The sequence below is a fragment of the Lactococcus lactis genome (genome assembly GCF_029023865.1).
Classification (GTDB): Bacteria; Bacillota; Bacilli; order Lactobacillales; family Streptococcaceae; genus Lactococcus; species Lactococcus lactis.
Genome location: NZ_CP118969.1, coordinates 1,670,673 through 1,901,358, shown reverse-complemented (window position 1 = coordinate 1,901,358; position 230,686 = coordinate 1,670,673). Strand labels below are relative to the sequence as shown.

The 230,686-nt window shown below is 35.3% G+C and carries 200 protein-coding genes, 1 other RNA gene, 8 pseudogenes, 1 riboswitch and 1 other annotated feature; of the genes and pseudogenes, 176 read left to right on the top strand and 33 right to left on the bottom strand.

Translation table 11 applies throughout. The features are described from left to right. Positions 1-18: 18 nt before the first annotated feature. The 4 genes from PYW37_RS09365 to icd all read left to right on the top strand — a co-directional run bounded on the left by PYW37_RS09365 (position 19) and on the right by icd (position 8,683). The gene (locus tag PYW37_RS09365; RefSeq protein WP_025016854.1) at positions 19-3,432 is read left to right on the top strand and encodes a pyruvate carboxylase; all 3,414 of its coding nucleotides are present in this window, start codon (positions 19-21) and stop codon (positions 3,430-3,432) included. Between the two features lie 123 nt (positions 3,433-3,555). Continuing rightward, entirely contained in the window at positions 3,556-4,881 is a 1,326-nt protein-coding gene (locus PYW37_RS09360) for a citrate/2-methylcitrate synthase (protein WP_017864221.1), read from the top strand. Beyond that, the gene (gene acnA, locus PYW37_RS09355) at positions 4,878-7,424 is read left to right on the top strand and encodes an aconitate hydratase AcnA (protein WP_032943433.1); all 2,547 of its coding nucleotides are present in this window, start codon (positions 4,878-4,880) and stop codon (positions 7,422-7,424) included. Before PYW37_RS09360 ends, acnA begins: the two co-directional genes overlap by 4 nt. A gap of 20 nt (positions 7,425-7,444) precedes the next feature. After that, entirely contained in the window at positions 7,445-8,683 is a 1,239-nt protein-coding gene (icd, locus tag PYW37_RS09350) for an NADP-dependent isocitrate dehydrogenase (protein WP_010905501.1), read from the top strand. Positions 8,684-8,748: 65 nt separating this feature from the next. Here the strand turns inward: icd and PYW37_RS09345 are convergent, their stop codons facing one another. Next, positions 8,749-9,348: an ATP-dependent Clp protease proteolytic subunit gene (locus PYW37_RS09345; RefSeq protein WP_003129593.1), complete on the bottom strand. Its 600-nt coding sequence runs from the start codon at positions 9,346-9,348 to the stop codon at positions 8,749-8,751. A 195-nt stretch (positions 9,349-9,543) separates the two neighbouring features. On the opposite strand from PYW37_RS09345, the gene PYW37_RS09340 reads away from it, so the two are divergent. Continuing rightward, positions 9,544-10,074 (top strand): hypothetical protein, encoded by a 531-nt coding sequence (locus tag PYW37_RS09340; protein ID WP_003129594.1) that lies wholly within the window; start codon positions 9,544-9,546, stop codon positions 10,072-10,074. A gap of 159 nt (positions 10,075-10,233) precedes the next feature. Then, positions 10,234-10,632, top strand: a complete 399-nt coding sequence (gene spx, locus PYW37_RS09335; RefSeq protein ID WP_003129597.1) for a transcriptional regulator Spx — start codon at positions 10,234-10,236, stop codon at positions 10,630-10,632. A 381-nt stretch (positions 10,633-11,013) separates the two neighbouring features. Here the strand turns inward: spx and PYW37_RS09330 are convergent, their stop codons facing one another. Further along, complete coding sequence (locus PYW37_RS09330; RefSeq protein ID WP_023188922.1) at positions 11,014-12,177, bottom strand: DUF998 domain-containing protein; 1,164 nt, start codon at positions 12,175-12,177, stop codon at positions 11,014-11,016. Between the two features lie 247 nt (positions 12,178-12,424). After that, positions 12,425-12,468: a sequence feature (sodium ion sensor (DUF1646 type); this cis-regulatory element may regulate processes involved in with the transportation of sodium ions), on the top strand. Positions 12,469-12,519: 51 nt separating this feature from the next. Here PYW37_RS09330 and PYW37_RS09325 point away from each other — a divergent pair. The 6 genes from PYW37_RS09325 to PYW37_RS09300 all read left to right on the top strand — a co-directional run bounded on the left by PYW37_RS09325 (position 12,520) and on the right by PYW37_RS09300 (position 20,664). Next, positions 12,520-15,276 (top strand): cation-translocating P-type ATPase, encoded by a 2,757-nt coding sequence (locus tag PYW37_RS09325; RefSeq protein ID WP_023188921.1) that lies wholly within the window; start codon positions 12,520-12,522, stop codon positions 15,274-15,276. A 485-nt stretch (positions 15,277-15,761) separates the two neighbouring features. Then, on the top strand, positions 15,762-16,793 hold the full coding sequence (locus tag PYW37_RS09320) for an acyltransferase (protein ID WP_025016853.1): 1,032 nt from the start codon (positions 15,762-15,764) through the stop codon (positions 16,791-16,793). 4 nt (positions 16,794-16,797) lie between these two features. Beyond that, entirely contained in the window at positions 16,798-18,018 is a 1,221-nt protein-coding gene (locus tag PYW37_RS09315; protein ID WP_023188918.1) for a glycosyltransferase family 2 protein, read from the top strand. Between the two features lie 272 nt (positions 18,019-18,290). After that, on the top strand, positions 18,291-19,184 hold the full coding sequence (locus PYW37_RS09310) for a polysaccharide deacetylase family protein (protein WP_023188917.1): 894 nt from the start codon (positions 18,291-18,293) through the stop codon (positions 19,182-19,184). 26 nt (positions 19,185-19,210) lie between these two features. Beyond that, entirely contained in the window at positions 19,211-19,510 is a 300-nt protein-coding gene (locus tag PYW37_RS09305) for a hypothetical protein (protein ID WP_023188916.1), read from the top strand. Beyond that, positions 19,477-20,664, top strand: coding sequence for a collagen binding domain-containing protein (locus tag PYW37_RS09300; RefSeq protein WP_310574174.1), 1,188 nt, complete (start codon positions 19,477-19,479; stop codon positions 20,662-20,664). Before PYW37_RS09305 ends, PYW37_RS09300 begins: the two co-directional genes overlap by 34 nt. An 89-nt stretch (positions 20,665-20,753) precedes the next feature. Here the strand turns inward: PYW37_RS09300 and brnQ are convergent, their stop codons facing one another. The 3 genes and pseudogenes from brnQ to PYW37_RS09285 all read right to left on the bottom strand — a co-directional run bounded on the left by brnQ (position 20,754) and on the right by PYW37_RS09285 (position 22,894). Continuing rightward, the gene (gene brnQ / locus PYW37_RS09295) at positions 20,754-22,112 is read right to left on the bottom strand and encodes a branched-chain amino acid transport system II carrier protein (protein WP_023188914.1); all 1,359 of its coding nucleotides are present in this window, start codon (positions 22,110-22,112) and stop codon (positions 20,754-20,756) included. 236 nt (positions 22,113-22,348) lie between these two features. Further along, positions 22,349-22,621 (bottom strand): GNAT family N-acetyltransferase, encoded by a 273-nt coding sequence (locus PYW37_RS09290; protein ID WP_021214922.1) that lies wholly within the window; start codon positions 22,619-22,621, stop codon positions 22,349-22,351. Continuing rightward, a pseudogene (locus PYW37_RS09285) lies at positions 22,621-22,894 on the bottom strand ((4Fe-4S)-binding protein). Before PYW37_RS09285 ends, PYW37_RS09290 begins: the two are co-directional and overlap by 1 nt. A 318-nt stretch (positions 22,895-23,212) precedes the next feature. On the opposite strand from PYW37_RS09285, the gene PYW37_RS09280 reads away from it, so the two are divergent. From PYW37_RS09280 to lmrA, 23 genes and pseudogenes are all read left to right on the top strand, one after another. Further along, the gene (locus PYW37_RS09280; RefSeq protein WP_023188912.1) at positions 23,213-23,986 is read left to right on the top strand and encodes a TatD family hydrolase; all 774 of its coding nucleotides are present in this window, start codon (positions 23,213-23,215) and stop codon (positions 23,984-23,986) included. A gap of 37 nt (positions 23,987-24,023) precedes the next feature. After that, positions 24,024-24,557 carry a P-loop NTPase family protein gene (locus tag PYW37_RS09275; protein WP_023188911.1) on the top strand — a complete coding sequence of 178 codons (534 nt, stop codon included), beginning with the start codon at positions 24,024-24,026 and terminating at the stop codon, positions 24,555-24,557. Then, positions 24,535-25,155 carry a ribonuclease M5 gene (gene rnmV / locus PYW37_RS09270; RefSeq protein ID WP_023188910.1) on the top strand — a complete coding sequence of 207 codons (621 nt, stop codon included), beginning with the start codon at positions 24,535-24,537 and terminating at the stop codon, positions 25,153-25,155. Before PYW37_RS09275 ends, rnmV begins: the two co-directional genes overlap by 23 nt. Positions 25,156-25,265: 110 nt before the next feature. Beyond that, entirely contained in the window at positions 25,266-26,150 is an 885-nt protein-coding gene (rsmA, locus tag PYW37_RS09265) for a 16S rRNA (adenine(1518)-N(6)/adenine(1519)-N(6))-dimethyltransferase RsmA (protein ID WP_023188909.1), read from the top strand. Positions 26,151-26,250: 100 nt separating this feature from the next. Next, the gene (locus PYW37_RS09260) at positions 26,251-27,309 is read left to right on the top strand and encodes an aminopeptidase P family protein (protein ID WP_003129622.1); all 1,059 of its coding nucleotides are present in this window, start codon (positions 26,251-26,253) and stop codon (positions 27,307-27,309) included. Positions 27,310-27,440: 131 nt separating this feature from the next. Next, on the top strand, positions 27,441-27,998 hold the full coding sequence (efp, locus tag PYW37_RS09255; protein WP_003129623.1) for an elongation factor P: 558 nt from the start codon (positions 27,441-27,443) through the stop codon (positions 27,996-27,998). Positions 27,999-28,144: 146 nt separating this feature from the next. Then, on the top strand, positions 28,145-28,546 hold the full coding sequence (locus tag PYW37_RS09250) for an Asp23/Gls24 family envelope stress response protein (RefSeq protein ID WP_021722362.1): 402 nt from the start codon (positions 28,145-28,147) through the stop codon (positions 28,544-28,546). Beyond that, positions 28,539-29,510 carry a transcription antitermination factor NusB gene (nusB, locus tag PYW37_RS09245; protein WP_023188908.1) on the top strand — a complete coding sequence of 324 codons (972 nt, stop codon included), beginning with the start codon at positions 28,539-28,541 and terminating at the stop codon, positions 29,508-29,510. The genes PYW37_RS09250 and nusB overlap by 8 nt, the downstream gene beginning before the upstream one ends. Positions 29,511-29,728: 218 nt before the next feature. Next, positions 29,729-31,732 carry a 4-alpha-glucanotransferase gene (locus PYW37_RS09240; RefSeq protein WP_023188907.1) on the top strand — a complete coding sequence of 668 codons (2,004 nt, stop codon included), beginning with the start codon at positions 29,729-29,731 and terminating at the stop codon, positions 31,730-31,732. 100 nt (positions 31,733-31,832) lie between these two features. Then, positions 31,833-32,975 (top strand): glucose-1-phosphate adenylyltransferase, encoded by a 1,143-nt coding sequence (locus PYW37_RS09235; protein ID WP_023188906.1) that lies wholly within the window; start codon positions 31,833-31,835, stop codon positions 32,973-32,975. Beyond that, positions 32,965-34,104 carry a glucose-1-phosphate adenylyltransferase subunit GlgD gene (gene glgD / locus PYW37_RS09230; protein WP_025016852.1) on the top strand — a complete coding sequence of 380 codons (1,140 nt, stop codon included), beginning with the start codon at positions 32,965-32,967 and terminating at the stop codon, positions 34,102-34,104. The genes PYW37_RS09235 and glgD overlap by 11 nt, the downstream gene beginning before the upstream one ends. Before the next feature lie 91 nt (positions 34,105-34,195). After that, on the top strand, positions 34,196-35,632 hold the full coding sequence (gene glgA / locus PYW37_RS09225) for a glycogen synthase GlgA (protein ID WP_025016851.1): 1,437 nt from the start codon (positions 34,196-34,198) through the stop codon (positions 35,630-35,632). A gap of 88 nt (positions 35,633-35,720) precedes the next feature. After that, positions 35,721-38,123, top strand: a complete 2,403-nt coding sequence (locus tag PYW37_RS09220; RefSeq protein ID WP_025016850.1) for a glycogen/starch/alpha-glucan phosphorylase — start codon at positions 35,721-35,723, stop codon at positions 38,121-38,123. 89 nt (positions 38,124-38,212) lie between these two features. Continuing rightward, entirely contained in the window at positions 38,213-40,015 is a 1,803-nt protein-coding gene (locus tag PYW37_RS09215) for a glycoside hydrolase family 13 protein (RefSeq protein ID WP_023188902.1), read from the top strand. Between the two features lie 225 nt (positions 40,016-40,240). Next, a pseudogene (locus tag PYW37_RS09210) lies at positions 40,241-41,736 on the top strand (peptide MFS transporter). 714 nt (positions 41,737-42,450) lie between these two features. Further along, positions 42,451-43,926: a cytochrome ubiquinol oxidase subunit I gene (locus PYW37_RS09205; RefSeq protein ID WP_010905520.1), complete on the top strand. Its 1,476-nt coding sequence runs from the start codon at positions 42,451-42,453 to the stop codon at positions 43,924-43,926. Beyond that, positions 43,926-44,921: a cytochrome d ubiquinol oxidase subunit II gene (gene cydB / locus PYW37_RS09200; RefSeq protein WP_023188901.1), complete on the top strand. Its 996-nt coding sequence runs from the start codon at positions 43,926-43,928 to the stop codon at positions 44,919-44,921. The genes PYW37_RS09205 and cydB overlap by 1 nt, the downstream gene beginning before the upstream one ends. A gap of 232 nt (positions 44,922-45,153) precedes the next feature. Beyond that, the gene (gene cydD / locus PYW37_RS09195) at positions 45,154-47,016 is read left to right on the top strand and encodes a thiol reductant ABC exporter subunit CydD (protein ID WP_025016754.1); all 1,863 of its coding nucleotides are present in this window, start codon (positions 45,154-45,156) and stop codon (positions 47,014-47,016) included. Then, positions 47,016-48,737, top strand: a complete 1,722-nt coding sequence (cydC, locus tag PYW37_RS09190; protein ID WP_003129642.1) for a thiol reductant ABC exporter subunit CydC — start codon at positions 47,016-47,018, stop codon at positions 48,735-48,737. The genes cydD and cydC overlap by 1 nt, the downstream gene beginning before the upstream one ends. Positions 48,738-49,030: 293 nt before the next feature. Beyond that, positions 49,031-49,906 (top strand): MarR family winged helix-turn-helix transcriptional regulator, encoded by an 876-nt coding sequence (locus PYW37_RS09185; RefSeq protein WP_023188899.1) that lies wholly within the window; start codon positions 49,031-49,033, stop codon positions 49,904-49,906. 25 nt (positions 49,907-49,931) lie between these two features. Then, positions 49,932-50,420 (top strand): flavodoxin domain-containing protein, encoded by a 489-nt coding sequence (locus PYW37_RS09180; protein ID WP_044009626.1) that lies wholly within the window; start codon positions 49,932-49,934, stop codon positions 50,418-50,420. A gap of 26 nt (positions 50,421-50,446) precedes the next feature. After that, complete coding sequence (locus PYW37_RS09175; RefSeq protein ID WP_025016752.1) at positions 50,447-51,121, top strand: SGNH/GDSL hydrolase family protein; 675 nt, start codon at positions 50,447-50,449, stop codon at positions 51,119-51,121. Between the two features lie 101 nt (positions 51,122-51,222). Continuing rightward, positions 51,223-52,977: a multidrug efflux ABC transporter LmrA gene (gene lmrA, locus PYW37_RS09170; RefSeq protein WP_032943351.1), complete on the top strand. Its 1,755-nt coding sequence runs from the start codon at positions 51,223-51,225 to the stop codon at positions 52,975-52,977. 18 nt (positions 52,978-52,995) lie between these two features. Here the strand turns inward: lmrA and PYW37_RS09165 are convergent, their stop codons facing one another. The 4 genes from PYW37_RS09165 to PYW37_RS09150 form a co-directional block, all read right to left on the bottom strand. After that, positions 52,996-53,607 (bottom strand): TMEM175 family protein, encoded by a 612-nt coding sequence (locus PYW37_RS09165; protein WP_015426050.1) that lies wholly within the window; start codon positions 53,605-53,607, stop codon positions 52,996-52,998. A gap of 70 nt (positions 53,608-53,677) precedes the next feature. After that, positions 53,678-54,322, bottom strand: a complete 645-nt coding sequence (locus PYW37_RS09160) for a DedA family protein (RefSeq protein ID WP_025016751.1) — start codon at positions 54,320-54,322, stop codon at positions 53,678-53,680. A gap of 206 nt (positions 54,323-54,528) precedes the next feature. Continuing rightward, positions 54,529-56,523 carry an ABC transporter ATP-binding protein/permease gene (locus tag PYW37_RS09155; RefSeq protein ID WP_023188896.1) on the bottom strand — a complete coding sequence of 665 codons (1,995 nt, stop codon included), beginning with the start codon at positions 56,521-56,523 and terminating at the stop codon, positions 54,529-54,531. A gap of 106 nt (positions 56,524-56,629) precedes the next feature. Beyond that, on the bottom strand, positions 56,630-56,848 hold the full coding sequence (locus PYW37_RS09150) for a zinc ribbon domain-containing protein (RefSeq protein ID WP_003129656.1): 219 nt from the start codon (positions 56,846-56,848) through the stop codon (positions 56,630-56,632). 209 nt (positions 56,849-57,057) lie between these two features. On the opposite strand from PYW37_RS09150, the gene PYW37_RS09145 reads away from it, so the two are divergent. Then, positions 57,058-57,720 (top strand): YoaK family protein, encoded by a 663-nt coding sequence (locus PYW37_RS09145; protein WP_017864289.1) that lies wholly within the window; start codon positions 57,058-57,060, stop codon positions 57,718-57,720. A gap of 31 nt (positions 57,721-57,751) precedes the next feature. On the opposite strand, the pseudogene PYW37_RS09140 reads toward PYW37_RS09145, so the two are convergent. Next, a pseudogene (locus PYW37_RS09140) lies at positions 57,752-58,738 on the bottom strand (zinc-binding alcohol dehydrogenase family protein). A gap of 167 nt (positions 58,739-58,905) precedes the next feature. Here PYW37_RS09140 and PYW37_RS09135 point away from each other — a divergent pair. The 6 genes from PYW37_RS09135 (at position 58,906) to PYW37_RS09110 (ending at position 62,963) form a co-directional block, all read left to right on the top strand. Then, positions 58,906-60,015, top strand: a complete 1,110-nt coding sequence (locus PYW37_RS09135; RefSeq protein WP_003129660.1) for a vitamin B12 independent methionine synthase — start codon at positions 58,906-58,908, stop codon at positions 60,013-60,015. 125 nt (positions 60,016-60,140) lie between these two features. Beyond that, positions 60,141-60,893, top strand: coding sequence for an MBL fold metallo-hydrolase (locus PYW37_RS09130; protein ID WP_017864291.1), 753 nt, complete (start codon positions 60,141-60,143; stop codon positions 60,891-60,893). Then, positions 60,881-61,819, top strand: coding sequence for a metallophosphoesterase family protein (locus PYW37_RS09125; RefSeq protein WP_025016750.1), 939 nt, complete (start codon positions 60,881-60,883; stop codon positions 61,817-61,819). Before PYW37_RS09130 ends, PYW37_RS09125 begins: the two co-directional genes overlap by 13 nt. Continuing rightward, positions 61,820-62,287 carry a tRNA adenosine(34) deaminase TadA gene (gene tadA, locus PYW37_RS09120; RefSeq protein WP_003129664.1) on the top strand — a complete coding sequence of 156 codons (468 nt, stop codon included), beginning with the start codon at positions 61,820-61,822 and terminating at the stop codon, positions 62,285-62,287. Positions 62,288-62,302: 15 nt separating this feature from the next. Then, an RNA gene (gene ffs, locus PYW37_RS09115) (signal recognition particle sRNA small type) lies at positions 62,303-62,388 on the top strand. Between the two features lie 50 nt (positions 62,389-62,438). Continuing rightward, the gene (locus PYW37_RS09110; RefSeq protein ID WP_025016749.1) at positions 62,439-62,963 is read left to right on the top strand and encodes a hypothetical protein; all 525 of its coding nucleotides are present in this window, start codon (positions 62,439-62,441) and stop codon (positions 62,961-62,963) included. A gap of 25 nt (positions 62,964-62,988) precedes the next feature. Here PYW37_RS09110 and PYW37_RS09105 read toward each other — a convergent pair whose 3' ends face one another. The 8 genes from PYW37_RS09105 to PYW37_RS09070 all read right to left on the bottom strand — a co-directional run bounded on the left by PYW37_RS09105 (position 62,989) and on the right by PYW37_RS09070 (position 71,277). After that, positions 62,989-63,405: a PaaI family thioesterase gene (locus PYW37_RS09105; protein WP_023188891.1), complete on the bottom strand. Its 417-nt coding sequence runs from the start codon at positions 63,403-63,405 to the stop codon at positions 62,989-62,991. A 371-nt stretch (positions 63,406-63,776) separates the two neighbouring features. Next, positions 63,777-64,889 carry an o-succinylbenzoate synthase gene (gene menC / locus PYW37_RS09100; RefSeq protein WP_023188890.1) on the bottom strand — a complete coding sequence of 371 codons (1,113 nt, stop codon included), beginning with the start codon at positions 64,887-64,889 and terminating at the stop codon, positions 63,777-63,779. Then, on the bottom strand, positions 64,886-66,241 hold the full coding sequence (gene menE / locus PYW37_RS09095; protein WP_023188889.1) for an o-succinylbenzoate--CoA ligase: 1,356 nt from the start codon (positions 66,239-66,241) through the stop codon (positions 64,886-64,888). Before menE ends, menC begins: the two co-directional genes overlap by 4 nt. A 126-nt stretch (positions 66,242-66,367) precedes the next feature. Then, positions 66,368-67,210 (bottom strand): 1,4-dihydroxy-2-naphthoyl-CoA synthase, encoded by an 843-nt coding sequence (menB, locus tag PYW37_RS09090; protein WP_023188888.1) that lies wholly within the window; start codon positions 67,208-67,210, stop codon positions 66,368-66,370. A gap of 233 nt (positions 67,211-67,443) precedes the next feature. Then, the gene (locus PYW37_RS09085) at positions 67,444-67,575 is read right to left on the bottom strand and encodes a hypothetical protein (RefSeq protein WP_023188887.1); all 132 of its coding nucleotides are present in this window, start codon (positions 67,573-67,575) and stop codon (positions 67,444-67,446) included. A gap of 21 nt (positions 67,576-67,596) precedes the next feature. Beyond that, the gene (gene menH, locus PYW37_RS09080) at positions 67,597-68,412 is read right to left on the bottom strand and encodes a 2-succinyl-6-hydroxy-2,4-cyclohexadiene-1-carboxylate synthase (RefSeq protein WP_025016746.1); all 816 of its coding nucleotides are present in this window, start codon (positions 68,410-68,412) and stop codon (positions 67,597-67,599) included. Then, positions 68,402-70,084, bottom strand: coding sequence for a 2-succinyl-5-enolpyruvyl-6-hydroxy-3-cyclohexene-1-carboxylic-acid synthase (gene menD / locus PYW37_RS09075; protein ID WP_025016745.1), 1,683 nt, complete (start codon positions 70,082-70,084; stop codon positions 68,402-68,404). The genes menH and menD overlap by 11 nt, the downstream gene beginning before the upstream one ends. A gap of 53 nt (positions 70,085-70,137) precedes the next feature. Further along, complete coding sequence (locus PYW37_RS09070) at positions 70,138-71,277, bottom strand: isochorismate synthase (RefSeq protein WP_025016744.1); 1,140 nt, start codon at positions 71,275-71,277, stop codon at positions 70,138-70,140. Between the two features lie 412 nt (positions 71,278-71,689). Here PYW37_RS09070 and PYW37_RS09065 point away from each other — a divergent pair, with 412 nt between their 5' ends. Genes PYW37_RS09065 through PYW37_RS09055 form a run of 3 tightly spaced genes read left to right on the top strand, consistent with a single transcriptional unit; the run spans position 71,690 to position 74,500 of the window. Beyond that, positions 71,690-72,271 (top strand): GNAT family N-acetyltransferase, encoded by a 582-nt coding sequence (locus tag PYW37_RS09065; RefSeq protein ID WP_003132449.1) that lies wholly within the window; start codon positions 71,690-71,692, stop codon positions 72,269-72,271. A gap of 6 nt (positions 72,272-72,277) precedes the next feature. After that, positions 72,278-73,558, top strand: coding sequence for a DRTGG domain-containing protein (locus tag PYW37_RS09060; RefSeq protein WP_044009627.1), 1,281 nt, complete (start codon positions 72,278-72,280; stop codon positions 73,556-73,558). Positions 73,559-73,576: 18 nt separating this feature from the next. After that, positions 73,577-74,500 (top strand): DHH family phosphoesterase, encoded by a 924-nt coding sequence (locus tag PYW37_RS09055; protein WP_023188883.1) that lies wholly within the window; start codon positions 73,577-73,579, stop codon positions 74,498-74,500. 203 nt (positions 74,501-74,703) lie between these two features. On the opposite strand, the gene PYW37_RS09050 is transcribed toward PYW37_RS09055, so the two are convergent. Further along, entirely contained in the window at positions 74,704-75,675 is a 972-nt protein-coding gene (locus tag PYW37_RS09050) for an asparaginase (protein ID WP_074453799.1), read from the bottom strand. A 191-nt stretch (positions 75,676-75,866) separates the two neighbouring features. Between PYW37_RS09050 and PYW37_RS09045 the strand changes: the two genes are divergently transcribed. The 3 genes from PYW37_RS09045 (at position 75,867) to PYW37_RS09035 (ending at position 79,259) form a co-directional block, all read left to right on the top strand. Next, positions 75,867-77,255 (top strand): Cof-type HAD-IIB family hydrolase, encoded by a 1,389-nt coding sequence (locus PYW37_RS09045; protein ID WP_012897434.1) that lies wholly within the window; start codon positions 75,867-75,869, stop codon positions 77,253-77,255. A gap of 89 nt (positions 77,256-77,344) precedes the next feature. Further along, a complete protein-coding gene (locus tag PYW37_RS09040; RefSeq protein ID WP_003132455.1) occupies positions 77,345-77,689 on the top strand; it encodes a hypothetical protein in 345 nt (114 codons plus the stop codon). 58 nt (positions 77,690-77,747) lie between these two features. Continuing rightward, positions 77,748-79,259 (top strand): flotillin family protein, encoded by a 1,512-nt coding sequence (locus PYW37_RS09035; protein WP_010905537.1) that lies wholly within the window; start codon positions 77,748-77,750, stop codon positions 79,257-79,259. A 36-nt stretch (positions 79,260-79,295) separates the two neighbouring features. On the opposite strand, the gene PYW37_RS09030 is transcribed toward PYW37_RS09035, so the two are convergent. The 3 genes from PYW37_RS09030 to PYW37_RS09020 form a co-directional block, all read right to left on the bottom strand. Beyond that, a complete protein-coding gene (locus PYW37_RS09030) occupies positions 79,296-80,648 on the bottom strand; it encodes an aspartate kinase (RefSeq protein WP_003132457.1) in 1,353 nt (450 codons plus the stop codon). A 229-nt stretch (positions 80,649-80,877) separates the two neighbouring features. Next, positions 80,878-81,744 carry a patatin-like phospholipase family protein gene (locus tag PYW37_RS09025; protein ID WP_023188881.1) on the bottom strand — a complete coding sequence of 289 codons (867 nt, stop codon included), beginning with the start codon at positions 81,742-81,744 and terminating at the stop codon, positions 80,878-80,880. Further along, on the bottom strand, positions 81,734-82,210 hold the full coding sequence (locus tag PYW37_RS09020; RefSeq protein ID WP_025016742.1) for a MarR family winged helix-turn-helix transcriptional regulator: 477 nt from the start codon (positions 82,208-82,210) through the stop codon (positions 81,734-81,736). The genes PYW37_RS09025 and PYW37_RS09020 overlap by 11 nt, the downstream gene beginning before the upstream one ends. A gap of 127 nt (positions 82,211-82,337) precedes the next feature. Between PYW37_RS09020 and PYW37_RS09015 the strand changes: the two genes are divergently transcribed. The 20 genes from PYW37_RS09015 to PYW37_RS08920 all read left to right on the top strand — a co-directional run bounded on the left by PYW37_RS09015 (position 82,338) and on the right by PYW37_RS08920 (position 103,640). After that, positions 82,338-82,991 (top strand): HAD family hydrolase, encoded by a 654-nt coding sequence (locus PYW37_RS09015; RefSeq protein ID WP_023188879.1) that lies wholly within the window; start codon positions 82,338-82,340, stop codon positions 82,989-82,991. Positions 82,992-83,099: 108 nt separating this feature from the next. Beyond that, positions 83,100-85,064, top strand: a complete 1,965-nt coding sequence (locus tag PYW37_RS09010) for a DHH family phosphoesterase (RefSeq protein WP_003132463.1) — start codon at positions 83,100-83,102, stop codon at positions 85,062-85,064. Further along, the gene (rplI, locus tag PYW37_RS09005; protein WP_003132464.1) at positions 85,061-85,513 is read left to right on the top strand and encodes a 50S ribosomal protein L9; all 453 of its coding nucleotides are present in this window, start codon (positions 85,061-85,063) and stop codon (positions 85,511-85,513) included. Before PYW37_RS09010 ends, rplI begins: the two co-directional genes overlap by 4 nt. 5 nt (positions 85,514-85,518) lie before the next feature. Continuing rightward, on the top strand, positions 85,519-86,886 hold the full coding sequence (gene dnaB / locus PYW37_RS09000) for a replicative DNA helicase (RefSeq protein WP_003132465.1): 1,368 nt from the start codon (positions 85,519-85,521) through the stop codon (positions 86,884-86,886). Positions 86,887-87,080: 194 nt separating this feature from the next. Continuing rightward, positions 87,081-87,338: a Veg family protein gene (locus PYW37_RS08995; protein WP_010905542.1), complete on the top strand. Its 258-nt coding sequence runs from the start codon at positions 87,081-87,083 to the stop codon at positions 87,336-87,338. A gap of 68 nt (positions 87,339-87,406) precedes the next feature. Further along, positions 87,407-88,180 carry a phosphotransferase family protein gene (locus PYW37_RS08990; protein ID WP_003132467.1) on the top strand — a complete coding sequence of 258 codons (774 nt, stop codon included), beginning with the start codon at positions 87,407-87,409 and terminating at the stop codon, positions 88,178-88,180. Between the two features lie 121 nt (positions 88,181-88,301). Further along, complete coding sequence (trmB, locus tag PYW37_RS08985) at positions 88,302-88,955, top strand: tRNA (guanosine(46)-N7)-methyltransferase TrmB (protein WP_025016741.1); 654 nt, start codon at positions 88,302-88,304, stop codon at positions 88,953-88,955. 118 nt (positions 88,956-89,073) lie between these two features. Next, positions 89,074-89,520 carry a transcriptional regulator NrdR gene (gene nrdR / locus PYW37_RS08980; RefSeq protein ID WP_003132469.1) on the top strand — a complete coding sequence of 149 codons (447 nt, stop codon included), beginning with the start codon at positions 89,074-89,076 and terminating at the stop codon, positions 89,518-89,520. 315 nt (positions 89,521-89,835) lie between these two features. Then, positions 89,836-91,011 carry a DnaD domain protein gene (locus PYW37_RS08975; RefSeq protein WP_025016739.1) on the top strand — a complete coding sequence of 392 codons (1,176 nt, stop codon included), beginning with the start codon at positions 89,836-89,838 and terminating at the stop codon, positions 91,009-91,011. Continuing rightward, positions 91,011-91,892, top strand: a complete 882-nt coding sequence (gene dnaI, locus PYW37_RS08970; RefSeq protein WP_015426075.1) for a primosomal protein DnaI — start codon at positions 91,011-91,013, stop codon at positions 91,890-91,892. The genes PYW37_RS08975 and dnaI overlap by 1 nt, the downstream gene beginning before the upstream one ends. Then, complete coding sequence (locus tag PYW37_RS08965; protein WP_023188875.1) at positions 91,885-92,607, top strand: NADPH-dependent oxidoreductase; 723 nt, start codon at positions 91,885-91,887, stop codon at positions 92,605-92,607. The genes dnaI and PYW37_RS08965 overlap by 8 nt, the downstream gene beginning before the upstream one ends. Further along, positions 92,604-93,230 carry a pentapeptide repeat-containing protein gene (locus PYW37_RS08960; RefSeq protein ID WP_025016738.1) on the top strand — a complete coding sequence of 209 codons (627 nt, stop codon included), beginning with the start codon at positions 92,604-92,606 and terminating at the stop codon, positions 93,228-93,230. The genes PYW37_RS08965 and PYW37_RS08960 overlap by 4 nt, the downstream gene beginning before the upstream one ends. A gap of 106 nt (positions 93,231-93,336) precedes the next feature. Continuing rightward, complete coding sequence (gene der, locus PYW37_RS08955) at positions 93,337-94,647, top strand: ribosome biogenesis GTPase Der (protein WP_025016737.1); 1,311 nt, start codon at positions 93,337-93,339, stop codon at positions 94,645-94,647. 106 nt (positions 94,648-94,753) lie between these two features. Continuing rightward, positions 94,754-94,978 (top strand): helix-turn-helix domain-containing protein, encoded by a 225-nt coding sequence (locus tag PYW37_RS08950; protein WP_232238881.1) that lies wholly within the window; start codon positions 94,754-94,756, stop codon positions 94,976-94,978. After that, positions 94,979-95,377 (top strand): Rgg family transcriptional regulator, encoded by a 399-nt coding sequence (locus PYW37_RS08945; protein ID WP_311317949.1) that lies wholly within the window; start codon positions 94,979-94,981, stop codon positions 95,375-95,377. Then, entirely contained in the window at positions 95,377-95,601 is a 225-nt protein-coding gene (locus PYW37_RS08940) for a hypothetical protein (protein WP_023188872.1), read from the top strand. The genes PYW37_RS08945 and PYW37_RS08940 overlap by 1 nt, the downstream gene beginning before the upstream one ends. Positions 95,602-96,047: 446 nt before the next feature. Further along, positions 96,048-99,590: a KxYKxGKxW signal peptide domain-containing protein gene (locus tag PYW37_RS08935; protein ID WP_025016736.1), complete on the top strand. Its 3,543-nt coding sequence runs from the start codon at positions 96,048-96,050 to the stop codon at positions 99,588-99,590. Positions 99,591-99,720: 130 nt separating this feature from the next. After that, the gene (locus PYW37_RS08930) at positions 99,721-101,565 is read left to right on the top strand and encodes a SpaH/EbpB family LPXTG-anchored major pilin (RefSeq protein WP_025016735.1); all 1,845 of its coding nucleotides are present in this window, start codon (positions 99,721-99,723) and stop codon (positions 101,563-101,565) included. A 64-nt stretch (positions 101,566-101,629) separates the two neighbouring features. Beyond that, positions 101,630-102,928: a class C sortase gene (locus PYW37_RS08925; protein ID WP_023188869.1), complete on the top strand. Its 1,299-nt coding sequence runs from the start codon at positions 101,630-101,632 to the stop codon at positions 102,926-102,928. Further along, on the top strand, positions 102,915-103,640 hold the full coding sequence (locus tag PYW37_RS08920) for a pilin N-terminal domain-containing protein (RefSeq protein WP_012897448.1): 726 nt from the start codon (positions 102,915-102,917) through the stop codon (positions 103,638-103,640). Before PYW37_RS08925 ends, PYW37_RS08920 begins: the two co-directional genes overlap by 14 nt. Before the next feature lie 74 nt (positions 103,641-103,714). Here PYW37_RS08920 and PYW37_RS08915 read toward each other — a convergent pair whose 3' ends face one another. Together PYW37_RS08915 and PYW37_RS08910 are read right to left on the bottom strand one after the other, a co-directional pair. Beyond that, entirely contained in the window at positions 103,715-104,413 is a 699-nt protein-coding gene (locus tag PYW37_RS08915) for an LrgB family protein (RefSeq protein ID WP_003132485.1), read from the bottom strand. Between the two features lie 18 nt (positions 104,414-104,431). Next, entirely contained in the window at positions 104,432-104,836 is a 405-nt protein-coding gene (locus PYW37_RS08910) for a CidA/LrgA family protein (protein ID WP_023188868.1), read from the bottom strand. A 272-nt stretch (positions 104,837-105,108) separates the two neighbouring features. On the opposite strand from PYW37_RS08910, the gene rimP reads away from it, so the two are divergent. The 26 genes from rimP to PYW37_RS08780 all read left to right on the top strand — a co-directional run bounded on the left by rimP (position 105,109) and on the right by PYW37_RS08780 (position 128,378). Then, complete coding sequence (rimP, locus tag PYW37_RS08905) at positions 105,109-105,582, top strand: ribosome maturation factor RimP (RefSeq protein WP_010905551.1); 474 nt, start codon at positions 105,109-105,111, stop codon at positions 105,580-105,582. Between the two features lie 164 nt (positions 105,583-105,746). Further along, a complete protein-coding gene (gene nusA / locus PYW37_RS08900) occupies positions 105,747-106,895 on the top strand; it encodes a transcription termination factor NusA (protein WP_023188867.1) in 1,149 nt (382 codons plus the stop codon). Between the two features lie 165 nt (positions 106,896-107,060). Continuing rightward, positions 107,061-107,387, top strand: a complete 327-nt coding sequence (rnpM, locus tag PYW37_RS08895) for an RNase P modulator RnpM (RefSeq protein ID WP_003132489.1) — start codon at positions 107,061-107,063, stop codon at positions 107,385-107,387. Between the two features lie 2 nt (positions 107,388-107,389). Beyond that, a complete protein-coding gene (locus PYW37_RS08890) occupies positions 107,390-107,695 on the top strand; it encodes a YlxQ-related RNA-binding protein (RefSeq protein ID WP_003132491.1) in 306 nt (101 codons plus the stop codon). 20 nt (positions 107,696-107,715) lie between these two features. Beyond that, positions 107,716-110,550, top strand: a complete 2,835-nt coding sequence (gene infB / locus PYW37_RS08885) for a translation initiation factor IF-2 (RefSeq protein WP_023188866.1) — start codon at positions 107,716-107,718, stop codon at positions 110,548-110,550. A gap of 316 nt (positions 110,551-110,866) precedes the next feature. Further along, positions 110,867-111,226 carry a 30S ribosome-binding factor RbfA gene (gene rbfA / locus PYW37_RS08880; protein WP_003132494.1) on the top strand — a complete coding sequence of 120 codons (360 nt, stop codon included), beginning with the start codon at positions 110,867-110,869 and terminating at the stop codon, positions 111,224-111,226. A gap of 178 nt (positions 111,227-111,404) precedes the next feature. Then, positions 111,405-112,352 carry a mannose-6-phosphate isomerase, class I gene (gene manA, locus PYW37_RS08875; RefSeq protein ID WP_023188865.1) on the top strand — a complete coding sequence of 316 codons (948 nt, stop codon included), beginning with the start codon at positions 111,405-111,407 and terminating at the stop codon, positions 112,350-112,352. Between the two features lie 417 nt (positions 112,353-112,769). Then, positions 112,770-113,210, top strand: coding sequence for a MarR family winged helix-turn-helix transcriptional regulator (locus PYW37_RS08870; protein ID WP_003132498.1), 441 nt, complete (start codon positions 112,770-112,772; stop codon positions 113,208-113,210). Then, on the top strand, positions 113,210-114,187 hold the full coding sequence (locus PYW37_RS08865) for a beta-ketoacyl-ACP synthase III (protein ID WP_023188864.1): 978 nt from the start codon (positions 113,210-113,212) through the stop codon (positions 114,185-114,187). The genes PYW37_RS08870 and PYW37_RS08865 overlap by 1 nt, the downstream gene beginning before the upstream one ends. A 166-nt stretch (positions 114,188-114,353) precedes the next feature. Continuing rightward, positions 114,354-114,575 carry an acyl carrier protein gene (locus tag PYW37_RS08860; protein WP_003132501.1) on the top strand — a complete coding sequence of 74 codons (222 nt, stop codon included), beginning with the start codon at positions 114,354-114,356 and terminating at the stop codon, positions 114,573-114,575. Positions 114,576-114,854: 279 nt separating this feature from the next. Next, positions 114,855-115,781 (top strand): ACP S-malonyltransferase, encoded by a 927-nt coding sequence (gene fabD / locus PYW37_RS08855; protein WP_003132502.1) that lies wholly within the window; start codon positions 114,855-114,857, stop codon positions 115,779-115,781. Positions 115,782-115,866: 85 nt separating this feature from the next. Further along, positions 115,867-116,598, top strand: a complete 732-nt coding sequence (gene fabG / locus PYW37_RS08850) for a 3-oxoacyl-[acyl-carrier-protein] reductase (protein WP_015426088.1) — start codon at positions 115,867-115,869, stop codon at positions 116,596-116,598. A gap of 40 nt (positions 116,599-116,638) precedes the next feature. After that, on the top strand, positions 116,639-117,868 hold the full coding sequence (gene fabF, locus PYW37_RS08845) for a beta-ketoacyl-ACP synthase II (protein WP_011835565.1): 1,230 nt from the start codon (positions 116,639-116,641) through the stop codon (positions 117,866-117,868). 6 nt (positions 117,869-117,874) lie between these two features. Beyond that, positions 117,875-118,342: an acetyl-CoA carboxylase biotin carboxyl carrier protein gene (gene accB, locus PYW37_RS08840; RefSeq protein ID WP_003132509.1), complete on the top strand. Its 468-nt coding sequence runs from the start codon at positions 117,875-117,877 to the stop codon at positions 118,340-118,342. Between the two features lie 126 nt (positions 118,343-118,468). Continuing rightward, positions 118,469-118,903, top strand: coding sequence for a 3-hydroxyacyl-ACP dehydratase FabZ (gene fabZ, locus PYW37_RS08835; protein WP_003132511.1), 435 nt, complete (start codon positions 118,469-118,471; stop codon positions 118,901-118,903). A 393-nt stretch (positions 118,904-119,296) separates the two neighbouring features. Then, positions 119,297-120,664, top strand: a complete 1,368-nt coding sequence (gene accC / locus PYW37_RS08830; protein ID WP_025016733.1) for an acetyl-CoA carboxylase biotin carboxylase subunit — start codon at positions 119,297-119,299, stop codon at positions 120,662-120,664. Positions 120,665-120,749: 85 nt separating this feature from the next. Then, positions 120,750-121,616: an acetyl-CoA carboxylase, carboxyltransferase subunit beta gene (accD, locus tag PYW37_RS08825; RefSeq protein WP_023188861.1), complete on the top strand. Its 867-nt coding sequence runs from the start codon at positions 120,750-120,752 to the stop codon at positions 121,614-121,616. Beyond that, positions 121,609-122,403: an acetyl-CoA carboxylase carboxyl transferase subunit alpha gene (accA, locus tag PYW37_RS08820; protein WP_025016732.1), complete on the top strand. Its 795-nt coding sequence runs from the start codon at positions 121,609-121,611 to the stop codon at positions 122,401-122,403. The genes accD and accA overlap by 8 nt, the downstream gene beginning before the upstream one ends. Before the next feature lie 128 nt (positions 122,404-122,531). After that, positions 122,532-123,674, top strand: coding sequence for a cystathionine gamma-synthase (locus PYW37_RS08815; RefSeq protein ID WP_010905558.1), 1,143 nt, complete (start codon positions 122,532-122,534; stop codon positions 123,672-123,674). A 214-nt stretch (positions 123,675-123,888) separates the two neighbouring features. Beyond that, positions 123,889-124,809 carry a cysteine synthase A gene (cysK, locus tag PYW37_RS08810; protein ID WP_023188859.1) on the top strand — a complete coding sequence of 307 codons (921 nt, stop codon included), beginning with the start codon at positions 123,889-123,891 and terminating at the stop codon, positions 124,807-124,809. Positions 124,810-125,037: 228 nt separating this feature from the next. After that, positions 125,038-125,277, top strand: coding sequence for a CsbD family protein (locus PYW37_RS08805; protein ID WP_003132523.1), 240 nt, complete (start codon positions 125,038-125,040; stop codon positions 125,275-125,277). Positions 125,278-125,409: 132 nt separating this feature from the next. Beyond that, entirely contained in the window at positions 125,410-125,712 is a 303-nt protein-coding gene (locus tag PYW37_RS08800) for a rhodanese-like domain-containing protein (RefSeq protein WP_023188857.1), read from the top strand. A 10-nt stretch (positions 125,713-125,722) separates the two neighbouring features. Further along, positions 125,723-126,031 carry a rhodanese-like domain-containing protein gene (locus PYW37_RS08795; RefSeq protein WP_023188856.1) on the top strand — a complete coding sequence of 103 codons (309 nt, stop codon included), beginning with the start codon at positions 125,723-125,725 and terminating at the stop codon, positions 126,029-126,031. Beyond that, the gene (locus PYW37_RS08790; RefSeq protein WP_025016731.1) at positions 126,028-127,671 is read left to right on the top strand and encodes an FAD-dependent oxidoreductase; all 1,644 of its coding nucleotides are present in this window, start codon (positions 126,028-126,030) and stop codon (positions 127,669-127,671) included. The genes PYW37_RS08795 and PYW37_RS08790 overlap by 4 nt, the downstream gene beginning before the upstream one ends. A 26-nt stretch (positions 127,672-127,697) precedes the next feature. Further along, positions 127,698-127,952 (top strand): metal-sensitive transcriptional regulator, encoded by a 255-nt coding sequence (locus PYW37_RS08785; RefSeq protein ID WP_023188854.1) that lies wholly within the window; start codon positions 127,698-127,700, stop codon positions 127,950-127,952. A gap of 75 nt (positions 127,953-128,027) precedes the next feature. Then, entirely contained in the window at positions 128,028-128,378 is a 351-nt protein-coding gene (locus tag PYW37_RS08780; protein WP_003132532.1) for an arsenate reductase family protein, read from the top strand. Positions 128,379-128,544: 166 nt separating this feature from the next. On the opposite strand, the gene PYW37_RS08775 is transcribed toward PYW37_RS08780, so the two are convergent. The 3 genes from PYW37_RS08775 to PYW37_RS08765 all read right to left on the bottom strand — a co-directional run bounded on the left by PYW37_RS08775 (position 128,545) and on the right by PYW37_RS08765 (position 130,886). After that, entirely contained in the window at positions 128,545-129,288 is a 744-nt protein-coding gene (locus PYW37_RS08775) for a DeoR/GlpR family DNA-binding transcription regulator (protein WP_017864323.1), read from the bottom strand. 94 nt (positions 129,289-129,382) lie between these two features. Beyond that, positions 129,383-129,946, bottom strand: a complete 564-nt coding sequence (locus PYW37_RS08770; RefSeq protein ID WP_050428183.1) for a GNAT family N-acetyltransferase — start codon at positions 129,944-129,946, stop codon at positions 129,383-129,385. A gap of 82 nt (positions 129,947-130,028) precedes the next feature. Next, the gene (locus PYW37_RS08765; RefSeq protein WP_023188852.1) at positions 130,029-130,886 is read right to left on the bottom strand and encodes an exodeoxyribonuclease III; all 858 of its coding nucleotides are present in this window, start codon (positions 130,884-130,886) and stop codon (positions 130,029-130,031) included. A 172-nt stretch (positions 130,887-131,058) separates the two neighbouring features. On the opposite strand from PYW37_RS08765, the pseudogene metG reads away from it, so the two are divergent. The 17 genes and pseudogenes from metG to PYW37_RS08680 form a co-directional block, all read left to right on the top strand. Further along, positions 131,059-133,056, top strand: a pseudogene (gene metG, locus PYW37_RS08760) (methionine--tRNA ligase); the annotation flags it as partial. Positions 133,057-133,192: 136 nt separating this feature from the next. Beyond that, the gene (locus PYW37_RS08755) at positions 133,193-133,327 is read left to right on the top strand and encodes a hypothetical protein (RefSeq protein ID WP_023188850.1); all 135 of its coding nucleotides are present in this window, start codon (positions 133,193-133,195) and stop codon (positions 133,325-133,327) included. Between the two features lie 248 nt (positions 133,328-133,575). Next, complete coding sequence (locus PYW37_RS08750) at positions 133,576-133,815, top strand: DUF2829 domain-containing protein (RefSeq protein WP_011835550.1); 240 nt, start codon at positions 133,576-133,578, stop codon at positions 133,813-133,815. 16 nt (positions 133,816-133,831) lie between these two features. Then, a complete protein-coding gene (locus tag PYW37_RS08745; protein WP_025016730.1) occupies positions 133,832-134,563 on the top strand; it encodes a 3-oxoacyl-ACP reductase in 732 nt (243 codons plus the stop codon). Between the two features lie 301 nt (positions 134,564-134,864). After that, positions 134,865-134,970, top strand: a riboswitch (PreQ1 riboswitch). Continuing rightward, complete coding sequence (locus PYW37_RS08740; protein WP_023188848.1) at positions 134,968-135,477, top strand: QueT transporter family protein; 510 nt, start codon at positions 134,968-134,970, stop codon at positions 135,475-135,477. Its footprint overlaps the riboswitch before it by 3 nt. A 103-nt stretch (positions 135,478-135,580) precedes the next feature. After that, positions 135,581-136,213, top strand: coding sequence for an NAD(P)-dependent oxidoreductase (locus PYW37_RS08735; protein WP_017864328.1), 633 nt, complete (start codon positions 135,581-135,583; stop codon positions 136,211-136,213). A 138-nt stretch (positions 136,214-136,351) separates the two neighbouring features. Next, on the top strand, positions 136,352-137,374 hold the full coding sequence (gene argC, locus PYW37_RS08730) for an N-acetyl-gamma-glutamyl-phosphate reductase (RefSeq protein ID WP_025016729.1): 1,023 nt from the start codon (positions 136,352-136,354) through the stop codon (positions 137,372-137,374). Between the two features lie 11 nt (positions 137,375-137,385). Continuing rightward, the gene (argJ, locus tag PYW37_RS08725; RefSeq protein WP_025016728.1) at positions 137,386-138,576 is read left to right on the top strand and encodes a bifunctional glutamate N-acetyltransferase/amino-acid acetyltransferase ArgJ; all 1,191 of its coding nucleotides are present in this window, start codon (positions 137,386-137,388) and stop codon (positions 138,574-138,576) included. Positions 138,577-138,588: 12 nt separating this feature from the next. After that, entirely contained in the window at positions 138,589-139,722 is a 1,134-nt protein-coding gene (gene argD, locus PYW37_RS08720) for an acetylornithine transaminase (protein ID WP_023188844.1), read from the top strand. Further along, complete coding sequence (gene argB / locus PYW37_RS08715; RefSeq protein WP_011835542.1) at positions 139,719-140,570, top strand: acetylglutamate kinase; 852 nt, start codon at positions 139,719-139,721, stop codon at positions 140,568-140,570. The genes argD and argB overlap by 4 nt, the downstream gene beginning before the upstream one ends. A gap of 27 nt (positions 140,571-140,597) precedes the next feature. Continuing rightward, positions 140,598-141,599 carry an ornithine carbamoyltransferase gene (argF, locus tag PYW37_RS08710; protein WP_044009629.1) on the top strand — a complete coding sequence of 334 codons (1,002 nt, stop codon included), beginning with the start codon at positions 140,598-140,600 and terminating at the stop codon, positions 141,597-141,599. A 171-nt stretch (positions 141,600-141,770) separates the two neighbouring features. Further along, complete coding sequence (rnc, locus tag PYW37_RS08705; RefSeq protein ID WP_023188840.1) at positions 141,771-142,466, top strand: ribonuclease III; 696 nt, start codon at positions 141,771-141,773, stop codon at positions 142,464-142,466. Then, entirely contained in the window at positions 142,456-145,980 is a 3,525-nt protein-coding gene (gene smc / locus PYW37_RS08700; protein WP_025016727.1) for a chromosome segregation protein SMC, read from the top strand. Before rnc ends, smc begins: the two co-directional genes overlap by 11 nt. Before the next feature lie 240 nt (positions 145,981-146,220). Next, positions 146,221-148,389 carry an LTA synthase family protein gene (locus PYW37_RS08695; protein WP_025016726.1) on the top strand — a complete coding sequence of 723 codons (2,169 nt, stop codon included), beginning with the start codon at positions 146,221-146,223 and terminating at the stop codon, positions 148,387-148,389. Positions 148,390-148,479: 90 nt separating this feature from the next. Further along, the gene (locus PYW37_RS08690) at positions 148,480-148,890 is read left to right on the top strand and encodes an EbsA family protein (RefSeq protein WP_003132556.1); all 411 of its coding nucleotides are present in this window, start codon (positions 148,480-148,482) and stop codon (positions 148,888-148,890) included. Between the two features lie 90 nt (positions 148,891-148,980). After that, positions 148,981-150,099, top strand: a complete 1,119-nt coding sequence (locus PYW37_RS08685) for a YibE/F family protein (RefSeq protein WP_023188837.1) — start codon at positions 148,981-148,983, stop codon at positions 150,097-150,099. Continuing rightward, positions 150,096-150,857, top strand: coding sequence for a YibE/F family protein (locus PYW37_RS08680; protein WP_003132559.1), 762 nt, complete (start codon positions 150,096-150,098; stop codon positions 150,855-150,857). Before PYW37_RS08685 ends, PYW37_RS08680 begins: the two co-directional genes overlap by 4 nt. Before the next feature lie 49 nt (positions 150,858-150,906). Here PYW37_RS08680 and PYW37_RS08675 read toward each other — a convergent pair whose 3' ends face one another. Then, positions 150,907-152,247 carry an amino acid permease gene (locus tag PYW37_RS08675; RefSeq protein WP_003132560.1) on the bottom strand — a complete coding sequence of 447 codons (1,341 nt, stop codon included), beginning with the start codon at positions 152,245-152,247 and terminating at the stop codon, positions 150,907-150,909. 376 nt (positions 152,248-152,623) lie between these two features. Between PYW37_RS08675 and PYW37_RS08670 the strand changes: the two genes are divergently transcribed. The 18 genes and pseudogenes from PYW37_RS08670 (at position 152,624) to PYW37_RS08585 (ending at position 174,111) form a co-directional block, all read left to right on the top strand. Further along, the gene (locus PYW37_RS08670) at positions 152,624-153,433 is read left to right on the top strand and encodes a Cof-type HAD-IIB family hydrolase (protein WP_011835534.1); all 810 of its coding nucleotides are present in this window, start codon (positions 152,624-152,626) and stop codon (positions 153,431-153,433) included. Between the two features lie 9 nt (positions 153,434-153,442). Further along, complete coding sequence (locus PYW37_RS08665) at positions 153,443-153,994, top strand: DUF3159 domain-containing protein (RefSeq protein WP_003132565.1); 552 nt, start codon at positions 153,443-153,445, stop codon at positions 153,992-153,994. A gap of 61 nt (positions 153,995-154,055) precedes the next feature. Continuing rightward, positions 154,056-155,435, top strand: coding sequence for a signal recognition particle-docking protein FtsY (ftsY, locus tag PYW37_RS08660; protein WP_023188836.1), 1,380 nt, complete (start codon positions 154,056-154,058; stop codon positions 155,433-155,435). A gap of 176 nt (positions 155,436-155,611) precedes the next feature. Then, positions 155,612-156,586, top strand: a complete 975-nt coding sequence (locus PYW37_RS08655) for a ribose-phosphate diphosphokinase (protein WP_011835531.1) — start codon at positions 155,612-155,614, stop codon at positions 156,584-156,586. Between the two features lie 72 nt (positions 156,587-156,658). Continuing rightward, on the top strand, positions 156,659-157,330 hold the full coding sequence (locus PYW37_RS08650; RefSeq protein ID WP_023188835.1) for a helix-turn-helix domain-containing protein: 672 nt from the start codon (positions 156,659-156,661) through the stop codon (positions 157,328-157,330). Between the two features lie 70 nt (positions 157,331-157,400). Continuing rightward, positions 157,401-159,890: a leucine--tRNA ligase gene (leuS, locus tag PYW37_RS08645; protein WP_023188834.1), complete on the top strand. Its 2,490-nt coding sequence runs from the start codon at positions 157,401-157,403 to the stop codon at positions 159,888-159,890. A gap of 265 nt (positions 159,891-160,155) precedes the next feature. Continuing rightward, complete coding sequence (locus PYW37_RS08640) at positions 160,156-160,911, top strand: MurR/RpiR family transcriptional regulator (RefSeq protein ID WP_003132572.1); 756 nt, start codon at positions 160,156-160,158, stop codon at positions 160,909-160,911. Between the two features lie 414 nt (positions 160,912-161,325). Next, positions 161,326-162,744 (top strand): PTS sugar transporter subunit IIC, encoded by a 1,419-nt coding sequence (locus tag PYW37_RS08635; protein ID WP_044009630.1) that lies wholly within the window; start codon positions 161,326-161,328, stop codon positions 162,742-162,744. Positions 162,745-162,828: 84 nt separating this feature from the next. Then, on the top strand, positions 162,829-164,190 hold the full coding sequence (locus PYW37_RS08630; protein ID WP_023188832.1) for a glycoside hydrolase family 1 protein: 1,362 nt from the start codon (positions 162,829-162,831) through the stop codon (positions 164,188-164,190). A 251-nt stretch (positions 164,191-164,441) separates the two neighbouring features. After that, positions 164,442-165,245: an alpha/beta fold hydrolase gene (locus PYW37_RS08625; RefSeq protein WP_017864342.1), complete on the top strand. Its 804-nt coding sequence runs from the start codon at positions 164,442-164,444 to the stop codon at positions 165,243-165,245. A gap of 159 nt (positions 165,246-165,404) precedes the next feature. Then, entirely contained in the window at positions 165,405-165,767 is a 363-nt protein-coding gene (locus PYW37_RS08620) for a hypothetical protein (protein ID WP_023188831.1), read from the top strand. A gap of 130 nt (positions 165,768-165,897) precedes the next feature. Continuing rightward, positions 165,898-167,139 (top strand): annotated as a pseudogene (locus PYW37_RS08615) (NAD(P)/FAD-dependent oxidoreductase); the annotation flags it as partial. A gap of 161 nt (positions 167,140-167,300) precedes the next feature. After that, positions 167,301-169,304: an NAD(P)/FAD-dependent oxidoreductase gene (locus PYW37_RS08610; RefSeq protein WP_015426135.1), complete on the top strand. Its 2,004-nt coding sequence runs from the start codon at positions 167,301-167,303 to the stop codon at positions 169,302-169,304. 112 nt (positions 169,305-169,416) lie between these two features. Continuing rightward, entirely contained in the window at positions 169,417-170,088 is a 672-nt protein-coding gene (gene sdaAB / locus PYW37_RS08605) for an L-serine ammonia-lyase, iron-sulfur-dependent subunit beta (RefSeq protein ID WP_012897487.1), read from the top strand. A 19-nt stretch (positions 170,089-170,107) separates the two neighbouring features. Continuing rightward, entirely contained in the window at positions 170,108-170,971 is an 864-nt protein-coding gene (sdaAA, locus tag PYW37_RS08600) for an L-serine ammonia-lyase, iron-sulfur-dependent, subunit alpha (RefSeq protein ID WP_012897488.1), read from the top strand. A 120-nt stretch (positions 170,972-171,091) separates the two neighbouring features. Continuing rightward, the gene (locus tag PYW37_RS08595) at positions 171,092-171,547 is read left to right on the top strand and encodes a CopY/TcrY family copper transport repressor (RefSeq protein ID WP_003132584.1); all 456 of its coding nucleotides are present in this window, start codon (positions 171,092-171,094) and stop codon (positions 171,545-171,547) included. Between the two features lie 15 nt (positions 171,548-171,562). Further along, on the top strand, positions 171,563-171,763 hold the full coding sequence (locus PYW37_RS08590; RefSeq protein ID WP_021722979.1) for a heavy-metal-associated domain-containing protein: 201 nt from the start codon (positions 171,563-171,565) through the stop codon (positions 171,761-171,763). A gap of 185 nt (positions 171,764-171,948) precedes the next feature. Continuing rightward, positions 171,949-174,111, top strand: a complete 2,163-nt coding sequence (locus PYW37_RS08585) for a heavy metal translocating P-type ATPase (RefSeq protein WP_023189635.1) — start codon at positions 171,949-171,951, stop codon at positions 174,109-174,111. Positions 174,112-174,164: 53 nt separating this feature from the next. Here PYW37_RS08585 and PYW37_RS08580 read toward each other — a convergent pair whose 3' ends face one another. The 3 genes from PYW37_RS08580 to PYW37_RS08570 form a co-directional block, all read right to left on the bottom strand. Continuing rightward, positions 174,165-174,308, bottom strand: a complete 144-nt coding sequence (locus PYW37_RS08580) for a hypothetical protein (RefSeq protein WP_023189634.1) — start codon at positions 174,306-174,308, stop codon at positions 174,165-174,167. Then, positions 174,298-176,949, bottom strand: coding sequence for a YfhO family protein (locus PYW37_RS08575; RefSeq protein ID WP_025016725.1), 2,652 nt, complete (start codon positions 176,947-176,949; stop codon positions 174,298-174,300). Before PYW37_RS08575 ends, PYW37_RS08580 begins: the two co-directional genes overlap by 11 nt. Positions 176,950-177,019: 70 nt before the next feature. Then, on the bottom strand, positions 177,020-177,805 hold the full coding sequence (locus PYW37_RS08570) for a DUF4931 domain-containing protein (protein ID WP_025016724.1): 786 nt from the start codon (positions 177,803-177,805) through the stop codon (positions 177,020-177,022). A gap of 275 nt (positions 177,806-178,080) precedes the next feature. Between PYW37_RS08570 and mnmA the strand changes: the two genes are divergently transcribed. From mnmA to PYW37_RS08470, 20 genes and pseudogenes are all read left to right on the top strand, one after another. Then, the gene (gene mnmA, locus PYW37_RS08565) at positions 178,081-179,211 is read left to right on the top strand and encodes a tRNA 2-thiouridine(34) synthase MnmA (RefSeq protein WP_025016723.1); all 1,131 of its coding nucleotides are present in this window, start codon (positions 178,081-178,083) and stop codon (positions 179,209-179,211) included. A gap of 210 nt (positions 179,212-179,421) precedes the next feature. Continuing rightward, positions 179,422-180,648, top strand: coding sequence for a 30S ribosomal protein S1 (gene rpsA / locus PYW37_RS08560; protein ID WP_003132594.1), 1,227 nt, complete (start codon positions 179,422-179,424; stop codon positions 180,646-180,648). A gap of 150 nt (positions 180,649-180,798) precedes the next feature. Further along, positions 180,799-181,515 carry a nucleoside phosphorylase gene (locus tag PYW37_RS08555; protein ID WP_023189630.1) on the top strand — a complete coding sequence of 239 codons (717 nt, stop codon included), beginning with the start codon at positions 180,799-180,801 and terminating at the stop codon, positions 181,513-181,515. A gap of 128 nt (positions 181,516-181,643) precedes the next feature. After that, the gene (gene pnuC / locus PYW37_RS08550; protein WP_012897492.1) at positions 181,644-182,357 is read left to right on the top strand and encodes a nicotinamide riboside transporter PnuC; all 714 of its coding nucleotides are present in this window, start codon (positions 181,644-181,646) and stop codon (positions 182,355-182,357) included. 94 nt (positions 182,358-182,451) lie between these two features. Next, positions 182,452-184,386, top strand: a pseudogene (uvrC, locus tag PYW37_RS08545) (excinuclease ABC subunit UvrC); the annotation flags it as partial. Between the two features lie 235 nt (positions 184,387-184,621). Further along, positions 184,622-185,785, top strand: coding sequence for an A/G-specific adenine glycosylase (gene mutY, locus PYW37_RS08540; protein ID WP_023189627.1), 1,164 nt, complete (start codon positions 184,622-184,624; stop codon positions 185,783-185,785). Between the two features lie 65 nt (positions 185,786-185,850). Beyond that, on the top strand, positions 185,851-187,269 hold the full coding sequence (gene pepV / locus PYW37_RS08535) for a dipeptidase PepV (RefSeq protein ID WP_003132599.1): 1,419 nt from the start codon (positions 185,851-185,853) through the stop codon (positions 187,267-187,269). Positions 187,270-187,371: 102 nt separating this feature from the next. Beyond that, on the top strand, positions 187,372-187,731 hold the full coding sequence (gene acpS, locus PYW37_RS08530; RefSeq protein WP_021468491.1) for a holo-ACP synthase: 360 nt from the start codon (positions 187,372-187,374) through the stop codon (positions 187,729-187,731). Between the two features lie 44 nt (positions 187,732-187,775). Next, positions 187,776-188,879: an alanine racemase gene (gene alr / locus PYW37_RS08525; RefSeq protein ID WP_003132601.1), complete on the top strand. Its 1,104-nt coding sequence runs from the start codon at positions 187,776-187,778 to the stop codon at positions 188,877-188,879. Positions 188,880-189,039: 160 nt separating this feature from the next. Then, positions 189,040-189,468 (top strand): Spx/MgsR family RNA polymerase-binding regulatory protein, encoded by a 429-nt coding sequence (locus tag PYW37_RS08520; protein ID WP_023189626.1) that lies wholly within the window; start codon positions 189,040-189,042, stop codon positions 189,466-189,468. A gap of 137 nt (positions 189,469-189,605) precedes the next feature. Then, positions 189,606-190,913: a dihydrolipoyl dehydrogenase family protein gene (locus PYW37_RS08515; protein ID WP_025016721.1), complete on the top strand. Its 1,308-nt coding sequence runs from the start codon at positions 189,606-189,608 to the stop codon at positions 190,911-190,913. Between the two features lie 125 nt (positions 190,914-191,038). Next, positions 191,039-191,956: an ABC transporter ATP-binding protein gene (locus PYW37_RS08510; RefSeq protein ID WP_025016720.1), complete on the top strand. Its 918-nt coding sequence runs from the start codon at positions 191,039-191,041 to the stop codon at positions 191,954-191,956. Beyond that, entirely contained in the window at positions 191,953-193,455 is a 1,503-nt protein-coding gene (locus PYW37_RS08505; RefSeq protein ID WP_025016719.1) for an ABC transporter permease/substrate-binding protein, read from the top strand. Before PYW37_RS08510 ends, PYW37_RS08505 begins: the two co-directional genes overlap by 4 nt. Before the next feature lie 262 nt (positions 193,456-193,717). Further along, positions 193,718-195,972, top strand: a pseudogene (locus PYW37_RS08500) (DUF5585 domain-containing protein). Further along, on the top strand, positions 195,944-196,093 hold the full coding sequence (locus PYW37_RS08495; RefSeq protein WP_160321460.1) for a hypothetical protein: 150 nt from the start codon (positions 195,944-195,946) through the stop codon (positions 196,091-196,093). The pseudogene PYW37_RS08500 and the gene PYW37_RS08495 overlap by 29 nt, the downstream one beginning before the upstream one ends. After that, complete coding sequence (locus PYW37_RS08490) at positions 196,080-196,634, top strand: hypothetical protein (protein WP_023189859.1); 555 nt, start codon at positions 196,080-196,082, stop codon at positions 196,632-196,634. The genes PYW37_RS08495 and PYW37_RS08490 overlap by 14 nt, the downstream gene beginning before the upstream one ends. A 14-nt stretch (positions 196,635-196,648) precedes the next feature. Beyond that, complete coding sequence (locus PYW37_RS08485) at positions 196,649-197,065, top strand: hypothetical protein (RefSeq protein WP_023189858.1); 417 nt, start codon at positions 196,649-196,651, stop codon at positions 197,063-197,065. A 43-nt stretch (positions 197,066-197,108) separates the two neighbouring features. Further along, on the top strand, positions 197,109-197,600 hold the full coding sequence (locus PYW37_RS08480) for a hypothetical protein (protein ID WP_025016717.1): 492 nt from the start codon (positions 197,109-197,111) through the stop codon (positions 197,598-197,600). 9 nt (positions 197,601-197,609) lie between these two features. Then, positions 197,610-197,987, top strand: coding sequence for a hypothetical protein (locus PYW37_RS08475; protein WP_025016716.1), 378 nt, complete (start codon positions 197,610-197,612; stop codon positions 197,985-197,987). A 140-nt stretch (positions 197,988-198,127) separates the two neighbouring features. Further along, positions 198,128-198,547 (top strand): DNA repair protein, encoded by a 420-nt coding sequence (locus PYW37_RS08470; RefSeq protein WP_232238882.1) that lies wholly within the window; start codon positions 198,128-198,130, stop codon positions 198,545-198,547. A gap of 52 nt (positions 198,548-198,599) precedes the next feature. Here PYW37_RS08470 and PYW37_RS08465 read toward each other — a convergent pair whose 3' ends face one another. Next, the gene (locus tag PYW37_RS08465) at positions 198,600-200,696 is read right to left on the bottom strand and encodes a heavy metal translocating P-type ATPase (RefSeq protein WP_025016715.1); all 2,097 of its coding nucleotides are present in this window, start codon (positions 200,694-200,696) and stop codon (positions 198,600-198,602) included. 201 nt (positions 200,697-200,897) lie between these two features. Here PYW37_RS08465 and PYW37_RS08460 point away from each other — a divergent pair, with 201 nt between their 5' ends. The 26 genes and pseudogenes from PYW37_RS08460 (at position 200,898) to pnuC (PYW37_RS08335) (ending at position 229,703) form a co-directional block, all read left to right on the top strand. Then, complete coding sequence (locus PYW37_RS08460; RefSeq protein ID WP_044009632.1) at positions 200,898-204,572, top strand: KxYKxGKxW signal peptide domain-containing protein; 3,675 nt, start codon at positions 200,898-200,900, stop codon at positions 204,570-204,572. Between the two features lie 159 nt (positions 204,573-204,731). Then, on the top strand, positions 204,732-205,586 hold the full coding sequence (locus PYW37_RS08455) for a bifunctional methylenetetrahydrofolate dehydrogenase/methenyltetrahydrofolate cyclohydrolase (protein WP_023189853.1): 855 nt from the start codon (positions 204,732-204,734) through the stop codon (positions 205,584-205,586). Between the two features lie 165 nt (positions 205,587-205,751). Beyond that, complete coding sequence (gene xseA, locus PYW37_RS08450; RefSeq protein ID WP_023189852.1) at positions 205,752-207,005, top strand: exodeoxyribonuclease VII large subunit; 1,254 nt, start codon at positions 205,752-205,754, stop codon at positions 207,003-207,005. Then, positions 207,005-207,244, top strand: coding sequence for an exodeoxyribonuclease VII small subunit (locus PYW37_RS08445; RefSeq protein ID WP_003131346.1), 240 nt, complete (start codon positions 207,005-207,007; stop codon positions 207,242-207,244). The genes xseA and PYW37_RS08445 overlap by 1 nt, the downstream gene beginning before the upstream one ends. A 145-nt stretch (positions 207,245-207,389) precedes the next feature. After that, entirely contained in the window at positions 207,390-208,547 is a 1,158-nt protein-coding gene (locus PYW37_RS08440; RefSeq protein WP_023189851.1) for a glycerate kinase family protein, read from the top strand. Between the two features lie 81 nt (positions 208,548-208,628). Further along, a complete protein-coding gene (locus PYW37_RS08435; protein ID WP_023189850.1) occupies positions 208,629-209,486 on the top strand; it encodes a polyprenyl synthetase family protein in 858 nt (285 codons plus the stop codon). Between the two features lie 78 nt (positions 209,487-209,564). Next, positions 209,565-210,371, top strand: coding sequence for a TlyA family RNA methyltransferase (locus PYW37_RS08430; protein WP_015426159.1), 807 nt, complete (start codon positions 209,565-209,567; stop codon positions 210,369-210,371). Then, positions 210,368-210,814, top strand: coding sequence for an arginine repressor (locus tag PYW37_RS08425; protein WP_023189848.1), 447 nt, complete (start codon positions 210,368-210,370; stop codon positions 210,812-210,814). Before PYW37_RS08430 ends, PYW37_RS08425 begins: the two co-directional genes overlap by 4 nt. Positions 210,815-210,961: 147 nt before the next feature. Continuing rightward, positions 210,962-212,629 carry a DNA repair protein RecN gene (gene recN, locus PYW37_RS08420; protein WP_023189847.1) on the top strand — a complete coding sequence of 556 codons (1,668 nt, stop codon included), beginning with the start codon at positions 210,962-210,964 and terminating at the stop codon, positions 212,627-212,629. Between the two features lie 724 nt (positions 212,630-213,353). After that, positions 213,354-213,920 (top strand): TMEM175 family protein, encoded by a 567-nt coding sequence (locus tag PYW37_RS08415; protein ID WP_025016681.1) that lies wholly within the window; start codon positions 213,354-213,356, stop codon positions 213,918-213,920. A 97-nt stretch (positions 213,921-214,017) separates the two neighbouring features. Then, a complete protein-coding gene (locus PYW37_RS08410; RefSeq protein ID WP_003131354.1) occupies positions 214,018-214,539 on the top strand; it encodes a DUF805 domain-containing protein in 522 nt (173 codons plus the stop codon). 23 nt (positions 214,540-214,562) lie between these two features. Beyond that, positions 214,563-215,501, top strand: coding sequence for a DUF805 domain-containing protein (locus PYW37_RS08405; RefSeq protein ID WP_025016680.1), 939 nt, complete (start codon positions 214,563-214,565; stop codon positions 215,499-215,501). A 219-nt stretch (positions 215,502-215,720) separates the two neighbouring features. After that, the gene (gene rsmH, locus PYW37_RS08400; RefSeq protein WP_010905597.1) at positions 215,721-216,674 is read left to right on the top strand and encodes a 16S rRNA (cytosine(1402)-N(4))-methyltransferase RsmH; all 954 of its coding nucleotides are present in this window, start codon (positions 215,721-215,723) and stop codon (positions 216,672-216,674) included. Positions 216,675-216,831: 157 nt separating this feature from the next. Further along, positions 216,832-217,212, top strand: coding sequence for a cell division protein FtsL (gene ftsL2 / locus PYW37_RS08395; protein WP_003131357.1), 381 nt, complete (start codon positions 216,832-216,834; stop codon positions 217,210-217,212). Beyond that, positions 217,209-219,500, top strand: coding sequence for a penicillin-binding protein (locus PYW37_RS08390; RefSeq protein WP_025016679.1), 2,292 nt, complete (start codon positions 217,209-217,211; stop codon positions 219,498-219,500). Before ftsL2 ends, PYW37_RS08390 begins: the two co-directional genes overlap by 4 nt. A gap of 64 nt (positions 219,501-219,564) precedes the next feature. Continuing rightward, the gene (mraY, locus tag PYW37_RS08385) at positions 219,565-220,554 is read left to right on the top strand and encodes a phospho-N-acetylmuramoyl-pentapeptide-transferase (RefSeq protein WP_010905599.1); all 990 of its coding nucleotides are present in this window, start codon (positions 219,565-219,567) and stop codon (positions 220,552-220,554) included. Between the two features lie 198 nt (positions 220,555-220,752). After that, positions 220,753-221,031, top strand: a complete 279-nt coding sequence (locus PYW37_RS08380; RefSeq protein WP_015426168.1) for a hypothetical protein — start codon at positions 220,753-220,755, stop codon at positions 221,029-221,031. 132 nt (positions 221,032-221,163) lie between these two features. After that, positions 221,164-222,684 (top strand): ABC transporter permease, encoded by a 1,521-nt coding sequence (locus tag PYW37_RS08375; protein WP_025016678.1) that lies wholly within the window; start codon positions 221,164-221,166, stop codon positions 222,682-222,684. 104 nt (positions 222,685-222,788) lie between these two features. Continuing rightward, a complete protein-coding gene (locus tag PYW37_RS08370) occupies positions 222,789-223,451 on the top strand; it encodes an ABC transporter ATP-binding protein (RefSeq protein ID WP_023189842.1) in 663 nt (220 codons plus the stop codon). Between the two features lie 157 nt (positions 223,452-223,608). Further along, positions 223,609-224,484, top strand: a complete 876-nt coding sequence (locus tag PYW37_RS08365) for a LysR family transcriptional regulator (protein WP_012897518.1) — start codon at positions 223,609-223,611, stop codon at positions 224,482-224,484. 239 nt (positions 224,485-224,723) lie between these two features. Then, entirely contained in the window at positions 224,724-225,398 is a 675-nt protein-coding gene (locus tag PYW37_RS08360) for a GTP pyrophosphokinase (RefSeq protein ID WP_003131377.1), read from the top strand. A 140-nt stretch (positions 225,399-225,538) separates the two neighbouring features. Further along, on the top strand, positions 225,539-225,883 hold the full coding sequence (gene rplS / locus PYW37_RS08355; protein WP_012897519.1) for a 50S ribosomal protein L19: 345 nt from the start codon (positions 225,539-225,541) through the stop codon (positions 225,881-225,883). Positions 225,884-226,179: 296 nt separating this feature from the next. Then, entirely contained in the window at positions 226,180-226,689 is a 510-nt protein-coding gene (locus PYW37_RS08350) for a hypothetical protein (protein WP_025016677.1), read from the top strand. Continuing rightward, positions 226,682-228,011, top strand: a pseudogene (locus PYW37_RS08345) (glycosyltransferase family 2 protein). The gene PYW37_RS08350 and the pseudogene PYW37_RS08345 overlap by 8 nt, the downstream one beginning before the upstream one ends. Positions 228,012-228,236: 225 nt before the next feature. Beyond that, positions 228,237-228,773 (top strand): HdeD family acid-resistance protein, encoded by a 537-nt coding sequence (locus tag PYW37_RS08340; RefSeq protein WP_010905603.1) that lies wholly within the window; start codon positions 228,237-228,239, stop codon positions 228,771-228,773. Between the two features lie 198 nt (positions 228,774-228,971). Next, on the top strand, positions 228,972-229,703 hold the full coding sequence (pnuC, locus tag PYW37_RS08335; protein WP_003131382.1) for a nicotinamide riboside transporter PnuC: 732 nt from the start codon (positions 228,972-228,974) through the stop codon (positions 229,701-229,703). 114 nt (positions 229,704-229,817) lie between these two features. Here pnuC (PYW37_RS08335) and PYW37_RS08330 read toward each other — a convergent pair whose 3' ends face one another. Next, positions 229,818-229,973, bottom strand: a complete 156-nt coding sequence (locus PYW37_RS08330; protein WP_003131383.1) for a hypothetical protein — start codon at positions 229,971-229,973, stop codon at positions 229,818-229,820. 257 nt (positions 229,974-230,230) lie between these two features. Between PYW37_RS08330 and PYW37_RS08325 the strand changes: the two genes are divergently transcribed. Then, on the top strand, positions 230,231-230,656 hold the full coding sequence (locus PYW37_RS08325) for a universal stress protein (protein ID WP_003131384.1): 426 nt from the start codon (positions 230,231-230,233) through the stop codon (positions 230,654-230,656). The last annotated feature ends 30 nt before the right edge of the window (positions 230,657-230,686 follow it).

The window sequence follows — 230,686 nt, the reverse complement described above, 5'->3', positions numbered from 1 at the left end:
CCTCATTAAGGAGTCAAAATGAAAAAACTACTCGTCGCCAATCGTGGAGAAATCGCCGTTCGTGTCTTTCGTGCCTGTAATGAACTCGGACTTTCTACTGTAGCCGTCTATGCAAGAGAAGATGAATATTCTGTTCATCGCTTTAAAGCAGATGAATCTTATCTAATCGGTCAAGGAAAAAAACCAATTGATGCCTATTTGGATATTGATGATATCATTCGTGTTGCCCTTGAATCAGGAGCAGATGCTATTCACCCAGGTTATGGCCTCTTATCTGAAAATCTCGAATTTGCTACCAAAGTTCGCGCAGCAGGTTTAGTTTTTGTGGGTCCTGAACTTCATCATTTGGATATTTTCGGTGATAAAATTAAAGCTAAAGCAGCTGCCGACGAAGCGAAAGTTCCAGGAATTCCCGGAACAAATGGAGCAGTAGATATCGACGGCGCTTTAGAATTTGCTAAAACTTACGGTTATCCAGTTATGATTAAGGCCGCTTTAGGCGGTGGTGGTCGCGGAATGCGAGTTGCGCGTAATGATGCTGAAATGCATGATGGTTATGCTAGAGCAAAATCAGAAGCAATTGGAGCTTTTGGTTCTGGCGAAATCTATGTTGAAAAATATATTGAAAATCCAAAACATATTGAAGTCCAAATTCTTGGAGATAATCATGGAAATATTATTCACCTCCATGAGCGTGACTGTTCAGTACAACGACGTAATCAAAAAGTCATTGAAATTGCGCCAGCCGTGGGACTTTCACTGGACTTCCGTAACGAAATATGTGAAGCAGCAGTCAAACTTTGTAAAAATGTTGGCTATGTTAATGCTGGTACAGTTGAGTTTCTTGTTAAAGATGATAAATTTTATTTCATTGAAGTAAATCCACGTGTTCAAGTTGAACATACAATTACGGAACTTATCACAGGTGTAGATATTGTCCAAGCTCAAATTTTGATTGCTCAAGGTAAAGACTTACATAGAGAAATTGGACTTCCAGCACAGTCTGAAATTCCACTTTTGGGTTCAGCAATTCAATGTCGAATCACAACAGAAGATCCACAAAATGGATTCTTGCCAGACACAGGTAAAATTGATACTTACCGTTCACCAGGTGGTTTTGGTGTACGTTTAGATGTCGGAAATGCCTATGCTGGATATGAAGTAACTCCATATTTTGATTCACTTTTAGTAAAAGTTTGTACTTTTGCCAATGAATTTAGTGACAGCGTAAGAAAAATGGACCGCGTTCTCCATGAATTCCGTATTCGTGGTGTCAAAACAAATATTCCTTTCTTGATTAATGTTATTGCTAATGAAAACTTCACAAGTGGTCAAGCAACAACAACCTTTATTGATAATACACCAAGTCTGTTCAACTTCCCACACTTACGTGACCGTGGAACAAAGACGCTGCATTATTTATCAATGATTACAGTCAATGGCTTCCCAGGGATTGAAAATACTGAAAAACGTCATTTTGAAGAACCACGTCAACCCCTTCTTAATCTTGAAAAGAAAAAGACAGCCAAAAATATCTTAGATGAACAAGGTGCTGATGCTGTTGTTGATTATGTTAAAAATACAAAAGAAGTATTATTAACAGATACAACTTTACGTGATGCTCACCAATCCTTGCTTGCTACTCGCTTACGTTTACAAGATATGAAAGGAATTGCCCAAGCGATTGACCAAGGGCTACCAGAACTTTTCTCAGCTGAGATGTGGGGTGGTGCAACCTTTGATGTGGCTTACCGTTTCTTGAATGAATCACCGTGGTATCGTCTACGTAAACTACGTAAACTCATGCCAAATACCATGTTCCAAATGCTCTTCCGTGGTTCAAATGCAGTTGGTTACCAAAACTATCCAGATAATGTGATTGAAGAATTTATCCGAGTAGCGGCGCATGAAGGTATCGATGTTTTCCGTATCTTTGATAGTCTTAACTGGTTACCCCAAATGGAAAAATCCATTCAAGCCGTTCGAGATAATGGGAAAATTGCAGAAGCAACAATTTGTTATACGGGAGATATCCTAGACCCAAGCCGACCAAAATATAATATTCAATACTATAAAGACTTAGCAAAAGAATTAGAAGCAACAGGTGCTCATATCTTGGCAGTTAAAGATATGGCAGGTTTATTGAAACCTCAAGCTGCTTATCGTTTGATTTCAGAATTAAAAGATACCGTTGATTTGCCAATTCATTTGCATACACACGATACTTCAGGAAATGGAATTATTACATATTCTGGTGCAACTCAAGCAGGTGTAGACATTATTGACGTAGCAACAGCGAGTCTTGCTGGAGGAACATCTCAACCATCAATGCAATCTATTTACTATGCACTTGAACATGGTCCTCGCCATGCCTCAATTAATGTAAAAAATGCTGAACAAATTGACCATTATTGGGAAGATGTTCGTAAATATTATGCACCATTTGAAGCGGGTATTACAAGTCCTCAGACAGAAGTTTACATGCATGAAATGCCTGGTGGTCAATACACTAACCTAAAATCTCAGGCAGCAGCAGTTGGTCTTGGACATCGTTTTGATGAAATCAAACAAATGTATCGTAAAGTTAACATGATGTTTGGAGATATTATTAAAGTAACTCCTTCTTCAAAAGTAGTTGGAGATATGGCTCTCTTTATGATTCAAAATGATTTAACAGAAGAAGATGTTTATGCGCGTGGTAACGAACTTAATTTCCCAGAATCTGTAGTATCATTCTTCCGTGGAGATTTAGGACAACCAGTGGGTGGCTTCCCAGAAGAATTACAAAAAATTATCGTGAAAGATAAAGCCGTAATTACTGACCGTCCAGGCTTACACGCAGAAAAAGTTGATTTTGAAACTGTTAAAGCAGACCTAGAACAAAAAATTGGCTATGAACCAGGAGATCACGAAGTTATCTCATATATCATGTATCCACAAGTTTTCCTTGATTATCAAAAAATGCAAAGAGAATTTGGAGCAGTTACGCTACTTGACACTCCTACTTTCTTACATGGAATGCGTCTCAATGAAAAAATTGAAGTACAAATTGAAAAAGGTAAAACACTCAGCATTCGTTTAGATGAAATAGGAGAACCTGACCTAGCTGGAAATCGTGTTCTCTTCTTTAACCTAAATGGTCAACGTCGAGAAGTCGTAATTAATGACCAATCTGTACAAACTCAAGTTGTGGCTAAACGCAAAGCCGAAACAGGAAATCCAAACCAAATTGGAGCTACTATGCCAGGTTCTGTTCTTGAAATTTTAGTTAAAGCTGGTGACAAAGTTCAAAAAGGTCAAGCCTTGATGGTTACTGAAGCCATGAAAATGGAAACAACTATTGAAGCACCATTTGATGGCGAGATTGTTGACCTTCATGTGGTTAAAGGTGAGGCAATTCAAACTCAAGACTTGTTAATCGAAATTAATTAATATAAATTAAACCTACCTTTTGGGTAGGTTTTTTATTTTTCTTCAAAAAAATATTTAAATTTTCAGAAAATATATAATTTTCGGAATAAAAAGTGTATAATAATGAAATAGATGGAGGCGTTTATGAATTTATTAAGTAAAGAAGAAAAAATGATTAAAAATTCACAAATTCCTAGTGAATTTTACAAAAAGTACAATGTTAAAAAAGGTTTAAGAGACATTAATGGGAAAGGAGTTTTAGCGGGTTTAACCAATATTTCGGCGATACATTCTTTTGATAAAGAAGGAAACCAAATTCCCGGTATTTTAGAGTATAGAGCTTATAATATTAAAGATATTATTAATGATTTAAGAAAAGAAAATCGTTTTGGTTTTGAAGAGATGACTTATCTATTGTTATTTGGAGAACTTCCCACGGCAAATGAACTTCAGGAATTTCAAAACCTTTTAGCCAGTAGGAGAACTCTACCAGAATTTTTTGTCCGTGAAACTATTTTAACCAACCCTTCAAGTGACGTGATGAATTCGATGAGCCGTTGTATACTAGCTCTTGCTAGTTACGATGAGAAAGTTTCAGATATCTCGATTGAAAATGTTTTAGAACAATCTTTGGGACTTATTGCTGATTTTCCACTTCTTGCGATTTACAGTTACCAATCTTATGTTCATTATTTTAAAAAAGAAAGTCTTTATATTCATTATCCTGATCCAAAAATGACGACCGCTGAGAATATTTTACGAATGCTTCGCCCAGACTGCCATTACACAGAGGTAGAGGCTAAAGTATTAGATATTGCCTTGATTCTCCATATGGAACATGGTGGAGGTAACAATTCGACTTTTACGACTCATGTGGTCACCTCAAGTGGAACAGATACTTATGCTACAATTGCTGCTGCCCTTTCCAGTTTAAAAGGGCCTAAACACGGTGGGGCTAATATTAAGGCAGCAAAAATGTTAGAAAATATAAAAGAAAATATTTCTAATTATGAAGATGATGCTGAAATAGAAAAGTATCTCCATAAAATCTTAAATAAAGAAGTTTTTGATAAGCAAGGATTAATTTATGGTATTGGTCATGCCATTTATAGTGTAAGCGACCCACGGTTTGAGGTTTTTAAATCCTATGTCGAGACTTTAGTAAAAGAAAAAGGATTGGAAGAGGAATTCAAGTTATATGAAAAAGTTGCAAGGCTAGCTCCTAAAGTAATATCGGAAAATCGGAAAATATATAAAACGATTTGTCCAAATGTTGATTTCTACTCTGGCTTTGTCTATAGAATATTAGAAATTCCACAAGAATTATTTACTCCATTATTTGCGATTGCTAGAATTGTAGGTTGGTTAGCACATCGTATAGAAGAACTAATTAATATGAATAAGATTATCCGTCCAGCCTATGAAAGTGTCTTAGAATCAAAAAATTATATAAAGTTGGGGGAAAGATGAAAAAAATAAGTATTTCTAATAAAATATACCATTATTATGATATCTCAGAAACTGAAAGAATTGAAGACTTTCCATATAGTTTACGAGTTCTTTTAGAAAGTTTGCTTAGACAGAAAAATGATGAGAATATTAATCAGGCTCATATTCAATCCGTTAAAGACTATTTAAAAGGGGAAGTTGGTCAAGAAACAGTTTTCTTACCAAGCCGTGTTGTTCTTCAAGATTTCACAGGAGTTCCAGCTATTGTTGACCTTGCGGCAATGAGAGACGCAATGGTTGAATTAGGAAAGAATCCTGAACTAATTAACCCAGAAACTCCAGTGGATTTAGTAATTGATCATTCTGTTCAAGTAGATTTTCAAGGAAATGAAGAGGCTTTTCTGTTAAATTCAAAAAAAGAATTTGAACGTAATCGTGAACGTTACGAATTTTTAAAATGGGCAGAGCAATCTTTTGATAATTTTAGAGTAGTCCCTCCAGCAACAGGTATTATTCATCAAGTTAATATTGAATATTTAAGTGAAGTAATTACCGAAAAAAATGGCGTTTTATATCCAGATAGTGTTTTTGGTACAGATAGTCATACAACAATGATTAATGCCCTTGGTGTTCTTGGTTGGGGAGTAGGAGGAATTGAAGCAGAAGCAGTGATGCTAGGAGAGCCTAGCTCATTGCCTGTTCCAGAAGTAGTAGGAGTTAGATTAATAGGTAATTTAGGAGCATTTGCTACTGCAACAGATTTAGCTTTGACAATGACAAAAATTTTACGAGATGAAAAAGTGGTAGGAAAATTCGTTGAATTTTTTGGAGAAGGACTAAAAAATTTAAGTTTAGCAGATAGAGCAACAATTTCAAATATGGCTCCTGAGTATGGTGCCACCTGTGGATATTTTCCGATTGATAATGAAACTTTGAAATATCTTCGGGCGACAAATCGTTCTGAAGAAGTGGTTGCGCGAGTAGAAACCTATGCAAAGGCAAATAAGTTATTTTATGACGAAAAACGTGAACCATACTATAATAAGACGATTAATGTTGATTTAAGTGAAGTAGCAACACGATTATCAGGTCCCTCTCGTCCCCAAGATATGCTTGAATTGTCTGAGCTAGCAAATAACTTTGAAGACTTTGCTAAAAAACAAAAACCTCTGAAAGAAGAGGATGGAAAAATTGCAATTGCCGCTATTACAAGTTGTACCAATACGAGTAATCCACATGTTATGATGATGGCGGGATTACTTGCAAAAAATGCAGTAGAACAAGGCCTTACGGTTCCTAGCTGGGTTAAAACTTCATTAGCTCCTGGTTCAAAAGTTGTTACCTCTTATTTAGAGAAAGCGGGTCTCCTTCCTTATCTTGAAACGTTGGGATTTTATGTAGTAGGATATGGCTGTACAACCTGTATAGGTAACTCAGGGCCACTTTTAAGTGAAATGGAAACAGAGATTAGAAATAAAGAACTGATTGCAACGAGTGTTTTGAGTGGCAATCGAAATTTTGAAGGTCGAATTCATCCATTAGTGAAGGCGAACTATCTAGCAAGTCCTCCATTAGTAGTTGCGTATGCTTTAGCGGGTTCTGTTCGTAAAAATTTAACAACTGTTGCTCTGGGGACTAATCTAGAAGGTGAAAAGGTATATTTGAAAGATATTCTGCCAACTTCTGATGAAGTGAATGATTTAGTGCAAAAATACGTAACAAGTGATTTATATGCTGAAAGTTATGCTAAGGTTTTTGATGAAAATACAGTCTGGAATAATATCAAAACAAAGAAAAGTGAAGTTTATGACTGGAAATCTGAATCTACCTATATTTCTAATCCACCATATTTTGAAAACTTAACTATGATAAATAAACCGATAGCTTCACTGTCAAATTTACATGTTTTAGCAAAATTTGGTGATTCTATCACAACTGACCATATTAGTCCAGCAGGGAATATTCCTTTAAAATCCCCAGCTGGGGATTATCTAAGTTCTCGAGGACTTGCTTATAAGGATTTTAATAGTTTTGGTTCAAGACGCGGAAATGATAAAGTAATGACAAGGGGAACATTTGCTAATATCCGTATCAAAAATCAGCTTGTTGCTCCTCTTGAGGGAGGTTATTCTCTATTCAATAATGAAACATTACCTATTTATGAGGTAGCTAAAAAATATAAAGAACAAGGACAAGGATTAATTGTTCTTGCTGGTAAGGATTATGGAATGGGTTCCAGTCGAGACTGGGCGGCCAAGGGAACAAAATTACTTGGAGTCAAGGCTGTAATTGCTGAGAGTTTTGAACGTATTCATCGAAGTAATCTCGTCATGATGGGTGTTCTTCCCCTACAGTTTCTAGATAATGAAAATGCCGAAACTTTAGGATTAAGTGGTTATGAAAGTTTTTCTATAGAGCTACCAGAAAATCCCAAAATTCATGAAAAAATTACTGTAAGTACTTCCGAAAAAAACTTTAAGGTTCTTTTACGCTTTGATTCTCAGGCGGATTTAGATTACTATGCTAATGACGGTATAATGCCTTATGTGATTCGGAAAAAATAAAAAAATAGGTGAAAATTATTATGAAAATTGAGATGAAAAATGGAAAATTAGTTGTGCCAGATTATCCAGCAATTGGTTATATTAGAGGAGATGGTGTTGGCGAAGATATTTTTCCTCAGGCGCAAAAAGTTTTTGATGCTGCGGTTCTAAAAATTTATGGTCAAAAAAAGAAAATAGAATGGCAAAAATTATTGGCTGGAGGAGAAGCATTTGAGACTTGTGGAGAATATCTGCCCAAAGAAACTCTCGCTCATATTAATGAAAATTTAATTGCGATAAAGGGACCACTAATGACCCCGGTCGGTGAAAGCTTTCGTTCAATTAATGTTACTTTAAGACAAAAAATGGATTTATATGCTTGCGTAAGACCAGTTGAATATTTTAAAGGGATAAAATCCCCAGTTAAGGCGCCAGAAAAAGTTGACATGACAATTTTTCGAGAAAATACAGAAGATATTTATGCAGGTATTGAATTTGCTAGTGAAACAAATGAGTCTCACAACTTATTAAAATTTTTAGAAAAAGAATTGAATGTCCATTCTATTCGCTTTCCAAAAACTTCAGCACTAGGAATAAAACCTGTTAGTCCTGAAGGAAGTAAACGACTGGTTAATGCGGCTTTTGAGTACGCTCTGAAAATGAACAAAAAAAGAGTGACCTTTGTTCATAAGGGAAATATTATGAAATTTACTGAAGGAGGATTTAGAAATTGGGCCTATGAGGTTGCTAGGGAATATCCAACTTTTACAAAACTAGAATACGATGAAATCAAAAATGAAAGAGGAAGTTTACAAGCTGAAAATGAGAAAAAAGCAGCATTAAAATCAGGAAAAATTTATGTAGATGATGTAATTGCTGACAACTTCCTCCAACAGATTATTTTAAATCCTGAAAATTTTGAAGTAATTGCCACTCTTAATTTAAATGGTGATTATATTTCAGATGCACTTGCCGCACAGGTTGGAGGAATTGGAATTGCACCAGGTGCGAATATTAATTATAAAAGCGGTCATGCTATTTTTGAAGCAACTCATGGAACAGCTCCAGATATCGCTGGAAAAAATATAGCAAATCCTTCTAGTCTAATTTTATCTGGAGTGATGATGTTTGAGTATTTAGGCTGGCAAGAGGTAGCTGAATTAATCAAAATTGCTCTTTCATTTTCATTCAGGAATGGAAATTTGACAGCTGATTTAGGTGGAAAACTTTCAACTTCAAAATTTTCCGACGTTTTGATTGATTTTATAAAAACATATTAAAAAAATAGATTGATAATCAGAAAAATAAAAAAGCCCTGAAATCAGGGCCTTTAAGATTTACATCATTATTTTAAGGAATTATTTTCCATAATTTCATCGATGAAACCATATTCCAAAGTTTCTTTGGCATCCATCCAATGGTCACGTTCGGCATCTTTGTGAATTTGTTCAAGTGAACGGTTGGAATTATCAGCAAGAATTTGTTCCAAACGTTTACGAGTTTTCAAAAGTTGCTCAGCAACAATAGCCATATCAGTTTGTTGAGTGCCTTGACCTGTACCACCCATTGGTTGGTGAATAAGATATTCAGCATTTGGCAACATGAATCGTTTGCCTTTTGTTCCGCTTGAAGCAATGATTGTTCCCATAGAGGCAGCCATTCCCATAACGATAGTTTGAACATCTGATTTGATAAAATTCATTGTATCAACAATGGCAAGACCAGCAGATACAGAACCACCAGGTGTATTTACGTAGAGATAAATATCTTTAGTGTTATCTTGTGCATCCAAGAAAAGAAGTTGAGCAATGATAGAATTTGCCATTCCATCTTCAACAGGTCCTGTCAGCATGATAATGCGGTCTTTTAAAAGTCGTGAATAAATATCATAAGCACGTTCGCCACGGCTTGATTGTTCAATAACGGTAGGTACTAAATAACCCATAGATTGAATCTCCTTTATAAATAAGATATGAATTTAATTTTAGATAAAATTGAATTCATTTGTTTATTTTTCTATATTATAACTCATTGGTCAAAAAAGGTCAAAGAATATTGTCTTTTTTTATGACTTTTCCTAAACTTGATAAAAAAAGAGTTTAAACTTTCTTAACGCTTTCAAATTTGTTATAATTATGACATGAATACAGAACTTATTATTGCAATGATTTTTGGTCTGATTATTGGCGCGTGGCTAATGGTTGCAGGCATCTACATTTACAAAATTTATGATGAAAATCGTTATAAGAAACGATTAACAATTGAAAAATTACTTCGTGAAATTGAAGTTCGTAACACACTTAATCAAAAAGTGATTGAAATTCTTAATCGCCCAATTACTGGGAGTGATAAAGAATTAATTAATCCTCAAAGTGATGTGAAAGTTCCTTTTTACGATTATAATTTTTTGAAAAACTATACTTCAATGTATAATTTATACATTCCAACTTATTTTTTGAATACATTTTTCAAAAAGCTCTCTCACCATTTAGCTGTATTTGATGACGAGCAGGACTTGAAAAATGGGGGATACATTTTCAAAGAATCTCGTACAATTTTCGAGAATTTTTCTGTCGAAATTACTGATGATATTGAGGCAAAAAAACGAGAGTTACAAAAGGCTAAAAATGTTTATCCATCGATGTTGAAAAAACAACATTATAATATCTAATGCAGTGAAAAAAACTACTGATTTCAGTGGTTTTTTTATTGAAAAAATTTGTGAAAAAATTTTGAAAAGGTCTTTTTTTAAGTCTATAAATATGGTATAATTGTACAATCATTGATGTTTAATACTATTAGATAAATAAATATACACGAAGGAGAGACGATGATCACAATCTATACAGCACCCTCTTGTACGAGCTGTAAAAAAGCTAAAACTTGGCTTTCATATCACCACATCCCATTTAACGAAAGAAATCTCATCGCGGATCCTTTATCAACAACAGAGATTAGTCAAATTCTACAAAAATGTGACGATGGTGTTGAAGGATTAATTTCAAGTAGAAATCGCTTTGTGAAGACTTTGGGTGTTGATTTTGAAGATATTTCACTTTCACAAGCAATTAAAATTATTTCTGAAAATCCACAAATCATGCGTCGTCCAATTATTATGGATGAAAAACGTCTTCATGTTGGATATAATGAAGAAGAAATCCGTGCTTTTTTACCTCGTACAGTTCGTGTTTTAGAAAATGGTGGCGCTCGTTTGCGTTCAGCAATTTAATTCATAATTAAAATATTCATTTATTGGAATTTTTATAGACGCATTTGCGTCTTTTTTTTTATTGAAAAAAAACACTGCCAGAAAGGAACAATGGTTTTTTGTTGAGTGCATAGTAATTGTTATTGGATAATAAAAGAAAATGAATTAAAAAATTTTTTATGGTTATTGTTATCCTTCAAATTCAATATCATCAAGTGTTGTGGCTGAAATAAAAATTGTGGGTAAGTATGGATCAACTGCAGAAACTGCAGCAAGTGAAAGGAGCAGTAAACTTTTAAATTCCATGATGAACCTCCAACCAAAATGTATTTGTGAAGATATTATAACACAATTTTCTGAAAATTCAACCTTTTTGTTTTTCTTATCTGATGCTTGAGGTAATTATTTTTGAAGGAGCTTTACTTGCCATTCGTTTCCTTCTTGAATAATTCCCCTGAGTGAATTGATAAACATAACGAGCCAGGTAAAAGCTATAGCAAAAGCAATAATTTCAAAGACCGTTAATGAGAGATAGTGAATTCCCATAAAGGCAACGGCAGATAAAGTTAATGCTATCAAAGCAGTCCAAGATAATGCTAAAAATTCTTTAGAAATGGTGGGAACTAACCATTTAAGAAAGATAATCATAATAAGAACAACCGCAACCAGACCAAATGCAGAATTATTATGTATAGGCATTGTCCATGATTGGGCTGGAAAAATTCCGACGAAAGCGATCAAAAGTGCTATGAGAATATAAAAAACACGAATTATTTTAAATTTATAATTGTAAAGGCTGCTCTTAGAAAACTCAGCAAAGAGAAAATCAGTTATGGTAAGAAGAATAAGAGCAGAAAATATTAAGGTGATATTGAACTGCCAGTGCTGTGTGGCTTCACCAGTTCCTAAGAAGCTGAAGTTATGTTGCCACCAATCTTTTTGATTGTTTGTTGCCATTGAAACAAGAATACCCCCTATGAAAGTGGTAAAGAGGAGCAAAATAAGATTAGGTAAAGTGATGGAAAGAGCTGCTGAAATAAGAAAATAAAAGATGATTCCAACAAATACTAAGACAAGAAACCCTGCAGTAAAGGGGTCAAAAGTTACTCCGCTAAATGTTTTGCCAATTATGTACCAAAAAATGATTTGAACAGCAAAAGAAATACTTGTATAGGCTACCGATAGCGTTAAAGTTTCTCTAAAAATTTTAAATTTAGATTTGGATAAGTCACAACTTTTGCGAAGATAAGTCCATATGAAACCAAAAAAACCAAAAAGGGTTGATAGAATTATGCTCAAACTTGCAACAGAGAGGTGGCGGCTCCCCGTAAATGCGATTTGTGGATGATTGGTACTTAAAAAGATAAGCAATGCAATTATTCCAGATGCTAAACTAGGTACTATAAAATAGTGTAAAGCTAAATTTTGTTTATTGGTATGATTAATTTTCGGATTTTCTAATAATATCTGTTGATTTTCTAAACGGATTGATAGTTGGTCATTTTCTGCATAATCACTTAATTTATTATAAAGTTCTTCAGGGATTTCTAAGTAATTTTTAGTCATGATATTCTTTCTAGCTTTAAAATAATTGAAAATTCATTTATATAGTACATATTATAAATTCATACATTCTAATAATATTTTACCATTTAACTTACTAAAGGGGCTACTGGAACTTATTTGTTTTGGGAACGGAGGGATAATTTGAGTTTTAATATAAGTATATATTGTGTTGTAGTCAAAACAATATAAAATGGATTGACTTACGATATGGATAATGTTAAAATATAATTAATTAAATAAACGACTAGGTTGGGCGCAAGCTTCAAGACATATCTCCAAGGGTGAGGAGATTGTTTTGAGGTTTGCGTTCTTTTTTGTCGTTTTTTACTAGAAAGGGATGATATGAAATTTTATCAAAAATCCAAAGAAGAATTATTACATAGTTATGATGTTAAGATAGATAGAGGACTTTCGAGTACTCAGGTTACTGATAATCGAGAAAGATATGGTGAAAATAAACTTCCAGAAGAAAAGGAAGAAAGCTATTTAAAAGTATTTTTTAAAAGTTTTAAAGAACCAATAATCATTGTTTTATTAGGGGCAGTCGCTCTATCATTTTTTAGTTCATTTTATTCATTCCAAATAGTTGGAGATAAAAAACATGGTTTAGAATCCTTATATGAAGCGATTGCTATAGCTATTTTGATTATTATAAATGCATTTTTAGGTTTTTGGCAAGAAATTAGTGCTCGTAAAAATTTAAATTCACTAAAAGAAATGAACAATCGTTTTGCATCTGTACTAAGAAATGGAGCCTTAGAAAAAATTTCATCAAATGAGCTAGTTGTTGGTGATATCGTAAAAGTTACAGTAGGTGATTTTGTGGAGGCCGATATAAGATGGTTAGAGCTTGATGAACTTCAATTAATTGAGTCTCATTTAACGGGTGAAGCTGATGCTATAATAAAAAATATAGAGGTCATTAATGAAAACGTCGAAATTGGTGATCAAACGAATATGGGATTTTCTGGCTCTATCGTTTCAAATGGACAGGGAATTGGAATAGTTGTAGCCACGGGAGAAAACACAGAACTTGGGAAAATTTCTCAGTTGATGAAAGATGAGGGAATGAAATCATCTCCATTACAAGAAACCGTAAAAAAACTTACTAAAACACTGATGAAAATATCCGCTGGGATTGTTTTATTAACTTTTGTATTTGGATTAATAAGTTCTGGAGAATTTTCAATTAACTCAATTACTTCAGTATTTTCAACCTCAATCGCTCTCGCAGTTGCCTCTATTCCAGATGCTTTACCAGTTGTTCTCTCAATAGTATTGACAATCGGTGCAGTCAAAATGTCAAAAAATAAAGGTTTGATTAAAACACTAAGTAGTGTGGAAACTTTAGGGAGTACTTCTTACATCTGTTCTGATAAAACAGGTACATTGACCCAAAATGAGATGACCGTTACAAAATTTTACGCTAATGGTCAACTGTATAATGTGGATGGTCTGGGATATCGTTCCATTGGTGAAATTCACTTGGTATCAAAAGGTGAAAAAAATGTAAATTTTGCTCAATTTATGAAAAATATCGTTTTGTGTAATGATTCAAGTGTCAAAGAAGTTGAGGGGCAAGTAAAAACTTTTGGTAATCCTACAGAAGTTGCTCTTACCGTTCTTGGTAGTAAAGCCGGCTATAGCAAGAATAAGTTATTAAAAAACAATAAAATTATAAGAACTCTTCCTTTTAGTAGCAGTAGAAAAATGATGAGTGTCATTGTTCAAAATGATGAAGGATTTTACGTTTATACCAAAGGAGCACCAGATGTTTTAATGGAAAAAGCTTCGGGGATTTTGATTGGAGATATAGTTGACCAATCTGAGCAGTCAAAAGATAACTTTATTAAAGTGGTAGATGATTATGCGGATGAAGCACTAAGAACCTTGGCTGTGGCCTACAAAAAAGTTGATGAAGAAGAGGCATTATACGGAGCCACGGAAGACGTAGAAAAAGATTTTATATTAACGGGAGTTGCAGGAATAATTGATCCTCCACGAGAAGAAGTGAAAGAATCTATCAGACAACTTCATGATGCAAATATTAATGTGGTCATGATTACAGGGGATCATGAAAAAACAGCTCGTGCGATTGCCTATGATTTGGGGATTGTAAAAGAAAAAAATGCAACAGTTTTAAAGGGAATTGACCTTGAAGAAATGTCAGATCAGGAGCTTTATGCAGAAGTAAAAAATGTTAATGTTTATGCAAGAGTGACACCAGAGCATAAGCAACGTATTGTTAAACAGCTCCAAAATCATCAACAAGTTGTTGCTATGACCGGAGACGGAGTAAATGATGCTCCAGCTTTAAGAGCTGCTGATATTGGAGTGGCGATGGGAATTACTGGTACAGAAGTAACTAAAGATTCTGCAGATCTCATTTTATTAGATGATAAATTTACAACGATAGAAAAATCAGTTTATAGCGGTCGTACTATCTATGCTAATATAAAAAACTTTATGAGACACGAACTGACAACAAATGTTGCTGAAGTTTTGGCTCTTGTATTAGGTTTAGTTTTATTTAGAAGTAGTGTTGGAAATGTAGCAGCAATGACTCCGACATTGACTGCTTTAATGGTTCTTTGGGTTAATATGGTGAGTGATGCGATTCCATCTTTTTCTTTGGGTTATGATGTTGCCGAAACAGATTTGATGAAAGAAAAACCACGGAACCCTAATGAATCTATTCTTGCTAACCACACGTGGTCTAGGGTTTTGATTAGGGGAACAGTTATGGGAGCGATGGTTTATCTTGGATTTCTCCTGGCTGCTCAAAATGGATTGAACGCTAGTGAAGCACAAACAGTTGCTTTTCTGACTTTAGTTTATGGACAATTATGGCATGTATTTGATGCAAGAAGTTCAAGAACATTGTTTAGACGTAATCCTTTTGGGAATATTAGACTTGTTGGAGCAGTGTTATTTGCAGGAGTTTCTTCATTTTTAGTAACAATCATTCCGTTTTTCAATAGTGTGATCGGAACTGCTCAGTTAACATTACCTGTATATCTACTTGTGATTTTTATTCCTGCTCTACCTACATTAATATTGTCAGGAATAAAAGAAGTTTTTAAAATAAAAATATGGTAAATCAATGCAAAAAAGTACTTACTTGAGTAAGTACTTTTTTTGTATGTTACTAATTACAAACTGATGTTTGTTTTTGATTTCTAAATTTGCAATTTAGATTATTACCTAATATGCCTAAAACCATCATAAGTACCAGTTTATAAGGGTTGTACCGCTTTTTTTATTGATTGATATTTTACTTTATAGGGTTTAATAATAATTAAAAATGAATAATATGATGATATTAAGTAATTTTGTAAGCTTTATATTACAATGTTTCTTTTTGTTATGTTATACTGTGATAAATTGGTGGATTGCAATCAAAAATTAATGATTTTCGTTAGTTATAAATCCATACTAAATTAAAGTTAGGAGAATAACATGATTTCGAGACATCTTAGTGATGTAAAGGAAAAATAATTGTAAATTTTGAATTGAGCGGTTTATAACCCAAATTAGAGAAAGGATTTATAGGAGCAAAATTTTTCTGCTATAAATATAAAAAAATGAAACGTAATTCATCAATAGATTTAATGAAAAGTTGTGCAATATTCTTTGTCATTTCGGTCCACTTTTTATTAAATTCGGGCTTTTATGATATGACAATTCATTCCACTTTAGCAATTTTTTGGATTGGGATAAGAACGATTTTAATTACTTGTGTGCCCTTGTTTTTAGTGGCAACTGGATTTTTAATGAATCGAAAAGAATTAAGTGCTCAATATGTTCTGGGAATAGTTCCTGTCATCATTTCATATATAGGCATACCTTTATTAGTATGGGGAGTTCAATCTCTTGTCGGAAAAGGAAGCGACTTCTCCACAGCCATAAATGGAATTTTTGATTATTCAACCGATTCTTACTCTTGGTATGTTGAAATGTATTTAGGACTTTATCTTTTTATCCCTTTATTAAATATTATCTGGAATTATAAAAAAGAAATAAAAAATTATCATTTATATATTGTCTTTATCGCAAGTTTGCTAACATTCTTACCCTCTTTATTAAATAGTTTTGGAAAAGTTATTCCAGACTATTGGCAAATTTGTTATCCCGTTAGTTATTATTTTATTGGAGCTTACCTTTATACTTGTCAAAATGAAATAAAGAAAATTTCAATAGGAAAACTTGTTACAGCATTCTTAAGTGCACTTACGATTTTTACTTTGACGGACACTTTTGCAAGTTGGAATCAAGAATTTCAGTGGCTAGACCACAATGATTATTTTGGTTATCAAACAGCCATAATGACAGTATTAGTTATAGCAATCTTGTGGAGAACTCCCATTCCAAAATGGAGCGTTAGCTTGCTAAAGGCTCTATCTACCGCTACTTTGACTATCTATCTTATATCTGATTTAACGGATCAGTTTGTCTATGGATTTTTTAAGCATGAAATTCCAAACTTAAGTCAACGAGTGATAGCAGGACCGATTATTATTCCAGTAGCCTTTACTAGTGCGGCATTACTAGGAATTTTTGTGGGAAAAGTTTTAAATTTCCCTTTTAAGAGAAAAAAAGAAAGAAAGGAAAATTAAAACTATGATAATCTCAACAATGGTAGATGTTTATGTTGTTTATTATCCGATTATCTTGTCCTTCATTTGGGCAAGTGGTGCTTTTTTATCTCGGCGGAAAGAAAGAGATAAGAAAGCAATTGATGAAACAAAAGAATTTGAAAAAATTAGTATTGTTATTTCTGCGTACAATGAAGAAGAAACGATTGAGGAAGTTTTATTATCACTACGTAATCTAAATTACCCTTTCCTAGAGATCTTTATTGTTGATGATAAGAGTAGTGACCGCACTTTGGAGAAACTTTATGAAGTAAAAAAATCTTTCGACGATTGGGAAACATTAACTATTCTTGAGCAAAAGGAAAATAAGGGAAAAGCCACGGCTTTAAATGTTGCTTTGCAACAAGTTAACAGCAAGTATATGCTTGTTATTGATGCGGATTCATATCTTTCTAAAGATGCTCTATCTTATTTATTGGCCGAATTAACTTCTAGTTCAGATATTGGGGCTGTGACTGGACGACCTATTGTTAGAAACAGAACAACTCTATTGGGGAAATTACAAACCTTAGAGTATTTAAGTGTGATTGATGCGATTAAGAGAGCGCAAAGTCTTTTTCTAGGTGCAATAATGACCGTATCAGGTGTGATTGTTATGTATCGTGTAGAGGCTTTGAAAGAAATTGGGGGCTTTAATACCGAAGTGATGACGGAAGACATTGATGTCACTTGGCGACTTCATCGTAATCAATGGAAAGTCAAATATGTCCCTAAAGCCTTAAGCTATATTCTCGTTCCTGAAAATTTAAAATCTCTTTTAAAGCAACGGAGAAGATGGGCAGTTGGTGGAGTAGAAGTATTAATTACAAATTTATCATGGGTTTTTAAAAGAGGAGAATTTAAACATCGGTTTCTTTTGATTGAAATGATTTGTAGTCATATTTGGAGTTGGTTTTTCTTAATAGAATCTTATCAGTATTTTCTCCAAATGCTGTTAAATCAAGAATTCAAAGTATCGGGTCAAATTATCGTGATTTTTGTTCTTATTTCATTTTTTGTATTCTTTTTAGGACTTAATAATGATAAAGGGGAGAGCCGCTTATCCTTGACTGATAAATTAATATTTCCAGCTTATCTTGTTGCTTATTGGTTTCTAAATTTGATTAGTGCTCTTTCTGCTGAACTTGTTGTTTTAACTAATCGGACAAATAAAGGAAAATGGGAAAGTCCTGATAGAGGGGTGTAATAATGGAATTAGTAATACGTAAAAAAATGAAAAAACGACATTTTTTGGAATTCTTGGCTGTTTCACTATGTTGGCTGTTTATATTAATTGTTTTCGTTCTTTTATTAATCTCTTTGCTGGGGATATATAGTGATGGAATTATCTCTGTTTTTGTAATCATTGGGTTTCCAATAACAAATTGGGAAGATATAATTTATGATTTGTTTTGTCTTCTTTCAATATTAACGATTCCTAGTCTTTATATTTTAACGAAGGAGGCTTAGATTTATAATATGAAATTTAGTAAAAAGAATATTTTTTTGATATTGATGTTTGGTCTTATTGCTATCTTGGTGTTTATGTCCACACGTGAAACAAAAAAATATGTACAAGATGGAAAAAAGGAGCAGCCAGATTTTGCTTATGAGAGTTTGCTTAAAGACAATGATGGAATTATTGTTCTTTGTTATCACCGTGTGTTAAAAGATACGGTGGTTACAAATTTCGCTTATTCAATTTCGCATAATTCTCAACTCCATGAATATAATGTATTTTTGCAAGATTTTGAACAGCAAATGACATTTTTAAAGAAAAATCATATTAAAGTTTTGACTAGTTCAGAACTGATAGAGAAGCTTAATAAAAAAGAGGTGATCGGCAAAGCAGTAGTGATTACTTTTGATGACATTGATAAGTCTTTGCCAGAGAACGCTTATCCAATAATGAAAAAATTAGACTTACCCTTTACGCAATTCATTATCACGGGAAAAGTTGGACAAACCATTGATGGTTCACAAATGTCGACTTGGAAAGAAATAAAGAAAATGAATGAAAATCCGTTGGTTACTTCAGGACTACATACGAATGACTTACATTATCAAGAAAACTTTGAACCGATTTTATCTACTAATATTTCAAAAAAAGTAGTGCAAGAAGATTACCAAAAAAGTCAGAAAGCATTTGGTGAGAAGTTAGATCAAAAAGGAAAAGTTTTTGCTTATCCCTATGGAGCACAAAATAAAGACTTAGAAGATTATATGCTACAAGATGGAATTCAAGGAATATTCACACTATCTCCAGGTGTAGTGACTAATGAAACACTATATAGTAATATTCCTAGGTTGATTGTTACGAAGGATAATTGGAAAACTATCAAACATTGGCTCTTAAGTGAAGGGACACAATAATAAGAGAAAATAAGAAGGAGATATTCATGAAGGCGAAGAATAAGTCATTTAAATTATTAATGGTTCTGAGTTTATTGATGTGCTTGGTTGGAATTAATTTATTTAAACCTTCAAATGTATTTGCTGCTGACTATGGAAATAAATTTATAACGGGACATGAACTGACTGATGATTTGGGAAATCCGAAAACAGATTTTGGTATTTATGATGATGTTCAGGCTCATTGGGATTTTGATATTCCAGTGGGAAGCGTTTCTCAGGGGGATACAATGAGTGTCAATGTTCCTGATTTATTAACTTATCAAAAGATATTACTTTTGAAATAAAAGATGAAGCTGGAAATATTATCGGAACGGCGGTTGCTAATCATCTTACGGGGGTGGTAACTGTTACTTTTTCAAAACTTGTTGAAAATGCAACTTCAGACATTAAAGGTTCATTTTCCGTTTGGGTTAATTGGGATGAACAAAAAGTAGAGGAAAATACAAGGGTAGTAGTTGATTGGAAAGATGGAGGAACAACAGAGGTTAACATTGGTCCGGCAACAGGACCGGATAAAGATGAGGTACTTTATAAATGGGGATGGGTTGACGAGAATGATTCAACCTTAATTCATTGGCAGGTTCGGATCAATTATGCTAAAGAAAATATCCAGAAAGCTATTTATACTGATATTATTGGTGGGAATCAGAATTTAGTTTCTGGTTCGATTTCGGTAGCTAATGTGACTTATAGTAGTGATGGAGAGAATTATAATGTTGATAGCTATTATCCTCAGGCTAGTATTTTAGAAAATGGCGTGAACGGATTTACCGTGAATTTAGGTGATATTTCAAATACGATTATTGTCGATTATTCAACGAAGGCAACGGATGGAGGGCTTTCTCAACAGTATGAAAATAGAGGAGAATTGACGGGAGAAAATATTGAAAAACAGGTAGTGGAAGTTCACACTCCTAACAATGGTGGAAATGGAAATGCAAGTATGAAACTTTCTATTTCTGGAGAGAAAACTTGGATTGATGAAAATAATGCACGTGGTTTAAGACCAAGTTTTATTAGTATTGAGTTATATCGGAATGGAGAGAAAGTTGATTCACGAGATGTGACGGCTAAAGAAAATTGGAAATATTCGTTTACCGATTTGGATAAGTACGATGAAAGTGGGAAACTTTACGATTATGATGTAAAAGAGGTGCCTGTTAGTAATTACACGAGTCAACAGGAGGGGTATAATTTTATAAATACAATCATCCCTGTTAAAGAAGAAACTCCTGAAAAACCCGACCAATCAATTACTACTCCTAGTTCATCCTCACAAGTAATGTCGGTTTCGTCTTCTTCAATGGAATCAGAACCTTCTGAAGAGTTGCCTAAAACGGGGGATAGCCCAAGGGATTTTTTCAAAGTGTTGGGAATACTTCTATTGATTTCTGGGGGTCTTGGAATGATTTATATTAGGAGAAAATCAAAAATTTAATTATCTGAGATGATGTAAAAGAAAAGGAGTTATCAATTATTTGAAACTCCTTTTTATATATTGTAGGCTCTCAACTTTTATGAAAGTGTTTAAGACTTTTTATTTTTATATACAGTAATCGCAATTTGACATAAACATCCGATGATAAAGCCTAAAACCGCTGGAAGAATCCAACCCATTCCTAGGGAGAAAAAGGGTAGAAAGTCTTTAGCAAAATTAATTATTACTGATATGAAAGTAATTGTGTGAAGACTGGCTGGAAGAGCATTGAGTCCGTCGATAATAGCCGCTAAAAGTGTAAAAGCAGTTGTTATCTGATAAACGAGTCTAGAATATTTAAAAAGTGGGCTTAATAAAGCTAATAAAATAAGGATAATGGCTAAGGGATATAAAAACATGAGGACTGGAACCGAAAGTTCTATAATTTTTGTCAAACCAATATTTGCAAAGATGCAAGGAAGAATACTTACGATGAGGAGATAAAAACGATATTCTTTTTTAGGAAATAATTCGACAAAGGTTTCAGAAAAGGCAGACATTAAGCCAACGGCTGTTTTTAAGCAAGCGATGATGACAATGAGTGCTAAGATAATCATGCCGAAATTTCCTAAGTAGTGGTTGGAAATTTGAGCGAGAGCAATTCCACCATTTTCACTAATAGCAAATTGCCCAAGACTCATAGCACCTAGGTAAGAAAGGCAGGTGTAAATGATAGCCATTAGTCCTACACTGATGAGGCCAGCTTTTATGGTTTCTTTAGCAATAATTTTAGGATTTTTTACGCCACGTTGGCGAATAGTTGTGATGATAATGATTCCAAAAGCTAAGGCGGCCAAGGCATCAAGAGTATTGTAACCTTGTGTGAAACCCGTCAAAATAGGAGATGCTTGATAGGCTTTACCAATTTCTGCTTGGCTAACTTTTCCTAATGGATGAGTGAAAGCAATGACCAAAATAATACCTAACAAAACCAAAAAGAGGGGATTTAAAAATTTTCCGATATAATCTAAGAGTTTTGTTGGCTTTCTAGACAGAAACCAGGCGGTTCCAAAGAAAAGGATACTAAAAAGAGCCAATAGTGGAGCTTGGAGTTCATGACTTAAAAAAGGTGAAATTCCAATTTCAAAAGAAGTAGTTGCTAAGCGAGGAAGAGCGAAAAAGGGGCCAATAACGAGATAAAGTAAAATTGTAAAAATATAAGCATAAATACGATTGACTCGGGAAGCTAACTCAAAAACCCCGTTACTTTGAGAAATTCCCAGAGCGATAATTCCTAAAAAGGGAAAGCCGACTGCTGTAATTAAAAAACCAAAATTTGCTTGTGAAATAGCAGCACCGGCCTCTTGACCCATATGTATTGGAAAAATTAAATTTCCAGCACCAAAGAAAAGTCCAAATAACATTGACCCTATAAAGAGGTAATCTTTACCAGCTAATTTTTCCTCCATAAATACTCCTTATAATTGATTTGTTTGATAGATAAAATAATGAATTATTATAGCAAAAAAATTGTGAATTTACAACACAATTTTATAGAAAACATGACGATTGATTTTATTAAGCCTTTTAAATTACCAAGTAAATTCAGTGTTAAAGTAAAGTTTGAAGAAAATTTTTTCTATTGCTTAATTTAGAATACATAAAAAAGGCCCCGCTAAAAGGTCTTTTATATTTAAGGATTAGCTTATTTTAAAACATCAGTTAATTCTTCTTTGTGTTCTCTGAAATATTTGACGGCATAGGGGCAAGTGGCTCCTAATTTTAATTGTTCGCGTCTTGCTTTTTGGATTCCGGCAAGAACTAATTTTTCGGCTAGGCCTTGACCGCGATAGTCAAGTGAAACGCCAGTATGAGTGATTATTATTGAATTATTCATAGGCATATAGGCCATTTCGCCAATGACTTCTCCTTTATCTGACAGAAGTTCAAATAGATTTTCTCTTTCAATAATGTTCATTAGTTTTTCTCCTTCGCCAAATATTTTAGTGCTCCGGAAGGGCATCTATTGATTACTGATTGATTGGAAGCGACATCGCCATTATCGGGGATAATCCAAGGCTTACGGCCAACTTCAAATACTAAAGGATTTCCTCTAACACATTCACCTGCATGCTCACAAATTGCTACATTGTAATAAATATCCATGTTTTCACCACGATACTTACGATAATCATTTTTTCAATAGTTGTTCTTCATTCGCAGCTTCGCCAAATAATTTTGAATTATCCATTTTCTTCCTCCTGTTTACGATTGTATTTTTTTATATGACATTTGTCAAGCTGCTTTATCAGAATGATATCTATAGAAAGCATTGAAAAATAATATAGGGGTCTAGGAAGAGATGAAAGAGATATACAGATATGTTATAATATAAATGCTTATTGACTTTTTTGTCTTGGAAAAAAATGAAAATATGTTTTAGGGTTGATTAAATAAAAGTAAAATTAATTAATCAATGACAGATTAATAAAAAAGAGAAAAAACTCTAGTAATAAATTGGAAAATTTTTTGCTTAAAAAATTACGGAGAAGGAATTTCAAATAAGATAATGGAAATTTTTGATACCCATACACATCTAAATACTAGTGAATTTGAAGGACGAATTCAAGACGAATTAGTCCAAGCTCAAACATTTGGAGTGACAAGAATTAATAATGTTGGAAGTAATTATGAATTAAATGATGCAGCACTTTTGCTGGCTGATAAGTTTGAAGAATGTTACGCAACAATTGGCTGGCATCCTGATGATGCTGCTGAATTTGATGATCAAGCTGAAAATTATTTACTGACCAAGCTGTCAGCAAAAAAAGTTATTGCTCTTGGAGAAATTGGTTTGGATTATCACTGGATGGTCCGTCCGAAAGAAGAACAAGAACGAGTTTTTAGAAGACAAATTCAGATTTCTAAGGAAATGGGGCTGCCTTTTCAAGTTCATACACGTGATGCTCTTGATGATACTTATGAAATTATTAAATCAGAAGGTGTTGGTTCTGCTGGTGCGATTATGCATTCGTTTTCTGGGACAGCTGATGAGGCGTTGAAATTTGTGGAACTTGGAATGATGATTTCTTTTTCAGGTGTGGTCACTTTTAAGAAGGCTCTTGATGTTCAGGAGGCTGCGGCTACAGTTCCCTTGGATAAAATTTTAGTGGAAACTGATGCGCCTTATTTAACACCAACGCCATATCGTGGAAAAGAAAATAGACCAGCTTACACAAAATTTATTGTTGAGAAAATTGCTGAATTACGTGAAATTTCTGCTGATGAAGTGGCTAAAATGACAACAGAAAATGCCTTGAGGATTTTTGGCTTGAAAAAATAAATTCGTATTTATTTTGATTTGGATAGGAGCTATTTTTATGAAAATTATGATTATTGGTAGTTCAGGAAGTGGTAAATCAACTTTTGCAAGAGAACTAGGAAAAATTACAAATTATCCTATTTTGCATTTAGATAAGGTTTTTCATAAATATCCAAGTGAAATTGCCAGAGAAAAGTTACGTGAGGCGACAAGAATTTTTATTTTCCAAAATGAAAATGTGATTATTGATGGAAATTACGGTTCAACTTTAGATGAGCGATTACCTTTTGCTGATGAAGTAATCTGGTTGAAGACACCCCGTTTAAAAACAACGTTTCGGGTGATTAAGCGCTCGATTAAGAGTCGTGTTTTTGGTAAAAATCGCCCAGATATTGCTGAAGAGTTTAAAGAAAAATGGGACAAAGAATATCTGGAATTTTTGAAATTTGTTTGGACCTTTCCTGAAAAAGAGTTTCCACAGATTGAGCAAAAAATAAAAGAATTTAATGCTGAAAGTAAAGTGATTATCCTTAAAAATCGAAAAGATAAAGAGAAATATTTAGCAAATTATGGTAGAAAAGCAAAAAATTAATGAAGTAATTGTGGTAGAGGGACGAGATGACACAGCCAATCTTAAGCGTTATTTTGACTGTGAGACCTATGAAACAGGAGGTTCATCTATTGATGACAGAGATTTAGAACGACTAAAGAGGTTAGAAGATAAGCGAGGAATTATTGTTTTTACTGATCCAGATTTCCAAGGAGAAAGAATTCGTAAAATCATAATGCAAGCCGTTCCAAATGCTAAACATGCGTTTTTAAATCGTGATGAGGCAAGACCTAAAGGAAAAGGTTCTTTAGGAGTTGAGCATGCAAATTTTGAAGCACTGAATCAGGCTTTGTCAGAAGTATTTGGTGGAGAAAAAGTTACTGATGAATTTGGAAGTGCTAAAACGCAAGGACTATCCTCTGACAGAAGTTCTGTCAGTAAAAAAGAAGTGCTGACAGAACTGACACAAACTGATTTAATGAGCTTTGGCTTAGTTATGGCCGCTGACAGTAGAAAACGTCGAGAATTTCTTTGTGAGCAACTCAGAATTGGTTATGCGAATGGAAAACAAATTAAGAAACGACTTAACATGTTTAAAATTACAAAAGAACAAATTGAAAATGTAATGAAGAATTACTGACAGAAGATAAATATCGCCGATAGAATACATCAATGGTTTCTGTCAGTAAAATTTACTGACAAAAACTGAATATCAGTTTTAAAATACATAAAAAGTAAAAGAAAGAAAAAATGACAGAAAATAACATAGACCGCATTTCCAATATTATCCGTACTCAGGACATTTTACGTCGCCATGATTTTAATTTTAAGAAAAAATTTGGACAAAATTTCCTGACAGACCATAATATTCTGACAAAAATTACTCAAACCGCTGTACTTTCAAAAGAAGTAAATGTCATTGAAATTGGCCCAGGTATTGGTTCGTTGACCCAATATTTATTGGAAGAAGCAGCTGAAGTGATGGCTTTTGAAATTGACAAATCTTTGATTCCAATTTTAGAAGAAACGATGGCACCTTACGATAATTTTACCTTGGTTTCGGCAGATATTTTGAAAGTTGATTTACTTTCAGAAATTCAAAAATTTAAAAATCCAAATTTACCAATCAAAGTGGTTGCGAATTTACCTTATTACATCACAACACCGATTTTGATGCATTTGATTGAAAGCAAAATTCCATTTTCAGAATTTGTGGTGATGATGCAAAAAGAAGTGGCAGACCGAATTGCTGCAAGTCCTAAAACGAAAGCTTACGGCTCATTATCAATTGCTGTTCAATATTATATGGAAGCAAGTGTAGCCTTTATTGTACCTCGAACTGTCTTTATTCCAGCACCAAATGTTGATTCAGCTATTTTGAAAATGGTTCGTCGTGAAGCACCATTGGTTGAAGTAGAAGATGAAGAATGGTTCTTTAAAACGATGCACAGCAGTTTTGTTCATCGTCGTAAAACATTGATGAATAATTTACAAGCAGCTTTTGGTAAAGAAAGTAAACCTGAAATTGAAAAATTATTGGCACAAGCAGAAATATCGCCAACAATTCGTGGTGAAGCCTTATCTATTGAAGAATTTGCTAAATTAGCTGATGCCCTACTTCCGCTTAAAAAATAAATTAAAAGGAAACGTTAACTCATGTTAGCGTTTTTGTGTTATCATGTAAGAAAATGAAGAAATATTTTAAAGTTTAATTCTTAATTTAAAGGAGAATAAAATGAGAATTGAAAAATTAAAAGCAAAAATGCTGACAGAAAATATTGATAGTTTATTGATTACTGATATGAAGAATATCTTTTATCTGACAGGATTTTCTGGAACCGCGGGCACAGTTTTTTTGACAGCGAAGCGAAATATTTTTATGACAGACAGCCGTTATAGTGAAATGGCGCGTGGATTGATTAGTGATTTTGAAATTATCGAAACAAGAGATCCAATAAGTTTACTGACAGACCTGTCAGCAAGTGAATCAATTAAAAATATAGCTTTTGAAGAAACAGTTGACTATGCTTTCTTTAAAAGACTTTCTGACGCCACTCCAGGATTAGAACTTTTAGCCACAAGTAATTTTGTTTTGGAATTGCGCCAATTTAAAGATGACACAGAGATTGATTTGATAAAAAAAGCCTGTGCAATTGCTGATGAAGCGTTTATGTCAGCTTTAAAATTCATTGAGCCGGGCCGAACTGAAATTGAAGTTGCTAATTTTCTTGATTTCAAAATGCGTGATTTAGAGGCGAGCGGAATTTCCTTCGAAACCATTGTTGCCTCAGGCAAGAGAAGTAGCTTGCCTCATGGCGTTGCGACCAGTAAAATGATTCAATTTGGTGATCCAGTGACCATTGATTTTGGTTGTTATTATGAACATTATGCTAGCGATATGACCAGAACAATTTTCGTGGGTTCTGTAGACGACAAGATGCGAACAATTTATGAAACCGTGCGTAAGGCTAATGAAGCACTTATCAAAGAAGTCAAAGCGGGAATGACTTATGCCGAATATGATAAGGTTCCGCGTACCGTCATTGAAGAAGCCAATTTTGGTCAGTATTTTACGCATGGAATTGGACATGGACTTGGTTTAGATGTTCATGAAATTCCTTATTTTAATCAATCAATGACAGAAAATCACTTGGAAGCTGGGATGGTTATTACAGATGAGCCAGGAATTTATATTCCTGAATTTGGTGGAGTCAGAATTGAAGATGACTTATTAGTGACAGAAAATGGCTGTGAAGTCTTAACAAAAGCCCCAAAAGAGCTTATCGTTATTTGAAAAAAGCAATAACTTGTGATAAAATAAGATGTTAAATCCTGTCATTTCACTTCTTTTGTGTACAAAAAAATTGCTGACAAAAGAAAAATGACAGAATATCTAAATTTATAAATACTAGGAGAAACATAAACATGGTTTTAGCAAAAGACCTTAAATCAGGCATGACATTTTTGAATGGGGAAAAACTTCTCCGCGTTATGGAAGCAAGTCATCACAAACCAGGTAAAGGGAATACAATCATGCGTATGAAACTTAAAGACGTACGCTCAGGTTCAACTTTTGATGACACTTACCGTCCTGAAGATAAGTTTGAACAAGCTGTTATTGAAACTGTAACAGCACAATACCTCTACTCAATGGATGGTATTGCTAATTTCATGAACAATGAAACTTACGAACAATATGAAATTCCAGTAGAACAAGTTAAAGATGAACTTCTTTATGTTCTTGAAAATACAGATGTTAAAATTCAATTCTACGGTACAGAAGTAATTGGTATTCAACTTCCAACAACAGTTGTTCTTGAAGTTACTGAAACACAACCATCTATTAAAGGTGCAACAGTAACAGGTTCTGGTAAACCAGCAACTATGGAAACTGGTCTTGTTGTTAACGTTCCTGATTTCGTTGAAGCTGGAACAAAACTTGAAATCAACACACAAACAGGTGAATACTTGAAACGTGCTTAATTAAGTACGATTACTGAAAAAAGTTACTGACAGCCTTTTGTCAGTAACTTTATGAAGTTTAAAGACTTCGTCAGTAAAGAAAATTCATTTTGTAAGTGAAATTTTTCCAATTGGAAAAATTTGCAAAGACAAAAGGAGAAATCAAAATGGCAGAAAAAACTGTACATTCTGAAGAACTTGGGGATATCGTCATTGCCCCTGAAGTTCTTGAAGTAATTATCGGTATTACAACAGCCAAAATCGATGGGGTACACGCCCTTCGTAACAAACGTTTTTCAGACCGCCTTGGTAAGAAAAATGAAGGCCGTGGTGTTTATATTGACTCAAAAGATGATAAAGTAGCTGTTGATATATATGTGTACCTTACTTACGGTGTAAGCCTACCAGCCGTTGCTACAAAAATCCAAAAAGAAGTGAAAGAAGCAGTTGCCCAAGCTACTGAGATTATTGTTGATGAAGTCAATATCCACGTTGTCGGAATTATGACTGAAAAACAACCAAAACCAGCGCTTGAAGACTTGTTTGATGAGGGATTTTTTGATGCCTAAGACGCTCACTCAACACCAGATTCGTCAACGAGCGGTCCAGGTCTTATTTTCTTATGCTGTCCAAAAAGAAATGGCAACAAATGTCGTAAGCTCTTTTAGAGAAAACGTCGAGAAATTAGAAGAAGAACTTTCTCAAACTATTCGTTTTGATGTTGATTTTCGTGATGAACGAATTACTGTTCGTAAATTTCCAAAAGGACTTTCTCAACCTTTAGAAGCCATTTATGAAATTTATGAAATTCTTGGACTTAAAGATATCGAGAAAACAACGGTTGCTAAAGCTCTTGCTTTCATGCGAGATTTTGGTGGTTACGCTAAGAAAATGAATGAATATGAAGCAACAAATTTATTTGTTGGTGTCATGGCAAATTTGAAATTGATTCGTTTGTTCCAAATTGAACTTGATGAAGAACCTGTTGCGCCAAAAGTTCTAGAATTTTTCAAAAATCTTCCAGATAATGCGACAGCTGAACAATCTCTTGAAACTTTCCAAAAAACCTTCTCATTCCTTCATGAAAATGTTCTTGAAAAATATACAAGTGATTTATTCACTCCAAGCACTTTAAAAGAAGAACTTGATGAACAATTAGCACAAGCAGAAAATAATGCTCAATCACAATTGTCAGAGCTTTTGAAAAATACAAAACGCTTTGTTCTCAATTATGACAATGATCGTCCAGAAGATCTTGAAGCTCCTGAATACTTTACACAACTTGTTGATGGAGTTTTAGAAAAAAAAGAAGATTTGGAAGCAAATGTTTCTAAATATTTGGCAAAAACTTGGTCATTTTCACGTTTGACTCTTGTTGAACAAGCAATCCTTCAAGTTTCTAGTTATGAAATATTATATACAGAAACACCTGATGTTGTTGCGGTCAATGAAGCAGTTGAGCTTTCAAAAGACTTTAGTGATGAAAAATCAAGCCGATTCATTAATGGTGTATTAACTAACTTCTTAAAATAAAATTAATAAAAAAGTTACCGATAATTTTATCTGTAGCTTTTTTTTTTTATTACGTTTTTCTAGCTTTTGTAATTAATGAGTTATCTTATTTAACATTACTTATTAATTTTCTGAAAAATCACACTAAATATTGGTATATTTTTTTTAAAAGATATATAATAAAAGAAAACATTTTCTTTTGCGATTCTACACTATTTTTAGAGAATTAAGGAGTAAAAATGCTCACCAATAATTTTTCAATTGAACCTTACGGAAAAAAAGCTTACCATACAGGGATAGCAGTTCCAGTTTTTTCACTAAGAACTGAAAACTCAAGTGGGGTAGGGCAATTTTCAGATTTGAAAGAGTTAGCCGATTTTGCCCACCGTTCTGGGATGGACATCATTCAATTATTACCAATTAATGATACCAGTACTTTTATGGACTGGCGTGATTCATATCCTTATCGTGCCATTTCTGTTTTTGCATTGCATCCAATTTATTTAGATATTCACATCTTTTGGGATTCTTACACAAAAATTCAACAAGAAAAGCTTCTCATCGCGGAATTAGAATTAAATGCTTTAGAAAAAATAGATTATGAAAAAGCATTAGCCTTAAAATGGGAATATGCTGAAATTATTTATCAAAACTCAGCTCATAAATTTAAAGCAAGCAAAGATTATCAGCAATTTTATCAGCAAAATGAGGATTGGTTAAAGGCCTATGCGGCATTTTCGTATTTAAGAGATATCAATCAAAGTGCTAATTTTATGAATTGGGGAAAGTATGCCACTTATGGTGAAGATTTCTTTGAAAAGTTAACTTCAGAAAGTAATCAATTGGATTTGTATATCTTTGTGCAATACCTTTTGCATTATCAACTTTCAGAAGCCGTTGACTATTGTCATCAATTAGGAATTGCACTAAAAGGAGATATCGCAATTGGAATTGCTCATGATTCCGTAGACGCTTGGACTCATCCAGAACTTTTTCATCTTGATAAACAAGCTGGCGCTCCTCCTGATATTTTTGCTGTAAATGGACAAAATTGGGGCTTTCCAACCTACAATTGGAAAAAAATGGCCGAAGATGGTTATGCATGGTGGAAAAAACGGTTAACAGCCATGTCTAATTATTTTGATGCTTATCGGCTGGACCATATTCTTGGTTTCTTTAGAATATGGCAGATGCCAGAGGATTCCGTAAGAGGTTTATTGGGCCAATTTTCACCAGCTATTGCCTTGTCAGCAGAAGAAATTGAAAATAACTATGGTATTCCATTAAGGCAATGGGGCCTCGAGCGGTTTATTAATCCTTTCATCAAGGATTGGGTAATTGATGAAATTTTTGGCCGAGATAATCGAGATTGGATTATTCAAACATTTCTGGATTATATAGGTAATGGAAATTATACATTTCAAAATGAGTATAATAACCAGAAAAAAGTAGAAAAAGCTCAATTAGAAGATTGGGTGCGAGAAGGACTTTATAAATTACATGAAAATATAATATTATTAAAAGATGATGAGAATCCAGAGAAATATCATCCACGTATTTCTTTAATACAAACAATCAGCTTTCGAGAATTTGGTGATGACTATAAAGGACGGCTTGAAAAACTTTATAATGACTATTTTTATGGAAGGAATTATGAATTTTGGAAAGAAAAGGCCTATGAAAAATTACCAGTTTTAAAAGATGCTACGAATATGTTGGCTTGTGGTGAAGATTTAGGAATGGTTCCCGCCAATGTACCAGATGTCATGAATCATCTTAATATTCTACGTTTGATAATTGAGAGAATGCCTTCAGATAATCGATTTGTCAGTCCTTTAAACGAAGTTCCCTATTTATCGGTCCTAACGACTTCAAGTCACGATACAAGTCCACTAAGAGCTTGGTGGGAAGAAAATCATGAGGAAATTCAACGTTACTACAATGAAGTCATGGGTTGGTATGGCGAAGCTCCTTATTATGCAAGTGCAGAAATTATCCAAGAGATAGTTAAAAGGCATTTAAACTCCAATGCGATGATGGTTATCTTACCTATTCAAGATTGGTTAGCAATGAGTGAACAATTGCGAAAAGAAGATGCAAAATCCGAACAAATTAATATTCCAGCAAATCCATACCATTACTGGAATTACCGATTGCATTGTCAACTTGAAACATTGATTGATAATCAGGATTGGACTGAATTTTTAAAGAAATTTATCAAAGAAAGTAAAAGGGCCTATTAAATTTCAAAGTAAATCATTTTGAATTAGAAAGTGTAAATTATAAAATAATAATAAATATGTAAAAAAACAAAAATTTTGTGAAAAAAATGGAGGTTTCATTATGGCAATTGAAATGCTTGGTCTTATTCTTGCTGGTGGTCAAGGGACGCGTTTAGGTAAATTGACAAAAGATGTTGCAAAACCTGCTGTTCCTTTTGGAGGTCGTTATCGTATCATTGATTTTGCCTTATCAAATTGTGCAAATTCCAATGTAAAAAATGTTGGCGTCATTACTCAGTACCAACCTTTAACTCTAAATGCTCATATTGGAAATGGAGCACCATGGGGGTTAAATGGAGTCAATAGTGGAGTCACTATTCTCCAACCCTATTCTTCACAAGAAGGTTCTAAATGGTTTGAAGGAACCTCTCACGCTGTTTATCAAAATATCTCTTATATTGACCAGCAAAATCCAGAATATGTTCTCATTCTCTCGGGAGATCATATTTATAAAATGGATTATGAAGCCATGTTAGAAAGCCATAAAGAACGTGAAGCTAGTTTAACAGTTTCGGTGATGGAAGTTCCACTTGAAGAAGCAAGCCGTTTTGGAATCATGAACACCGATGATAATGACCGAATTATTGAATTTGAAGAAAAACCTAAAGAACCAAAATCAAATCTTGCTTCAATGGGAATCTATATTTTCAATTGGAAAAGGCTTCGTGAAGTTCTTGTGAATGGTTACTCGAAAGGAAATCCAATGGAAGATTTCGGTGGAGATGTTATCCCGGCTTATATTGAAGCTGGGGAAAATGTGTTCGCTTACCGCTTTAAGGGATATTGGAAAGACGTTGGAACCATTGATTCTCTTCATCAATCCAGTATGGAATTTCTTGATTTAAATAATGAACTAAATATTACAGATAAATCTTGGCGGATTTATTCACATAATGATATTTCAGCTCCACAGTTTATCACAGAAAAATCCAATGTAAAAAATGCACTTGTTGGTGATGGCTGTTACGTTGATGGAACAGTTGTTCATTCAATCCTTTCACAGAATGTCCATGTTCAAGAAGGAACAGTGATAGAGGACAGTTTCATTATGTCTGGGACATTTATTGGGGAAAACGTTACAATCAAAAATGCAATCATTGGTGAAAATGCAAAAATTGGTGATAATGTAGAAATAATCGGTGAAAATGAAGTCGCAGTGATTGGTCACGGAGAAATTAAAGGAGAAAATAAAAATGAACAATAGTAATAAAATGGCAGCAATCCTCTCAAATATTTCTTCAAGCAAACACTTAAGCCCCCTAACAGAGGTTCGTCCAATCGCTACTCTTCCTTTTGATTGTAAATATCGTTTGATTGATTTTCCATTGTCATCATTATCAAATGCCCATGTAGATAATATTTTTATGACCTTTAATGAAGGAGAAACGCAATCTGTTTTTGACCATCTAGGTTCAGGTGGCGAATGGGGCTTGGATGGCTTTAATAGTCGTTACTTTGTCTATATTCAACAAGATTTTGACCGTTTAAGGGAACAAGGTAAGGATTATTTTGCTCAACAGTTAAATTTTTTGCGTAAATCTAAAGCACCATATACAGTTCTTTTGGGCAGTAAATTTATTTGTAATGTCGATTTAACGGCTGTTCTTAAAATACATAAATTGGCAGGTAAGGAAATAACCACCGTTTATAAAAAAGTTTCTCCAGATTTAGCAAGTGAGTATGATACTATTCTTCGTTTTGATGAATCAGGGAAAATGAGTAACTGTTATGTTAATCAATTAGAAAATCCCCAAGAAAAAGAAGCCCTTTGTTTGAATCTCTTTATCTTGAACACCGATTGGTTGATTAATTTTATAAAAGAGATGCAAGATATAGGAGAATTGACTTCAATTGCCCGTCTCATTCGTGTTTATATGAAGAACTATGATGTGAATACTTATGAATACACAGGTTATATGAGTAATATCACTAATATTAAGTCATTTTATGATGCCAATATGGTCATGCTCGACCCCCAAAATTTTACCTCTCTTTTATATAGTAGCCAACCTGTTTATACTAAGATTAAAAATGAAGTTCCCACTTATTTTTCTGAGAATAGTAAAGTGGAGAATAGTCAATTAGGTTCTGGTTGTATTATCAATGGTAAAGTAAAAAATTCTCTCATTTCTCGTGGAGTTAAGATTCAAGATGATGCCTTAATTGAAGAATCATTAGTTTTTACCAACTCTGAAGTTAAAAGTGGCGCTCAAGTTAAATTTGCCATCATTGATAAAGGAGTGGTTGTCGAAAATAATGTCAAAATTATTGGTAGTTCAGAAAAACCAGTAGTGATTCCTAAAGGAACAGTTGTTACCGCAGATATCTTATAGAAGACAAATGACGCTGATAATATTTATCGGCGTTCTTGAATAAAATTCAAAAAAAGAATTATATTTTAAAGAGGAAATGAAAGAGAGAAAAATGAAAGTTTTATTTGCATCAAGTGAATGTGCCCCCTTTTTTAAGACGGGAGGACTTGGAGATGTAGCTGGAGCACTGCCCAAAGAATTGGCTAAAAAAAGTGAGATAGATTCAGTTGCTGTGATCCTTCCTTATTTTAAGAATGAAATGAAAGAAGAATATCGTTCACTTTTAAAAGATGAATTTTATGATTTTGTTGATGTTGGTTGGCGACACGAATATGTTGGAGTTAAAAGTCTAGAAAAAGAGGGTGTGAAGTATTATTTTCTAGATAATGAACATTATTTTGGTAGGGGACAACTCTATGGTTATGGCGATGATGGAGAGCGCTTTGCCTTTTTTGACTTGGCTCTTTGCCAACTCTTAGAAAAGTTAGATTTCATTCCAGATGTTTTGCATGTCAATGATTGGCAGACTGCAATGGTTCCCTTTTTACTTAAAGAAAAATACAACTGGATTAAGGCCTATGAAAAAATTAAAACAGTACTGACCATTCATAATATTGAATTTCAAGGCTTGATGCATGGAGATGCTTTAAGTGAGCTTTTTGGTATGGGAATGGAGCGCTATTTTGAAGGAGTGGTCCGTCATAATGGTATGCTAAATATGCTCAAAACAGGAATTTTATATGCGGATCGGGTTAATACAGTTTCGCCAACTTACGCTAAGGAAATCCAGACCTCAGAATTTGGTTGTGGTTTAGAATCGATTTTGCAATATGTAGATGGAAAAGTTTCTGGAATTTTAAATGGGATAGATTATGATATCTATAATCCTGAAAATGATATATTAATTCCTTACCATTTCAGCGAGGAAGAGCTTTCTGGTAAAGGTCAAATGAAAGCAGAACTCCAAAAGCGAACAGGATTACCATTGAATCCAAATGTTCCATTGATTGGGATGGTCTCCCGTTTAACGAATCAAAAAGGATTTGATTTAGTTTTGAGTCAGTTGGAAAAAGTATTGGAAGAAAATGTTCAAATTGTCCTACTAGGAACAGGTTTCCCTGAAATTGAAGAAGGTTTTAGAGATTTTTCTCAAAAATATCCAGATAAGTTGTCAGCAAATATTGCATTTGACCTTCAATTTGCTCAGGAAATTTATGCTGGTTCTGATTTCTTCTTGATGCCATCTGCTTTTGAACCTTGTGGCCTATCACAGATGATTGCAATGAGATATGGAACTTTACCAATCGTTCATGAAATTGGTGGTTTGAAAGATACTGTGATTCCATTTAATCCTATTAGCAAAGAAGGAACAGGATTTGGTTTTGTTGATTTTGAAGGACAGATTTTATTGGAGACGATTAATCGTGCACTTGAAGTTTATGGAAAAGAACCAGAAGTCTTAAATAAAATGGTTTTATCAGCAATGAGTAAAGATTTTTCTTGGGGAACGAAGGCTCAACAATACATTGAACTCTATCAAGAATTATAAAATCTCGCAAACGATTGCGCTTGCGATTAAATTGTGGTAGAATTCATTTTAAAATAAAAGATGTTTGAGAATAATAAAGGAGCGACGATTGAAACTTTCTAAAAAACAATTTAAGCAAGATTTCGAAGAGCGTCTAACTTCAAAATTTGCGACTGACCTGACAAAAGCAGGTTATCAAGAAATTTATGATGCATTGGCATCTGTTGTGAAACATTACTATGCTAATATTTGGGTAGCCGATAATCAATATAAGGATGAAACTGGAAAAAAACAAGCATATTATTTTTCGATTGAATTTTTACCAGGAAAAATGCTTAAATCAAATTTACTTAACTTAGGTATTTTAAATACCGTTCGAGAAGGGTTAAATGATTTTGGAATTGAACTGGATGAGGTTGCTAAGATAGAACCAGATATGGCCATTGGAAATGGAGGTTTGGGGCGCTTAGCTAGCTGTTTCATGGATTCTTTAGCTTCAACGGGGCTTCCAGGAAATGGAAATGGCATTCGCTATCGGTATGGATTATTCAAACAAAAAATAGTAGATGGTTACCAAGTAGAATTACCTGATTCTTGGCTAAATAATGGGAATCCTTGGGAAGTACGTAGAGCAGACAAAGCAGTTGAAGTAACATTTGGTGGTGAAGTTTGGTTAGAAGATGATGGAAAAGGAAATCTTATTCCTCATTATAAGGATCAGGAACGTGTTCTAGCTGTTCCATATGATACGCCCATGGTTGGTTTTGAAAATACAACGGTCAATAATATGTGTCTGTGGCGCTCAGAAGTGCCAGAGGAATTAGACCCTAAATTTCAAAATTTGGATTATATGCGACAAACTTCGATGCTCTCTGCTGAACTTTATCCAGATGATTCTAATTATGATGGGCGACTTTTACGTTTGAAGCAAGAATATTTCTTTGTTTCTGCTGGACTTCAACGAATTTTGCACCACTATAAAGGAACACAAAAAAAAGATATTCGAAAAATTGGGGATTATATTGCTGTCCATATTAATGATACGCATCCTGCACTTTGTGTTCCAGAATTCATGCGCCTTTTAGTTGATGAATATGGAGTGGGCTGGAATCGAGCTTGGGATACAACCCTTAAGGTAATGTCTTATACCAATCATACAATTTTATCGGAAGCTTTGGAAAAGTGGCCAGAAGAGATGATTAAACAACTTTTGCCCCGAATTTATCAAATTATTGTGGAGATTGACCGGAGACGTACGGCTGAGTTGCTTCCTAAGGTGGGTGCAACGCTGGTGCATAATACGAGAATTATCAAAGATGGACAAATTCATATGGCCAACTTGTCAATCATTGGTTCACATTCAACCAATGGCGTAGCCAAATTGCATTCTGATTTATTAAAGGATGTTGAACTTCATGATTTCTATGAAATTTATCCTGAACGTTTTAATAATAAGACAAATGGAATTGCTGACCGTCGTTGGATTCAGATTGCAAATGAACGCTTGTCTGGAATTATTGATGAAACAATTGGTAAAACATGGCGTCATGATTTAGATGAATTGAAGCTGCTGAAAAATTTTAAAAATGATGAAAAAACACTTGAACAACTTCAAAAAGCTAAATTTGATGACAAGCTACGATTGGCTGCGGTGATTAAAGAACAAAATGGAATTACGGTTAATCCTGATGCGATTTTTGATGTTCAAGTAAAACGGCTGCATGCTTATAAGCGACAATTGTTAAATGCTTTGCATATTCTAAAATTATATTTTGATTTGAAAGATAATCCGGAATTAGATATGGTTCCTCGAGTATTTATTTTCGGGGCAAAAGCGGCTCCTTCATATCATTATGCTAAATCTATCATTAAAGTAATTAACGAAATAGCAAATATGATTAATAATGATCAAACGATTAAAGATAAACTCAAAGTTGTCTTTATGGAAAATTATAATGTAAGTTTGGCGGAAGTGATTATCCCAGCAGCCAATGTTGGAGAACAAATTTCTTTGGCCTCTAAAGAGGCATCTGGAACTTCAAATATGAAGTTTATGCTAAATGGTGCTTTAACCATTGGAACACTTGATGGCGCAAATATTGAAATTTTTGAAGCGGCAGGGGATGGAAATAATTTTGTTTTTGGGCTGACTAAGGATGAAGTTTATGAATATTATCGCAATGGTAATTATAATGCGCATGATATTTATGAGCAAAATCCAGTAGTTAATCGAATTTTGAATGCCTTAATTGACGGAACGGTGCCAAATATTAAAAGTGAAGGTCGCGAAATTTTTGATTCGCTCACCGTTTATAATGATGAATATTTTGTACTTCGTGATTTTAATGATTATGTTCGGGCACAAGCTGAACTTGAAAAACTTTACCGTGACCAAAAAGCATGGACTCAAGCAAGTTTAATGAATATTGCCAATGTGGGACGTTTTAGTTCTGACCGAACAGTTAGGGAATATGCTGATGACATTTGGTATATAAAGGCTAAAAAAGAATGAAGAAATTTACTGACAGAAATTTTTGTTACTGACAGAGTAAATTTTAGGAGCCTTTAGCCTTAAGTGTTAATAAAGGAAATGAGAATTAGATGTATTATTATAATCCGTGGAATTTAGATTATAAACAACCTTTTGGGGCCATCAAGGTTGGAAACTCAATGAACTTGAGTTTTACAACTGACCGACCTTCTGTACTTGTGACATGTGTAATTCGACGTGATTTTGGAAAACGTTATGAATTTTCTATGACCAAAGATTCAGGCGGGAATTTTAGAGTTACCATTCCTTTTGATGAAGAGTCAGGACTTTACTTTTATCATTTTGAAATAGTCGAGTCTTCGGATTTGGGAGAAACTAGGCGATTTTATGGTTGTTCTGGCATAGGAGGAGAGGGACTTCTATATACTGATGAAAATGATGTTAAACCTTATCAGCTGACTGTATTTGAAAAAGAAGACCAAGCTCCCAGCTGGTATCGTGAAGCAGTTTTCTATCAAATTTTCCCAGATCGTTTCTATAATGGAAATGAAAATGGTCAAATCAATCATCCAAAACCCAATTCTTTTATCTATGGAAGAAAAACGGATAGTCCTTTTTATGTTAAAGAAGAAAATGGTGATATTGCACGTTGGGATTTTTTCGGTGGAAATTTAAGAGGAATTATTAAAAAAATTCCTTACTTAAAAGAACTGGGAATCAATGCGATTTATCTTAATCCCATTTTTTCCGGTATAAGTAACCATCGCTATGATACGAATGATTACCTAAAAATTGATTCAATGCTAGGTAGGCAGGAAGATTTTGAAGAATTGATTCAGTTGCTTCATCAAGAAAAAATGCATTTGATTTTGGATGGTGTTTTTTCTCATGTAGGAAAAAACTCGCTTTATTTCAATATTAATGGTGATTATGGCGATGATGAGGGAGCAGCTAAAAATCCTGATTCACCTTATTTTGATTGGTTTAAATTTGAAAATTATCCTTTTGAGTATAAATCTTGGTGGGGAATTAAAGATTTGCCTGAAATAGACAAAGATAATGATTCTTTTCGCAATTTTATTTATGGTGAGAAAAATTCTGTTTTAGCTAAATGGAATGACTTGGGTATTGATGGTTGGCGTCTGGATGTTGCTGATGAACTCCCTGATTCATTTATTAAAGGAATTCGAGAAAATCTTGACTCTTATTCAGATAAGATATTGATTGGTGAAATTTGGGAAGATGCTTCCAACAAAATTTCTTATGGAAAAAGAAGAAATTATATTCTGGGTGGAAGTTTGCAAGCTGCTATGAATTATCCGTTTCGTGATTTAATTATTAATTTATTAAATGGTCATCGTTCTAGTCAAGATGTCGCTCATCAATTGATGACTTTGCAAGAGAATTATCCTAAAGATATTTTTTATAATAATTTAAACAATCTAGGGACTCATGATACTGAACGAATTTTGACAATGATTGGAGAAAAGAATTTGTCAGTAGCGTTAGCAATGCTTTTTGTATTACCAGGAATTCCTTGTATTTACTATGGAGATGAAGCAGGATTGTCAGGTGGAAAAGACCCTGACAATCGTAAATATTTTCCTTGGGATAACATTTCACCCAATGTTTACAATGTTTATAAAAGTTGGACGCAAAAACGTCTGTCAGAAAATAGCTTGAAATATGGAGAGTTTTCAACTTTTTTTACTGACAGGTTGTTAGGAATATTGCGATATACAGATTCAGAAGTTTTTGTTGAACTCATTAATCCGAGTGAAGATGAGCTTAATATAGAAGTTCAAGAAATTACTTTTTTACAAAATCTGAAATTCTTACCAGAATTAAAAAAATTACTGACAGAAAAAGTGATTAGTGGAAAAACAAATTTAGAATTAAAGATGAAAATTTAAAACTTGCTAATGCAAGTTTTTTTACTGACAGATTTATTTGTCAGTAAAAAATGATAAAAACTATATTTTTTAGCTAAATCTTATTTTAGAAAAGAAGAAAATATAAATAAATATCTATGAAATTTTGTTATTGTCCCTCTTTTTCCCGCGTTTTTCAAAGAATCTGTATAGGCAAAATTGTTTGACAACTTGACAAGTTGTATAGAAAACTTTATAATATAATCTATGCAAAACTTAAACAAAACAGAAAAAACATTTTTCGGTCAACCTCGCGGCCTATTGACGCTTTTTCAGACTGAGTTCTGGGAGCGTTTTTCTTACTATGGGATGCGTGCCATTCTGGTTTATTACCTCTATGCATTGACAACTGCTGACAACGCAGGTTTAGGACTTCCTAAAGCTCAAGCAATGGCGATTGTAAGTATCTATGGTGCACTCTTGTCTATCTTTCAACAATTGTTGGAGGGTGGGTTGCTGACCGCTTGTTGGGCGCTTCGCGCACAATCTTCCTTGGTGGAATTTTAATCACTTTGGGACACATCGCTTTAGCAACACCATTTGGTTTATCTTCACTGTTCGTGGCATTATTCTTAATTATCTTGGGAACAGGGATGCTTAAACCGAATATTTCAAATATGGTTGGACATCTTTATTCTAAAGATGACTCACGTCGTGACACTGGATTCAATATCTTTGTTGTCGGAATTAACATGGGTTCTCTGATTGCTCCATTGATTGTTGGGACAGTTGGACAAGGCGTGAATTATCACTTAGGATTCTCACTTGCAGCTATCGGTATGATTTTTGCATTATTTGCTTATTGGTATGGACGTCTTCGTCACTTCCCAGAAATTGGACGCGAGCCTTCAAATCCAATGGATTCAAAAGCAACACGTAATTTTCTTATTACATTGACAATTGTTGTTATTGTCGCAATTATTGGTTTCTTCTTACTTTATCAAGCAAGTCCAGCTAATTTCATTAATAACTTCATTAATGTTTTATCAATTATCGGTATTGTTGTTCCAATTATTTATTTCGTAATGATGTTTACCTCTAAAAAGGTAGAATCAGATGAACGTCGTAAATTAACAGCATATATTCCTTTGTTCCTTTCTGCTATTGTCTTTTGGGCAATTGAAGAACAAAGTTCTACAATTATTGCGGTTTGGGGAGAATCACGTTCTAATTTGGACCCAACTTGGTTTGGAATTACTTTCCATATTGACCCTTCTTGGTATCAATTATTGAACCCGCTCTTCATCGTTCTCTTGTCACCTATCTTTGTTCGTCTTTGGAATAAATTGGGTGAACGTCAACCTTCAACAATTGTAAAATTTGGTCTTGGTTTGATGTTGACAGGGATTTCTTATTTGATTATGACACTTCCAGGTCTCTTGAACGGAACTTCTGGTCGTGCAAGTGCTCTTTGGTTAGTATTGATGTTTGCTGTCCAAATGGCAGGTGAATTACTTGTTTCACCAGTTGGATTATCAGTTTCAACAAAATTAGCTCCAGTTGCTTTCCAATCACAAATGATGGCGATGTGGTTCTTGGCAGATTCAACTTCACAAGCAATCAATGCTCAAATTACACCACTCTTTAAAGCAGCAACAGAAGTTCACTTCTTTGCGATTACTGGTATTATTGGTATTATCGTGGGAATTATCCTCCTTATTGTCAAAAAACCTATTTTGAAATTAATGGGAGATGTTCGTTAATTAGTAATTAATAAAACCTATCTTTAATGATAGGTTTTTTGTATTTTAAAAACTATAGAAGTGTCTGAAAAGTTACACTTGTTAAAAGTCTTTTACAAATCAATCGTTTTTATCTGCGCTTACATTATGATAAAATATAGTGTAACGTGATTTTAAATTATTTGCAGATGTTAGTGCCTTTGGTTAAAAGGCCAAAGACATTCACAAATGCTAAAATAAAGTATGAAATCACTTATTTACAAATAAAACTTATAGAGGATAGAGGTGAGAAGCAAAGCTATTTTTATTCGAAAACTCGCAGTTACTCTGTTATTAAAAATATAAAATTCAAAGTAAGGATACTCAAGCACGGTCATCCATTAAAAGTGGTTGACTAAGAAATATGAGTTTACTAAAAACTTTGAACATTTTGTGTTTGAAAAGATACTGAGAAGAGGCCTGTAGAAAAAATAATTATTGTTTTTCTGTTGCTAAATTAATAAATAAATTGATAAGAAATAGTGAAAAGTTATAGATTTACGATTAGAACTGATATTTTTAATTATTAATTATTATTGAAAAATCTTGTTAACTTTAAAAATTCTCTTATTTTATTTATTAATAAAATAAATATTTTTATTAAACCAAGGACAAAATTAGTCTTAGATAAAAATATTTTTAAAATTAGTCTATATCTATTTGATATATAGTAAATAAAAAATAAGGAGATAAACAATGTTTACCATTGAAACTCTCGCACGCTTTCAGTTTGCGATGACGACAATCTTCCACTTTTTCTTTGTACCACTTTCTGTCGGAATGGTTCTCATGACAGCGATCATGGAAACTATCTATGTGAAAACTGGTGATGAAAAATGGAAAAAACGGACGAAATTTTTTGGATCAATTATGCTCTTATCCTTTGCAGTAGGGGTCGTAACTGGTATTATCCAAGAATTTCAATTTGGAATGAACTGGTCAGATTATTCCCGCTATGTTGGTGATATATTTGGCGCACCTTTAGCCGTTGAGGCCTTACTTGCCTTCTTCTTGGAATCTACATTCCTTGGAGTATGGATGTTTGGTTGGGATAAATTGGGTAAGAAATTGCACAATGCAACACTTTGGATTGTATTTGTTGGGACCTTCTTATCATCTTTATGGATTTTAGCGGCAAACTCATGGATGCAAAATCCAGTGGGATATGAAGTTAAAGGTGGACGAGCAACATTAACAAGTTTCTCTGCCCTTTTGACAAATCCTCAAACTATTTTGGAATTTAGCCACGTGGCAACAGGTTTCCTTGTAACTGGTGGTTTTGTGGTTGCTGGTATTTCAGCTTATCAAATTCTTAAAAATCGTGAAATTGATATGTTTAAACCAGTTTTACGTTTAGGACTTTTAGTAGCTCTAATCGGTGCAGTTGGTAACTTTGTTGCTGGTGACCAACAAATGATTGAAGTTAAAAACTCTCAACCTATGAAATTTGCTGCAACTGAAGGGGTTTATGAAACAACACCTGACCCTGCGGCTTGGGATATGGTTGCCTTCTTTAATGAAGCTGACCACAAAGAAGTATTTGGAATTCAAATTCCTTATATGCTTTCAATTCTGACTTATCACCGTCCAAGCGGTTCGGTTGAAGGGATGAATGAAATTAACGCTCAACTTCAAAAGAAATATCCTGATGTAGCTAAAGAAATTGGCGGAAATTTCTTCCCACCAGTAACGGTTCTCTTCTGGACTTTCCGGATTATGGCCGGTCTATCAATGTTAATGATTTTACTTTCTGCTCTGGGGCTATTTTGGACTAGAAAGAAAAAACCAAGTCTATATGAAAATAAATTTGGCTTACAAGTTTATCGTTGGATGCTATTTGCACCTTTCCTTGCGATTACCTCAGGTTGGTTAGTTACTGAACTTGGTCGTTATCCTTGGACAGTTTATGGTTTATTTACAATCAAAGATTCAGTTTCACCAAATGTTTCTGTCGGTTCACTTTTATTCTCAAATATCGTCTATTTCTTCCTGTTCTGTTTCCTTGGTGCTGTAATGGTTTACTTTACGCTTCAAAGAATGAAACAAGGAGTAGAAGGAGCGGAAACAGCTTATGTTTCTTTAGATTCATTTAGTCAAGAAAATTTTGCTTCTTCATCAAAAGAAGATAGTGAAATTCAAAAAGAAACTGATGAGAAAGGGGTGGATAAATAATGACTGGATTACAACTTTTTTGGTTTATTATTGTTGGAGTATTATTTAGTGGCTTTTTCTTCCTCGAAGGTTTTGACTACGGTGTAGGAATGAGTGCAATCACAATTGCCAAGGACAAACGTGAGGTTGAACAAGCTATCGGATCAATTGGCCCAGTTTGGGATTTGAATGAAGTTTGGTTATTAACTGCCGGTGGGGCAATGTTTGCTTCATTCCCTTATTGGTATGCTTCATTGTTCTCTGGTTTCTATCTTATTCTATTTTTGATTTTAGTAGGTTTGATTTTCCGGGGAGTAACATTTGAATTTCGTCATCACTCACATACGGAAAAAGGAAAAATGCTCTGGACAAAAGTTTTGGGCGTTGCAAGTTTTGCTATTCCATTTCTCTTTGGATTGATGTTTACAAGTATGATTCAAGGCGTTCCAATGGATGCTAAAGGAAATGTGACTGCTACTTTTACTACTTACGTTAACTTTTTGTCAGTCGTTGGTGGTGTTGCTGTAACGCTCTTAGCTTGGCTTCATGGCTTAAATTATTTAGCTTTGAAAACAGAGGGAGCTTTGCGTGAGAGAGCTGCAAAGATAGCTAATATCCTCTATTTTGTTCTTTATGCTGGTGAAGTTGTATTTGCTGTATTGCTAGCTATTTTCACTGATTTCTTTGAAAAACATTTTATTGGAACTTTAGTTTTACTTGCTTTGATTGTTATTCTAACTCTTGTGGCACATTTATCTGTTCGTGCAGGAAAAGAAATGTCTGCTTTCTTGGCTTCAGGTTTGACTTTCATTGCCCTTGTTGCATTGATTTTCCAAGGGATTTTCCCACGTGTAATGATTGCAACTAACCCTGCTCACAGTATTTTGATTAAAAATGCTAGTTCAACAGGCTATACTTTGAAAACAATGACGATCATTACTCTGGTTATCTTACCATTTGTACTCATCTATATGGGCTGGACCTATTTCATTTTCAGAAAAAGAATTAAAAAATAAAACATGAAAATAACTGGTTGAACCAGTTATTTTCAGATTAGTTTGTAAATTGATATAATTAATTAAGACAACTACATATTATGGTCAGGAAAATTTTTCTGACCTAAATTTTTTAGAAAGGAACTGAGGAATTTTATTTTACTGACAGAAATTCTATGAGCAGATTTTAGGAACTGTCAGCTTTGTTGGTAAGTTCTGTCAGTAAAATATTATCTCATCAGTAACTTTAAACATGATTGATAAATCTCTTTTTGAACTGCCAGGTGTAAGAAGAATGTTTCCGATATTGGGGATTCTGGCAGTTTTTCAATTCATTGCAATTGCTGGTCAAGCTTTATTTCTAGCTACTGCGATTACTAAGCTTTGGCAAGGACAATTATTTTCTCATACCATTCCTTGGGTTTTGGGCTTTTTTGCTTGCTTTTTGAGCCGTGAAATTATTAATTTTGGTCGTTCAAAGGCTCTGGATAAACTTGCTTACCAATTAGCAACAAAATTGCGGGGGGATATGTTGGATAAATTTTTCCGACTTGGTCCAGTTGCTATTGCTAATTTAGGTTCGGGCTCAGCTGCAACAACAGTAATCACAGGAATTGATCAGGTTAAAAATTATATTAAATTGGTCCTATCCAAAGTCTTAAATATGATGATCATCCCAATGTTAATTTTGATTCCAGTGTATTTTCTTGATTGGCAAAGTGGAATTGTGTTAACTTTGACATTTCCTTTTGCAATTATTTTTATGATTCTATTGGGATACGCAGCACAAGGACGTGCTGAACGTCAATATAAAACTTTCCAATATTTATCAAATCACTTTTTAGATTCATTGCGTGGAATTTCTACATTGAAATATTTTGGATTGTCTAAAGATTACTCAAATTCAATTTATAAAACTTCTGAAGACTTTCGTAAAGAAACGATGGGCGCATTGAGAATTGCTATGCTTTCAACCTTTGCCCTTGATTTTTTTGCAAGTCTTTCGGTTGCTGTTGTCGCACTTTTTTTGGGACTTCGGTTAATGAGCGGTGATATTTTACTTTTTCCAGCTTTAGCGGCTCTAATTTTAGCGCCAGAATATTTCCTTCCACTGCGTGATTTTGCAAGTGATTATCATGCGACGCTTAATGGAAAAAATGCTTTGGCAGCTGTTAATGAAGTTCTATCAACTGAGGAAAATACTTTGTCAGTACTTACAGAAAAAGTAACTTGGAGTGCAAATTCACAACTTCAACTGACAGAGTTAGGAAAAATTTATGACACAGGGCGTGGAATCTCAAATGTTAATCTGTCAGTAAATGGCTTTAAAAAAATTGCCATTGTCGGAAATTCAGGTTCTGGTAAATCAACATTGCTTTCAATGCTGGCTGGATTTCTAAAACCAACAGCTGGTGAAATTAAACTAAATGAGCAAAGTTTGACTTCTTTAACTGACGAAAACTATCGTCAGTCAGTTCAATTCATTCCACAAAAGACTTATATTTTTGCAGGAACTTTTCGTGAAAATTTAGCTTTTTACGAACCTGATTCTACTGATGACGAAATCAAAGCAGCAGCAAAACTTGCTGGTTTAGAAAGTCTTATCGATGAAATTGGTCTTGATGGACAAATTGGGGCCAGTGGCCGTACAATTTCAGGGGGACAGGCTCAACGTGTTGCATTAGCCAGAGCATTTTTAAGTCATACCCGCAATATTTTGTTTCTTGATGAACCGACAGCTCATCTGGACATTGAAACCGAATTAGAAATTAAAGCAAATATTTTACCTTTACTTGAAAATAAACTTGTTTTCATTGCTACTCATCGTCTTCATTGGCTTTCATCAATGGATTTGGTCATTGTATTAAACGAGGGACAGGTCGCAGGAATTGGAACTCCTGAACAACTATTATCTGAAAATACTTACTATCAAAAATTACTTAGTCAGATGCGTGGGGTTGATGATGACAAAAATTTATTAGACAATGAAACGAGCGAATCAGTAAAGGACCAAGAAGAAAAAGAATCTGAGAGGTCAAACTTTTCGTCAGTAAATGATAAATCTACTGACAGCTCTGTCAGCCAAGCTTCGTCAGATAATGGGGGTCAGAAATAATGAAATTAAAAAATATTTTGTTCGGTAATGACTGGATTTCTCCATTTTTGAAAAAAAATCGTTCAGGCTTTATTCTATCTATTTTCTTAGGAACGATTACAATTTCGATGGCGGGACTTTTGATGTTCAGCTCAGGATATGTCATTTCTAAATCAGCAACAAAACCAGAAAATATTTTAATGATTTATGTTCCAGTTCTCTTTGTACGTATTTTTGGGATTGGACGACCAGTGATGCATTATGTCGAAAGATTAACTTCTCATAATTGGATTTTAAAAATCACAAGTCTCTTACGAAAAAAACTCTATTTGCGACTGGAAAAAACGGCCGTTACATTAGCAGATCGTTACCGTTTAGGTGACTTATTGGGTGTTCTTAATGAAGATATTGGAAATCTACAAGACCTCTTTTTGAGAACATTATTTCCAGTTTTAATTGCTGGAAGTTTATCGATTGCTCTAATTATTGCTGGAGGATTTTTCTCACTTTGGTTTGCTTTAGGTTTAGCGCTCTTCTTAGGATTTTTGATTGTTATCTTGCCATTAATTTCTTTGAAATTCACAGTAAAATTAGATGAAGAACTCAAAATTTATCGCAATCAACTTTTTTCTCATTTGACAGATGATATTTTAGGATTACAAGATTGGGTGCTTTCAGGACGAAAAGAAGATTTTCTGACAGCTTATCGAGGTTCTGAATTATCTGCTAGAAAAATTCAAGCCAAACTATTAGCTTTCGGACGTAGAAGAAATTTATTTTTACAAGTTGTCTATGGCGCATTAGTGATCTATTTGATGATTTGGTCTTCTGGTGCCTTAAGATTGGGAGACGCGCCTAATTATATTGCGGCAGTTAGTCTTGCTGCCTTCCCTTTATTTGATGCTTTTTCTCCTTTGTCTGATGCGGTGGTTGAAACGCAACGTTATGGCGATTCAATCAATCGTTTAAATGACTTACCAGACCAAGACGAAGAAGTAAGGACTGAGGAAATTGTTTCTACAGATTTAGTCATCAATAATCTCCAATTTTCATTTGAAGAAAATAAAAAAATCTTTGATAATTTTAATTTAGAAGTTAAACAAGGAGAACATATCGCTCTATTGGGACGTTCAGGTGTGGGTAAATCAACACTTGCCGGATTAATCAGAGGAGATTTAGTTCCCCAAAGTGGAAGTATTCAATTTTCTGGTGTTGAGCCATCTAAAGCTAAAAATGTTGAAGAAAAAATTGGTGTCATTAATCAATCCCCTTATCTTTTTGCGACAAGCCTTCGTTCTAATTTGACTTTGGCGAAACTCAATGCCAGTGATGCTGAAATTTGGGAAGCTCTTGAATTAGTTGGCCTCCGTAAAATGGTTGAATCATTACCTCAAAAACTTCTGACACCAGTAGATGAAGCGGGAGAACGATTCTCTGGTGGAGAACGTCAACGCTTAGCCTTGGCACGGGTTCTTTTATCAGATGTTGATGTTGTAATTCTTGATGAACCAACTGTATCACTTGACCCAATCACAGAAAATCAACTCTTAAGTCTCTTTTTTGAACAGCTCCGTGATAAATCAATTATTTTTATTACTCATCATTTATTAGGTGTTCATCATATGGACCGAGTTCTATTTTTAGAAAATGGCTCGATTAAATTTGATGGGAAACCCGCGTCATTACTGGAGAATAATCCAACATTTAAGGAACTTTATCAACTTGATTTAGGAAATGAATAATATAAAAAATCAGTCTGTGGGCTGATTTTTTTAATTTAGTTAGTTTTTGTGTTGACAAAACTAATTAAATGTTTTATAATCTTTTTTGTTAGGTAAATAAAAAATAAACTAACTAATTAATTTAAACTTTTCAAGAAATTAAAAGATAGTAAAGGAGAACCAATGATTAAGATGATAAAAATAATAATTCAAAAATTGAATTGGTTCATCAGACTTATTGAAGGCCCAGATGAACGACTAATCTATGCTTTTGATGACGAATTACAAAGAATTTGATATAAGGAGAATACATAATGTCAGAACAAACAAATAACTTATTGAATCTATTTTCAAAACTATTGCACAATCCAAACATCCTTTTTGCTTTAAGAGCAGATGGGATTTCAAAACAAATGAAAAATCGCGGTAACCGCAATGGAGCTCAAGGTTTACTCGTTGAATTATGGAATAAAGATGGTCTAACCAATGCAGAAATTGCCGAACTTCTTGATATTAAACCTTCAAGTGTAACAGCTCAGGTTAAACAATTAGAAGAAGCGGAAATGGTTATTCGTAAACAAGATGAGAATGATAAACGTGTCAGCCGCATTTTCTTGACTGATAAAGGTCGTGAAGCTCAAGAAACACGTGATACAATGCATAATGATATTTCAGAAACAATTTTTGGCAATCTAACAGATGAAGAACAAGAACAATTAGCCTTTCTAATGGAAAAATTAGTAGAAAATAACGACGCACGTAATGATCAAGATTTCCAACGAATGGCACAATTTTTCGGAAATCCATTTATGGAAAATATGATGAATGCTCATGACCGTCATGCATTTGGGAATCACATGCGCCGTGAAATGCAAAATTGGCAACGTGAAATGCGTCGTTCATCTCAAGAAATGAAACGTGGACAAAATCGTATGCGTCGTGACGAACGCTCACAAGCTCCGTTTGGTGAAGATTGGAAAGCCTTTGGTAAGCAGCTCAAAGATAGCTTTAAAAATAATTTTGGTGGGAGAGATCAAGCCGATTTTAATGAACATTGGGATCACTTTTCAGATGAAATGAAAAATCGTTTTGGTGATTTTGACGGAAACCGTCGTCCAGATTTTGATTCTAAACCAAAGACAGACAAAAATAAAGAACCTAAAAAACCAGAAAACTGGGATGATTTCTAAGGATTGAATAGATAAGGAGCGGAAAATGAGAACACTCATCGCTTACGCTGGTAAGACAGGAAATACTGCCAAGTGCGCTAGAAAGCTAGCGATACATTTAAATCAGGTCACACTTGTGGATTTAAATGCTGAAGTAGTAAATCCTAAAGATTTTGATGCTGTGATTGTTGCCAGCCCTGTTTATAGTCATAAATTTGAACGTTCAGTAGGCAGTCTCTTAAAAAAATATCAAGAAATTTTGCAAACGAAACCTTTTGCGGCATTCGTTACAATGGTTGAATATGATAGTTTTACGAAAGTGATTAAAAAAGAAATCGCCGAACCTTTGCGCAAAAAAGCTGTAGCTATCGCAAACTTTGGAGGGGAGGTAAATAATTTGACCCCTTTTAACTGGCACGATAAAATTATTGCAAAATCAATGATAAAGCTAGAGTCTAAAAAACACCCGATTGAGTTTTTACCAGAAGCTGAGAAACAGTTTGTGGCTCAATTAAACAAAGTAGAGTGGATTTAAAATAGCTAAATTTATAGGAGAAGATAATGTCAAAAGAAACCAAAGCTCTTACGATAAACCCTCAGCTTGCAGCTTTTCAAGAAGAACTTCTTAAAAACTATGACAAGGCAAACCTATCAGCAAAAAAGGGACAAACTTTATTTATTGGCTCATCATTAATGGAGATATTTCCTATTGAGAAGTGGGAGGAAGCTGGAGAAGTTACTTTTTCACACTATATCTACAATCGGGCGGTTAGAGCCACGACGACCTCATTTTTATTAGAACACATAGAGAGTCAAATTTTTAATTTGGAACCTTCAAAAATCTTTATTAATATTGGAACGAATGATACCGGTTTTGAGATTCCAGAAGAAGAGTTTTTGAATAACTATGATCAAATTCTTTCTCAAATAGAAAGTAAATTACCTCAAACGCAAGTTTATGTGATGCGCTACTATCCGATTAATACGGTTGATTTTGGTCAAGACTCAGATGAAAAAACTTTATTTGAAACGAGAAGTAATGAAAAGTTTCAAAAAGCTTCAGATAAAATAAAAAAACTTGCAGATAACCATCATTTTCACTTTATTGATGTTAATGATGGTTTATCTGATGAAAATGGCAATTTGAAAAAAGAATTAACTTTTGATGGAGCGCATCTAAATCCAGCGGGCTATCAACTTGTCTTAGAAAACCTCAAAGTTTATTTGGAAGAATAAAAAATAATTCAAGACGAAAAGTAATTGAAATCATTTCTTTTCGTCTTGAAATTCAATAATTAGAAAAAGGAAGTAAGCAAACAATGGAAAGAGGTCCACAAATGGCCAATCGTATCGAAGGAAAAGCGGTTGACAAAACATCCATTAAACATTTCGTCAAATTGATTCGTGCTGCAAAGCCACGTTATCTTTTCTTTATCATTGGGATTCTAGCAGGAATCGTTGGAACACTAATTCAATTACAAGTCCCCAAAATGGTTCAACCACTTGTTAATAGTTTTGGACATGGAGTAAACGGTGGCAAAGTTGCCTTAGTTATCGCTCTTTATATTGGTTCAGCTGCTGTTTCGGCTATTGCAGCAATTGTCCTTGGGATATTTGGTGAATCAGTTGTAAAAAATCTAAGGACGCGTGTCTGGGATAAAATGATTCATCTGCCAGTAAAATATTTTGATGAAGTTAAAACAGGAGAAATGAGTTCTCGTTTAGCCAACGATACCACCCAAGTTAAAAATTTAATTGCAAACAGTATTCCACAAGCTTTTACGTCTATTTTACTTTTGGTTGGTTCAATTGTCTTCATGCTTCAGATGCAATGGCGTTTGACCCTTGCCATGATTATTGCTGTTCCAGTAGTTATGCTCATTATGTTCCCGATTATGACTTTTGGCCAAAAAATTGGGCGAACTAGACAAGATTCTTTAGCAAATTTCCAAGGGATTGCTAGTGAATCATTATCAGAAATTCGCTTAGTAAAATCTTCAAATGCTGAAAAACAAGCCTCTAAAAAAGCAGAAAATGATGTCAATGCCCTTTATAAAATTGGGGTAAAAGAAGCCATCTTTGATGGTTTGATGTCACCAGTTATGATGTTATCAATGATGCTGATGATCTTTGGACTTCTTGCTTACGGAATTTATCTCATCTCAACAGGAGTCATGAGTCTTGGAACTTTGCTTGGAATGATGATGTATTTGATGAACTTAATCGGAGCCGTACCAACTGTGGCGACTTTCTTTACAGAACTTGCTAAAGCTTCAGGATCAACAGGTCGTTTGACCGAATTACTTGATGAAGAACAAGAAGTACTTCATCAAGGAGAAAGTCTTGATTTGGAAGGAAAAACCCTCTCAGCTCGCCATGTTGACTTTGCTTATGATGATTCTGAACAAATTTTACGTGATATCTCTTTTGAAGCTCAACCTAATTCAATTATTGCCTTTGCCGGACCTTCAGGTGGTGGTAAATCAACAATTTTCTCTCTTTTAGAACGTTTTTATCAACCAACGGCAGGAGAAATTACAATTGATGGTCAACCGATTGATAATATTTCTTTGGAAAATTGGCGGAGTCAAATTGGTTTTGTCAGTCAAGATTCAGCAATTATGGCTGGAACCATTCGTGAAAATTTAACTTATGGACTTGAAGGAGACTATACAGATGAAGACCTTTGGCAAGTTCTTGACTTAGCTTTTGCAAGAAGCTTTGTTGAAAATATGCCTGATCAACTTAATACGGAAGTTGGTGAACGAGGTGTGAAAATATCTGGTGGTCAAAGACAACGTTTAGCAATTGCTCGTGCTTTCTTGAGAAATCCAAAAATCCTGATGCTTGATGAAGCAACGGCTAGTTTGGATAGTGAATCAGAATCAATGGTTCAAAAGGCTTTAGATAGTTTGATGAAAGGTCGCACAACGCTCGTAATTGCGCATAGACTTTCAACAATTGTTGATGCGGATAAGATTTACTTCATTGAAAAAGGTCAAATCACAGGGAGTGGCAAACATAATGAACTTGTTGCCACACATCCACTCTATGCTAAGTATGTTTCAGAACAATTGACTGTTGGTCAATAAACTAAAAAGCTCAACGATTTAAGTTGAGCTTTTTTTATTTTGACTTCTTATTGTTGCAATAATCATTTCTCCTGCTGTATAAATGAATACAAAAGGGGGATAGAAGAAAGTGATAATGAAGCTAATGACCATTCCAATCTTCCAAAAAGGATTCCGTAAATAGTGATAAACTTCCATTTGAGCGATTAGTTCAGCCTTTTCTTTAGGATTGTCAGCAATAAAACAATCGGTCATATAACTATATGCAAATCCCCAAATATAAATCATCACGATAAAGAGTAGGGCAGGTGCTTTTGGTGAGTGGATTCCGAAATCATGAAAGAAGTCCATTGTGCGTCCAGCCCAAGCAGAAAGTACAGGAAGCATTGATAATGAGAGTACCCAAATCATGCAACTATGATAGATTCGACGAGTGATTTTCTCAGCCTGTGAAAGCATATATTGTTGATTAAACCAAGAAGTTGTAACATAGATAAAACTCAAAAGGTAAGCAATCAGATAGACGAGATTATCTTTCAAAAAATCAAGAATTCCACCTGTTTTAGGTAATTCGAATTCTAATAACATAATAGTCATTATTACTGCAATAATTGCATCAATAAAACCGGCTAAACGCCCTTTAGATACCATAAAATCTCCTTTGTATTACCAATTATAACAAAAGTTAATGAAATTTTATAAAAAAAATAAGCATTAAAGCTTATTCTTCTGTATCAGATGAATAGTTTTTATTTTTGGGGAAAAATCGTTTCTTGACAAAGATAAGAATCGCAAGGATGAAAATAATCCCTAAAATCACAACCACAACTGAAGAGTAAGAATCAAGAATTCCAGCAATCATCTCCCAGTTATCACCAAGAGCGGCTCCAAGGCACACTAGAACAATGTTCCAAATAAGTGTTCCCAAGGTTGTTAAAATAAGAAAACTTGGGAGTTTCATTTTAGCAGAACCAGCAGGGATTGAAATTAGACTTCTAATTAAAGGAATGAATCGACAGAAGAAGATTGTTGCATATCCTCTCTTTAAAAACCATTTTTCAGCTTTTGTGATGTCCTCTGGTTTAAGACGAAGTACTTTTCCTAAACGTCCAGAAACTAATTTTTCTAAGCGTTCAACGCTTAAAAGACGACCGACGAAGTAGAGTATCAATGCACCAAGCACAGAACCAATAGTGGCTGCGATAATCATGCCGATAATCCCCAGTTCGCTATAAGTAGTCATGAAACCACCGAAAGTTAAGATTACTTCGGAAGGAATTGGTGGGAAGATGTTCTCAATCATAATGAGAAAGGCAACACCAAAGTAGCCAAATTGGTTCATGACTTGGATAATTATTTCTTGCATTAATACTCCTTTTATTTGTCTATTACTTTAATTCTAACATAAGGCTGGAAGGCCACCAAACAATATAAAGTACAAAAAATAGGCTTTGTCTTTTGGCAAGGTCTATTTTTTGAAATCATAGGTTTACTGACAGAGGCTGTCAGTAGATAAACTTCATCTACAAGTTCTGTCAGTCATTTGAAATTACTGACAGAAGAATTTGTATGTTATTCAGAAGCGAGGGCTTCAATTGTGTTCAAACGTGCTGCACGTCCACTTGGAGCTAAACTTGCGAGGAGAGCAATTAATACAGCAACGATAATCGCAAAGATAATGTGTCCACCAGAAATTTGAACGATACTTGCCCCGTCAAGGAAACTACTTAGAGCTTTATTGATGAGGAATTGTCCGAGGTAGGCAAATCCAATAGCGATAGCGGCTGATGACAGACCAAGAATCAAGCTTTCAGCGGTGAAGAGACGAGAAATATCTTTCTTACGTCCACCGAGTGCGCGGATAACACCAATTTCTTTTGTCCGTTCAGCAACAGACATGTAAGTAGTAACAACAATCATAAAGATTGAGACAATCAAACTGATTCCGGCAATAGCGGCAAGAACATAGCTGACGATATTTGTAATATTAGTGATGACATCGAGGAATGAAGTAACACTATATGTAACAAATGCTTTTGTTCCATCAATTTTCAAGTTTTGAATGTCAGAAGTTGTTGATTTGACATTATCTACTTTATTAACTGTAACTACTGCATAAGTGGCATCACTATCTGCATTAGCAGATTCAAGAGCAGCTTTGACAGTATTGTAAGTGGCAATTAGGCTGCTAGAAGAGCTTGCTGGGCCTTGAGGATTTTTCAAAATACCAGATACAGTGAATTCTTTTGTAACTTCAACACTTGCTCCAGCAGCTGTTTTAGCTGGAATTTTTAAAGTAATTTTCTTACCAACTAATGATTTATAATCTTTATTTAATTCTTTAGCATCACTAGCATAGATTGCGATTTCGCCATCAACAGGTTTTGAACCGGCAACGTAATCATCATTGATATTTGATTGAGTCCAAGTATCAAGAGTCATTAAACCAGATTTAGATTTATCACTGGCAGTAAGTGTTCCTAAGCCAGAAATTGAATAAGTTGGCTCAACTTTTTTGACGTTATCAACTTTTTTCAATTTTGAAAGATGAGTACTGTCAAGGTTAGTAGCAGCATTTCCAAGTTCTTGTTGCGTTTGTTGGAGTGCTTGCTCATTTCCTAATTTATTATCAGTTGTTGTCCGCTTGAAGATGGTAACCACATTCGGATTGACACTTGAAGTAATGGTGTCATTCATATATTTGGTTGCACCATTTCCTAGTCCTAAGAAAAAGATGACTGAGAACAGGCCGATTGCTGTTCCGATTGCAATTAATAAATTAATTTTCCAAGAGTGAGTAAAGTGTTTAAAGGCTGTTCTGAAAGTATCACGATATGACAATGCTTTTGAGTTCATCCGTTGATGTGATTCAACAGGATAGGGTTCTTTTAGACGTTCGTCACCTGTGATTTGTCCATCGGCCAAACGGATAATTCTTGTACCGTAATCAGCAACTTCTTGTGAGTGAGTAACGACGATTACTGTTTTACCAGATTGAGCAATTTGACGTAAGAGCGCTAAAACTTCTTTCGTGTTTTGTGAGTCAAGAGCACCAGTAGGTTCATCAGCAAGAATAATTTCAGGGTCAGAAGCTAGGGCACGCGCGATTGCGACTCTTTGTTTTTGTCCTCCAGAAAGTTGTGATGGATTTTTCTTACGGTGTTCATAAAGACCAACTTGTTTTGTGAGCTCAATCGCTCTTTCATGACGCTCTTTATCAGATAAGCTTGTCATTTTAAGGCTGATTAAAATGTTATCTAATACACTCAAATAGCTAACAAGATTGAAAGATTGGAAGATGAAACCGATAGTATCTCGACGGTAAGCATCCATATCTTTTTCTTTTTTTGTTTTTTGAGCAAGGCCGTCAACGATGACATCCCCCTCATATTTACGGTCAAGTCCTCCGATGATATTCATCAAAGTTGACTTACCTCCCCCGGATTCTCCTAGGAGACTGACGAAATCACCACGTTCAAACTCGAGGTTGATTCCTTTGAGGACAGGAAATTCTTCTTTTCCAAGAAAATAGGATTTCCTAATATTTTTTAATTCCAAAACGGCCATAAAGACTCTCTTCCTTTTCTTAAAGTATGTACTTTACATTATAACTTAATTTTCTTAAATAAAAATAAGACCTAAGTCTTATTTTCAAATTTATTGACTACCTAAGCTAACCGTTCAGTAAAAAATCTAAAATATTCATTCCCGTACTCGTTTGTGCTTTGTAGAGTTCTGTATAACCACATTGAGAACAAGAAATAGTAATAAATTTCTTATTTTGAACATCAAAAATCTTTGAAAAATTTCCACCGGTTGCTTGAAGTTGATCTTCTTCAAAATTATGATTGCCACATTTGATACAAGTGTATTGTTGTTGATAGCCGTTCATTTTAACTCCTCCTCGTTAGTAAAGTGAAAAAACGCTTGTCTTCTTAATTATTTAAATCCATTATAACTCAAAAAAGTTGATTCTTTTAGTCTTTTGAATCCGCTTCACTATTTAATATATTACTTAAATCTAGAATAATAAATAAAAAAGTGAAATTCAAACCATTATTGAAAAACAATGAAAATAATCTTTGTGATATAATTCTAATTATGGATAGACAAGTTAAAGAAAAACTGCGTATTGCATTAATTTTTGCATTAAATGCAGGTTTTATGGATGGTTTCTCATTCTTTCATTTTAATGACCGTTTTATTGGTGCACAATCAGGGAATGTTATTCAGGCGGGGATTAATATTGCTAAAGGAGATTTTGCTAGGTTTTGGGATTTTGCAATTCCGATTATCTTCTTTATATTAGGAGTAATGACTCGGGGCTTTTATTCTCACTATTTGATGAAACGTCGCCGTTTTGATGCCTCTTATTTGTTATTGGTTCAATGGTCAGGGGTGACAATTTTTGCCTTGGCTTATGGTTTGGGCTTGAAGATTCCTGTTTCCTTTTATGTTGGGATTTTCTCTTACTTTATGGCGATTCAATATGATACTTTTACAAAAGTTCATGGTCGTGCTTACGGAAGTATCTTTATGACAGGAAATATGAAGTCCATGTCGGCAAATCTTGCTCAGTATATCATTACCAAAGATAAACAAAAACTCCGGTCAGTTGGTATATATGCCGCGCTTATCAGTATTTTCTTTGCTGGAGCAGCTATTGCAACACTTGCTGGAAATTGGTTTGGAAGTTGGACGATGATGGGCTCTACTTTCATGATAGGGGTCGTTTATCTAATTGTTCGTTTTGATGAAATATAAAAATCCTCAAATAAGAGGATTTTTTTAAGCGTTAAGATAGGATAATTTTCCCTATTGTATGATTTTCTTCAATGAGTTCATGAGCTTTTTTCACATTCTCAGCAGTAATTGGTCCGAGATTCTGAGTCATTGTACTTTTTAGAACGTCATTATCTAGCCATTCAGAAACTTTATTTAAAATATCATGTTGACTTTGTAAATCAGATGTATTTGAGACGACTTTTGTAAACATCCATTCAAAGTTAAAACGTGCAGATTTATGAGCTAGTTGATCTAAATTAATAGCTTGCCCTGGTTCAACAATATTTGCAATCGAACCTTGTGGCGCAATTAACTCATTTACTGCTGGCATATGTTCAACAACGGCATTTAAAATTAAAATATAATCTACAAACTTAAAGCCAAGTTCATGAACTTGAGGAACCAAATTTTCATGATGATTGACGGTATAATCGGCGCCAAAATTTTTGACCCATTCAATGGCTTGGGGATTTGATGCCGTAGCAATTACTGTCAATCCAGCATTTTTGGCCATTTGGATTGCTACTGAGCCAACACCACCTGCACCATTAATAATGAGGAGTGATTTTCCTTTAGATTTATCAGTCACTTCTAGTTTTTCAAAGAGAAGTTCATAGGCAGTCAAACTTGTTAGAGGCATAGCGACTGCTTTTTCTTTGGTCAAATTTTTGGGAGCAAAACCAACAATTCGTTCATCAACGGCTTGAAATTCAGCATTTGAACCTGAACGAGTAACATCACCGGCCCAAAACACTTTATCCCCAACCTTAAAAAGCTTAGTTTCACTCCCAAGTTCGACGACAGTTCCTAAACCATCCCAACCTAGAATTTTTGGTTCTGCTAAATTTCCTTTAATCCCTTTTCTAACCTTTGTATCAACTGGATTGATTGAGATTGCCTCGACTTATATCAATAAATCATGGGGTCTTAAGATTGGCTTTTCTATTTCAAAGTCAATAAAATTTTTGCTAGAATCAATAGTTCCAATTGCTTTCATCTCTCTACCTCTCTTATAAGTAAAAGTTTATACCAGTCTGACTCCTAAGTCAATCACTTGAATTTAATATTAAATATTTACATCATGTCATTAAAAATTTCTAAGACCAAAGAAATGATGCTTTGCTACAATGGAATGAGTTAAACTAATAGAATTTAGGTAATTTCATGACAAAAACTTATAAGCATTATCATTTTGACCACGTTGGAAGTTTTCTCCGTCCCCAAACTTTAAAAGAAGCACGTTTGGCTTATTCAGAAGGGCAACTTCCATTAAGTGACTTTAAAAAAATTCAAGAATCTGAAATTAAGAGATTAGTGAAAGAAGAAGTGAACGTTGGCCTTAAAGCGGTGACAGATGGAGAATTTAATCGTTCGTGGTGGCACTTAGATTTCCTCTGGGGGCTTAATGGAGTTGGGACTTATGAACAAGAGGATTCTTATAAATTCCATGGTGCAAAAACAAGGACAACTAATATTGAATTGACTGGTAAAGTAGCTTTTAACCCAGAACATCCCTTTTTTGCGGATTTTAACTATTTAAAAAGTCTTTTACCAGAAGGAGTTGAACCTAAAGTTACTATTCCTTCACCTTCGTTAATTCCTAATCGTGATGGTCGTTCAGACCGTTGGCCAGAATTTTATGGAAGTTGGGAAGAATTCTTAGATGATTTGGCTCAAGCTTATCATGAAACTTTGCTCCATTTTTATGAATTGGGTGCGCGTTATATTCAACTGGACGATACGACTTGGGCTTATCTTATTGCCAGATTATTAGATGATCCAGAAAACCATGAAAAGTATGTTAAGATGTGTGAAGACATTGTCTATCTTGTTAATAAGCTCTTGAAGGATTTGCCTGAGGACTTGAGAGTTTCAACTCATATTTGTCGAGGAAATTTCAAATCAACTTATTTATTTGAGGGTTCTTATGAGCCTGTGGCAAAATACTTAGGTCAGCTTAATTATGATACTTTCTTTTTAGAATACGATGATGCTCGCTCAGGTTCTTTTGCTCCCTTAGCAGAAATTTGGAATCAAAGAAAAGATGTCTTGCTTGTGTTAGGACTTTTCACTTCTAAACATCCAGAACTTGAAAAGTATGAAGACATTAAAGCTCGCTTAGACGAGGCGCTTGAATCGATTCCACTTGAAAATTTGGCACTTTCAACACAATGTGGATTTGCTTCTACAGAAGAAGGAAACGATTTGACTGAGGAAGAAGAATGGGCTAAATTAGCACATATTAAAAAGATTGTGGATAAAATTTGGAAATAAAGTAAAAGTGGTGGATTCTACCACTTTTTTTGTTTGTCAGTAAAGATTAAATGGCGCATAAGCTAAATTAGCTTTGCTTTGTTATAATAGACTTAAGCAAAAAATAAAGAAAGCGAGAAAAAAATATGAAATTAACAGCACTAGGTGTTTGGGGCGGATATCCTACGCGCGATGCCGGAACAACCTCTTATCTTTTACAATCAGAATCAGGCTTTAACATGCTTTTAGATTGTGGTTCACGCGCGGTGACAGAACTTGAACATGAATTGCAACCAACTCAACTTGATGCAGTTATTTTGAGTCATTATCATGAAGACCATATTGCAGATTTGGGTGCTCTTCGCCAATATCGTCAGCTTTATCCATTGGGTCAAGATGGTTGGGATGGAATGATGTTGCCTATTTATGGCCATGGGGAAAATGAATATGAATTTTCTAAATTAACTTTGGATAAGGTTTCGGAAGGTCATCTTTATGATGTCGAAAATGGAACAAAAGTTGGTCCTTTTGATATTACTTTTCTAAAAACAGTTCATCCTGTGGTGAATTATGCCATGCGCATTGTTGAACGCAGAACGGGACAAGTTTTGATTTATACTGGAGATACGGGTTATTTTGATGAATTGACTGACTTTGCCAAAGAGGCTGACCTTCTTCTTGCTGATGTTTATTTCTTTAAAGATAAAGCAAAAATGCCTAATCACTTATCATCAATTGAAGCCGGTCAAATTGCTAAGGATGCAAAGGTTAAAAAATTAATTTTGACTCATCTGCCACAATTTGGTGATTTGGATATTTTACTGACAGAAGCAAAAGAAGCAGCAGGGGATGCTGTCATTACTGATTTAGCAGTTCCGCATAAAAAATGGCAACTTTGATAAGCCCTTTTAAAAAGCTAATTTTCCTCATTTCATTTATCATTTTACTGACAGGAATTTTCTTTGGTTTTGTCAGTATCCAAAATTGTGTGCTTAATTACAATCCACCAAAAACGAAAAGTCAGATTGAACAATTGGTTAAAAAAAGTGCTGACAGTTCTAAAACGAGGTTTGTCAGTGATGATAAGCACTATCAGCGTAATTTATTTGTTTCTGACATTCATGGACGCTTATCTGGCTTGAAAAAAGCGCTGACAGAGATTCATTTTAGTAAAAATGACCGGCTTTTTGTCTTGGGAGATAGCATTGATCATGGCCGTTTTGGCTTTGATGCTTTACTTTATTTGTTGAAAACTTTGCCAGATGCTGGTTATCATGTGACAGTCATGATGGGAAATCATGAGCAAATGTGGTCAGAGCTTGCAAGTGACGGTAAAACGGATGAAGAGCAACTTTCAAATGCAATTGGAACGATTTATATTTATGAAGGGGCTCCACCAAATGGCTGGCAGTATTCAATTGAAAACTGGAAAAAGCTGTCAGTTACTGACAGACAATTTTTACTGACAGAAATGAAAAATAACTTTGGTCAGCCAGAACAGTTGATTGAAAAAATTGGAAATAAGTGGGTGGTACTCTCTCATAGTGCAAAAATGTGCCTTTCTTATGAAAAAGAGAAGACAAAAGATTTGTTTTGGGAACATTTGCCAGGTGATTCTTTTGAACGGCGAAATAGTGTTGCTAAAGCTGTGGGCGTACCAAACACTGATGTTCAGGTCTTTGTTGGTCATGTGAGTGGTTTTTTATTTGGGAAACATCGAAACTATATTTGTTTAGATAATACAGTTGTCAATGGGACATTAGAACAATTTGAAGCAGTTCCAGTCAAAATATATTGTCTTGAACAAGAGAAATTTTTAGGATAAATGAATTTTACAGAAGAAGAAAAAGAATTTTTTATGAAGGAAGCACTCAAAGAAGCGCAGAAAGCAGCTGAAAATGAGGAAGTTCCGATTGGAGTTGTCATCGTCAAAGACGGCGAAATTATTGCGCGTGATTTCAATAGGCGAGAGCTTGATGGTCGGGCGACACATCATGCTGAAGTTTGCGCGATTGAAGCGGCAAATCAGGCAGTGGGAAATTGGAGACTTCTTGATTGCGCCCTCTTTGTCACCATTGAACCTTGTGTCATGTGTGCCGGAGCAATTGGGTTAGCGCGGATTCCACAAGTTTACTTTGGAGCGACAAATCCTAAATTTGGAGGAACGGTCAGTCTTTATCAGATTTTAGAAGACAAGCGACTGAACCATCGAGTCCAAGTAGAATCGGGGATTTTAGAAGACGAGTGTGCAAAAATCATGCAAGATTTCTTTAAAAATAGACGAAAAAAATAAATTGTGTTATAATAGTTTTCGGAGCAATAAGTTTCTTACGAAGCGTGTCAGGACCTGACGGTAGCAGCACTAAGTATGGAGCTTATGTGCTCTTTTTTTGTATCCTTATTTATGGTAAAGTATCATTATAAAGATGACAAAGGAGGAGTTTATGAAAAATGAAAATTGGAAAAATATGAAATGGGTAATTTTAGTTTTAGTGGTAATTTTGATTCCTTTAGTAATTTTTAAATCTTGTCAGAGTTTGACTAAAAGTCAAAATGAGAAGAAAAATAAAAAAGATTCAATTCATTTTTTGCATGGCGCTTGGATTTCAGATGTAAGATTACCAATGTCTAAAGAGCTCAAGGTACAATTTTATCGAGCCAATTTGGATAATGAGTCTCATTTTAAATATGGTAAAGAACAAGTGGAGTTAATATTTAGAGAATTGAAAAATGGTCGAGGGAATATTGATGGGGAATTTGTAAGAGAAAATTCTGTTTATCGCCCATTGAATGAACTCGACAAAGATGGTTTTCGACCAGTGAAAATAAATATTAATAAAAGAGGAGAAGAAGCTTTTTTCCGTTATAAAGTTATTAATAAAAATAAAGTAAAAACGAGAATTCTTCCTTCAGGAAGTGATAAGGTTGCTGATGAATTTGAGGTTTATTTTATAAGAGAAAATGGTTAACTTACGCCGTCTAAAAAAACTCTGACTATTTGTCAGAGTTTTTTTGTGGTACCAAAGCATTGACCACTGTGATTTGAGAAATGAGCGTTTCATTTTCGTCAGTGATTTTGATTTCCCAGACATGGTTGCGTTTGCCATTTTTGAGGAGAAGACCGCGGGCATTTACGAAACCTTCGCATTTTTTTGGATTGAGATGGTTGGCGTTAATGCTTTGACCAAAGGCAAAGTATTGACCGGAGCCGATTGCATTACTTGCCATACCAGCTGTGATTTCAGCGAGAGCAAGACTTGCACCTCCATTTAAAAAGCCTTGTGGTTGAGCATGAAAATCGCTGAGAATCATTTTACTTGAGAATTTATAAATTTTACTGACAAACTTGTCAGAATTCTCGTCAGTAAAAACTTGAAAATCTGTGATATTGAGTTGGTCAATCATGTTCATTGGAAAATCTCCTTAATAAGATGTGAGACCGCCCTAGGGCCTTAGCACTTTAGTGCACGAGCTTCGGGGACAGCGACAAGCAAGTTTGTCGCTGACTGTCTTGAAATGATGAAAAATGCCTTTTTGGCTGACGCTTGCCCTGCCAGCAAGTACTTGCGATTCTCGTTGCGCTTTAGCATGGACATTCGAGCGTAGCGAAGAACAGTACTTAGCTGGAACCGATAACGTAGCTAGCGACATTGCCAAAAGAGACAACGGAGCGGATGTAGGAAAAAAGTGGTTCTGCTTGAAGCAGAGCTTCAAGGTTGTGGATGAAATTTGCGAAGTAAAATTCACCTGTAAGTAGAGGTTCCAGTTTTTTTCTTTTTCGTTCATCTAAAGTAGGTCATAATTAATTTATTTACAGTATAACCTTTGAGTAGCGTTTCATTAACTGACAGACCGATACCAATTCCAGTCGGGACGGTCATCCAACCGTTTGGAAATGCAATTTCTGGTTGAATGAGGTCTATGTCAAAATAATGCTTAGAATCGGATAAATCACCGGCCATAGCATTTCCAGAAAGCGCAGCGAGTTGGACATGGAGTATTTTTGAGATACCAGACTCAACCATACTGCCAATCCAAAAGCCAATCTGATGCTGTCTGCAAAATTCGATAGCTTTTTGCGTTTGATAAAGTCCACCTAAACGACCTATTTTTACATTGAGCATCGTTTGAAAAGGAAGTTCTGTCAGTATTTTTAGACTTTCTAAATCTTGAACGGATTCGTCAAAGCAAATTGGTGTTAAGAAGTTTTCTGTCAGTAATTTTAATTCGGATAAATCTTTGATATCAAAAGGTTCTTCGATACAAGCCAGACCAAGTTCGTCTAGCTCTTTGATGACTGGCCAGTCTGTCAGTTGAAAACTTCGATTGGCATCAAGAGCAAATGTAATTTGTGGATATCTTTTTACCAGCTTTTTAATCAAGTCAGTCCCAATTTGTGGACTAATTTTTAATTTAATTCTTTTGACGCCACTGTTAATAAGTTGGCCAATTTCCTTAATGGTTTGCTCGTCAGACATTTGTCCAAGCACCGCACCACGTGGGATTTTATCAGCTAATTTTTCTTGGAAAAGACCAGCAATCAAATTTTTATTTCTTTCTTTAAAATACAAATCTAGAAGTGCATTTTCTAGTCCGGCCAGTGCCATTGGTAAGGGATTTCTAAAAAATTCATGTATTTCAAAAGGGTGTGAGAATTCTTTTTGCAAAATTTCTGGCAGGTAAGTTTCTTCCAAGATTTTCCAAGAATCAGCAAAAGTTTCTGAAGTATAAAAAGGAGTCGTGAAAGCAACAACTTCACCAAATCCCGAAAGTCCGTTAGGACTTTCAACTTTTATAATAATTGTATCTCGGAGATTTAAGGAACCTTTGGCGGTCTTAAAATTAAATTTCATAGGGAGTTGAACATGAAACATTGTAATTTTTTCAATTATCATCCTTTAAGCTCTTTTCTCAAGATTTTTCCAGAAGCATTTTTGGGCAATTCATCCATGAAAGTGATGGATTGTGGTCGTTTGTATTTTGCCAGTTTTTCAGTGAGAAAGTTTTCTAATTTTTCTTGGGAAATATTGCCTGAAACGAAGAGAATTGGCACTTGTCCCCACTTGGCATCTGGCTTAGCAACAAGTGCACATTCCTTGATTTCAGGAAGAGAATAAACTAAATCTTCGATTTCTTTGGGGTAAATATTTTCACCGCCAGAAATAATGATATCTTTTCTGCGATTGAGCAGATAGAGAAAACCGTCCGCGTCAAGATAACCAATATCGCCTGTTTCAAAAGCTGTGCCGTAAGGCTTTTGGCCTAGGTAAGCTTTCATCAACATCGGAGATTTTAACCAAATTTCACCAACGCCAGCAAGGTCAGCTTGACGAATCTCAATTTCAACACCTGGTAAAGGCCGCCCGACAGAGCTTGTTTTATCAGGGAAATCTAAAATATTAAAAGTGACAGATTGTGAAAAACTTTCAGTCATTCCATAAGTTTTGTAAATAGGAAGCCCTAATTCTTGGCATTTTTTGATTAAAGGTTGGGGAATAAATTCACCACCAAGTAGAATTAAACGTAAGTTATTGCTATGCAATTTGTCAGCAATTCTTGTAAGGAGGGTTGGGACGAGTGAAACCATGTTGATTTTCCCAGAATTGATCATTTCAAGAAGTTGGTTTTCATCAAATTTATCAACAACGGTCGCTGATGTTGCATTATATAAAGTACGCATAATAATGGAAAGCCCAGAGACATGAAACATGGGTAAGATGACAAGCCAATTATCATTGTCATAAGCGCCAAGCGTTTCCTTTGAGGCTTTGACGTGATTTGAAATCATGCCCCAAGTAATAGGGACAGATTTAAATTTTCCGGTAGTAGCGGAAGTGTTCATGATGACCGCAATTTTTTCATCAGAAAAATCTGCTGACAGACTTACAGGGCAAGGGTTACTAGTCCAAATTTCTGAAAAAGAAATGCTGTCAGTAATTTTTTCTGTCAGTGAATCCGATGTGAAGACTGTCTCAATCTCGAGTTCCTTGATTTGGTCAGCTAGTTCATATTCGGTCAAGTGTGTATTTAATAGAAGAACTTCTTTTGACAAACCGAGCAAGGCAAACAAAACGACTGCCATTTCAACAGAGTTTTCTGAAAGGAGCGCAACCCGTGATTGATTGTCAATAAGAGGAGCCAAATGTTCAGCCATCTTATTGACTTCCTGATTGATTTGGGCAAAAGTATAGTCATTTAAAAATTGTTTTTGAGGATAAAGTTCCGCCTGTTTTTTTAACCATTTCATATTTTAAGATGTGAGCGAACTCGATTTTCTCCTTTCTGTGTATTTTTTACTGACAGAAATCCTGTCAGTAACTTTTAAATCACAAAAAGCGTCAAAAAGACGCTTTGTCAGCAATTTTGGAAATTTTTATGGGAATTTTGGAAATTGGTCAAAATCAGGTTTGCGTTTTTCTTTGAAAGCATCGCGTCCTTCTTTGGCTTCATCCGTAGTATAGAACATAAGTGTTGCATCTCCTGCAAATTGTTGCAGTCCAGCAAGTCCGTCAGTTGCAGCATTCATTGAACCTTTGAGCATACGAAGCGCCATTGGTGAGAGGGCAAGCATTTCTTGGGCCCATTGAACGGTTTCTTCTTCCAGACGGTCAAATGGAACAACAGTATTAACCATTCCCATGTCCATTGCTTCTTGGGCAGTATATTGACGGCAGAGGAACCATATTTCACGTGCTTTCTTTTGCCCAACCATAGCGGCAAGTAAACCAGCACCATAACCAGCATCAAAAGAACCAACACGCGGACCAGTTTGCCCAAATTTTGCGTTTTCAGAAGCGATAGTCAAATCACAAACGATATGTAACACGTGACCTCCACCAATGGCAAAACCATTCACCATGGCAATGACAGGTTTTGGTGTAATCCGAATCAAATGTTGCAAATCTAAAACGTTCAAACGAGGAATTTGGTCTTCACCAACATATCCACCATTTCCACGTACTTTTTGGTCACCACCAGAACAAAAGGCTTCTTTATCTTCACCTTTTCCATGATTTGCACCAGTCAAAATAATCACGCCGACATTGGTATCATCACGAGCGACACTAAAAGCATCAATCATTTCAACGACAGTTTTGGGACGGAAAGCATTGCGGACTTCAGGACGATTGATCGTGATTTTGGCAATCCCATTGTAAGTTTCATAAATAATATCTTCGTAGTTACGGTTGAGAGCAACCCAGTTAAATTTTGACATGATTCTCCTTTAAGATGTGAGGACGAGCGCTAGAAGTTGTGGAAATTAGAAAAATGCGGTTCTGGGCATAGCCCAAGTTCCATTTTATCTATTTTCATCAACTTCTGCGAGTCCGAACTCAATTAAAATTAAGATGTGAGGGGCCCTAGGGTCTTTACACTTTAGCGCTTAGACTTCAGGGTCAGCAACAAACTGATATTTTTGATGTCAGATTGTCGTTGAGTGTTTAGAAGTTATGAAATTCTATTATTTTCATTAACCTTCATAAGTCCACTTAGAAAAAATACTTTTATTGTATTTATTTCTGTCAGTAAAACTAATTCATCAGTTTTACTGACAGAAGTGATATAGTCATTACTTTTCAATTATATCATAAAGCATTTTGACTAAGGTAAAAATTCCTCTAGTATTTTTTGATAGGTGACCGGATTTTCTAGATGAATATTATGACCAGAAGCAGCAACAGAAATCCAAGTGACATTCGGATTTGGAGCAAAAATTTCTTTAGCAATTTTTGAATATTTTTCGTCTAAATCCCCAGATAAATAGAGAATGTTGGATTTTATTAAAGAAATTTTATCGCCAACATAGAAAAGCTGGCCTTGACCTGTTCCATTCAAAGTTTGGGCAAGAGCTAAGGGTGAATTGCTTGCACGGCTTTCCCAAATTTCCTGTTGAATTTTTACTGACAGCTTTTTTTGTGATTCAAAAAGTGAAATATTAGCCCAAAAGTCAGCAAACCAAGCAGACCCATTTAACAAAATCTTCTGTCCTAATTCTTCGTCAGCCAGTCGTCTTTTTTTGCGGTCTTCACTAGATAAAAGCCCAGGACCAGTTGACTCTAAAATTAAATATTTAACAGGAGCTGACGGATAAGCAAGGCAATAACGAAGCGCCAATCGTCCGCCCATTGAATAACCAAGAAGTGAAAAAGTATTTCCGTCAGTAAATTGCGCAAATAGCAAGTGCAGATTTTTCAAAATCGCCTCAAGTTTATAAGGGGCAAGTTCCTTTGGTTTTGCTGATGAACCGTGACCTAACAAATCGATAGCAACAATTTTGTAGCCGGTCAAATGAAGATTTCGCCAGGTATTAGAACTTTCAGAAAAACCATGCAGTGCAAATAGGACCTCTCCAGTCCCCCAAATACGGACAGCATAATCAAAACCATCAATAGTAATTATTTTTTTATCAATTTTCATAAGTTGTATATTTTTGATGTAAAGCAAGACTTAAATCTTTATCCGTTTTAATTTCCAAAAGATGAATGCCAGATTGATGAAGAGAAGCTTCAAATTGCTGACCAAAATCAGCATAGCCACTGATCAAATGATAATCTAAACCAGTCAACTCAGCCAGTCCAGCAAAATTTAAACCATGAGGAGTTGAAAAAAGATAATCAAAATTCGGTACGCCTTTTTGAGCTAAATGATGAAAAATCCCACCACCGTCATTATTAAATAATACAATAGTTAGATTAAGTTCATGTGTTTTACCAACAATTAAACCATTTAAATCGTGTAGCATTGACAAATCCCCAGTCAATAAAACTGTCGGTTTACCCGTTGTAGCAATTCCGAGTGCAGTTGATTCAGTCCCGTCAATGCCATTCACACCACGATTTCCTAGAATTCTAACTTTGGCATCCGCTTTTTTCCACCAATAGTCAATATCTCTGATTTCCATACTATTTGAAACAAGAAGTTGAGCATCCAGTACTTCCAAATGTTTTTGTAGTTCTTGGACATAACGTCCTTCAAAAGGACTTTCTTCATAAGTCACTTTTTCAAGAAGTTGTCTCATTTTTTCTTGAGCATTTTGCCATTTTTCCAAATAAGAACTATCAGAATTTACTTTTTTAATTGAAGAAGCAAAAGGGAGAACATCAGACTGAACCATCGTTGTCGTTGTCAAACTAGGGTTGCGATAATCAAGAGCAGGGTCAACTTGAATAAATTCAGCTTCGTTATTGAAAGCAACGAATTGTTGCAAACGTTTAGAAACAGGCATTTGTCCAAAAAGCAGAATAGCATCCGCTTTTAATTGAGTTTTTAAATCATTATTTGCTAAAAAAGCATCATAAGAGTCTATGACCAAAGGATGATTATGATTACGCAGATTAGAAAGTGGATCCGCTAAAATTGGAGCTTTTAATTGTTCCGCAAGTTTTAAAAGTGCTTCAGAATAATCTTTGTCAAAATTGGCACCGGCTAAAATTAATGTTTTTCCAGAAAGCAATGCTTCATCAAATGGAAGTATTACTTGTGCTTGTCCCTTATAGAATTTAAAGGCATGTTTAGAACGTCCTTTTTCATAATTTTCACTTTTTAATTCTGGAACTAAAGGATCACGCAAGGGAACATTGATTTGCACAGGACCCGAAAGAGGGGAAATAGCTGATAAGACAGCTCGTTGTGCGACTTTACGTGGATAGGTCCAAAAGTTTTCTGTTTGAGACTGCTTTTGAATATGTGGAGCTTCAAGATTTTCAAAATGATTAACAAAATTTCCAAAAAATCTGGTCTGGTCGACTGTTTGAGGAGCTCCAACGAATTGAAGCTCAGCCGGTCTGTCCGCCGTTAAAATAATAAGGGGAACTCGACTCATTTTTGCTTCAAGGACAGCTGGGAAATGATGAGCCGCAGCAGAACCTGAAGTACAAACTAAAACAACAGGACGTTTTTTCGCTTTAGCAATTCCCAGAGCAAAAAAAGCAGCCGAACGTTCATCAATGTTGACATAAGTATCGTATTTTTTGTATTCCTCAAAGAGCATGGCTAAAGCCGTTGAACGTGAACCTGGACTAAAAACAGCTTCACGTACCCCTAAATTGAAAAGTTCATCAACAAAGGGAGCTAAATATTCATTGGTCATGACTATCTCCATTTCTAATTTAAAAATCTAAAATCGTAAAATATTTTAAAAAGTTACAAAGCTTCTAAAATGGTTTTTAATTTTACCTTGGTTTCTCTAAATTCTTCTAAAGCATCGGAAGAAGGGATAATTCCACACCCTGCATAAGCATAAAGTTTCTTGTCCACAATCAAAGCCGAACGAATCCCGACAATCATTGTGCCATTTCCTTTGCTGTCAATTAAGCCAAGAGGTGCAGCATATAGTCCTCGCTTATGATTTTCATGCTTTCTGAGGAATTCGAGGGCCTCATGACGAGGCTCTCCTCCAAGAGCAGGTGTTGGATGAAGCTGTTTTGTCCAATCAATAAGTGAAAGCTCAGAATTTTTAGCACTTAAAATTGTCCGAAGATGATAAACATTTTTCAACTCCATTAATTCGGTTGTTCCAACCGTTACTGTCTCAGCTTTTTCAAGCAGATTTCTTTTTATTTTTTGGACAACAATATCATGCTCTAAAAGATTTTTGGGGTCTGTCAGCAATTTTTGCCCCGCATTTTCCATTGTTTTTGGAAAAGTTCCAGCTAAGGCATAACTAAGGAGTTGGTCATTTTCTTTTTGAACTAAAATTTCGGGCGATGCTCCAAGGAAAATTCTTTTTCCTTTTTGATAAGCAAAAATAAAAGCATTTGGATTATTATCTAATAAATTTTGGATGATACTTTCGAGTTCAAAAGAGGTTTGACTTGTAAATTCAAGTTCTCTTGAAGCGACAATTTTTCGACTTTTTCCGTCAGCAAAATTTTTTTGAATGGCATAAAAAAGTTCTTGCCAAGCCGAAAAATCAGAAGCTTTTTCAGTGAGTTGATGCTTAAATTTTGGAATAGTGATTTCAGGAATTTCTCGTGGGCTATCACAAGTGAGGGTGTAAGAATTTTCCTTATTGACAACGAAATAATGTTTAAAAGCAATGGTTTCGCCACCGAAATTTTCCCAAAGTTCTCCTTTAATGTCATCAAAAAAAGTCTGACTATGAAAGAGATAGGGATAGTCAGAAAACTTATCATGTTCAAGGTCAATGGCTTTCAAACGCTCACAGCCAATAACAAAAGTTTCTTTTTGAGGTTCAAACCAAAAGAAACGCTCACTTTCTGAAAAGTTTGCCCAGAAAGCTAAGGGGTTATTTAATTTTAAATTGATTTTTATATAATTCATTTTTTCTACCAAAAAAATTATAACATAGCTCAGCATAGTAGAGGAATAATGAGCCCTAAAATTACAAATCTTCATTCATTTTTCATAGACTTTCTGATATAAGTATCACTGCTTATAACACGCTAAAGCGTGAACGCGCAGACAGAAGCCACTATGGTGCCCTTCCTAGATACCTTATTACTCACTCAGCGGAAAATTATCGTTCCCGCTTCGTTCGGTCATAATCCTCATTGTTCGTATCTTCACTGCCGTGCCAGCGATGTAGTTGCGAAGACTCGCTTCGTCAAAGCGTAGCTGTTGGCGCTTTAGCACTTACAGATAGGCTTGTATTTTTATCAGGTCTTAATGATTAAATTTAGTGTTAAAAACTATGATATAATTAAAATCATGAAAACATTCAAAAAGGAGTGCCATGAATATTTATGTCAAATTAGCTGAGTTTAGCATTATTGAAACAAAGCGATTGCTTTTGCGTCCCTTTGATTTAAAAGACGCTGAGGACATGTTTGACTATTCAGGTAATCCTGAAAATCTAAAATTTGTTTTTGCCCCGCATCTGTCACTTTCAGAAACACGTTTTTCAATTGCTAACGATTATATGAAAAGTCCTTTAGGGAAATGGGCAATTGAGTTGAAATCTGAACATCGGCTGATTGGAGATATTCATTTTGTGAAAATTTCTGATAAAAATCAGTCTGCGGAAATTGGTTATGTTTTAAATCAAAATTATTGGAATCAAGGGTTACTGACAGAAGCATTAAAAGTACTGACAGAATTTTCTTTTGAACAATTTGGACTTAAAAAGTTGATTTTATTGATTGATAAAGAAAATGTTCCGTCTAAAAAAGTTGCCCTTAAATCAGGCTATCACTTAGTTAAAAAATTTAAAGGGACGAATCAATACAGCAAAAAAATTAGAGATTTTGAACAATATGAACTTGGAAAAAGTGACGATGAAATTTATCAAAAAAATTCAGAGATTGGGGAAATTTGAAGTTTTATGTCAAAGCACGAAGAAATATTAAATTATATTGAAGGTTTGGAAATTGGTAAACAAGTCAGTGTACGTGGGATTGCCAATCGAATGAAAGTCGCTGACGGAACGGCATATCGCGCAATCAAAGAAGCAGAAATACTAGGTTTGGTAGCCGTAAATGACCGTTCTGGAACCGTTAGAGTGGCAGTTAAAGGACAAAAAGTAGCCAATCGATTAACCTTTGGTAAACTTGCAGAAATAGCTAATGCTGATGTTTTAGGTGGACTTGCTGGATTAGAAGTCGAATTCAGCAAATTTGTCATTTCAGCCATGCAAAGAGAATCCTTCAAGCGCTACCTCTCGCCCAATGGTCTAGTTATCGTTGGTGACCGAAAAGAGATTCAAAATCTAGCCCTCAGAGAGCAGAATGCTGTTTTAGTTACTGGGGGCTTTGACGTGGACCAAGAAGTTGTCAACTATGCTAATCAATTAGGAATTCCTCTTTTACGGACATCCTATGATACCTTTACCGTTGCCAATCGTATTAGTCACGCTTTGGCCAATGAACTTATCAAAAAAGATATTATTACGATCGGAGATGTCTTTCATCAAAAAAGGGCAACCTTACGGGAAGAAGATACAGTCAAAGATTTTTTAGATTTAGTTAAAAAAACGAATGACAGTCGTTTTGCCGTCGTCAACACTTACAATGTTGTTGTGGGTGTAGTTGCCATGCGGGATGTTACAAATAAGAAAAACGATACTCCGCTCAATAAAGTAATGACAAGAGCTAATGTTGCAAGAGCGAGTATGACAGTGGCGAGCGTTTCACAAAAGATGATTTATGAAGGCTATGATATGATGCCTGTCGTTTACGAAAATTATACTTACGCAGGAATTATTACCAAATCAGACCTTCTCCAAAGCTTACAAAAAGCACAGGAAGAAAGTCAGGTGGCTCACACTTTCAGTGATAATATTGCTAATTCTTTGGTAGAAAAAGGCTCAGCCTACACCGTGACGGTCGAACCATTTATGATAAATAGCGTGGGAACAATCGCTAATGGTGTTTTTGCAGAACTTATTACGCAAGTTGTTCAACGTGTTTTTGCCAAAAAAAGACGACGGAATATCATCATTGAAGCATTAAATATGCATATGATGGGAGCTGCCGCTATTGACAATGTGCTAGAGATTTATCCAAAGGTGATTGGAGAAACACGAATTGGTGCAATGGTTGATTGTGAAATTTATCATGTCAATAACATCGTAGCTAAAGTTCTAGTCAATGTACAATTAACATAAAAAATAGAAGAGGAAAAAATGAACGAAATTTTAGAAAAAATAAAAGCCTATGAGCTTATTCTCATTCACAGACATAAAAATCCAGACCCAGACGCCATTGGTTCTCAAGCAGGACTTCGAGCAATTTTGAGAGAAAATTTCCCCGAAAAAAGAATTTATGCAGTTGGTTATGACGAACCAACCTTAACCTATTTAGCTGAAATGGATTTGGTCGAACTTAGAGAAGATGAAAAATATCTTTCTATTGTTTGTGACACAGCAAACACACCACGAATTGACGATGACCGCTACAAAAATGCTGATTTTCTAATTAAAATTGACCACCATCCAAATGATGATGCTTATGGAGATTTGTTGCTAGTGGAGCCTGAACGTAGCTCAGCATCAGAAATTGTTGCCGATTTTGCCTTTGAAACAGGTCTTAAATTGAATGCAGAAGCCGCCCGCCTCCTTTATGCGGGAATTATTGGAGATACTGGACGTTTCTTGTATCCAGCCACTTCGCCGAATACCTTAAAAGTAGCTTCAAAATTAGCAGAATTTCCATTTGACCGTCCAGCTTTAGGACGAGAAATGTCGTCATTTGATATGAAAGTTGCTCGCTTACAAGGATTTGTTTATGAAAATATGGAAGTTTCAGAAAAAGGAGCTGCACGTGTTTTATTAACTCAAGAAATTTTGAAAAAATTTGATTTACGTGACGCAGAAACTTCAAGTATTGTTTCTACACCGGGAAATATTCGAGGAATTGAATCTTGGGCAATATTTGTGGAACAAGCCGATGGACATTTCCGAGTAAGAATGCGTTCAAAAGTAAAGCCAATTAATGAAATTGCTAAAAGACATGATGGCGGAGGCCATGCACTAGCTTCCGGAGCTAATTCTTATTCTTTAGAAGAAAATCAACAAATTTGGCAAGAATTGCAAGATAATTTAAAATAAATTTACTGACGAAAATAATTTCTCAGTCAAAAACAAAAAATACCGACAGTTTAAAGCGATTGTCTAATGAGCTTTAAATCGGTAAATAAAGGAATTGTCAGTCAGCTGATAATTCTGTCAGTAGCGATTGATTAATGAGCTTTAAATCAGTAAAAGAAAGAATCATCAGTCAGCTGATGATTCTTTTTTGTCAGTAATTTTTTTTAATTCTCCAAGAAAGGTCGTAATTCTGATAAATCTTTCAAGCCAGCATTCAATGCAATAATCAATTTAATACGCGCTTTTTGAGAATTGACTTCATCAGCAAACATCACGCCTGCTTCATAAAGTTGTGAACCACCGCCTTGATAGGAATAGACAGGTTCAGCAATTCCGTTAAAACAACGAGAAACAAGAACGACAGGAACCTTAGCATCTAGTAATCTTTGAAGCGATTGACTAGCAATAGGTGGGAGATTTCCCGCACCTAATGCTTCAATGACAAGACCGTCTAGTTGTTCCAAATTGAGTAAATCTAAAATTTCCCCAGTCATCCCAGCAAATGCTTTGACAATTGGCACTTTTCCATGAACAGTTGCAACATCTAAATGTTGATTTTCACTATCTTTATGGAAATAAATAATTTTATTTTTTGTCAGTAAACCGACAGGACCATGTGTAGGTGTTTGAAAAGTTGAAACATTAGTCGTGTGTGTTTTAGTGACATAACGAGCAGAATGAATCTCGTCATTCATAACAACAAGTACGCCACGGTCACTTGAATTACTGTCAGCAGCGACGCGAATAGCTATCAGTAAATTATAAATTCCGTCAGTTCCTAATTCATTACTTGAGCGCATGGCACCAGTTAAAACAATTGGTTTACCACGCGAAAGAGTAGTGTCAAGGAAAAAAGCTGTTTCTTCAAGTGTGTCAGTTCCATGTGTAATGACCACTCCATCAAAATCCTCAGCAATAAAAGCTGTTTTGATTCGATTTTTCAAAACCAACATATCTGATAAAGTGACATGTGGACTAGGTAAGTTAAAAATATCCTCTGTCACTAAGTTTACTTCATCAAACTGCATGCTCACAGCATTCATTGGATTGACTGCATTTGGGGAAACATGACCATTTTCATCTTCCGCCATCGAAATTGTTCCACCAGTGTGGAGAATTAAGATTTTTTTCATCATTATTTCCTTATCTATCTATAATAAACAATAATTAAATATTTAAATTTAAAGACTCCGAATAAAAGCCAGCATTAGCATTATATCAAAATTTAGTCCAGAAAAAAATAACTAATAAATGAAATAGAATTAAAATTACTGTATAATTTAGTTAATAAATGAAAGCTTTGCCAAAGCTAGAAAAGATTTGAGAGATGGATATAAAAGCAGTATTTTTTGATTTAGATGGAACCCTGTTTACTTCAACACGAGGAGTAGCAACAAGTACTCGTAAAGCAATACAAGAGCTACGTCAAAAAGATATTTTTGTCGGGATTGCCACCGGGCGAGGCCCAGCTTTTGTCATGCCATTATTAGAAGATTTAGATTTAGACTTTGCTGTAAGTTACAACGGTCAGTATATTTTCACACCAAAAGAAGTGATTTTCCAAAATCCTTTAGAACAAAAATCCTTAAAAAACCTGATAAATTATGCCACTGAAAACCATTCTGACATCTCTTTGGGAACAGCCCACGGTGTAAATGGCTCTGGCCTTTTAAAATTTGGCGAGACACGTTTAGCCAGTTTTTTGTCAGGCGTTTTGCCCTCAGGTACTTCCGGGGTGGCAAGAAACAGTTTTAAACACATTATTCGCAGAGTTTTACCGCAAAATTCAAATTTAGCTGATAATGAAGAAGAAGTAATTTATCAGGCGATGATGGTTGCAACAAGAAACGAAACGGCTCGCCTACAGGAGGCATTTCCAGAATTACTGGTGACACGAAGCAATCCTTATTCTGTTGACTTAATTTCAAAATCAGGAGGAAAATTACCAGGAATTCAAAGATTAGGAGAACACTATGGCTTTACTTTAGACCAAGTCATGTGTTTTGGCGATTCGGAAAATGATTTGACGATGATTTCTGGAGTTGGTTATGGGATTGCGATGGGCAATGCTGTACCAGAAGTGAAAAAGATTGCGACTTATATTACAGATACCAATAATCAAGATGGAATCGCCAAAGCATTAGCTTACTATGGCTTAATTCATTATTCTGTTGAAAAGGACTTTGTTTCTAAAGACCAAAACTTCAATAAAGTAAAAGATTTCCACCGATTAATGGACGGAAAAACACAAGAAATTCCTAAAGCCTTTTCGCCAACAGAAGCAAGTTTCCGGGCTGATTTCAAAGTCGAAGAAATTGTCGAATTTCTTTACGCCTCTGCCGACGGTAACCAAGAGAAATTTACAGAACTTGTGAATAATTTACACCAAGCCGTCGATAAGGCAGCAAATAAAGTGACTTTAAAAGAGCATAATGAAGACAGCTTGACTGGCCAAGTAGATGCTATGATTGATTTGCTCTATTTCACTTATGGCTCGCTTGTCCTTTCAGGAATTGATCCTTATGAAATTTTCAATGCTGTTCATCGAGCAAATATGGGGAAAATTTTTCCAGATGGACGTCCACACTTTGACCCGATTACACACAAAGTCTTAAAACCAGAAGATTGGGAAGAAAAATTTGCTCCAGAAGGAAAAATAAAAAAAGAACTAGAACGACAAAAAAGAGTAGCCGCTAAAAAACACGAAAATAAATAAGAAAATAACAATTTTTTACTGATAAGCTTCTTCATAAAATGGTATAATATTAAGAAAGCGTAACAAAAGGCTTTCAAGGAGAATAAGGGATGCTATTTATTATCATTACTTTGATTATCATTGTACTCATCATCTTTTTAACAATCTTATTACTCCCAGGAATGGCATTTTTTAACAAAATGTCCGATCAAAAGTATAATGCGGATGAAAAAGATTTATTGACAGGAATTTTGACAACAGCCATCAGTTCAAAAGAGGCGACTGGTGAAGTTATGACGACCTTTGTCAATGAATCACGTAAAACAATGCCTGCAAAAATTTATCTACCAAATAAGGACAATATCGAGCAAATTGAATCAGGAGCACAAGTTCTGATTATTGAGAGTAAAGCAGGAATTGCTTACGTTATTCCTTATCAACAAACGATTTATTAGCAATAGAGAACCTAAAAATTGCTCAAATAAATAAAATTTATTATACAAAGGAGACATTATGCCACTACTTTATATTTTGGCAATTGTGGTGATTGTTATCATCTTAATTCTATTAGGAATTATCGCTGCAAACTACAAAAAATCAGGACCTCAAGCGGCCCTTATCGTTTATGGTTCAGGCCTAGGTTCAAAAGGTGTCAATAAAGACTCACAAGGGAATCGATTAAAAGTGGTTCGTGGTTCTGGTACCTTTGTTTTACCAATCTTCCAAAATGCGAGATACCTCAGCTTACAATCTGCTGCAATCGATATTAAAACGGAAAAAGTTCTCTCGAAAGATAAAATTCCAGTAACGGTTGAAGCCACAGCTATGATTAAAGTAGGTTCTACTTTGCAAGATATTGCGACAGCTGCTGAGCAATTTTTAGGTAAAAGAGATGAACAACGTGACGCAATGGCTGACCAAGTGCTTCGTGGACATCTTCGGGCGATTGTTGGAACAATGACAGTATCTGAACTAATCGAAGACCGTAATAAGTTTTCAGCTGAAGTTCAAGGTCAAGCAGGGACTGACCTCTCAAAAATGGGACTTTCAATCGTTTCATTCGTTATTAATGACATTCGTGATGACCAAAACTACATCAAAGCATTAGGTGCTAAAGAAGTAGCGCGTGTTCAACAAGAAGCAGCGATTGCTGTTGCAAATGCCGACAAGGAAACACGTATTCAAAAAGCAGCGGCTGATCAAGATGCCCAAAAAGCTGAAGCACTTGCCGCAACTCAAGTTGCCAATGCCCAAAAGGAAAAAGCAATCAGTTTAGCTCACTATGAGCAAGAACAATCAATTGCTGCTGCTGAAGCAAAAGCTCAAGCTGACCAAGCCCAAGCCTCTGCTGACCAAGCTTACGCGATTCAAGAAGCAATTTCTAAAAAAGAAACAACTGAAGCTGAAATGCAAGTTGAATTGATTAAAAAGCAAAGAGAAACTGACTTAGAAACCCAAGAAGTTCTCCGTAAAGCACAAGAAAATGAAGCCAATGTCGTAAAAGCTGCTGAAGCTGCCAAGGCTGCACAAATTGCTAAAGCCGAAGCCGATGCGCGTGAACGCGAAGTGAGAGCACAGGCTGAAGCAGCCGCTATTGAAGCTACAGCCAAAGCCACTGCTAAACAACGTGAAGTAACAGCAATGGCCGAAGCTACAGCTATTGAAGCAACTGGTAAAGCTGAAGCCGAAGCGATTCGCCTTAAAGGGCTTGCCGAAGCCGAAGCAATTGATAAAAAAGCCGAAGCAATGCAAAAAATGAATGATGCGGCTAAATTGAACATGGCACTTGAAATTCTGCCAGAAGTTGTTGCTAGTGTATCAAGTAATCTTCAAGCTGTTGATTCTATTAATATTTATGGTGGAGAAGGCTCGTCAAAAATTCTCGGAATGTCACAAGAAAGCCTTAAACAAGGCCTTGATGTCTTAGGAACAATGGGAATTGACGTCCCTGACTTATTAAATAATTTTAGCAGTCGTGGTAATTCCAATGAGACACTTGAAAAAGTCGAAAAAATAGAAGAATAAAAAACAGCTCTTAGAGCTGTTTTTTATTAACATATTTTAGTCAAAAAAGGCTGAATAAATCGCTTTTAGAGCTTCTTTTTCGTATTTTTCTTTGACAATAAACATGACGGAAACTTCGCTTGAACCTTGCGAAAGCATAGCGATTGAAATGCCCTGTTTAGAAAGTGCTGCCGTTGCTCTAGCGGTAACCCCAACGTGTTCTTTCATATCTTCACCAACAATGGTGATAATAGAGAAATCACGGTCAATATAGACTTCATCCGGATGGAGCGATTCTGTAAGATTAGAAATAAGGGCTTTTGAAATAGGTTGAGTTAGATAGCGGCTGCGAATAATGATAGACATGTCATCAATACCAGTTGGCATATGCTCAAAACGAACTCCTAAATTTTCCAATACAGAAAGGACTTTTCGGCCGAATCCAACTTCACGGTTCATCAGATATTTACTGACATAAAGAGAAGAGAAGGCACTAGATGAAGCAATTCCAACGACAGGTGAGCCTTTAGTCTCTCTTTGAACAACAATTTTTGTTCCGGGATGATCAGGGTTATTTGTATTCTTGATGACCAAAGGAACATGGGCACGATAGGCAGGAACGAGTGCTTCGTCATGTAAAACAGAAAAACCAGAATAAGCAAGTTCTCGCATTTCACGGTAAGTTAATTCAGAGATATAAGCTGGATTCTTAACGATGCCAGGGTGAGCAGCGAAAATTCCATTCACATCAGTAAAGTTTTCATAGAGTTCAGCTCGCACACCAGCAGCAATAATTGAGCCAGTAATATCAGAACCACCACGGGAAAAAGTGCAAACCTCCCCCTCTTTTGTGATTCCAAAAAAACCAGGGATGATTAATGTTTCTTCAAGTTCATTAAGATATTTAATATGTTCATAAGCTCCACCAAGCAATCGAGCATTTCCAGGATCAGATGAAACCATAATTCCAGCATCTGAGGGATGAACATAGCGACTTGGTAAGCCAGAATGATTGAAAAAATCTGCGACTAATTTAGCATTATTATTTTCACCAGCGGCTAAAAAGGTATCATAAGTAAAAACATTATCTAAATCTAACTGGGCTAAATGGTTGATATTTTCTGCGATTTGATTAATGACTGGACTTTTTAAGCCAAGTTCATCATAGATTTCTCGAAATCTTTCAATAATCCAATTCTGATAATAGTGAATTCCTTTTTCATCAGCTGATTTATAAGCTTTATAATAAGCAATCAAAGCATCGGTAACTTTAGTATCAGCCCCCGAACGTTTGCCTGGTGCAGAAACCACAATAAATTTTCTTTGTTTATCGGCTTGAACAATATCAAAAACTTTTTTGATTTGCGAAGCTGATGCGAGAGACGAACCTCCAAATTTTGCAACTTTCACTAAATATTACCTTCCTTCAAGATTAAATTAAATTATAAATTGATTTATTATAGCTAATTTTCAGATAATTTTCAATAAATAACTCATTTATAGCCTATTTTCTTTCTGCAGTATTCAATAACTAATTATTTTGATGATAATACTTAAAAAACTTACATTAAAAGTAGTTAATGTAAGTTTTGATTTGATAAGAGACAATTTGAAAGTTAGTGTCTTCAAAAGAAATGAATTATAACCAGCGTTCTTTTATCAGAGCAGCCTCAGCTTGTCCTTGTTCACGACCTGCTTGAGCAACAAAGGGACGAATTTTTGCTTCCACCGTATTATAGTTAAAATCTTTTAAAATATTCATTGTTTTTTCAGAGGGAAGAACCAGGCTGGTTTCTGTCCCTTTTTTCTCTAATTGAGCGAGTAAATCTTCTAATTTATATGGAACATCGACAGGCAGTCCAGTTGAAAGAACAAGCATCTTGTCGGCATCAACAACGACATCTGGATTTTCCATTGAAAAAGAACCACCATCAAAAAAATGTTTTCCATTGATTTCAACTGAAGGCCAGACGCCTTGAAGGGCTCCACTTGCTTGTAAAGCCACTAGAATATCAACATTTGAATTTTCATCAAAAACTTGACGCTCAATATCCTCAATATTGGTTGCAACGATTCGTAATTTGCTGTTCCAGCGGGCTTGACCTGAACCATAACGTTCTTTAAGCATAGCTAATCGTTCCTCCTTAGAGATAAAAGGTTGGGTTTTCTTAGAAATTTCAGCTTCCGCCGCAATCCAGTCTTTGGCTGAATGAGAATTTTTAGCAATGTTTTCAAATGTTTTGAAAAGCTCTCCCATTTTTTCATCGGAGATGGGAGTGATTTCACTAATCTCTTTTTCAATCTGTTCCTTCCAGATTAAATCCCAATCTTTATCTGAGCTAACAATTACGCTTGCTTGTGAACCAGCAGAAGTTCCAACAAAAATATCGGCCTCTCTAATGGGCAGCCCAGCTTCTTCTAGACCTCTAAGATATCCAAGTTCCCAAGCGATACCAAAATGTCCGCCACCGCCTAATACAACCGCTCTTTTTAAATTATTTGTCATTTTTCTTCTTTTCCTCTTCATAAATTTGATTTGCATTTTGAGTCATTTGATTCAATACTTTAAATGCAATTGCTTTTTCTTGGGGATCAATTCCGTCTGATAGCAAGTTTTCTCTCTCTTTTGTCATTTCTTCAATTTGAGTTTGGATGTCTCTTGCTTTTTGAGTCAATGAGACACGATAAACGCGTTTATCTTTTTCATCGCGGACTCTGCTAACGTATTCTTTTTCAATCAGGCCTTTAATTGCTCGATGAACACTAGATTTATCGATACTTAAATCATCAGTAATTTGCTCTTGGCTTTGATTGTCTTTGATATATAAAGAAATCAAACAAAGCAATTGAATATAATTGATGTCAAAAGGCACTAAGCGTTTTGTGAAATAAATATAACCTCTTCTATAAATTTCAGAAGAAAGCTTCCCAATAAATTGGATTCCTTGATATTCATATTGATTGTCTTCCATAAATTCCTCCGTCGAATATAATATATCTCAAATTAGTTGTCTTATCAACTAATTTTCATGGAAAATAAAAATACTTTTATAATGAAGTCTATTGAACCATGCTTAGATACTGTGCTATAATGGTTCTATGAAATTTAAAGCAGTGATTTTTGATATGGATGGTGTTCTTGTTGACACCGAACGTTATTATTTACAAAGAAGAGAAGAATTTTTTGGCGGTCATGGAATTTCTATTAGCCACTTGACGCCTAGTGATTTTATTGGTGGAAATATGAAAGATATTTGGCCACGAATTTTGCAAGGGTCTTTTGATGAAGAAAAAGCGAGTGAATTGCAAGAAGACTATGAGCAATTCAAAGAAAATCATCCGATGCCTTATGCAGAACTTTTATTTTCTGATGTGCCTGATATTTTAGAATTTTTGCGTCAAAAAGAAGTAAAAATTGCACTTGCTTCAAGTTCGTCAATGTTTGATATCAAACAAATGTTAGATATTCATCAATTGAATTCTTATTTTGAAGTAGTGGTTTCAGGAAATGACTTTAAACAAACGAAACCAAATCCAGAAATTTATCAATCAACAATGAAGAAATTGGGCATAACACCTTCTGAAACTTTAATTATTGAGGATTCTGAAAAAGGAATTCAAGCTGGAGAAGCAGCTGGTGCGACCGTTTGGGCAATTGAAGACAAACGCTTTGGCATGAATCAAGAGAAGGCTGACTTAAAGGTAGATTCACTGACAGCTATTCAAAAATTACTGACAGAATCATCACTATAGATGATAAAGGCTTAATAAACATTTTAAAAGAAAAAATCACTGACAAATCGGTGATTCTTTAAGTTTTTTCTGTCCTATGTTAAAATAGAGGAATATAGGAGTAATATTATGAATTTTGTCCGTCGGTTTTCACCGCTTGCTATTATTATCATAATGGTTATTGTTCAAATCATTGAGACTGTTGTTGTTCATGTTTCAGCAACACGTTGGTCAATTTGGATTTATTTGTTGATTTTGAACATAGCGATTACACTCATTTTACTATCACAAACTCAAAACTATCAATTGCGTCGTCAAGATTTTATTCGTAAAATTAATGATGAAGCAGAAAATTCGCTCAATGCTACCTTGGATAATATGCCAATTGGGGTCATCCGTTTTAATAGTGAAACCTTTGAACCTGAATGGTTTAATCCATTCATTGATATGATTTTTAAGGGAAATGACAAAGTTATCAATCGTGACGATATTAAAAAGATATTGAAAAATGCGAGCGATGACCAATATATCACCCTTGGTAAGCAAAAATATGTCGCAGAACTTGATTCTGATAAGAATCTTATTTATTTAATTGATGCCACAAAAGAAGTTGCTTTTAAATCAGAATTTAATGACAGTCGTGCGGTTATTGGTGCGATTTCTGTTGACAATTATGATGATGCTACAGATTTAATTACTGACAGTGGTCGAACAGCTATTAATAGTTTTATCGCTTCATTTTTAGAAGAATTTGCTGACAAATATGGAGTTTATCTTCGCCGTATTAATAGCAGTCGCCATTATTTTTTCTGTGATTATCGTATTCTTGAAAAAATGATTAACGATAAATTTTCTGTTCTAAAAGAATTTCGAGAACTTTCATCTCAAAAAGAAATTCCTTTGACTCTTTCAGTTGGTGTGGCTTATGGTTGGAATGATTTTCCAGTTATTGGTAAAGTTGCTCTAAATAATCTTGAATTAGCCCAAGTCCGTGGTGGAGATCAAGTTGTACTGAGAGAAAATACTCCTCAAGCTCGTCCTGTTTATTTCGGCGGTAATTCCGAAAGTAGAACGCAAAAAAGCAGAACAAGAGCACGGGCCATTTCAACAGCACTTCGGACAATTATTGCCGAAGCAGAAGATGTCTTTATTGTAGGACATCGCTTTACAGATATGGATGCGCTTGGAGCAGCGGTGGCTATGAAGGCATTTGCTAATATGTCTGGAAAAGAAGCCTTTGTCGTTTATGATCCTGAACAGTTATTGCCAGATGTTGAGCGTGCAATTAATAAAATGAATGAGTCTTCTGATGGTTTTACGCATATTGTCCAGTTAGAAACTGCCCAAAAACTGAAGAAAAAAGATTCATTACTTATCATGGTTGACCATTCAAAAACAAGTCAAACCTTAAATCTTGAATTCTATAAATCATTTGAGAAATTAGTAGTCATTGACCACCACAGACGTGATGATGATTTTCCAGAACATGCACTTCTGTCATATATTGAATCATCAGCAAGCTCTGCTAGTGAATTAACTGTCGAAATTCTTCAATTCCATGATAACAATCAAAGAAAAATGTCAACCATTGAAGCTAGTATTGTTCTTGCGGGTATTGAATTAGACACTAAAAACTTTACAAAAACAACGACCGAAAGAACATTTGAAGCAGCAGCTTATCTACGCTCTCGTGGAGCTGATAACGATTTAATTAAAATGATTATGGCTACTGACTTTGATAAATATAAGAAGGCCAATGAAATTGTTCTTAATGCAAAAATGGTTTTACCAGGAATTGCTTTAGGAGTTGGACTTAAACATCAAAAATATGATAATATAGCAACAGCAAAAGCTGCTGACACTCTCCTAGATATGGCAGGGATTACTGCTGCATTTGCAATTACACAACATACTAATGGCTATATTTCTATTTCTGCTCGTTCTCGAAATGGTTTTAATGTTCAAACGATTATGGAGCAAATGGGTGGGGGTGGACATTTTAATAATGCTGCAACCCAAATATATGAAAAATATATCGATGAAGTGCAAGAAGATTTAATTGAAATACTAAAAGAAAGAGAAAACGAAAAATGAAAGTTGTATTCTTAGAAGACGTTAAAGGACAAGGAAAAAAAGGTCAAATTAAAGAAGTACCAACAGGTTATGCTCAAAACTTTTTAATTAAGAAAAATTTGGCAAAAGTTGCTACAGCAGCTGCTCTTTCTGAAGTGAAAGGTCAAGCCAAAGCTAAGGAAAAAGAAGAAGCAGAACTTTTAGCAGAAGCAAAAGCCCTTAAAGAAGTTCTTGAAAAAGAAGACACTGTTGTTGAAATCAAAATGAAAGTTGGACAAACAGGTCACACTTTTGGTGCTGTAGATAAAGCAGATATCGCAAAAGCCCTTAAAAGTCAATTTAATCTCAAGTTAGATAAACGCAAAATTCAATTGATTAACAAAATTCAAGCTTTGGGAACAAAAGATGTACCAGTTAAACTTCACCGTGATGTGACAGCCGTGGTTAAAGTCAAAATTAGCGAGGCCTAAACTAAATGCCCGAAATTGATTTAATAAAAGCCCCGCCTCAAGACCTAGCCGCTGAGCAGGCCGTTCTTGGGGCTGTTTTTTTAGATAGCGAACGCTTAGTCGAAATTAAAGAATTTTTAAGTTCAGATGATTTCTATAAAAATGCTCATAAGATAATTTTTCGGACAATGGAAAAATTATCTGATGCTCGTGAAGCAATTGACGTCTTAACCATTCGTTCACATCTTGAAAATCAAGGGGAGCTGGAGGCAATTGGGGGGATTGCTTATATTGCAGAACTTGCCACCGCAACCCCCACCGCAGCAAATGCGGCCTATTATGCCAAGATTGTTGCTGAAAAATCATTACTCCGTCAACTGATAAATCGTCTAACTGAATCAGTCGAAAAAGCTTATGAACAAGATTCACCAGCGGACGATATTTTAGCTCAAGCAGAAAAAAGTTTAATTGACGTCCAACAAGGACGTAATACAAATGGCTTTAAGAAAATTTCTGATGTCCTAGCGATTCATATGGATGACCTTGAGCAAAAAGCTCAACAAAAGTCTAATATTACAGGTATCGCAACAGGTTATCCCGCTTTAGATAACATGACAACAGGTCTTCATGAAGAAGAATTGATTATTCTTGCGGCTCGTCCAGCGGTTGGTAAAACAGCTTTTGCCTTAAATATTGCTCAAAATATTGGGACAAAGCAAGACCGGACCGTTGCAATTTTCTCTCTTGAAATGGGGGCAGAAAGTCTTGTCAGCCGGATGATTGCTGCCGAAGGTTCAATTGATTCACACAGCTTACGTACTGGACAATTAAATGACCAAGAATGGAATGATTATTTCATGGCAACAGGGACTTTATCAAGAGCAAGTATTTATATTGATGACACACCAGGGATAAAGATTTCTGAAATTCGGGCGCGTTCAAGAAAATTAGCCCAAGAAACAGGAAATCTTGGTTTGATTGTTATTGACTACTTACAATTGATTTCTGGAACTGGTCGAGAAAATCGTCAACAAGAAGTTTCTGAAATTTCTCGTCAGTTAAAAATTTTAGCTAAAGAATTAAAAGTTCCTGTTATTGCCCTTTCACAGCTCTCACGTGGAGTGGAACAACGTCAAGATAAACGACCAGTTTTGTCTGATATCCGTGAATCTGGGTCAATCGAGCAAGATGCCGATATTGTCGCATTTCTTTATCGAGATGACTATTATGAACGTGGAACTGGTGAAGATGAAGACGGTGAAGAGATTCTGGAAGATAATAAAGTTGAAGTTATTATTGAAAAAAACCGTTCAGGAAGCCGTGGAACAGTCGAATTACTCTTTATTAAAGAGCATAATAAATTCGCAAGTATTGATAACCGATATGGCGACTAGATTTTTTTGACTAATTCGTGTTATAATATGAGTAATTGTCTAATTCTCTTTATTAATAAAAATGAACGATAAAGAATACATTATAAAATTTGATTCTTTTAATCAAAAAAGAGAGATATAATCAAGGATAAAATTAGATTTATAAGGTAAGCGTTCGGAGAAATCCGACTTTTACGTCTTATTTGGAGGAAAAAATGGATAACCAAAATCAAGAAATAGGAAAAATCGTTGACATTCGTGAAAAAGTTCAAGCACACTTGGGTGAAACGATTGAAATTACTTCACAATTTGGTCGTAAACGCGAAAATCGTCATAAAGTGAACTTGATTGAAGCCTATGCAACACATTTCATTATTGAAAATATTCCGGCTCGTGGTCCTAAAACAACTGAGTCATATCAATATGCTGACATTTTGACTCAAACTATTTTAATTCACTATCCAAACGCATAAGTTTGAGGAATAAAGTAAATGGTTCAAATAATGATTAATAGATTTTTAAAGGAAAGGAGGAGATAAGGATGATGAAAGCCGATTGGGATATGACGCCTGTTAAAGGTGGCTCTGGCAATGCATTTTTTGGGAAAAGTGATCAGGAACGCGTTTTTATTAAAAAAAACGGCAGTCCATTTTTGCCGAGTATTTATCTTGAGGGAATCACGCCAAAAGTCTTATGGACAAAACGTACGGCTGAAGGCGATACCTTATCTGCTCAACCTTGGATTGACGGTCATACACTAAGTCCTGAGGATATGGAAGACCGCCAAATTAATCATATTTTAGCACATTTGCATGACTCAAAAAAATTGGTTGAATCTTATAAGAAGTTGGGAAGTCAAATTATTCTTCCTGAACAATTATTAGAGGATTGTGTCCAAAATACTGAGGCTTTACGAACAAATCATTTTTTGTCAGGAATCATTGAAGAAATGCGTCAACAAGTTCCCGAAATCAAAAATGAAGAGGTCGTAGTCGTTCATGGCGATGTCAATCATAAAAATTGGTTAGTGGATGATAATTCAGGAAAAATTTATTTAGTAGATTGGGATACCGTCTTTTTATCAGATTCAATGGTTGATATGGCACATGTTTTATCACATTATATTAAACCAAATAACTGGTCTTTGTGGTTGATGACATCTGGTGTTAGACCTCGTTCAGATATTATGGATAAAGTGGCTTGGTATGGAAAACTTTCTTTTCTTCGCCAAATCTCTGAATATCTTTCTAGAGGAAAAATGAAAGAAGTGAATCAAGAAATCTTGGGACTTCGTAAATTTTGTGAATTATTTTAGTAAAAATAGGCTAGGGTTTGGACCTTCCTATTTTTTGGCTTATAATTGAATAATAAAAATAAAGAAATAGAAGATCACTTTTGCTGATTTTCTATCAAAAATTAAAAAATTGAGGTAAAAATTGCGCGTCAGAAATCGTAAAGGGGCAGGCGAAATGCTTGCTGAAAACGCACATATCGTAGTTGAAAATCCAGCGGACTTTAAAGGACGTTGGTCAGAACGTTTTGGAAATGATCATCCGATTCATATTGAAGTGGGTTGTGGAAAAGGAGCTTTCATCACAGGAATGGCAGCTCTTCATCCAGAAATAAATTACATTGCAATTGATATGCAATTATCAGTTTTATCTTATGCTTTAGATAAAGTAATTGAAGCAGATTTGCCAAACGTACAAATGATGCTTGTTGATGGAGCTGCTTTGAGTGAATATTTTGCTGATGGTGAAATTGACCAAGTCTATTTGAACTTTTCTGACCCTTGGCCAAAAGGACGTCATGAAAAACGTCGTTTGACTTATAAATCTTTTCTTGCAACTTATGAAAAGATTTTACGTCCTGAAGGTGAAATTCATTTCAAAACTGATAATCGTGGATTGTTTGAATATTCTTTAGTTTCTTTAGCTAACTATGGCATGGAACTTAAAAAAGTTTGGTTAGATTTACACCAAGACGAAGAATTTGCACCTCAAAATGTAATGACCGAGTATGAGCAAAAATTCTCACAAAAAGGTCAAGTAATTTATAGATTAGAAGCAAAATTTTTGCCTAAGAAGTAAATAAGTTGCTTTCTGTCATTAAAACTAATGAAAAAAATTACTGACAGAATAAGAAAGTCTAAACCAATTTTCTGTCAGTAAAATTAATAAGAATTTATTATCTATTAAGGAGAATAAAATGAGATGTCCAAAGTGTTCTTCTGAAGAATCAAAAGTTGTTGATTCAAGACAAGCCGAAGATGCTATTCGCCGTCGTCGTGTTTGTGAATCATGTGGTTTTCGCTTCACAACCTTTGAACGTATCGAAGAAATGCCCCTTTTAGTCATCAAAAAAGATGACAAACGTGAACCCTTTAATCGTGAAAAAATTGTTCGTGGTTTAGTTCGTTCAGCATACAAACGCCCAGTATCAAGTGAAGATATTGAAACAACAGTTGCAAATGTTGAAAGAAAAATCCGTCAACTAGACAGTAATGAAGTTGAATCAGATGTCATTGGTGAATTTGTGATGCAAGAATTAGCTGAATTGGATGATATCACCTATATCAGATTTGCCAGCGTCTATCGTTCATTCAAAGATGTCAGTGAATTAGAAGAGCTCCTTAAAAATATTACCAAAAAATAAATCCGTCAGTAAAAAGCGACTGAATAGGGAGCATTTTATCGGCAGATAAAAGAAAGATCAGCTCGCTGAACTTTCTGTCAGTAAAAAGCGACTGAATAGGGAGCATTTTATCGGCAAATAAAAGAAAGATCAGCTCGCTGAACTTTCTGTCAGTAAAAAGTGACTGAATAAGGAACATTTTATCGGCAGATAAAAGAAAGATCAGCTTGCTGAACTTTCTGTCAGTAAAAAGTGACTGAATAAGGAGCATTTTATCGGCAAATAAAAGAAAGATCAGCTTGCTGAACTTTCTGTCAGTAAAAAGTGAGGAAAAAAATGAGAGCGGGAGATTCATTTACAATGCTTAATCGAGGAAAGACCAGCTTTGACGCTGAGGCTTTTCGTCTGCTCTATTTACCAATCATTGGCACGGATGCCTTTGCGCTTTATCAGTTAATGCTAAGCTTCTCTACTGGAAGAATTTCTCACTTTTTGGAATATCTAAATCTCGGCCTCAATCCTTTTATTGAAGCATTAGATAAATTATCTGGCTTATCATTAGTTCGTGTTTATGATGATCATACCAGTCTTTATTTTGAAGTAAAAAGTCCGCTAAATTTTGAAAATTTCCTTGCAGATGATTTTTATAGACAACTTTTGATTTCAAGAATTGGTGAAAATCGAGTAGCTGCTTTAGCTAAAAGAATGGAACCAAAAGGAAAAGAAATTTCCAAGAAATTTCATGAAGTTTATAAAGTTAGTTTTGACTCACAAGCTCAACAAAACCCTTCAAATACAAATGAACGTTTTGAAATGGGGGCCTTTAAAAGTATTATGGAACGTCAAGGCTATCATTTAAACAATGAAAATCAAGACTCCTTAACGCTCTATTCACTAGCAGAAAAATTTGAACTCAATTGGTACGAATTATTCAAGCAAGCAGAAAAAACAGCCAATGCTGATAAAACTTTGAACATGAATAATTTGATGAGAAGTCTTTCAGGAGCTAGCCAACCGCAACCAGCACTTTCAGCTTTTCCTAAAGCATTTGCCGATTTGATTGTCATCAGTAAATCTCATGAACCAGATGATTTCATCCGACAGATAAAAGCGCAAGCTGGAGGATTTGTCAGTTCGGAAGAACATAAGCTTTTAACTAATTTAAGTCGCCAAAATTTGCCAGCAGAAGTCCAAAATATTTTGATTCACTATGTTTTAGTACAGCAAAAAAATGCGTCGTTAAATCCAAATTTTGTAAATGCATTAGCCAACGACTGGATGAGAAATGAAGTATTTACAGCTGAAACAGCGGTAAAACGAATTTTGGAACGAGAAGAATTAGCTGCTGCTAAAGCAAAAACTGGAGCAGAAAAACGACCAATGAAAATCAAAAAAGAAGCACCAAAATGGTCAAATCCAGATTATGAAAATAAGACAAGCCAAGAAGAACTTGCAAAACTTGAGAAAATAAGGCTTGACTCTCTCAAAAAACTGAAAGGAGAGCAAAATTAATGGAATCTATCGGAGACATCTTAGGGAAACGTCAAGACATCCGTGAAAATTTTGAAAAATTAGTCGCAGAAGTATTAAAAAATGCTGATGTGCAAGCTTTTATTGCCCAACATCAAATGACTTCTGACGAAATTCAACGCTCTTACTCCAAGTTTTATGAATACGTTCGTGAGCATGAAAAATTTGAAAAAGGTGAAAAACGGGCAGCTGATGGTTATGAACCTGTTTTAATCATGAATCACGGCTATGCTGATGTTTCATATCAAACGACAAATGAATTGGCGCAGCAACAAGCAGCTCAAAACCTTTTGCGACGTGTGAATATTATTGGACTTCCAAAAGATTTAAAACAAGTCACTTTGGCAGATATTGCCCTTGATGATGTTCAAAGAATCAAACCATACCAAGCCCTAGTTGATTTTATTACTAATTTTCCCAAGAAAAAAGGACTTTATCTTTATGGAGATTTTGGTGTTGGGAAATCTTTCATGCTTGCGGCAATGGCAAACGAATTAGCCAAAAAAGGAATTTCAACAACTTTACTTCATTATCCCACTTTCATTTCTGATTTAGATTTTGACAATGCCAAAGTCTGGGTCAATGAAATAAAAGCCAGCCAAGTTTTAGTTTTGGATGATATTGGGGCAGAGCAAAACAACGCTTGGGTTCGTGACAGTATTTTACAAGTCATTTTACAACATCGCATGCAAGAAAATCTCCCGACTTTCTTCACTTCAAATTTAAGAATGGAAGAATTAGAACAGCATTTAGCCGAAACCAAGCGAGCTGATGAAATTTGGCCAGCAAAACGTGTTATGGAACGCGTGAAATATTTGGCAGAAGAAATGCGATTAGAGGGGACGAATAGACGTCATGACTGAAACAAATGAAACGATTGATTTAATGATGAATCACACTTCGGTCAGAAATTTTACAGAAGAAGCAATTGAGCCTAAAGATTTGGAAAAAATCTTAAAAGCTGCTCAAATGGCATCAACATGGAAAAATTTCCAATCATATTCTGTGATTGTTGTAGAATCACAAGCTCAAAAAGATGCGATTTATGAATTTCAACCACAAAAATCAATCAAAAATTGTGCAGCATATTTAGTTTTTGTTGGCGATTTAAATCGTGCTCAAAAGGCAGTCGAATTGCATCAAGGTAATTTCCAACCGCAAGGAATTGAAAGCTTATTGATTACATCAGTTGATGCCGCAACAGCTGGACAAAATGCGCTTCTTGCAGCGGAATCTTTAGGCTACAACGGGGTGATGGTTGGCTTAATTCGAGACCAATCCTCAGAAATTTCTAAAGTCTTGAACTTGCCAGATTATACTTATCCTATTTTTGGCATTGCACTCGGTAAAGCCGCACGTTTGAACAAAGTAAAACCACGTCTTCCTTTGGAAGCAACAGCTTTTAAAGAAAAATATGTTAAGCAAACGTCTGAAACCATTGAAAAATATGACCAAGTTCAAGAAGAATATGCTGGAAATAGACGCTTAAACAAATGGTCTGAACGGATTGTTGACCAGTGGGGCCAACCAGAAATTTCAGCTTCAACAGAAAATTTAAAGGCGAAAAAATTACTGTGAAATTAAAGAAAATCTTAGAACCAAAACTTCCAGCCACCTATCAAGTAGCCACAAGTCAAGATTTTATTGATGGAGAAATTTATCAAGCAGAATTTATAGATAAAACTTTGACAATCAATCAAAGAACTATTTTTTCAGGTTGTTCTTTCAAAAACACAACCTTTGAATTTACTGACAATACGATCAGTGAATTTACAGATTGCCTTTTTGAAAAATGTGATTTTTCCAATTTAAACTTCAATAAAATTGGCATTTATCGCTCAATCTTTAAATCCTGCAAATTGCTAGGAACTGATTTTACTGAAAGTCACTTACAAGACCTTCAGTTTACAGAAAATCTAATGACTTATGCAAATTTTTCAGGTTCTACCTTAAAGTCAGTCCGCTTTTTAGAAAATGAAGCTAAAGAAACCTTCTTTACTGCCTGTAATTTTAAGAATGTGGAGCTTTTAAAAAATCAATTAGAAGCAGCAAATTTTTGGGAAACAGCACTTGCAGGAATTGATTTTTCTACGAATCAATTTGAACACATGGAAGTTACACCTCAACTCGCTAAAAATATGAAGATAAGTCTTAGTCAAGCCCCATTTTTTACTAGCCTGTTTGGCATTGAAATTATCTAAAATGAACCTCGAAACCCAAATCTAAAATTATATAGTCTATGGATTACAACCTCCTTCACTATTATAATTTTTTATCCAATAAGTAAACAAAGAAAGAAATAAAAATATGAGCTTACCTACAGTAGCCATCGTTGGCCGTCCAAATGTCGGAAAATCAACGATATTCAACCGTATTGCAGGAGAACGCATCTCAATTGTCGAAGACATTCCAGGTGTAACTCGTGACCGTATCTATGCCACAGGAGAATGGTTAACCCGTAAATTCAATATCATCGATACAGGTGGGATTGAACTTTCAGACGAACCTTTCATGACTGAAATTCGTGCGCAAGCTGAAATTGCCATGACCGAAGCAGATGTTATCATCGCTGTTGTTGACGGAGAAACAGGTATTACAGATGCCGATGAAGCCGTTGCTAATATTCTTTATCGTACAGACAAACCAGTTATTCTTGTTGTCAATAAAGTCGATAACCCAGAACGTCGAATGGAAATCTTTGATTTCTACTCACTTGGACTTGGCGATCCTTATCCTGTTTCAGCCGTTCACGGGATTGGGACAGGGGATGTCCTTGATGCAATCGTTCAAAATCTTCCTAATGAAATTGAAGAAGAAAATGAGAATGTCATCAAGTTCAGCTTGATTGGCCGCCCAAACGTTGGGAAATCATCTCTTATTAATGCTATTCTTGGCGAAGACCGCGTAATTGCAAGTCCAATTGCAGGAACAACTCGTGATGCGATTGACACACACTTTGTCGATTCTGAAGACCAAGAATTTGTCATGATTGATACCGCCGGAATGCGTAAATCAGGAAAAATTTACGAAAATACTGAAAAATACTCAGTCATGCGTGCCATGCGTGCCATTGACCGTTCAGATATCGTTTTGATGGTGATTAACGCTGAGGAAGGAATTCGCGAATATGATATGCGTATCGCTGGATTTGCTCACGAAGCTGGTAAAGGAATTTTGATTGTTGTCAATAAATGGGATACTCTTGAGAAAGATAACGATACAATGAAAAACTTTGAATTAGAAATTCGGACAAAGTTCAAATTCCTTGATTATGCACCAATCGTTTATGTATCTGCTAAGACAGGACAACGTCTGAATAAACTCCCAGATATGATTAAAGAAATTCATCATGCACAAAACTTACGTATTTCAAGTTCTGTTTTGAATGATGTCGTTATGGATGCTGTAGCGATTAATCCAACTCCGACGGACAAAGGAAAACGTTTGAAGATTTTCTATGCAACACAAGTAGCGATTAAACCACCAACTTTTGTTGTTTTTGTCAATGAAGAAGAACTCATGCACTTCTCATATCTTCGTTTCCTTGAAAATCAAATCCGTAAAGCCTTTGTTTTTGAAGGAACACCAGTTCATTTGATTGCACGTAAACGTAAATAAAAAAAATTCACTGATTTTATCAGTGTTTTTTTATGCAAAATAATTGAAAAAATATTAAATTTGAAATATACTATTAAAAAAATTAATTTAATTGAAATAAGATTAAATGGTATATTTTAAATACGGGAAAGCCTTCCATGACCTTAGAATTCAACATGGGTTTTCGCTTTCAGCCTTTGAAGAACTGGGGATTGCAAAGTCAACCCTCTCAAATTTTGAAAATGGTAAAAGCATGCTCTCTTTTGACCGACTTGATTTTGCACTTCAAAAAATGAATGTTTCTCCATTAGACTATAGTTTAATGATTAATAATGGCGAGCAGGATAATTAGATTTCGATTTTTGATGAAATTGAGCATGCTTATTATCAAAGAAATATTAAACAACTTCAATATATATACGAAATCAATAAAGAGGGCTCAAACGAGCAAAAGTTAATCGCATTTTCTGCAAGAGGACTATACCGACGGTTGACTATTGAGGAGCTTAACGAAATAGAATTTTATCTAAAAGGAGTTCAATTTTGGGGATTTTTCGAGCTTTCTATTCTGGCAAATATAGGAGATAAGCTCGACAATTCCATAATTGATAATATCATAGAGGACCTCCGCTATGATAAAGCCTACTATGAAAATAATCTCTATTATCGTGTACTGATCTATCGTTTTTTTTATAAAATAATTTTTAAATTTATTGATAGCGAAAAAAGGAAAAGGCTCAAGAAATTCTGATGATTTCCAAACAATTTTTTATGCCTGGTGATGTGATGAGTCATGTCATTATAAATTTTGCTGAATCTTTTTATTGTTATTATTATACGGATAAAAAACAGGGGAAAATGCAGCTTCAGGAAACACTAAAGTTTCTAAAAAAAATAGGAGCAGAAGATTTTCGAAAAACCTTAAAGCTACAGTATGATAAAAGAATACTAAGAGAAAATCGTTCTGAAAAATGAACTTTTTATTTAAATATTTATTAAAGCAAAAATTTAATACAAATAATGATAGCACTAAAATCATAATGTACTTATAAAAAATAATTATCTAAAAAAATATAGCTAAAGTAATATTACGAAAAGATTACTTGCAAAAAAAGACATATAAAAACCGTTCTTTTAAATGAACGGTTTTTATTTTATTTTTAAAGTCTATGGAATACGTGATTTACAAGCTATTGATTTACAAAGAGTCAGAGGATAATTTAAATTTAGTTCTAAAAAAAACAATATTACATTGCAAGAAAGTTTTTAATTACATTAAAAAGCTTGCTTCTGTTTTACTTGATGAAATAAAAGTGCAATGTTAAAATGAGGTCAAGACAAAAAGAAATGAGATGTTTTCTCAGTAAAAAAAGAAATTCTACTCAGTAAGAGATGAATAACTAGAAAGTGAGGTATAAAGCATGTATCGTTCTAAGCATCAAAAAGGTTATACAACCAGTCATGAAGTAAAAACAACTCGCTTTCGTACTTGGAAATCAGGGAAAAAATGGCTATATGGTGCCACCGTTTTGACTCTCACAGCTTCAACTCTACTTCCTATTGGAAACCTAGCTTTCCAACCTAAAACAGAGAAAGCGCAAGCAGCATCTGTTTCATCCGGAACACTTGTTCCAGGAAATACAAGTTATGACACAGGAGGACATACCTACTCTGGAACTGAATTTGCTAATTCTTCAAACTATGCTTTATATGGTAAAGCAGTTGTAGCAAGTAATTGGATTAATCTTGTTTCATCAACAGCTAATAGTGTTGGTTTAGGAATATTTAATGGATCAGTTTCAGCTATTTCAGCAACAACAGGTTTTACCTTGAAGTCAACAATTAAAGTTGATTCAGGAAGTTCTCTGACTGATTTCACAAAATCAGGAGATGCCATCGGGGTTATTTTAACAGGGGCATCAAAGGCACAGTTAGCAGCAAATGCTCAATCTTCTCAGGCGACAAATGATGGGCTTGGAATTAGAGGTCTGCCTAACACAGTTTTCCTCGGCCGCGATCTTTATTCTAACTTATCCAACGTCTCAACCGGTTCGTTGACAGGAATTGACGGATCTGCAACTGTAAATGGTTGGACAGATGGTCCAGGAGTTGTAATGGCAATTCGCAATACGGATAGTAGTGGAACTTTACAAGCTGCTAATTATCCTTCATTAGGTAGTGCTGCTCCCTATAGTCCCGTGACCAACACTCAAAATGGGACAGCCTACACCTTTGCAACCGACACAAGCTATGCATTAGGTGTCGCCTCTCCTATTACATCGTCCGTACAAGAACCTATTACAGTCACTTGGACTCCTGATGCAACAAATACTGCAAGCACAGGCTATACTTCAGGGACTTTAACATTTAATTTGATTGCTCAAACAACAAGTAATGGAGCATTAATTGGAGCAAGTGCTGTCAATGGAGGAACGGGTGGTTATACCTTAACAACTCATACTAATCTACAAAATTCATTAACAGTTGGTTTTGTTGGCGGGACAGGGGGGAATTATGGTAATCTTTCTGTTTCTTTAAATGGAGCAACGATTACTGGCTCAAAAGGAACAGAACCTGTGCCTATAAACTATCTCAATAAAGTTACAGGGAAGCCGATTCCATCTATGGCACAAAGTTCAATTACGGCAAATGTCAATGATACGATTGGTGCGGCTTTAACTGCTCCAAGTTCAACAAGCCCAGATAATAATACTTATACCTACGTTGTTCCAGCAGCTCCAACAGGTTATCAAGCTAATTCTGCAACAACAACGACAGTTCTTGCAGCAAACCCAGCATCCACAACGAATACTTCAGCCACAACTGTTTCTAACTTTATTGTAGGAACAACCAACCCCAATGCCTTAAATGTAAGCTATACACCAAGTCAGCAAACTGTTTTATTCAACTGGGCGAAGGCAAGTGGAACAACCCTTGCAAATCTCCCAAATCAGATTGCTTACGGAGCAACTGGTATAACAGACGCATCAGTTGTAACCGACAATCCTTTTTCAAACACCACTTTGTTATCTAGCTATGCAACAGCTCTTTCAAATGCTGTTCCTACAGGCTACAACATTACGCAAATATCAAATGGGACAACAACAGTTTCCGGTGCTACAACGGCAGCGACCCTAGCTGCTTTTACAAGCCAAAATCCGACTGTTGGTGCTACAAGTACCCTGAATACTTATACAGTTACTTTGACTGCAGTATCACAAACCGCAACTTACACCTATGGATACACTAGTACAGCATTAAATACTCCGGCAATTCCCGCAATTTTAACTTCAACTGGAACAACAGGAGGAAGTGTTACTACACCGACAGGATATAATACTAGCCCACAAATTCCTTCAGGTTATTACATCTCAGCTATTTATGCCGGAACATCTGCATCAGGTATATTAATTAGTAGCTCAACAACTAATGGAACAAATGCCGCTTGGCCAAGTGGACAAGTCTATGCACCTACTGGTAACCAGTATTATATTCAATTGGCACCTAACACTGTAAATGTAACTTGGTTTATTTCGATTGACCCTAATCCTGATAATGATCCTCTAAATGTTGCACAAGGAGGTTTTACTCCAACTGTAGGTTCAATTTTGGGAGGTTCGACAACAACTAATTATCAGAGTCAAGTCATTGATAATATGAATTCTCTTACTGGTAATACTTTAAGTACAACAGATAATGTCACATATACTGATGGTGCAACAGGTATTAAATATATCGTTACCGGCTATCAGTATCAAGAGGGGACAACAACTACAGCCACAAATTCAGCTCCAACAACAACTTATAAAACCTTTTCTGATTTATTAGCTGCTCATCCTTATGTTTTAGCTGGGACAAAGAGTAATAGAACACAATTGGTTCATTTGTTGATGACAGTTGACCAGACTACAATTACAAGCAATTCCACTTCAGGTCAGCATGTTAATCCTGCAACAAATTATATTCCAAGTAGTGAAATTACATCAAGTACCGATATAGATGGTGCGGACGATGATGGCTTAAGTTATGCAATCAATGGCTATAACGCGATTGTAAATATCACTGGAGGACAAACAGACTATTGGGGTGATGCAACAAATTCACTGCAACTTTCAATTGGAACTTATACCGAGAATTACTATGCTCTCAATTACCTTGGTGTTCAAGCCTATACTAACTGGCTTCCTAGTCATTCTGGTGGGACAGTATCACAGTTTTTGCAAACATTAGATGCGACAAGTTTGGCAAATGATACAGTAACAAGTCAGACTACTCTAGAAGTGCAAGATGCAACAGCAATTACAACAAATAATCATCATATCATTCCACGCGCCGCTTCTTACAATCCATCTTCTGATCTAGTAGGGGCCAGTAATGCTGATGGAAGCTCAGTAGAAAATATTGGAACAAATCCAATAGTTAACGGAGATGCAATCGGTGTTCTTATCACTGATAGCTCGGGGAACATACTTTGGGTAAATAATTCTGATATCACCCTACCGACAAATAAACTTCAAGAAGGAGCCTATATAGAAAATTATTATGCTTTAACTGCCCAAGGTTTAGTTGATTATACAAATTGGCAAACAACTACAGCTTCAGGTGGACATACAGTTGGCGATTTTATAAATTCTGGCCAAGCGACCACAAGCGACTATGTTAAATCAACAACAGAGTTGACAGTTACTAATTTTGTACTTCCTTTTGCAGGTGGAGCTGGTAATCAATTCCTATATTTGATGATAGGATTGGCGGCCTTTGGGGCACTTGGATTCTACTTTAGTCAACGACGTAAAGCAGAAATGGATCTTGAAGTTATTAACAAGGAGATTTTAGGAAAAAATGATAATAAACGATCAAATATTTACCTAACTTCTCGACACACTCGTCCTTACGCAAAAATATTCCATACAAAAAATCGGACTCATTTAGCACAAGCACAGCGAAAGGGGACAAACGAATGATAAAAAAATAAGAGGAAATTCTAGTTAAGAAATCCCTATTTCACATAAAATAAAAGACCGTTCCAAAAGCTTGAGTATATTTTTAACTTAATTACTCACAACTCAATCAAATAAAAATGGAGATAAACAAATGAAACTTAACTCACTTAATAAAAACTTTGCTTTGGCAAGCGTTAGCTTACTTGCTTTGAGTACTCTTGCAGGATTTAGTGGACTTGCAACTGTCAATGCGAAAACAACTAATGTAGCGGACCAAGTCTCAAATGGCGAAGTGGCTATCTATGCTCAATCAGCAGCTGGGAATCAAAATCCTACGCAAAATAACGGACTTGTAGATTCCGATGGCAATCCTGTTAATGATAGTGGGATTGCTAATAATCAAACAGGAGGACAAGCAGGAAATACTGGAAGCACCAAAAACGACGGTAGCCAACAAACAACTCTTGAAGGTTCAACTCCAAGCACAATGGCAAATGTGACTTTTTCAGCAACAAAATATGTAGGGACGGGTGTTCCGACTGGTGTGACTGATCCTTCATTTACAGATACAACTTCTGTAGCTCCAGTCACTACAGATGCATCTGGTCTTGCTGATTTCACTGGCTTGACCGATGGTTATTATCTGTTTCATCAAGTGACAACAGTCAACGGGATTACAACTGTTGGAGATTTTATCGTCCAAGTCAGCCACGAAGACAGCCAAGCGGGTATTGTTAACGTTTATCCAAAACTAGATATGTCAAGTTCAGCAGGTTTAGGAACGAGTGCGACAACAAATGCGGATGATAATTTCAATGGTCAAACACCAAATCAAATTGCTAATCCAAATGCGACGGGAAATTCTGACCAAACGCTCACAAATACGGACAACAATGCCGGAAATGAAAATCTGGCTAATGGAACATGGACAAATGGGTCTGATAATCAAAATACGACAACTGCGGCAGCTGGAAATACTGTGAATTGGAATGTGAATACAGTTTTTGATTCTTCACAAACAAACAACGGAAACGGGACTACAGGGGGCACAGGTACATATATTGTTACCGATCAATTGCCTAATAATCTGGTCAACAGCTCAACAGTAACAGTAAGTACGGTAATTGTAAATGTTACAAATGGAAGTGGAACAAAAGTGGGTACTTTGACTCCGACAACTGACTATACAATCACAAACGATGGCAATGGAAAAATCGTGGTTACTTTGACAATGGCTGGTCAACAACACGCAGCAAGCTTGCTTGGTAACGCAGATGGTGCTTTGAATATTATCATTCCATCAACGGTTAAAAGCGCCATTGGTAGTGCGACAGATTCAGCTACCACGACAATCACTAACGCTTATGGAGCAGATCTTTCAACGACGGCAGCAGTTAAATCAACACTTAACGTGGGTGGCCTTGAAATGACTAAAACAGATGCTTCAACTAAAGCAGTTTTGGCAGGAGCAACTTTTACTGTTGTACGTGCTGATAATAAAGAGGATGCCCAAGATTTTGTTGAAGCGAATGCAGCTTATTTTAATAACTCAGCCTCAGGTGGAACAGTAACAAATCTAACTTCAAGTAAAGCGGCTTTTGTCACTGGGGATACTTCAGGAAATGCAAATACAAGTGCAACTGCACCAGTAACATTCACTACGGGTAAAGATGGGATTGCAACCTTTAACGGCTTGAACTTGGTTGATAATAACACAGATGGCAGTAACACAACGAATTACTATCTTGTCGAAGTTGCCGCTCCAACAGGTTATCAACTTCCTAGTGTTACCACAGCAGCTAACCTGACTGGTGCCGTCACCGCAAGCACAGCACCAGCTGCTACTGATACTACAATTACCAATAATAAACCATTTGCATTACCATTTACAGGTGGACAAGGTTTAGCGGGAATCATTGCTATTGCAACTGTTTCAGGGGTGATTGCTTTTGCTATTAAACGTCGTAAAGATAACGAAGAAGAAGTTGTGAAATAAAAAACTTTATCTTTAATGGAAGTGGTAAACTAGCCAAATTGATATTGTAGATTAGGAGGGGATGATGGCAAAGAAAAAACCAAAAACCTCCCGTAAAAAGGGCTTCAGTTTCCGAAATTTACTGAGTATTATTCTTGGGATAATTGCTATTGGATTGTTGTTCTACCCGATTGTTGTTAACTATTTGGCAGGACAGCAAAATATCAAATCTGTTCAGAAATACGATGAAAAAAATCTTTCAAATATAGGAAGTGCTAAAGTAAAGGAATTGCTTAGTCAAGCACAGCTTTATAACGCGCAACTTTACAATGAATATATCTATGATGCAAGTCAGCATATTGCTTGGAATAAGCCAATTCCTAACTATAACAATGTCTTAAAAATTGATACTACGGGAATGATGGATTTCATCACGATTCCTCAGATTAAAGTCAATGATATTCCAATCTATCCTGGAGATTCTGAAAAAATTTTGGGACTAGGGGTTGGACATGTGCCTCAATCCTCTTTGCCAATTGGAGGAATCAATAGTCATGCTGTCTTACCTGCTCATTCTGGGCGAGTGAATGATACTTTATTTACTAATCTAGATAAACTCAAAAATGGTGATATCTTTTATCTTCATGTTTTGAATCTCACTCTAAAATACAAGATTAATGATATTCGCATCGTTGCTCCCAATCAAGTTTCATCTTTGAGTATTGAAAAAGGACGAGATTTGGTGACTTTAGTCACTTGTTATCCAACAGGTATTAATAACAAAAGATTACTAGTTACTGGTGAAAGAACAGCATTATCAAAGGTTACGCCACAAGAAGATATTCAACGCAATCAGTTTGGTTATAATTTTTGGGTGATGTTTGGGTCTGCTTTCTTAATGTTTCTTGGATTAGTCTATCTTTTATGGTTACTCTTTGGGAGAAAGCGGAACTTATACCATGTTGCTGCTAGAAAAATTGAAAAACCTGTTCTTTCTGATGGACAATTGGTAGGAGATTTTGGTGAAGGTTTTTATTTAACTGATTCTAAGAAACTAGCGTTTCAGTGGTTAGATGAATTTGCTCAAAAAGAAAAGCTGAACTCAGAAGAGCTTTTCTTAAATGTTTATCGATTAAAAAGAATTAAAAAGTTGTCCCGCTGGATATTTAAAGATAAAACGGAAAACTGGCAAAATTATATTAATGAGAAACAAGGTTATGGGGATGAAAAACATGCGCTTGTCGTAGGCCCTGCTTTTACTAGTGATAAGAAAATAATGCAGTATGTTTTGAAAACAGAAGAAGCATTGGGATATATAAAGTATATTAAATGCTTGAATATTAATAAATTAAAGAAAGGGGGAGGGATAATTGACAAAAAGTAGCAAGTTAATGGGGTTCTTAATAGTCACTTTGCTTTTGTTTTTGGGACTTGTCAGTCAAAAAGCTTTTGCTGATAGTCGCTTAATTATTGTAAAATATGGCCTAAGCCCTGGAGCGACAGGTTTTAGCGAGAATCAGACGACAAATGATGGACTACAGATTAATAACCTCCCCTTGGATAATTTAGGAAACGAACTGTCAGTTCTTTCTGGAATTCATTATTTAGTTTATGAAATTTCACCTACTGGGGATGGTTCAGAACTTAAGGCAACAAATCCACCGCCATCAAGTTATACAGTTTTAAAAGAGGTTGCTGATTTGGCGACTGACTCTAATGGAGTAGCTAGTTTATCTGTGTCTGATGGTTATTATTTGATTGAAGAACAAACTAACCCTCAGAAAGGTTTGCTGAAAGCAGCTTTACCCTTGGTAATCAAGGCTCCAGTTTCAGGATTAAATGAAGTTTATATTTATCCTAAATCTAGTGTTGATAAGGAAAAAACCGGACCTCCAAACAAACCTAAGCCTGCTCCTAAACCAATTGAAGTTCCTAAAGCTCCTAAAAGTAAGGATGATTCATCAAAAAAAGTTTTTGGATTATTACCAAAAACTGGTGTAGCTAGTTCTCTTTTATTAACTTCTTATGGTTTTGTCTTATTTCTGATTATTATCTGCTTAAAAAAACGCAGAAAAAAAGAAGAAGAAGTTAAATAAAATGATTAAATTTAGCTAAATAAATAAGGTTGGACAATTAAATGTTCAACCTTATTTATTTATATAGGAGTTTTTTAATAGCCAAGAATGATTTTGGCAATGATTGGAGCAAATATCACATACATAATACCAGTCACTCCGATACTAAGAGCTGCCATTGCACCTTGGGTTTTTCCAAGTTCAATCGCTGTTCCGGTTCCGACAGCATGTCCAGTTCCTCCGAGGGCAATCCCTTGTGCAACTGGGTCAGTAATTCTAAAGAGTTTTAAGAGAGGGCCGCCCAGCACGCTTGTGAGGATTCCTGTAGCAACAACGACAACAACGGTAATTTGTTCAACACCATGCATTTTATCTGAAATTCCCATAGCCATTGCAGTGGTTACTGATTTAGGGAAAATTGAAAGAGAAGCGAGTTTACTAAGGCTGAAAAACTTAGCACAAAGGGCGGTAAAAATACAGTTGACTAGAGCCGCAATAGCAATTGAGCTAACAATTGAGCGCGCGTGATGTTTCATCAAGTGGAAAGTTTTATAGAGAGGAATTCCAAGAGCAACGGTACTAGGTCCAATAAGGTCATTGATAATTGAACCCCCGATATAATAGTTTTTATAAGGGATATGAGCTAGTGAGAGAATTAGGATTATTACGACAGTCGCAAAAAGAAGTGGGTTTGTCCAAGGCTTACGAAAGTTTTCATTAATTCGTACTCCAATCATAAAGACAAGAACGGTAAGGACAAAGCCAAAGAGAGGGTCGGTAGTGATAATATTCATGATTTTATATGCTCCAAATTATTGGTCTTCAGTGGAAGAAGTGACGGTAGTATCTGGTTTTAAAGCGACATAATCGCCTTCAAATTTAACTTTAATCCATTCAACTAATTTTCCTAAGATGAGCATATTTATAACGAGTGCTCCAACAACAATCAAGAGGATTTGTGCCCAAAAGTGGCTAATCAAATTCCATTTGGCCATAATTCCAACACCGGCTGGCAAAAATAAAATGGTCATATTATTGATAAGAAAGCTGCCGGCTTCATCAACATGACGAAATTCAAGAATTTTGAATTGTAATGCGAGGAAAAGTAGTATCATTCCTAGAATAGAGCCTGGAACTGGTAAACGAAAGACGTTTGAAATGACATTTCCAATAAAAGAAAAGCCAAAAATGATTAATAATTGCAGGTAAATTTTCATATTTGTTAACTCCCTAAGTTAATTACGGATAATTTTTACAACAATTTTTATTGTACTCTTCGAGATAGGCTTTTTCAAGGATAAACTGGCTTTAGACTAATGAAAATGGCTTAATAAAAAATTTAAAATGTGTGCTTGACTTTTACTTGAAACGTGTTATAATAAATATAAATAAACTATTAGAAAGGAGCGTTCGTAAGGGCGCTCCTTCTCTTGTGTTTTTAAAATAGAAGTTGACTTTAACTTTGTATTTTATGAAAGGAGAATTGCCTATGAATGATGTTGTTAAAATTGTAGAAGATTTCATTAGACCTCATATTCCTCAACCTTTTGAACTGTTTGCAGTTGAATGGGAAAAATTTGGTGGAGATATGATGCTTTCAATTCTGGTGGATAAAGAAGGCGGAATCGAAATTGATGAGACGGCTGAGTTGAGTGAAATCATTTCACCTTTGCTTGATACCATTAGTCCAGACCCGTTTCCAACAGAAGGTTATCTACTAGAGGTTGCAAGTCCAGGAGCTGAACGTCCTTTGCGTAAAGCTGAGCATTTTGCGGGTGCAGTTGGTGAGTATATTTTCGTTAAACTTTATCAAAAAATCAATAATGAAAAAGAAATTACTGGTGATTTGGTAAGCTTTGATGGAGAAACTTTAGTGGTAGATGTCTTGGATAAGACCCGTCATAAAAATATTGAAATTCCTTTATCTGCTGTTGCAAAAGCACAAACGATGGTTAAATTTTAAAGATATGACAGGATTTATTGATTTTTCTAAAGAGAATCAATAATTAGAAGCTGAGTTCGATTTCCTTGAGTTAGGCGAAAATGTAGAACTTCCTTGATTCAAGGTAGTCGAACTTAGCTTATATTAAAAATGAAATTTTCTTATAAAAAGAAAGAGAGAAAAAAATGAGCAAAGAAATGCTGAACGCCTTTGCAATGTTAGAAGAGCAAAAAGGAATCAAATCTGAGATTGTTATTGAAGCGATTGAGCAAGCTATCACAGCAGCTTACAAGCGTCAATATGGTCAAGCACAAAATGTTAAAGTTATCTTTGATGAAAAGAAAGGAAACTTCAATGTTTATTCGACTCGTGAAGTCGTGGATGAAGTTTTCGATAGTCGTCTTGAAATTTCACTTGAGGATGCGCATGAATTAAATCCTCACTATGAAATTGGCGACAAAATTATGTTTGAAGAAAAACCAAAAGATTTTGCTCGTACTGCTGCTGGAGCTGCTAAACAAGTTATCATGCAAAAAATGCGTGAAGAAGAACGCACAATTATTTATAACGAATATAGCCGTTACAAAGATGAAATCATCCAAGGAACAGTTGAAAAAGTTGATGCTCGTGCCGTTTATGTAAATCTTGGCCGTGTTGATGCTCTTTTGACTAAGAAAGACCAAATTCCACAAGAAAACTTCCATGTGGGAGACCGTGTAAAAGTTTATGTTACTGATGTTGTCTTGACTCCAAAAGGAACTCGTGTCTTCATTTCACGTACTGCGCCTGATATGCTCAAACGTATGTTTGAAAAAGAAATTCCTGAAGTTTTTGATGGAACTGTTGAAATCAAATCAATTGCTCGTGATGCTGGTGACCGTGCTAAAGTCATCGTTCAAAGTCATGATGAAAATGTTGATGCAATTGGTACAATGGTTGGGGCTAAAGGTTCACGTATCCAAGGAATCATTCGCGAACTTGCGGGTGAAAAAATGGATATCATTGAATGGTCAGAAGATAAAGCGACACTTGTTGCCAATGCTTTAAAACCTGCTCGTATTGAACAAGTTTTGATTACTGCTGACGGTTCAAGTTTAGCAGTTGTTGCGCGCGACCAATTGTCACTTGCCATTGGTAAACGTGGTCAAAATGTTCGTCTTGCTGCACATGTTACAAACAGTAAAATTGATATTAAAGCGGCTGATGAATTCAATCTGGATGATTATGAATTCGTGGGTGAAGATGGGGAAGAAATTCCAACAACTAAAGTTGACGAAACTCTTGTAGTTGAAGAAGTTGTTGAAACACCTGAAGTTAGCGAAAGTGAAGAATAAATTTTAAAAGCTTGAAAATTTACTGACAGAAAATAATATTTTAGAAAAAGCACAAAGGTGCTGAAAATTTCTTTTTTATAGGTCCGTCAGTAAAATGGCTGATATTCTAGTGGTCAAGAAATTGGCTGTCAGTCATTTTTTCAACAGAAATTTTGAGGATTTTCGATGAAACAGAAAAAAACTCCAATGAGAAAATCTTTAGTCTCGAATGAACAATTTCCCAAAAAGGATTTGTTACGGATTGCTTATAATAAAGAGGGAGAAATTTCAATTGACCCTTCTGGTAAAGCACATGGACGCGGAGCTTATATTGCCATTTTGAATAAAGAAGCAAGAGAAGCTAAGAAAAAACGTGTTTTTGACCGAGCTTTTCAAACTAAAATTGCTGATGAGTTCTATGATGAGTTAATCACTTATGTTGAACACCTTGTTGCTCGACGAGAACTTGAATCTGCAACCTATTCCGCTGATTTAGCGCCGGACTACGACTAAAGATGGATAAAAAACAACAAATTTCAAATTTACTAGGAATTGCAAAACGAGCTGGAAAAATTATTAGTGGTGAAGAATTGGTGATTAAATCAATTCAAAGCAGTAAAGCTACATTAGTTTTTCTTGCCAATGATGCCGCAGCAAATTTGAGTAAAAGAATTACTGATAAATCAAATTATTATGAGATTGCTGTCTCAACACTCTTTACAGAAATAGAATTATCGCACGCCATAGGACAAAATCGCAAGGTTATTGCACTTGTGGACGATGGATTTGCAAAGAAAATGGAGAGCCTCATGAACAATTGATGATATAAGGAGGACAAAGATTGTCTGATAAAAAACGTATAAACCAAATTGCTAAGGAAACTGGATTAACAAATGCTGAACTTGTTTCGGCAGCACAAACTCTCGGTTTTGAAGTGAAATCACATTCAAGTTCTGTAACAGCAGAACAAGCAGAAAAAATCATTCAAAGTGCAAAAACAGGCACTGACCAAACTGCTAAAGTTGCTGAAAAACCTGTTAAAAAAAGTCAACCAAAAGCTGCTGAGTCAGCAAAGAAAAACAAGGAAGACCATCCACGCACATTTGCTGGAAAAGCAGTTGTTGAGGACCCAGCAATTTTAGCAAGAATTAAAGCTAAAGAAGAAGCTGAAAAAGCAGCAAAAGTAGAAGTTGCATCAACTGAACATCCTGTTGTTACAGAAAAACCTAAAGCTAGTGAACCAGTTAAAAAAGCTGAACCAAAAGTTGAAGCTAAATCTGAGCCAAAAGTTGAAAAAGTAGAAACAAAAGATAACACAGCAACGTCAAAAGCTGAAGTAAAACCAGAAAATGTTGCTGATAAAAAAGAACCAGTTGTTACTGAAGAAAAGAAAAAATCATTGACTCAAAAACCAAGAATTCAAATCAAAGTTATTAAACGTGCCGAAGATATCAAAAAAGAACAAGCGGCAGCTCGTCCTGAAAAGAAAAAATTCGACAAAAATCGTAATGACCGAAATAATCGTAATGATAATCGCCGTCCTAACCAAAATGGGAATGGTCAAGGTGGAAACCATTATGATAAGAACCGTTCATCTGGTCAAGGACAAAATCAAGGTCAAAAACGTGACAAATTCGCTTCATCAGGTAGTGCACCAGCAACAGATTCGTTTACACCAGCTACTTCTGGTAAAACAAACCGTCGTGACCGTGACCGTAAAAAATCTGATAATAACCGCGATAATACAAAAGATGGTAACCGTAAAGGTGGTCCACTTCGCGTAAATGATAATCGTAATCAAGTTCGTAATGCGCGTAATTCAAACTGGAATCAAAAAGGTGGTCGTGGTCGTCACCAAAACAACCAATCTTCAAGTGTTCCAGCAACTCAACGTAAATTCCATGAATTACCAGAAAGTCTTGAATATGAAGTAGGAATGAATGTTCAAGATATTGCTAAATCAATCAAACGCGAACCAGCTGAAATTATCAAAAAACTCTTCATGATGGGAACAATGGTCAATCAAAACCAATCACTTGATGAAGATACAATTGAGTTGATTCTCATGGATTATGGTGTAACACCAGTCAAAAAAGTTGAAGAAGATAAATCAGATATTGAACGTTTGTTTGTTGAAGATGGTTATCTTAAAGAAGAAAGCATGGTTGAACGCCCAGCTGTTGTTACAATTATGGGACACGTTGACCATGGTAAAACAACTTTGCTTGACCGTTTCCGTGAATCTCGTGTGACTGAGGGTGAAGCAGGTGGTATCACTCAACATATTGGGGCTTACCAAATCAAATCGAATGGTAAGAAAATTACTTTCCTTGATACGCCAGGTCACGAAGCCTTCACTTCTATGCGTGCTCGTGGTGCTTCTGTCACAGATATTACAATCCTTGTAGTTGCTGCTGATGATGGTGTAATGCCACAAACAATTGAAGCAATCAATCACTCTAAAGCCGCTGGGGTGCCAATTATTGTTGCAATTAACAAAATTGATAAACCAGGTGCAAATCCACAACGTGTAACACAAGAATTGACTGAACATGGTGTGTTCCCAGTCGCTTGGGATCCAGAAAATGGTTCAGAATTTGTTGAAATTTCGGCTAAATTTAACCAAAATCTTGATGAATTGTTAGATACAGTTCTTCTTGTGGCAGAAGTGCAAGAACTTAAGGCTGACCCAACTGTTCGTGCCATTGGTACTGTTGTTGAAGCACGTCTTGACCAAGGTAAAGGGGCAATTGCAACTCTCTTGGTACAACAAGGAACACTTCATGTTCAAGATCCAATTGTTGTCGGAAACACATATGGTCGTGTTCGTACAATGACAAATGACCTCGGACGTCGTATTAAAGAAGCTGGTCCGTCAACTCCAATTGAATTAACTGGACTTTCTGACGTACCACAAGCTGGTGATCACTTCGCAGTATTTGAAGATGAAAAAGCAGCTCGTGCGGCTGGGGAAGAACGTGCTAAACGTGCTCAATTGATCAAACGTCAAAATACACGTCGTGTTAACTTGGACAATCTCTTTGATACTCTTAAAGAAGGTCAAACTAAATCTGTTAACATTATCATCAAAGCGGATGTTCAAGGTTCTGCAGAAGCGCTTGCTGCTTCACTTCAAAAAATTGAAGTTGAAGGTGTGAAAGTAGATATCGTCCATTCAGCTGTTGGGGCAATTTCAGAGTCTGATATTTCACTTGCAGCAGCATCAAATGCGATTATCATTGGATTCAATGTTCGTCCAACTGGTCTTGCACGTGAACAAGCGGCTCAAGAAGAAGTTGATATTCGTTTGCACAGCATCATTTATAAAGTAATTGAAGAAGTTGAAACAGCGATGCGTGGAATGCTTGATCCTGAGTTCAAAGAAGAAATCATTGGTGAAGCAATTGTTCGCGAAACATTCAACGTTTCTAAAGTTGGTACAATTGCCGGATTTATGGTTATTCGTGGTAAAGTTGCCCGTGATGCTTCTGTCCGTGTCATTCGTGAAGGTGTCGTGATTCATGATGGAGCTATTGCCAGTCTTAAACATTTCAAAGATGACGTTAAAGAAGTCGGAAATGCTCAAGAAGGTGGTTTGATGGTTGAAGACTTCAACGATGTTGAAATTGATGATACATTTGAAGTTTACAAAATGGTTGAAATCGAACGTAAATAATAAGGTGTGAGCTCGACTGTCCAGAAGTTATGATAATTGCTACTTCGACTAACTGCTTTAGCAGTTTAGCGAGAATGGACAGCGTAGATAGAGAAATATGGTTATACGCGTAGTGTAGATTCTATTTTGTCTATTTTCACAGACTTCTAAGAAGGTGAACTCAGTTAAATAAAAGGTGAGGGCGACTGGTTAAAAATGATGAATTTTATTTAAGTTTATTGTTTCTGGGAGCTTTTACTCATTTTAAATGTGGGTGTGGAAAAGTGATTTAAAAATCATTTATCTACATTTTTAAACGAAAAAATAGGAGGAGAAAATGGGAAATTCTTTTCGTAGCGACCGTGTCGCTGTAGAAATTCAACGCGAAATCAATGATATTTTACGAAATAAAGTACGTGATCCACGTGTTCAAGATGTAAATATCACTGATGTTCAATTGACTGGTGATTTGAGTCAAGCGACTGTTTATTATAGCCTCTTGTCAAATCTTGCCTCTGATAATGAAAAAGCCGCAACTGCTTTGAAAAAAGCAACCGGTCTTTTCAAAAGTGAATTGGCAAAACGCATGACCATTTTCAAAATTCCAGATTTAACTTTTGCAAAAGATGAATCTGTTGAATATGGTTCAAAAATTGATGAGCTTCTTCGTGGGCTTAACAATAAATCAGAATATTAATTAAAAAAGTTACTGACGAAAAAATTGAGTGTATTCTTTAGGTTGAATACATTCTGACAGTTCTGTCAGTAACTTTTTTTGTCATAAAAATACTGACAGAATTGTTCTAGATAAATTTTGTGATATAATAGACATTGTGAAATGAAAGCGAATAAAATCTGCTCATTTGGAGGAAATTATGAAAGAACCATTGTTTTTGAACTCAGTTTTGCAAGAAAAAATCTGGGGCGGCGACCATTTGAAAGAGTTTGGCTATGATTTGCCATCAGACAAAGTTGGTGAATATTGGGCTATTTCTGCTCATCCACATGGTGTGTCAACAATTGCTAATGGCGAATTTAAAGGTCAAAAACTTGACCAATTATACGCAAGTCACCGCGAATTGTTTGGTGATAGTAAAAAAGAAGTTTTTCCCTTACTAACTAAAATTTTAGATGCCAATGACTGGCTTTCTGTGCAAGTTCATCCAGATGATGAATATGGACAAAAACATGAAGGTGAACTTGGAAAAACTGAATGTTGGTACATTATTTCAGCTGAACCAGGTGCTGAAATTATCTATGGACATAATGCTAAATCACGTGAAGAATTAGCAGAAATGATTAAATCTGGTGATTGGGATCATTTGTTACGTAAGGTAAAAGTGAAAACAGGAGATTTCTTCCATGTTCCGTCAGGAACAATGCACGCAATCGGTGCTGGAATTGTTATTCTTGAAACACAACAATCTTCTGATACAACTTACCGTGTTTATGATTTCGACCGTAAAGATGACCAAGGAAATCTACGTGAATTACATATTCAACAATCAATTGATGTATTGAATATTCCGGGCGACAAAGTTCCTGAAAATCAAGTTAAAACTGAAAAATTTGCTGATGCAGAAATTACAACTCTTGTGAAATCAGATTTCTTTGATGTTTATAAATGGCAAATTCATGGTGACCATGAATTTACCAAAGTTGTAGATTACACTTTAGTTTCTGTACTTGATGGTCAAGGAAAATTAATAGTTGATGGAAATGAATATCCAGTTGAAAAAGGAGCTCATTTCATCTTACCAAGCAACATTGAAAAATGGAATTTGTCTGGTCAATTAGAAATTATTGCCAGCAATCCTGCCTAATGTATTCAAAAGTTACTGATGAAAACTTTAAATTTTCTGTCAGTAACTTTTTTTGTTGAAATTATTTCTGTCAGTAGTTTGGGAAGGCAAATTTTACTGACAGAAACTAATATTTTTTATAAAAATTGAGCAATGATGATGTTTTCTAAAAATTATTACTTGCAAATCATTCTAAAAAATAATATAATTTGATACAGAAAACCATTTGCAATATAAAAACAAATTGAGTTCATCTTGCGAGAAAGAAAAAATAGAATAATAAATCAGGGGGTAAGTTGATGATGTTTTTTTGCATCAGTTTATCCCCTATCTAAATGTAATAATAAAATTTCATAAGGGGGTTTTATTGATTTCAATTTCTTTTTTTTCGTAATGTCTAAAGTCGGACTCACATCTAAATAATGAAGAGGATGACAGATGAAAACAGATTTTGATAAGGTGAATGAATGGCTGATTCAACTCTTTCATGATTTTATGATATTAGAGGAGCAATTTTTAAAGGACTCAGCTTATTCAGATGTAACAGTAAAAGAATTACAAATTTTGACACTGGTTCATACGCTAGGAACTTGTCGTGCGACAGATATTGCCAAAAATCAAAAATTGGCCTTGTCAACAATTACAATTACCCTCAATCGATTAGAAGATAAGGGATATATTGAACGCAAGCGTTCTACAGCGGACAGACGAGTGACTCACATTATACTGACATCGAAGGGTGATGAGCTTTGTGCAACTCACCGTGAATTTTTCCATACGATTACAGATAATCTATTTGATAGCGTTTATGGAACTACTGAAAATAAATTGGCTGGTGAACTTGCAACCTTACACGATTCTTTGGAGAATATGAAATAATGACTTTTGCGAAAATTACGCAAGTGGCACACTATGTGCCTGAAAATGTGGTATCTAATGATGACTTGTCCAAAATAATGGATACTAATGATGAATGGATTTACAGTCGGACAGGAATTAAAAATCGCCATATTTCAACTGGAGAGAACACCTCAGACTTAGCAGCTAAAGTTGCTAAGCAGTTGATTAGCGATTCAAACTTAAGCCCAGAAACGATTGACTTCATCATTGTTGCTACAGTAACTCCGGACTCATTGATGCCTTCAACCGCGGCACGGGTTCAAGCTCAAGTAGGAGCAGTTAATGCTTTTGCTTACGATTTGACTGCGGCTTGTTCAGGCTTTGTCTTTGCTCTATCAACAGCGGAAAAATTAATTTCCTCAGGAGCATATCAACGAGGGCTTGTCATTGGCGCAGAAGTCTTTTCAAAAGTAATTGATTGGTCAGACCGATCAACTGCTGTTCTTTTCGGAGATGGAGCTGCTGGTGTGCTTATTGAAGCTGGCGCGAGTCAACCTCTGATTCTTGCTGAAAAAATGCAAACAGATGGAAGTCGTGGGAACAGTTTACTTTCTAGTTATGCTGACATCCAAACTCCATTTGCCTCTGTCTCATACGAAAGTTCAAACTTGAGTATGGAAGGGCGAGCAATTTTTGATTTTGCCGTACGTGATGTTCCTAAAAATATCCAGGCAACTTTAGAAAAAGCTAATTTGTCTGCTGAAGAAGCAGATTATTATCTCCTTCATCAAGCGAATTCAAGAATCCTTGATAAAATGGCTAAAAAGCTTGGTGTGACGCGCCAAAAGTTCCTTCAAAATATGCAAGAATATGGTAACACATCGGCAGCAAGTATCCCTATATTGTTGTCAGAATCCGTAAAAAATGGTATATTTAGTTTGGACGGTCAAACTAAAGTCGTCTTGACAGGATTTGGCGGTGGACTCACTTGGGGTACAGCAATTATTAATTTATAAGAGCTTCAAAGTTTAGCAAGTTTTTCTTAAGTTGTCTATATAAGAAAACATTATCAGCTAACTTTGACTCACAAAAAGATTTTAAAAAATCTTCACTAACTAATGGTTATAAACCGCTTTGCGGATATAATATAAATATTTTCACTCAATTAAAGGAGAAAAAATTATGGCAGTATTTGAAAAAGTACAAGATATTATCGTTGACGAACTCGGTAAAGAAAAAGAAGAAGTAACACTCGAAACTTCATTTGAAGAGCTCGACGCTGATTCACTTGACCTTTTCCAAATCATCAATGACATCGAAGACGAATTCGACGTTGAAGTTGATACAGAAGCAGATATGAAAACAGTTGCTGACCTCGTTAAATACGTAGAAAACAACAAATAATTCGGGATGGGGGTGAAGCGAGCAAAGGAGTTGATTCTTTTGCGAATTTCGCCCCTTCTTTTCGTTGGACTAGTTCTATTTTCAAAATAGTATTCTAGTATAGGGGGCTCAGTAATGATATACTGAGCTTGTCCTATAATTTTCATATTGAAGAATGTCATTTTTTTTAAGATAAAAAACATTTTACAATACTAATAATTAACTTTATAAAAGAAAATACGAGGAATTCTAATTGACTGATTTTGAATCATTGATTCAAAAGGTTGATTACTATATATTATGACTAAAACAGCATTTTTATTCTCAGGTCAAGGGGCACAAAAGCTTGGAATGGCACGTGACTTATATGACCAATATGAAACAGTTAAAGCAACTTTTGATGAAGCAAGTCAAGCTTTAGGATATGATTTGCGAGCTTTGATTGATAATGATGAAGAAAAACTAAATGAAACAAAGTACACTCAACCTGCAATTTTAACAACCTCTGTTGCTATTTTACGTTTGTTAAGTGAGAATGGGATTAAACCTGACCTTGTTGCTGGTCTTAGTCTTGGTGAATATTCTGCCTTGGTAGCATCAGGAATCATTGATTTTCAAGAAGCAGTTAAGCTTGTAGCTAAACGTGGTCAATATATGACAGAAGCTGCACCGACTGGTTCTGGTAAAATGGTCGCTGTAATGAACACAGACCCAGCCTTGATTGAAGAAATTTGCCAGAAAGCGGCCGAATTTAAAGGCGGTATTGTGAGTCCAGCAAATTATAACACGCCCGCACAAATTGTTATTGGTGGTGAAGTTGAGGCGGTTGATTATGCTGTTGAGTTGCTAAAAGAAGCCGGAGTTCGTAAACTTATTGAATTAAAAGTTTCAGGACCTTTCCATACAGCAATTTTAAAACCAGCATCTGAAAAATTGGCTTTGGAACTTGATAAAATTGATTTTAGACCTTTTGAATTACCATTAATCTCAAATACGAGTGCTAAAGTAATGGAAAATGATGAAGTCAAAGGACTTTTGACGCGTCAAGTCATGGAACCAGTTCGTTTTTATGAATCTGTTGAAACAATGCAAAAACTAGGGGCGACTCGTTTTATTGAAGTTGGTCCTGGGAGAGTACTTTCAGGTTTCATTAAAAAAATTGATAAAAATGCAGAAATTGCTAATGTTGAAAATTTAGCTTCATTTGAAGCTTTGATTAATCAGTAAAATTGAAGAAAGGAATTGAGTTTGTCCTTTTGAAATCTTAGTACTAAAGTGCTAAAACTTCTTAGGCAGGCTCATATCTTAAATAATGGAAATTAAAAATAAAAATGTCTTTGTGACTGGTTCAACACGTGGAATTGGTAAAGCAATTGCGCTTCAATTTGCTAAAGCGGGTTCTAATCTAATTATTAATGGTCGTTCAGCAATTTCAGAAGAATTATTAGCTGAATTTACAGCCTATGGTGTTAAAGCAGTTGGTATTTCTGGTGATATTTCAAAATCAGAAGATGCAAAACGAATGGTTGCAGAAGCGATTGAAACTCTTGGTTCGGTAGATATTTTGGTAAACAATGCAGGGATTACTCGTGATGGATTATCTTTGAAAATGTCAGAAGAAGATTTTGAGTCTGTTCTTAAAATCAACTTGACTGGGGCTTTCAATATGACACAGGCTGTATTGAAACCGATGACCAGAGCTCGTTCTGGAGCAATTATTAATATCTCATCAGTTGTTGGACTTATGGGAAATGCTGGGCAAGCAAATTATGCCGCTTCAAAAGCAGGACTTATTGGTTTGACAAAATCAATTGCTAGAGAAGTTGCGGCACGAAATGTTCGTGTCAATGCTGTGGCTCCAGGATTTATTGAATCAGATATGACTGAAGTTCTTTCTGATAAAGTTAAAGATGCAATGAAGGGGCAAATTCCAATGAAACGTTTTGGAATGCCTGAAGAAATTGCAACAGCAACTCAATTCTTGGCTGAACAAGAATATATGACTGGACAAGTACTTACCATTGATGGTGGAGTTTCAATGTAAATTATTCATTGATAAATTTTAAAATTAAGAGGATAAAAATATGACAAATAGAGTTGTTATCACTGGTTATGGTGTAGTTAGTGCAATTGGAAATAGCCCAGAAGAATTTTGGAACAATCTTAAAGCTGGTAAAACTGGAATTGGTCCAATCACTCACTTTGATGCTGAAGCAACAGGGATTTCTGTTGCAGCAGAAGTAAAAGAATTTCCATTTGATAAATATTTCCAGAAAAAAGATGCACGACGCATGGATACTTTCTCACTTTATGCGGTTTATGCAGCACTTGATGCCATGGAAATGTCTGGTATTACAGAAGAAAATACTAATTTTGACCGTTTGGGCTGTATCATGGCTTCTGGGATTGGTGGACTTGAACAATCACAAAAAAATTCACAAGCCATTGTCGCTAAAGGCCCTCGTAAAGGGGTAGCACCACTCTACGTTCCACTTGCTATTGCTAATATGGCAACTGGTAACGTTGCTTTACGTACAGGTGCTCGTGGGGTTTCGCGTGCTGAAGTAACGGCTTGTGCGGCTGGTGCTAATTCAATTGGTTCAGCTTTCCGTGAAATTAAACATGGTTATGCTGATGCAATGATTGCTGGTGGTGCTGAAGCGGCTATTTGTGAACTTGGAATTGCAGGTTTTGCTAACTTGACTGCTTTGACTAAAGAAACTGACCCTGAAAAAGCATGTATTCCATTTGATAAAAATCGTTCTGGATTTGTAATGGGTGAAGGTTCTGGTGTATTGATTTTGGAAAGCCTTGAACATGCACAAGCTCGTGGCGCTAATATCTTGGCTGAGATTGTTGGATACGGAAATACAAATGATGCTTTCCATATGACAACTCCTTCAGGAGTGGGTGCTGAAAATGCGATTAAATTGGCTTTGGAAGAAGCTGGTGCAAGTCCAGCTGATGTTGATTACGTTAATGCACACGGAACTTCAACACATGCCAATGAAGAAACTGAAAGCAAAGCAATTCACAATGTAATTGGCGATAAAGCTTATGTTTCATCTACAAAAGCATTGCACGGTCATGCACTTGGTGCAACAGGTGCAATTGAAGCAGTGGCAACTGTTCAAGCACTTTTGAATCAATATGCACCAGTAAATGCTGGAACAACTGAACTTGATGAAGGAATGACAATTAATGTTGTTCTTGGTGAAGGTAAACCTGCTGATATTAATCTTGCATTGTCGCAAGACTTTGGTTTCGGTGGACACAATGCTGTATTGGCATTCAAGAAATGGACTGGAGAGTAAATAAAAATGAACATTTCAGAAGTAAAAGATTTGATGAACCAATTCAATGGTTCTACTTTACGTGAATTTTCTTGGAAAAATGCTGATGGTGAATTATCATTTTCTAAAAATGAAGGTCAAGCCCTTGTTGGAGCTCAAAGTGCTGCACCTACTGCACCTGCATTTACAGCTCAACAAGCAACGCCAGTTGCAGAAAGTACAGAAGCGCCCGTAGCAAGTGAAGCGGCTGTTGAAGCTGAGGGGGAAGCAGTTACTTCTCCATTAGTGGGTGTAGCCTATCTTAAACCTTCACCAGATAAGGCTGAATTTGCCAAAGTTGGTGATTCAGTTAAAAAAGGTCAAACTTTGCTTATTATTGAAGCAATGAAAGTAATGAATGAAATTCCTGCACCAAAAGATGGAGTTATCACGGAAATTATGGTTTCTGGAGAAGATGTCGTTGAATTTGGTCAAGATTTGATGAGAATCAAATAAAAAAATTACTGACAAAGCTCTGTCAGTTTATCTTTGATGTAAAAGTTACTGACAGCTCTGGTTTAGGTGCCAGAGAATTTACTGACAAGTTCTGTCAGTGAATCTCTAAAAGAAAAGTGAGAATAAATGACAGAAGTAAACATTAATGTAACTGAAATTATGGAGGCTTTGCCTCATCGTTATCCATTTCTATTAGTCGATCGTGTGATTGATATTGCTGAGGATGAAATTACAGCAATTAAAAATGTGACGATTAATGAAGAATTTTTCCAAGGACATTTTCCACAATATCCAGTAATGCCAGGGGTTTTGATTATGGAAGCTCTCGCACAAGCGGCTGGTGTTTTAGAATTATCTAAACCTGAAAACAAAGGAAAACTTGTTTTTTATGCGGGAATGGACAATGTTAAGTACAAAAAACAAGTCACTCCCGGAGATCAATTGGTCTTACATGCTAAATTTATCAAACGTCGTGGTCCAATTGCGGTTGTTGAAGCAGAAGCAACTGTTGATGGAAAATTGGCGGCTAAAGGAACTTTGACTTTTGCCTTAGGGCGTTAGTGCTTTAGTACTTGCCTTTTTATCACTTGCTTTAGCAAGTAGAGAAAACGGACAGCGAAACGAAGTGGAGATAGGCTTATAACCATTACGACTAATCGCTTTAGCGATGTAGCGAGTATGGATTAAAGACGGTCAAGGTGACCTGATATCGAAGATGTCAGGTTGTGTCCTGCCTTAGGTAAATAGCTCATCTTCATTTAAAAATAATCATATTTTTTATGATTAAGAAACAAAAATTTATTTTAACCATAAGATTTTTTACTTATGGTAAATTCGGAGTTATTTTTATTTATCAAAAAATTGTTTTGTTGGGAATGACTTTCTTTTTTATCATTCCTTTCAAAACACCCATTGAGCAAAAGCTCGGGGTATTTTCCCATATGGAGAACATCTATGTTTAATAAAATTTTGATTGCCAATCGTGGCGAAATTGCTGTAAGAATTATTCGTGCAGCTCGTGAATTAGGAGTGGGTACAGTTGCCATTTATTCAACTGCAGACCGCGATGCTTTACATGTTCATTTAGCTGACGAAGTAATTTGTGTGGGCCCAGCTAGAAGTACTGAGTCTTATCTTAATATGAATAATATTCTGTCAGCTGCTGTGGCAACAGGCGCACAAGCGATTCACCCAGGTTTTGGATTCCTTTCTGAGAATTCAAAATTTGCTCGTCTTTGTGAAGAAATGAATATTAAATTTATCGGTCCGTCAGCAAAAGTTATGGATATGATGGGTGATAAAATCAATGCTCGTGCAGAAATGATTAAAGCTGGTGTTCCTGTAACACCGGGTTCTGAGGGCGAAGTTCATACCACTGATGAAGCAGTAAAAATTGCTGAAGAAATTGGCTATCCAATCATGCTTAAAGCATCAGCTGGTGGTGGTGGTAAAGGAATTCGTAAGGTTAATAATGTTGAGGAACTTGTTCCAGCATTTGAGGCAGCACAAGCGGAAGCACAAGCAGCTTTTGGTAATGGAGCCATGTTCATCGAACGAATGATTTTCCCAGCGCGTCATATTGAGGTTCAAATCTTAGGAGATAGTCAAGGAAATGTGATTCATCTTGGTGAACGTGATTGTTCATTGCAAAGAAATAATCAAAAAGTTCTTGAAGAATCTCCGTCAGTTGCAATTGGACACACTTTACGAAATGAAATAACAGCTGCGGCTGTTAAAGCTGCTCAGCATGTTTCTTATGAAAATGCGGGAACCATTGAGTTCTTACTTGATGAATCTTCTGGTAAGTTTTATTTCATGGAAATGAACACACGTGTTCAAGTTGAACATCCGGTCACAGAGTTTGTATCAGGTGTTGATATTGTAAAAGAACAAATTCGTGTAGCCAATGGCAATGAATTGTCTGTCAAGCAAGAAGATGTGACTTTTAGTGGACATGCGATTGAATGTCGAATTAATGCGGAAAATCCTAAATTTAATTTTGCACCAAGTCCAGGAAAAATTACTAATCTTTTCTTGCCAAGTGGTGGAGTTGGTTTGCGGGTTGATAGCGCTATGTACAGTGGTTACAGCATTCCGCCATATTATGATAGTATGATTGCTAAAGTCATTGTTCATGGTGAAAATCGTTTTGAAGCACTGATGAAAATGCAACGCGCCCTTCTTGAATTTGACGTTGAAGGGGTCATTACAAATGTTGATTTCCAACTAGAATTAATTTCTGACCCACATGTTGTGGCAGGAGATTATGATACAAGCTTCTTAGGAAATATTTTCTTACCAGAATATCAAAAAGAAGATTAATCAATAGATTAGTGACGGAATTGTCAGATGGCTTACAATTCATCTGTCAGTAAAATTTATAAAAAAATGAGAAAAGGATGCAAAGATGGCTCTTTTCCAAAAGAAAAAATACATTAAAATTAATCCAAATCGTTCCATTATTGAAAAGCAAGCCGAGCAGCCAGAAGTTCCTGATGAACTTTTTGCCAAATGTCCTGCTTGTAAACATACGATTTATCAAAAAGATTTAGGAAAAAATAAAGTTTGTCCTAATTGTGATTACAATTTCCGAATTACAGCCAAAGAACGGTTAGCAATTGTTGCTGACAAAGATTCTTTTGTTGAAATGTTCACTGGAATCGAAAGCAAAAATCCCTTGGATTTTCCAGGTTATCCTGAAAAATTGGCGGCAACAAAAGCACGGACTGGTCTTGATGAGGCAGTTATGACTGGGACGGCCACAATTAAAGGGAAAAAAACGGCTTTGGCAATTATGGATTCGACTTTTATCATGGCTTCAATGGGAACTGTTGTTGGTGAAAAATTGACACGCTTATTTGAATATGCAACTACCGAAAAATTGCCGATTATTGTTTTTACGGCATCAGGTGGTGCAAGAATGCAAGAAGGAATTATGTCATTGATGCAAATGGCCAAAACTTCGGCTGCTGTGAAACGTCATTCAAATGCAGGACTTTTTTATATTACAGTTTTAACTGACCCAACAACTGGAGGAGTGACAGCTTCATTCGCCAGTCTGGGAGATATTATTTTAGCTGAACCCCAATCTTTAATTGGTTTTGCTGGACGTCGTGTCATCGAACAAACCGTCCGTCAAACTTTACCTGATGATTTCCAAAAAGCTGAATTTCTTTTGAATCACGGTTTTGTTGATGCAATTGTTAAGCGGACTGAATTACGTCAAAAATTGGCACTTCTTTTAGAACTTCATACGGAGGTGGAAAATGTCTGAAACAACTGATTCACTGACAGGTGAAGTTTCACAAAAAAATATTGCTGACATTATTAATGAAGCACGAGCGGCTGACAGAATTTCGGCAAGAGATATTATTGACAAAGTTTTCACTGATTTCTTTGAATTACACGGCGACCGTCAGTTAACAGATGACGAAGCGATCGTCGGCGGAATTGCTCGCTTCAATAATCAAGCTGTGACCGTTATTGGAATTCAAAAAGGACGTAACCTTGCTGAAAATTTAGCTACTAACTTTGGACAACCAAGTCCGAATGGCTATCGTAAAGTGTTAAGACTGATGAAGCAAGCTGAAAAGTTTGGTCGTCCAGTCATTACGTTTATCAATACAGCTGGTGCTTATCCAGGAATTGAAGCAGAAGAACGTGGACAAGGTGAAGCAATTGCTAGAAACCTTTTGGAAATGTCTGACCTTAAAGTTCCAATTATTGCTTTCATCACAGGTGAAGGTGGTTCAGGAGGAGCATTAGCTCTTGCACTTGCCAATAAAGTATATATTTTAGAAAATGCTGTTTATTCAGTACTTTCTCCAGAAAGTTTTGCGACGATTCTCTGGAAAGATGGTTCACGTCGTGATGAAGCGGCTGAATTGATGAAAATTACAGCGCCACATCTTTTAGAAATGGGTCTTGTTGATGCTATTATTTCTGAGGAAAATCTGATTGATAACCTCAAGAGACAACTGACAGAATCACTTGGTGAATTGTCATTACTGACAGAAATAGAATTGGCAGAACAACGCTACGAAAGATTTAGAAAATATTAAAAAACGAAGGATGTCCTTCGTTTTTTTATACATAAAAAAAGTTAATTCTGCTATAAAAAAATCTTATAGCACTGGGCACACTTTCGTGATATCTTTATATTAGATTGAAAATAGAAAGAAAAGGGCCAATGACAAGTATAAAAACGAAAGTAATTCATGGTGGTATTTCAACAGACAAGACAACAGGAGCAGTATCTGTTCCGATTTATCAAACGTCAACTTATAAACAAAACGGACTTGGACAACCTAAAGAATACGAATATTCACGTTCTGGAAATCCAACGCGTCATGCTTTGGAAGAATTAATTGCAGATTTAGAAGGTGGTGTTCAAGGATTTGCATTTAGTTCAGGACTTGCTGGAATTCATGCGGTTCTTTCGCTATTTTCTGCAGGAGATCATATCATTTTAGCTGATGATGTTTATGGTGGAACTTTCCGTTTGATGGATAAAGTGCTGACAAAGACAGGGATTATTTATGATTTAGTTGATTTGAGTAATCTTGATGACTTGAAAGCGGCTTTTAAAGAAGAAACGAAAGCTATTTATTTTGAAACTCCTTCAAATCCTTTATTAAAAGTTTTGGACATTAAGGAAATTTCAGCAATTGCTAAAGCTCATGATGCCTTAACACTGGTGGATAATACCTTTGCGACACCGTATTTACAACAACCAATTGCTTTAGGAGCTGATATTGTTTTGCATTCCGCAACGAAATATTTAGGTGGACATTCAGATGTAGTGGCAGGACTAGTTACAACCAATTCAAAAGAACTCGCCAGCGAAATTGGCTTTTTACAAAATTCAATTGGGGCGGTTCTTGGACCACAAGACAGCTGGTTAGTGCAAAGAGGTATTAAAACACTTGCGCTTCGGATGGAGGCTCATTCGGCAAATGCTCAAAAAATTGCTGAGTTTTTAGAAACTTCTAAAGCCGTCTCAAAAGTTTATTATCCAGGTCTTAATAGCCATCCAGGGCATGAAATTGCTAAAAAACAAATGTCTGCCTTTGGAGGGATGATTTCATTTGAATTAACGGATGAAAATGCCGTCAAAGATTTTGTTGAAAACTTGAGCTATTTTACGTTGGCTGAATCACTAGGTGGCGTTGAATCTTTAATTGAAGTGCCAGCAGTGATGACTCATGCTTCTATTCCAAAAGAACTTCGTGAAGAAATTGGGATTAAGGATGGCCTAATTCGTCTATCAGTAGGGGTTGAAGCAATTGAAGATTTACTGACAGATATCAAAGAAGCACTTGAAAAAAAATAATTTTACTGACAGACTTGTAAGCAAAGCTTACGACTCCTTTCTCCCTCGCTTTAACAGCTCACATTGGTCCTGTTGAACTGACAGAAAAATTAGACAGTAGAAATTGAAAGTAATTTACTGACAGAAGTGCATACAATTCATCTATCTCCCGCCTCAAGCGCTCATTTGGTTGACTTGAACTGACACAAAGCTGTCAGTAATTTAGGAATTAATTATGGTAAAAATTGTTGAAAATATTACTGAATTAGTTGGAAATAGTCCAATTATCAAATTAAAAAATGGTCCAGAAAATGGAGCAGAAATTTATTTAAAACTTGAATATTTTAATCCTGGAGGTTCAGTTAAAGACCGGATTGCTTTACAAATGCTTCGGCAAGCCGAAGCAGATGGTCGCTTAAAAAAGGGAGGAACGATTGTTGAACCTACCTCTGGGAACACAGGAATTGGACTTGCCATGGCTGGTGCAGCTTTAGGCTATAATGTGGTTATTATCATGCCTGATAGTTACTCAAAAGAGCGTCGTCAGCTTATTCAAGCTTATGGAGCAGAATTGATTTTGACTCCAGCAGCTGATGGCATCAAAGCTGCCATTGATTTAGGCCAAAAATTAGTTGAAGAAAATGGTTGGTTTATGCCAATGCAATTTGAAAATCCAGCTAATCTAAAAGCCCATGAATTAACGACTGGTCCAGAAATAATTGAAGCATTTGGTGAAAATGGCCTGGACGCATTTGTTGCTTGTGCAGGCACTGGGGGTACAATTTCTGGCGTTTCTCACTATCTTAAAAGTCAAAATTCTAAAATCAAAACTTTTGTTGTCGAACCGGCAGAATCACCAATTTTAACAGGAGGTGAGAGTGGTCCACACCGCATTCAAGGAATTGGTATTCCATTTATGTCACCAAATTTAGATACGAAAGCTTATGATGGTGTAATTGATGTAACAAGTGATGAGGCTTTAGAGACCGCACGAAAAATAGGCAAAAATGAAGGATTTTTAGTAGGTATATCTTCTGGTGCAGCAATTTGGGCAGCTTATGAATTGGCAAAAAAACTTGGCAAAGGTCAAAAAGTTCTCGCTCTTTGTGCTGACAATGGTGAGCGTTATCTTTCAACAGAACTCTATGATTATTAAAACTTGGAATTTTCCAAGTTTTTTTTGTCTTATGAGCAGTTTTCTGTACTTTTTGAGCTACGGATGTTAGAATGAGAATAGATTAAGAAGATTAAAGGAGGGGAAATCGTAAATTATTGGTTGTCAGTCAATGATTGACAAATTTAACTGATTTAGTTTTTCTAACAAATTATTATGAAACTTTCATGATAATAAAAGAAAAAATCGCAATTACTAGGAGGATTTAAAATGGCTTTAAATGACAAACTTGATGCAACAAAAGATAAAGTAAGTGGAAAAGTTAAAGAAACCACAGGTAAAGTAACTGGTGATGAAAAACTAGAAGCTAAAGGTAAAACAGAAGGACTTATGGGAAAAGCTAAAGAAGGCTTGGAAAATATCAAAGACAAAGCTTCTGACCTAGCTGAAGATGTTGCAGAAAAATTTAATGATACGGTTGACTCTGTCAAACATAAAAACGAGAAATAATTGAATTTCTCAAAATTAAGCAAAACCTAAGTTATTTAAAACTTAGGTTTTTTCATTTGGAAATATTAAACTTGACTTATATACCCTTGGGGGTATATAATTATTATAAATCGAATAATCAAGAGGTGAAAAATGCAAACAATTGACATAAGTGAATTAGAATTACTGACAGAAAGTGAAAATCCAGTAATTGTAGATGTAAGAGAAGATTTTGAGTATAACAGTGGTCATGTTCCTAATGCCAAAAATATTCCATTGAGTCAACTAGAAGAAAGATATGCAGAAATTACTGACGGAACTTATCTTATCTGTCAGTCAGGTGCTCGTTCAGCTAGGGCCTGTCAGTATCTTTCGACAAAAGGAATTGATACTATAAATATTTCAGGCGGTACCATTGCTTGGAATGGCCCCTTAGTATTTACTGACAGACTTTAGAGAGAGAACGATGTTTGAATTATTTAAGAAAATAAAAAGTATCAGTCCAGCAGAAGTAAGTACTGAATTAAAAAAAGGAACACAATTAATTGATGTAAGAGAAGCTCATGAATTTCAAAATGGACATATAAAAGGCGCTCGAAATATCCCTTTAAGTAAATTGGGAGAACATGTTCTAGCCAAAAACAAAAAGTATTTATTAATTTGTCAGTCGGGAATGCGGTCAAAAAAAGCCTACAAAATATTAAACAAAGCTAATTATGATGTGACAAACGTAAATGGAGGAATACGAGCTTGGAGAGGAAAAATTAAAAAATGACAGAAAAAATATTAATTGTTGGCGGAGTTGCGGGTGGAATGTCAGCTGCAACCCGTTTGCGACGTCTTAACGAAAATGCAGAAATCATCGTTTTTGAAAAAGGCCCTTACGTTTCGTTTGCCAATTGTGGCTTACCTTACTATGTGGGGGGAGAAATTGCAGAGCGAGAAAAGTTAATTGTTCAATCTGCTAAAGCTCTAAAAAACCGTTTTAACCTAGAGGTGCGCGAAAATTCTGAAGTTATTGCGATTGATAGTGAAGGAAAGAAAGTGACTGTAGTTTCAAACGGCGAAAGCTATGTTGAAAGCTATGATAAATTGATTCTTTCACCAGGGGCTAAACCCTTAATTCCACAAATCAAAGGTTTGAACCAAGCGACAAATGTTTTTAGCTTACGAAATATTCCTGATGTGGATAAAATAATGACCTATTTGAAAGCCAAAGCTCCTAAAAGTGCAACAATTATTGGTGCTGGTTTTATCGGCTTAGAAATGGCTGAAAATCTTGCTAAACGAGGGTTAAGTGTCACAATCGTCGAAAAAGCACCACATGTTTTACCAACCATTGATCGCGAAATGGCAGCTTTTGTCAATGAAGAATTAATTAAAAATAATCTTTCAGTAATGACAAATAGAGGAGTTGTCGAATTTAAAAATGATGAAATTTTGCTAGATAATGGTGAAAGTCTGCAATCGGATTTAACGATTCTTTCTGTGGGAATTCAGCCAGAAACGAGTCTAGCTAAAAGTGCGGGCATCAAATTAGGACTAAGAAATGCAATTCTTGTTGACGAACATTATGAAACATCGGTTAAGGATATTTACGCAGTAGGCGATGCCATTGTTGTCAAAAATCAATTAGGGCAGGATGCTTTAATTTCATTGGCTTCTCCAGCTAATCGTCAAGGGCGTCAGGTAGCTGATATCATTAGTGGATTACCAATTAAAAATCGCGGTTCACTTGGAACGGCCATTGTCCGTGTTTTTGATTTGCAAGTGGCAAGTACAGGCCTTTCTGAGTTTCAGCTTAGAGGTTTAAAGATTAATCATAAAATTGTTCATGTCACGGCAAATAATCACGCGGGATATTATCCAGATGCGACTTCAATTGTTTTGAAATTAATTTTTGAACCAGAAAGTGGACAAATATTTGGTGCGCAAGCAATTGGTAAAGAAGGAGTAGATAAAAGAATTGATATTTTATCTACGGCTATCAAAGCAAAACTAACCGTTTTTGATTTACCAGAATTGGAATTGACCTATGCCCCTCCTTTTGGTTCAGCCAAAGACCCAGTAAATATGGCTGGCTATGCCGCAATAAACCTTCTCTTGGGGCAATCAGAAAATATTCAGTGGCATGAACTTGCGGCTGAATTAGCAAAAGGGAAAGTCTTACTTGATGTGAGAAATCCAAATGAGTTGGCAAAAGGGAAATTTAAAAATTCTCAAAATATTCCGCTTGATGACTTACGTGAGCGGCTAAATGAACTCGATAAAAAGACTGAATATATTGTTAGCTGCCAGTCAGGACTTCGCTCTTACAATGCAGAACGTATTCTAAAACAAGAGGGCTATAAAGTGAAAAATTTGGATGGTGCCTTTGGATTATACAGCAAAGTTACCAAGGAATTACTTGATTAGGGAGCGAAACAAGAAAAGGATGACTGATGAAAAAATATGACAAAAAAATGGAAAATCGCTTGAAACGAGCGACAGGACAACTCGCAGGAATACTTAAGATGATGGAATCTGGAGAGGAATGTATTGATGTTGTGACTCAATTAACTGCTGTTCGCTCTAGCTTAGATAGCCTGATTGGTCTAATCGTAGCTGAGAATCTCAAAGAACTTTTACTGGATAAAGAAGTGACTGACAAGGAAGAAAAACTCGAACAAGCTATAAAATTAATCATTAAAAAATAGATTTTTCATAGAAAATTGGACCAAAAAATCCTTTTTTAATATGCTATAATAAAATTAAAGCATAAGGAGGATAAGATGTACGATTTTTATTGGTATCCAAAGTGTTCAACTTGTAGAAAAGCTAAAGCAAAGTTAGATGAACTTGGAATAGATTATCAAGCGATTGATTTGAAGGAAACACCACCGAGTCAAAAAAACTTTGAGAAATGGTTTAAAGAAGCAGATTTTCCCATCAAAAAGTTTTTCAATACAAGTGGTTTAGTTTATCGTGACTTAAATCTTAAAGATAAGTTAGCAACATTATCTGAAAAAGAAATGGCAGAACTTCTTTCGTCAAATGGAATGCTTATCAAACGTCCATTACTAGTGAAAAATGGTCAAGTTCAACAGATTGGTTTTAAAGAATCATCTTATGAAAAAATATAAAAAAATGAGTTGGTTAGACTCATTTTTTTATGTAATAATATTTAAATCTTAGGAGATTCCAAAAAAAGCAAAACTTTCAAACGAAAGTATAATTCTTTCTTATGAAGAAAATATATCATATTTTAGAAAATCTGTCAATAAAAAAATGGACATTGTCCATTTTTAATTAGATAGTAGTAACCTTTATTTTTTTCAAATCGAGAATTTTTTGACTTTCTGCATTGATTGACTTGTCAGTAAAAACTTGGGAAATTTCAGGGAATGAAAAACAGGTGACAGTTCCATTTTGGTTGAATTTAGAAGCATCAGTTAAAATAATCACTTCCTTAGCCGCAGCAGCCATGACATGAATGGCTTCACTACGAGCGAGATCATTACTTCTAAAACCGCGGACGGGGTCAAAACCATCAATACCGATAAATAATTTATCAACGTAAAATTCATCAACCACCTTTTTTATCAGGGGTCCAACGTTGACCTGTGAATTATTTTGATATTCTCCTCCTAATAAAATTACCTTTACCGAGTCGGATTTACGAATATAATTGGCAATAAAAACAGAGTTAGTGATGATAGTGACATTTTTTCGATTAAAGGCTAACTCTTCGGCAAGCAAAGCGCAAGTAGAACCAGATTCAATCATTACTGTATCCCCATCAAGAATATTTTCAGCAGCTTTGACAGCAATTTTTCGCTTTAAATCATAGTTTTTAGCTAAACGAAAATTGATATCATCTGTATTATTAATCAAAGCAAAACCGTGCTGGCGATTAATAATTCCTTTCTCTTCAAGTTTATCAAGGTCTTTTCTAATCGTTACGTTTGAAACATTAAGGAGTTGTGAAAGTTGATTGACTTCAATTTTTTTATAATCACTCACAATGCGAATGATTTCGTCAGAACGGGACATTTAGTAGCCTTTCGTCATCTTTTTTTATATTTTAAGACTACCACAAAAATCTAAAAAAATAAACCTTTTTATTAGAAAACCTTTCGTTCGTAAGTCAATGAAGTAAGTCATACTCATCTCTAGTAATTGCCCAATAGTCTGTAAGAAGAGGATTTTCAAACTTAGGAAAGTAAGAATAAACCTTTCCTAAGTGTTTCATTCCTAACTTCTCCATGACCCGTCCAGACTTTGCATTTTCTGTAAAATGTTTAGCTTGAATAACTTTAACTTCTAATTTATCGAAAGAAAGCGCCAAAAGACATTCAGCAGCTTCTGGCATAATCCCTTTTCCCCAATGGTCTTGATTTAAAATCCAACCCAGTTCGACTGTTTTTTCATTGATAGGATTAAGAAAAATTTCACCAATGAGCTGACCTGAAGTTTTTTCAACAATCCCCCAATGATAGAGGCTGTTAGGCAGAAAAAACTTGGCAATTGTGGCTTTAGTTGTTTCTATGGAATCATGTGGTTCAAAGCTAGTAAAACGAGCAACTTCAGGATTAGAAGCATAGTTAAACATTTCTTGGGCATCCTCAAGTTGTAATTTTCTAAGTATCAAGCGTTCAGTTTCTAAGGTCTGATGCTCTGCTAAAACTAAATTTTTATTAACCATAAACATGTTCTCCTCAACTATTTTTACTCAATTATAGTCTCTATTTGTTTTATTGACAATAAAAAAGAACCTTTAAGGTTCTTTTATTTTAGAGTTCAAATTCTAAGAGAATGGGGACGTGGTCTAAACGTTCACCAGAATCAAGGGGTTCAGAAACTTTAACTGCTTGGGCAAGACGATTGGAAACCAGCCAGTAGTCAATTCTCCAACCTGAATTATTTAGTTTTGAAGTTTTTGCACGTTGGGCAAACCAAGTATAAATACTACGTCCTTCTTCATAAAATTTCTCAACTTGACCATGGAGTTGACGAAATGTATCAGTAAATCCAGCCTCTAAAAGTTGACCAAATTTTTCACGTTCTTGATCAGTAAATCCAGCTGAGTTGTGATTACCACGGGGATTGGCTAAGTCGATTTCTGTATAGGCTGCATTGAAATCTCCACAAGCAAAGACTGGTTTTTGAGCATCAAGGCTTGTGAGATAGTCACGATAGTTATCATCCCAAATTCCACGTAAATCAAGTCGTGTCAGACCTTCTTGCGCATTTGGTGTATAAACCGTAGTGACAAAGAAGTCAGGAAATTCAAGGGTGATGATTCGACCTTCGGCATCCATAGGTTCAGGAGCATCAATTTCAGGAAAAGTGATAGCTGGTTCTGGTAGAGTTTCTTTATAAAGAATCATTGTTCCAGAATATCCTTTACGAGCGGGTTCTACTGATGAACGCCAGACGATTTTATAACCTTTAAACAGTTCTTCCAAAACTTCCAAATGAGCTTTTTTAGGTCCAGTAGAAGGAAGTTTGGTTTCTTGAATGGCTAAAACGTCTGGTTGTGCTTGGGCAAGATTTTTAACAACAGCAAGAGAAAGGGCAGCACGTTCTGAGGTTCCAGTCAATGCAGCATTGAGTGAGTCAATATTCCATGAGATAAATTTATAGTTCATAATCGTTCCTTTATTTTTTAAAAGAATTTCCAAAGAGCTGTGACTTAAAGGAATTCTTAACTTTTCTATGATAATTATAACAAACTTAATCAGACAATGCGATTTTAGAGGTTTTTTGGTATAATATTTAGATGAGAATCTTCTCAAATATCGAGCCTCATTTGCTCGGAAAGAGGAAAATATGACAGAAAACAAAACTTTTTACATTACAACCCCAATTTATTATCCATCAGGTAAGTTGCATCTTGGTAGTTCTTACACAACTATTGCTTGCGACGTGCTTGCTCGTTACAAACGTTTGATGGGCTTTGATACTTTTTATTTAACAGGGCTTGATGAACACGGAATGAAAATTCAACGAAAAGCCGAAGAATTGGGAATGACTCCTAAAGAATACTTGGACCCAATGGCGGCTGATGTTCAAGAATTATGGAAAAAATTGGATATTTCTTATGATAAATTTATCCGTACTACAGACACTTATCATGAAGAAGCCGTAGCGAAGGCTTTTGAACAGTTATTGGAACAAGATGATATTTATTTGGGAAAATATGCGGGTTGGTATTCTGTTTCTGATGAAGAGTTTTTCACTGAAACACAACTTGAAGAAATTTTCCGAGATGAATCTGGAAATATTACTGGTGGCATTGCACCTTCTGGTCATGAAGTGGAATGGGTTGAAGAAGAAACTTATTTCTTCCGCATGGGAAAATATGCTGACTGGCTTTTACAATATTATGATGAACATCCAGATTTTATTCAACCTGAGGTTCGTAAAAATGAAATGGTCAATAATTTCATCAAGCCAGGTCTAGAAGATTTGGCTTTGACACGGACAAGTTTTACTTGGGGAATCCCTGTCCCTTCTAATCCTAAGCATGTGGTCTACGTGTGGTTTGATGCTTTATTGAACTATATTACAGCGCTCGGCTATAATTCTGACAATGACAGTAATTTAAAAAAATACTGGCCTGGAATTAATATGGTTGGTAAAGAAATTGTTCGTTTCCATACGATTTACTGGCCAATTATGCTTCATGCTCTAGGTTTACCTGCTCCTAAAAAGATTTTCGGACATGGATGGCTCTTGATGAAAGACGGAAAAATGTCTAAATCAAAAGGGAATGTTGTTTATCCTGAGATGTTGATTGAACGTTATGGCCTTGATGCGGTTCGTTATTATTTGATGCGTGCGATTTCTTTTGGACAAGATGGAATTTTCACTCCAGAAGACTTTGTTGGACGTATTAATTTTGATTTGGCCAATGATTTGGGGAATTTGTTGAATCGTACCGTGTCAATGATTAACAAATATAATGACGGAAAAATCGAAGCAACTGGAGTTTCGACTGAATTTGATGCAAGTTTGGAAGAAGTGGTTGAAGAAACAATCAGTCATTTCCATAAAGCAATGGATAAATTTGAATTCAACGTAGCTTTGGCTGATGTTTGGACATTGATTTCAAGAACAAATAAATATATTGATGAAACAGCACCTTGGGTCCTTGCAAAATCAGAAGATGACAAAGCAAAATTGAATAATGTTTTGTATCATTTGGCAGAAAATTTACGGATTGCAGGTGCACTATTACAACCATTTATGCGTGCAACATCAGGTAAAATCTTTGAGCAATTGGGAATGGATGAAAGATCATTTTCACTTGAAAATCTTTCTTTTGGCTATTCATTTACTCATCCTGTAGTAGCAAAAGGTCAACCTATTTTCCCACGTCTTGATGTGGAAGAAGAGGTTGCTTATATCCAATTACAAATGGCTGGCGGCGTATTGCCAGAAAAAGAGTGGGTCCCTGAAGAAGTTGAATTGAATTTAACTTTACCACAAATTAAATTTGATGATTTTGAAAAAATTGAACTAAAAGTTGCCGAAGTTCTTGAAGTGGAATCTGTTGAAGGTTCTGATAAATTGTTGAGATTTAAATTGGATGCTGGTGATTCTGAACCACGTCAAATCTTGTCAGGAATTGCACAATTTTATCCAAATGAACAAGAATTAGTAGGTAAAAAATTACAAATCGTAGCCAATTTGAAACCACGTAAAATGATGAAAAAATACGTTTCACAAGGAATGATTTTGTCAGCCGAATTTGATGGAAAATTGCGTGTCTTGACCGTTGATGATGATGTTCCTGCTGGTTCATTGATTGGGTAAAATTAATTAGACAATAAAAAATGTGAAAGATTTGTTATCTTTCACGTTTTTTTACGTATAGTATATCAGGAGAGAAAGCTCTTAGTGTTCACTTGGTTTCATGCGCCCTGACAAATTCTAGATGGAGAAGGTGCCTATGAAGACAAAGTGTTTCCTTGGTTATGGAGAGGATTTCATGCTAGCGGTACTTGGGATGATTATCGAAGTTTTGAACTTCGTAATTAATCTAGTTAGGCTCTGGCTTGAAATTAAAAAAACTAATCGCAATTAGCGACTAGTCCCACCATAACCAAGTTTGAACACGCGGCCTGTTAGAGCAGACCGTTTTTTTTTTCGCGTGTTGCACTTTGTTGAACTTATTATAGCACAAAATTTTAAGGGGAACAAATAGAGTATAATTTTTGAGGACTATTTATTAGTTGAATCTATCGGATAGTTAAAACTGGTTTTCATTTATCAAAAACCTCTCGAACTTTGTTATAATAAATTCAGTATGTTTTAAACAATATGGAGGAAAAAATGACTTTTGAAGAAGCATTAGCTTTACTTAAAGCTGGGAAAAAAGTAGTCAGAACACAAGGCTGGTCTGGTGCCGAAAATTATGTTAAACTCTATGATTCGATTGTTTTAGAATCTGGTGAGAAGTTGGAAGTTACCCCTTATTTCTTGATTAATGTCTCGGGAGAGGGTGAAGGTTTTTCAATGTGGGCCCCAACGCCTTGCGATGTTTTGGCTGATGATTGGGCCTTGGTTGAATAGATAGATAGGCTACAAAATGAAATTTTCTGGGAAAAAAGTGCTAATTACAGGTGCTGCCAGTGGTATTGGCTTGGCTCAAACAAAAGTATTTTTAGCCAAAGGCGCAGAGGTTGTTGCTGTGGACTTACAAGAATTTACTGACGAATCTGTCATTAATTCAAAAAATCTGTCAGTAAAAATTCTTGATGTTTCCGATGCTCAATCAGTTGAAAAATTGGCTGACGAAGTGGGAAGTATTGATGTTTTACTCAATACAGCGGGCGTTTTGGATGCTTATAAAACTTTGGAAGAAACTGACTTTGCAGAATGGCAACGAATTTTATCAACGAATCTCAATTCGATGTATTTGATGATTTCAGCATTCTTGCCAAAAATGAAAGCTCAAAAATCAGGCGTAATTATCAATATGGCTTCGGTTGCTGGCTTGGTTGCCGGTGGTGGTGGCGTCGCTTATACGGCCAGTAAACATGCCATTGTTGGGTTGACAAAACAGTTAGCTTTGGATGAAGCGCAACACGGGATTCAAGTAGCAGCCATCGCTCCAGGTGCCATCAATACACCGATGAATGCGGCTGATTTCACTGAAAATAATGGTCAGATGGCTCAATGGGTAGCTGATGAGACACCAGCTAAACGATGGGCTAGTCCTCGCGAAGTGGCTGATTTGACCCTCTTTTTAGCAAGTCCACAAGCCTCTTATATGTCAGGAGCAATTGTCCCGATTGATGGTGGCTGGACAATCAAATAAAAGATATTGAAAGACTTATCAGCATGTTGGTAAGTCTTTTATTTATTGTGGGAAAGTCTGTATTAACTACAAAAGTACTGACAGACTTGTTGATTTTTACTGATAAGTTGTTCAATTGCTTGTTTTCTGTGAAAAAATTTCTGTCAGTAATTTTTTTGCTTTTTTGTTGGCAGGATATTCCGATGCTCCTGTTAGAATTTCTATCGAGTACAAAGAATGATTCCTTCGTTAGTAAAAATAATGACCAAATAATAATTAGATGAAAGCAAATATTTGTCAATCCTTTTCATTTCGCAAAAAATCTGCTAAAATAAAAACGTTGCTCAATAGTGAGTTAACCCTTGAGCCTTCATCCCTTTGCTCAAGCATATTATAGGCGAATTTTGTCGCCAAAGGAGAACCTTTTGAAAAAATCAAAAACTTATGATATTGTTACAATCGCAATTGTTGCGGCCCTGTATGTTATTCTAACGATGACACCAGGTTTGAGCGCAATTTCTTACGGACCTATTCAATTTCGAGTGTCAGAAATGTTGAATTTTACAGCCTTCTTCAATAAAAAATATATTATTGCGGTGACAATTGGTTGTATGATTTCAAACTTTTTATCTTTCACTTGGGTAGATGTGATTGTCGGTGGTTTGTCAACTTTAGTATTCTTAAGTCTTGGTGTCCTTTTGTTTGACCGCTTTAAAAAAGATTATTTTTGGAATGGTCAGTTAAATAAAGCATTTTTCTTTTTTGCAATTTTCTTTTCGATAAGTATGTTCACCATTGCTCTTGAATTAAAATTTGTCGCAGGAACACCATTTTTGCTGACCTGGGGGACATTAGCTCTAGGTGAATTTGCCAGCTTATTTATCGGGGCATTTGTCATGGATAAATTAGGTAAAAGAGTTGATTTGAGTCGTTAAATAAATGAAAAGCAGCTCAGGCTGTTTTTTTTGAACCATTTTTAGAAGTCAGAATTACTTAATTTGTTATAATTAAAATAAATAAGAGATTGGAGAGCTTTTTATGAAAAAAATCGCTGTAATTGCTGCTTCTGGTAAGGCAGGAAGTTTAATCGCTCAAAAAGCATTTGGGCGCGGTCATGAAGTGACTGCCATTGTTAGAAATAAAGCACGATTAAAAGTTGAAGTGACTACTATTCTTGAAAAAGATATTTTTGAATTAACTTCTGAAGACTTAGCAGGATTCGATGCAATCGTTTTAGCGCATCGGGCACCGGCAGGTCATGAGGAAGATTATTCAAAAGTAGCCCATGTGATGATAAAACTTCTTGAAAATATAGATAGTCGTTTAATTGTTGTTGGGGGAGCAAGCTCTCTCTATCTTGATGAAAGTCACGAAAAACGCTTGCTTGATGTGACACCAACAGATTTACCTTACTATCCAACTCTTTTAGAGATGGCAAAAGCAAGCTTGATTTATGAAGCTTCAAAACTTAATGTGACCTTCTTCTCTCCTGCAGAATTTTTTGACCCAGAAGGAGCACAAACAAATAATTATACAATTACCGGCGATGTTTTAGAACATAATAAAGCGGGTAAAAGTCGAATTTCATATGCTGATTACGCCGAGGCTGTGCTTAATATGATTGAGGATGGAAGCCATCAACATGAGCATATCGGAATTTATGAAAACTAAAAATTAATGAATTATCAAAGAGAAAGAAATTAATTCTTTCTCTTTTTTTGTTTAAAAAAGTATAATAATACATAAAATTCTTGACAAATAAAAAATAGAGTAGTATAGTGTATAAAAATACATAGAAAGTGTGTAAATATGAAAAAAGTAGCAATTGTCGGAATTAGAGGTTATAGCGGCTTAGAACTGTTCCGAATTTTCTATTATCATCCAGAAGTAGAAGTAACAAAAATATATGCAACAAGTCATTATGGAGAAAAATTATCAGAGTGCTTTCCGCAACTTGAAGGCTTGACTGACTTGACTATCAGTGAATTTAATGAAGAAGAAATTATGGCAGAATGTGATGCGGTTTTCTTTGCAACCTCAGCGGGTGTTAGTCAAAAATTAGCTTTAACTTTTATTGATAATAATTTTCCTGTCATTGATTTATCAGGAGATTTTCGATTAGCTGATTTAGAAATATACAATAAATGGTATAAAAATACAAATTTAAAAAATGAATATTTATTAAGCGCTCAATATAATCTGGCAGACATTGGTCAAGCAAAAGCTAACTATATAGCGAATCCAGGTTGCTATGCAACAGCCACACTACTTGCACTTTATCCGTTAGTTAAAAATAAGATGATTGATTTAGACTCAATCATTGTGGATGCCAAGTCAGGACTTTCGGGAGCCGGAAAAGGTCTGTCTGACGCGAGTCATTTTGTGAATGTTGTCGATAATATGTCCATGTATAAAATCAATAGTCATCAACATATTCCAGAAATTGCTCAACAATTGAAGATTTGGAATTCAAATTTTCAAGCCTTGCAATTTTCAACTTCTTTAATTCCTGTGAGTCGAGGGATTTTTGTTAGTAGCTATGCAAAAGTTGCAGCTGATTTTGATTTTGAAACGATAAAAAATGCTTATGAACAGGTCTATGCGACAAAAAACTTTGTCAGAATTCGACGACAAATGCCCCAACTCTCAGATGTGATTGGGACCAATTTTTGCGATATTGGATTAGCTTATAATCCAGTGACAAATGTTTTGTCAGTTGTTTCGGTGATTGACAATCTTATGAAAGGGGCTGCCGGACAAGCAGTACAAAATTTTAATCAGTTATTTGGCTACGATGAAAGTTTAGGCTTGAAATTTATGCCAAGTCTTTAGAAGAGGAAGAAATGAAAGAAATAAAAGGGACAATTGCAAGTCCAAAGGGATTTTTGGCAGATGCTGTTCATGCACAATTAAAATATAAAAACTTAGATTTAGGGTTAATACTAAGTCAAGTTCCAGCTGCGATTGCTGGCGTTTTTACAACCAATAAGGTTTGTGCAGCGCCAGTATTGATTGACCGTCAAATTGTCAAAAAAGGACAAGCACGGGCCATTATTTGTAATTCGGCGGTTGCCAATGCAGTAACAGGCGAGCAGGGTTATGCAAATGCTTTGAAAACACAAAAATTGCTTGCTGAAAAATTTGAACTCAAAGCTGAGGAAGTGGCGGTTTGCTCAACAGGGGTCATTGGAGTACAGCTTCCGATGGAAAAAATTGCCACAGGGATTTCAAAGTTATCCAAAAATGAAGGGACAGCAGCATATTTTGCCAAAGCCATTTTAACAACAGATACCCAAACTAAAACAATTAACTTTGAAGCTGAAATTGGGGGTCAAATCGTGAATATGGCCGGGGTTTGTAAGGGATCGGGGATGATTCATCCAAATATGGCAACCATGCTTGCTTTTATTACGACGGATGCAAAAATTGCTCAAGCTTTACTACAAAAAACATTATCAGAAATTATTGAAACGACATTTAATCAGATTACAGTGGATGGAGATACTTCAACGAATGATACTGTTTTGTTGATGGCAAATGGCCAAGCTAAAAATAATGAAATTTTAGAAGGAAGTTCAGACTATCTTTTGTTTAAAGAAATGCTGGCAAAGGTTTGTCAGTCCTTAGCCAAACAAATCGCCGCTGATGGTGAAGGTGCAACTAAACTGATTGAAGTGACCGTCAAAGGAGCGCCAAATGATTTAACAGCGCGATTTATTGCCAAAAAAATTGTGGGTTCAAGTTTAGTTAAAACGGCAATTTTTGGTGCACACCCTAACTGGGGGCGGATTATTTCGTCAATTGGTCAGGTGGCTAATTTTGAAGTTTCTGATATTGAATTAAAACTTCAAGATGAACTTGTGCTTTATCATTCAACACCAGTTGACTTTGATGCAGCTTTTCTTTCTGAGAAATTAAAAGAAGATAAAATTGAAATTATTGCTGACTTGAATGCTGGAAGTGGCTTGGGTCAGGCTTGGGGCTGTGATTTGACTTATAAATATGTCGAAATTAATGCTTTATATACAAGTTAAGAAGGAGAAAAAATGACAAATTTATTTGAAAATTATGGTCGCCTACCGTTTAGCTTAATCAAAGGAGAAAATCAATATTTATTTGATGACAGGGGAAATAAGTATTTAGATTTCACAAGTGGGATTGGGGTCATGAATTTAGGATATAGTTTTGAAAAGGGAAAAGTGGCGGTGAAAGCTCAATTAGACAGCCTGTCTCATCTTTCAAATCTTTATCAAAATCCTTTGCAAGAAGATGTGGCTGAAAAGTTAAGTCAAAATCATTCTTATAAAGCTTTTTTTTGTAATTCTGGGACTGAAGCTAATGAAGCAGCTTTAAAATTAACTCATCTCATCAAAAAAGATCAGAAAATTTTGGCGTTTACAGATGGCTTTCATGGTCGTACTTTTGGTGCTATGAGTGCTACCATGCAAGAAAAAATCCAAGCAGGATTTTCGCCTTTATTACCAAATTTTGTGGCTAGTCCTTTTAATGATGTGGTAGCACTTGAGCAAATTCTTGAAAAAGAAAAAATTGGCGCGATTATTTTTGAAATTATTCAGGGTGAGGGTGGCGTTTTACCAATTTCTCCAGATTTTGTTGAAGCTCTAAAAACTTGTCAGCAAAAAGGAATTTTACTGATTATTGATGAAGTTCAAACTGGAATTGGTCGAACTGGAAAATTATTTGCTTTTGAACATTTTGATTTTGAGCCGGATATTTTTACTTCGGCAAAAGCATTGGCGAATGGGATTCCTACAGGTGCGATGCTCGCTAAGAATAAATATGCCAGTTATTTTTCAGCAGGAAAGCATGGCTCAACATTTGGTGGGAATCCTTTAGCCATGGCTTCGGCTAATGAAGTTTTAAAAGAAATTGACAGTGAGTTTTTAGAAAAAGTGACTGTCAAAGGCATTTTTTTCTTAAAATTACTGACAGAAAAGCTGTCAGTAAAAGCGACGGTTAAGTCCATCAGAGGTTTGGGATTGATGATTGGAATTCAATTAACTGACGAGAAAAAAGTTCCAGAAGTTCTTGCTTTACTGCGTGAAAATGGTCTCTTAGCCTTGTCAGCTGGTCATGATGTCATTCGCTTACTCCCACCGCTTGTCATGACGAAAGAAGAACTGCAAAAAGGAGCAGAACTATTGGAGAAAATTTTATGAGAGATTCACAAAACACAGCTCAAACTTTGACCGAAAGTCTCAAATATTTTCTGAAATATCGTGACCAAACGGTTGTCATTAAATATGGTGGGAATGCGATGATTGATGAAAAAGTGAAAGAAAGTATTCTAAAAGATATTTTATTACTTAAAACGGTGGGAATTAAAGTAGTTTTGGTTCATGGCGGTGGACCTGCGATTGGAGAATTACTTGAAAAATATGAGCAAAAAAGCCAATTTGTTCAAGGTTTGCGCGTGACAGATAAGAAAACAGCTCAATTAGCACTGACAGCTTTAGCTGGAAAAGTAAATAAAAGTTTGGTTCAAGATATCATTCGTTTAGGTGGCAATGCGATTGGCGTTTCAGGAATTGATGGTAAATTGATAGAAGCCAAACCTATTTCTGAAGATTTAGGCTATGTTGGAGAAATTACAGCGATTCATCCGGAAATCATTGAGCGTATCAATCAAACGGATGCTGTTCCCGTCATTGCTTCGGCCGGCATTGGTCTTGATGGTGAAATTTATAATGTTAATGCTGATACCGCAGCCAGTCGAATTGCCGGTGCATTGAGTGCTGAACAATTTATTTTATTAAGCGATGTTCGTGGCTTATATGGCAATTTTCCTGACGAGGAGTCATTTATTGATGAAATCAATCTGACCAATCTAGAAAAGTTAGTCAAAGAGAAAAAAATTACTGACGGAATGATTCCAAAGATTGAAGCCATTAAATATGCCATGTTTGAAGGATTGGGTCAGGCTGTTTTATTAGACGGTCGTGTTCCTCACGCCTTGTTATTGGAATTATTTACTGACAAAGGGCAAGGGACAATGATAAATCATTGATAATTTAAGCAAATAAGAGGAGAGAGAATGTTTCAAGGAAGAAGTTTTTTAAAAGAAACAGATTTTAGTAAAGATGAATTGTTATATCTGATTGATTTTGCAATTCATCTTAAAAAGTTAAAAAAAGAACATATTCAACATAAATATTTATTAGATAAAAATATTGCCCTTATTTTTGAAAAAACATCTACAAGAACAAGAGCAGCTTTTACAACGGCCGCTGTAGATTTGGGAGCACATCCTGAATTTTTAGGGCCAAATGATATTCAGTTGGGCAAAAAAGAATCTATTTCAGATACGGCGAAAGTTTTGGGTTCAATGTTTGATGGCATTGAGTTTCGTGGGTTTAAGCAAAGTGATGTGGAAATTCTAGCCAAAGATTCAGGTAGACCCGTTTGGAATGGATTGACTGATGATTGGCATCCGACACAGATGCTGGCAGATTTTATGACAATCAAGGAGCATTTTGGCCATTTGCAAGATTTAACCCTCGCTTATGTTGGTGATGGACGAAATAATGTGGCAAATTCTCTATTAGTGACTGGAGCAATTTTAGGCGTAAATATCACAATTATTTCGCCCGAGTCCTTGCAACCCGCTTTAGAAATACAAAAACTGGCACGTAAATATGCCATGAAAAGTCGCAGTAAAATAAGTATCCGAACAGATTTAAATGGACTTGAAAATGCTGATATTGTTTATACTGATGTTTGGGTCAGTATGGGTGAGGAAGCTCAAACAGCCAAGCGAATTAAATTATTGAAATCCTATCAAATTAATCAAAAAGTTGTTGAAAAAATTATTAATAAAAACTTTATTTTTATGCATTGTTTACCCAGCTTTCATGATTTAAACACAGAAGTGATGAAAGAAATTAAGGAAAATTATAACCTTAATGAATTAGAGGTTACTGATGAAGTTTTTAATTCAAATAATTCGGTCGTTTTTGAACAAGCTGAAAATCGAATGCATACCATAAAAGCAGTCATGGCGGCTACTTTAGGGGATTTATTTATTCCTAAAATATAAAAAAGAGAAAAAACGTTAATTAAGGGGGAATAGCCCAGATTTAATGTTTTTTCTCTTTTTTATGGCGCAAAAGTCCCGTTCCACAGGGAAAGGCATACAAAAAACGTTTTTTTTGGTATAATAAGGGATAAAACTAAAAATTAAGAGAAGTTTTAAGTGAAGGAGATTTTTATGCTCAAGCTTCAAAAAAAATTAAAAAATGATTACGGATTAGTCTTCAATGATGAAGATTTATTAAAAACAGCTTTTACACACTCTTCATTTACAAATGAAGAACGGCTCCCAAAGATTGCAAACAATGAACGTTTGGAATTTTTGGGAGACGTTGCCCTATCTTTGGTTATTTCTGATTATCTTTATCGGACTTATCCTGAGAAATTAGAGGGAGAACTTTCCAAAATGCGCTCAAGCATTGTTCGGACAGAATCACTTGCTAATTTTTCACGCTCATGCGGTTTTGGTGAGTTCTTGCGATTAGGTCATGGTGAAGAAAAAATGGGCGGTCGTGACCGCGAAACAACACTAGAGAACCTTTTTGAGGCTTTTTTAGGTGCGCTTTTTATTGACCAAGGAATGGCTGAAGTTCGTAAATTTATCCAACATGTAGTCATTCCTCACGTTAAAAATGATGACTATGTTAAAGTGATTGACTATAAAACAGAACTTCAAGAAGTGTTACAAATTGGTGGAGAAACAACGATTAGCTACAAGATTCTGAAAGAAGAAGGGCCAGCTCATGACCGTTCCTTTGTGGCCGCGGTTTTTAACAATGGTAAAGAACTCGGACGAGGGCTTGGAAAATCTAAAAAAGTTGCAGAACAAAAAGCAGCAGAAAATGCAATAAAAGGGCAAAACCATGTATCTTAAAAAAATGGAAATTGTCGGCTTCAAATCTTTTGCCGATAAGACTAAAGTTGAATTTGATAAAGGGATAACCGCAGTTGTCGGTCCAAATGGTTCTGGGAAATCAAATATTGTTGAAGCATTGCGCTGGGTTTTGGGCGAGCAATCGGCTAAAGCACTTCGTGGTGGGAAAATGCCCGATGTTATTTTTGCTGGAACTGAAAAAAGACGTGCTCTTAATTATGCTGAGGTTATTGCTCATTTTGACAACTCTGATCATTACTTGCAAGGACAAGATGAGAATGAAGAAGTTGTTATTACCCGACGTTTATATCGAAATGGCGATTCCGAATTTTTGATGAATGGTCGTAAATGTCGTTTGCGTGATATTCATGATTTATTTACAGATACTGGGCTTGGTCGTGACTCTTTATCGATTATTTCCCAAGGACGAATTGAATCTGTTTTTAATTCTAAACCGGAAGAAAGACGTGCCATTTTTGAAGAAGCGGCAGGTGTTTTAAAATACAAAAATCGACGAAATGAAACTGAATCAAAATTAAATTCAACCCAAGATAATCTTGACCGTTTAGAAGATATCATTTTTGAATTAAATAGTCAGCTCGTGCCCTTACAATCGCAAAGAGATACTGCACTCCGTTTTCAAGAACTAGAAGCAGAACGTTCAGACTTGTCACTTTCTGTACTGGTTGGTCAGTTGGAATCTAAAAAAGCCAAATATGATCAAACAGAACTTGATTTGGCGCAAGTGGCACAGGAATTAGCGAGTTTATCAACTCGTAAAAAAGTTTACGATGAGCAAGTCAGTCAATTACGTACAGAACGCCAAAAAGTAGAAGCCGAGCAAGAAAAATTGCAAGCTGACCAACTTAATTTTTCTAATCTAAAATCAGATTTAACAAGAAAAATTGAATTATTTGATGTTCAAAAAGATTCATCAGAAAAATCAGCTGCGGAACGCGAAGAACGTTTAGAAAACTTAAAAAGTCGTTTAGAAATCACTCAACAAAATTTGGCAGAAGTTCAAAAAAAATCAGAACTTTTACTGACAGAAAAAAATGACTTAGATAAATTACTGACAGAGCTGTCAGCAGATTTAGCGACCTTATCTGAATCACCAGAAGTGGTCATGGAACGGTTACGTGATGAATTTGTTCAATTAGTTGAAGAAGAAGCCCAAATCTCAAATGAAATCGTTAGAAATAAAGCTGAAATTACAGATTTGAGCCGTAGGCAATCTGAACAGGATGAGTCTGTCAGAGAAAATTTGACTAAATTTGAAAAAATCAGTCAAGATTTATCTGAAGCACAGGAAAATTTAAATACTGTTAAAAAAGAAATCGAGACCCTTTTAGCGAAATTTGAAGAAGGAAATCAAGCAGAGAAAAAACAGGCAGAATTAGAACGTTTAGCCCAAAATAAAATGTATGATTATCTGCAAGAACTTAACCAACATAAGGCCCGTTTGACTTCCTTGCAAAATATCCGTGAGAGTCATAGTAATTTATTTGCTGGTGTCCGTGCCGTGATGCAAAATGCTTCGCAAATTGGTGGCGTGATTGGGGTTGTTTCTGATTTATTGACCTTCGACCCTAAATATACAACAGCCATTGATATTGCTCTAGGTGGCGGGAGCCAAAATGTAGTCACAGAAGACGAAAATGCTGCTAAAAGAGCAATTGCTTTTCTACGTGAAAAAAGATTAGGACGGGCGACTTTTCTACCGTTGACAACGATTAAAGGACGAGACTTTAATGGTTTAAATCGTATTCAAAATATGACAGGATTTGTTGATTTAGCAATCAATCTTGTAAGCTTTGAAAGTCGTTTGCATAAGGCGATGAGCTCACTTTTAGGAACAACGGTGATTGTTGATTCTGGAGAAAATGCAACTGCTATCGCTCGAGCAATGAATTATAATGTTCGGATTGTTACGCTTGACGGAACACAGATTAACCCTGGCGGTTCTTATGCAGGAGGAGCTGGGAAACGTAATTCAACAACTTTTACTTCTGTTGAAATAAGTAATTTAGAAAAACAAATTAAGTTATCAGAAGAGCAGTTAAAAATTTCAGAAAAAGAAGTTCAAAAAGCCCAAAGTGCTCGTCAAGAATTGCTAAAAGAAATTGAACTTTTGAAAACTCAAGGGGAAGAAAAACGTTTTGTTGAACAATCTTTGAATTTGAAAATTGAACAATTAACAGAACAAAAAGTTGCGCTAGAACAATTAACTAATCTGTCAGCAAATCAAGAAGCAACAGGTAATTTGCTTGAATTAACTAAAGAAAATGAACATAAAGTAGAAGTTCTTGCAAAAATTACAGAGCGAAAAGCTGAAATTGAAAAGCAACTTGAAGAAGTTAAAACGAATAGTCAAGCGCATAAAGCCTTGCAATCAGAGAAAACAAGTGCTTTAAATCAGGCTCAACTTCGTCAATCAGAAGTGGCCAGTGAATTGAAATTCACCAAAGCAGATGAAAAACGTTTACTGACAGACTTGTCAGCCTTGACAGAAGAAAAAAATCAACTGACAGCACTTTTAAACCCTGTCCAATTTGATGAAACAGAAAGAAATAATTTCTCAAAACAACTGACAGAAGTAGAAGAACGCTTGAGTCAAATTAATGTCCGAATGGTTAGTTTAAAATTTGAACGTGAAGATTTAGCAGCTCAAATGGAAGATTTAGAACATCACAATCAAGATTTTATCCAGCAAACACAAGAACTTAACACGAAAAAAACGCGTTATGAAATGCAATTGGAACAAATTGAAGGACAATTGATGACACTTCAAGAAACGTTGAATAGTGAACATCAAATCAGTTTTGAAGAGGCGCAAGCCACTGCAAAAATAGTGGATGATTTAGCGGAGGCTGAGCAAAAACTCAAAAATCTAGAACGTCAAATCAAGGCATTAGGACCAATTAACTTGGATGCCATTGCTCAATTTTATGAAGTCAATGAACGCTTTACTTTCCTTTCAAGTCAAAAAGATGATTTATTAGAAGCTAAAAATCTTTTATTGAGTACAATCGATGACATGAATGATGAAGTTAAAATTCGGTTTAAAACAAGTTTTGATGCGATTCGTGAAAGTTTCAAAACGACCTTTGCTCAAATGTTTGTTGGTGGGCTTGCTGATTTAGAATTAACAAGCGACAACCTTTTAGAAGCTGGGGTTGAAATTAAAGTACAACCGCCAGGTAAAAAATTATCAAGTTTAAATTTGATGAGTGGTGGAGAAAAAGCGCTGACAGCTTTAGCTTTAATTTTTGCAATCTTAAGAGTACGAACAGTACCTTTCGTGGTTCTTGATGAGGTTGAAGCGGCACTTGATGAAGCCAATGTTAAACGTTTTGGTGATTACATGAATCACTTTGATAATAGTAATCAATTTATTGTTGTAACACACCGTCGTGGAACTATGGCGGCAGCAGGTTCAATGTATGGCGTTACAATGGCTGATGCTGGGGTTTCTAAGATGATTTCGGTGAAACTTGATTCGGCTATTAATTGAAATTTAAGATAGTTTTAATCTATAAATGCTACACTATAAATTGATTTTTGAAGGACTGCCTAATTTATGGCTTGGTATATGATTTGCCTAAAAATAAGGAAAGTCGTATAATTTAAGCAACAAAAACATGAATTTAAAAAATTTCATTATTAAAAAAATAATGAAATTGGCGTTTTTCGTATTCATTAATAAGTTTTATATTAATGAATTGACTGCAGTTTTTCTTTAAATTAAGGAAGAATGAGTATATTTTCTGGGGATAATAAATTGAAAAAATTACTATCTGCTTTCAACACACGTGTTGGTTTGCTTAGTTTTATTGTATTTTTTGTATGGGTAAAATCGATGATTGCCTACTTTGGAGTTTTTAATCTTCGCGGAGTTGGTCCAGCAGAATTATTGCTGATGATTATTAACCCAATTGGTTTTACAGCTATTTGTTTTGCTGTTTTACTCTTTATTAGAAGAACTTCGCTTTTCTATTTAGCGACACTGGTCTTAACGATAGCTGCAAACTTTTTGCTCTATCTTAATATTCTCTATTATCGAGAATTCACCGATTTCATCACGATTGATACGATGACTGGTGGGGCCGGAATGTTCCAACATGGTTTTGATTTTGGCTCGGTGCCTGTTCATTTGATGGACTGGGTTTATTGGATTGACCTTGTAGTCATTATTGTTTTATTGATTGCTAAAAAAATGAAATTCGACCAACGACCGGTTGGTGCGAAAAGAGCATTTACTTATCTTTCAATCGGCTTGGCTTTGTTTGGTTTGAATTTCTGGTTTGGAGATTTTAATAAACACCAATTGATTTTGCGTAAGGCCCAATCAGATAAAACTTATATTGTTCGATATCTTGGCTTAGGCCCATGGATGTTAACAGACGGTTATTATACGAATTTAGCAAATACGCAACGCAAAGATGCCAGCAAAGAAAGCTTGCAAGAAATTCAAAAATACATTGCTTCAAATCGTTATTTAGCACCGAACTTGAAAATGTATGGAATTGCTAAAAACCGCAATGTTATTGAGATTCACTTGGAATCTTTCCAACAAGCATTGATTGATTTGAAAATTAAAGGAACAGACGGAAAAGAACATGTTGTTACGCCTTTCCTAAATTCAATCTATCATTCAAATTCGACTTACTCATTCAGTAATTTCTTCAATCAGGTTGGACAAGGAAAAACTTCTGATGCCGAAAATCTATTGGAAACATCAACATTTGGTTTACCAGCTGGCTCACTTTTTGCCAAATATGGTTCAACCCAAACTTTCCAAGCAATGCCGGCTATCTTGAATCAAACCGATGGTTATAGTTCAGCTGTGGTTCATGGGAACGTTGGTGCTTTCTATAATCGATTGAATACATACAAACAAATGGGTTATCAAAACTTCTTTGACCAAAGTTTCTTTGATAATTCCGCATCAAATATGAGTCCTTGGGGAATTAAAGATAAATTACTCTTCCGTGATTCTGTACCATTGCTTGAACAAATGCAACAACCTTTCTATGTTAAGTATTTGACAGTTACAAATCACTTAACATATACAATGGATGATGAAGACAAAGATCCGAACTTTGCAACTGTTGATTCAGGGAATAAATTAGTTGACGGTTACTTTGAAACGGCTCATTACTTAGACCAAGCAGTTCAACAATTTTATGATTATTTGAAGAAATCTGGCTTATACGATAAATCAATTATTGTGTTATATGGTGACCACTACGGAATTTCTGGTAGTGATAATAAGGCATTTGCGCCTTATGTTGGCTATAATGCTGATACTTTCAATAGTTACGATAGTACAATGTTACAAAGAACACCATTCATGGTAGATATTCCTGGACATACAAATGGTCATATTATCAATACTTATGTTGGTCAACTTGATGTTATGCCAACGCTTGAGCATTTACTTGGGATTGATACGAAAAAATATGTACAGTTTGGTCAAGATATGTTTGCTTCTGGTCGTCAAGATTTTGTTGCTCTAAGAAATGGTGGATTTGTTACTCCAACCATTACTCAACCAAGTTTGAATGGAAACTATTATGATACTCAAACGGGCTTGCAGATTGAAAAACTTAATGCTCAGCAAGAACAATATGTTAAAGAAACCAAGCAAAAAGTTTCTGATCTCTTAAAAGCATCTGATAAATTAAATAATCAAAATCTCCTCAGGTTCTATACGCCAGAAGGCTTTAAAGCTGTTGACCCTAAAGATTACAACTATACGGTCAAGGCAACCGAGAAGAGACTGAAGAAAGAAAATGAAGATTTAGCAGCTAGATCAAATAGTTTACTTAGTCAAAATCAAGGAAAATCAACTTTACCAGATTATTCGGTTGAAATTCCAGAAGTTGAAAAAGGACAAGATTCACCAAAGGTGAAAGATTAATAAAAATAAGATAAGTTACTGACAAAATGTTTCAAAATGAGTTAATCTAATTTTGAGGCTGGTCAGCACTTTATATTAAGAGAGGAACCAATGAAAACAGGATATTTTCTGCCAGTGTCACTTAATCATCGATTAGTTTTGCTCTGGGGCATCATCATTTTAAGCTTTGAGCGAACACTTTTTTATGAATTTAATAAAGAAGGCAACTGGTTTTTGACTATTTTGGCGATTGTTTCATATATTATCTTTATCACTTTGATTTGGCCACACCGTTTCTTCATTGCTGATGACGAGCTTCACTTTACAACTTTCCCCCGAGTGCGAATGAAAACAATTGAATTGAAATATATCACAGCCGTAAAAACAACTAAATTTGGTTTTGGATTTTCTTATGCTGGCAAACGTTATCAATTCTTCACTTTTGGAAAGTCTAAAGAAGCTTTAGCAACTTTGCATGATACGATAGAACATTCTGATAAAGTCAGTGATTTAAAAGCCTAATAAAAAAGACGGCAGTTTTGTCGTCTTTTGATTTGTCATAAAAAAATAGGACTAAAATTCATTGTTTTAGTCGATGAAAAAAGGAAAGTTATGAATATAAAATGGATATTCAAGAAAATGCTACTTCCCATAATCTTTGCTATTGTTGCATTTTTTCTTGTGAGTCATGACCAATTTTTGTACGAGGCGCCAGTTGGCAAAATTACGGTTGCCAAAACGGTAAGTAGTCACGAAGTGAGTGATGATTTTCAAAATAAAGACCGTCAAGTCACGCAAGAATTGTCAATAAAAGTCCTCAATGCAAAAGGAGCAGAGCCTGGCAATTTAAATTTAAAAAACACGACAACTCTCTCTCAAACAACAGGACAAATTTATCGTGTTGGTCAGCAAGTAATCTTAAAGAAAATATCGGGAAATTATCAAATTGTGACCTTAAAAAGGGATGCACTAATTGTTGGACTACTCGTTTTATTTATTGGTTTTGTCATTAGTTTTGAACGATTTAGGGCTTCAATTTTTCTTTTCTTATCTCTAGTCTTAAACCTTCTTTACTTTGTGATTGTCATCGCCCTTAACGTTGAATTTAATCCACCTGTCATTTTGCTATTTGGGATTCTGTCAGTAATTTTTGCAGCTTCCTCCCTTTTATTTGTCTTGGGACCCACAAAACAGATGCTCTATACTTTTATAACTACCGTATTAACCACTGCTTTAACTTTTTCAGTTGTTTTATTCGTTCTAAAAATGACAGGGAATTCGGGTATTCATTTTGAATATTTGGACTATGTCACCCAAAATCCATCAGAGTTTTTCTTTGTTGGGACAATGATTTCAGTTTTAGGGGCAATCATGGATGGTACAGGTGATATTGTTGCAGGGCTTTTTGGTATGGCTAGACAAAATAAATTGAACAAAATAAATATGGTCAGAAAAGATTACATTAAATCAGGAATTTCAATTGGGCAAGAGCTCATTGGAACTTTGACAAATGTTTTGTTCATGATTTTCATGGCGGAAACTTTGCCGATGACGCTTTTATTATTGAGAAATGGAAATTCTTGGTCTTATATTGCAACGGTTGGTCTTAATCTTGGGTTATTACAAACAATTATTTCGGCCATTGGAATCGTGTTAGCTGTGCCAATTACCGCTGTTTTCACAAGTTTTGCTTTGACTAGAAGTCATCAAGGAAAGGAGAGTTCTTTATGAATGCACTCTTGATCCTATTAATTTTACTGATTGTGTTGATGCTTATCGTTGCCAAAAAAGATGGCTTACGAAATTTAATTGGTTTGACCTTTAATTTTATTGCTATTTTTGTGTTAATTACTTTAATTTCTTGGGGATTTAATGCAATAGCAGTTCTGATAGTTCTGTCAGTAATTATTTTGGCAATAGCTATCTTTATGTCTGCTGATGAAAGTGAAGTCACGTTGATTGCTTTTAAAACGAGTATCATTGTTGTTTTATCTTTGCTCATTCTTGCTTTAATCATTCAACATTTTGGTCAATTTCAGGGATTTGCTACAGAAGATGTTGATGAATTGGAAAATCTGTCATTAAATGTGGGGCTTAATTTTTCAAATGTAGCCATTGTAGTCATGGTTATTTCCATGCTTGGAGCGGTAGCAGAATCAGCGATGGCTTTAGCAGCTAGCCTTTCGGAAGTTGTTGAGCAGGACGAAAACATGAGTCTTGACCAATTTAAAAATCAAAGAGAAATTATATCTCAACAAATTTTGGGAACGGCTGTCAATACCCTCTTTTTTGGAGTTTTGGGGGCAACTGTCGGTCTAATTCTCTGGTTTGTACGATTAAACTATCGCTTGGCGGATATTTTTAATTCAAAATTGCTGATGGCTGAAGTTGCCGCCATGCTTTTAGGAATGTTAGGGATTCTATTTGCAATTTGGCTTTCTGGTTATTTTGTTCAAAAATCTTTTGAGCAAAAAAATACTGACAGATAATTCTGTCAGTAAAAACAAAAAGACTTGATTAATTATCAAGTCTTTTTTATTAGTTTAAATTACTGACAGAATCATTCTTTTTTCGATAACTGATAAAGATGATGAAATAAAGAATTGCTGTGAAGACAGTCACACCGATTGGATTAGTAAATAAAATACCAATCAGAATGAGAAAGAGAGCAATAAGTGCTAAGAGACTCATTGTTCTACCGGATAATGATTTTGTTTTAAGAGAGAGACCAAAACCAGCGAGACTAATTAAAATCCAAACGGCTAAAACAGTGTAAGAAAGGGAACCAGCCAAGTAATTAAACAAACGATCACCGACAAAATAAGAAAGAACAACACCGATATAAAGTGTACCTGAACAGAAAATAACTGCTCTTTGAGGAACGTGATGTTTATTTAAATGAGCCATTCTTTGAGCCATTTTACCTTGACGATTTTTTAAACGGAAATACAAAAGGCGAGATGAAGCATAGATTCCAGAATTAATTGATGAGAAGAGGGCAAGAATGATAATCAAGTTGACAATATCGCCAGCAAAAGGAATATGCATTTTATTAAAGACCATAACAAAAGGGCTCATTGAAGAAGTAGCCAACGTTTGCCAATTATAAATTACAAGAAGTAAGAACATCGGAATAATATAAAATGAAATAATTCGACCGATTACACCGCGGATGGCTTTAGGAATGGCTCTTTTAGGATCTTCTGTTTCACTAACTGTAATAGCAATTAATTCAGAACCACCATACGAATAGATAACAATTAATAAAGAATTAATGACCCCTTTAAAGCCATGAGGAGCAAAGCCACCATGAGCGGTCATTCCAGAGAAAGTAGTCACTAGATTAGTATCAAAAATTTGTTTTGCCACAAGAAAAACACCAAAAATAATCAACAAAATAACAACACTAATTTTAATAAATGCCAACCAGTATTCTGTCTCAGCAAAAAGAGCAACTGAGAATAAGTTAATAAGGGAAGTTAAAAGGGCAATAATCAAGACAAAAACCCAAGTGGGAACATTAGCAAACCAGAGCTGCAAAAAACTTGCAGCAGCAACAGCCTCAGCAATGATATTAATCATCCACATTGACCAATAAACCCAGTCCGTAAAATCAGCCGTATGATTACCCAGATAAGGCTGAACAAGTCCGGACAAGCCGTGTGGATCTTTTGAACTTAGAACAAGCTTTTCTAAACTCTTCATTACAAAATAAAGAACGATTCCTCCGATAAAATAAGCGATTAAGACAGAGGGACCAGCGGCAGCAATGGCTGATGAGCTTCCTTTGAAAAGACCAGCACCAATTGCTCCACCAAGAGCAATCATAGTAATATGGCGTGCGGCCATTTTTTTCTTTAAGGATTGATTAGTTTCCAACGATAATTCCTAGCTTTCTAAATCAATAAGCAGAGACGTCTCTCTTTTATTGACTAATAAATTGATAATAAAACATTAAAAAAAGACGTCCTGAGGACGTCTCTTCGTCCTCGTTAATGACAAACGTCAAAGAGGACTCACACATTTAGCTTAAATTAGCTAGTGTGAGCCCTCCTTCAACAACAAGTTAAGAGAAGCTTGTAAATAAGTCATTTATTGGACCTCGTTTTTTTAATTATTCTAAGTGTAATCAAAAGATTTAGATTTGTCAAACATTTTTATGAATAATCTAAAAATATTAGTAAATGTTTAATTCTCAATCTGACTTTAGTGAGCATTATTGAACCTGACTGATACAGTGTGCTATAATTAAACAATGAATAAAGAAATTAAACTCATTGCCCTAGATTTGGATGGAACCTTACTCAACTCTTCAAAAGAAATTTCAAAAGAAAATCGTCTGGCTATTAATGCAGCAAGACAAAAAGGGGTCCATGTTGTTTTAACAACGGGGCGTCCTTTGATTGCAATTCAACCCTTTCTCAAAACGTTAGAAATGCTTGATTTTGAAGATTTTTCAATTACCTTTAATGGTGGTCTGGTCCAAAGAAATACGGGTCAAATCTTATCTAAAAAAAGTTTTTCACATGATGAAATTTTAGAAATTAAAGAATTGACTTCAAATCTTGGCATTCCTTGCGATGTTTTGAGTGAAGAAAAAGTTTATATGACGAAAAGTAAAATTGACTCGCAATATGACACTTTAAATAAGCTTTTAACTTTTATCAAAGTTGATTTTGATCAAGTTCCACTTGATGTGGTTTATAATAAGATTGTTTCTTGTACAGAAAAAGAATTGTTGGACGCTAGTCTTGATAAAATTCCTGAATCTTATTTTGACCAATTTGAGATTTTTAAAACTCAAGCGAAGCTTTTAGAATTTATGCCAAAAGGAATTAATAAAGCTTATGGTTTGACACAATTGATTAATCAGTTAAACTTAAAACCAGAAAATGTAATGGCCATGGGAGATGAAGCAAACGATTTATCAATGATTTCTTGGGCAGGATATGGTGTTGCTATGGCAAATGCTGTCCCAGCAGTTAAAGAAGAAGCAAGAATTATTTCTGATTTAACTAATGACCAACACGCTGTTGCTCATATTATTGAAAAATATGTACTCTAAGGACTAATAATGAAAGATGAAGTTCAACTAAAAAAGTATTTGCCGAGTTTAATTTTTGCGATTATTTTACCAGTTATTGCCTATTTGTTTTTAAAAATGCTTGGGAATTCAGACACTTTAGCTTTAGGAATTGCAACAGCCTTTCCAGTTGTTCATATGCTCTGGTCTTTAATTAGAAAAAAAGAGTTAAATCCTGTTTCTTTAGTGGCAATTATTGGTTTTTTAATTTCACTCTTAGCTGTTTATCTGACGCATGGAAATAATCTTGCTTTCAAGCTCTGGCACCCGATTTTAACGGCTGCTATTGGAACGATTTTTTTACTGTCAGTCCTTCTAAATCGACCGCTTTTAGAGCTTGCTAGCGAGGGTGAAAATCACAGAAAAATGTTAATAATGACTCTTTTTATGGGCTTGGTTTTTATTTTTCATGCTTTGTCAGTCATTTTATTAGCCTTTTTTGTAGAGACCACGGCTTTCGTTTTGCTTTCAAAGGTAATCGATTTTTCAGCCGTTGGAGTCCTTGTTTTAGGGCTTGCATTTTTAAGAAAAAAATTAAATTAAAATCTTTCATTATATGAATGAACTTTATCATCAAAATGTGATATTTTATTAAGGAGAAAAAATGGGACTTTTTGACCGACTCTTCGGAAAGAAGAAACAAGAGGACACTAATCATGATGTGCCTGTCAGTGAAAATCACTCTAGTGAAATCACTGAAGCAGTCAAGAATGAAAAAGAAAATGAAACTGCTAAACGGCCTGAAGTAACTGAAGAGCCAGCAAAAGTAGAAAAAGTTACTGACGAGTCTGTCAGTAAAATGATCGATGTTGAGCCAGAAATTACGGATGAACCTGTCAGTGAAAATGAACCTATTATTTCTGAAAAGGTTGAAGTAGAAGTTACTGACGAAAAAATTGTTAAACCAGAAAATGATGAAAAATTAGAAAAAATTACTGACGAAAAAGTAATCTCTGAAACTACAGAAGTGACTGAGAAAAAAGTTACTGACGAAGATGAGGAAGAAGAGATTGTCATTGATATTGATGCTCTGGCTAATATTTTCACTCAATCACGTGAGGAAACTGAGAAAAAATATGAACAGTCATTAACTTTAACTCGTAAGACTTTTTCTGACGGCTTTAATGAACTTTTTGCCAACTTCCGGACAGTTGATGAAGAATTCTTTGAAGAACTTGAAGAAACTTTAATTATGTCAGATGTCGGTGTGGATTTGGCAATGGAAGTGACTGAAGAATTGCGCAAGGAAGCAAAATTAGTTAATGCTAAATCAACAGATGACTTGCGTCAATTGATTATTGAAAAAATTGTTGATAAGTTTGACGGTGAAAAATTACCGACAAAATTGGATATCCAAACGGATGGATTAAGTGTTTTCCTTTTTGTTGGGGTAAATGGTGTTGGTAAAACAACGACCATTGGTAAATTAGCTGCTCGTTATAAAAATGAAGGCAAAAAAGTACTCTTAGCAGCTGCGGATACTTTCCGGGCAGGTGCTATTGACCAATTAGTTGAATGGGGAAATCGTTCAGGCGTTGAAGTAGTCACAAAACCAGCTGGTTCAGATCCAGCGGCAGTCGTTTTTGACGCTCTCGCAAAAGCTAAAGCTGAAAATTATGATATTTTACTTGTGGATACTGCAGGACGTTTGCAAAATAAAGATAATTTGATGAAAGAGCTGGAAAAAATTGGTAAAGTGATTAAACGAGAAATTCCAGATGCTCCGCATGAAACGATTTTGGCACTTGATGCAACAACAGGCCAAAATGCCATTCAACAAGCCAAAGAATTTTCAGCAGTTACTCCAATTACAGGAATTGCTCTGACTAAACTTGACGGTTCGGCCAAAGGTGGGATTGTCTTGTCAATCGTTCAAAGTCTTAAAATTCCAGTTAAATTGATTGGTTTAGGTGAAAAGCTTAATGATTTACAAGATTTTGATGAAGAATTTTTCGTCAGAGGGCTTTTCAAAGAGCTTTTATAAAATATAAAATAAGAAGTAAAAAAAGTTTTGTTCAGTTTAGGCAATGCTTTTTTACTTGTCAACGGTTCCATTAAAATAAAGCCGATGAGCGTTTGAAAAAATTGAGAATTTAATGTAAAATAGAATTACATAAAATAGAACTGCTATGTTCTGTAGGAATTAAAGAAAGGCTCTTCATGTCGTATTCAAATTTGAAGTTGTTTTCGCTCTCTTCTAACCACGAATTAGCCCAAAAAGTGGCTAAAGAAATTGGAATTGAGCTTGGAAAAGTAAGTGTTGGTGCACATTCGGATGGCGAAACTGTCGTTCATATTGACGAATCAGTTCGTGGTGATCATGTGTTTATCCTTCAATCAACAAGTGACCCTGTCAATGATAACTTGATGGAACTCTTGATTATGATGGATGCATTGCGTCGTGCCTCTGCTGCATCAATTAACATTGTCTTACCTTACTATGGTTATGCTCGTCAAGACCGTAAAGCTCGTGCTCGTGAACCAATCACATCAAAACTCGTAGCAAACATGCTTCAAATTGCTGGTGCCGACCGTTTAATTACTTTCGACCTTCACGCACCACAAATTCAAGGATTCTTCAACATTCCAGTTGACCACCTTATGGGTTCACCATTGATTGCTGAATATTTCCGTCGTCAATTGGTTTCTGCTGGTGATGATATCGTTGTCGTTTCGCCTGACCATGGTGGAGTAGGACGTGCGCGCAAGTTAGCAAACTTCTTGAAAGCACCACTTGCTATCATTGATAAACGTCGTCCTCGTGCCAATGTGGCAGAAATTATGAATATCATCGGTGATGTTCAAGGGAAAAAATGTATCTTGATTGATGACATGATTGATACGGCTGGAACAATTACTTTAGCGGCCAATGCCCTTAAAGAACTTGGTGCAACAGAAGTCTACGCTTCATGTACTCATGCCGTACTTTCAGGACCAGCTATCGAGAGAATTAATAATTCAGCAATTACTAAACTCGTTGTTTTGGATACTATTGAAATGCCAGAAGAACGTCAAAGTGAAAAAATTGTTCAACTTTCAATTGCTCACTTGCTTGCTGATGCGATTATTCGTATTCACGAACGCCGTCCATTGTCACCACTCTTTGAATTACATCTTCCTTCAGAACAAATCTAAACTAGTAATTGTTGGAATTCAAAGTGGATTTAGGATAAGACTTCAAGCGACCAGAGGTCGCTTTTTTAAAAAATGGAACTAGAAAAAATTAGAAAACTTTACGAGAAAGTTGACCCCAGTCAACTGACAGAGCGAGAAAAGTTACTGACAGAATTGATTTTTACTGACAGAAAATTGAAGACTGATAAACTTCCTAATGGCCGCTATCGTATTTTACAATTTTCAGGAAATAATTTTGAAGAATTGGAAAATACTTTAAAGCTACTTTTACCTGATTTTGTAAAAAGCATTGGGGAAGAAAAAATTGTGATAGAAGCATTTTCAACTGATAGTCCCACAAACTCAGAACTTTTTGATATTTTTCAAACGCTTTCGCAAGATATGGGTGAAGAGGTGACGGCTTATGTTGGCCGTTTTGTCGAGAAAAATAAACTCTCTGAAGCATACTCTGAAGAATACAAAATTTTTGAAAGTCAGCAAACTTTTAGTGAATACATTTTATCAGAAAGTCTAAATCTATCAGAAAATAGAATTTTACAAGAAATCCGTAAAGATTTATTAGAAAATCCTGAAGACCAAAAACTAGTTGAAGCAATGTATAAAGCAAGTAGCAATCAAACGAAAGCAGCAAAAATACTTTATGTTCATCGAAATACGCTGATTAATAAAATCAAAAAATATGAGCAAAAATATGGCTTACAGCTTTCGGGAAGTGACCTAACTCTCGCTTATAATTTATTATAAAAGACAATTTACATTAGCAATATTATGAGAAAGGAACTGAGTTTAATAAAATTGAACTCAAATCTTTAATATGGAATACAATCATCAAGAAATAGAAGCCAAATGGCAAAAATACTGGGCGGATAACAAAACTTTCCGTACAGGAACAGATAAAAATAAACCAAAATTTTATGCTCTAGACATGTTCCCTTATCCATCTGGTGCAGGACTTCACGTTGGACACCCCGAAGGTTATACTGCAACTGATATTTTGAGCCGTTACAAACGCGCTCAAGGGTTCAATGTTCTTCATCCAATGGGCTGGGATGCCTTTGGTTTACCTGCTGAACAATATGCAATGGATACAGGAAATGACCCAGCAGAATTTACAGCTGAAAATATTGCTAACTTTAAACGTCAAATCAATAGCTTAGGTTTTAGTTATGACTGGGAACGTGAAGTTAATACAACTGACCCAAATTTTTATAAATGGACACAGTGGATTTTTACTAAACTTTATGAAAAAGGGTTAGCTTATGAAGCAGAAGTAGCTGTTAACTGGGTTGAAGAACTTGGAACGGCTATTGCCAATGAAGAAGTGCTTCCAGACGGAACTTCTGAACGCGGGGGTTATCCTGTTGTTCGTAAACCAATGCGCCAATGGATGCTTAAAATTACAGCTTATGCGGAACGTTTACTTGAAGACCTTGAAGAAGTCGATTGGCCTGAATCAATCAAAGAAATGCAGCGGAATTGGATTGGGAAATCAGTAGGAGCAGATGTGACTTTTGAAGTTGCAGGAACCGACAAATCATTTGAAGTCTTTACGACTCGTCCTGATACCCTTTTTGGGGCAACTTATGCTGTGCTTGCACCTGAACATGATTTAGTTGATGCTATTACGACACCTGAGCAAAAAGAAGCTGTTGCTGAATACCGTCGCAAAGCGAGCTTGAAATCTGATTTAGCCCGTACAGACCTTTCTAAAGAAAAAACTGGAGCATTTACCGGAGCTTACGCGATTAACCCAATTAATGGCCGTAAAATGCCAATTTGGGTTGCAGATTATGTTCTTGCTTCTTATGGACATGGTGCTGTTATGGCAGTTCCTGCTCACGACGAACGTGACTGGGAATTTGCTAAGGTCTATGGACTTGAAATTTTGCCTGTTGTTGAAGGTGGAAATGTAGAAGAAGCTGTTTATACAGAAGATGGCCCTCATATTAATTCAGAATTTTTGAATGGACTTGACAAGGCACAAGCGATTGAAAAAGCCATTGAATTTTTAGAAGAAAAGAAAATTGGGAAAAAGAAAATCACTTACCGCTTGCGTGACTGGCTCTTTAGTCGTCAACGTTATTGGGGTGAACCAATTCCAATTATTCATTGGGAAGATGGCACATCAACAGCGCTCTCAGAAGATGAACTTCCTCTTGTTTTACCAGTAACCTCTGATATCAAACCGTCAGGAACTGGTGAGTCTCCTTTGGCTAACTTGACAGATTGGTTGGAAGTCACACGCGCAGATGGCCTAAAAGGTCGCCGTGAAACTAATACAATGCCACAATGGGCAGGTTCAAGTTGGTATTACCTTCGCTATATTGACCCAAATAATAGCGAAGCTTTGGCAGACCCAGAACTTCTCAAAGAATGGTTGCCAGTTGATATCTATGTGGGAGGGGCTGAACATGCTGTTCTTCACTTACTTTACGCTCGTTTCTGGCATAAAGTGCTTTATGATTTAGGAGTTGTTCCAACTAAAGAACCTTTCCAAAAACTCTTTAACCAAGGAATGATTCTCGGAACCTCTTATCGTGATCATCGTGGGGCCTTAGTTGCAACTGATAAGGTTGAAAAACGTGATAGTGGCTTTTACCATATGGAAACAGGTGAAGCCCTTGAACAAGCTCCAGCTAAAATGTCTAAATCTCTTAAAAATGTTGTTAATCCTGATGATGTTGTTGAACATTATGGAGCTGATACTTTACGTGTTTATGAAATGTTCATGGGTCCACTTGATGCAAGTATTCCATGGTCAGAAGAAGGCCTTGAAGGGGCTCGTAAATTCCTAGACCGAGCTGTTCGAATGATTGAAAATTCAGAGATTAAAGCTGAAAATAATGGAGAGTTGGACAAAGTTTACAATGAAACAGTGAAAAATGTTACTGAGCGTTTGGACTTGATGTACTTTAACACTGCAATTTCCCAATTAATGATTTTTGTTAATGCAGTTAATAAAGCAAAAGCTTTACCGTTAGAATACGCTAATGGCTTTGTCCAACTTTTGGCGCCATTTGCACCACATATTGCTGAAGAACTTTGGGTAAAATTAGGTAATGAAGCTGGAATTTCTTATGTTGCTTGGCCAACATTTGACGAAAGCAAATTAATTGAATCAGAAGTTGAAATTGTTGTTCAAATTAATGGTAAATTAAAAGCAAAAATTAAAATTGCTAAAGATTTAGCGCGTGAAGAACTTGAAAAAATTGGTCGTGAATCAGTTGCTGAGGCTCTTGAAGGTAAAAACGTGGTCAAAGTAATTGCTGTTCCAAATAAATTAGTTAATATTGTTGTAAAATAAAGATGACAATCTGAACATTTATCAGTTAAATCTTATAATAATTAGCTGTCAGTAAAAAAAATGAGAGCTAAAGAAAAAAAAGTAAAATAAGCTGGTTGACAATTTGTCGACTAGCTTATTTTATTTTGGAAGTCACAGAAGAGTTTAGAGTTGACCCTCAAAATTCTGTCAGTAATTTATTTATTAAATAAAAATCGCTACTGATGAGTTCGCTCAGGATAACAAATAAATAATCAACAACATAAGAAAGGTTGGGTCAGTAAAAATGATTGATTTCTTGCCCGAACAAGTTCGAACGCTCAATGAACTAGAAACTGCGACATTTAATTTTATCTTATCTAATTTATCAAGTATTGATAAAATGTCAGTCAGACAGCTTGCACAAGCTGTCCATGTTTCCACAGCAACAGTTATGCGCATGACCAGAAAACTTGGTTTTGAGGGCTGGGTAGAACTAAAATATTATCTTAAAAACCAAAATCAACTGACAGAAATTCCAGTGAATTACTATGAAAATTTATTACAACTCGACCTATTTTTACGAAAAATAACCTCTAAGGAAGCGGGAAGAAAATTAGAAGAAGCTGTCAAATTAATTCGAGAAGCTCGTTATATTATTTTTATTGGAGTAGGTTCTTCAGGAGCTTTAGCTGAATATGGTGCCCGCTATTTTACAAATATTGGCTTAGAATCTTATGCCATTTCTGATCCTTATCAGGCCGTTAAGGGCAAAGGTGCACCAGACGTTTTAAGCATTGTCTTATCCGCTTCGGGTGAAACAGATAAGATTATTGAACGAGTTGTCAAGCTAAGAGAGGAAGCGCCAGCAAAGATTATTTCAATTACAAATCATCCAGAAACGACCTTATCCAAACTTTCAAATATAAATTTAACTTATGGATTCCAAACGGAATATTCCGCCTATGACCCACTTGAAAATTTGACTTCTCAGCTCCCAGTCATTGCTTTTATTGAAATACTAGCTCATCAGGCAATGGAAAAAGCTGATAAATGTAACTAATCCTGTAACAGGTAACAAAGATAGAAAAGCCCCTTGCAAAAAAAATTGTAAGGGGTATTATTATATTGTAAGCGGTTTAATTAAAAGAGTACAGTATTCAAAGTATCTGAACTGTCTTAACAAATTGAGTTCGACCTTCTTGAAATAAGTGAAAATGCGATTCGCCTTGCAACTTTGCCTTTTTATCACTTGCTTTAGCAAGTAGAGAAAACGGACAGCGTAGCTGATGAAATCAGCAAAGATAGTCGCTTAGAGCGAATGGATTGTGTAGCAGCTTGCTGCGTAGATAGATAAAATACGTTGAGCATTCCAGCTAAGTGTTAAAGCACTTGTTGGTGGGGCAAAACGCCAGCACAAAAGACAATTTTCCTCATTTCAGAACCGTCGGGCTCACATCTTAAAGGAGGTTTATTTATGAACGGCTTCATAAATAATAAAGTCTTACCGCCAATTATGAAATTCGTGAATACACGAGCGATGACTGCTTTGAAAAATGGAATGCTTTTTGCCATGCCATTTATCATTGTTGGGTCAATTTTCTTAATTCTGGCGAATATTCCAATTCCACCTGTGGCAAAATGGTTATCAGACAATGGCTGGTCAGCAATTTTTACCCAAGCATTTAACGTATCATTCGGTATTTTAGCGATTTGGGCAGCAGTCGGTATTGGCTATTCTTATGTCAAAGAAGCTGGATTTGGTGATGTTGCTTTACAAGGAGGATTAACTTCTCTCTCTGCATTTTTCATTGTTCAATCTCTAAGTATTGCAAATCCAATCACAGCGGCACTAGCTACTGGGAAAGAAGCCTCAGGCATTGGGAATCTCACAGGAACACAAGCAACGGCTGCTTTTGAAAAGCTTCCTCATGCCATGCAAGTCTTTATAAATAATCCAGTGACAGGAGTGCTCAATTTAACTTGGAACGGTGGTCAAGGGATGATTGCGGCCATTATTATTGGTATTCTATCAGGCTGGGCTTATTCAGCAATGATGAAAGCAGGCTGGAAGATTACACTTCCTGAACAAGTCCCATCAAATGTTGCTAATCAATTCACTTCAATGATTCCAACAGGAGTAATTGTCGTCGCTGCTACGGTTGTCTATGCTTTATTTGATAAAATTGGTCATACCGATGCAGTAACCTTTATTTATCATTGGTTATCTGTCCCTCTACAAGGTTTAGGCGGCTCATTTGGTGGAATTATTATTATCTCACTCTTAGTTCCATTCTTCTGGTTCTTTGGGGTTCATGGTGGAATTATTATGGGAGCAATTACCTCTGCCTTTCTGATTCCAAATACCTTTGCCAATGCATCCCTTTATCAATCTCACAAATTGAGTTTAGCTAATGGTGCTCATATTGTGACCAATGAATTCTATAATAACTTTATTAATCTTTCGGGGTCAGGAATTACTTTTGGATTAATTATCTTTACGATTTTCTTTGCTCGTTCAGAACAGATGAAGTCAATTGGTAAAGTAGAGTTAGTCCCAGGTTTATTTAATATCAATGAACCTTTCTTATTTGGATTGCCACTTGTTTTAAATCCAGTTCTTGCTCTGCCATTCTTTCTTGTTCCAGTAGTCGTTTCGGCTACGGTTTACGGAGCGATTTATTTTCACATTGTTCCGCCAATGAATGGTGTTGCCGCTCCTTGGACCACTCCACCAATTATTTCTGGCTTTTTAATCGGAGGCTGGCAATATGCAGTGCTGCAAGTTATTGCGCTTTTAGAATCAATTTTGATTTATCTTCCATTTGCTAAAAAATATGACAAAATGTTGTTAGAACAAGAAGCAAATGCTGAAGTTGAAGAAGTTATTGCTTAGTAATTGAATAAGGAGATTAGAAACTCCGGAGAAACTTTTTCTTCGGGATTTCTTTTTATAAAATTAAAGATAAAAGGGGACAAAATGGAAAATAAAATGCCAAAAGATTTTTTCTGGGGGAATTCAACTTCGTCAATGCAAACCGAAGGCGGCTGGAATGAAGGAGGAAAAGGACCCTCTGTCTATGATGTGAATACCGCTGGACGTTCTGCCAAAGATTGGCAAGTAACAAATGATAATTATCATCATTATTCCCAAGATCTAGATCTTATGAAAGAAATGAATATGAATATGTATCGTTTCCAAATTTCTTGGTCACGAATTGTTCCTGACGGCGATGGTGAATTTAATGAGGAAGGAATTGCCTTTTATAATCGTCTGATTGATGATTTGCTTGCTCGTGGAATTGAGCCTATGATATGTCTCTATCATTTCGATATGCCATTAAATCTGGCTGAAAAGTACAATGGTTTTTTGAGCCGAAAAGTGAAAGAAGCATTTGTAAGATTTGGGCAAGAAATGATGAAAAGATTTGCTGACAAAGTCAAATATTGGATTGTTTTTAATGAGCATAATCTTTATTTTGCTGACGGTTTTGAGCATTATTCGGGAGTTTTGAAAAAAGAGCTGACACTCTCTGATATGTATACTGTTTTTCATCACACCATGCTTGCTCATTGTGAATTGACCCAATTTTTGCATGAAAATTTTGAAGCAAAAATAGGAGGAATGTTGGCGACTACGGAAATATATCCCGCAACTTTTTCACCAAAAGATAATCTATATCTTAGAAAATTTGATGAATTTTATAATCGAAATCTCTGTGATGTTTATGCTTTTGGTCATTATTCGCATGAGGTTATGACCTATGTTAAAAATCAGAACATCCAAATGGATTTTCAAAAAGGAGATGAAGAAATTTTAAAAAATGGAATTTCTGACTTTATTTCTTTTTCTTATTATCGCTCAATTTTACTTGATGCAAGTCAGCTGACAGAAAATGATGCACCAAATTCTTATTTGACTAAAGGAATGGAATTAAATCCGTTGCTTGAACATAATCAATGGGATTGGTCCATTGACCCAGAAGGCTTTAGAAGAATTCTAAGTAGATTATATAATGAATTTGGATTGCCTGTTTTTCCTATTGAAAATGGCATTGGTCAGTCAGAAATCTGGGATGGGAAAACAAAAATTGCTGATGACTTGAGAATTTCTTATCATCAGAAACATCTTGAAGCCATGAAAAAGGCAATATTTACTGACGGGGTAGAAGTTATGGGTTATCTTGGTTGGGGATTGATTGATATTCCTGCTTCATCTGGTGCTATTGATAAACGTTACGGTGCTGTTTATGTGGATCCAAAAAGTCATAAACGTATTCCAAAAAAATCATTTCATTGGTTTAAAAATGTATTTGCTTCAAATGGTGATCATTTGGATTAGAATAATAAGTGATAAAGATGAAATAATGATAGAAAACTTATGATTTACTCATATCTCTTAATTAAACTGATAGCTAGGCTGTCAGTTTTTAAATTCATCATTAAAAAATTTTACTGACAGAATTTTTTTACTTATTGTCAGTATTTTTATCTGGCTGAAGAATAATCAGTTACTAGAAATCATAATTGGTCAGTGCTGACAGAATTTTTGTTACAATGAAAACATTGGAAAAAGCTTGAGAGGAAACAAAAATGTCTTTTTTTACAACAAATGATTTAGTAAAAATAAATTTTCATGATTATGGCAATCAGTTAAATCAACCTCTGATTCTAATTGGTGGCTATTCGTCCAGTGAAGTTACATGGTTTGCCCAAATAGAAACATTTGTAAATGCTGGTTATCGGGTGATTACTTATGATCATCGCTCACATGGAGATTCACAACAAGTTGATTATGGCTTGACTTTACACCGTTTGGCAATGGACCTAAAAGAATTAATTGACTATTTACAATTAAAAAATGTTGTCTTAATTGGCCATTCGATGGGTGCGGCAACAATTATGGCTTATGAAGAATTATTTACTGACGAAAATGTATCAGCAATAATTACAGAAGATCAGGCCCCAACTTTCTTCAAATCGGCAGATTGGCTCAATGGTCAATATGGGAAAACACTGACAGAGCTGTCAGTATTTATTGATGATTTTCCAAAAACTCGTTTGACACAAAAAAAGTTGTCAGATAGTGTAAAACGAACACTGGGACATGGAATGAAACCTTTTGATTTCAAACGCTATCGTCCTTTACTGCAAAATGTTATTTTGCAAGATTGGCGTCCTGAGCTTGGGCAAGAAAAAAAACCACATTTATTTTTTGCCGGCGAGAAATCTCCGATTTTTCCAGCAATTCATGCTCAAGCAGCGCGTGAATTACAAAACAATCCAAATTCAGAAGTTCAAATTTTTGAAGGATGTGGGCATATCTTACATTTGGAAGAAATTGAGAAATTCAACCAAGCAGTCATTGTTTTTCTCAACAAAATAAAAAAAGACTGATGTGGTCAGTCTTTTTTGCTGACCGTCAGTAAAATTTAAACTAGTAAGAAAGGCAGTATTATAGTCTTAAAAGTATTAAATAAATTTTATTTTCATATCATTTTTTTCTCATAATAAAACTTGATAAAATAGAATTAAGAAATGGAAAGGAGCTAAACCATGAAAAATAATAACATGGAGCTTGCCCAAGATTCAAAAACTGATGATCAGCAAAAACCAAAGCATTTTAAAATTGAAACAACCGTAATGAAATTAGTAGTAGATAGCTATCTCCATGGCGCTCAAACCTGTGAAGTTCAAAAAGGAAAAATTTTAGGCGTCAGTATTCATCAAGGAGCATGTGATAGTATTCACCTTTTTATTAACGACGACCATAAAGTCACAGTAGAAATTAGTCAAGGCATTAGCCGAATTTCACTGATGCAAAAGAAAAATATTGAAGATATTGATTATATACTTCCTTTCATGAAATGTTTAGGTGTATCTGAGGGGCAAGTCTTAAAAAATTATTCAATTATTTAAAAAAGCCGTATACTGCGGTTTTTTATTTTAAAAATTACAGAAAGTAAATTTATAAACAGAAAAATATATATTTATTTCGATAAGAGGTATAATATTTTTTGGAATTATTATTAGTAGGAGGCCAAGAGAAATGGCTAAGAAAAAAATCGTTATTGTAGGTGCTGGATTTGCTGGAGTTTCAGCCACACGCTTACTTGCAAAAAATTTGAAAAATGATGCAGAAATTACAGTTATAGATAAACATGATTTTCAAACTTCAATGACCCAACTTCATGAAGTTGCAGCGAGTCGTGTTGAGGCAGATGCTGTTCAATATCATTTGAATCGAACAATTGGAAAATTTAATAACGTTAAAGTGGTAAAAGAGTCACTTGTTGAACTTGATAAAGCTAACAAAAAAGTGATTACAGATAAAAATAGCTATGACTATGATTATTTAGTCGTTTCAATGGGTGGAGAACCCAATGATTTTGGTGTACCAGGTGTTAACGAATATGGCTTCACACTTTGGTCACTTGAAGATGCTTTGAAAATAAAAGCACATTTGAAAGAAATGGTTCAAGCAGCAGCTAAAGAAGCTGATTCAGAAAAACGCAAAAAATTGTTAACCTTTAGCGTGGCTGGTTCAGGATTCACTGGAATTGAAATGGCCGGAGAATTGATTGATTGGCGTAAAAAAGCATCTAAAAAATACGGCATTCCAGAATCTGAATTTACAATCAATATTGTTGAAATGATGCCAACAATTATGAATATTTTAGACCGTAGTTTAGCAGATAAAGCACTCGTTTACCTTCAAAATAAAAACATCAATGTCCTTGTAAATCATGGAATTACAGCTGTAGCACAAGATCATATCACTGTTAATGTTGGTGGGCGTGACGAGGAAAAAGTTGTTAAAGAAATTCCAGGAAATACCTTAATTTGGACAACAGGGGTACAAGGAAATACAGAAGCAGAAGCTTGTCAACTTTCCGAAACAGAACGTGGTCATCGTCTTCAAGCAAATGAATACATGGAAGCGATTGGCGAAGAAAATCATGGCATCTATGTTGCAGGAGATGTATCAGGTTATATTGTTCCCGAAAATGGTCGCCCAACTCCTCAAATTGTAGAAGCAGCAGAACAAACAGGGAGCACGGCCGCTAAAAATATCATTGCAGATATTAAAGGTGGCGAAAAAACCAAATTTGTTGGAAATTATCGTGGAACACTGGTTTCTATTGGTTCAGGCTATGCGGTTGGGACAGTTGGAAAAACAAAATTAAGTGGTTTTTCTGCAACATTCATGAAACACATGGTTTATCTTGTTTATACCTTTGAAATTCGTTCTGGTCATTATTTCTTCAAATATATCAATGACCAACTTTTCCACAAAGGGGCAATTTAAGTTAAAATAAAATATAAATATAAAACTTTTCCATAAAAAAATTTGGAAAAGTTTTTCTTGTGTAACAGTTTACAAATTGCTCTAAAAAGGATATAATAGTGCCTGACGTTATTATTATATTACTAGTAGGAGAACCATTCTAAATGACTAAGAAACAAATCGTAGTCATCGGTGGTGGTGTTGCAGGAGTACATGCGACGCGTGAGCTTTCTAAAAAGCTCAAAGCAGATGCTGACATCACACTGATTGACAAACATAGTTACCACACAACCATGACTCAACTTCACGAAGTTGCAGCAGGACGTGTTCCATTCACAACTGTACAATATGATTTCCAAAAGCTTTTAGGAAAACGTAAAAACGTTAGTCTTGTCACTGACTCTGTCGTCAGTCTTGACAAAGAAAACAAACAAGTAATCACAAAACATGGTCGTTATAGCTATGATTATGTCATTGTTGCCCTTGGTGGCGAACCAAATGACTTTGGAGTTCCTGGTGTTAAAGAACACGGGTTTACACTTTGGTCACTTGAAGATGCAATGCGAATCAAACGTCATTTGGAAAAAATCGTCCAATATGCATCAACAGAAGTTGATGATGAAAAACGCCGTGCTCTTTTAACAATTTCAGTTGCCGGATCAGGATTTACTGGGATTGAAATGGCAGGTGAATTGATTGATTGGCGTAAAAAAGTTTCAACAGATTGGAAAATACCTGAAGAAGAAATCACAATCAACGTTGTTGAAATGATGCCAACAATCCTTAATACTTTAGACCGTAAACAAGCAGATAAAGCTCATGCATATCTTGAAAAGAAAAATGTTCACGTTTTAACAAATCACGGTATTGTTGAAGTAGCAAAAGATCATATCAAAGTAAATGTTGGTGGGCGTGACGAAGAAAAAGTTGCCAAAGAACTTCCAACTCACACATTAATCTGGACAACTGGTGTTCAAGGAAATACAGCTGCAAAAACAGACCTTAATGAAACAGAACGTGGACATCGTCTTCAAGCAAATGAATACATGGAAGCTGTTGGTTTTGAAGGAAAAGGGATTTATGTTGCTGGTGACGTTTCAGGATATATTGAACCAGATACTGGTCGTCCAACACCACAAATCGTTGAAGCTGCGGAACAAACAGCACACACAGCAGCGGCAAATATTCTTGCAGACATCAATGGTGGAAGCAAACATAAACATGAAAGTAAATACCAAGGAACAATGGTTTCAATTGGTTCAACTTGGGGAGTTGCCAAAATCGGTAGCATGCGTCTAACTGGTTTCTGGGCAATGTTGATGAAGAATATTGTTTACTTTATCTATACTTTACAAATTCGTTCAGCACATTATTTCTGGCGTTATGCCTTGGATGAAGTCTTCCGCGTAAAAGATAATCGTAACTTTATGCGTGGTCATACTTCACGTCAAGGAAATGTACTTTGGGCTGTTCCACTTCGTATTTTCTATGGTGTGGTTTGGTTTACCGAAGCAATTAAGAAAATTGTCGGTGATGGTCAATACTTCAACCCAACGACTTGGTTTGGTAAAGGTTCTTGGTTTACAAATGACCTTAAATTCCCATTCTCATGGTTGCAAGAAGCACCAAAAGCAGCTGACGCAGCCGCAGGCGCTTCAACAGCTGCTTCATCAAGTTCTAGTGTAGCCGATGCAGCCGCAGGTGCTACAGGCGCAGCAACAACGGCCGCTTCAAGTGGTGGTGGCGAAGCTGCTCATAAAGCAACTGAATGGGGTCTCTCATACGCTTACGGTTCTGACCCAATGACTGTTTTTGACAAAGTGCCACATTGGATGGAACCTATCTTTAAGTTTATGATTCCAAACCGTGAAGTCGCATTGTTTATGCAAAAATTCATGTCAATTGTTGAAATCTTCCTTGCACTTGCCCTTATTTTTGGATTGTTCACTTGGATTGCAGCAGCAGCAACAGCCGCATTGACTGTTATGTTCTCACTTTCAGGAATGTTCTACTGGGTTAACATTTGGTTTATTCCAGTGGCAATTGCACTTATGAATGGTTCAGGTCGTTCATTTGGTTTAGATAAATGGGTTCAACCTTGGATTCAAAGATGGCTAACCAAAATATGGTATGGTCAATCGCGTTCAATTTACAAAGGACGTCAATAGAAAATAGCTCTGCGGAGCTATTTTTTTTGCCTGAAAAAGCTTGAAAATTATGTTATGATATTTGAAGATAAAAGATAGTTTAAAAACTATCTTTGTAAGAACTGAGGTTTAAATGGATAATTTAAGATATAAAAGTGTCTTTGACATCATTGGTCCAGTGATGATTGGACCTTCAAGCTCGCACACAGCTGGTGCTGCTCGAATTGGTAAAATTGTACGTTCTATTTTCGGTGAACTTCCAGAAAAATTGGAGATTCATCTTTATGAATCTTTTGCTAAAACCTATCGGGGTCATGGAACAGATGTTGCTCTTGTTGCAGGTGTTTTAGGAATGGATACAGATGATGAACGTCTGCCAATGGCGCCTCAGCTTGCTTTTGAACAAGGAATGGAAATTTCTTATGTTCCACATCCAGAAGAAAAAGCAGAACATCCCAATACCGCACGTTTAATCGCCAAAAAAGGGGATCGAACAATGACCGTGACTGGAATTTCAATCGGTGGTGGAATGATTCAAGTGACAGAATTGAATGGATTTGATATCGCAATTTCGGCTGGTGTTCCGACATTTGTGGTCATTCATGAAGACGTTCCAGGGATGATTGCTAGAGTTTCTAGTGTCCTTTCAGAACATCAAATTAATATCGCACAAATGAATGTAACCAGAGAAGCTAAGGGTGAAAAAGCGATTATGATTTTAGAAGTTGATACACCAAATGTTAAGGAAGTAATTGAGGAAATGAAACTTATTCCTCGTTTGCACGCCGTTAATTTCTTTAATTAAAAGCAGTATAGGAATAAATATGTTTAAAAATATAGAAGAATTGATCGAGGATTCTAAAAATTATTCCTCGGTCACAGAGTTAATGATTGCCATTGAAATGGAACAAACTGGACGAAATCGTGAACAAATTTGGGAAATGATGGAACATAACCTAGAAACGATGCTTGATTCTGTTAAAAAGGGGCTTGCTGGTAAAAAATCACTTACAGGTCTTACTGGTGGCGATGCAAAATTGATGGATGATTATATTAAATCAGGCAAAGCACTTTCGGGTGAGCTCATCTTAGGAGCAGCTCGTGATGCGGTTGCCGTCAATGAAGTGAATGCACAAATGGGGCTCATTTGTGCGACACCAACTGCCGGATCAGCCGGCTGTTTGCCAGGTGTTTTAACTTCGGCTATTAAAACTTTAGACTTGAGTCATGAACAGCAAGTGGAATTTTTATTTGTAGCAGGAGCCTTTGGACTTGCGATTGCAAATAATGCAACGATTTCTGGAGCAGAGGGTGGTTGCCAAGCAGAGGTCGGTTCTGCTTCGGCAATGGCATCAGCTGCACTCGTTTTAGCTGCTGGTGGTTCTGCAGAACAAGCAGGCTATGCGATTGCTATTGTCTTGCAAAACATGTTAGGCTTAATTTGTGACCCTGTTGCTGGTTTGGTTGAAATCCCTTGTGTTCACCGTAATGCAATGGGGGCGTCACAAGCAATGATTTCAGCTGATATGGCTTTGGCTGGGGTTAAAACAGTGATTCCAGTTGACGAGGTGGTCAATACCATGTATAATGTGGGACGTTCTCTACCAGCTGCTTTTAGAGAAACAGCTGAGGGTGGTTTGGCCCAAACACCCACTGGACGTAAAATTATGGAAGAATTATTTGGTTAAGATTAAACTTAAGAATTCGAATGATAAAATTCGAATTTTATTTTTTAGGTTGAATACTTGACTTTTAGTGTTTACACGTGTAAACTTATCTTATGAAAATGAATAGGGAAAGGAGAAAAAATGAACGAAGTAGAATTTAATGTATCAAATGCCGAATTAATCGTTATGCGTGTAATTTGGTCTCTGGGAGAAGCGCGAGTTGATGAAATTTATGCGCAAATCCCCCAAGAATTAGAATGGTCATTGGCCACTGTTAAGACTTTACTTGGTCGACTGGTAAAAAAAGAAATGCTTTCTACCGAAAAAGAAGGAAGAAAATTTGTTTATCGTCCATTGATGGAAGAATGTACGGCTATTAATTTAATGGCCGATGGTCTAATCCAAAAAGTTTGTGAAACGAAACATGTCAATGTTTTGCAAGAGATGATTGAAAAATCGACTTTGACGGCAAAGGATATTGAACTTTTGCAAGAATCACTTAATGCCAAAGAAGTGGTAGGACAAAAACATTGTAATTGCTTAGAAACAAGTGGACTTTGTGCTTGCAAACATGAACATGAGCAGATTTCTGCTTAAAAAGGAGAATATAAAATGAAAGAAACTTTAAAAATTGAGGGAATGACTTGTGACCACTGTGTAATGCATGTGACAAATGCTTTGGAAGCTATTGAGGGTGTTGAAAAAGCGAAAGTCTCTTTGAAAAAAAATGAAGCACTAGTTAAATTTTCTGCCCCAGCAGATATGGATAAAATGGCTGTTGCCGTTGCAGAGGCTGGTTATAAAGTAATTTAAAAAACACTTCGTTTGTGAATTGAATTTAAATTTGCTAGAATGAAATTGGTAAAGCAAACCCCAAATATTGTTTTACTAAATAATAACAGGTCATCTTCATTCCCCAAATGGAGATGATTTTTTCTTGACTTTTTTCGTTTACAGTTGTAAACTATATTTAGAGATAAAATATAGAAGAGGTAAAAATGCGGAGTCAATCATTTGTAATTACAGGAATGACCTGTGCAAATTGTGTAAATACAGTTTCAAAAACATTGAATCAGTCAGATAAAATTATGGAAGCAACGGTAAATTTGGCGACTGAGAAAGCCAAAATTGTTGCTGACGATAATATTTCTGACCAAGAAATTATTAACTTAGTGGAAAAAGCGGGTTATGGAGCCATTGTTAATGACAAAGCTCATCAGGAAAAAATTGCACGTCAAGCTGCAAAAAAAGCAAGAAATTTGGCTTTGTCTTTTTGGATTGCTTTAATTTTGACTTTACCTTTAGTAGTTGCAATGTTTGCTGATATCTTCGGAGTACATGCAAATTGGGTCATGTTTTTACATGAACCAATCGTACAATTGATTTTGGCAACTCCAGTACAATTCGTTATTGGTTGGCGCTTTTATGTTGGCGCTTATCATGCTTTGCGAAATAAATCGGCAAATATGGATGTTTTAGTGGCTTTAGGAACTTCGGTTGCTTACTTTTCGAGTTTGATTTTGGCTGTTTTTATGAGCCAAGCGAATGCTTTGAATTTTGAATCATCGATGGTAATTATCACTTTGGTGGTCATGGGTAAACTTTTAGAACATAATGCAAAAGAGAAAACAACGCAAGCAATTACTGGATTAATGTCTAGTCGAGCAACTTTTGTTCATACGGAATCGACTGATTTAGCGATTGAAGAAGTTCAAATGGGACAAGTGATTCGCATTTTGCCAGGAGAGAAAGTGCCTTTGGATGCGATGATTCTTTCTGGCAAAGCATCTTTTGATGAATCTATTTTGACAGGTGAAGCCTTACCTGTTGTAAAAATGGATGATGAAGTCATTTTTGAAGGAACAATTAATTTAGATGGTGAAGTTAAAGCGGTTGTTGTTCATGATTTAAATGATTCAACAATTTCAAGAATGGTTGAAATGATGAGTGAAGCACAAGGCTCAAAACCAAACATTCAAAAATTAGCTGACAAGATTTCAGGGATTTTTGTGCCAGTTGTGTTAGTTATTGCTCTGATAACTTTCATTGCGACTTGGGCTGTCAGTGGAATTTTACTGACAGCAATCATGCATTCAGTAGCAGTTTTGGTCATTGCTTGTCCTTGTGCGCTTGGTTTAGCTACACCAACTGCCATTATTTCTGGGACTGGTTTGGCTGCTAAAAATGGTTTGTTGATTAAAAATGCCAATGCTTTGGAACTTGCCGGATTAGTTAAAACAGTATTTTTTGATAAAACTGGGACAATTACAACAGGTGAATTTGAACTGACAGATTTTAAATTGCTGACAGAAAGTGAAAAAGTTACTGACAGCTTTAATTCTATTGAAGAAAAACTAGCAAGTGATAAGTTTAAATTATTGGCTAGTCTAGAAGCTCACTCTAATCACCCTTTGGCTAAATCTCTTAAATTTCAAGGTGATTTATATGAACTGACAGATTTATCAGAACTTGCGGGTCGTGGACTTTCTGCTAAAATTAATGGTCAGGAATATTTTGCGGGCAATGATAAATTAATGACAGACTTAAACCTGTCAGTCCCAGAAACAGATGATACGGTCATTTATTTGGCAAATAAAGAAAAATTATTAGCGATGGCTGTTTTTAGTTCAAGTCTCAAAGATGATGCGCTTAAGACAATTCAGACCTTGCAAAAACGTGGTCTAAAGACTGTTATGTTGACAGGAGATAATCAAAATTCGGCAGCAAAAATTCAAAAACTTGTTCATTTAGATGAAGTTAAAAGTGGTTTAAGACCTGAAGAAAAAGCAGAAATTGTGCAAAATAGCTCAAATTCAATGATGGTTGGTGATGGAATCAATGATGCTATTGCTTTAGCGTCAGCAACCGTCGGGCTGGCAATGGCAACTGGGTCAGATATAGCTATGGAAGCTGGTGATGTGACTGTTACTAGCGGTCAGCTTCATAAAATTTCCACTTTCTTTGAAGTAGCTAAAAAAACAATTTCCAAAATTAAGCAAAATTATTTTTGGGCTTTCGTTTATAATGTCATTGGCATTCCGCTTGCAGCTTTTGGATTACTCAATCCAATGCTCGCTGCAGCAGCAATGAGTTTATCATCAGTTTCTGTTATTTTGAATTCCTTACTTTTGACAAAAACAAAAATAAAAAACGTTGAATAATCAACGTTTTTTGTTTAGAATTTACTGACAGAATTTTTTAAAGACAATCTGCCTTATTTTTTATACAATTCTGGGTCAAGCAAGCCACCTTTTTTGAAATTGACTTCAAAATGTTTGGTCTTTAAAGAATAGGAAACAGGGATGCTGACAGCAACTAGGATTCCGAGCGTAAAGGGGACAATTGATTTAGCTTTCATTTTTTGTTCCTCCAGATTTTTTAGGTTTATTAGTAAAATAGTTGTAACCAATAAATAACAGAATTCCTAAAATAAAGCAAATGATTCCTTCTTTTAGTCCATTAGGGAAGAATTTTAGTTCAAGACGATGACTGCCAGCAGGAACGCTAACTTTCATAAAACCAGATTGAGCTTTACTGACAGCCACTTTTTTTCCATCAACTTTTGCTGACCAGCCTTTATCATAAGGAATTGTCAAGAAAATATCGCCCTTTTCTTTTTCCGTATAAGTCATGCGAACCCCGTTTTTAATCATTTCTGTTTTAGGACTACGAGATTTTAGAAGTGCCATTTCTTTTTGATAAGCTTCAGTGTCCAGACGCCAGAATGAAGTGGTATCAAAAGTAACTTGTGAATTTTCCGGAAATGCTAAGGTCACTTTTAGATTAGTTTCCTTACTGAAACTTCCTAAATTCAAGAAGGAGCCAGTATCATTTGTACCAACGTAATAACTATTGAGAGAGCGTGTCATTTTTGGATTGGAAACATCAGAAATAGTAATCAATGTATTCTCAGCATTACTATTTAGATAAGTAATATTGGGAACAGATAAATAAATTTGACTATTTGCCGCCACGGTAATTCCGTAGGTGACTGAAACATCAGTAGCTGTAGAAGTTTTTGGCCGAGTCAGAGTAACAGAATTGCCAGCACCCGTGATTTTATCAGCAGTTTCTTCACTGGTCGTGTAAAATGGAGTAAAGAATGTAGTTTTCGATTTTGTCAAAGCGTTAACTAAAGCTGTTTGATTATTAATAAAGCTGCTAGCTTGAGCTTTATCAGTGAATTTAGCATCTTCAAATCCATTGGGAACGAAGACACCAAGACCCATCGCATTTGAGTTTTTGCTCAAATTACTGAGAGCATTGGAAACTGGTGAAAATCCAAATTTTGGAGGTTGAGCTTGGCTTATATTATATTTAATTCCAAAAATCGAATCCATCAGTAATGTATTCCCAGGATAACGTAAATTCAAATAAGTACTGTCAGTGTGAAAACCTAATTGACGCATGATTGAACTGGCGTTGCTGTTACGAACAGATGAAAATTGGGAAAGTGCATTAAAATTGTACTTCATGCCATCATTTGCTGTATCAGGAACAGTGTTATCCATTCTGGCAAAACCAGAACCAGTAAGCTCATTCACCTTATTGGCAATCGGTTCTATAGAATTCACTTGGGTATTATAGTAATCACGACTAGCAAAATTCCACTCTTTTTGTATTCCTTGAACCTGATAAAGGGCATTAACACCAGCTTCAACAGTCATGAAAACAAAGAGAATAATGACAAATAGGTGAGCTGAAATCCATTTCCTAACAGAATTAATAGACAAGATTAAATAAGCAAGACCAAACAAGAAAGTCAACATAACTTGAGAAGTCATTATATATTTATAGTGTCCAAAAATTAAAGTAGCAAGAAAACCTGTAATTAGAAAAAGACTAATAGTCAAAATATGCCAAGTCTTTATTTCCTCCCAGCGAGATAGAGTTTCCAAAGCCATTAAAACAAGAAGCAAACTAAATAAGAAAGCATAGCGGTGCAAGAACATATTTGGTGAATGCATCCCTTGCCATAGTAAATCTAAAGCTTGAAGATAAAATGAAGCAACAAAGAAAGCAATGATTCCTAGAAAGGCAAATTTACTTCTGAGACGAATACTTTTAGTGAAAAAGAAGAGAATAGCCAAAGCTAAAGGCATCATTCCAACATAAATCATTGGAATGGCATTGAATTGAGTAGTATCATAAGTGCCAACAAAATTCTTAGCGAAAAGGTCAAAAAGATGAGAATTTTCTGTAAAGACACCTGACAAAGTTGAAAGAGCATCGGAATTATTATACTTCAAATCAAGATACATGGGTAAGAGCATGATTAGGCTGGACAGACCAGCTAAAGCAGAAGAAACCACAAAATCAAGCACTTTTGTCCAAGACCATTTTTCGTAAGTCATCCGTGCCAAGAAATAGAGCACTAAGAAAATAGCCACCATAAAGCCAAAATAATAATTTTGGATAAATAGAATCAATAAACTAACGAAATAAAGCCAGCGTTTTCGTTCATTCATTAAGCGATGAAGTCCCCAAATAATTAGAGGCAAGAGAATGAAAACATCTAACCACATCGTAATTTCAAGCTGTGAGGTTAAAAAACTCATCAGTGCGAAAGCTGTACTTATTGACAAAACAATCAATTTAGAAAGCTTTTGATACAAGTTTTTGAAACTGACAAATGCTGATAGACCAATCAAGCCAAATTTTAGTATGGTCAGTAAATATAAAGCATCAGGCATTGATTTTACATCAAAGAAAAATGTAAGTGGCATGAGAAAACTTCCCATGTAGTAAGCTGAAAAAGCATAAAGATTGAGGCCGAGACCACTGGTAAAAGTATATAAGAAACCAGAAGAACCGCCCGAATGTAAAATATTACGATAGAGAGAATGAATGGCGACATACTGATGATATGCATCCCCAGCCAAAATTGACCGTGAACTCCCCCAATAAATCCCAGTCATTGCAAGAACGATAACCATTAATAATAATGGAATAAAAAAACTTGCAAGAAGTGCCCATTTATTTTTCTTGATAAATTTCATATTTCTATTATACCAAAGATACAAAAATCAAACTTATATTAAGTGTATTAAAAAAATACTGACAAACCTGTCAGTACTTTTTATCTAAACGATTTCTAATCTCGTCAGCAATTCCTTCTAATGCTTCAATTCCATTGACTTGCGGGATTTTATAACCAATAAAATAAGGAGAAGTAATAAAGCGAGGAACAATTTTACAAATATATTTATCATCGAAATGATGGAAAAAGAGATTATAAGAATCACAACGCCCATTCATATAGTCTGTCATTAAATAAGAGGTAATCCCGTGAACATTGTCAGCCAATTTTTCAACATTTTCAAGTTCAGAAATAATAACATTAAATTCCACAAAGCCCATAATAGGTCGGGTAGACAAAGTGACAGTCAGACCGTTCTTTCTGATTTCGACTCCTTCAAAATTTTCTTTTGCAATTTGAGCATAGCCGTCAGTTTCTTCTAAGCCAACGACTTGCAAATGAGGGTGGCGCAATGTTCCACCAGAGCGAGGTCCAAAATTTTTGAACATCAAAACGGATTGATATTTGCCAGATTGAATCATTTCATCCCAACATTCAAAAGCAAAAGAAAAAACCTCACGATTTTCTTCCACACCATAAGTAGAAATATCACCTAGATGTTCATCAGACTCAATAATCACAGTCATCATTGAATTTTTAAGTGTTGGAAATTTATTTTTTAACCAAATTTTATGGTCAGAAGTTTTTAAAATACCTGTCAGATTTTCCACATCACAAAAAGGACAAAGAACTTCCTTAGGTACAACTGTTTCATTACGTTTTTTTGTTCCAATAGCTGTATTGAAAACTAAAGGATTTTCACTATGTTTAATCATTATGACATTATACCACTTTTTTTGACTACTTTTTTTATTCAAAGGCTAGTTTTTACTTAGGCAATGTGTTATAATATTCCAGTTACCTATTAATGTTCAGCCTTCAACTGCAACATTTACAAAAGTCAGCCTTCAACTGATATTTTGTCTAACTTGAAAAGAAAAAATTTACTGACGAAATCGTCTAGTTTTTTTCGTCAGCAATTTTATTTCTTTTCAAAATCAAAATAGAAAGAGATGGTGAAAAATTAATGGATAACACAAATACTCAACTTATGTCTGGTAAGAGTCCAGCACAAACACGTGTCGTTGTCGGAATGTCCGGTGGTGTCGATAGCTCAGTCACAGCTTTGCTTCTTAAAGAACAAGGTTATGATGTTATTGGTGTCTTCATGAAAAACTGGGATGATACCGACGAAAATGGTGTCTGTACAGCCACTGAAGACTACAAAGATGTAGCTGCAGTAGCTGATCAAATTGGCGTTCCTTATTACTCAGTCAATTTTGAAAAAGAATACTGGGACCGTGTTTTTGAATACTTCCTCGCTGAATATCGCGCTGGACGTACCCCAAATCCTGATGTCATGTGTAATAAGGAAATTAAATTTAAAGCTTTCCTAGATTATGCTATGGAATTAGGAGCAGACTACGTCGCAACAGGTCATTATGCCCAAGTTCGTACAGATGAAAATGGTATCGTTCATATGTTACGTGGTGTGGACAACAACAAAGACCAAACTTATTTCTTAAGTCAATTGACCCAAGAACAACTCAAGAAAACAATGTTCCCATTGGGACATTTGGAAAAGCCTGAAGTACGGAAGATTGCTGAAAAAGCGGGACTTGCAACTGCTAAGAAGAAAGATTCAACAGGAATCTGCTTCATTGGTGAAAAGAATTTCAAAAAGTTCCTTGGAGAATATTTACCAGCTCAACCAGGTAAAATGATGACACTTGACGGTATCGAAATGGGAAATCACGCCGGTTTGATGTATTATACAATCGGTCAACGTGGTGGTCTTGGTATCGGTGGACAACACGGTCAATTAACAAGTGACCCATGGTTTGTTGTTGGTAAAGACTTAACTACTAATACCCTTTATGTTGGACAAGGTTTCCATCATGAACACCTTTATTCAACAAGTCTTGACGCAAGCGATTTGAGCTTTACCAGAGAAATGCCAGAAACTTTTGTCCTTCACTGTACAGCAAAATTCCGTTATCGCCAAGAAGATACAGGAGTAACTATTCACGTTAATGGTGATAAAGTAACCGTTGATTTCGACGAACCTGTTCGAGCAATTACTCCCGGACAAGCTGTTGTTTTCTATGATGGAGAAGAATGTCTTGGTGGTGCGATGATTGACGTAGCCTACAAAGCACAAAAAGTAATGCAATATCAATAAAATATTGACCTGTCAAAGTTTTGACAGGTTTTTTTGAACAAAAAAAGAAACGGTTTTCATAACTTGTCGATAATATTTCTGTACATAATAAAATACTTATAACTTTTTTAATATAAATCAAGAAAAAAGCTTTCCCTAAGCGATTTTTTATGGTATAATGTTTTGTAAGGCTGTGTACCAGCCAAATTGTTGGAGGAATTTTTTTTACAAATGAACGAATTTGAAACATTATTAAACAGCGTTGAAGACGTTAAAGTACGTGACGTCGTTAAGGGTGAAATCCTTTCAGTTGAAAACGGGCAAGCAACTGTTGCCATCGTAGGAACTGGTGTTGAGGGTGTCCTTACACTTCGCGAAATCACTAACGATAAAGATGCTGATATCAATACATTCGTTAAACCTGGAGATGTTCTTGATTTGCTTGTTATCAAACAAATCGTTGGTAAAGAAGCCGAAGGTGCAAACGTATATCTCCTTTCATTGAAACGTCTTGAAGCTCGTAAAGCTTGGACTCAATTGGAAGGCAAAGAAGGCGAAATCGTAACAGTTAAAGTTACTAAAGACGTTAAAGGCGGACTTTCAGTAGACTATAACGGTGTTCGTGGATTTATCCCTGCATCTATGATTGACACTTACTTTGTTAAAGATACTAAGAAATTTGTTGGCGAAGAAATCGAAGCTAAAATTATCGAAGTTAACGCTTCAGAAAACCGCTTCATCCTTAGCCGTCGTGCAGTTGTTGAAGCTGAAGCAATCGAAATGCGTAAAGAAGCTTTTGCACAACTTCAAGAAGGCGATATCGTTGAAGGTACAGTTTCACGCGTAACTAACTTCGGTGCATTCGTTGACCTTGGTGGTATCGACGGATTGGTTCACGTTTCTGAACTTTCACATAGCCGTATCAAACGTCCATCAGACGCAGTAAAACCTGGCGATGTTGTTAACGTTAAGATTTTGAAACTCGACCCAGAAGCTGGACGTCTTTCACTTTCACTTAAAGCTACACAACCTGGACCATGGGAACAAGTTGAAGAAAAAGCACCAGTTGGATCAACTGTTGAAGGAACTGTTAAACGTTTGACAGACTTCGGTGCCTTTGTTGAACTTTATCCAGGTGTTGAAGGACTTGTTCACGTTTCACAAATTTCATGGGAACGTGTTGAAAATCCAAAAGATGTTCTTAAAGTTGGTCAAGTTGTGAACGTAAAAGTTCTTGACGTGAAACCTGCTGAAGAACGTATCTCACTTTCAATCAAAGCGCTTGAAGAAGCTCCAGCTCGTCCAGCTCGTAACAACGACAACGACGGTGAAAAACGTGATCGCAAACCACGCGCACCACGTAAAGCAGCTAAACCTTCATACGATTTGCCTGAAACACAAGAAGGCTTCTCACTTGCTGATTTCCTCGGTGAAGACTTCGATATTAACGATTTGTAAGAAAAATTCAAAAATATCCTCTAAAAGACCCGCTGGGTCTTTTTTTGTACATAAAGGCAGTCAAATCGACTTTGAATTGTCTGAAATATTTGCTATAATTTAATTGTTTAATAGTTAAGGATTATTTGTTTATTAAAAAGAGAGGGAAAAATGGAAGAAGGACAAGCGCATATTCAATTAAAGAAGACTGATGCTAGACTTGATGCAATTATTGTAGGTGATCCAGCTCGAATAGATCAGGTCGCAAAATTTTTGACCGATGTAAAAAACTTAAAATACAATCGAGAATTTCGCTCAATCTGTGGAACTTATAAAGGTAAGGAACTATTAGTTTTGTCAACAGGTGTAGGTGCACCGTCAGCTGCTATTGCGATTGAAGAGCTTCATAATATTGGAGTTAAGAGAATTATCAGAGTAGGTTCTGCGGGTGCTTTGCAATTAGGGATCGATTTAGGAAGTCCAATTATTGGAGAAGGAGCAGTACGAGATGACGGTTTGACAAAAATGTATGTACCCGAACAATATCCAGCAGTTCCATCTACTGATTTGTTAAATAAAGCAAAAGAAATTGCTCCTGATGCTTTTTATGGAATTATTCGTTCTCATGATGGTTTTTATATGGATAATCATGAAGAAACTCAAGCATATTGGTCTAAATGTGGAATTGTGGGCGAAGATATGGAATCTGGTGCATTGTTTACAGTCGGACGTTTACGAGGAATAGAAACTTTATCCATTTTGAATAATGTTGTTGCTTACGGAGGAGATTTACAAGCGGGAGTCAATGATTTAGTTTCAGGAAATGATAAAGTTAATAAAGGTGAGCTTCGGACAATTGAGATTGCTCTAGAAATTTTAAATCGCTAATATAAATATTACTTGTAAATTGATTAAAGTTGAAAAATAGAACTGAAATTACCATCATATTTTAAATTAATAAAGCGGTAAGCGTTATTCTTGACTGCTTTTAAGCGTTAGGATAAAAAGGAGAAAAAATGACAAAAGATTCTTGGCTTTTTAAGCAACTTTTTGCAAATTGGAAGAAATTTGAAATCACATATATCTTAATTTTATTGTTCTTACAAGTGATTGTCTATATCATTGCCCCTGATTCTTTCATTGGAATGATATCTGGTGTATTTGGTGTACTTTGTCTCATTTATGGGATGAAAGGCCGTAAAATTAATTTTGCATTTGGTTTAGTTCAGACCTTAGCGATGACTTTAATTGCTTATCAGACTCACTCATGGATGAGTTTTGTTATGGGAATTTTTTATGTCTTATCTCAACCTGTGGGGTGGTTTTTTTGGGGACAGGATGATGCTATCCATGAATTTAGACCAAAAACTCGTCGTCTAATTTTTCTAGGTGCTTTTATTGCTTGGTTGGTCGTTTGGGGCATAGATGCCCTATTAAATGGGCAACTTCCTTATTTTGATGCTCTAAATTTAATTATTCCACTCATTGCACAAGTATTGTATATTTTGAAATATAAAGAAAATTGGTCGCTGTGGATTGTGGTTAACACGGCAGCAGTAATTTATTGGACAATTTTAACGGTACAATTTATTATGGGAGTAAACACCCAAGGGCAGTTAGGAATGTATTTATCGCAGGTTGCCTTACAAGGAGCCCTGCTCTTCAATGCAATCTACGCTAATCGAGTTTGGGCAAGTGGTGAAGCTGATAATGAAGGCGGAACTAAATAACAAGTGAAAATGACTCAAGTAAATGGGTCATTTTTTGTTTTATAAACGTCCAAAAGAAGAGCAGCTCCTACATTTTTTTGCTATAATAAACAATATGAATCAAACGATAAAAGCAAAGTTAGAACTATTACCAGATAGTCCTGGCTGTTATTTACATAAAGATAAAAATGGGACAGTTATTTATGTCGGAAAGGCAAAGAATCTTAAAAATCGAGTGCGCTCTTATTTTCATGGTTCTCATAATACCAAGACAGAATTACTAGTTTCTGAAATTGAAGATTTGGAATGGATTGTTGTAGGTTCAAATATTGAATCTTTAGTTTTGGAAATCAATCTCATTCAACGTTATAAGCCTAAATATAATATTATGCTTAAGGATGATAAATATTATCCTTTCCTAAAAATAACAAATGAAAAATATCCTCGTTTGTTGGTCGTCCGTAAAGTTCAAAAAGATGGTGCGACTTATTTTGGACCTTATCCAGATGTCAAAGCTGCCAATGAAGTTAAACGCCTTTTAGACCGAATTTTTCCATTTAGAAAATGTGGCTTACACGAGAAAAAAGTATGTTTCTATTTTCATATTCATCAGTGCTTATGTCCAGTAGTTAATCATGTTGATCCTCAAGTTTATAAGGATATGACTCAAGAAGTGAAGGAATTTCTGACAGGTTCTGATAAAAAAATTGTTAAAGAACTTGAAGCAAAAATGATGATTTCTTCTGATAATATGGAATTTGAGCAAGCTGCTGAATATCGGGATGTGATTAAGGCAATTGGAACTTTAAGAACAAAACAACGGGTCATGAATCAAGATTTGAAAGACCGCGATGTTTTTGGATATTATGTTGATAAAGGCTGGATGTGTGTCCAAGTATTTTTTGTACGCCAAGGAAAATTGATTCAGCGTGATGTGAATATGTTTCCGTACTATAATGATGCTGAAGAGGATTTTTTAACTTATATTGGACAATTCTATCAAGATAATAATCATATGATGCCAAGGGAAATTTTTATTCCGCAAGACATCGATAAGGAATCTGTGGAAGCAGTAGTTGCAGCTAGCCAAGAGGGAAATTTATTAACTAAAGCTCAAGCTAAAGAAGTGGATGCAAAAGTTTTTACGGCCAAGACGCTTAAATTTTCTGATCAAAAAGATGTTGAGCAATCAATTGTTAAACTTGATAAAGAATTATCAGCCGAAAAACGTTTATCATCACTTTTAGCTAAAACACAGATTGTTCAACCAAGCCGTGGTGAGAAAAAACAATTGGTTAATATGGCAACTAAGAATGCTCAAAGTCAATTACAATTGAAATTTGATGTGGCTGAGCGTGATATTTTGAAAACGACTAAAGCAGTTGAAAACTTGGGTAAAATTTTGGGAATACCAAAACCTGTAAGAATTGAGTCATTTGATAATTCAAATATTATGGGGACTTCACCAGTATCTGCAATGGTTGTTTTTATTGATGGAAAACCTTCAAAAAAAGATTATCGGAAATATAAAATTAAAACAGTGGTTGGTGCTGATGACTATGCTTCAATGCGCGAGGTGATGACGAGACGTTATTCACGAGCTTTAAAAGAAGAAACGGCTCTTCCTGATTTGATTGCAATGGATGGTGGGGCTGGTCAAGTTAACATTGCCAAGCAAGTTTTAAAAGAGCTTGGGCTATCGATTCCGGTTGCTGGGATGCAAAAAAATGATAAGCACCAAACGTCAGAATTACTTTTTGGTGACCCTTTAGATGTAGTTCCCTTGTCAAGACAATCTCAAGAATTCTTTTTGCTGACCAGAATTCAAGATGAGGTTCACCGTTTTGCGATTACATTCCATAGACAACTACGTGGTAAAAATACATTTTCAAGTAAATTGGACGGTATTGTTGGACTTGGTCCAAAACGAAAACAAAAGTTACTGACAACTTTCAAAAATTTGAAAGCAATTGAAGAGGCAAGTGTACAAGAAGTGGCAGAAGCTGGCATTCCTTATGAAGTAGCAGAACGTGTGAAAACAACTTTGTCTGGACCAATTCAAGAAAATGAAAATTGGGAATCACTCAAGGATAATGTTCCTCTTTTAGAAGGTAAAAAATAAAGTAATCAAAAGAATTGTCAGTAAATCTGTCAGTTCTTTTGATTCTTGAAAAAACATAAAAATTACTGACAGAAATTCTGTCAGTAAAATAAAGTAGTTATTGCAAATCTGTCAGTAAATATTTACTGACAAACTAGGAATTAAGAAAGTAATTGGAGAATCGATGGACTGGTCTAAGAATCAAATAAAGGAATTTCAGCAAGATTTACTTTCTTGGTATGATGATAATAAAAAGCCACTCCCTTGGCGAAAAACAACTGAACCTTACAAAATATGGATTTCAGAAATCATGTCCCAACAAACACAGGTTGAAACTGTCATGCCATATTATGAACGTTTCGTGAAAAAATATCCGACGATTGAAACTTTAGCTCAAGCTGATGATGCTGAACTTCTAAAACTTTGGGAAGGCTTGGGCTATTATTCTCGCGCTCGTAATCTAAAAATCGCAGCGCAAGAAGTTGTTGATAAATATAATGGAAAATTTCCTGACAATCTAGCCGATATATTATCATTAAAAGGAATTGGACCTTATACAGCCGCTGCAATTGCTTCAATTTCTTTTGGACTCGCTGAGCCTGCAATTGATGGAAATCTAATGCGCGTGACCAGCAGGCTGTTTGAATTAGATTGTGATATTTCTAAAAGCAGTTCAAGGAAAATTTTTGATGACTACCTAAGAAAGCTCATCAGTAAAAAAAGACCAGGTGATTTCAATCAGGCGTTGATGGATTTAGGTTCTTTAGTTTGTAGCCCAAAGAGTCCTAAATGTGAAGTTTGTCCCTTACTAAACTATTGTGCAGCAGCAGCGTCAGGAAAACAATTAAATTATCCAGTAAAAACAAAAAAGATAAAACAAAAAGATTTGTATTTTACAGCCTTTGCCTTAGAAAATTCATTAGGAGAATATTATTTAGAAAAGCGTCCATCGAAAGGCCTGTTAGCAGACATGTGGACATTTCCACTGACAGAATTACCAGCAGCAGATTTTGAAAAAATGGTTACTGACGGCTCTGTCAGTAAAAATATTGTCATTCCAGAACTTCCGGAAAGTATTTCAAAAATGGAATATATAGCTAATTTTACTCACATTTTTTCTCATCAAAAATGGCATTTGGCAATCATTAAATTAAAATCAGAAGAGACCTTTGAAGTTGCTGACGAATTATTATCAGAAGACAAAATGTGGGTTCATTTTGATTCAAAAGTACTGACAGAAAATGGTCAACCAAAAGTAAGTCGTTCACAAATTCCACTTGCTGGGCCACAAGTGAAGATGTTTGAGATTTTAGATAATAAGAATAAGAAAATTGATCTGCTAAAATAGTGGAGTAACCATCGAAACCAAATTTTTGGTATAATAGATAAATATACTACTTCAAGGAGAAGATTATGACAACTATTGATTTTAAAGCCGAAGTTGAAAAGCGTAAAGACGCTTTGATGGAAGATTTATTTAGCCTTTTGCGCATTGATTCTGCAATGGATATGGAACATGCAGATGCTGAAAATCCATTTGGTCCTGGTCCAAGAAAAGCATTGGATGCATTCTTGAAGATTGCTGAACGTGATGGTTATACAACTAAAAATTATGATAATTATGTTGGACATTTTGAATACGAAAATGGTGCAAGTGATGATGCAGAAGTTCTTGGAATTATCGGTCACTTAGACGTTGTTCCTGCAGGTTCTGGTTGGGATTCAAATCCATTTGAACCAGAAATTCGTAATGGAAATCTTTATGCTCGTGGAGCATCTGATGATAAAGGTCCAACTGTTGCATGTTACTATGCTCTTAAAATCTTGAAAGAACTCAATCTTCCATTAAGCAAAAAAATCCGTTTTATCGTTGGAACAAACGAAGAAACTGGTTGGGCAGATATGGATTACTATTTTGAACATTGTGAATTGCCATTGCCTGACTTTGGTTTCTCACCTGATGCTGAATTCCCAATTATCAATGGTGAAAAAGGAAATATTACAGAATATCTCCATTTTGTAGGCAAAAATGATGGAGAAGTTGTTCTTCACAGCTTTAAAGCTGGTCTTGCCGAAAATATGGTTCCAGAATCTGCAACTGCAGTAATTTCAGGTGCTAAAGATTTACAAGCTGCACTTGAAAAATTCGTAGCTGAACATGCAAGCAAAAATCTTCGTTTTGACCTTGAAGAAAGTGCTGGAAAAGCGACAATTACACTTTATGGTAAATCAGCACATGGTGCGATGCCAGAAAAAGGTGTAAATGGAGCAACTTACCTTACTTTATTCTTGAACCAATTTAATTTTGCTGATGGTGCTGCTGCTTTCATTAAAGTTGGAGCTGAAAAACTTCTTGAAGACCATGAAGGTGAAAAATTGGGAACAGCTTATGTTGATGAATTAATGGGTAATACTTCAATGAACGCTGGTGTTTGGTCATTTGATGAGAATTCTGAAGGTAAAATCGCGCTTAACTTCCGTTTCCCACAAGGAAATAGTCCAGAACGTATGCAAGAAATTCTTGCTAAACTTGATGGTGTTGTTGAAGTTGAACTTTCAAAACATCTTCATGTTCCACATTATGTTCCAATGTCAGACCCACTTGTATCAACATTAATTGATGTTTATGAAAAACACACAGGCCTCAAAGGTTATGAAACAATCATTGGTGGTGGAACTTTTGGTCGTCTTTTAGAACGTGGTGTTGCTTATGGTGCGATGTTTGAAGGGGAACCTGATTCAATGCACCAAGCTAATGAAATGAAACCTGTCGAAAATATTTATAAAGCTGCAGTAATTTATGCTGAAGCAATTTATGAACTTACAAAGTAATTTATAAAATTAAAGAGTTTAGTGACTAAACTTTTAAGGGTTTAAAAATCTGGCATAATTTGCCAGATTTTAACCTTTTATTCCATAAATAGAGGTGGAAAAATGGTTTTTGGAACAGGTGTTGATAATGTAGAGCTTTCTCGAATTCAAAAAGCACTGACACGTTCTGAACGTTTTGTGGAACAGGTTCTTACGGCAGTGGAGTTAGAAAAATATAATAGTTTTCAATCTACAGCTCGTAAAACTGAATTTCTTGCGGGACGTTGGGCAGCAAAGGAAGCTTTTTCTAAAGCTTACGGTACGGGATTTGGTAAGGCTTTGGGCATGCATGACCTTGAAATCAAAAATGATGAATTAGGAAAACCCTATTTTACTAAACATCCTTTTGATGGACAGGTTCATTTATCTATCTCGCATAGTAATTTAGAAGCTGTTGCTTTTGTTGTTTTGGAAAAGAATTAAGAAGTAATAAAAATTTTTGCTTAAACTAGAGGAAGGTTTAAAAGATGAAAACTTCTCCACATCGCAATACGTCAGCCATTGTTGATTTAAAGGCGATTAGAAATAATATTGAAAAATTTAAAAAGCATATTCACCCTAACGCGGAGATTTGGCCAGCAGTGAAAGCAGATGCTTATGGTCATGGCTCGGTTGAGGTTTCTAAAGCGGTGAGCGATTTGGTAGGCGGTTTTTGTGTATCAAACCTTGATGAGGCAATTGAATTACGGAATCATTTGGTAACTAAACCGATTTTAGTTTTATCAGGAATTGTTCCAGAAGATGTTGATATTGCAGCTGCTCTTAATATCAGTCTTACTGCCCCAAGTTTAGAATGGTTAAAATTGGTTGTTCAAGAAGAAGCAGAACTTTCAGATTTAAAAATTCATATTGGTGTAGATTCTGGTATGGGTCGGATTGGGATTCGGGATGTTGAAGAAGCAAATCAGATGATTGAACTTGCTGATAAATATGCGATTAATTTTGAAGGGATTTTCACTCACTTTGCGACCGCCGATATGGCTGATGATACAAAATTTAAAGATCAACAGGCAAGATTTAACAAAATTATGGCCGGCTTATCACGTAAACCAAAATTTGTTCACTCAACTAATACGGCCGCCGCTTTATGGCATAAGGAACAGGTTCAAGCTATTGAACGCTTAGGTATTTCAATGTACGGCTTGAATCCAAGTGGTAAAACTTTGGAACTTCCTTTTGAAATCGAACCTGCTCTCTCTTTAGTTTCTGAATTGACTCATATTAAAAAAATAGCCGCAGGCGAAACAGTTGGTTACGGTGCAACTTATGAAACAAGTGAAGAAACATGGATTGGAACTGTTCCAATTGGTTATGCTGATGGTTGGACTCGTCAAATGCAAGGCTTCAAAGTGTTGGTAAATGGAGAATTTTGTGAGATTGTTGGTCGAGTTTGTATGGATCAAATGATGATAAAACTTGATAAATCTTATCCTCTAGGAACAAAAGTTACCCTGATTGGTCGTGATAAGACTAATGAAATCACGACGACAGATGTTGCTGATTGGCGTGGAACGATAAATTATGAAGTGCTTTGTTTACTTTCTGATAGAATCAAACGAATTTATAAATAAAATGAAAAAAACTGTATTTTTGCAGTTTTTTTCATTTAGGTTAAAAATTAATTAATTCCTAATCTTTTCCTCATGATACCCTTTACAAATTGTCTTTTTATGGTAAAATATAATTAAGATATAAATGAGAAAGCCATAAGAAAAAAATGAGGTGAACACTATGATAAAAATATACACAGTAGCATCTTGTAGCTCTTGTAAAAAAGCAAAAGAATGGTTGGAGAAACAAAATCTTGCTTACCAAGAAATAAATTTGGTTACGAGTCGAATTTGTAAGGAAGATATATTAGAGATTTTAGCATTGACTGAGGAAGGAACTGGAGATATCATTTCTAGAAGAAGTCAAGCTTATCAACGATTAAATATTGATTTTGAAACGATTAAATTAAATGATTTGATTCAAATAATTGAAGAAAATCCAACGCTCTTACGTCGACCTTTAATTGTCGATCATAAGCGACTACAAGTTGGTTACAATGATGATGAGATTAGAAAATTTTTACCAAGAAAAAAGAGAGAGATTCAAATTAAAGTCGCAACAGAAGCTCCTTATAATTTGGATATTGAAGAACAATTTCATGAAGGATAATTCAGTAGTTAGGCTACTGAATTTTTTCTATATAAAGCAAAATAGTTTATTATTTTAGAGAAAAAAAGTAGAATTAAGCTAAAGTGTTGTATCATGAGTACATTTTAAAGATCTATTAATAATTAGGAGGCTAGAGAATGTTTGATTATATTATTATTGGTGCCGGACCTGGTGGACTAGGATTAGCTTATCGTTTAAAAACTAAAGATAACAAAATCGGAATTATTGAGAATGATAAATGGGGAGGAACTTGTCCAAACTATGGTTGTGACCCAACAAAAATGATGATGGCAGTTGTCGAAGCCAAAAGTCGTGTCGAACAGTTAAAAGGGCAGGGTATTTCTGGTGAATTAAACATTGATTGGAAAGGGCTGAAAAGTCGTAAACTAAATATTACTGATCCTTATGAAAAATCAACTTTTGCTGGTTTGAAAAATGCTGGGATAGAAACAATATATGGCAGTGCCGCTTTTAATGACCAAGCAGAGCTTGAAGTTGAAGGGAAAACTTATCAAGCTAAAACTTACATTATCGCAACTGGAAGCCGTCCATGTCTTTTAGATATTGAAGGAAAAGAATTTTTAAAAACAAGTAATGATTTTTTAGCGCTTGAAGAATTTCCCGCTCAAATCAGCTTTTTAGGGAGTGGGCCAATTTCATTAGAACTGGCTCAAATTGCTAAAGCGGCTGGAAGCGATGTTACTATTATTTCACGTAAAAAAGCGAGAGTTGCTCATTTTGATGAAGAAATGGGGCAAGAATTTATTAATTACCTTAAAGCTCAAGGTATTAAATTTATCGAGGATATTTCTGTAGATAAAGTCGAAAAAGTTGCTGACGGATTTTTACTGACTGACGGGACTGATTTTGAACATAAAACAGATTTAGTGATTGCGGGAGTAGGCCGTCAGCCAAATAGTGATAAGCTAAATTTAGAAAAAGTAGGTGTCGAAACGGATGCTAAAGGTATCAAGGTAAACGAATATTTACAAACAAGCAATTCTAAAATTTATGCGATGGGAGATGTACTTTCTAAAAATCAACCTCATTTGACGCCTGTTTCTTCTTTTGAAGGAGCTTATTTAGGTGAAAATTTAGTTAAGGATGAACCGCAAAAAATTGCTTATCCAGCAATTCCTACAATCATTTTTGGAACGGCAAAACTGGCTGAGGTTGGCCATTTGGCAGGTGAGGGGATTCATACCAAGACTTTAGATTTAAGTTCTTGGTATACTTATAAAAGAATTAATGACCCCTTGGCAAAATTAAAAGTTGCACTCAATGAAAAGCGAGAAATCGTGGGGGCATCAACGGTAAGTTCAGTGGCTGATGAAGTGATTAATTTAATTAATATTTTAATTCAACAAAAAATGACTTTGGCGGATGTTGAAAAAATGATTTTCACTTATCCAACAGTGGCTAGTGACTTAGAATATTTTTACTGACAGAAAATAAATTACTACCGACATTATAATAGTAGAAACAATAAGTTACGGCAGAATAAATTTTTTACTGACAGACTTTATTTTCAAGCTGTCAGTAAATTTTACTGATAGAAATGAGGACATTCATGATTGAATTCCAGAATGTGTCCAAGGCTTTTGCTAACAAAAAAATTCTTGATCATGCTAATTTTACAATTAAAGACCAAGAGTTTTTTGTGTTAGTGGGGCCGAGTGGAAGTGGGAAAACGACTACTTTAAAAATGATTAATCAATTAGTCACTCACAGTGAGGGAAAAATATTAATCAATAATGAAGAAATATCAACGGTAAATTTACGAAAATTGCGCTTATCTGTAGGCTATGTGCTGCAGCAAATCGCTCTCTTTCCTAATTTGACTGTCTCAGAAAATATTGCTTTAATTCCTGAAATGAAGGGGTGGGATAAAGCAAAAATTGCTGATAGAACCAATGAGCTACTTGATTTAGTTGGTTTGAATCCTAAAGATTACGCTCAACGCCAACCTAGTGAATTATCAGGGGGTGAGCAACAGAGGGTAGGAATTTTACGGGCCATTGCCGCAAATCCCAAAATTGTCTTAATGGATGAACCTTTTTCAGCACTTGACCCAATTTCACGACGTCAGTTACAAATATTTATCAAAGACTTACAGAAAAAAATGAATTTAACAGTGGTCTTTGTGACACATGACTTAGATGAAGCACTCTATTTAGCTGACAGAGTCGCTGTAATGAATGATGGATTAATCCAACAAATTTCTGAACCAGCAGATATCTATCAACATCCGGCAAATGATTTCGTTAAAACATTTTTTAAAGAATACCGTCAGAATTTATCAACGGTTTCTGTTGAAAATTTATTACTGACAGAGCTGTCAGTAAATCCAGAAGCGCAAGAAGTCGCTGAGAATACAGCTATTTCGGAAATAATTAATCGTCTTTCTGATAAGGAAGTTTTAAAATACAAGGGCAAGTCAATTTCCTCAGATGATATTATATGCTATATCGCAGGAGGTGACAAATGAATCAGCTAATTTCAACTTTTCAAAGCCAGCAAGGCCAATTTTGGCAGGCGCTTTTAGAACATATCCAGATTTCATTAATTTCAATTTTTATTGCAATTCTGATTTCGATTCCTTTAGCTTTATTGTTACGACGTCTTCCCAAAATTGCTGAACCAGTTTTGCAAGTCACCGGAATTTTTCAAACTATACCTAGTTTGGCACTGCTAGGACTCTTGATTCCATTCATCGGAATCGGAAGTTTACCAGCAATTGTCGCTCTTGTTGTTTATGCGATTTTCCCTATTGTTCAAAATACTTATACTGGTTTAGAGCAAATTGAACCTTCTTTAATCGAAGCTGCAACAGCATTTGGGATGAATCGAAGAGAACGATTGATGAAATTTGAGCTCTCATTAGCGATGCCCTTTATCATGGCAGGAATTCGGACGAGTACAGTTATGGTCATTGGTACCGCAACACTAGCTGCTTTGATTGGTGCTGGAGGCTTAGGGAACTTTATTCTGCTCGGAATCAATATGAATGATGTTTCATTGATTTTAATTGGAGCAATTTCATCAGCACTTTTAGCGATTATTTTCAGTAGTCTTTTAAAATTTTTAGAAAAAGCCAAGATAAAAACAATTCTCATCAGTTTTTTCATTGGCTTACTCGTTCTTGGAGGCTCTTATTATCGACCTCAAACTTCTAATCATCCACAAATTACAATTGCTGGTAAATTGGGAGCAGAACCTGATGTTTTGATTAACATGTATAAACTAATGATTGAAAAAGATAGTAATATTCGCGTGAACTTAAAATCTAATTTTGGTGATACCACTTTCTTATATAATGCTTTGAAAGCTGGAAAAATTGATTTATATCCTGAATTCACAGGAACCATTACTTCAACATTTTTGAAAGATCCAGTGAGTTCAACTGATCCTAATGTCGTTTGGCAAAAGGCAGAAGAAGGAATAAAAAAACTTAATCAATTTACATATCTGTCCCCAATGAAATTTCAAGATACATATGCAATTGCCGTCAAATCTGATTTTGCTAAAGAGCATCAGCTCACCAAAATTTCTGATTTAGCGAATGTTTCAGGTTTAACTGCAGGCTTTGACGTTGAGTTTGCTAATCGTTCAGATGGAAATATTGGTTTGAGAAAGCTTTATGGTCTTGATTTAAATGTCAAAACCATGCAAAATAGTTTAATTTATAAAGCACTAAATTCTGGTGCTGTGAATGTCGCTGAGGTTTATTCTACTGATAGTCAAATCAAGCAATATAATCTGACTGTCCTGAAAGATGATAAAAATCTTTTCCCACCTTACCAAGCAGCACCATTGATGAAAGAAAGTTTATTAAAAAAATATCCTGAACTCAAAAAGATTCTCAATAAACTGTCAGGAAAAATTACTGACCAAGAGATGATTGAGATGAATTATGATGTTAATGTCAAACAAGAAGATGCTGCGAAAGTAGTAGAAAGATATTTGAAAGCTAAAGGATTGATTTAAAAGAAAAAGTCATTTTATAATGGCTTTTTTTGCTTTAGATGATAAGAAAATCTAAAAGCGCATGTAAAAGTGCAAGAATATGATGTTTTGGTGCTTTAGTAAAATAGCAGCCTACCACTTTTGGTGGGGTTTTTTGTATTCTAAAAGTCTTGTTTTTAAATTAAGTTAAAACAATTAATTTATTTTTACTAAAATTTCTAATTAAGCGTATAATGTTAAATAATCAGAAAACAAAAAATATTCACTAAAAGGAGGTTTTGCATTGGAAAATCAGAAAAAGCACTTTCAGATGAGGTCATCAAGTAAATTTTGGTTACTTAGCACTGGAATTCTTTTAAGTTTGTTAGTGACTAGTCACCCTTTAGCAGTAAAGGCTGATGAAATTTGACTGTTACATCACCAAACCAAACTGAAGCTGTCACCAAACCAACTGTAAATTCTTCTCTTGCCGCGTCTGATTCGACAACCGAAGGAAATACAGGAAGTTCACAGGCAGAAATGCAAACTAAAGCGGCAAGCTCAATCACTTCACAGGCAAGCACCGCTCCAAATGCCAGTTCAGATTTATCATCTTCAACCAGTTCGGCTCAGACTTCAAGTGGAGAAGCAAGCTCTAATTCTTCAGAGGTTTCAGCTTCATTGAGTTCAAAGGCCTCAACTTCAAAAGCCCCAAGTGTTCCTCTTGATTCATCAAAAGCAAATGTCACAATTGCTTCAAGCCTGTCGGCGAGCGGAACAATCATAAGTCCTGCTCTCACAAATGGTTCAATTGCCAGCCAAGCCAATGGTCAAGACCCTGTAATCAGCACTATTGAAGCAACCGGTTCAGTCGCCAATGACATTACAGGACCAGCCACGCTAGATGGTATCAATATTACAATCAAGGCTAATAATCTTGTGTCCAATAACTTTTTAACGCCTGATGGTCTTCATTGGTCGGCAAATACGCAGGTTATTCCAATCACAGGTCAGGTAACAGGTCAAATCAGTACTGAAAACTTTGGACAAACGGATGGCCCGACCATACCTGCGACCACTTATACTATGAACGCAGGAGATTCTGGACGAATTACTAATGTTGGAAGGACCCTAGCCGGAACCAATCTAGATTTGATTTACAAAGTCATCTCAACAGATGAATCAAGCTGGCAAGCCCCCAAAGAAAGTACGTCCGATTGTCCGATTGGCCTCGCTTTTACAGGCGAACAAAATATTGCCAACTCCGACGGAAACTCGATTGTCGCCCTCTACTACGGGGCAAATAATGTCAACCTCAATTATCAAATCGTCGTACATAATACGAATTTTCAAGTGCCAGTCCTTGCTTCGTTTATCACGACCGATATTGATATGGCCCAAGGAGTCAAGACCAATCTTGCCAACCTTTTAACGGTCATTCCAAAGACCACTAATCTTGCGACCGATTCAAGTGGTGTTATTTATGATACGACGGGCCCTGATACGGATTTGAATGGTCAAGCTAGTCTCCCTTATGGCGGTTATCTGGGTGTCGGTTTTCTGTCAAACTTTGACTATGATTTTTACAGCCCAGCACCAGTACGTAGTGGAGATTCTTATCAATATTCGCAAGGGGTTCGCTATGACCTCTTTGGTTCAGCGCTTCAAGCACATTTGACGACACAAGTCCGGGATATTGTTTATCTTAACTATTATGATGCGGACGAAAACAATCAGCTTATCGTTCCCCAACATCAATTTATCTGGTTTCCAAATGTTTCTTGGAATGTTCCAGCCAGTAAATTCCCACATTATGCATATGGACAAGAAAGTCAGCACAGAAATGGGAACACAATAATAGTTGGTGATTATTATCATATCCAAAGTACCGTCACTTATGATTACTATGGTACGGACGGTATTTATCTAGGACAACAATCAATCACGGGGCTTTATAACAAACCTTATTCGGTGAATGTGCCTTATAAATTTGGCAATTACTACATCGAAGGAAGCACCACGCAGTCAGGGACTTATCCAAAACATGATGAAATACTTGATGTGTACTACAAATATGTGCCACCGATTGTTTACTATAACACGAGTAATCCTTATGCGACGACTTATTATGCCAATGGTTATGAATATGTTCCGAATTATATTGCACCTGTGATTTATTATGCACTAACTTATGGCTATTACGATGGAGGCACTTCTTACTCTGGTGGTTATGGTTATTCATCAGGAGGAGAGGATGGTTCTACAAGCGTAGCTTCTAGTGGAGGCTATTCTCTTTATGTACCACAATCTGCTTATTATTCTAAAGAAGCTCAGCTTGTAGCAGAAGAAAATGGTACATACAAGACCAGTGAAAGAAAGACTTCAAGTGTAGAAAATGTTGATGACGGCTATGAATACATACAAAATGGGAAATTGTACGTAAATTGGGGAACAGTTAACTCTAAAATTCTAGGTGGAATTTCGGTTAGTATTGCTTCAGTGGGGGTTGCATCGGCAGGGATGAACTTTAATGATGATGACGGTAGCCCTCTCTCCTGAAAGTGGGGAGGAGCCTGAATGGGATGGATTAGGAGATAGTATTGGGGAGTTCGGAGAATATGAGGAAGAAAGAGAAGAAGATGATTTATATGAAGGAGGTGGAGCGAATGACCCTCAATAATAACTCTGAGAATTTAGATGATATCTTTTTGACCAAAGATAAATTTGAAAAAAATAATGGAAAAACAAGTGAAGAAAAAGCAAGGGAAACCGAGCAAATTGTGACAAATCTTAAAGAAATGCAAGAACATGGGAAGAAATGGGGTAAAGAAAATAAAAATGAAGTTTATTATACTAGGCGAGGCTTAGTCAGATTTAAAAGTCTTACTAAGCAAAAGCCCAGAAGCATAAAAAGAGGAAAAGAATATCAAAAAATAATGGAGGATATTGATACCTATCTCGCTGTCGAAGAGATAAGTCCGGAAATCAAAAAATTACTTCAAGATACTAAGGATTATTTGCTTCAAGGGATATTTGATGTTTTTGATGCTAAACGTTATCTTACGATTAGTTTTGCTTTACTTATTCAGCATGGTAAGCAGTTAAATGAGTCTGAGAAACAGGCTGTTAAATCATTTAAAAATAGAAGATTTGTAAAAAATATTATAACAATCATAGTCATTTGTCTTGGTACATATTTGATAATCAGATTCATAAGATAGAAGGGGAGGATAAAATGTCAAATTCAAAAAAATTTGTATTTATAGCAAATATTATTAGTAGCCTAATGGCTGTGATAATTGGGGGACCGCAAATTTGGAAAAATATTATCCAACCGTTTATCGCAACTTTAAATAACCCACAGATTAATTGGGCTTATTCTTCCAATATTATTAAATTGATTTTAGTAAACCTTGTATTATTACTTTCATGGCTTATTGGTTGGTTAATTTTTCCATTATTATCATGGATTGCTTTTTCTAAAATGGATAAAAAATACAATAAAAAATGGAAAAGAGTTTTGCTTATCGTAGGAATTCTAAGTCTTTTAAGTGCTTTTATTAATATCTATAGTATCCTAATTTTTGTTTTTAAATTTATAGTTGGAGCACTTTTGGTTTCTAGTTTTTATATTGGAAAGGAAAAATCTTAGACTAAGTTACTCGTTTTTATGGATAAATACTAGGAGGCACCAAATGACCCAGAATAAAGAAGCTGAAAGAAAGCCGATAGACCCAAAAGATGTGAATCAATTTGTTAATGGGCTTAATGATTATCGGGATAACTGGATGGCTGAAATTCATAGTAAAGACTATCTAACACCAAATCGAAAAATTGAGGGAAATAAAAAAAGTAAAAAAGAACAAAAAAATAGTACGAAAGTTTTACAAAAAATTGAGGAGCTTTTAAATGACTCGAATAAATCTGTTGATTCAGAGATGATTCTGCAAATAGCTAAAAAGAAACTAGAAAGTGCGGAGTTTAATTCAGAGGATGCAGAGAGTTTCATTGTACATGATTTATTATTATTGACAACGACACCAGGAAAACAAGGAATAACGAATAAGGAAAGAGATTATATTAATAGTCAGCGAAAAATAGGTGGTATGAGAACAGCCTTGATTTCTGTAATAGGCACTATCATAATTTTTCTGGCATGGGCAATTAAAATGGGTATATTTAAATAGGTGGAGAAAATGAAATCAATTACTTCCAAAAAAACAGCTTTAATAGGAAACGTCTTAACGACTATTCTGGTAGCTATTATGGGCACAATAAATATCATAAATAATTTGTATTCTTTTACTGGGTATTCTCCTTTTGTAATAGCACTAGTGGGGATAGTTGCAATGTCAGTCTATCCAGTATTAGAGTGGGTGGCATATAGTCGTATTGGTAAAAGGGGAGGGAAATGGTGGAAATTATTTCTATTCGTGATGGGAATATTGTCTATATATCATAGTTATAGTAGTTTGGGAAACCTTTTAGTATTTTTACTTAGAATTATTATAGGAATTTGCTACATCTTTACTTTTTTTCTAAAAGATATCAACCTTTTAAGTAATAGTAATTAGAAAAGGAAGAGAACTAATGAGTCAAAATAAAGAGGCAGAAAATTTAGACGATATATTTTTAATCAAAGATAAGAATAAACCTAAAACAAACAAATAAAGAAAGAAGCAGTGAAGAAAAAGCAAGGGAAACTAAGCAAATTGTGGATAATCTTAAAAAGATGCAAGGTCCTGGAAAGAGATGGAACGAAGAACAGAAGAATGAAGTTCACTATGAAAAAAATGGACTCGTTAGATTTGAAAGCCTTACTAAACAAAAGCCAAGAAAAATTAAAAGAGGAAAAAGCTATCAAGTGTTTATGGAAAATATAGATATTTATCTTGATACTAATGAGGTTAGATTAGAAATAAAAAAACTGCTTCAAGATACTAAAGATTATTTACTTCAAGGAATCTTTGATGTTCTTGATGCTAATCGTTATCTTAGAGGTAATATTTATTTTCTAGTTCATCAAGGGAGTCAATTAAATGATTATGAACGAAAGTTTCTAAAATCATTTAAAAATATCATTACAATCATTAGTATTTGTGTGATATCATGCTTAATCTTTAAGTATATTTAAGTGATAAAAGTTTCATAATTAGTATGAAAAAAACAGAAGAGCATGTGCTCTTCTATTTTTTATCATACCTCAATCCCATCGCGTTGATTGAGACAATCACGGTTGAGATTGACATCAGGACTGCTGCAATGAGAGGGTCAATATAAATCCCTGTAAATGGATAAAGAATACCCGCTGCAACAGGAATAGCAATAATGTTATAGCCTGCTCCAAACCAGAGGTTTTGTTTCATTTTTCTAAGCATGCGTTTGGAGATATTAATCATATCCAGGACGTCACTTGGATTGGAGTTAACTAGGACGACATCAGCGGTACTGATAGCAACCGAAGTTCCTGCTCCAATCGCAAAACCAATCGTAGCAGTTGCAAGAGCTGGGGAATCATTGACACCATCACCAATGAAAAGCACGCCGGCTTTCTTTTGGTACTCTTTCACAATTTCTGCTTTATCTTCAGGTTTTAATTCCGCTCTAAATTCGGGAATATTTAGTGCACTAGCAATTTTTTGAGCAGTTTCTTTATTATCACCCGTGAGCATAACAGGGGTAATTCCTTGGGCTAATAAACCATTAATAAAGGCTTTCGCGTCTGCTTTAGGAGAATCTCCTAAGGCAATAAATCCTAAAACATCTTGTTGTTCATTGATTAGGAAAGATACAGTTAAACCTAAATCTAAATATTGAGCAATCTTTTGTTCATCATAAGAAAGTTGATTTTCACGAAGATATTTATAGTTAACAATTTGATAAAAGTTTTGATTAACTTGCCCTTTAATCCCAACTCCTGGAATATTTTCAACCGCTTCAACTTTTAGATTTTCAAGAGGTTTAGCAGCTGCAACGATTGATTGAGCAATCGGGTGAGTGGAACTTCCTTCAAGTGCTGCCATGATTTGGAGAATGTCTGTTTCATCAGTAAAATCAATAACATTACGAACAATAAACTTACCGTCAGTTAATGTTCCCGTTTTATCCATTAAGGCATATTTAATTGTATTTATTTTTTCTAGAGAAGTTCTGTTTTGAATTAATAAACCATTTTTAGCAGAAATACTGGTTAGGCGAGAAACAACAAGTGGAACCGCAAGACCTAAAGCGTGTGGACATGCAATTACAAAAACAGAAACCGCAAGAAGTAGAGCAAAACTAAAGTTAGAACTAATTGTCCAAAAAACTAATGAGAAGATACCAACAATAAGTGCGGCATAGAAAAGGTAACCAGCCACTCTATCTGCCATATTTTCCAAATTAGATTTTTGAGCTTGGGCTTTCTTGACTAATTCGGCCACTTGATTGAGAAATGAATCTTTTCCAAGGGTTGTGACTTTCATCTCAAATGGTTGGTTTTGATTGAGGGAACCACCATAAACAAGATCATTTGTTTTTTTATTGACTGCTCGGCTTTCACCAGTAATCATTGACTCATCAACGAGCGCTTGACTTAATATAAGGCCATCTGCAGGTATTTTCTCATTTTCTTTCACTAAAAGTAAATCGCCAATTTTTAGTTCTGAAAGCTCCACATCCTTCCCACTTTTTAAGTGAGCTTTTTTGGGAACAAGGCTTGCTAAATCTTTCAATGCATCGCCAGCACCCATGATTGCTTTCATCTCAATCAGGTGACCAATCAACATAATGACAATTAAAGTTGCCAGTTCAAACCAGAAGTTCATGCCCATATGTCCGTTAAGACTCATGATTGTGGCGTAAACAGAATAAGCATAGGCAACGGTAATTCCCATTGTAATCAGCATCATCATGGCTGGCTTACGGCTTTTTAATTCACCTTTTGCTCCGCTAAAAAAAGGAGTCCCAGAGTAAAAGAAGATAATTGTACCAAGGATAAGTTGCAAAATTTCACTTCCGGGGAATTTAAGGATAGTAAAGCCAGCGATTGGTGAAATGAGTAGTAGCGGAATCATAAGAATGATAGCCACTTTGAGCTTTTTACTCATATCACCCATATGCATCATGTGTCTCCCATGATTCATCATATCCATATTGTCCATATCATGCATATCATGCATATTATCCATATTGTGCATGTTGTGCATCTCATGGTTTTCGTGCTCCATATCCATCATTTCATGATTATGATGATGCTCAGACATCATTTCATCGTGATTAGACGAATGAGTTTTATTTGACATATTTTCCTCCTAAATGAATGCTTTGAAATTTCTATCTATATATAGTTTACAATTGTAAACTATCAAAGTCAAGGAAAAAAGTTGTATTCTATAAATGTTACAAATCAATAACCATAAGGTTTCTTTTGTGACCTAAATGTGATATTATAATATATATTCATAGCGATACTCAATAAAAAAGTATCGGCAAGGAGAGAATAAATGATAAAAATACGGCCAGAAGTGACTACTGTTACCTCCAAGTCTCATTTTCGAACTTGGAAATCAGGGAAAAGTTGGTTATTTGCTACTTCAGCATTAGCTATAATTATCGTTTCAGGAACGATTACTGACCAAAATGTAAAAGCGGACACAGCAATTGATGGTAGTCAGCAAATTAGTGGTATTACTGAGGTAACAAGTTATTCAGCACTAGCTTCATCGACAAATAGTGATGTAGCTGCTAGTCAAAATCAAGTTGCTTATGAACAAGCTAGTGACCAAAGTTTTAATAATTCACTGGCTAACACAGTAGAAACTGATACTGAGGGAATAACTTCAAATGTGTCAGATAGTAGCAATTCAATTAATGAAAGTCAAAATACGACAAGTACAGCGGTTATTCAAACTCCTACAAACAATATCGTATCGCTTGCAGATTCAAGCTCATCAAATGATAATGGCAGCAATTCTATATTAAGTTCTTCTAATGCTGCAGACAGCGTTGATTCGGCAGCTGTCTCTCAAAGTTCAACAAGTTCATCAGTAATTTTGAGTGAAAGTTCAGCAATTGATAGTGGTATTGGATCAACTTCTCAAAGTTCGGAAATGAATCTTGCGGGAAATAGTAGTACTAATGCTTCAAGTGCTGCTGTCGCTTCTTTTACGGCTATTCTAGCGACTAATTCGTCTATGGTACTACCAATACTTACTCAGGCACTAGCTACAACAGCGCCTGCTACAACAAGTGGTTCAGCTACTCTTAACACAACACTCGGAGATCTTGTAAATCAAGCAATTTCGACAGTAGGAATTAGTGGTTTAGAAAATATTTTTAGCACACTTGGAACTTTTAATATTCCAGGAATGACTACAGCCGCGTCAGCTCTTAATGGTGTTGAACAAATCGTCAATATTGTTGGAAATATCCAGGAAGCAGCTGCTAATCCTGGAGCCTTTCTATTAAATGGAATGAAATCTGCAGGTTTAGATGTTAGCCAAATTCCATTAGTTGGAGGGCAAATTGCGGCGTCATTTAATGCTATCCCATCAATGAGCCCTGCTGCTATGCTTACTTTTCTTGAAAATCCAACAATTCCAGGACTTTCAAGTATTCCGGGGGCAAGTCTAGTACTAAGCCCAGTACTTAGCGCAATAAGTACTGTAACAAGTGGGATTGTTAATCAACTTAATACGACAACTTCCAATGCCTTGGGTGGTGTTAATTTTGATTTAGACACACTTGTCTCTCTTCAAGGAAATGATCTTGTCAACTACTTGGCTGGTTTAGTAGTTAATTCAGCGATTAATCGAGTAGGTCAAATTGCTTGGAGTCAATTATCTCCAACTATTAGTAATATTCCTCTTGTAGGTACTACAGTTAATAATGTTTTAAGCCCAATATTAAATAATCTTACTGGTGCATCTTTGGGTGAAGTTGCGAATTTAACGGGAGTTTCCAGCCTTCTTGACCAAGTAAATAATAGTTTGGGTAATCTTGCAAGCCTTGGTTCAACAGCCTTAGCCACGATTGAGAACACGCTCCAAAATAGTCTAAACTCACTTGGTAAGCTTCCTGCTGGTGCTTCGAATATTCTTAACCAAGTGCTCGATCAGTTGCAAAATGCTATCAATAATATTGTTGTAAGTGCGACGGGGATTGTAAATAATTTACCAGGTCTTGGAGCTATCGAAAATGGTCTTTCGAACACTATTAGTCAAATACAAAATAATATTAATAATTTCGTTAATAATGCACTTAATGGAATAACGACAATTATCAATTCTTTAACTCCAAGTGTTGGTGCTTCAACAGTTAATCCAAATTCTAGTGCTAATAGTAGCCAATCAAGCAGTAGTGCCAGTTCTTCATCAAGTGCAGCTAGTAGTTCAACTTCATCTTCAAATGTATCAAGCAACACGAGTTCTAATTCTAGTGAAGCAAATACTTCAAGTTCGACTTCTAATGCTTCAAGTTCAAGCTCAAGCTCAGAGGGTTCAAGTGCTTCAAGTTCAAATTCCAGTGAAGGTAGTGCCACAAGTTCATCCTCGGTAGACTCAAGTCAATCGAGTTCAGCCGGGGTAAATGGCTCAAGTTCAAGCTCAGAGGGTTCAAGCATTTCGAGTTCAAATTCCAGTGAAAGTAGTATTGCTAGTTCATCTTCGGTAGACTCAAGTCAGTCAAGTTCAGCTGGAGTAAATGGCTCAAGTTCAAGCTCAGAGGGTTCGAGTGCTTCAAGTTCAAATTCCAGCGAAAGTAGTATTGCCAGTTCATCTTCTGTGGGCTCAAGTCAGTCAAGTTCTACTGGGGTAAGTAGCTCAAGTTCAAGCGCAGAAGGTTCAAGTGCTTCAAGTTCAAATTCCAGCGAAAGTAGTATTGCCAGTTCATCTTCGGTGGGCTCAAGTCAGTCAAGTTCTACTGGGGTAAGTAGCTCAAGTTCAAGCGCAGAAGGTTCAAGTGCTTCAAGTTCAAATTCCAGTGAAAGTAGTGTTGCCAGTTCATCTTCGGTAGACTCGAGTCAGTCAAGTTCAGCTGGGGTAAATAGCTCAAGTTCAAGCGCAGAAGGTTCAAGTGCTTCAAGTTCAAATTCCAGTGAAAGTAGTGTTGCCAGTTCATCTTCGGTAGACTCGAGTCAGTCAAGTTCAGCTGGAGTAAATGGCTCAAGTTCAAGCTCAGAGAGTTCAAGTGCTTCAAGTTCAAATTCCAGTGAAGGTAGTGTTGCCAGTTCATCTTCGGTGGACTCGAGTCAGTCAAGTTCAGCTGGGGTAAATAGTTCAAGTTCAAGCTCAGAAGGTTCGAGTGCTTCAAGTTCAAATTCCAGCGAAAGTAGTATTGCCAGTTCATCTTCGGTAGACTCAAGTCAGTCAAGTTCAGCTGGAGTAAATAGCTCAAGTTCAAGCTCAGAAGGTTCAAGTGCTTCAAGTTCAAATTCCATTGAAAGTAGTGTTGCCAGTTCATCTTCGGTAGACTCGAGTCAGTCAAGTTCAGCTGGGGTAAATAGCTCAAGTTCAAGCTCAGAAGGTTCAAGTGCTTCAAGTTCAAATTCCAGTGAAAGTAGTATTGGCAGTTCATCTTCGGTAGACTCAAGTCAATCGAGTTCAGCTGGAGTAAATAGCTCAAGTTCAAGCTCAGAAGGTTCAAGTGCTTCAAGCTTAAGTTCAAGCGAAAGTAGTATGACAAGTTCTGGTGGGACAAGTGATTCAAATTCAAACACTGGTCAAACTAGTACTACAAGTTCATCTTCTGAAAATTCAAGTCATTCGAGTCTGAGTTCAAATGAATCAAGTAGTGCAAGTTTGACTTCATCTGAGTCAAGTGGTTCAACAACATCTTCAAGTATGTTGACTAATCCAAATTTACAATCTAATGATAAAAATGGCTCAAGTCTAACTTCAAATAGTTCGTATACTTCAAAAGTGAAACTAAATAACTTGAGTCACTCAAATTTATCTTCAAATGAAGCAAAAGTTTCGACTTTAATTTCTAAGGTATCAAGTAGTCCAAGTCTTTCAAGTTCATTAAGCGCAATGAGCTTGCAACTTGTACCAACTGTAACGAAAGAAGAGCTTCCCAAAACAGGTGCTGATGATGATTTAAGTTTAGTATTAGCAGAATTGGGATTGGGATTAGTGGCAACGTTAACTATTGGAAAAGTTAAATATAAAAAAAGGTTTTGAGTAGTATATTTTAATTAAGGACTTCTTTTCTTTGGAAAGAAGTTTCTTTTTAATTTGGAATTATTCCTTTATTAAAAATTACGAACAATTTAAAATAAAGAAAGAAAAAGGAATGATGATGATTAGAGGATGAATGTTAGCTTATGGTATAATAGTTCTATGAACTTGATAGATGGAAAAGCACTTGCTGCTAAAATGCAAGCTGAGTTGAAAGTTAAAGTCGATAAATTAAAAGAAGCGGACAATGTTCCAGGTCTTGCCGTTATTCTTGTGGGCGAAGATCCTGCGAGTCAAATTTATGTCCGAAATAAAGCACGACAAGCCACAGCAATTGGTTTAAATTCTAGTGTGGTTCGTCTACCAGAAACTGTGTCAGAACAAGAACTGTTAGATTTAATTGAACAGTATAACCAGTCAGAACAATGGCATGGTATTTTGGTACAATTGCCATTGCCAGAACATATTTCTGAAGAAAAGGTTTTACTAGCTATTGATCCAGAAAAAGATGTGGATGGTTTTCACCCAATGAATATGGGACGTTTGTGGTCTGGAAATCCTTTGATGATTCCTTCAACTCCAGCCGGTATAATGGAAATGTTCCGAGAATATGATGTGGAACTTTCTGGTAAACGTGCAGTTGTGATTGGTCGTTCAAATATCGTCGGAAAACCAATGGCGCAATTATTAATGATGGCTGATGCTACTGTGACAATTGCTCATTCAAAAACAGAAAACTTGCGCGAATTGACTAAGGAAGCGGATATTTTGGTGGTTGCTATTGGCCGTGACCGGATGATTAAAGCTGAGGATGTCAAAAAAGGGGCAGTTGTAATTGATGTTGGGATGAACCGTGATGAAGATGGAAAACTTCATGGCGATGTTGATTTTGATGAAGTAAAAGATGTTGCAAGTTTGATTACTCCCGTTCCTGGTGGAGTTGGTCCGATGACGATTACAATGCTTATGGAACAGACAGTTCGTGCAGCAAGTAGAAAAATGAATGAAAATAAATAGTTAATTAATAAAAGAGTAACTAAGTTTATAGTAATTTCTAAAGACTTATTTTTAAGTTAGAAGTTTTTTGAAGATAAACTTTTTACTTTTTTTCGATTTTAGCAGTAGAAATTTTACTAACAGAATGATTAGTAAAAGATTAATTGAGAACTAAAGAGTGAGGGAATGACAGAATATTTATCAGTATCAACCTTAACAAAATATTTAAAAGCGAAATTTGACCGTGATCCATATCTTGAACGGGTTTATTTGACAGGAGAAATTTCAAATTTTAGAAGAAGACCAAATCATCAATATTTTGCACTTAAAGATGAGGGCGCTGTGATTCAAGCTACGATGTGGGCGGGACAATTTCGCAAATTAGACTTTGAATTAGAAGAGGGGATGAAAGTTTTGGCTGTCGGTCGAATCAGTATTTATCCACCTTCTGGCTCTTATTCTATAAATATTGAAAGTTTAGTTCCAGATGGCGTTGGAGCTCTTGCGGTTAAGTTTGAACAGTTGAAGAAAAAGCTGACTGCTGAAGGGCTATTTGAACAACGTTGGAAACAAACTTTGCCACAATTTTCTAAGAAAATAGCTGTGGTAACTAGCCCGTCAGGAGCGGTCATTCGGGATATTATTACGACGGTTCAACGTCGTTTTCCGATGAGTCAAATCGTTCTTTATCCGACAAAAGTTCAAGGACAAGGTTCGGCTGAAGAAATTGCTGGAAATATCCGTCGAGCTAATCAACGTGGTGATTTTGATGTCATGATTATTGGTCGTGGTGGTGGGTCTATCGAAGATTTATGGGGATTTAATGAAGAAATTGTGGTTCGAGCAATTTTTGAATCACGTATTCCAATTATTTCATCGGTTGGACATGAAACAGATGTGACTTTAGCTGATTTTGTTGCTGATAGTCGTGCAGCGACTCCAACAGCGGCAGCCGAATTAGCAACACCAAATACGAAGGTTGATTTAATAAATTGGGCGAATGAGCAGGAAAAACGACTTTTTAACCGCTTAACACATTTAATTAAAATAAGGCGTGAACGAGTAGATAAATTAAGCCAGTCAATCGTTTTTAGACAGCCAGAACGCTTGTACGATGGACACTTACAAAAACTTGACCGTCTGTGTGAACGTTTGTCAGTGCTGACGGAAAATAAAGTTGCAAATATGAAACACCGTTATGAGCTGTCAGCTGGGAAATTAATTCCGACTTACGGAAAGATAGTTGAAGCTAAAAAGAATAAGACGGAGCAACTTTATCAGTCTTTACTTTTATTAGATATCTCGAAAATAAAAGCGCGTGGTTTTTCCCTCGTTACTGACGAAAAGGGAAAGATTATTAAATCCGTAAGTGATGTGAAAAAAGGTCAGACTTTAGATGTTGAATTGACTGACGGAAAAGTAATAGTGGAGGTAAAATAATGGCAACCAAAAAAGAAGATGTAAAATTTGAAGATAATTTGGCAGAGTTAGAAAATATTGTTCGTAAGTTGGAATCTGGTGATGTAGCGTTGGAAGATGCTATTGCTGAATTTCAAAAAGGAATGAAAATTTCGGAAACTTTGAAAAAAACACTCAATGAAGCGGAAGAAACATTAGTAAAAATAGTTGGAAAAAATGATCAGGAGAGTGATTTCTCTCCGGAACAGAAAGACTATTAAAATAAAAAACCTTTGATTTTTCAAGGTTTTTTATTTTAAACAAAATTTTACTGACAAAAAAGCCTATTATTCTAATATCAATCTTATTTATATACTAATAGTAGATAGAGTTATGGTCAAGTCTTTTATAGAAAGAGTAGATTAAATGAAGAAAAAATTTGTATTAGCGCCAGATTCTTTCAAAGAAAGTTTGAGTGCGCTGGAAGTTTGTCAAGCAATGGAAAAAGGAATTAAAAAAGTTTTTCCTAAAGCTGAAATAATTTCTATGCCAATGGCTGACGGTGGTGAGGGGACAACAGATGCTTTGATTGATGCAACGGGTGGACGACGGGTATATAAAAAAGTACAAGGTTCATTTGCAAATACAAATGTAGAGGCCTATTTTGGTATTTTGGGAAACTCAAATACGGCGGTCATTGAGATGGCAAAGGCAAATGGTCTGGAATTGGTTGCTTTGGAAGATAGAAATCCATTGATTACATCAACCTATGGAACAGGGCAATTAATTAAGGCTGCAATGGATGAAGGAGTAGATAAAATCATCATTGGCATTGGTGGAAGTGCGACTAATGATGGTGGCTCTGGAATGGCTCGTGCTTTGGGAGCTAGGTTTTTAAATAAGGACCAAGAAGAAATTCCACTTGGTGGAGCTTTCCTTAAAGAAGTCAGAACAATTGATATGAGTGATTTTGACCCAAGAGTAGATGAAATTGAAATATTAATTGCTACTGATGTCACCAATCCTTTAACCGGAAATAATGGCGCTTCTTATGTTTTTGGACCACAAAAGGGAGCAACTGAGGAAATGGTCAAAATATTGGATGAAAACTTGAAGCATTATGCAGAAATTGTTCATAATGATCTGGGAATAAATGTTAAAAATAAACCGGGATCCGGCGCAGCAGGTGGTTTGGGAGCAGGTTTGCTTGCTTTTACCAATGCAAAAATGCAATTAGGAATTGAGCTTGTTGCACAAACAATATACTTAGAAGATAAAATTAAAGAAACTGATTATGTATTTACAGGTGAAGGTGGAATGAATTATCAGACAAAATTTGGTAAAGCACCTTATGGCGTCTGTAAAATTGCTAAAAAATACAAGAAACCTTGCTTTGCTTTGGCAGGATATATTGGGGATGGAGCAGAGGTTCTTTATGACGAAGGAATGACCGCTATTTTTGGTGTTTTGAGTCAAGCACAATCTTTGTCAGATGCCTTGGCTGACGGCGCAAAGAACGTTGAGCGAACGAGTGAAAATATTACAAGAGTATTAGCAATGAATGAGCAAAAGGCTCACTTATAAAAATGGAGTGGATTTAAAAAATAAAAAAATTTCCTCAAATCATCACGGTTTTTAGCCGTGAATTTTGGTATAATTAGGGTAATGGATACGAAAATACTAAAGTTAGAAGACTTTTTAACTGAATTTTATGAAAGCGCTGAATTTCCAACTGGCTTAGCCGAATCAGCAAAATATTCTTTATTGGCAGGCGGTAAACGAATTCGCCCCCTCCTTTTTTTAAACCTATTAGAGGCTTTTGATTTAGAATTGAGTAAGGCTCATTATCATGTGGCAGCCGCACTTGAGATGATTCATACGGGTTCTTTAATCCATGATGACTTACCAGCAATGGATAATGATGATTATCGTCGAGGGCAGTTAACTAATCACAAGAAATTTGACGAGGCAACTGCAATTTTAGCTGGTGATACTTTATTTTTTGACCCTTTCTTTATCCTTTCAACTGCTGATTTATCCGCAGAAATAATAGTAGCGTTGACGCGTGAATTGGCCTTTGCTTCAGGTTCTTATGGAATGGTTGCGGGTCAAATCTTGGATATGGCTGGTGAAGGAAAAGAGTTGACATTGGCTGAAATTGAGCAGATTCATCGCTTGAAAACTGGGCGACTTTTAACTTTTCCTTTTGTAGCTGCTGGAATTGTTGCTCAAAAATCAACGGATGAAGTTGAAAAACTTCGTCAAGTGGGACAAATTTTAGGATTGGCTTTTCAAATTCGAGATGATATTTTAGATGTCACAGAAACTTTTGCTGAGCTTGGAAAAACACCAGGTAAGGATATTTTAGAGGAAAAATCAACATATGTTGCTCATTTAGGACTTGAGGGAGCAAAAAAATCACTGACAGGAAATTTGTCAGAAGTTAAAAAATTACTGACAGACTTATCAGTTACTGACAGCTCTGAAATTTTTAAAATTATTGAGCAATTGGAAGTGAAATAAAAAAATAGAAATATAAAAAGAAATTATTAGTTACATTTCTAAGAAAAATACGTATAATTACTATAAAGAAAGATCTACATGAAAGAAAGAATTGACGTACTTGCCACGAATCAAGGTTTGTTTGAAACACGAGAGCAGGCCAAAAGAGGAGTAATGGCTGGTCTAGTTGTTGATAGTAAATCAGGAGAGCGTTACGATAAACCTGGTCAGAAAATTGATGATGGAACAGAACTTCGTCTTAAAGGTGAAAAGTTAAGATATGTTAGTCGAGGAGGGTTAAAATTAGAAAAGGCTCTTAAAGAATTCCATTTAGAAATTAATGGAAAAACTTGTCTTGATATTGGTTCTTCAACTGGTGGTTTTACTGATGTAATGCTTCAAAATGGTGCCAAATTAGTCTATGCTTTAGATGTTGGAACCAATCAATTGGCTTGGAAAATTCGTTCAGATGAACGCGTTGTCGTTATGGAACAATTTAATTTCCGAAATGCTGTTTTAGCTGACTTTGAACAAGGAAGACCGTCATTTACTAGTATAGATGTTAGTTTTATTTCTTTAGATTTAATTCTACCGCCACTTTATGAAATTTTGGAAGAAAATGGCGAAGTAGCAGCTCTTATTAAACCGCAGTTTGAAGCGGGACGTGAACAAGTCGGAAAAAATGGAATTATTCGTGACCCTAAAGTTCACCAAATGACTATTGAAAAAGTTTTAAAAACAGCCACTCAACTTGGTTTTTCAGTAAAAGGTTTGACCTTTTCGCCAATCAAGGGTGGGGCTGGAAACGTTGAATTTCTTGTCCATTTACTTAAAGATGGAAAAGCAGAAATTGCTCAGCAGGTTAATATTGAATCAGTTTTACAAAAAGAAAGTGAAGAACTATGAAAAGAGAAGACCGATTAAACTTTATTGCTCAATTTATCCGTGAAAACGAAATTAAAACGCAAGAAGAACTTGTGAATATCCTCTTAACTCATGGAATTGACGTTACTCAAGCGACCGTTTCCCGCGATATTAAATCACTTGCCCTAATCAAGGTGCCAGCTGAATCTGGTGGTTATCGTTATGATTTACCAAAAAACAAGGAAGTTTTACAGTCAAGCCTTCATAAAGCCTTAGCTTTTGATGCAATTACGGGAACAAAAATCAAAGATAATATGCTCTGGATTCTTGCTAATCCAGGGACAACAAGTCTTGTGAAAAATTATCTTTTGGAAGAATATAGCGATGATATTTTTTCAATCATTATTGATGATGATAGTGCTTTAGTTATTTTTGAAACAGAAGAAGATGCTAAAAATCTTTATAATTTACTGACAGAATTTTAAATTTACTGACAAGAATATTGTGACAAAATTCTGCTGAATATTTTGAGCGAATTAATAGCTGTCAGTAAAAAAAGAATATAAGTAGGAAAGATAAGGTTATTAGGTTACTGATAGCCTTGTCATTTATTTTTGAGAAAGGAAATTTTGATGTTACAAGAGATTTCAATCAAAAATTTTGCAATTATTGAAGAAATTCATCTATCCTTTGAGAGCGGAATGACGATTTTAACTGGGGAAACTGGTGCGGGAAAATCAATAATTATTGATGCAATGTCTTTATTATTAGGTGGCCGTGCTTCGAGTGATTTTGTGCGACATGGGGCAAACAAAGCCGAAATAGAAGGTCTCTTTTTCTTTGATAAAACTCCAGAATTGAAGACGGTATTATTAGAACTTGGCTTTGAAGAAGTAGATTCTGAAATTATTTTAAGACGTGAGATTTTTGCTAATGGTCGTTCCGTTTGTCGAATCAATGGTCAAATGGTTAATTTAGCTACGCTAAGACAAGTGGGTGAATTATTAGTTGATATTCATGGTCAACACGATAGCCAAGAATTGATGAATCCGAAAAGCCATCTTCGTTTACTTGATGAATTTGGTGACGAAGCCTTTGATCAGATAAAAAATAATTACAAACTCAAATTTGAAAACTTCAAAAATTTGCGTCAACAGCTCAATTTACGACAAAAAAATGAGCAAGAATTTGCTCAAAGAATTGAAATTCTTCAATTTCAGGCTGAAGAAATTGAAGCGGCGGAAATTAATCTTGAAGAAGATGAACAATTAGTTAATCGCCGAGAAAAGTTAAATAATATTAAAAATATTGCTGATTCGCTTAGTAGTGCTTATCTAGCGCTTGATGATGAAGATAATGATTATTCAAGTCTTAATAATATCCGAACAACAATGACAGAATTGGATAAAATTAGTAACTTTGATAATGACTATCAAGAACTTGCTGACAAGACAGCTGAAAGTTATTATGTATTAGAAGAAGTTGCTAATCAAATTCAAAGAATCATGAGTGATTTAGAATTTAATCCAGCTGAGCTTTTACAAATTGAAGACCGGATTATGACCTTGACCACTTTGAAGAAAAAATATGGCCCAGAACTGTCCGATGTGATGAACTATTTAGAGAAAGTCCAACTTGAACTCTCAGAACTGACGGGTTCGGAAAATGACTCAGAAAATCTAGAAAATTCAGTTAAAGTTGCACAAGTTCAACTCATTGAAGCAAGTAAAAAACTTAATGAAGCGCGCCATAAAATTGCCAAAGAAGTTGAAAAAGATATTAAACACGAACTTTCTGAGCTTTATATGGAAAAAGCTGATTTCAAAGTTAGTTTTGAAGGGGCAAAGTTTTCGGCAAACGGGAATGAGCATGTTGAATTTTTTATTCAAACCAATCCGGGAGAAGGATTTAAACCGCTGGCAAAAACAGCTTCGGGTGGTGAACTTTCACGTTTAATGCTCGCTATAAAATCAAGCTTTTCAAGACGTGAAAATAAAACAGCCATTGTTTTTGATGAGGTCGATACTGGTGTTTCTGGTCGTGTTGCTCAAGCGATTGCTAATAAAATATATAAAATTGCTAGACATGGGCAAGTTCTTGCAATTTCTCACCTTCCACAAGTTGTGGCCATTGCCGATAGACAATTTTATATTGAAAAAGCTTCAACCGATGACATTACTACTTCCACAGTTAGAAAATTAAACGCTGAAGAAAGAGTAAATGAAATTGCGAAAATGCTTGCTGGTGAAGATTTAACTAAAGAAGCCTTAGCTCAGGCTAAACGTTTATTGAGCAAATAAATCGAATATTATTAAGAAAAAGTCTTGATTTTTAATCAGGGCTTTTTATCTTTTAAATGACAAAATCGTAATTAGTGTAAAATTGCAACCACAAATGTGTATAAACCGAAAATAATAAATGTTAAAATTAAATTGTAGTTACACTATTAAAAATATTGGAGTATATGTGAAAGTAAATAAAATTTGGGTTTTAATCATTTTGGTCTGTTTGTTTTTTTCAATTTATGGGCATTATAATCAAAATTATTTTTTCTTGTTCGTAGGTATTGTTGGTGCCTGTGCGGGAATAATCTGTATGTTATGCGAAATGCTGATCCAAATTCTTAGAAATCAAAAGATAAAAAAATAAATTAAAAAAACTAATTATAGATAAATTTCTTTGATTTGTTAGCAAATGTTACTGACAAGCCTTTTGAAAAAGACTAAAATATCTTTATATACTATGTGCCAACTTCCAAGTCAGAGAGCCATAGATAAAAACGCCTTCTCCTATATAAGATAAGGGCGTTTTTATTATAAATTTGAAGCCTCAATTTATTGGGGCTTTTTATCTCCAAAGGAGATATTATGAAGTAAAATTAGATTTTTTACCATTAAGAACTTCTGTTAAAGTTCTTTTATGAATTAAACTCAATATGTTATAATGAGATATCAACCATAGTACTGAAAGGAGAGGTTTGTAATTTAAAAACTGAAGTCGTATTTTATAATTTAGGAGTTAAAAATGAGTAAAACACGTTTAGAAGCATTTACGGATGCTGTCATCGCAATTATCATGACTGTCTTAGTTTTAGAATTGGTCCGTCCAGATTCAGATAGCTTGCAAAGTTTTATTGCTTTACTTCCGCATCTGGGTGTCTATTTTGTAAGTTTTTTTATACTGGCTATTTACTGGGTCAATCACCATCATCTTTTTCAAAGCATCAAAAGAATTATTGGAAAAGTTCTATGGATAAATATTAGTTTTCTTTTTGTCTTATCACTTATTCCTATTTTTTCTAACTGGGTATCAATCTATCCTAATTCATTTATCCCAGAAGTAGGCTATGTGATTATCTTTTTCTTCGGGAATTTTATTTATCTACTTTTGACAAGAGAATTATTGAAAATCAATGGACATCGTAAAACGTCTGAGACAACGATTAGAAAAAATATCCTAAGTGTTGTGCTCAATATTGTCAGCATTTTATTAGGTTATTTTATAGCTCCAGTAATCATGCTTGTTGGTTCAGCCTTAATTTTTTCAATGTGGGTGATTCCAGATAAAAATATTGAAAAAATGTTTAAATAATCTTTTAATAAAAATATGAGTTTACTTAATAAAAAAGTTTGGAATAAATAACTGACCTTCTGTCAGTAAATAATATTATAAGTAAAGAGGAATAACAATGATTAAAGCATACATCAAATATTGGAAAAAAGCAGGAGATTTAAAATCTTATTCAAATCGTTCGGATTATTGGTGGGTTTTCTTGACTAATTCAATCATATTTGCGATTCTCAGCATTTTAAACTTTATGGTGACAATCCCTAAAGCTGGGAAAATAATGAGCCAATCTGCAACTTTATCACAAAAAGAAATTATTCAACAGGTGACAGACTTATATGCCAACCCCACGGGTGGAGCATTAGTAATAGTTATTGTTACAGCTCTCATTGGTCTAGCTATTCTTGTTCCTAATATCAGTTTGACAGCTCGTCGTTTACGTGATGCTAGGTTTCCTTGGTGGATTGCTCTTGTTTTTGGAGTAGCTGCAATTTATGGGCTGGTTACAATGTTTATTCATCAAGATCTTCTAGCAAAAATGGGTTATTTTGTTGGATTTATCAATTTCATTATTTATATTCTTTGCCTTTTTCCAACCAAATATGGCATTGACGAAGAAGATGATTCAAGAACTTATGAATAATTAAAAAAATAGAGAGGTAAAATATGGTTCAAGCTTATAAAAAATTTTGGCTGGGAGCTTTCACTTTCAATAAAAAAACTAGTCGTAAAGATTTTTGGTCAGCCTTATTAACTCATATCATAATATTTGTCATCTTGTTTAAAGCTTATCATTTCTTTAATCTACTAGATTTTTATCAATTAACGACTTTATGGCAAACTTTTGCTTCATTCTTTCAATTAATATTTAATCTATATTTCTTTGGAAGTTTATTGTCCTTCATTGCTCTAACTGTTCGGAGATTGAATGATGCAGATTTACCTTGGGGACTTATTTTTCTTAATTTTATCCTTGGTTTAGGAACTCTTGTGCTCTTGATACTTAACCTATTTCCAAGTTCGCCTAGAGCTTTAAAATTCAAGGAATATGAGATTAATTCTTCTCAAGAATTTAATAATTTACCAGAGACAAAGACATTATCAGGTATATTCAAGGACTATTTTAAAAATTACTTTGAATTTCGCGGAAGAACGACAAGAAGAAATTTTTGGTGGATACAACTGTTTTGGGGGCTGACCGTTATTCTTTTTCTGTTTTTAATCTATCTTTTCAATCAATTTGAACAAATAATGTTTGGCTATAATTTTATTGGTAGTATGGTCTTGCGTTTATTCTTTTTCCTATTTATCTTAGGAACATTTTTCCCACAACTTACGATTCATGTAAGACGCTTAAGAGATGCTGGTTTGAGTAATTTAGGATTATCACTTTTGTTAGGTGGAACAAGTGGAATATTAATTTTCTATCAAATGTTCACGAAGACATTAAAAATAACATATACAACCGGTCACTATCAATTAGTTCAATATCTCTTATTTTTACTAGTAATGATTGCAGTATTGAGTTTAATTCTTGTAGAAGTAATGGCGACAGGAGAATTAAAAACGAATAAAAAAAATTCTTTATTTGAAAAAATAGACTGATTAATTTCAGTCTATTTTTAGTATTAATTGTTAAAATATAAAAAGTCATGTTTACACAACTTGTAAATTGAATTGACATCAAAGAAGCCAGTAATAGATGCAAATGCAGTTCATGTAAGCCTTTTTATTAAAAAAATCTTTACATAATCATGTAAACTACTACAAAAATAGAAAAAAAGTGATATAATAAACTGTAAGTATACAAGTAGGACGGCGCTCTTGCCAAAAACAATAGCATTTAAGCATGATACAGTCTTACTACATGAAACCGTAGATATGCTTGAAGTAAAGCCAAATGGAATTTATGTTGATGCGACACTAGGTGGCGCAGGACATAGTGAGTATCTTCTTAGTAAACTGACTAATGGTCATCTTTATTCATTTGACCAGGATGAAACTGCTCATGAAAACGCAAAAGTACGCTTAAGTGAGCAACTTGCAGAAGATAAAGTAACATTGATTAAAAGTAATTTTCGCTATCTTAAATCAGCTTTAGCTGAATTAGGAGTCACGAAAATTGATGGAATTCTTTATGATTTAGGAGTTTCCAGCCCACAATTCGATGATAGTCAACGAGGTTTCTCTTATAAAAAAGAGGCAAGATTAGACATGCGGATGGACCAAAATCAAACTCTTTCTGCTTATGAAGTTGTAAATGATTATCCTTACGAAGCATTAGTTCGCATTTTTTTCCGCTACGGCGAAGATAAATTCTCTAAACAAATTGCTCGTAAGATTGAACAAGCAAGAAAAATTAAACCTATTGAGACAACAATTGAGCTTGCAGATTTAATAAAATCTGCATTGCCTCAAAAAGAACTCAAGAAAAAAGGGCATCCAGCCAAACGCATTTTCCAAGCGATTCGTATTGAAGTAAATGATGAACTTGGAGCAGCGGAAGAATCAATCGAACAAGCCATTGATTTATTAAAAGTTGATGGTCGAATCTCGGTAATTACTTTCCATTCTTTAGAAGATCGTTTAACAAAAACAATTTTCAAAGAATATAGTACAGTTAATGTTCCCAAGGGATTACCGATGCTTCCTAAAGATATGGAAGCTAAACTAAAATTGATTAATCGCAAACCAGTTCTTGCAAGCGAAGAAGAACTCGAATTTAATAATCGAGCTCACAGTGCAAAATTAAGAGTAGCGCAAAAACAAAGAGATTAATCAAATAACAAGTTGGTCTAATAAAGAGGGTTTTCCCACTTGAGGATTGTTTTTGGATGTCTTATATAAATGAAATAACAATATTCAGCTTTTCTCTTTTCAATAGTGAAGAGAGTAAGTTGAATTTCTTTAGTAAGATAAACGAGTGGAGGCAAAGATGGCAGCACAGCCTAAAGAATACTTCGATATAGAAACTGCGGCGAAAAAAGATAGTTATCTCATTGATACGGAAACTTTAGCGCCAGAAGTTCTGGCAAGTAAGTTTAAAAAGTTTTCTGGTGTTGAAAAGGTATTCTATCTGACAATGGTAGTTGCTGCTTTAGTGTTGGCTGTTGGTCTACTTTATGTTAAAACTAAGACACTTGAAGTTCAAGGGAATACAATGGACTTACGTTCAAAAATTTCTCAAGAAACAACCCGAAAAACTGAGTATGATCAACAAATTTTAGATTTAACATCAGGTACTAAAGTGCTTGATACGGCGAATAAAGCTGATTTAAAACAAAATCCTTCTAATGTATTGAAAGCAACGAAATGATAAAATTTTTAAAAAAACTAATTTTCTTTCCTTTTAGAAAAGTATCACGAAATGCCCGAAAAACGAATTGGAGTACAGAAAGAAATCGTAAACGAGTAGGTAAGAGCCTGTTTTTCCTAGCTATTGCGCTGTTTACGGTTTTTATATTTCGTTTTGTCTGGCTAATTACCGTCAATCATGTCGGTGGAACCAATCTTACAACGATGGCCAAGAGCAACTATCAAAGCACAGTAACGGTTCAGGCGAAGCGTGGAACAATATATGACCGTACAGGTGCGGCCATTGCGGTGGACTCAAGTACCTATACAATTTATGCTGTAATTGATAAAACACAGGTTGATTCAAATGGAAATCCTCTTTATATTGATAAGAAAGATTTTACCAAAGTTGAAGATTTCTTAAATAGTAAACTTGGAATTGACCGCGATTTAATTAAAAAGCAGCTCAATTCTAAATTGAAACAAGTTCAATTTGGCCCTAAAGGTAGTGATATCTCTCTTGAAAAAATGAAAGAGATTCAAAAAGCGGCTGAGAATGAAAAAATTGTTGGACTTGGTTTCACGGCAAATATTTCTCGTTCTTATCCTTTTGGAAATTTTGCTTCTCAATTTATTGGTATTGCTCGTCCTAAAGATGAAAATGGTACTCAAGCTCTCAAGGGTGATATGGGCTTGGAAAAAGCCTTCAATAATGTTTTGAGTGGTGAAAATGGTAAAGAAACTTATCAAAAAGATATCTATGGTCGCCCAATTCCAGGAACAACTAAAGTCATTGAACCTGTTAAAAATGGTCAAGACGTTTATACTACACTTGATGCACAACTTCAAAGAAATCTTGAAGGATATATGGACAAAGCGGCTACGGATACTGGAGCACAACAACTTTCAGGAACTTTAGTTGATGCTCATACCGGTGAGATTTTAGCAACAAGTCAACGTCCAACCTATACGGCAACAACGATCAATGCTGCTGAGAAACAAAAGTATTTCACTTGGAACAGTTTACTCTCACAATCAGCCTTTGAACCGGGTTCAACATTTAAAACTTTCTTGATGGCTGGAGCGCTTGATAGTGGAAAAGTAAATCTTAATGAAACTTACCAACGGAAACTTCAAGTTTATGATACAACGATTAATGACTGGGATGTAACAGAAAATAAAAGTTATACTTTGCCAGAAACAGTAACCTATGCTCAAGGTTTTGCTTTATCTTCAAATATTGGGATGAGTAAAATTGAAATGAACATGGGAGATGCTTTATGGGGAAGTTATCTTAATAAATTTAAATTTGGTCTTAAAGTAAGAGCCGGTTTAGATGGTGAAAATCCGGGAGCCCTTCCTTCATCAAATGCCGTTTCGCAAATTCAATCTTCATTTGGTCAAGGGGTTGCGGTTACTCCACTTCAATTGATTAGAGGTTGGACGGCTATTGCTGGAAATGGAACAATGCTTGAGCCACATATTGTCAGCAAAGTAGTAGATCCGAATACAAAAACAAGTTTGACTTCTAAAGCAGAAGTTGTTGGACATCCGGTCTCTAATGATGCAGCAAGTGGTGTGCGTGATTTGATGTTAACAGTAAATACTGACCCTGTTTATGGAACATCTTATTCAACAAGTGGCGATTCTGAGCAAAATCTTGCTGCTGGTCCTTTATTTATGGTCAATGGTGAACCGGCTGCGGTTAAAACGGGGACGGCCCAAATTGCCTCAACAACGGGTGGTTATATGACAGGTTCTCAAGATTACCTTTACTCTGCTGTTGTGATGTATCCTGCTAAGAATCCTGATTTTATTTTCTATATGAATGTAAAAATTCCTACAGAAAGTTGGACGCTTAAATATATTGCTCGAGTGGCAAATCCATTGTTAACAAGTGCTGAAGCAATGAAAAATGATTTATCAGTTAGTGCTGATACTGATACTAAAGCTGGCAAAGTGACCATTGAGAATTATAAAGGCAAAGATTCAGGAGATACTGCTGATAGCTTACGCCGTACTGTCCTTAGTCCGGTTATTATCGGGACAGGGGCAAAAGTAACTGCTCAATCGATTGCTGAAGGTGAAAAAGTTTCAGCAAATTCACGAATTTTACTTTTGACGAATGATAAAGATCAGGTGATGCCTGTTATGTATGATTGGTCGAAAAAAGAAGTTGAGCAATTGGCTAATTGGTTTGGAATTAAAGTAACTTATGAAGGGTCAGGAAATAAAGTCTTGACTCAAAGTATCGAAACTTCTACCAATGTTAAAAAAGGTCAAACTCTAACTGTTAAAATGGGAAATTAAAAATTATTAATTGAGGCTCCACAGACACTAGTCTATGTGGATCTTCAAAAATTAGGAGAAGAAAATGTTATTGAATGGGATAGTGGCGGCGGTAATTACAATGATTATAACAATCATTGGTATTCCTCGCTTCATTATGTTCTTCCACAAGAAAAAATTGGGTGGGCAACCAACCCTTGAAGATGTAAAACAGCATGCTAGTAAAGCTGGGACTCCTACAATGGGCGGTTTTGTCTTCGTTGTTGTGAGTTTAGTAGTTTCATTAATTGCCGCTTTGGTTTTTGGCAAATTTAGTCCAGCTTTCATTACTGCGTGGTGGGTCTTTGCCATGTATGCTGTCATTGGCTTCTTAGATGATTTTTTGAAAGTATTCAAACAAATTAATGAAGGTTTGACTGCCAAACAAAAAATGTTGGCTCAAATTTTAATTGGGATTGTTTCCTATTTCATTTACAGTCATGGGGAAAAATCTCATATTATTCATCTTTTAAGTTGGGAATTTAATATTGGGATTTTCTTTTCAATTTTCATTATTATTTGGCTTGTGGGTTGGTCAAATGCGGTCAATCTTACTGACGGAATCGACGGTCTTGCTTCAATCACTGTTGCGATTTCACTGACAGCTTATGCAGTTATCGCAGTAGCACATCAACAGTACGATGTTTTGTTGATTATCTTGTCAGTCATTGGTGGTTTGCTTGGATTCTTTGTCTTCAATCACAAACCAGCAAAAATTTTCATGGGTGATGTTGGTTCCTTGGCTTTGGGTGGTTTTCTTGCAATTGTTTCAATCTTACTTCATGCCGAATGGACTTTGCTTTTAATTGGTGCGGTTTATGTCATTGAAACACTTTCAGTGATGCTACAAGTTGCTTATTTCAAGAAAACAGGTGGTAAACGTATTTTTAGAATGACTCCTATTCATCATCATTTTGAACTGGGTGGATTTTCTGGAAAAGCAGCTGGTTGGTCAGAATGGAAAATTGACATTGTCTTCTGGTTATTTACAGCAGTGCTGTCAGTAATTGCGCTTTGTATTTACTTTGCTTTTTAATTAATAAATTTACTGACAGAATGGTCAGTGAAAAGTCGCTCTTGTGAGCGACTTTTTTTATTTTTTAAAGTTAATATTTTACTGACAGAATACTCAAGAAAATATTATTTAGCTTTTAGAAAAGCTTAAGTTTTACTTGGGTTGAAATTAAGTTTTAACAATTATAATCAATTTATCAAGAAAAGAAAGGATTCCAAAATGAAAAATGTTCTTAAACTTTTAAAGGGGAAAGAAATTATTTTTGTTTCATTACTAACATTAATTGTTGGTGGAGTAGGTGGCTTTTTCATTGGTAAGGGTCAAAGTAATCAATCGCAGCAAAATAATTTTCAAGAACAAATGCAAAATCGCTTTGGACAAAATGGACGTAGTCCAGACACTAATAGCGGTGCGACTACGGGTGGTTCTAACAGTCAGTCAGGTAATTCAGGAACGACACAAGAAAGTAGTGACGAAAGTGGAACTGCATCAGCATAAAGGACCAAGTGGTTTTTAAGGACGTTGAGCCAATCATTCTTTCCGTCTTTATTTTTAATAAATTGACTGACGTGCTTAAAATCGACTTACAAAAAAGAGTCTATCAGAAGAAGACTAAGAAATGAGGAAAATATGGATTTTATAAGACGTGCATGGCTTTTCACTAAAGCCAAAATTGGACGGACAATACTTTTAATTGTTGCCTTTTCAGCAATTTTAATTTTTGTACTTTCAGGATTAATTATTAATAGTGCAGCTAATGTTTCTATTGATAATGCTAAAAAATCAGCTGGAGCAACCGTATCACTCTCTGTTAACATGCAAAATGTTATCAAAGAAGCACAAAATAGTGCAACATCAAGTTCAAGTAGTAGCAGTTCAAGTGATACTGCTGAAGCAGGTAAACGGTTTAATATTGATTTACCAACGATTTCAGAAACAACTGCTGAAAAAATTGCCAAACTTGATGGTGTAAAATCAGCAAGTTTCACTTATCAGGCTCAAGCATCAGCAAGTTCTGGTATCGAAAAAGTTTCAACAAGTAGTAGTTCTTCAAGTTCATCAACAGATACGCAAGCAGCTGGTGGATTTGGTGGACGTGAAGGAGGAATGGGCGGAGCTTCCCAAGAGGATTTCACAATCAGTGGGACAAATGATTTAGCAGCAAGTACAAGCTTCACAGATTCTTATAAGATTAGTTCTGGACGCGCAATTAAGGCTTCAGATGAGGGGACGAACAATGTTGTCATTGAATCAACCCTTGCTAGCCAAAACTCATTAAAAGTGAGTTCAACTTTCACAATCAAAGATAGTAATGACAAAACATATAAAATGACTGTTGTTGGTATCTATACAACAACAAGTAGCTCGACAGAAAGCTCAATTCAATACATGAATACAATGTATACTGCACTTTCTGTAGCAAATTCTATCAAAGGTACGACTGGCAAAGTATCAAATGCAACTTACAGCATGGAAAATCCTGCACAAGCAGATACTTTTGTAAAAGCTGCTAATAAATTAGTTAATGACAGTAATTTCCAAGTTTCTAAAAATGACCAAGCTTATCAAAATGTAAAATCATCATTGAATAATGTTGCAAGTTTTGCTAGAAATATTGTACTCATTGTAGCAATTGCTGGAGCAATTATCTTAGCGCTTATCGTGATGCTCATGGTTCGCGAACGTCGTTTTGAAATTGGTGTTCTGATGAGTCTTGGAGAATCAAAACTCAAAATTATTGGTCAATTTTTCTTTGAACTCTTCATGGTTATGATTGTTTCGGTTGGTATTGCATCAGCTGCTGGAAATGTAGTAGGAAATGTCGTTGGACAACAACTTTTAAAACAAGAAACAACGCAGACAACGGCAAGCACAAGCAACATGCAAGGAGCTCCAGGAGCAAATGGAGGCAAAACCGAAGGTCAAAGACCATCAGGAAATGCTGGCGGATTTATGGGGCGTGCAGGTGGAGCAATTGGCTTTGGACAATCAGCTTCTGAAGCAAAAGCACTTGAAAAATTGAATATTAAAACTTCTGTCAGTGAAATTTTACTTCTTGTTGCTATTGCGATTTTGATTACACTAATCGCTGTCGGTCTAGCAAGTATTGGAATTCTCAGATTGAATCCTAAACAAGTTTTAACAAATTGATTTCTAAGAAGAACCAGTCTAATAATTTACTGACAGCCTTCATTTTTTATCAAAAATTAATCACCAGATTCTGTCAGTAAATTTTTAAAATGAGAGGAGCAAAGATGACTCTAAAAGTTGAAAATTTAACTTATTATTATAGCAACCCCGATGACTATCTATTTAAAGATGTCACAGAAAGTTTTGAAAAAGGCACGATGTATGCCATTCTAGGACAATCCGGCTCAGGAAAAACTACTTTTCTTTCCCTGCTTGCCGGACTTGATACACCAAAATCTGGAAGTATGTCTTTTGATAATAAAGCAATTAAATCAAGTAATTTAACAAATTATCGCAAAAAAACAGTAAGTACCGTTTTTCAAGCTTATAACTTACTGACCTACATGAGTGCTTATGACAACGTCAAAACAGCCGTAAAAATCTCGTCAGTAAAATTTGAAAATGAAAAAGCAGCAATAGAAGAAGCGTTGAATAAAGTAGGATTGAGCACAGACCTAATTTATAAACCTGTCAGTAAACTTTCAGGTGGTCAGCAACAAAGAGTGGCCATCGCTAGAGCATTAGTTTTAAATCATGAGATAATTATTGCTGACGAACCCACAGGGAATCTCGATGAAGAAACAACAGCCCAAATTGTTGAACTCTTTAAAGAAATTGCTAATAAAGATAATAAAATTGTGATTCTGGTTACTCACGAAAATGAAGTTGCCAAAGCATCAGATGTTGTATTTACCCTTAAACATCGTAAATTTGAAAAGACAGCATAGAATATAAAAACCATTACAATAATTGTAATGGTTTTTTATCCAGCCAAAACAGATAAACTCAAGGTTTATGGACAATTAAACTAGAGTTGCTCAATAATACTTATGGCACTAAGAATAATTACAAAATTATGTTAAAATAGCTTCTAGGAGTATAGCCATGAGTTTAAATTTAAGAGATCTTGAATATTTTTATCAATTGTCAAAATTGCGTTCGTTCACCAATGTTGCCAAGCATTTCAGGGTTAGTCAACCCACTATTTCTTACGCAATCAAACGTTTAGAAACCTACTATGACTGTGATTTATTTTATAAAGATTCCTCGCATCAGGTAGTTGATTTAACTCCTGAGGGCGAACTTTTGGCAATGAGAACCAATGAAATTCTCTCTGAATTAAATCACACGAAAAAAGCTATTCATCGTTCGAGTATGAAAGATTTTAAAGTTGGTTTTCCGCCAATTATAAGTTCATATCTTCTATCAAAGCAAGATAATTTGAACTTTTTGAATGCCTTACATATGATTTATGGTGGTTCTAATGAACTCTTGAGCCTACTTTTAAATGAAGAAATAGATTCGAGCCTTTTAGGAAGTCTAGAAAAGATTAAGCATCCCCAATTAGAAATAGAAGAACTCTTTCAAAAAGAATTTTTTATCATTATGTCGGATAGTCATCCACTAGCCAATGAAAAAGAATTAGGATTTAAAGACTTACTTAATGAAGACTTTATCTTATTGGGAGAGCATAATATCCACTTTAATGCCTTTAATCGTTTAAATGAAAAATATAATCAATCAGCTAATGTAGTTTTGAAATTAGATGATGCTCATACCATAAAAGAACTTGTCAGGAAAAATTTAGGGATCAGTCTTATGGCAGATATCCGCTTATCAGAAGACTTTAAAAATCTAGTTAAAGTACCATTTATTGAAGAAGATAAACAATTCTTTCATATTAATTATGCCTATCAAAAAAATTCTATTCTCTCTGAAAGTGAAAAAAACTTTTTAGAAATATTGAAAACATTAAAATAAATATTGCTTAAGAGCATCAATGATTTGGTGCTTTTTTGATAGTAATTATTTACAGTAGAAAGCGCACAAAAAACTTTCAGGAAATGTTATAATTAGAAGTATGATGTGAATCGTTTTTAGAGCAAATAGCATTATCCAGTCAAAGAAAAATATAAGGAAATTATATTATAATTTATTAATCACTAAATATTTGAGAAGAAATTAATAAGAAGATAAGACTAGATAGGAATTAAAGTAAAATGGAAAAAGATTATTTAAAAACAAGATTTGAACCAGAAGAATTTGAAAAATTAAAAAAGAAACTTGTCAGATATGAGTGTGCTTTAGATGTTGTCAGAACTCAACTTTCTAATCTAAATACCTATTATAATAATTTTGAGGCAATCAACCCAATTGAGCATATCAAACATCGTTTAAAATCACCGGAAAGTATTGCAGGAAAGCTGAAAAAGAAAGATTTGCCTGTGACCGCCGATGCTGCTGATGAACATTTATCAGATATTGCAGGAATTCGTATTATTTGTTCTTATGCTAAAAATATCTATGAGATTGTTGAAATTATCAAAAGCCAAGAAGCTTTTACAGTTGTTAGCGAAAAAGATTATTTAAGAAACGTTAAAAAAACAGGTTATCGTAGTTATCATATGATTGTCGAAGTTAATTTAGGACATCTATTTAGTGAACAAACTTGTCGAGTTGAAATTCAGTTACGAACTTCGGCAATGGATTTTTGGGCAACGTTGGAACATAAAGTTCGTTATAAATATGATGGACAAATTCCTGAGCAACTCAGTGGTGAACTACAAAATTGTGCAGAGCAAATTCATGCGCTTGATGAGAGAATGTATCTTATTCATAAAGTTGTGGACATGATTAATCAGTCTGAAGTTGATATTGAACAAATTGGTTACTGATAAAACTAAAAATAAGAACTTGTCAAAGGATGGATAATCTGTTATACTTATTGAGTATGTTTTTGCATACTAATAAAACTGTTCATCCGCTGAGCTTAATTTGCTAGATGCTGCTTAATGATGGGCAAGAGGAGAAAAAAATGAACCTTATCGAATCTATCAACGCTGCGCAACTCCGCACTGATATTCCTGACTTCCGTCCTGGTGACACTGTACGTGTTCACGCAAAAGTTGTCGAAGGAACTCGCGAACGTATCCAAATGTTCGAAGGCGTTGTTATCGCTCGTAAAAACTCAGGAATTAACGAAACTTACACTGTTCGTAAAATTTCAAACGGTGTTGGTGTAGAACGTATCTTCCCAGTTCACACTCCACGTGTTGAACAAATCGAAGTTATCCGTCACGGTAAAGTACGTCGTGCGAAACTTTACTACCTCCGTGCACTCACAGGTAAAAAAGCTCGTATCGCTGAACGTCGTCGTTAAGATACACCAGTTTAACCGCTCTATTGAGCGGTTTTTTATTTGGAAAGATTTATGGTTATGCTCAAAGATTTAAGGATATTGTTTTATTGAATCTACTGTGCTAGGTTAATGAAGTAGTTCATAATTTAAAATAGAAGAAGTTGAATAATAAGAGCCGTTTGGTAATTTATCAAGACGACTTTTTTTGTAGTTAAATAATGACATTGGTGATGGATTTTAAGGAAAAAAAATGCGATAATTGTTTAAATGTACTTTATGGAGTACAGTGCAATTAAAAAAGATCAGAAAGGACTGAAATGAAAAAAAATATCAGTCGAGAAGAAGCAAAGAAATCTTTAGTCTATGACCCTTATTTTGAAAAAGGCCATTATGGGAGTAAAATTTTTCAAACTATAATTGCTCTTTTAGGATGGTGTGGTGTTATCATTCCATTTTTATGGATTATCTTTCCTTTTGTTTTTCCAAATCGAGCACGTTTTGATCATATCATAATTTATAGAGAAGAAAAATCTACACTTTTATTTCTTTTCATTTTTCTTTTTATATCTTTTATTTTCCTATCTATCTTGTATATTATCCTAACTTTTTGGAATAATTATCGTTTTAAACATTTTCTACAAAAAGAAAAGCAGTACGATGCTGAACGTGTCGATGTAAGACGAAAGTTAATTAATCAAGCTTATGATGAACGATTTGGCACAAAAGATTTTCGCCATAATGTTTGTTTTTATTCGGTCAAAGAAGAGCAAAATTTGGAAACAGATTTTGTGAAAAAGCTTTATCAGAAGGGAGAAAACAATGATTAGTTTTGTTCAAACGGGAAATGGCATTGTTGACTTTATTCTGACACTGATATTTCTGGTGTTAATTACTTACCCAATTTTAGGCGGATTCGCCTGGTTTATTGGAGTCTTATGTTATAGCTTTTTGTTCAAATATAAGCAAAAGAATTGGGATGATATTCCAGTAGAAGTTGAACCTTTTGTTACTATAATGCTTCCAGCTCATAATGAAGAAATAGTCATTGAAGATACACTTAATTATTTAATGACAAAAATTAATTATGAAAATTATGAGGTTCTAGTTACTGATGATGGTTCAACTGATAGAACTCCCGAAATTTTAAAAGAATTACAAGAAAAATATGATAAATTGCGCGTGATTAGAATTGAAAAAAAATAAAGGAAAAGCGCATGCCTTTAATATTGGTTTAGGATTTGCAAAAGGAGAACTAGTTTTAAGCAACGATGCAGATACTGTTCCAGAACCTGACTCTTTAAATCGCTATATCAATTATTTTATTCGACAAGATTCTACTAACATCTCAGCAGTAACAGCTAATATGGATGTTCAGAATCGTGCAAAATTGATTGCGAAATCTCAAACAGTTGAATTTTCTAGTATTGTAGGAATTATTAAACGGACTCAACTTGGTGTGCTAGGGAGTATTTATGCCTACAGTGGTGCAAATACGATGTATCGAAAAGATGCCTTAATTGATGTAGGTTTGTTTCGACAAGATAGAGCTACAGAAGATATTAGTATTGCTTGGGATCATCAAATGGACGGTTGGTTATCATTGTTTGCGCCTCGTATTATGTTCTTTATGGAGGTTCCAGAATCTCTGAAAATGCTCTATCGTCAAAGGAAACGGTGGGCCAAAGGTGGAACAGAGGTTTGGTTGACTAATTTTAAAAAAGTATTTTTACACCCTTTTGACAACGTTGGTCGAACAATTATGTTTATTGACCAAAGTTTCAGCATTATCTGGTCATTCTTTTTCTGGATTTCGTCAGCAATTTTTATCTGGTCTTTATTTCAATTTGCCATTACCGGAAACTTAGAACGGATTTATCACATGTTAACGATGGCCTTTCTCTTTGTTTGCTTTGAAATGATTTCGGGAACTTTTCAATTAGTCGCTTCATTAATAGTTGATGACCGTGGAAGAAAAGTAAAATATCTATTATTTGCTCCACTTTATATGCTTTTTTACTGGGTAATGAATGCATTAACCATTGTAACGACTTTTATTCCAGCAGTAAAAACTATTCTAGGTTTAGGGTCTGGAACCTGGAAAAGTCCGGAGCGTAAAGGGATAAAAGTGACAAATAAAAAAGATAATTGAAATTACTAACGATAAAAGTTTGATTTTATATCTTATCATTTGAAAATTTTTGAGGAGTTAAAGTACTCCTTTTTTTGAATTAACTTTTTTTAAGAAGACTAATAATAAAAATAATGACTTGTATAAAGACAACTAAGCGTAATTTTTAATCATCATAAATAAAATATTGTATTCATTATGTTATAATTAAATGAGAATTGAAGAACATTTTTTGGAGGTAAAGTTATGTTAACAGATTTTGAAAAACTTCGACGCGGAGTCGGATTTAGTGGGATAATTTCAATTATTATTGGTTTATTGATATTATTCTTACCTACAAAAACAGCAGCTATTGTCGCCGCTCTTGTAGGGGTAGCACTCGTAATTATGGGTGTCATTTATATTGGAGCAAATCTAGTCAAAAGAAGTGAAGAAAAAGGAAATTTCTGGAGAATTTCTCATCTCTTGTTGGGATTTATCTACCTATTTGCAGGAATTTTTGTTTTTTCAGATTTGAATGCAGCCGCAGAATCCCTTTTTGTCCTTATTGGTATTTTTGTAGGGATTAGTTGGATTGTAGATGGAATTGTAACTCTTACAGTTTTGACTAATTTCAATAGTAAATTTTGGGGGATTTTCTTAAGTGTAATTAGTATCATTGCTGGTTTTACTTTAGTATTTTCTCCGCTTTGGGGAGGGGTAACTTTGTGGTTACTTCTTGGAATCGAATTTTTAATTGTTGGGTTCATCAAAATGATTCACTATTACAGATGGGATAAATAGAAACGAAAAGGCCGATGAATATCGGCTTTTTTATTTATGCAACTTTATTAGAGATAAATAAAATTTTTATGGAACAAAATTGATAATGATTGGTCTCAAAAAAAAACTAAAGAATATATTTGGAAGCGTCTGACAATTTTTTATTCGTGATATAATTTTTAGTGGACGTTTTTTGACGTTCTTAGATTGGGGATGAGAATGAAAAATTATCTCAAATGGCTCAAAGATGAGCTAAAATCAATTAATACAGCCGGAAGCATCATGCTTTCGTTTATCATAGGAGTACAGTTGGCTTTCTTTTTAACGTCAACAATTACGGTCTTATCAATTATCACTTTGATTGCTACCTTAATGGGGTCGGCATGTACAGTTTACATGATGATTGGAAAACCAATTAATGGTCTTTTGGGGCTGATTAGTGCTTTTGGTTATATCTATATTAACTGGACTGCTGGTCACTATGCCTCTGTTTTAGATCAAATTGTTTTTGTTTTGCTGATTGACTTGCCATTGATTTTCACTTGGAAAACTTGGGGACATCGAATTGAAAATGGGGTCAAATTCATGAAGACAAAAGGATGGATTTTGACAATCAGCAGTATGTTGGTTCTTTGGTGGCCAATTACAGTCATTTATACAAAACTTGGAGACACCAATCCTTTATGGGATGCTATTACTTTAATTATTGGAGCTGCGGCTTCAATCTTGGTTGTTAGAGGTTATGGGGATAGTTACTCACTTTGGCTCTTATCTGATGTGGTCATGATTATTTTATGGGCAACAGCACTTATGGATGGCTATTCTGCAAGTTCTTTAGCAATGCTTCTAACTATTACTTTCTATTTGGTTACTTCTTTATATGGAAAATTCTTTTCTATTTGGAAGAATGACAAGAAGGCAAGTGGAGAAGTAGTAACTGAGAGAAACTAAAAAGGGAGTTGCTCATTGAGCAACTTTTTTTATTTAAAGTATAACAAAAGCACCTACTCTCAAAATTAAAGTAGATGCCTTTATCGATTGGGATACTCGCCCATTTTTTTCTCCTTAAACTAATTGTTCTAAGTTTTGTACAGCTTCTTCAATAGTATCTCCAGCACCATAAATATTTGAATCATTTACAAGTGATGCTCTGAAGATATTATGAGAAGTATCTAGAGTTACTGTATATTGGAAAAATTTATTTTTGTTAGTGAATGTCATAGTGCATTCTCCTTTCTTTATTTATTATACGAAAGGGAACCAAATTGGTTCATAACGAAATTCTAACTAAATTGTAGCATAAAGAAATCAGAATATCAAAAAAAGTGATTTAATATTTTCATAAAATTATATTTTTACTTCTAAGTAAAATTGGAAAAAAAGTCTTAAAAATAAACGTTTCTTCTAAAAATATAGTGAGTGTTTAGTTGGACTTCTTAAATATTTTATCATAGAATATAGTAAAGGAGGCGTTTACAATGAGAGATGAATACAAGAAAATTTTAGTTGCAGTTGATGGCTCTGACCAATCGAAAGAAGCAATTCACGAAGCAGTCGCCATTGCCAAAAGAAATAAAACTTCATTATTTGTTTTACATGTTAAAGACGAAACAAGACTTCGGGGAACTCCGTATGCCTTGGCAATTAATTTGGATGATTTAGAAACAGAATCTAAAGAAATTATTGCTGAAGTTGAGGTTCTGATTAATGATGAAGTTGAGTTTGAAGTCCATGCCTTTACAGGAAATCCAAAGAAAGAAATCATTAATTTTGCAAAGCAATTTGAATTGGATTTGATTGTAGTCGGTTCAAATGGTAAGGGATTATTAGACAGGATGCTAGTAGGTTCGACGACAAGTTATGTTGTTAATCATGCGCCTTGCAATGTTATGGTTGTAAAATAACCAAAAAATCTTGGCGTAAGCTAGGATTTT

What these genes read in the sequence shown, in the direction of transcription:
- PYW37_RS09365 (WP_025016854.1), top strand. Translation starts at nt 19, where the DNA reads ATGAAAAAACTACTCGTCGCCAATCGTGGAGAAATCGCCGTTCGTGTC.
- PYW37_RS09360 (WP_017864221.1), top strand. Translation starts at nt 3,556, where the DNA reads ATGAATTTATTAAGTAAAGAAGAAAAAATGATTAAAAATTCACAAATT.
- acnA (WP_032943433.1), top strand. Translation starts at nt 4,878, where the DNA reads ATGAAAAAAATAAGTATTTCTAATAAAATATACCATTATTATGATATC.
- icd (WP_010905501.1), top strand. Translation starts at nt 7,445, where the DNA reads ATGAAAATTGAGATGAAAAATGGAAAATTAGTTGTGCCAGATTATCCA.
- PYW37_RS09345 (WP_003129593.1), bottom strand. Translation starts at nt 9,348, where the DNA reads ATGGGTTATTTAGTACCTACCGTTATTGAACAATCAAGCCGTGGCGAA.
- PYW37_RS09340 (WP_003129594.1), top strand. Translation starts at nt 9,544, where the DNA reads ATGAATACAGAACTTATTATTGCAATGATTTTTGGTCTGATTATTGGC.
- spx (WP_003129597.1), top strand. Translation starts at nt 10,234, where the DNA reads ATGATCACAATCTATACAGCACCCTCTTGTACGAGCTGTAAAAAAGCT.
- PYW37_RS09330 (WP_023188922.1), bottom strand. Translation starts at nt 12,177, where the DNA reads ATGACTAAAAATTACTTAGAAATCCCTGAAGAACTTTATAATAAATTA.
- PYW37_RS09325 (WP_023188921.1), top strand. Translation starts at nt 12,520, where the DNA reads ATGAAATTTTATCAAAAATCCAAAGAAGAATTATTACATAGTTATGAT.
- PYW37_RS09320 (WP_025016853.1), top strand. Translation starts at nt 15,762, where the DNA reads ATGAAACGTAATTCATCAATAGATTTAATGAAAAGTTGTGCAATATTC.
- PYW37_RS09315 (WP_023188918.1), top strand. Translation starts at nt 16,798, where the DNA reads ATGATAATCTCAACAATGGTAGATGTTTATGTTGTTTATTATCCGATT.
- PYW37_RS09310 (WP_023188917.1), top strand. Translation starts at nt 18,291, where the DNA reads ATGAAATTTAGTAAAAAGAATATTTTTTTGATATTGATGTTTGGTCTT.
- PYW37_RS09305 (WP_023188916.1), top strand. Translation starts at nt 19,211, where the DNA reads ATGAAGGCGAAGAATAAGTCATTTAAATTATTAATGGTTCTGAGTTTA.
- brnQ (WP_023188914.1), bottom strand. Translation starts at nt 22,112, where the DNA reads ATGGAGGAAAAATTAGCTGGTAAAGATTACCTCTTTATAGGGTCAATG.
- PYW37_RS09290 (WP_021214922.1), bottom strand. Translation starts at nt 22,621, where the DNA reads ATGAACATTATTGAAAGAGAAAATCTATTTGAACTTCTGTCAGATAAA.
- PYW37_RS09280 (WP_023188912.1), top strand. Translation starts at nt 23,213, where the DNA reads ATGGAAATTTTTGATACCCATACACATCTAAATACTAGTGAATTTGAA.
- PYW37_RS09275 (WP_023188911.1), top strand. Translation starts at nt 24,024, where the DNA reads ATGAAAATTATGATTATTGGTAGTTCAGGAAGTGGTAAATCAACTTTT.
- rnmV (WP_023188910.1), top strand. Translation starts at nt 24,535, where the DNA reads ATGGTAGAAAAGCAAAAAATTAATGAAGTAATTGTGGTAGAGGGACGA.
- rsmA (WP_023188909.1), top strand. Translation starts at nt 25,266, where the DNA reads ATGACAGAAAATAACATAGACCGCATTTCCAATATTATCCGTACTCAG.
- PYW37_RS09260 (WP_003129622.1), top strand. Translation starts at nt 26,251, where the DNA reads ATGAGAATTGAAAAATTAAAAGCAAAAATGCTGACAGAAAATATTGAT.
- efp (WP_003129623.1), top strand. Translation starts at nt 27,441, where the DNA reads ATGGTTTTAGCAAAAGACCTTAAATCAGGCATGACATTTTTGAATGGG.
- PYW37_RS09250 (WP_021722362.1), top strand. Translation starts at nt 28,145, where the DNA reads ATGGCAGAAAAAACTGTACATTCTGAAGAACTTGGGGATATCGTCATT.
- nusB (WP_023188908.1), top strand. Translation starts at nt 28,539, where the DNA reads ATGCCTAAGACGCTCACTCAACACCAGATTCGTCAACGAGCGGTCCAG.
- PYW37_RS09240 (WP_023188907.1), top strand. Translation starts at nt 29,729, where the DNA reads ATGCTCACCAATAATTTTTCAATTGAACCTTACGGAAAAAAAGCTTAC.
- PYW37_RS09235 (WP_023188906.1), top strand. Translation starts at nt 31,833, where the DNA reads ATGGCAATTGAAATGCTTGGTCTTATTCTTGCTGGTGGTCAAGGGACG.
- glgD (WP_025016852.1), top strand. Translation starts at nt 32,965, where the DNA reads ATGAACAATAGTAATAAAATGGCAGCAATCCTCTCAAATATTTCTTCA.
- glgA (WP_025016851.1), top strand. Translation starts at nt 34,196, where the DNA reads ATGAAAGTTTTATTTGCATCAAGTGAATGTGCCCCCTTTTTTAAGACG.
- PYW37_RS09215 (WP_023188902.1), top strand. Translation starts at nt 38,213, where the DNA reads ATGTATTATTATAATCCGTGGAATTTAGATTATAAACAACCTTTTGGG.
- PYW37_RS09205 (WP_010905520.1), top strand. Translation starts at nt 42,451, where the DNA reads ATGTTTACCATTGAAACTCTCGCACGCTTTCAGTTTGCGATGACGACA.
- cydB (WP_023188901.1), top strand. Translation starts at nt 43,926, where the DNA reads ATGACTGGATTACAACTTTTTTGGTTTATTATTGTTGGAGTATTATTT.
- cydD (WP_025016754.1), top strand. Translation starts at nt 45,154, where the DNA reads ATGATTGATAAATCTCTTTTTGAACTGCCAGGTGTAAGAAGAATGTTT.
- cydC (WP_003129642.1), top strand. Translation starts at nt 47,016, where the DNA reads ATGAAATTAAAAAATATTTTGTTCGGTAATGACTGGATTTCTCCATTT.
- PYW37_RS09185 (WP_023188899.1), top strand. Translation starts at nt 49,031, where the DNA reads ATGTCAGAACAAACAAATAACTTATTGAATCTATTTTCAAAACTATTG.
- PYW37_RS09180 (WP_044009626.1), top strand. Translation starts at nt 49,932, where the DNA reads ATGAGAACACTCATCGCTTACGCTGGTAAGACAGGAAATACTGCCAAG.
- PYW37_RS09175 (WP_025016752.1), top strand. Translation starts at nt 50,447, where the DNA reads ATGTCAAAAGAAACCAAAGCTCTTACGATAAACCCTCAGCTTGCAGCT.
- lmrA (WP_032943351.1), top strand. Translation starts at nt 51,223, where the DNA reads ATGGCCAATCGTATCGAAGGAAAAGCGGTTGACAAAACATCCATTAAA.
- PYW37_RS09165 (WP_015426050.1), bottom strand. Translation starts at nt 53,607, where the DNA reads ATGGTATCTAAAGGGCGTTTAGCCGGTTTTATTGATGCAATTATTGCA.
- PYW37_RS09160 (WP_025016751.1), bottom strand. Translation starts at nt 54,322, where the DNA reads ATGCAAGAAATAATTATCCAAGTCATGAACCAATTTGGCTACTTTGGT.
- PYW37_RS09155 (WP_023188896.1), bottom strand. Translation starts at nt 56,523, where the DNA reads ATGGCCGTTTTGGAATTAAAAAATATTAGGAAATCCTATTTTCTTGGA.
- PYW37_RS09150 (WP_003129656.1), bottom strand. Translation starts at nt 56,848, where the DNA reads ATGAACGGCTATCAACAACAATACACTTGTATCAAATGTGGCAATCAT.
- PYW37_RS09145 (WP_017864289.1), top strand. Translation starts at nt 57,058, where the DNA reads ATGGATAGACAAGTTAAAGAAAAACTGCGTATTGCATTAATTTTTGCA.
- PYW37_RS09135 (WP_003129660.1), top strand. Translation starts at nt 58,906, where the DNA reads ATGACAAAAACTTATAAGCATTATCATTTTGACCACGTTGGAAGTTTT.
- PYW37_RS09130 (WP_017864291.1), top strand. Translation starts at nt 60,141, where the DNA reads ATGAAATTAACAGCACTAGGTGTTTGGGGCGGATATCCTACGCGCGAT.
- PYW37_RS09125 (WP_025016750.1), top strand. Translation starts at nt 60,881, where the DNA reads ATGGCAACTTTGATAAGCCCTTTTAAAAAGCTAATTTTCCTCATTTCA.
- tadA (WP_003129664.1), top strand. Translation starts at nt 61,820, where the DNA reads ATGAATTTTACAGAAGAAGAAAAAGAATTTTTTATGAAGGAAGCACTC.
- PYW37_RS09110 (WP_025016749.1), top strand. Translation starts at nt 62,439, where the DNA reads ATGAAAAATGAAAATTGGAAAAATATGAAATGGGTAATTTTAGTTTTA.
- PYW37_RS09105 (WP_023188891.1), bottom strand. Translation starts at nt 63,405, where the DNA reads ATGAACATGATTGACCAACTCAATATCACAGATTTTCAAGTTTTTACT.
- menC (WP_023188890.1), bottom strand. Translation starts at nt 64,889, where the DNA reads ATGATAATTGAAAAAATTACAATGTTTCATGTTCAACTCCCTATGAAA.
- menE (WP_023188889.1), bottom strand. Translation starts at nt 66,241, where the DNA reads ATGAAATGGTTAAAAAAACAGGCGGAACTTTATCCTCAAAAACAATTT.
- menB (WP_023188888.1), bottom strand. Translation starts at nt 67,210, where the DNA reads ATGTCAAAATTTAACTGGGTTGCTCTCAACCGTAACTACGAAGATATT.
- menH (WP_025016746.1), bottom strand. Translation starts at nt 68,412, where the DNA reads ATGAAAATTGATAAAAAAATAATTACTATTGATGGTTTTGATTATGCT.
- menD (WP_025016745.1), bottom strand. Translation starts at nt 70,084, where the DNA reads ATGACCAATGAATATTTAGCTCCCTTTGTTGATGAACTTTTCAATTTA.
- PYW37_RS09070 (WP_025016744.1), bottom strand. Translation starts at nt 71,277, where the DNA reads ATGAATTATATAAAAATCAATTTAAAATTAAATAACCCCTTAGCTTTC.
- PYW37_RS09065 (WP_003132449.1), top strand. Translation starts at nt 71,690, where the DNA reads ATGAATATTTATGTCAAATTAGCTGAGTTTAGCATTATTGAAACAAAG.
- PYW37_RS09060 (WP_044009627.1), top strand. Translation starts at nt 72,278, where the DNA reads ATGTCAAAGCACGAAGAAATATTAAATTATATTGAAGGTTTGGAAATT.
- PYW37_RS09055 (WP_023188883.1), top strand. Translation starts at nt 73,577, where the DNA reads ATGAACGAAATTTTAGAAAAAATAAAAGCCTATGAGCTTATTCTCATT.
- PYW37_RS09050 (WP_074453799.1), bottom strand. Translation starts at nt 75,675, where the DNA reads ATGATGAAAAAAATCTTAATTCTCCACACTGGTGGAACAATTTCGATG.
- PYW37_RS09045 (WP_012897434.1), top strand. Translation starts at nt 75,867, where the DNA reads ATGGATATAAAAGCAGTATTTTTTGATTTAGATGGAACCCTGTTTACT.
- PYW37_RS09040 (WP_003132455.1), top strand. Translation starts at nt 77,345, where the DNA reads ATGCTATTTATTATCATTACTTTGATTATCATTGTACTCATCATCTTT.
- PYW37_RS09035 (WP_010905537.1), top strand. Translation starts at nt 77,748, where the DNA reads ATGCCACTACTTTATATTTTGGCAATTGTGGTGATTGTTATCATCTTA.
- PYW37_RS09025 (WP_023188881.1), bottom strand. Translation starts at nt 81,744, where the DNA reads ATGACAAATAATTTAAAAAGAGCGGTTGTATTAGGCGGTGGCGGACAT.
- PYW37_RS09020 (WP_025016742.1), bottom strand. Translation starts at nt 82,210, where the DNA reads ATGGAAGACAATCAATATGAATATCAAGGAATCCAATTTATTGGGAAG.
- PYW37_RS09015 (WP_023188879.1), top strand. Translation starts at nt 82,338, where the DNA reads ATGAAATTTAAAGCAGTGATTTTTGATATGGATGGTGTTCTTGTTGAC.
- PYW37_RS09010 (WP_003132463.1), top strand. Translation starts at nt 83,100, where the DNA reads ATGAATTTTGTCCGTCGGTTTTCACCGCTTGCTATTATTATCATAATG.
- rplI (WP_003132464.1), top strand. Translation starts at nt 85,061, where the DNA reads ATGAAAGTTGTATTCTTAGAAGACGTTAAAGGACAAGGAAAAAAAGGT.
- dnaB (WP_003132465.1), top strand. Translation starts at nt 85,519, where the DNA reads ATGCCCGAAATTGATTTAATAAAAGCCCCGCCTCAAGACCTAGCCGCT.
- PYW37_RS08995 (WP_010905542.1), top strand. Translation starts at nt 87,081, where the DNA reads ATGGATAACCAAAATCAAGAAATAGGAAAAATCGTTGACATTCGTGAA.
- PYW37_RS08990 (WP_003132467.1), top strand. Translation starts at nt 87,407, where the DNA reads ATGATGAAAGCCGATTGGGATATGACGCCTGTTAAAGGTGGCTCTGGC.
- nrdR (WP_003132469.1), top strand. Translation starts at nt 89,074, where the DNA reads ATGAGATGTCCAAAGTGTTCTTCTGAAGAATCAAAAGTTGTTGATTCA.
- PYW37_RS08975 (WP_025016739.1), top strand. Translation starts at nt 89,836, where the DNA reads ATGAGAGCGGGAGATTCATTTACAATGCTTAATCGAGGAAAGACCAGC.
- dnaI (WP_015426075.1), top strand. Translation starts at nt 91,011, where the DNA reads ATGGAATCTATCGGAGACATCTTAGGGAAACGTCAAGACATCCGTGAA.
- PYW37_RS08965 (WP_023188875.1), top strand. Translation starts at nt 91,885, where the DNA reads ATGACTGAAACAAATGAAACGATTGATTTAATGATGAATCACACTTCG.
- der (WP_025016737.1), top strand. Translation starts at nt 93,337, where the DNA reads ATGAGCTTACCTACAGTAGCCATCGTTGGCCGTCCAAATGTCGGAAAA.
- PYW37_RS08950 (WP_232238881.1), top strand. Translation starts at nt 94,754, where the DNA reads ATGGTATATTTTAAATACGGGAAAGCCTTCCATGACCTTAGAATTCAA.
- PYW37_RS08940 (WP_023188872.1), top strand. Translation starts at nt 95,377, where the DNA reads ATGATTTCCAAACAATTTTTTATGCCTGGTGATGTGATGAGTCATGTC.
- PYW37_RS08935 (WP_025016736.1), top strand. Translation starts at nt 96,048, where the DNA reads ATGTATCGTTCTAAGCATCAAAAAGGTTATACAACCAGTCATGAAGTA.
- PYW37_RS08930 (WP_025016735.1), top strand. Translation starts at nt 99,721, where the DNA reads ATGAAACTTAACTCACTTAATAAAAACTTTGCTTTGGCAAGCGTTAGC.
- PYW37_RS08925 (WP_023188869.1), top strand. Translation starts at nt 101,630, where the DNA reads ATGGCAAAGAAAAAACCAAAAACCTCCCGTAAAAAGGGCTTCAGTTTC.
- PYW37_RS08915 (WP_003132485.1), bottom strand. Translation starts at nt 104,413, where the DNA reads ATGAATATTATCACTACCGACCCTCTCTTTGGCTTTGTCCTTACCGTT.
- PYW37_RS08910 (WP_023188868.1), bottom strand. Translation starts at nt 104,836, where the DNA reads ATGAAAATTTACCTGCAATTATTAATCATTTTTGGCTTTTCTTTTATT.
- rimP (WP_010905551.1), top strand. Translation starts at nt 105,109, where the DNA reads ATGAATGATGTTGTTAAAATTGTAGAAGATTTCATTAGACCTCATATT.
- nusA (WP_023188867.1), top strand. Translation starts at nt 105,747, where the DNA reads ATGAGCAAAGAAATGCTGAACGCCTTTGCAATGTTAGAAGAGCAAAAA.
- rnpM (WP_003132489.1), top strand. Translation starts at nt 107,061, where the DNA reads ATGAAACAGAAAAAAACTCCAATGAGAAAATCTTTAGTCTCGAATGAA.
- PYW37_RS08890 (WP_003132491.1), top strand. Translation starts at nt 107,390, where the DNA reads ATGGATAAAAAACAACAAATTTCAAATTTACTAGGAATTGCAAAACGA.
- rbfA (WP_003132494.1), top strand. Translation starts at nt 110,867, where the DNA reads ATGGGAAATTCTTTTCGTAGCGACCGTGTCGCTGTAGAAATTCAACGC.
- manA (WP_023188865.1), top strand. Translation starts at nt 111,405, where the DNA reads ATGAAAGAACCATTGTTTTTGAACTCAGTTTTGCAAGAAAAAATCTGG.
- PYW37_RS08870 (WP_003132498.1), top strand. Translation starts at nt 112,770, where the DNA reads ATGAAAACAGATTTTGATAAGGTGAATGAATGGCTGATTCAACTCTTT.
- PYW37_RS08865 (WP_023188864.1), top strand. Translation starts at nt 113,210, where the DNA reads ATGACTTTTGCGAAAATTACGCAAGTGGCACACTATGTGCCTGAAAAT.
- PYW37_RS08860 (WP_003132501.1), top strand. Translation starts at nt 114,354, where the DNA reads ATGGCAGTATTTGAAAAAGTACAAGATATTATCGTTGACGAACTCGGT.
- fabD (WP_003132502.1), top strand. Translation starts at nt 114,855, where the DNA reads ATGACTAAAACAGCATTTTTATTCTCAGGTCAAGGGGCACAAAAGCTT.
- fabG (WP_015426088.1), top strand. Translation starts at nt 115,867, where the DNA reads ATGGAAATTAAAAATAAAAATGTCTTTGTGACTGGTTCAACACGTGGA.
- fabF (WP_011835565.1), top strand. Translation starts at nt 116,639, where the DNA reads ATGACAAATAGAGTTGTTATCACTGGTTATGGTGTAGTTAGTGCAATT.
- accB (WP_003132509.1), top strand. Translation starts at nt 117,875, where the DNA reads ATGAACATTTCAGAAGTAAAAGATTTGATGAACCAATTCAATGGTTCT.
- fabZ (WP_003132511.1), top strand. Translation starts at nt 118,469, where the DNA reads ATGACAGAAGTAAACATTAATGTAACTGAAATTATGGAGGCTTTGCCT.
- accC (WP_025016733.1), top strand. Translation starts at nt 119,297, where the DNA reads ATGTTTAATAAAATTTTGATTGCCAATCGTGGCGAAATTGCTGTAAGA.
- accD (WP_023188861.1), top strand. Translation starts at nt 120,750, where the DNA reads ATGGCTCTTTTCCAAAAGAAAAAATACATTAAAATTAATCCAAATCGT.
- accA (WP_025016732.1), top strand. Translation starts at nt 121,609, where the DNA reads ATGTCTGAAACAACTGATTCACTGACAGGTGAAGTTTCACAAAAAAAT.
- PYW37_RS08815 (WP_010905558.1), top strand. Translation starts at nt 122,532, where the DNA reads ATGACAAGTATAAAAACGAAAGTAATTCATGGTGGTATTTCAACAGAC.
- cysK (WP_023188859.1), top strand. Translation starts at nt 123,889, where the DNA reads ATGGTAAAAATTGTTGAAAATATTACTGAATTAGTTGGAAATAGTCCA.
- PYW37_RS08805 (WP_003132523.1), top strand. Translation starts at nt 125,038, where the DNA reads ATGGCTTTAAATGACAAACTTGATGCAACAAAAGATAAAGTAAGTGGA.
- PYW37_RS08800 (WP_023188857.1), top strand. Translation starts at nt 125,410, where the DNA reads ATGCAAACAATTGACATAAGTGAATTAGAATTACTGACAGAAAGTGAA.
- PYW37_RS08795 (WP_023188856.1), top strand. Translation starts at nt 125,723, where the DNA reads ATGTTTGAATTATTTAAGAAAATAAAAAGTATCAGTCCAGCAGAAGTA.
- PYW37_RS08790 (WP_025016731.1), top strand. Translation starts at nt 126,028, where the DNA reads ATGACAGAAAAAATATTAATTGTTGGCGGAGTTGCGGGTGGAATGTCA.
- PYW37_RS08785 (WP_023188854.1), top strand. Translation starts at nt 127,698, where the DNA reads ATGAAAAAATATGACAAAAAAATGGAAAATCGCTTGAAACGAGCGACA.
- PYW37_RS08780 (WP_003132532.1), top strand. Translation starts at nt 128,028, where the DNA reads ATGTACGATTTTTATTGGTATCCAAAGTGTTCAACTTGTAGAAAAGCT.
- PYW37_RS08775 (WP_017864323.1), bottom strand. Translation starts at nt 129,288, where the DNA reads ATGTCCCGTTCTGACGAAATCATTCGCATTGTGAGTGATTATAAAAAA.
- PYW37_RS08770 (WP_050428183.1), bottom strand. Translation starts at nt 129,946, where the DNA reads ATGTTTATGGTTAATAAAAATTTAGTTTTAGCAGAGCATCAGACCTTA.
- PYW37_RS08765 (WP_023188852.1), bottom strand. Translation starts at nt 130,886, where the DNA reads ATGAACTATAAATTTATCTCATGGAATATTGACTCACTCAATGCTGCA.
- PYW37_RS08755 (WP_023188850.1), top strand. Translation starts at nt 133,193, where the DNA reads ATGAAGACAAAGTGTTTCCTTGGTTATGGAGAGGATTTCATGCTAGCG.
- PYW37_RS08750 (WP_011835550.1), top strand. Translation starts at nt 133,576, where the DNA reads ATGACTTTTGAAGAAGCATTAGCTTTACTTAAAGCTGGGAAAAAAGTA.
- PYW37_RS08745 (WP_025016730.1), top strand. Translation starts at nt 133,832, where the DNA reads ATGAAATTTTCTGGGAAAAAAGTGCTAATTACAGGTGCTGCCAGTGGT.
- PYW37_RS08735 (WP_017864328.1), top strand. Translation starts at nt 135,581, where the DNA reads ATGAAAAAAATCGCTGTAATTGCTGCTTCTGGTAAGGCAGGAAGTTTA.
- argC (WP_025016729.1), top strand. Translation starts at nt 136,352, where the DNA reads ATGAAAAAAGTAGCAATTGTCGGAATTAGAGGTTATAGCGGCTTAGAA.
- argJ (WP_025016728.1), top strand. Translation starts at nt 137,386, where the DNA reads ATGAAAGAAATAAAAGGGACAATTGCAAGTCCAAAGGGATTTTTGGCA.
- argD (WP_023188844.1), top strand. Translation starts at nt 138,589, where the DNA reads ATGACAAATTTATTTGAAAATTATGGTCGCCTACCGTTTAGCTTAATC.
- argB (WP_011835542.1), top strand. Translation starts at nt 139,719, where the DNA reads ATGAGAGATTCACAAAACACAGCTCAAACTTTGACCGAAAGTCTCAAA.
- argF (WP_044009629.1), top strand. Translation starts at nt 140,598, where the DNA reads ATGTTTCAAGGAAGAAGTTTTTTAAAAGAAACAGATTTTAGTAAAGAT.
- rnc (WP_023188840.1), top strand. Translation starts at nt 141,771, where the DNA reads ATGCTCAAGCTTCAAAAAAAATTAAAAAATGATTACGGATTAGTCTTC.
- smc (WP_025016727.1), top strand. Translation starts at nt 142,456, where the DNA reads ATGTATCTTAAAAAAATGGAAATTGTCGGCTTCAAATCTTTTGCCGAT.
- PYW37_RS08695 (WP_025016726.1), top strand. Translation starts at nt 146,221, where the DNA reads ATGAGTATATTTTCTGGGGATAATAAATTGAAAAAATTACTATCTGCT.
- PYW37_RS08690 (WP_003132556.1), top strand. Translation starts at nt 148,480, where the DNA reads ATGAAAACAGGATATTTTCTGCCAGTGTCACTTAATCATCGATTAGTT.
- PYW37_RS08685 (WP_023188837.1), top strand. Translation starts at nt 148,981, where the DNA reads ATGAATATAAAATGGATATTCAAGAAAATGCTACTTCCCATAATCTTT.
- PYW37_RS08680 (WP_003132559.1), top strand. Translation starts at nt 150,096, where the DNA reads ATGAATGCACTCTTGATCCTATTAATTTTACTGATTGTGTTGATGCTT.
- PYW37_RS08670 (WP_011835534.1), top strand. Translation starts at nt 152,624, where the DNA reads ATGAATAAAGAAATTAAACTCATTGCCCTAGATTTGGATGGAACCTTA.
- PYW37_RS08665 (WP_003132565.1), top strand. Translation starts at nt 153,443, where the DNA reads ATGAAAGATGAAGTTCAACTAAAAAAGTATTTGCCGAGTTTAATTTTT.
- ftsY (WP_023188836.1), top strand. Translation starts at nt 154,056, where the DNA reads ATGGGACTTTTTGACCGACTCTTCGGAAAGAAGAAACAAGAGGACACT.
- PYW37_RS08655 (WP_011835531.1), top strand. Translation starts at nt 155,612, where the DNA reads ATGTCGTATTCAAATTTGAAGTTGTTTTCGCTCTCTTCTAACCACGAA.
- PYW37_RS08650 (WP_023188835.1), top strand. Translation starts at nt 156,659, where the DNA reads ATGGAACTAGAAAAAATTAGAAAACTTTACGAGAAAGTTGACCCCAGT.
- leuS (WP_023188834.1), top strand. Translation starts at nt 157,401, where the DNA reads ATGGAATACAATCATCAAGAAATAGAAGCCAAATGGCAAAAATACTGG.
- PYW37_RS08640 (WP_003132572.1), top strand. Translation starts at nt 160,156, where the DNA reads ATGATTGATTTCTTGCCCGAACAAGTTCGAACGCTCAATGAACTAGAA.
- PYW37_RS08635 (WP_044009630.1), top strand. Translation starts at nt 161,326, where the DNA reads ATGAACGGCTTCATAAATAATAAAGTCTTACCGCCAATTATGAAATTC.
- PYW37_RS08630 (WP_023188832.1), top strand. Translation starts at nt 162,829, where the DNA reads ATGGAAAATAAAATGCCAAAAGATTTTTTCTGGGGGAATTCAACTTCG.
- PYW37_RS08625 (WP_017864342.1), top strand. Translation starts at nt 164,442, where the DNA reads ATGTCTTTTTTTACAACAAATGATTTAGTAAAAATAAATTTTCATGAT.
- PYW37_RS08620 (WP_023188831.1), top strand. Translation starts at nt 165,405, where the DNA reads ATGAAAAATAATAACATGGAGCTTGCCCAAGATTCAAAAACTGATGAT.
- PYW37_RS08610 (WP_015426135.1), top strand. Translation starts at nt 167,301, where the DNA reads ATGACTAAGAAACAAATCGTAGTCATCGGTGGTGGTGTTGCAGGAGTA.
- sdaAB (WP_012897487.1), top strand. Translation starts at nt 169,417, where the DNA reads ATGGATAATTTAAGATATAAAAGTGTCTTTGACATCATTGGTCCAGTG.
- sdaAA (WP_012897488.1), top strand. Translation starts at nt 170,108, where the DNA reads ATGTTTAAAAATATAGAAGAATTGATCGAGGATTCTAAAAATTATTCC.
- PYW37_RS08595 (WP_003132584.1), top strand. Translation starts at nt 171,092, where the DNA reads ATGAACGAAGTAGAATTTAATGTATCAAATGCCGAATTAATCGTTATG.
- PYW37_RS08590 (WP_021722979.1), top strand. Translation starts at nt 171,563, where the DNA reads ATGAAAGAAACTTTAAAAATTGAGGGAATGACTTGTGACCACTGTGTA.
- PYW37_RS08585 (WP_023189635.1), top strand. Translation starts at nt 171,949, where the DNA reads ATGCGGAGTCAATCATTTGTAATTACAGGAATGACCTGTGCAAATTGT.
- PYW37_RS08580 (WP_023189634.1), bottom strand. Translation starts at nt 174,308, where the DNA reads ATGAAAGCTAAATCAATTGTCCCCTTTACGCTCGGAATCCTAGTTGCT.
- PYW37_RS08575 (WP_025016725.1), bottom strand. Translation starts at nt 176,949, where the DNA reads ATGAAATTTATCAAGAAAAATAAATGGGCACTTCTTGCAAGTTTTTTT.
- PYW37_RS08570 (WP_025016724.1), bottom strand. Translation starts at nt 177,805, where the DNA reads ATGATTAAACATAGTGAAAATCCTTTAGTTTTCAATACAGCTATTGGA.
- mnmA (WP_025016723.1), top strand. Translation starts at nt 178,081, where the DNA reads ATGTCTGGTAAGAGTCCAGCACAAACACGTGTCGTTGTCGGAATGTCC.
- rpsA (WP_003132594.1), top strand. Translation starts at nt 179,422, where the DNA reads ATGAACGAATTTGAAACATTATTAAACAGCGTTGAAGACGTTAAAGTA.
- PYW37_RS08555 (WP_023189630.1), top strand. Translation starts at nt 180,799, where the DNA reads ATGGAAGAAGGACAAGCGCATATTCAATTAAAGAAGACTGATGCTAGA.
- pnuC (WP_012897492.1), top strand. Translation starts at nt 181,644, where the DNA reads ATGACAAAAGATTCTTGGCTTTTTAAGCAACTTTTTGCAAATTGGAAG.
- mutY (WP_023189627.1), top strand. Translation starts at nt 184,622, where the DNA reads ATGGACTGGTCTAAGAATCAAATAAAGGAATTTCAGCAAGATTTACTT.
- pepV (WP_003132599.1), top strand. Translation starts at nt 185,851, where the DNA reads ATGACAACTATTGATTTTAAAGCCGAAGTTGAAAAGCGTAAAGACGCT.
- acpS (WP_021468491.1), top strand. Translation starts at nt 187,372, where the DNA reads ATGGTTTTTGGAACAGGTGTTGATAATGTAGAGCTTTCTCGAATTCAA.
- alr (WP_003132601.1), top strand. Translation starts at nt 187,776, where the DNA reads ATGAAAACTTCTCCACATCGCAATACGTCAGCCATTGTTGATTTAAAG.
- PYW37_RS08520 (WP_023189626.1), top strand. Translation starts at nt 189,040, where the DNA reads ATGATAAAAATATACACAGTAGCATCTTGTAGCTCTTGTAAAAAAGCA.
- PYW37_RS08515 (WP_025016721.1), top strand. Translation starts at nt 189,606, where the DNA reads ATGTTTGATTATATTATTATTGGTGCCGGACCTGGTGGACTAGGATTA.
- PYW37_RS08510 (WP_025016720.1), top strand. Translation starts at nt 191,039, where the DNA reads ATGATTGAATTCCAGAATGTGTCCAAGGCTTTTGCTAACAAAAAAATT.
- PYW37_RS08505 (WP_025016719.1), top strand. Translation starts at nt 191,953, where the DNA reads ATGAATCAGCTAATTTCAACTTTTCAAAGCCAGCAAGGCCAATTTTGG.
- PYW37_RS08495 (WP_160321460.1), top strand. Translation starts at nt 195,944, where the DNA reads ATGATGATGACGGTAGCCCTCTCTCCTGAAAGTGGGGAGGAGCCTGAA.
- PYW37_RS08490 (WP_023189859.1), top strand. Translation starts at nt 196,080, where the DNA reads ATGACCCTCAATAATAACTCTGAGAATTTAGATGATATCTTTTTGACC.
- PYW37_RS08485 (WP_023189858.1), top strand. Translation starts at nt 196,649, where the DNA reads ATGTCAAATTCAAAAAAATTTGTATTTATAGCAAATATTATTAGTAGC.
- PYW37_RS08480 (WP_025016717.1), top strand. Translation starts at nt 197,109, where the DNA reads ATGACCCAGAATAAAGAAGCTGAAAGAAAGCCGATAGACCCAAAAGAT.
- PYW37_RS08475 (WP_025016716.1), top strand. Translation starts at nt 197,610, where the DNA reads ATGAAATCAATTACTTCCAAAAAAACAGCTTTAATAGGAAACGTCTTA.
- PYW37_RS08465 (WP_025016715.1), bottom strand. Translation starts at nt 200,696, where the DNA reads ATGTCAAATAAAACTCATTCGTCTAATCACGATGAAATGATGTCTGAG.
- PYW37_RS08460 (WP_044009632.1), top strand. Translation starts at nt 200,898, where the DNA reads ATGATAAAAATACGGCCAGAAGTGACTACTGTTACCTCCAAGTCTCAT.
- PYW37_RS08455 (WP_023189853.1), top strand. Translation starts at nt 204,732, where the DNA reads ATGAACTTGATAGATGGAAAAGCACTTGCTGCTAAAATGCAAGCTGAG.
- xseA (WP_023189852.1), top strand. Translation starts at nt 205,752, where the DNA reads ATGACAGAATATTTATCAGTATCAACCTTAACAAAATATTTAAAAGCG.
- PYW37_RS08445 (WP_003131346.1), top strand. Translation starts at nt 207,005, where the DNA reads ATGGCAACCAAAAAAGAAGATGTAAAATTTGAAGATAATTTGGCAGAG.
- PYW37_RS08440 (WP_023189851.1), top strand. Translation starts at nt 207,390, where the DNA reads ATGAAGAAAAAATTTGTATTAGCGCCAGATTCTTTCAAAGAAAGTTTG.
- PYW37_RS08435 (WP_023189850.1), top strand. Translation starts at nt 208,629, where the DNA reads ATGGATACGAAAATACTAAAGTTAGAAGACTTTTTAACTGAATTTTAT.
- PYW37_RS08430 (WP_015426159.1), top strand. Translation starts at nt 209,565, where the DNA reads ATGAAAGAAAGAATTGACGTACTTGCCACGAATCAAGGTTTGTTTGAA.
- PYW37_RS08425 (WP_023189848.1), top strand. Translation starts at nt 210,368, where the DNA reads ATGAAAAGAGAAGACCGATTAAACTTTATTGCTCAATTTATCCGTGAA.
- recN (WP_023189847.1), top strand. Translation starts at nt 210,962, where the DNA reads ATGTTACAAGAGATTTCAATCAAAAATTTTGCAATTATTGAAGAAATT.
- PYW37_RS08415 (WP_025016681.1), top strand. Translation starts at nt 213,354, where the DNA reads ATGAGTAAAACACGTTTAGAAGCATTTACGGATGCTGTCATCGCAATT.
- PYW37_RS08410 (WP_003131354.1), top strand. Translation starts at nt 214,018, where the DNA reads ATGATTAAAGCATACATCAAATATTGGAAAAAAGCAGGAGATTTAAAA.
- PYW37_RS08405 (WP_025016680.1), top strand. Translation starts at nt 214,563, where the DNA reads ATGGTTCAAGCTTATAAAAAATTTTGGCTGGGAGCTTTCACTTTCAAT.
- ftsL2 (WP_003131357.1), top strand. Translation starts at nt 216,832, where the DNA reads ATGGCAGCACAGCCTAAAGAATACTTCGATATAGAAACTGCGGCGAAA.
- PYW37_RS08390 (WP_025016679.1), top strand. Translation starts at nt 217,209, where the DNA reads ATGATAAAATTTTTAAAAAAACTAATTTTCTTTCCTTTTAGAAAAGTA.
- mraY (WP_010905599.1), top strand. Translation starts at nt 219,565, where the DNA reads ATGTTATTGAATGGGATAGTGGCGGCGGTAATTACAATGATTATAACA.
- PYW37_RS08380 (WP_015426168.1), top strand. Translation starts at nt 220,753, where the DNA reads ATGAAAAATGTTCTTAAACTTTTAAAGGGGAAAGAAATTATTTTTGTT.
- PYW37_RS08375 (WP_025016678.1), top strand. Translation starts at nt 221,164, where the DNA reads ATGGATTTTATAAGACGTGCATGGCTTTTCACTAAAGCCAAAATTGGA.
- PYW37_RS08370 (WP_023189842.1), top strand. Translation starts at nt 222,789, where the DNA reads ATGACTCTAAAAGTTGAAAATTTAACTTATTATTATAGCAACCCCGAT.
- PYW37_RS08365 (WP_012897518.1), top strand. Translation starts at nt 223,609, where the DNA reads ATGAGTTTAAATTTAAGAGATCTTGAATATTTTTATCAATTGTCAAAA.
- PYW37_RS08360 (WP_003131377.1), top strand. Translation starts at nt 224,724, where the DNA reads ATGGAAAAAGATTATTTAAAAACAAGATTTGAACCAGAAGAATTTGAA.
- rplS (WP_012897519.1), top strand. Translation starts at nt 225,539, where the DNA reads ATGAACCTTATCGAATCTATCAACGCTGCGCAACTCCGCACTGATATT.
- PYW37_RS08350 (WP_025016677.1), top strand. Translation starts at nt 226,180, where the DNA reads ATGAAAAAAAATATCAGTCGAGAAGAAGCAAAGAAATCTTTAGTCTAT.
- PYW37_RS08340 (WP_010905603.1), top strand. Translation starts at nt 228,237, where the DNA reads ATGTTAACAGATTTTGAAAAACTTCGACGCGGAGTCGGATTTAGTGGG.
- pnuC (WP_003131382.1), top strand. Translation starts at nt 228,972, where the DNA reads ATGAAAAATTATCTCAAATGGCTCAAAGATGAGCTAAAATCAATTAAT.
- PYW37_RS08330 (WP_003131383.1), bottom strand. Translation starts at nt 229,973, where the DNA reads ATGACATTCACTAACAAAAATAAATTTTTCCAATATACAGTAACTCTA.
- PYW37_RS08325 (WP_003131384.1), top strand. Translation starts at nt 230,231, where the DNA reads ATGAGAGATGAATACAAGAAAATTTTAGTTGCAGTTGATGGCTCTGAC.